This is a genomic window from Halobacillus litoralis (genome assembly GCF_004101865.1).
GTDB classification, from domain to species: domain Bacteria; phylum Bacillota; class Bacilli; order Bacillales; family Halobacillaceae; genus Halobacillus; species Halobacillus litoralis_A.
Map to the genome: position 1 here is coordinate 3098164 of NZ_CP026118.1, position 230686 is coordinate 3328849.

206 protein-coding genes, 2 pseudogenes and 2 riboswitches (2 of these 210 running past the window's edge) are annotated in these 230686 nt (G+C 43.8%); of the genes and pseudogenes, 158 read left to right on the forward strand and 50 right to left on the reverse strand.

Going from position 1 to position 230686, the window contains the following annotated elements; translation table 11 throughout:
- The 3 genes from larC to HLI_RS15430 all read right to left on the reverse strand — a co-directional run.
- Window positions 1–426, reverse strand: partial view of a nickel pincer cofactor biosynthesis protein LarC gene (larC, locus tag HLI_RS15420; protein WP_128525806.1) — the start only. The gene continues 819 nt to the left of window position 1, outside the view; only the first 426 of its 1245 coding nucleotides appear in the window; the start codon lies at window positions 424–426; its stop codon lies off the left edge, out of view.
- A complete protein-coding gene (gene larB / locus HLI_RS15425) occupies window positions 423–1100 on the reverse strand; it encodes a nickel pincer cofactor biosynthesis protein LarB (protein ID WP_128525807.1) in 678 nt (225 codons plus the stop codon). Before larB ends, larC begins: the two co-directional genes overlap by 4 nt.
- Window positions 1101–1473: 373 nt before the next feature.
- On the reverse strand, window positions 1474–2583 hold the full coding sequence (locus HLI_RS15430; protein WP_128525808.1) for a CdaR family transcriptional regulator: 1110 nt from the start codon (window positions 2581–2583) through the stop codon (window positions 1474–1476).
- Window positions 2584–2738: 155 nt separating this feature from the next.
- On the opposite strand from HLI_RS15430, the gene HLI_RS15435 reads away from it, so the two are divergent.
- From HLI_RS15435 to HLI_RS15495, 13 genes are all read left to right on the forward strand, one after another.
- On the forward strand, window positions 2739–3896 hold the full coding sequence (locus tag HLI_RS15435; protein WP_128525809.1) for a glycerate kinase: 1158 nt from the start codon (window positions 2739–2741) through the stop codon (window positions 3894–3896).
- Window positions 3893–5032 (forward strand): 2-keto-3-deoxygluconate permease, encoded by a 1140-nt coding sequence (locus tag HLI_RS15440; RefSeq protein ID WP_128525810.1) that lies wholly within the window; start codon window positions 3893–3895, stop codon window positions 5030–5032. The genes HLI_RS15435 and HLI_RS15440 overlap by 4 nt, the downstream gene beginning before the upstream one ends.
- A 68-nt stretch (window positions 5033–5100) precedes the next feature.
- Window positions 5101–6363, forward strand: a complete 1263-nt coding sequence (gene larA, locus HLI_RS15445; protein WP_128525811.1) for a nickel-dependent lactate racemase — start codon at window positions 5101–5103, stop codon at window positions 6361–6363.
- Between the two features lie 30 nt (window positions 6364–6393).
- Window positions 6394–7230 (forward strand): ATP-dependent sacrificial sulfur transferase LarE, encoded by an 837-nt coding sequence (gene larE / locus HLI_RS15450; protein WP_128525812.1) that lies wholly within the window; start codon window positions 6394–6396, stop codon window positions 7228–7230.
- Window positions 7231–7650: 420 nt separating this feature from the next.
- On the forward strand, window positions 7651–8376 hold the full coding sequence (locus tag HLI_RS15455; protein ID WP_128525813.1) for a GntR family transcriptional regulator: 726 nt from the start codon (window positions 7651–7653) through the stop codon (window positions 8374–8376).
- A gap of 68 nt (window positions 8377–8444) precedes the next feature.
- The gene (locus tag HLI_RS15460; RefSeq protein WP_128525814.1) at window positions 8445–9083 is read left to right on the forward strand and encodes an ECF transporter S component; all 639 of its coding nucleotides are present in this window, start codon (window positions 8445–8447) and stop codon (window positions 9081–9083) included.
- On the forward strand, window positions 9061–10797 hold the full coding sequence (locus HLI_RS15465; RefSeq protein ID WP_128525815.1) for an ABC transporter ATP-binding protein: 1737 nt from the start codon (window positions 9061–9063) through the stop codon (window positions 10795–10797). Before HLI_RS15460 ends, HLI_RS15465 begins: the two co-directional genes overlap by 23 nt.
- On the forward strand, window positions 10794–11564 hold the full coding sequence (locus HLI_RS15470) for an energy-coupling factor transporter transmembrane component T family protein (protein WP_128525816.1): 771 nt from the start codon (window positions 10794–10796) through the stop codon (window positions 11562–11564). The genes HLI_RS15465 and HLI_RS15470 overlap by 4 nt, the downstream gene beginning before the upstream one ends.
- Window positions 11565–11577: 13 nt before the next feature.
- A complete protein-coding gene (locus HLI_RS15475) occupies window positions 11578–12369 on the forward strand; it encodes a 2-phosphosulfolactate phosphatase (RefSeq protein ID WP_128525817.1) in 792 nt (263 codons plus the stop codon).
- Window positions 12366–13217 carry a nucleoside phosphorylase gene (locus HLI_RS15480; protein WP_128525818.1) on the forward strand — a complete coding sequence of 284 codons (852 nt, stop codon included), beginning with the start codon at window positions 12366–12368 and terminating at the stop codon, window positions 13215–13217. Before HLI_RS15475 ends, HLI_RS15480 begins: the two co-directional genes overlap by 4 nt.
- A gap of 14 nt (window positions 13218–13231) precedes the next feature.
- The gene (locus HLI_RS15485; protein ID WP_128525819.1) at window positions 13232–14683 is read left to right on the forward strand and encodes an NAD-dependent succinate-semialdehyde dehydrogenase; all 1452 of its coding nucleotides are present in this window, start codon (window positions 13232–13234) and stop codon (window positions 14681–14683) included.
- 14 nt (window positions 14684–14697) lie between these two features.
- Window positions 14698–15963: a nickel pincer cofactor-dependent isomerase, group 22 gene (locus tag HLI_RS15490; protein ID WP_206659619.1), complete on the forward strand. Its 1266-nt coding sequence runs from the start codon at window positions 14698–14700 to the stop codon at window positions 15961–15963.
- Window positions 15956–17692, forward strand: coding sequence for a dihydroxy-acid dehydratase (locus tag HLI_RS15495; protein ID WP_128525820.1), 1737 nt, complete (start codon window positions 15956–15958; stop codon window positions 17690–17692). Before HLI_RS15490 ends, HLI_RS15495 begins: the two co-directional genes overlap by 8 nt.
- A 350-nt stretch (window positions 17693–18042) precedes the next feature.
- On the opposite strand, the gene HLI_RS15500 is transcribed toward HLI_RS15495, so the two are convergent.
- Window positions 18043–19455 carry a glycoside hydrolase family 18 protein gene (locus HLI_RS15500; protein ID WP_128525821.1) on the reverse strand — a complete coding sequence of 471 codons (1413 nt, stop codon included), beginning with the start codon at window positions 19453–19455 and terminating at the stop codon, window positions 18043–18045.
- A 572-nt stretch (window positions 19456–20027) separates the two neighbouring features.
- On the opposite strand from HLI_RS15500, the gene HLI_RS21745 reads away from it, so the two are divergent.
- Window positions 20028–20180 (forward strand): hypothetical protein, encoded by a 153-nt coding sequence (locus HLI_RS21745; protein ID WP_164908583.1) that lies wholly within the window; start codon window positions 20028–20030, stop codon window positions 20178–20180.
- A 141-nt stretch (window positions 20181–20321) separates the two neighbouring features.
- Here the strand turns inward: HLI_RS21745 and HLI_RS15505 are convergent, their stop codons facing one another.
- Window positions 20322–20507: a YjzC family protein gene (locus HLI_RS15505; RefSeq protein WP_128525822.1), complete on the reverse strand. Its 186-nt coding sequence runs from the start codon at window positions 20505–20507 to the stop codon at window positions 20322–20324.
- 326 nt (window positions 20508–20833) lie between these two features.
- Here HLI_RS15505 and galU point away from each other — a divergent pair, with 326 nt between their 5' ends.
- The 7 genes from galU to HLI_RS15535 all read left to right on the forward strand — a co-directional run bounded on the left by galU (window position 20834) and on the right by HLI_RS15535 (window position 27198).
- Window positions 20834–21718: a UTP--glucose-1-phosphate uridylyltransferase GalU gene (gene galU, locus HLI_RS15510; protein ID WP_128525823.1), complete on the forward strand. Its 885-nt coding sequence runs from the start codon at window positions 20834–20836 to the stop codon at window positions 21716–21718.
- 199 nt (window positions 21719–21917) lie between these two features.
- On the forward strand, window positions 21918–22049 hold the full coding sequence (locus HLI_RS22160; protein ID WP_277750293.1) for a hypothetical protein: 132 nt from the start codon (window positions 21918–21920) through the stop codon (window positions 22047–22049).
- Between the two features lie 29 nt (window positions 22050–22078).
- Complete coding sequence (gene sda / locus HLI_RS15515; RefSeq protein WP_128525824.1) at window positions 22079–22234, forward strand: sporulation histidine kinase inhibitor Sda; 156 nt, start codon at window positions 22079–22081, stop codon at window positions 22232–22234.
- A 270-nt stretch (window positions 22235–22504) separates the two neighbouring features.
- The gene (locus HLI_RS15520) at window positions 22505–25021 is read left to right on the forward strand and encodes a bifunctional 2',3'-cyclic-nucleotide 2'-phosphodiesterase/3'-nucleotidase (protein WP_128525825.1); all 2517 of its coding nucleotides are present in this window, start codon (window positions 22505–22507) and stop codon (window positions 25019–25021) included.
- A 104-nt stretch (window positions 25022–25125) separates the two neighbouring features.
- Window positions 25126–25704 carry a hypothetical protein gene (locus tag HLI_RS15525; protein ID WP_128525826.1) on the forward strand — a complete coding sequence of 193 codons (579 nt, stop codon included), beginning with the start codon at window positions 25126–25128 and terminating at the stop codon, window positions 25702–25704.
- 15 nt (window positions 25705–25719) lie between these two features.
- Complete coding sequence (locus tag HLI_RS15530; protein WP_128525827.1) at window positions 25720–26565, forward strand: immunoglobulin-like domain-containing protein; 846 nt, start codon at window positions 25720–25722, stop codon at window positions 26563–26565.
- Between the two features lie 264 nt (window positions 26566–26829).
- Complete coding sequence (locus HLI_RS15535) at window positions 26830–27198, forward strand: hypothetical protein (protein WP_128525828.1); 369 nt, start codon at window positions 26830–26832, stop codon at window positions 27196–27198.
- 263 nt (window positions 27199–27461) lie between these two features.
- Here HLI_RS15535 and HLI_RS15540 read toward each other — a convergent pair whose 3' ends face one another.
- Entirely contained in the window at window positions 27462–29378 is a 1917-nt protein-coding gene (locus tag HLI_RS15540; protein ID WP_128526915.1) for a TRAP transporter permease, read from the reverse strand.
- A gap of 122 nt (window positions 29379–29500) precedes the next feature.
- The gene (locus HLI_RS15545; protein ID WP_241655866.1) at window positions 29501–30520 is read right to left on the reverse strand and encodes a TAXI family TRAP transporter solute-binding subunit; all 1020 of its coding nucleotides are present in this window, start codon (window positions 30518–30520) and stop codon (window positions 29501–29503) included.
- Window positions 30521–30940: 420 nt separating this feature from the next.
- Here HLI_RS15545 and HLI_RS15550 point away from each other — a divergent pair, with 420 nt between their 5' ends.
- From HLI_RS15550 to HLI_RS15595, 10 genes are all read left to right on the forward strand, one after another.
- Complete coding sequence (locus HLI_RS15550) at window positions 30941–32215, forward strand: peptidase (protein ID WP_128525830.1); 1275 nt, start codon at window positions 30941–30943, stop codon at window positions 32213–32215.
- Between the two features lie 11 nt (window positions 32216–32226).
- Window positions 32227–32421 (forward strand): hypothetical protein, encoded by a 195-nt coding sequence (locus HLI_RS15555; protein ID WP_128525831.1) that lies wholly within the window; start codon window positions 32227–32229, stop codon window positions 32419–32421.
- Window positions 32418–33656: a Zn-dependent hydrolase gene (locus HLI_RS15560; RefSeq protein WP_164908584.1), complete on the forward strand. Its 1239-nt coding sequence runs from the start codon at window positions 32418–32420 to the stop codon at window positions 33654–33656. The genes HLI_RS15555 and HLI_RS15560 overlap by 4 nt, the downstream gene beginning before the upstream one ends.
- A 93-nt stretch (window positions 33657–33749) precedes the next feature.
- A complete protein-coding gene (locus HLI_RS15565) occupies window positions 33750–35183 on the forward strand; it encodes an aldehyde dehydrogenase family protein (protein ID WP_128525833.1) in 1434 nt (477 codons plus the stop codon).
- Between the two features lie 425 nt (window positions 35184–35608).
- On the forward strand, window positions 35609–36181 hold the full coding sequence (locus HLI_RS15570; RefSeq protein WP_128525834.1) for a biotin transporter BioY: 573 nt from the start codon (window positions 35609–35611) through the stop codon (window positions 36179–36181).
- 54 nt (window positions 36182–36235) lie between these two features.
- On the forward strand, window positions 36236–37705 hold the full coding sequence (locus tag HLI_RS15575; protein ID WP_128525835.1) for an AMP-binding protein: 1470 nt from the start codon (window positions 36236–36238) through the stop codon (window positions 37703–37705).
- A complete protein-coding gene (locus HLI_RS15580) occupies window positions 37698–38846 on the forward strand; it encodes a thiolase family protein (protein ID WP_128525836.1) in 1149 nt (382 codons plus the stop codon). The genes HLI_RS15575 and HLI_RS15580 overlap by 8 nt, the downstream gene beginning before the upstream one ends.
- Window positions 38846–39283: an FAS1-like dehydratase domain-containing protein gene (locus HLI_RS15585; protein WP_164908585.1), complete on the forward strand. Its 438-nt coding sequence runs from the start codon at window positions 38846–38848 to the stop codon at window positions 39281–39283. Before HLI_RS15580 ends, HLI_RS15585 begins: the two co-directional genes overlap by 1 nt.
- Window positions 39280–39684, forward strand: a complete 405-nt coding sequence (locus HLI_RS15590; protein WP_128525838.1) for a MaoC family dehydratase — start codon at window positions 39280–39282, stop codon at window positions 39682–39684. The genes HLI_RS15585 and HLI_RS15590 overlap by 4 nt, the downstream gene beginning before the upstream one ends.
- Window positions 39668–40447, forward strand: coding sequence for an SDR family NAD(P)-dependent oxidoreductase (locus tag HLI_RS15595; RefSeq protein WP_128525839.1), 780 nt, complete (start codon window positions 39668–39670; stop codon window positions 40445–40447). Before HLI_RS15590 ends, HLI_RS15595 begins: the two co-directional genes overlap by 17 nt.
- Before the next feature lie 265 nt (window positions 40448–40712).
- On the opposite strand, the gene HLI_RS15600 is transcribed toward HLI_RS15595, so the two are convergent.
- A complete protein-coding gene (locus tag HLI_RS15600; RefSeq protein ID WP_128525840.1) occupies window positions 40713–41465 on the reverse strand; it encodes a MurR/RpiR family transcriptional regulator in 753 nt (250 codons plus the stop codon).
- 153 nt (window positions 41466–41618) lie between these two features.
- Here HLI_RS15600 and HLI_RS15605 point away from each other — a divergent pair, with 153 nt between their 5' ends.
- The 4 genes from HLI_RS15605 to HLI_RS15620 are packed head-to-tail and all read left to right on the forward strand — an operon-like array spanning window position 41619 to window position 49136.
- Window positions 41619–43586: a fructose-specific PTS transporter subunit EIIC gene (locus HLI_RS15605; protein WP_128525841.1), complete on the forward strand. Its 1968-nt coding sequence runs from the start codon at window positions 41619–41621 to the stop codon at window positions 43584–43586.
- A gap of 60 nt (window positions 43587–43646) precedes the next feature.
- Window positions 43647–46310 carry a glycoside hydrolase family 38 N-terminal domain-containing protein gene (locus tag HLI_RS15610; RefSeq protein ID WP_128525842.1) on the forward strand — a complete coding sequence of 888 codons (2664 nt, stop codon included), beginning with the start codon at window positions 43647–43649 and terminating at the stop codon, window positions 46308–46310.
- Entirely contained in the window at window positions 46307–47995 is a 1689-nt protein-coding gene (locus tag HLI_RS15615; protein ID WP_128525843.1) for an alpha-amylase family glycosyl hydrolase, read from the forward strand. Before HLI_RS15610 ends, HLI_RS15615 begins: the two co-directional genes overlap by 4 nt.
- A 16-nt stretch (window positions 47996–48011) precedes the next feature.
- Window positions 48012–49136, forward strand: coding sequence for a glycerate kinase family protein (locus tag HLI_RS15620; protein WP_128525844.1), 1125 nt, complete (start codon window positions 48012–48014; stop codon window positions 49134–49136).
- Window positions 49137–49304: 168 nt separating this feature from the next.
- On the opposite strand, the gene HLI_RS15625 is transcribed toward HLI_RS15620, so the two are convergent.
- Entirely contained in the window at window positions 49305–50168 is an 864-nt protein-coding gene (locus HLI_RS15625; RefSeq protein WP_128525845.1) for an immunoglobulin-like domain-containing protein, read from the reverse strand.
- Window positions 50169–50411: 243 nt separating this feature from the next.
- Here HLI_RS15625 and HLI_RS15630 point away from each other — a divergent pair, with 243 nt between their 5' ends.
- From HLI_RS15630 to HLI_RS15660, 7 genes are all read left to right on the forward strand, one after another.
- Window positions 50412–51242: an MIP/aquaporin family protein gene (locus HLI_RS15630; protein ID WP_128525846.1), complete on the forward strand. Its 831-nt coding sequence runs from the start codon at window positions 50412–50414 to the stop codon at window positions 51240–51242.
- A 28-nt stretch (window positions 51243–51270) separates the two neighbouring features.
- On the forward strand, window positions 51271–52764 hold the full coding sequence (gene glpK, locus HLI_RS15635; protein ID WP_128525847.1) for a glycerol kinase GlpK: 1494 nt from the start codon (window positions 51271–51273) through the stop codon (window positions 52762–52764).
- 418 nt (window positions 52765–53182) lie between these two features.
- Window positions 53183–54769: an ATP-binding protein gene (locus HLI_RS15640; RefSeq protein WP_128525848.1), complete on the forward strand. Its 1587-nt coding sequence runs from the start codon at window positions 53183–53185 to the stop codon at window positions 54767–54769.
- Window positions 54769–55449: a response regulator gene (locus tag HLI_RS15645; RefSeq protein WP_128525849.1), complete on the forward strand. Its 681-nt coding sequence runs from the start codon at window positions 54769–54771 to the stop codon at window positions 55447–55449. The genes HLI_RS15640 and HLI_RS15645 overlap by 1 nt, the downstream gene beginning before the upstream one ends.
- Before the next feature lie 619 nt (window positions 55450–56068).
- Window positions 56069–57079: a tripartite tricarboxylate transporter substrate binding protein gene (locus HLI_RS15650; protein WP_128525850.1), complete on the forward strand. Its 1011-nt coding sequence runs from the start codon at window positions 56069–56071 to the stop codon at window positions 57077–57079.
- Between the two features lie 60 nt (window positions 57080–57139).
- Window positions 57140–57598 (forward strand): tripartite tricarboxylate transporter TctB family protein, encoded by a 459-nt coding sequence (locus HLI_RS15655; RefSeq protein WP_128525851.1) that lies wholly within the window; start codon window positions 57140–57142, stop codon window positions 57596–57598.
- Window positions 57599–57613: 15 nt separating this feature from the next.
- Window positions 57614–59098, forward strand: coding sequence for a tripartite tricarboxylate transporter permease (locus HLI_RS15660; protein ID WP_128525852.1), 1485 nt, complete (start codon window positions 57614–57616; stop codon window positions 59096–59098).
- Window positions 59099–59137: 39 nt separating this feature from the next.
- Here HLI_RS15660 and HLI_RS15665 read toward each other — a convergent pair whose 3' ends face one another.
- The 3 genes from HLI_RS15665 to HLI_RS15670 form a co-directional block, all read right to left on the reverse strand.
- A complete protein-coding gene (locus tag HLI_RS15665; protein WP_128525853.1) occupies window positions 59138–59368 on the reverse strand; it encodes a hypothetical protein in 231 nt (76 codons plus the stop codon).
- A gap of 129 nt (window positions 59369–59497) precedes the next feature.
- The gene (locus tag HLI_RS21750) at window positions 59498–59650 is read right to left on the reverse strand and encodes a hypothetical protein (RefSeq protein ID WP_164908586.1); all 153 of its coding nucleotides are present in this window, start codon (window positions 59648–59650) and stop codon (window positions 59498–59500) included.
- 225 nt (window positions 59651–59875) lie between these two features.
- Window positions 59876–61843 (reverse strand): YjhG/YagF family D-xylonate dehydratase, encoded by a 1968-nt coding sequence (locus HLI_RS15670; protein WP_128526916.1) that lies wholly within the window; start codon window positions 61841–61843, stop codon window positions 59876–59878.
- Window positions 61844–62167: 324 nt separating this feature from the next.
- Here HLI_RS15670 and HLI_RS15675 point away from each other — a divergent pair, with 324 nt between their 5' ends.
- The 8 genes from HLI_RS15675 (at window position 62168) to xylE (ending at window position 72060) form a co-directional block, all read left to right on the forward strand.
- The gene (locus tag HLI_RS15675) at window positions 62168–63448 is read left to right on the forward strand and encodes an extracellular solute-binding protein (protein WP_128525854.1); all 1281 of its coding nucleotides are present in this window, start codon (window positions 62168–62170) and stop codon (window positions 63446–63448) included.
- Between the two features lie 73 nt (window positions 63449–63521).
- Entirely contained in the window at window positions 63522–64508 is a 987-nt protein-coding gene (locus HLI_RS15680; RefSeq protein WP_241655867.1) for a carbohydrate ABC transporter permease, read from the forward strand.
- Entirely contained in the window at window positions 64509–65330 is an 822-nt protein-coding gene (locus HLI_RS15685) for a carbohydrate ABC transporter permease (protein ID WP_128525856.1), read from the forward strand. It begins immediately after the preceding gene.
- A gap of 39 nt (window positions 65331–65369) precedes the next feature.
- Entirely contained in the window at window positions 65370–66986 is a 1617-nt protein-coding gene (locus HLI_RS15690) for a glycoside hydrolase family 43 protein (protein WP_128525857.1), read from the forward strand.
- A 110-nt stretch (window positions 66987–67096) separates the two neighbouring features.
- On the forward strand, window positions 67097–67870 hold the full coding sequence (locus HLI_RS15695; RefSeq protein ID WP_128525858.1) for an IclR family transcriptional regulator: 774 nt from the start codon (window positions 67097–67099) through the stop codon (window positions 67868–67870).
- 64 nt (window positions 67871–67934) lie between these two features.
- Window positions 67935–68843 (forward strand): fumarylacetoacetate hydrolase family protein, encoded by a 909-nt coding sequence (locus tag HLI_RS15700; protein ID WP_128525859.1) that lies wholly within the window; start codon window positions 67935–67937, stop codon window positions 68841–68843.
- A gap of 21 nt (window positions 68844–68864) precedes the next feature.
- Entirely contained in the window at window positions 68865–70325 is a 1461-nt protein-coding gene (gene gucD, locus HLI_RS15705; protein WP_128525860.1) for an alpha-ketoglutaric semialdehyde dehydrogenase GucD, read from the forward strand.
- Between the two features lie 310 nt (window positions 70326–70635).
- Window positions 70636–72060: a D-xylose transporter XylE gene (xylE, locus tag HLI_RS15710; protein WP_128525861.1), complete on the forward strand. Its 1425-nt coding sequence runs from the start codon at window positions 70636–70638 to the stop codon at window positions 72058–72060.
- Between the two features lie 94 nt (window positions 72061–72154).
- Here the strand turns inward: xylE and HLI_RS15715 are convergent, their stop codons facing one another.
- The 3 genes from HLI_RS15715 to HLI_RS15725 form a co-directional block, all read right to left on the reverse strand.
- On the reverse strand, window positions 72155–73309 hold the full coding sequence (locus HLI_RS15715; RefSeq protein ID WP_128525862.1) for an ROK family transcriptional regulator: 1155 nt from the start codon (window positions 73307–73309) through the stop codon (window positions 72155–72157).
- Window positions 73310–73414: 105 nt separating this feature from the next.
- Window positions 73415–75031 (reverse strand): glycoside hydrolase family 43 protein, encoded by a 1617-nt coding sequence (locus tag HLI_RS15720; RefSeq protein WP_128525863.1) that lies wholly within the window; start codon window positions 75029–75031, stop codon window positions 73415–73417.
- A gap of 24 nt (window positions 75032–75055) precedes the next feature.
- A complete protein-coding gene (locus HLI_RS15725; protein WP_128525864.1) occupies window positions 75056–76234 on the reverse strand; it encodes an ROK family transcriptional regulator in 1179 nt (392 codons plus the stop codon).
- Window positions 76235–76459: 225 nt separating this feature from the next.
- On the opposite strand from HLI_RS15725, the gene xylA reads away from it, so the two are divergent.
- The 3 genes from xylA to HLI_RS15740 all read left to right on the forward strand — a co-directional run bounded on the left by xylA (window position 76460) and on the right by HLI_RS15740 (window position 81135).
- A complete protein-coding gene (gene xylA, locus HLI_RS15730) occupies window positions 76460–77788 on the forward strand; it encodes a xylose isomerase (RefSeq protein ID WP_128525865.1) in 1329 nt (442 codons plus the stop codon).
- Between the two features lie 3 nt (window positions 77789–77791).
- Window positions 77792–79288 carry a xylulokinase gene (gene xylB, locus HLI_RS15735; protein ID WP_128525866.1) on the forward strand — a complete coding sequence of 499 codons (1497 nt, stop codon included), beginning with the start codon at window positions 77792–77794 and terminating at the stop codon, window positions 79286–79288.
- Window positions 79289–80151: 863 nt separating this feature from the next.
- Window positions 80152–81135 carry an aldo/keto reductase gene (locus HLI_RS15740; protein ID WP_128525867.1) on the forward strand — a complete coding sequence of 328 codons (984 nt, stop codon included), beginning with the start codon at window positions 80152–80154 and terminating at the stop codon, window positions 81133–81135.
- A gap of 165 nt (window positions 81136–81300) precedes the next feature.
- Here the strand turns inward: HLI_RS15740 and metE are convergent.
- Window positions 81301–83603 (reverse strand): annotated as a pseudogene (metE, locus tag HLI_RS15745) (5-methyltetrahydropteroyltriglutamate--homocysteine S-methyltransferase).
- Window positions 83604–83730: 127 nt separating this feature from the next.
- Window positions 83731–83938: riboswitch (cobalamin riboswitch) on the reverse strand.
- Window positions 83939–83994: 56 nt separating this feature from the next.
- Window positions 83995–84108: riboswitch (SAM riboswitch) on the reverse strand.
- A 320-nt stretch (window positions 84109–84428) separates the two neighbouring features.
- Here metE and HLI_RS15750 point away from each other — a divergent pair.
- Together HLI_RS15750 and HLI_RS15755 are read left to right on the forward strand one after the other, a co-directional pair.
- Complete coding sequence (locus HLI_RS15750) at window positions 84429–84887, forward strand: DinB family protein (protein ID WP_128525868.1); 459 nt, start codon at window positions 84429–84431, stop codon at window positions 84885–84887.
- A gap of 311 nt (window positions 84888–85198) precedes the next feature.
- Window positions 85199–87280, forward strand: coding sequence for a heavy metal translocating P-type ATPase (locus HLI_RS15755; protein WP_128525869.1), 2082 nt, complete (start codon window positions 85199–85201; stop codon window positions 87278–87280).
- A 50-nt stretch (window positions 87281–87330) separates the two neighbouring features.
- Here HLI_RS15755 and HLI_RS15760 read toward each other — a convergent pair whose 3' ends face one another.
- Window positions 87331–87897, reverse strand: a complete 567-nt coding sequence (locus tag HLI_RS15760; protein WP_128525870.1) for a hypothetical protein — start codon at window positions 87895–87897, stop codon at window positions 87331–87333.
- Window positions 87898–88024: 127 nt separating this feature from the next.
- A complete protein-coding gene (locus HLI_RS15765; protein WP_128525871.1) occupies window positions 88025–88543 on the reverse strand; it encodes a hypothetical protein in 519 nt (172 codons plus the stop codon).
- A 270-nt stretch (window positions 88544–88813) separates the two neighbouring features.
- On the opposite strand from HLI_RS15765, the gene HLI_RS15770 reads away from it, so the two are divergent.
- On the forward strand, window positions 88814–89419 hold the full coding sequence (locus HLI_RS15770) for a YdhK family protein (protein ID WP_128525872.1): 606 nt from the start codon (window positions 88814–88816) through the stop codon (window positions 89417–89419).
- 283 nt (window positions 89420–89702) lie between these two features.
- On the opposite strand, the gene HLI_RS15775 is transcribed toward HLI_RS15770, so the two are convergent.
- The 3 genes from HLI_RS15775 to bglX all read right to left on the reverse strand — a co-directional run bounded on the left by HLI_RS15775 (window position 89703) and on the right by bglX (window position 93631).
- On the reverse strand, window positions 89703–90257 hold the full coding sequence (locus tag HLI_RS15775; RefSeq protein WP_128525873.1) for a GNAT family N-acetyltransferase: 555 nt from the start codon (window positions 90255–90257) through the stop codon (window positions 89703–89705).
- The gene (locus HLI_RS15780; RefSeq protein ID WP_128525874.1) at window positions 90244–91302 is read right to left on the reverse strand and encodes an aldose epimerase family protein; all 1059 of its coding nucleotides are present in this window, start codon (window positions 91300–91302) and stop codon (window positions 90244–90246) included. Before HLI_RS15780 ends, HLI_RS15775 begins: the two co-directional genes overlap by 14 nt.
- A gap of 166 nt (window positions 91303–91468) precedes the next feature.
- Window positions 91469–93631, reverse strand: coding sequence for a beta-glucosidase BglX (gene bglX / locus HLI_RS15785; RefSeq protein WP_128525875.1), 2163 nt, complete (start codon window positions 93629–93631; stop codon window positions 91469–91471).
- Between the two features lie 215 nt (window positions 93632–93846).
- On the opposite strand from bglX, the gene HLI_RS15790 reads away from it, so the two are divergent.
- From HLI_RS15790 to HLI_RS15805, 4 genes are all read left to right on the forward strand, one after another.
- The gene (locus HLI_RS15790; RefSeq protein WP_241655868.1) at window positions 93847–95079 is read left to right on the forward strand and encodes a sugar ABC transporter substrate-binding protein; all 1233 of its coding nucleotides are present in this window, start codon (window positions 93847–93849) and stop codon (window positions 95077–95079) included.
- Between the two features lie 76 nt (window positions 95080–95155).
- Window positions 95156–96040, forward strand: coding sequence for a carbohydrate ABC transporter permease (locus HLI_RS15795; protein WP_128525876.1), 885 nt, complete (start codon window positions 95156–95158; stop codon window positions 96038–96040).
- A 19-nt stretch (window positions 96041–96059) separates the two neighbouring features.
- Complete coding sequence (locus HLI_RS15800) at window positions 96060–96890, forward strand: carbohydrate ABC transporter permease (protein ID WP_128525877.1); 831 nt, start codon at window positions 96060–96062, stop codon at window positions 96888–96890.
- 62 nt (window positions 96891–96952) lie between these two features.
- On the forward strand, window positions 96953–97942 hold the full coding sequence (locus tag HLI_RS15805) for a LacI family DNA-binding transcriptional regulator (protein ID WP_128525878.1): 990 nt from the start codon (window positions 96953–96955) through the stop codon (window positions 97940–97942).
- A gap of 279 nt (window positions 97943–98221) precedes the next feature.
- Here the strand turns inward: HLI_RS15805 and HLI_RS15810 are convergent, their stop codons facing one another.
- Together HLI_RS15810 and HLI_RS15815 are read right to left on the reverse strand one after the other, a co-directional pair.
- On the reverse strand, window positions 98222–99577 hold the full coding sequence (locus HLI_RS15810; RefSeq protein ID WP_241655869.1) for a glucoamylase family protein: 1356 nt from the start codon (window positions 99575–99577) through the stop codon (window positions 98222–98224).
- 293 nt (window positions 99578–99870) lie between these two features.
- Complete coding sequence (locus tag HLI_RS15815) at window positions 99871–100797, reverse strand: prenyltransferase (RefSeq protein ID WP_128525880.1); 927 nt, start codon at window positions 100795–100797, stop codon at window positions 99871–99873.
- Between the two features lie 156 nt (window positions 100798–100953).
- Here HLI_RS15815 and HLI_RS15820 point away from each other — a divergent pair, with 156 nt between their 5' ends.
- Entirely contained in the window at window positions 100954–101712 is a 759-nt protein-coding gene (locus tag HLI_RS15820) for a fumarylacetoacetate hydrolase family protein (protein ID WP_128525881.1), read from the forward strand.
- A gap of 131 nt (window positions 101713–101843) precedes the next feature.
- On the opposite strand, the gene HLI_RS21755 is transcribed toward HLI_RS15820, so the two are convergent.
- From HLI_RS21755 to HLI_RS15840, 5 genes are all read right to left on the reverse strand, one after another.
- Window positions 101844–101996, reverse strand: coding sequence for a hypothetical protein (locus tag HLI_RS21755; protein WP_164908587.1), 153 nt, complete (start codon window positions 101994–101996; stop codon window positions 101844–101846).
- A 457-nt stretch (window positions 101997–102453) separates the two neighbouring features.
- Window positions 102454–103548, reverse strand: coding sequence for a glycosyl hydrolase family 8 (locus HLI_RS15825; protein WP_128525882.1), 1095 nt, complete (start codon window positions 103546–103548; stop codon window positions 102454–102456).
- A 26-nt stretch (window positions 103549–103574) separates the two neighbouring features.
- Window positions 103575–104855, reverse strand: coding sequence for a glycosyltransferase family 2 protein (locus tag HLI_RS15830; protein WP_128525883.1), 1281 nt, complete (start codon window positions 104853–104855; stop codon window positions 103575–103577).
- A complete protein-coding gene (locus HLI_RS15835; RefSeq protein WP_128525884.1) occupies window positions 104848–106569 on the reverse strand; it encodes a DUF2334 domain-containing protein in 1722 nt (573 codons plus the stop codon). Before HLI_RS15835 ends, HLI_RS15830 begins: the two co-directional genes overlap by 8 nt.
- Window positions 106570–106637: 68 nt before the next feature.
- Window positions 106638–108254, reverse strand: coding sequence for a DUF2334 domain-containing protein (locus tag HLI_RS15840; protein ID WP_164908588.1), 1617 nt, complete (start codon window positions 108252–108254; stop codon window positions 106638–106640).
- A 291-nt stretch (window positions 108255–108545) separates the two neighbouring features.
- On the opposite strand from HLI_RS15840, the gene HLI_RS15845 reads away from it, so the two are divergent.
- Window positions 108546–109487 (forward strand): LCP family glycopolymer transferase, encoded by a 942-nt coding sequence (locus HLI_RS15845; RefSeq protein WP_128525886.1) that lies wholly within the window; start codon window positions 108546–108548, stop codon window positions 109485–109487.
- 195 nt (window positions 109488–109682) lie between these two features.
- On the opposite strand, the gene HLI_RS15850 is transcribed toward HLI_RS15845, so the two are convergent.
- The 4 genes from HLI_RS15850 to HLI_RS15865 form a co-directional block, all read right to left on the reverse strand.
- A complete protein-coding gene (locus HLI_RS15850) occupies window positions 109683–111041 on the reverse strand; it encodes a GntP family permease (protein ID WP_128525887.1) in 1359 nt (452 codons plus the stop codon).
- Window positions 111042–111056: 15 nt separating this feature from the next.
- Window positions 111057–112175: a glycerate kinase gene (locus HLI_RS15855; RefSeq protein ID WP_128525888.1), complete on the reverse strand. Its 1119-nt coding sequence runs from the start codon at window positions 112173–112175 to the stop codon at window positions 111057–111059.
- Window positions 112176–112295: 120 nt separating this feature from the next.
- Complete coding sequence (locus tag HLI_RS15860) at window positions 112296–113348, reverse strand: CdaR family transcriptional regulator (protein WP_128525889.1); 1053 nt, start codon at window positions 113346–113348, stop codon at window positions 112296–112298.
- Between the two features lie 133 nt (window positions 113349–113481).
- A complete protein-coding gene (locus tag HLI_RS15865; protein WP_128526918.1) occupies window positions 113482–113931 on the reverse strand; it encodes an Lrp/AsnC family transcriptional regulator in 450 nt (149 codons plus the stop codon).
- A 313-nt stretch (window positions 113932–114244) separates the two neighbouring features.
- Between HLI_RS15865 and nikB the strand changes: the two genes are divergently transcribed.
- The 8 genes from nikB to HLI_RS15905 all read left to right on the forward strand — a co-directional run bounded on the left by nikB (window position 114245) and on the right by HLI_RS15905 (window position 122917).
- On the forward strand, window positions 114245–115186 hold the full coding sequence (gene nikB / locus HLI_RS15870) for a nickel ABC transporter permease (RefSeq protein WP_128525890.1): 942 nt from the start codon (window positions 114245–114247) through the stop codon (window positions 115184–115186).
- A gap of 87 nt (window positions 115187–115273) precedes the next feature.
- Entirely contained in the window at window positions 115274–116113 is an 840-nt protein-coding gene (locus HLI_RS15875) for an ABC transporter permease (protein ID WP_128526919.1), read from the forward strand.
- Window positions 116114–116124: 11 nt separating this feature from the next.
- On the forward strand, window positions 116125–117684 hold the full coding sequence (locus HLI_RS15880) for a glutathione ABC transporter substrate-binding protein (protein ID WP_128525891.1): 1560 nt from the start codon (window positions 116125–116127) through the stop codon (window positions 117682–117684).
- Between the two features lie 8 nt (window positions 117685–117692).
- Complete coding sequence (locus tag HLI_RS15885; RefSeq protein ID WP_128525892.1) at window positions 117693–118694, forward strand: ABC transporter ATP-binding protein; 1002 nt, start codon at window positions 117693–117695, stop codon at window positions 118692–118694.
- Complete coding sequence (locus HLI_RS15890) at window positions 118666–119640, forward strand: ABC transporter ATP-binding protein (RefSeq protein WP_128525893.1); 975 nt, start codon at window positions 118666–118668, stop codon at window positions 119638–119640. Before HLI_RS15885 ends, HLI_RS15890 begins: the two co-directional genes overlap by 29 nt.
- Before the next feature lie 527 nt (window positions 119641–120167).
- Window positions 120168–121781, forward strand: a complete 1614-nt coding sequence (locus HLI_RS15895) for a gamma-glutamyltransferase family protein (RefSeq protein ID WP_128525894.1) — start codon at window positions 120168–120170, stop codon at window positions 121779–121781.
- Window positions 121782–121814: 33 nt separating this feature from the next.
- The gene (locus HLI_RS15900) at window positions 121815–122387 is read left to right on the forward strand and encodes a chromate transporter (RefSeq protein ID WP_128525895.1); all 573 of its coding nucleotides are present in this window, start codon (window positions 121815–121817) and stop codon (window positions 122385–122387) included.
- On the forward strand, window positions 122381–122917 hold the full coding sequence (locus HLI_RS15905) for a chromate transporter (protein WP_431357404.1): 537 nt from the start codon (window positions 122381–122383) through the stop codon (window positions 122915–122917). Before HLI_RS15900 ends, HLI_RS15905 begins: the two co-directional genes overlap by 7 nt.
- A gap of 150 nt (window positions 122918–123067) precedes the next feature.
- On the opposite strand, the gene HLI_RS21760 is transcribed toward HLI_RS15905, so the two are convergent.
- Entirely contained in the window at window positions 123068–123220 is a 153-nt protein-coding gene (locus HLI_RS21760) for a hypothetical protein (RefSeq protein ID WP_164908589.1), read from the reverse strand.
- A 322-nt stretch (window positions 123221–123542) separates the two neighbouring features.
- On the opposite strand from HLI_RS21760, the gene HLI_RS15910 reads away from it, so the two are divergent.
- A complete protein-coding gene (locus tag HLI_RS15910) occupies window positions 123543–124145 on the forward strand; it encodes a pyroglutamyl-peptidase I (protein WP_128525897.1) in 603 nt (200 codons plus the stop codon).
- A gap of 64 nt (window positions 124146–124209) precedes the next feature.
- On the opposite strand, the gene alr is transcribed toward HLI_RS15910, so the two are convergent.
- The 3 genes from alr to HLI_RS15925 all read right to left on the reverse strand — a co-directional run bounded on the left by alr (window position 124210) and on the right by HLI_RS15925 (window position 128278).
- Window positions 124210–125328: an alanine racemase gene (alr, locus tag HLI_RS15915; RefSeq protein ID WP_128525898.1), complete on the reverse strand. Its 1119-nt coding sequence runs from the start codon at window positions 125326–125328 to the stop codon at window positions 124210–124212.
- 463 nt (window positions 125329–125791) lie between these two features.
- A complete protein-coding gene (gene ald, locus HLI_RS15920) occupies window positions 125792–126922 on the reverse strand; it encodes an alanine dehydrogenase (protein ID WP_128525899.1) in 1131 nt (376 codons plus the stop codon).
- A gap of 105 nt (window positions 126923–127027) precedes the next feature.
- Entirely contained in the window at window positions 127028–128278 is a 1251-nt protein-coding gene (locus tag HLI_RS15925) for a PucR family transcriptional regulator (RefSeq protein WP_128525900.1), read from the reverse strand.
- Between the two features lie 237 nt (window positions 128279–128515).
- Between HLI_RS15925 and HLI_RS15930 the strand changes: the two genes are divergently transcribed.
- Window positions 128516–129592 carry a YkvI family membrane protein gene (locus tag HLI_RS15930; RefSeq protein ID WP_128525901.1) on the forward strand — a complete coding sequence of 359 codons (1077 nt, stop codon included), beginning with the start codon at window positions 128516–128518 and terminating at the stop codon, window positions 129590–129592.
- A 295-nt stretch (window positions 129593–129887) separates the two neighbouring features.
- On the opposite strand, the gene HLI_RS22165 is transcribed toward HLI_RS15930, so the two are convergent.
- Complete coding sequence (locus HLI_RS22165) at window positions 129888–130547, reverse strand: carbon-nitrogen hydrolase family protein (RefSeq protein ID WP_277750314.1); 660 nt, start codon at window positions 130545–130547, stop codon at window positions 129888–129890.
- Between the two features lie 5 nt (window positions 130548–130552).
- Window positions 130553–131617 carry a nitrilase-related carbon-nitrogen hydrolase gene (locus tag HLI_RS22170; RefSeq protein ID WP_277750294.1) on the reverse strand — a complete coding sequence of 355 codons (1065 nt, stop codon included), beginning with the start codon at window positions 131615–131617 and terminating at the stop codon, window positions 130553–130555.
- A gap of 318 nt (window positions 131618–131935) precedes the next feature.
- Between HLI_RS22170 and HLI_RS15940 the strand changes: the two genes are divergently transcribed.
- From HLI_RS15940 to HLI_RS15995, 12 genes are all read left to right on the forward strand, one after another.
- The gene (locus HLI_RS15940; RefSeq protein WP_128525902.1) at window positions 131936–132901 is read left to right on the forward strand and encodes an N-acetylglucosamine kinase; all 966 of its coding nucleotides are present in this window, start codon (window positions 131936–131938) and stop codon (window positions 132899–132901) included.
- Entirely contained in the window at window positions 132894–133799 is a 906-nt protein-coding gene (gene murQ, locus HLI_RS15945; protein ID WP_128525903.1) for an N-acetylmuramic acid 6-phosphate etherase, read from the forward strand. Before HLI_RS15940 ends, murQ begins: the two co-directional genes overlap by 8 nt.
- Window positions 133800–133853: 54 nt before the next feature.
- Window positions 133854–135236 (forward strand): ABC transporter substrate-binding protein, encoded by a 1383-nt coding sequence (locus tag HLI_RS15950; RefSeq protein WP_128525904.1) that lies wholly within the window; start codon window positions 133854–133856, stop codon window positions 135234–135236.
- Between the two features lie 348 nt (window positions 135237–135584).
- A complete protein-coding gene (locus tag HLI_RS15955; RefSeq protein WP_128525905.1) occupies window positions 135585–136478 on the forward strand; it encodes a carbohydrate ABC transporter permease in 894 nt (297 codons plus the stop codon).
- A gap of 19 nt (window positions 136479–136497) precedes the next feature.
- Window positions 136498–137334, forward strand: coding sequence for a carbohydrate ABC transporter permease (locus HLI_RS15960; RefSeq protein WP_128525906.1), 837 nt, complete (start codon window positions 136498–136500; stop codon window positions 137332–137334).
- A gap of 14 nt (window positions 137335–137348) precedes the next feature.
- Window positions 137349–138242: a MurR/RpiR family transcriptional regulator gene (locus HLI_RS15965; protein ID WP_128525907.1), complete on the forward strand. Its 894-nt coding sequence runs from the start codon at window positions 137349–137351 to the stop codon at window positions 138240–138242.
- Window positions 138243–138257: 15 nt separating this feature from the next.
- Entirely contained in the window at window positions 138258–139658 is a 1401-nt protein-coding gene (locus HLI_RS15970; protein ID WP_128525908.1) for an FAD-binding oxidoreductase, read from the forward strand.
- On the forward strand, window positions 139655–140953 hold the full coding sequence (locus HLI_RS15975; protein WP_128525909.1) for a (Fe-S)-binding protein: 1299 nt from the start codon (window positions 139655–139657) through the stop codon (window positions 140951–140953). Before HLI_RS15970 ends, HLI_RS15975 begins: the two co-directional genes overlap by 4 nt.
- A 234-nt stretch (window positions 140954–141187) precedes the next feature.
- Complete coding sequence (locus HLI_RS15980; RefSeq protein WP_128525910.1) at window positions 141188–141868, forward strand: response regulator transcription factor; 681 nt, start codon at window positions 141188–141190, stop codon at window positions 141866–141868.
- On the forward strand, window positions 141865–143205 hold the full coding sequence (locus HLI_RS15985; RefSeq protein ID WP_128525911.1) for a sensor histidine kinase: 1341 nt from the start codon (window positions 141865–141867) through the stop codon (window positions 143203–143205). The genes HLI_RS15980 and HLI_RS15985 overlap by 4 nt, the downstream gene beginning before the upstream one ends.
- Before the next feature lie 44 nt (window positions 143206–143249).
- Window positions 143250–143777, forward strand: a complete 528-nt coding sequence (locus tag HLI_RS15990) for a PepSY domain-containing protein (RefSeq protein ID WP_128525912.1) — start codon at window positions 143250–143252, stop codon at window positions 143775–143777.
- A gap of 85 nt (window positions 143778–143862) precedes the next feature.
- The gene (locus HLI_RS15995) at window positions 143863–144393 is read left to right on the forward strand and encodes a PepSY domain-containing protein (RefSeq protein ID WP_128525913.1); all 531 of its coding nucleotides are present in this window, start codon (window positions 143863–143865) and stop codon (window positions 144391–144393) included.
- A gap of 116 nt (window positions 144394–144509) precedes the next feature.
- On the opposite strand, the gene HLI_RS16000 is transcribed toward HLI_RS15995, so the two are convergent.
- Window positions 144510–145367 carry a GAF domain-containing protein gene (locus HLI_RS16000; RefSeq protein ID WP_128525914.1) on the reverse strand — a complete coding sequence of 286 codons (858 nt, stop codon included), beginning with the start codon at window positions 145365–145367 and terminating at the stop codon, window positions 144510–144512.
- 269 nt (window positions 145368–145636) lie between these two features.
- Here HLI_RS16000 and HLI_RS16005 point away from each other — a divergent pair, with 269 nt between their 5' ends.
- From HLI_RS16005 to HLI_RS21765, 4 genes are all read left to right on the forward strand, one after another.
- Window positions 145637–146449 (forward strand): glutamine ABC transporter substrate-binding protein, encoded by an 813-nt coding sequence (locus HLI_RS16005; protein ID WP_128525915.1) that lies wholly within the window; start codon window positions 145637–145639, stop codon window positions 146447–146449.
- Between the two features lie 244 nt (window positions 146450–146693).
- On the forward strand, window positions 146694–147350 hold the full coding sequence (locus HLI_RS16010) for an amino acid ABC transporter permease (RefSeq protein WP_128525916.1): 657 nt from the start codon (window positions 146694–146696) through the stop codon (window positions 147348–147350).
- Window positions 147350–148072 (forward strand): amino acid ABC transporter ATP-binding protein, encoded by a 723-nt coding sequence (locus HLI_RS16015; protein ID WP_128525917.1) that lies wholly within the window; start codon window positions 147350–147352, stop codon window positions 148070–148072. The genes HLI_RS16010 and HLI_RS16015 overlap by 1 nt, the downstream gene beginning before the upstream one ends.
- A 250-nt stretch (window positions 148073–148322) precedes the next feature.
- Complete coding sequence (locus HLI_RS21765) at window positions 148323–148490, forward strand: hypothetical protein (protein ID WP_164908590.1); 168 nt, start codon at window positions 148323–148325, stop codon at window positions 148488–148490.
- Between the two features lie 96 nt (window positions 148491–148586).
- Here the strand turns inward: HLI_RS21765 and HLI_RS16020 are convergent, their stop codons facing one another.
- A complete protein-coding gene (locus HLI_RS16020; protein ID WP_128525918.1) occupies window positions 148587–149552 on the reverse strand; it encodes a sodium:calcium antiporter in 966 nt (321 codons plus the stop codon).
- Between the two features lie 421 nt (window positions 149553–149973).
- The gene (locus HLI_RS16025) at window positions 149974–151173 is read right to left on the reverse strand and encodes a S8 family peptidase (RefSeq protein WP_241655870.1); all 1200 of its coding nucleotides are present in this window, start codon (window positions 151171–151173) and stop codon (window positions 149974–149976) included.
- Between the two features lie 398 nt (window positions 151174–151571).
- Here HLI_RS16025 and gvpQ point away from each other — a divergent pair, with 398 nt between their 5' ends.
- The 32 genes from gvpQ to HLI_RS16185 all read left to right on the forward strand — a co-directional run bounded on the left by gvpQ (window position 151572) and on the right by HLI_RS16185 (window position 180082).
- Window positions 151572–152126, forward strand: a complete 555-nt coding sequence (gene gvpQ, locus HLI_RS16030; protein WP_128525919.1) for a gas vesicle protein GvpQ — start codon at window positions 151572–151574, stop codon at window positions 152124–152126.
- Window positions 152127–152146: 20 nt separating this feature from the next.
- On the forward strand, window positions 152147–152425 hold the full coding sequence (gene gvpA / locus HLI_RS16035; RefSeq protein ID WP_128525920.1) for a gas vesicle structural protein GvpA: 279 nt from the start codon (window positions 152147–152149) through the stop codon (window positions 152423–152425).
- A 62-nt stretch (window positions 152426–152487) separates the two neighbouring features.
- Window positions 152488–152748, forward strand: a complete 261-nt coding sequence (gene gvpO, locus HLI_RS16040; RefSeq protein ID WP_128525921.1) for a gas vesicle protein GvpO — start codon at window positions 152488–152490, stop codon at window positions 152746–152748.
- 15 nt (window positions 152749–152763) lie between these two features.
- On the forward strand, window positions 152764–153669 hold the full coding sequence (gene gvpN, locus HLI_RS16045) for a gas vesicle protein GvpN (RefSeq protein WP_128525922.1): 906 nt from the start codon (window positions 152764–152766) through the stop codon (window positions 153667–153669).
- A 12-nt stretch (window positions 153670–153681) separates the two neighbouring features.
- Entirely contained in the window at window positions 153682–154443 is a 762-nt protein-coding gene (locus HLI_RS16050; protein ID WP_128525923.1) for a GvpL/GvpF family gas vesicle protein, read from the forward strand.
- The gene (locus HLI_RS16055; RefSeq protein ID WP_128525924.1) at window positions 154440–154691 is read left to right on the forward strand and encodes a gas vesicle protein GvpG; all 252 of its coding nucleotides are present in this window, start codon (window positions 154440–154442) and stop codon (window positions 154689–154691) included. The genes HLI_RS16050 and HLI_RS16055 overlap by 4 nt, the downstream gene beginning before the upstream one ends.
- Window positions 154692–154710: 19 nt before the next feature.
- The gene (locus HLI_RS16060; protein WP_128525925.1) at window positions 154711–155526 is read left to right on the forward strand and encodes a GvpL/GvpF family gas vesicle protein; all 816 of its coding nucleotides are present in this window, start codon (window positions 154711–154713) and stop codon (window positions 155524–155526) included.
- Between the two features lie 3 nt (window positions 155527–155529).
- Window positions 155530–155793 (forward strand): gas vesicle protein, encoded by a 264-nt coding sequence (locus HLI_RS16065; RefSeq protein WP_128525926.1) that lies wholly within the window; start codon window positions 155530–155532, stop codon window positions 155791–155793.
- Window positions 155774–156073 (forward strand): gas vesicle protein K, encoded by a 300-nt coding sequence (locus tag HLI_RS16070; RefSeq protein ID WP_128525927.1) that lies wholly within the window; start codon window positions 155774–155776, stop codon window positions 156071–156073. Before HLI_RS16065 ends, HLI_RS16070 begins: the two co-directional genes overlap by 20 nt.
- A gap of 12 nt (window positions 156074–156085) precedes the next feature.
- On the forward strand, window positions 156086–156415 hold the full coding sequence (locus tag HLI_RS16075; RefSeq protein WP_128525928.1) for a gas vesicle protein: 330 nt from the start codon (window positions 156086–156088) through the stop codon (window positions 156413–156415).
- Between the two features lie 5 nt (window positions 156416–156420).
- A complete protein-coding gene (locus tag HLI_RS16080; protein ID WP_128525929.1) occupies window positions 156421–156909 on the forward strand; it encodes a prolipoprotein diacylglyceryl transferase in 489 nt (162 codons plus the stop codon).
- A gap of 27 nt (window positions 156910–156936) precedes the next feature.
- A complete protein-coding gene (gene gvpU / locus HLI_RS16085; protein WP_128525930.1) occupies window positions 156937–157302 on the forward strand; it encodes a gas vesicle accessory protein GvpU in 366 nt (121 codons plus the stop codon).
- Window positions 157303–157501: 199 nt separating this feature from the next.
- Window positions 157502–158632 carry an acyltransferase gene (locus tag HLI_RS16090; RefSeq protein WP_241655871.1) on the forward strand — a complete coding sequence of 377 codons (1131 nt, stop codon included), beginning with the start codon at window positions 157502–157504 and terminating at the stop codon, window positions 158630–158632.
- A gap of 264 nt (window positions 158633–158896) precedes the next feature.
- A complete protein-coding gene (locus tag HLI_RS16095) occupies window positions 158897–160633 on the forward strand; it encodes a carbon starvation CstA family protein (RefSeq protein ID WP_128525932.1) in 1737 nt (578 codons plus the stop codon).
- A gap of 119 nt (window positions 160634–160752) precedes the next feature.
- Window positions 160753–161121 carry a hypothetical protein gene (locus HLI_RS16100; protein ID WP_128525933.1) on the forward strand — a complete coding sequence of 123 codons (369 nt, stop codon included), beginning with the start codon at window positions 160753–160755 and terminating at the stop codon, window positions 161119–161121.
- A gap of 14 nt (window positions 161122–161135) precedes the next feature.
- On the forward strand, window positions 161136–161399 hold the full coding sequence (locus HLI_RS16105; protein WP_128525934.1) for a cory-CC-star protein: 264 nt from the start codon (window positions 161136–161138) through the stop codon (window positions 161397–161399).
- 15 nt (window positions 161400–161414) lie between these two features.
- The gene (locus HLI_RS16110) at window positions 161415–162371 is read left to right on the forward strand and encodes an ArsA family ATPase (protein WP_128525935.1); all 957 of its coding nucleotides are present in this window, start codon (window positions 161415–161417) and stop codon (window positions 162369–162371) included.
- A gap of 247 nt (window positions 162372–162618) precedes the next feature.
- On the forward strand, window positions 162619–163755 hold the full coding sequence (locus HLI_RS16115; RefSeq protein WP_241656015.1) for an ATP-grasp domain-containing protein: 1137 nt from the start codon (window positions 162619–162621) through the stop codon (window positions 163753–163755).
- Entirely contained in the window at window positions 163752–165452 is a 1701-nt protein-coding gene (locus HLI_RS16120) for a methyl-accepting chemotaxis protein (RefSeq protein WP_128525937.1), read from the forward strand. Before HLI_RS16115 ends, HLI_RS16120 begins: the two co-directional genes overlap by 4 nt.
- Before the next feature lie 223 nt (window positions 165453–165675).
- On the forward strand, window positions 165676–167757 hold the full coding sequence (locus HLI_RS16125; RefSeq protein WP_128525938.1) for an LTA synthase family protein: 2082 nt from the start codon (window positions 165676–165678) through the stop codon (window positions 167755–167757).
- Window positions 167758–168011: 254 nt separating this feature from the next.
- The gene (locus HLI_RS16130; protein ID WP_128525939.1) at window positions 168012–168548 is read left to right on the forward strand and encodes a TetR/AcrR family transcriptional regulator; all 537 of its coding nucleotides are present in this window, start codon (window positions 168012–168014) and stop codon (window positions 168546–168548) included.
- A gap of 431 nt (window positions 168549–168979) precedes the next feature.
- Complete coding sequence (locus tag HLI_RS16135; protein ID WP_128525940.1) at window positions 168980–169873, forward strand: beta-keto acid cleavage family enzyme; 894 nt, start codon at window positions 168980–168982, stop codon at window positions 169871–169873.
- Between the two features lie 3 nt (window positions 169874–169876).
- Window positions 169877–170824 (forward strand): L-carnitine dehydrogenase, encoded by a 948-nt coding sequence (locus tag HLI_RS16140; RefSeq protein ID WP_128525941.1) that lies wholly within the window; start codon window positions 169877–169879, stop codon window positions 170822–170824.
- 13 nt (window positions 170825–170837) lie between these two features.
- Window positions 170838–171308, forward strand: coding sequence for a thioesterase family protein (locus HLI_RS16145; protein ID WP_128525942.1), 471 nt, complete (start codon window positions 170838–170840; stop codon window positions 171306–171308).
- A 35-nt stretch (window positions 171309–171343) separates the two neighbouring features.
- Complete coding sequence (locus tag HLI_RS16150) at window positions 171344–172540, forward strand: quaternary amine ABC transporter ATP-binding protein (protein ID WP_128525943.1); 1197 nt, start codon at window positions 171344–171346, stop codon at window positions 172538–172540.
- Window positions 172537–173367, forward strand: a complete 831-nt coding sequence (locus HLI_RS16155; protein ID WP_128525944.1) for an ABC transporter permease — start codon at window positions 172537–172539, stop codon at window positions 173365–173367. Before HLI_RS16150 ends, HLI_RS16155 begins: the two co-directional genes overlap by 4 nt.
- 18 nt (window positions 173368–173385) lie before the next feature.
- On the forward strand, window positions 173386–174282 hold the full coding sequence (locus HLI_RS16160; protein ID WP_128525945.1) for a glycine betaine ABC transporter substrate-binding protein: 897 nt from the start codon (window positions 173386–173388) through the stop codon (window positions 174280–174282).
- A 61-nt stretch (window positions 174283–174343) separates the two neighbouring features.
- Window positions 174344–176023: a CocE/NonD family hydrolase gene (locus tag HLI_RS16165; RefSeq protein WP_128525946.1), complete on the forward strand. Its 1680-nt coding sequence runs from the start codon at window positions 174344–174346 to the stop codon at window positions 176021–176023.
- A 169-nt stretch (window positions 176024–176192) separates the two neighbouring features.
- Window positions 176193–176891 carry an ABC transporter ATP-binding protein gene (locus HLI_RS16170; RefSeq protein WP_128525947.1) on the forward strand — a complete coding sequence of 233 codons (699 nt, stop codon included), beginning with the start codon at window positions 176193–176195 and terminating at the stop codon, window positions 176889–176891.
- Window positions 176888–178255 carry an ABC transporter permease gene (locus tag HLI_RS16175; RefSeq protein WP_128525948.1) on the forward strand — a complete coding sequence of 456 codons (1368 nt, stop codon included), beginning with the start codon at window positions 176888–176890 and terminating at the stop codon, window positions 178253–178255. The genes HLI_RS16170 and HLI_RS16175 overlap by 4 nt, the downstream gene beginning before the upstream one ends.
- Before the next feature lie 186 nt (window positions 178256–178441).
- Window positions 178442–179461 (forward strand): SEC-C metal-binding domain-containing protein, encoded by a 1020-nt coding sequence (locus HLI_RS16180; RefSeq protein ID WP_128525949.1) that lies wholly within the window; start codon window positions 178442–178444, stop codon window positions 179459–179461.
- Window positions 179462–179620: 159 nt separating this feature from the next.
- The gene (locus HLI_RS16185; protein ID WP_128525950.1) at window positions 179621–180082 is read left to right on the forward strand and encodes a hypothetical protein; all 462 of its coding nucleotides are present in this window, start codon (window positions 179621–179623) and stop codon (window positions 180080–180082) included.
- A gap of 102 nt (window positions 180083–180184) precedes the next feature.
- On the opposite strand, the gene HLI_RS16190 is transcribed toward HLI_RS16185, so the two are convergent.
- Window positions 180185–181597, reverse strand: coding sequence for an NADP-dependent glyceraldehyde-3-phosphate dehydrogenase (locus HLI_RS16190; protein WP_128525951.1), 1413 nt, complete (start codon window positions 181595–181597; stop codon window positions 180185–180187).
- Between the two features lie 254 nt (window positions 181598–181851).
- Window positions 181852–182445 carry a YdcF family protein gene (locus HLI_RS16195; RefSeq protein WP_128525952.1) on the reverse strand — a complete coding sequence of 198 codons (594 nt, stop codon included), beginning with the start codon at window positions 182443–182445 and terminating at the stop codon, window positions 181852–181854.
- Between the two features lie 209 nt (window positions 182446–182654).
- Between HLI_RS16195 and HLI_RS16200 the strand changes: the two genes are divergently transcribed.
- The 4 genes from HLI_RS16200 to HLI_RS16215 all read left to right on the forward strand — a co-directional run bounded on the left by HLI_RS16200 (window position 182655) and on the right by HLI_RS16215 (window position 185391).
- The gene (locus HLI_RS16200) at window positions 182655–182864 is read left to right on the forward strand and encodes a YkvS family protein (protein WP_128525953.1); all 210 of its coding nucleotides are present in this window, start codon (window positions 182655–182657) and stop codon (window positions 182862–182864) included.
- A gap of 228 nt (window positions 182865–183092) precedes the next feature.
- Window positions 183093–183347, forward strand: a complete 255-nt coding sequence (locus tag HLI_RS16205) for a hypothetical protein (RefSeq protein WP_128525954.1) — start codon at window positions 183093–183095, stop codon at window positions 183345–183347.
- A gap of 234 nt (window positions 183348–183581) precedes the next feature.
- Entirely contained in the window at window positions 183582–184685 is a 1104-nt protein-coding gene (locus HLI_RS16210) for a molybdopterin-dependent oxidoreductase (RefSeq protein ID WP_128525955.1), read from the forward strand.
- Window positions 184672–185391 (forward strand): hypothetical protein, encoded by a 720-nt coding sequence (locus HLI_RS16215; RefSeq protein ID WP_128525956.1) that lies wholly within the window; start codon window positions 184672–184674, stop codon window positions 185389–185391. The genes HLI_RS16210 and HLI_RS16215 overlap by 14 nt, the downstream gene beginning before the upstream one ends.
- Window positions 185392–185432: 41 nt before the next feature.
- Here the strand turns inward: HLI_RS16215 and HLI_RS16220 are convergent, their stop codons facing one another.
- Complete coding sequence (locus tag HLI_RS16220; RefSeq protein WP_431357373.1) at window positions 185433–186491, reverse strand: LCP family protein; 1059 nt, start codon at window positions 186489–186491, stop codon at window positions 185433–185435.
- Window positions 186492–186720: 229 nt separating this feature from the next.
- On the opposite strand from HLI_RS16220, the gene HLI_RS16225 reads away from it, so the two are divergent.
- On the forward strand, window positions 186721–189861 hold the full coding sequence (locus HLI_RS16225; protein ID WP_128525958.1) for an FN3 associated domain-containing protein: 3141 nt from the start codon (window positions 186721–186723) through the stop codon (window positions 189859–189861).
- A gap of 41 nt (window positions 189862–189902) precedes the next feature.
- Here the strand turns inward: HLI_RS16225 and HLI_RS21770 are convergent, their stop codons facing one another.
- Both HLI_RS21770 and HLI_RS16230 read right to left on the reverse strand, forming a co-directional pair.
- Entirely contained in the window at window positions 189903–190055 is a 153-nt protein-coding gene (locus HLI_RS21770) for a hypothetical protein (RefSeq protein WP_164908591.1), read from the reverse strand.
- 437 nt (window positions 190056–190492) lie between these two features.
- Window positions 190493–191953, reverse strand: coding sequence for an APC family permease (locus HLI_RS16230; RefSeq protein WP_128525959.1), 1461 nt, complete (start codon window positions 191951–191953; stop codon window positions 190493–190495).
- Window positions 191954–192435: 482 nt separating this feature from the next.
- Between HLI_RS16230 and HLI_RS16235 the strand changes: the two genes are divergently transcribed.
- On the forward strand, window positions 192436–193482 hold the full coding sequence (locus tag HLI_RS16235; protein WP_128525960.1) for a glycosyltransferase family 4 protein: 1047 nt from the start codon (window positions 192436–192438) through the stop codon (window positions 193480–193482).
- A gap of 94 nt (window positions 193483–193576) precedes the next feature.
- Here the strand turns inward: HLI_RS16235 and HLI_RS16240 are convergent, their stop codons facing one another.
- Both HLI_RS16240 and HLI_RS16245 read right to left on the reverse strand, forming a co-directional pair.
- Window positions 193577–194596 carry an LCP family protein gene (locus tag HLI_RS16240; protein ID WP_128525961.1) on the reverse strand — a complete coding sequence of 340 codons (1020 nt, stop codon included), beginning with the start codon at window positions 194594–194596 and terminating at the stop codon, window positions 193577–193579.
- A 16-nt stretch (window positions 194597–194612) separates the two neighbouring features.
- A complete protein-coding gene (locus HLI_RS16245; RefSeq protein ID WP_128525962.1) occupies window positions 194613–195254 on the reverse strand; it encodes a YigZ family protein in 642 nt (213 codons plus the stop codon).
- Window positions 195255–195422: 168 nt separating this feature from the next.
- Here HLI_RS16245 and HLI_RS16250 point away from each other — a divergent pair, with 168 nt between their 5' ends.
- The 31 genes and pseudogenes from HLI_RS16250 to HLI_RS16410 all read left to right on the forward strand — a co-directional run bounded on the left by HLI_RS16250 (window position 195423) and on the right by HLI_RS16410 (window position 227059).
- Complete coding sequence (locus HLI_RS16250) at window positions 195423–196562, forward strand: sensor histidine kinase (RefSeq protein ID WP_128525963.1); 1140 nt, start codon at window positions 195423–195425, stop codon at window positions 196560–196562.
- Window positions 196563–196724: 162 nt separating this feature from the next.
- Window positions 196725–197402, forward strand: coding sequence for a response regulator (locus HLI_RS16255; protein ID WP_128525964.1), 678 nt, complete (start codon window positions 196725–196727; stop codon window positions 197400–197402).
- A 296-nt stretch (window positions 197403–197698) separates the two neighbouring features.
- Complete coding sequence (locus HLI_RS16260; RefSeq protein ID WP_128525965.1) at window positions 197699–198544, forward strand: DegV family protein; 846 nt, start codon at window positions 197699–197701, stop codon at window positions 198542–198544.
- Between the two features lie 60 nt (window positions 198545–198604).
- The gene (locus HLI_RS16265; RefSeq protein WP_128525966.1) at window positions 198605–200020 is read left to right on the forward strand and encodes an ATP-dependent helicase ComFA; all 1416 of its coding nucleotides are present in this window, start codon (window positions 198605–198607) and stop codon (window positions 200018–200020) included.
- Entirely contained in the window at window positions 200017–200682 is a 666-nt protein-coding gene (locus tag HLI_RS16270) for a ComF family protein (RefSeq protein WP_128525967.1), read from the forward strand. The genes HLI_RS16265 and HLI_RS16270 overlap by 4 nt, the downstream gene beginning before the upstream one ends.
- A 75-nt stretch (window positions 200683–200757) precedes the next feature.
- On the forward strand, window positions 200758–201183 hold the full coding sequence (locus tag HLI_RS16275) for a TIGR03826 family flagellar region protein (RefSeq protein WP_128525968.1): 426 nt from the start codon (window positions 200758–200760) through the stop codon (window positions 201181–201183).
- A 72-nt stretch (window positions 201184–201255) separates the two neighbouring features.
- Complete coding sequence (gene flgM / locus HLI_RS16280) at window positions 201256–201522, forward strand: flagellar biosynthesis anti-sigma factor FlgM (RefSeq protein ID WP_128525969.1); 267 nt, start codon at window positions 201256–201258, stop codon at window positions 201520–201522.
- A 12-nt stretch (window positions 201523–201534) separates the two neighbouring features.
- Window positions 201535–202029, forward strand: a complete 495-nt coding sequence (locus HLI_RS16285; protein ID WP_128525970.1) for a flagellar protein FlgN — start codon at window positions 201535–201537, stop codon at window positions 202027–202029.
- An 18-nt stretch (window positions 202030–202047) separates the two neighbouring features.
- Complete coding sequence (gene flgK, locus HLI_RS16290; RefSeq protein ID WP_128525971.1) at window positions 202048–203589, forward strand: flagellar hook-associated protein FlgK; 1542 nt, start codon at window positions 202048–202050, stop codon at window positions 203587–203589.
- An 11-nt stretch (window positions 203590–203600) separates the two neighbouring features.
- On the forward strand, window positions 203601–204482 hold the full coding sequence (gene flgL / locus HLI_RS16295) for a flagellar hook-associated protein FlgL (RefSeq protein ID WP_128525972.1): 882 nt from the start codon (window positions 203601–203603) through the stop codon (window positions 204480–204482).
- A gap of 152 nt (window positions 204483–204634) precedes the next feature.
- A pseudogene (locus HLI_RS16300) lies at window positions 204635–205832 on the forward strand (IS3 family transposase).
- Window positions 205833–206415: 583 nt separating this feature from the next.
- Window positions 206416–206967: a DUF6470 family protein gene (locus HLI_RS16305; RefSeq protein WP_128525973.1), complete on the forward strand. Its 552-nt coding sequence runs from the start codon at window positions 206416–206418 to the stop codon at window positions 206965–206967.
- A gap of 2 nt (window positions 206968–206969) precedes the next feature.
- Complete coding sequence (gene fliW / locus HLI_RS16310) at window positions 206970–207416, forward strand: flagellar assembly protein FliW (protein ID WP_128525974.1); 447 nt, start codon at window positions 206970–206972, stop codon at window positions 207414–207416.
- Window positions 207403–207630 carry a carbon storage regulator CsrA gene (gene csrA, locus HLI_RS16315; protein WP_128525975.1) on the forward strand — a complete coding sequence of 76 codons (228 nt, stop codon included), beginning with the start codon at window positions 207403–207405 and terminating at the stop codon, window positions 207628–207630. Before fliW ends, csrA begins: the two co-directional genes overlap by 14 nt.
- Before the next feature lie 123 nt (window positions 207631–207753).
- Entirely contained in the window at window positions 207754–208959 is a 1206-nt protein-coding gene (locus tag HLI_RS16320; protein WP_128525976.1) for a flagellin N-terminal helical domain-containing protein, read from the forward strand.
- A gap of 241 nt (window positions 208960–209200) precedes the next feature.
- Window positions 209201–209569 (forward strand): flagellar protein FlaG, encoded by a 369-nt coding sequence (flaG, locus tag HLI_RS16325; protein WP_241655872.1) that lies wholly within the window; start codon window positions 209201–209203, stop codon window positions 209567–209569.
- A 12-nt stretch (window positions 209570–209581) separates the two neighbouring features.
- The gene (locus HLI_RS16330; RefSeq protein ID WP_128525977.1) at window positions 209582–211123 is read left to right on the forward strand and encodes a flagellar hook-associated protein 2; all 1542 of its coding nucleotides are present in this window, start codon (window positions 209582–209584) and stop codon (window positions 211121–211123) included.
- A gap of 22 nt (window positions 211124–211145) precedes the next feature.
- On the forward strand, window positions 211146–211535 hold the full coding sequence (gene fliS / locus HLI_RS16335; RefSeq protein ID WP_128525978.1) for a flagellar export chaperone FliS: 390 nt from the start codon (window positions 211146–211148) through the stop codon (window positions 211533–211535).
- Window positions 211535–211885, forward strand: coding sequence for a flagellar protein FliT (locus tag HLI_RS16340; protein WP_128525979.1), 351 nt, complete (start codon window positions 211535–211537; stop codon window positions 211883–211885). The genes fliS and HLI_RS16340 overlap by 1 nt, the downstream gene beginning before the upstream one ends.
- A 13-nt stretch (window positions 211886–211898) precedes the next feature.
- A complete protein-coding gene (locus tag HLI_RS16345; RefSeq protein ID WP_128525980.1) occupies window positions 211899–212282 on the forward strand; it encodes a DUF8042 domain-containing protein in 384 nt (127 codons plus the stop codon).
- A 555-nt stretch (window positions 212283–212837) separates the two neighbouring features.
- Window positions 212838–213398: a ribosome hibernation-promoting factor, HPF/YfiA family gene (gene hpf / locus HLI_RS16350; protein ID WP_128525981.1), complete on the forward strand. Its 561-nt coding sequence runs from the start codon at window positions 212838–212840 to the stop codon at window positions 213396–213398.
- Window positions 213399–213695: 297 nt separating this feature from the next.
- On the forward strand, window positions 213696–213878 hold the full coding sequence (locus HLI_RS16355) for a hypothetical protein (protein WP_128525982.1): 183 nt from the start codon (window positions 213696–213698) through the stop codon (window positions 213876–213878).
- Between the two features lie 121 nt (window positions 213879–213999).
- Window positions 214000–216519 (forward strand): preprotein translocase subunit SecA, encoded by a 2520-nt coding sequence (gene secA, locus HLI_RS16360; RefSeq protein ID WP_128525983.1) that lies wholly within the window; start codon window positions 214000–214002, stop codon window positions 216517–216519.
- A gap of 67 nt (window positions 216520–216586) precedes the next feature.
- A protein-coding gene (gene prfB, locus HLI_RS16365) for a peptide chain release factor 2 (RefSeq protein ID WP_128525984.1) occupies window positions 216587–217691 on the forward strand; the annotation gives its coding sequence in 2 pieces (ribosomal slippage) (window positions 216587–216658 and window positions 216660–217691; 1104 coding nt in all).
- A gap of 234 nt (window positions 217692–217925) precedes the next feature.
- Window positions 217926–218765, forward strand: coding sequence for a YitT family protein (locus tag HLI_RS16370; RefSeq protein ID WP_431357405.1), 840 nt, complete (start codon window positions 217926–217928; stop codon window positions 218763–218765).
- 51 nt (window positions 218766–218816) lie between these two features.
- The gene (cccB, locus tag HLI_RS16375; protein WP_128525986.1) at window positions 218817–219221 is read left to right on the forward strand and encodes a cytochrome c551; all 405 of its coding nucleotides are present in this window, start codon (window positions 218817–218819) and stop codon (window positions 219219–219221) included.
- Between the two features lie 238 nt (window positions 219222–219459).
- Window positions 219460–220146: a cell division ATP-binding protein FtsE gene (gene ftsE, locus HLI_RS16380; protein ID WP_128525987.1), complete on the forward strand. Its 687-nt coding sequence runs from the start codon at window positions 219460–219462 to the stop codon at window positions 220144–220146.
- Window positions 220147–220404: 258 nt separating this feature from the next.
- Window positions 220405–221904: a S41 family peptidase gene (locus HLI_RS16385; RefSeq protein WP_128525988.1), complete on the forward strand. Its 1500-nt coding sequence runs from the start codon at window positions 220405–220407 to the stop codon at window positions 221902–221904.
- 94 nt (window positions 221905–221998) lie between these two features.
- Window positions 221999–223189 carry a PDZ domain-containing protein gene (locus HLI_RS16395; RefSeq protein WP_241655873.1) on the forward strand — a complete coding sequence of 397 codons (1191 nt, stop codon included), beginning with the start codon at window positions 221999–222001 and terminating at the stop codon, window positions 223187–223189.
- Between the two features lie 626 nt (window positions 223190–223815).
- Window positions 223816–224658, forward strand: coding sequence for an ABC transporter ATP-binding protein (locus HLI_RS16405; RefSeq protein WP_128525992.1), 843 nt, complete (start codon window positions 223816–223818; stop codon window positions 224656–224658).
- Window positions 224659–224983: 325 nt separating this feature from the next.
- Complete coding sequence (locus HLI_RS16410) at window positions 224984–227059, forward strand: sensor domain-containing diguanylate cyclase (protein ID WP_128525993.1); 2076 nt, start codon at window positions 224984–224986, stop codon at window positions 227057–227059.
- A gap of 441 nt (window positions 227060–227500) precedes the next feature.
- On the opposite strand, the gene HLI_RS16415 is transcribed toward HLI_RS16410, so the two are convergent.
- Window positions 227501–228148, reverse strand: a complete 648-nt coding sequence (locus HLI_RS16415; protein ID WP_164908593.1) for a haloacid dehalogenase type II — start codon at window positions 228146–228148, stop codon at window positions 227501–227503.
- A 279-nt stretch (window positions 228149–228427) separates the two neighbouring features.
- Here HLI_RS16415 and HLI_RS16420 point away from each other — a divergent pair, with 279 nt between their 5' ends.
- Window positions 228428–229309 (forward strand): COX15/CtaA family protein, encoded by an 882-nt coding sequence (locus HLI_RS16420; RefSeq protein ID WP_128525995.1) that lies wholly within the window; start codon window positions 228428–228430, stop codon window positions 229307–229309.
- Window positions 229310–229443: 134 nt separating this feature from the next.
- On the opposite strand, the gene HLI_RS16425 is transcribed toward HLI_RS16420, so the two are convergent.
- A protein-coding gene (locus tag HLI_RS16425; protein WP_128525996.1) for a DEAD/DEAH box helicase crosses the window boundary here: on the reverse strand, window positions 229444–230686 show its 3' portion. Its footprint extends 1961 nt past the window's final position; the window shows 1243 of its 3204 coding nt (coding positions 1962–3204); the start codon falls outside the window, past its right edge; its stop codon occupies window positions 229444–229446.

Below are 230686 nucleotides of genomic sequence, written 5' to 3' on the forward strand. Positions count from 1 at the left end.
TGCCCCCACTTCATGAAAATGAACATCATCAGGGTCCATTCCGTGAATTTTGGCTTCAGCTTCAGCAATTACTTTAAAGATCGCAGTACTTCTCACTTTGACCCTTTGCGGCAGCATACTTTCCTCGATCATACGAAAGATCGAAGAGGCATGCCGGTGGTTATGGTGATGCTCATGAATGTGGTCATGGTTATGGGCATCTGGATGAGTAGGGTGGTGGTGTTTTTCTTCCGGAAATCGAAGAATGAGCTCTGTTGCATGGATACCATGCTTATCCACAGGACTGGTTTCCATTGTAAAAGGATCTATTGGCAGTTTTCTTAGATGTTCTTTAATGTAGTCGAGATCTGCACCTAGATTTATGAGAGCGGAGAGAGTCATATCTCCAGAAATCCCGTATTGACAATCCAAATATAAATGATTCATTTTTGTTCCCCCTCGCTGGCTAATTGTAAAATTAATGCTGCTTGGTAGGCAGCACCGAAACCATTATCAATATTGACTACGCTCATACCAGAGGCACAAGATGTAAGCATAGATAAAAGTGGAGTGAGACCTTCCATATGCGCCCCATACCCGACAGAAGTAGGTACTGCTATCACCGGACGGCGGACCAACCCACCGACTACACTCGGTAATGCGCCTTCCATACCAGCTACTACGATCAAGACACTCGCTTTTGTAATTTCCTCACGGTGAGCGAGCAATCGATCGATCCCAGCTACTCCTACATCGTAAATTCTTTTAACAGGACATCCCATCCATTCAGCGGTAAGAGCAGCCTCCTCAGCAACAAACAAATCGGAGGTCCCGGCACAAAGAACAATTATTTCCGATTGATACTGCTGAAGAGGTCTGCCGTATAGTAAGATTCGTGGAACAGAGTGGTAGACAGCTTCTGGAAAAAGGGCTGTAAGTTGTTCCGCTTTATCTTTAGAAAGACGTGTAACCATGACCCTCTCGTGTTTATCGATTAACAATTGCATGATTTGATAAATTTGTTCTGCCGATTTTCCCTCTCCGTAAATGACCTCTGGATAGCCCGTTCGCCTTTCACGGTCAGTATCTACTTTAGAAAACCCTAAGTCTTCAAAACTCATACAGATCACATCCTGTTCTATTTTGATAAATAATTTCTGCAAGACACTAACATAATGAAAAATATAAATATTACTTGTTTTCTATTAATTAGAGAATCAGCACAATTAAAAAGAGGGTTGGCCGCCTCCTTTTAATTGTGAGGAATAAGGAACTATTAAACTGCCTCGAACAACATCTTCCTACTTCCTATCCTCGTAATCTGATTAAGTATAATCTTATAAGATACTCAAAAGTACTGTATGACTGCTTCTCATCTTCTTTTTTAGAGAGTCCTGATTTTAGTTTCTTAATCTCTCATGAAAAGAAACTACTACAAGGGAATGTTTTACAGGTACGCGGTCTTGTAAATAATATATGAATTATCCGAATTTTTCAAAGTTTACTAGAATGGTCTGGTCGATTATAAATCCACATGGCTACTTGAAGAATCAGGGCATCTTCGAATTTCTTTGGATCATATCCGGTCTCTTTTATAATATTGTTCATTCGATAAAGAAGAGTATTTCGATGAACATACAAATCGTTAGCTGTTTGTTGCAAGTTTAAGTTATTTTTAAAAAAAGAGTTCAGTGTTTCAGCTTTGTTCTCATCGATACTCTTTAAAACTCGCTGTGAAAATCTCTTTGTGATTACTTCATCGATTTGAAAAAACAAAGCTTTAGCTTCGATTTGAGCGAAGGATAGAAGGTCATTGTCTGAATCACTTATTTTTAATGTGATATCGCAGTCCAGATAGGATTGACTGAACTTCTCAATTTCTTGGAAAGTGAGGCTGTAGGACATTCGAAAGACAATATTTAATCTTTTCATAAGGTGATAAATGGATTTCACCTTATTAAGCGCTCCCTCTTCCTCATGCCCTGATAGTGCGATGAAAACACGGTTTACGTTAATAAAACCAACAATAGCTTGGTTATTGCCTAAACATGTTTCTAGTTTTTGAATGAATACTCGGTTCAGGATGGGCTGCTCTTTAATTTGAATCACGATTGTGGTGAAAGGGGGGTGAAGTTGTAGACCGAGCAGGTTTAACCCTCTATGAATATCTTCTAAGGAAGGGGCGCTCTTGATTAGCTGTTCGATAATCATTTCCTTCGTCCGCTGCTTCCACTCCATTTGGGAAACGAGGAATTCCTGACGAATCATGAGTTCAGTTGTCATCTTAACGAGGTCACCAATATCCCCCATTTCATCAGGGTCCCCCGTAATCCCAATGACCCCAAGAATTTCGTTGTTAAAAACAATCGGGAGGTTTACTCCGGGCTGGGCACCTACCCACACTTCTTCATCGCTTGTATTGATAGCGAGGGTGCTTCTTTTTTTCAGCACTTCTACAGCACCTTCATGAACGGACCACACCCTTCTTTCGTCATGAGCAGCAATAATGATGCCTTCCATATTCATTATATTTACATTGCGATTCAATCTTAAGGATGTTTCCCTGACAATATCCTCGGCTATTTTTTTTGTTAATCCACTCAAACTATCCCCACCTTCTATTTTTTGTATAATCTATACAAATTCCTTATAAAATAAGCGGTTATTTATGTATGGTATGCCTATATACAAATTTAGTCAATATTCGTATAATTTTAACTAGTTAGTTTGGAAGCGTTTTCTTTGGAGGTTATTTTATTATGAAAATTATCATAGCACCTGATTCATTTAAAGGCAGTATGAGTGCAGTAGAGGCGGCAAATTCAATGAACAAAGGAATTCATAGCGTGTTTGAAAATGCGGAAACAGTCCTTCTTCCTGTAGGTGATGGCGGGGAAGGGACGATGGAAACTTTAGTGGCGGCGACAGGAGGTTATGAGAGAGAGGTGAAAGTTTCAGATCCTTTAGGTAACGAGGTTTCAGCTACTTACGGAATATTAGGGGACAGCAAAACATGTGTCATTGAAATGGCTACTGCTTCAGGACTCAAGCTCGCCCCTGAGGGTACTTCTCCATTAAATACGACTACTTACGGAACAGGTCAGCTCATTAAACAGGGGCTTGATGATGGATTTGCGAACTTTATTTTGGCTTTGGGAGGTTCGTCAACCAATGATGGGGGAGCTGGCATGCTGCAAGCTCTTGGAATGAAACTTTTGGACCGTAAAGGGAAAGAAGTACGTTTTGGTGGAGGTGCTCTAAATGAAATTTATGAAATTGACCCAAGGGGTTTTGATCAACGTATCAGATCAGGCAACTTCATGATTGCCTCTGATGTACAAAATCCACTTATAGGCAGTAACGGAGCTTCTTATGTTTTCGGTCCCCAAAAAGGCGCAAGTAAAGAGGAAGTGGAAATATTAGACACCAACATGGCACATTGGGCAGATAAAGTGAAACAGGTAACAGGAGTGCGTTTGCATGATCGCCCAGGTGCCGGGGCAGCTGGGGGGATTGGGGGCGCCTTTCAAGCTTTTTTTCCATCGGTAATGAACCGGGGGATTGACGTGGTGCTTGGTTACATCAATATGGAGGAACATCTGGAAGGAGCAGATCTGGTTATTACTGGAGAAGGAAAAGTTGACCGCCAGACCACTTCTGGAAAAACCCCAATGGGCGTAGCACAGTTGGCCAAACAAAAAGAAGTCCCTAGTATTATTATTGCTGGAGCAGTCGGAGAAGGTATTGATTCGCTTTATGACTTTGGTGTCGTCAGTGTAACTAGCATGATGAGTAGACCTATGACACTTAAGGAAGCGGTGAATGAGGCTGAGAATCTGTTAGCAAGCTGTACAGAGCAAGTGGTGAGAGCTTACTTCTATCAAAGTCTAGAGAGTAAAAGGAGGATGATGTTATGAGAATTAAAGATACAATTGAGAAAGTACCTGGAGGTCTGATGGTCGTTCCACTTTTACTTGGTGCATTGTTGAATACCATTGATCAAATGCATATTCCTGTGGTGATGAATGTATTACAAGCACTGGGAGCTCCTGAAACCGAGGAAGGTTACTTCGAGTTCCTGAGGATTGGCGGGTTTTCACAAGAACTGTTTAAAGACAGTGCTCTTGTGCTTATTGCCTTATTTCTTTTCTGTGTAGGAAGTCAGATGAACCTAAAAGTAGGAAAGGTTGCCATTAAAAAAGGAGCACTTATTACTGTTACCAAGTATTTGACAGGGCTTGGTGTGGGGATGGCTTTTGGTTATTTCTTTGATCCGATGAGCGGGTTATTTGGCCTTTCCACTCTCGCGATTATTGCTGGAATGACAAACAGTAATAGCGGAATGTACGCAGCATTAACTGGTCAATATGGTAATCGATCGGATGTGGGTGGTTTATCAATACTTGCGATTAATGATGGTCCTTTCTTAACCTTGTTATCCTTAGGTATCCTTGGAACTTCTTTTCCTATGATTTCATTTATCGCAGTATTGCTTCCGATAACTATAGGAATGGTACTAGGGAACCTCGATCCAAAAATCAGAGAATTCCTGAGACCCGGGGAAGCAATAACGATTCCATTTTTCGCTTTCTCTCTGGGGGCAGGAATGAATCTAGCAAACTTCTTTAATCCTACCGTGTTAACCGGTGGACTGACCATCGCGTTTTTAACAGTACTTCTTACAGGAGGAATGGGTATTCTTGCGTTTAAGCTGTTCAAAGAGAAGAGTTATATTGCTCCTGTATCGGAAGCATCCACGGCTGGAAACGCAGCGGCTACCCCCGCAGCCGTAGCCGCGGCAGCAGCCGGAGCAGCAGGATCTGGTGCCATGACACAGGCTGAAGCGGAGGCCATCCAGAATATTGTACCAATAGCAACAGCCCAAATATCCATATCTACCATTGCGACTGCTTTACTCTGCCCTGTGTTAGTAATTTTAGTTGATAAATATCAGAGAAGGAAAGGGATATACGGAAATCGAGAAGATCTCGGGACCCATTCTGAAAAAAGAGAAGTTACAGAAGAAGAGACAAAGAGAGTTGTAAATAATTGAATATTTTTTAAATTCATAAATTTGTACACTATATTATGATAAAATGCATAAGTGCAAGGAGGGAAGTTATGGAAACAGAGATTTTGTATGGTAAAAAAGGTTTGACCGTTGATTTACCAGAGGATTCATTTATTATAGAACCGAAAAACTTACCTGAAATAGAAGATGAAAACGAGGCAGTATTAAAAGCTTTGAGAAATCCGATTGGAACAGGTCCATTAAAAGAGTCGGTCTCTTCAACCGACACGGTGTCAATTGTGATCAGTGATATTACACGTCCCACCCCGAATCATATCCTGGTTCCATTAATAATTAAAGAACTGGACCATGTCCCCTTGGAGAATATTGTGATTATCAATGGGACAGGGACCCACCGTGATCAAACGAGAGAAGAATTTATTCAGATGCTTGGCGAGTGGGTAGTGAATAATATTCGAATTGTGAACAATCACTGTCATGAGAAGGATGAGCACGTCAATCTTGGTAAAAGCAAGTTTGGATGTGATATTTATCTGAACAAGGAGTATGTAGAATCCGACTTTAGAATTGTCACAGGTTTTATCGAACCTCACTTTTTCGCTGGTTTTTCAGGTGGTCCTAAAGGAATTATGCCAGGTATAGCAGGTATTGAAACGATTATGACCTTTCATAACGCCAGAATGATTGGTGACCCTCTATCAACTTGGGGGAATATGGTGAACAATCCGGTTCAGGATATGACCCGTGAAATTAATAGTTATTGCAAACCTGATTTTATGCTGAATGTTACCTTGAACCGCGAGAAGGACATTACAGAAGTCTTCGCTGGTGAATTATATGAAGCTCACGATGTAGGGTGTGCATTTGCAAAAGAACATACGATGTATAAATGTAAGGAACGTTTTGACGTCGTCATTGTTTCTAACTCTGGCTACCCATTAGACCAAAATTTATATCAGGCTGTAAAAGGAATGAGTGCTGCCCACAAAATAGTTAAAGAAGGGGGGGCCGTCATAGTAGCTTCAGAGTGTTCCGATGGCCTCCCGGACCATGGGAATTACTCGAAGATCTTTGACATGGCTGAAACACCTCAACAATTGCTGGACATGATCAACAATCCGGACTTTAAAATGTTTGACCAATGGCAGGTACAAAAGCAGGCTGTGGTACAGGTATGGGCCGATGTACACATATATTCAACTCTTACAGATGAACAAGTTAGAGGGACTATGTTGCATCCAGTCAATTCAATTGAACAGACAGTGCAAGATTTGAAGGGGAAATATGGTGAAGATATGAGTATAGCTGTTCTTCCGTTAGGTCCTTTAACAATCCCTTACGTCGAAGAATAAATAATAAATATAAAAGGTGGTAAGAACATAATGAATACAACCCTTAGTGATAAGAATCGCCAATTAAGTGACATTCTCTCCGGGATGAATAGGGTTCTTGTAGCTTTCTCTGGTGGTGTCGATAGCACATTAGTGTTAAAGCGCGCGCAGCAGGAACTAGGATCTTCGAATGTACTTGCTGTAGTGGTTGCCTCTGAACTATTCCGCAAAGAAGAATTTGAAGGTGCTATTAACTTGGCAAATGATATGGGGGCGCGTGTTCACAAAACTGAAATAAATGAACTTGATGATGAAGAAATTGCTTCAAATAATCCCGATAGCTGGTATTATAGTAAGAAATTACTCTACAAGCATTTAAATCAACTAGCTGATGAATGGGGTTATGATTACGTATTGGATGGTATGATCATGGATGATTTAGAAGACTTTAGACCAGGTTTAAGGGCAAGAGAGGAATTAGGGATTCGGAGTGTACTTCAGGAATCGAATATGTACAAGGATGAAGTCCGTGAACTATCTAAGCATCTTGAAATACCTGTTTGGAATAAACCTGCTTCATGTAGTCTAGCTTCTCGCATTCCCTATGGAACTAAGTTAGATAAGAAAAAGATTGAGCAGGTCGACCAAGCTGAAAGGTTTGTTGCAAAGCTTGGTTTTGATCCAGTACGTATACGTCATCACGGGAGTGTTGCACGAATAGAAGTGATTCCTGAAAAAATAGAAGAACTATTGAGCAATCGTGAGCAGATTCAAACTGAGCTAAAATCAATTGGATTTAAATACGTAGCGATAGACCTTGAAGGGTACAGAACGGGAAGTATGAATGAAGTATTGGATGGGAACTCAATTGATAAAGTGGTTAATTAAGGGGATTTTTTGATTTCGTGAGTTATTAAAAGAATAGCAAATGAAAAATTGCCTGTTTCGAGTTTATTCCGAAACAGGCAATTTTTTTATTATCACACAATGCTTGAGGCATTAATCGTATTGTTGATGAAGGACAAAAGGATATAATAAATACCTATAACGAAAGTCATGAAACTGCACAAGAAGAGCGAATCGCTTATGTAACACTAGTACTTTATTGTAGCAACACTCAGGCACTCTTTAAATGTTAAAAGAAGTAGAAAGAGCATATATACTGTCGGAATATGTGGAACGATTTATTAAGTAATATCTTAAAACCCATTGAATTATCAAAGTAATTGTGTGAAAATTATGAATATAACTTGTAGGACGACCATCGTGGTACGTCCTACAAGGAGAAAATGTAGGGGGTAACTGATTATGAAGTTGGCTAACAGAAGTTTATATTTACAAGCTAGAGACATGATTTTCGAATTAATAAATGAAAATCTTGAGCCGATGGAGAAAATCCCATCTGAACAAAAATTATCAGCGAAGTTGGGAGTTAGTAGGAACACAATCCGAGAGGCCATCCGAACTTTGGAGCAAGAAGGCTTTTTGTTCAGTAAGCAAGGGGTAGGGACGTTTGTGATTGGATCTAAAAATAGTTTGAAAACCAACATAGCAACACTAGAGAGCTCTACAAACATTATTGAAGCTCAAGGTTACATGCCGGGTACGATGAATGTATTTTCTAAGATACAAACTGCTTCTCCGGTAGTTTGTAAGCAGCTTTCCCTGGGTGATAAGAATAAGGAAGTTTTATATATTGAGAGGGTCCGTACAGCTGATGAACACCCAGTAGTTTATGTAGAGGATTATATCCCTTATATAAATGGGATGGAACATGAATATCGGGAGAAATACTATGAATCATTATCAAAATTCCTTGATAAGTTCGGGATGGAGATTTCTTTCTCCATTTGTTCTATTAAAGCGGTGATCAGTGACGACAAAATCGCTTCAAAATTACAATTGAATGAACAGAGTGCATTGTTATTGTTGAAGCAGACTCACTATTCGAACAGTGGAATTCCTGTCCTATTTTCGGACAGTTATTATCTAAGTGATAAGTTTGAATTCAATGTGATCAGGAAGAAGGGGTGATAATGTCCTTATAAAATGTATCTGAAGGCATGATGTTTCTCTGATTTATTTAAAAGGAGGTAAACAGAATGAGTACAGTGGTAAAAGCGGTTTCGAATAGCAGAAAAATGAAGAGGCTTACTACGGTAGACATCGTACTTATTGCCATTTTGGCTATTGTAAACGGGGTGGCCATGACTTATATCGCTATGCTTAATCAGCTGCTCACCGCTATAGGTGGACCAATTCTGACATCGATCACTCTTGGTCTTTACAGCATTTCTGGTGTTTTAGCTGCTTATATTATTCGAAAACCGGGAGTCGCATTTTTCACTCTGACTTTAGCAGGTGTAGTCCAAATCATCTCTGGTAATCCGAATGGATTGGTTTCGTTAATTGCAGCAACTACAGACGGATTGGGTGTGGAAATTGGGTTCGCATTATTCCGGTATAAACGTTGGGATTGGTTAAGCACGGCTGTGGCAGGTCTGCTAGCAGTTCCTCTATGGTTTATAGTCGCTTCCTTTTGGTTCGGTTATTACAAATGGGGAATCACAATACTCTTGATTGCATTTGTCATCCGTTGTGTGAGTGGCATAATTCTATCTGGCTGGTTGAGCAAAATTGTAGGGGATATCTTAGCTGGGACAAACATATTAAAAGGATTCAATATTCATAAGCAACGTAAGAAAGAGGTGAATAAGGATGAATCCCACTATTCAGCTTAAAAATGTGACTTATATTTACGAAGATGAAACAGAACCTGTCTTGGAGGATTTGTCTCTCGAAATATACAAGGGGGAATTTGTATTAATTGTTGGTCCAAGCGGTTGTGGGAAAAGCACATTATGCCAAACTTTCAATGGTATCATTCCGAATGTTATGGAGGGTCGGATCGGAGGAGAAATTATTGTAGAGGATAAAGATGTTCTTCAACTTGAGTTAAAAGATTTATCCACGAGTATGGGTCTGGTATTTCAAGATCCAGATGCTCAACTCTGTAATATTTACGTAGAGGATGAAGTTGCGTTCGCACCGGAAAATTTAAAGGTTGATCCTGCGGAAATCCGAGAGCGAATTGTCAACTGTCTTGATAAAGTAGGTATGCAAGGTTTTGAGAATAGAAAAGTATTTGAGTTATCTGGGGGTCAAAAACAGAAAGTAGGGATTGCTTCTGTATTGTCAATGGAACCAAGCACATTAGTGTTAGACAATGCGACAGCAAATTTAGATCCTCAGGCAACTAAGGACATCTTCGATTTAATGCAAATCCTTCACAAAGATTATGGTCATACAATTGTGGTTGTGGAGAACAAAATCGACGATATCATGCATTTGGTTGACCGGGTTCTTGTAATGGATGAAGGAAAAATAGTTAAGGAAGGAACACCACAAGATATATTAGAAACTTCTATTGATATGCTGTTGGATATGGGGGTTTGGGTTCCTGAAATTTCTGAACTTGCTATTGAGTTGAAAAAAAATGGGATGCAGTTCAATCGTTTTCCAATTTCAGTAGACGAAGCAGTCAGAGAACTTAAAGGTAAATGGAAAATGAATCCTGCCCCCACTCCCATAATTAATCCAACCAATAAGGAGAAAGGAGCGCTCACTGTAAAGGGTTTAAGTTATTCCTACCCAAATGGCACCCAGGCACTACAAAATGTGAATTTCTCTATAGAGAAAGGTGATTTTGTCACGATCCTGGGAACAAATGGTTCTGGGAAAACTACACTTGTCAAACATTTAATGGGGATTATAAAACCACCTAAAGGCAAAGTTTTTTTAAAGGGCGAGGATACTTTTAAAAGAGATCTCCTTTCCATGACGGATGATATTGCTTATGTATTTCAAAACCCTGAACATCAATTCGTCACAGATAACGTTTTTGAAGAAACAATTTACAGCTTACGAGTAAAATATGGCTTAGAAGATAATGAAGACTTACCTGCAGAAATAGTGGAACAAGGAATCAAAGCCTTAAAGCAAATCAATCTTTATGAGCAAAAAGACAAACACCCGTTCATGTTAAGCGGGGGTGAAAAACGCCGTTTAAGTGTCATCGCCTCTCTAATTTTAGGGCAGGAGATCGTTATTTTGGACGAGCCCACAACTGGGCAGGATTATGCCAGTGCCACAAAACTCCTGGAGCTTTGCAAAGAATTACAAAATCAAGGGAAAACAATTATCATGATCACCCACGATATAAGGCTCGTCTGCAAATGGGCTGATTCTGCTCTTGTCATGCATCAAGGTGATTTGATATATGACGGAAATGTAAAAAAACTATTTATGAACGAAGACGTTCTAAGAAAAGCATCTTTGATTGAACCCCCTATCTCCCAATTAGCTAAACAACTATCCTCATTTTCTAAGGATGAAGCTGTAATTACGATTGATCAGTTTCTTCGAAAAGAAGGGAGGATGGAACAAGTCCTATGAGCTTATCCTTCCAGTTTCATGAAAAGAAGTCATTTATGCATTCACTCGATCCTGTCACCAAACTCATTTGGATGCTTTGTATTTCTGTATTGGTTTTCTTATATGAAACATCACTTCCCCAGTTTATCTTATTCACTATCGTTTTTAGTTCCGCTTTGATTCTCGCTAAATTGAGTATCGGATTTGTCATACGTGGAATATGGATCATGCTGTTGTTCAGTATAGGCTTCTTTATTCTCCAGGTACTCCTTGTCCCAGGTGAGAATGTCCTATTCACAATGGGTCCATTAAATATCTATTCAGAATCTGTTGATTTTGCATTGGCTATTACGTTAAGAATACTTACAATTTTTACAACCTCTCTAATATTCGTCGCCACAAGTGATCCAAGAGATATTGTCAATTCATTAACTCAAAAAATGAAAGTACCGTACCGCTATGCATATTCTATTTTTGTAGCTCTACGATTTGTCCCTACATTGGAGCAGGAGGCAAAAGTTATTGAAGCAGCACAGACAATCCGTGGTGTGGGCAAACAAAAGGGTTTAAAAAATAAAGCACTCAATATGAAAAGATTTACCCTCCCGCTTTTAATGGGTGCGGTAAGGAGAGTTCGTGTTACCGCAAATACAATGGAAGCAAAAGGATATGGAGCATACAGCGACCGTACTTATATTCGGAAAGTATCTTACACCGCTAGTGGAGTCATGTTCGGTGCTGTCTGGTGTATAACCACCGTGTATCTAATAGTTGAGAGAATCATATGAAGGGGGGCATTGGATGACTGATTTAAAGTTTGAAGTAGCATTTATGCCAAAGGATATTAAAAAAAACCCTTCTCAGGTTTGTGTCCTTGTTGATGTTCTTCGAGCGACAACAGCGATGGTAACGATGTTGGATAAGGGGTGCATCGAAATCATATTGGCTGATAATGAAAGCAAAATAAGAGACTCATTGGAGGGTTTAGATCAACATCAGACTTTGATATGTGCAGAAAATATTTATGGTGGAGTCTCAGAGTATGCAGAATTCAGTCCATCCTTAATTTCAATCAAGGATATGGATCTTAAAGACAAAAGGGTAGTTTTGAAAACGACCAATGGGACCTTGGCAGGTATTACATTATGGAATTTTGGTATTCAACAAGTACTAGTAGGCTCATTGATAAATGCAAAAGCTGTAATGGAAAAGGCTGTTAAAATGGCAATTGATTTGGAAAGCAGTGTGACAATAGTTTGTGCAGGGAGGGAAAATGGTGAAATTGCTGCTTTAGATGATACTTACACAGCTGGTGTTTTACTGGAATATGGAAAAAAAACAGCAGAATCGCTTAATCGTAAACCGCTTTTCAAAGATTCTGCAAAAATTTGTAAACACCTATTGTCCAAGTACAAAGATACAATCGAAGCTTTTGAAGATTCGGGAAGCGGGGAAACGATGCGTAATATTAAATGCCATGAAGATATTGCGCTTTGCGCGACGGAAAATTCATCTTCGCTTGCTCCTTCCCTTAGTTTTACAAAAGACGGTGAAATTGTCGTAAATAAAAATAATGAGGTGGTTGTCAAATGAAAAATTGGAAATCAAACGCGTCTAAACCTGTAATGGATGAGGGATTGCAATATCATATCCGCTGTAAAGAAGGTGACATTGAGAAATATGTTTTACTTCCCGGCGACCCAGATCGTGTAGATCTAATAGCGGAAGAGTGGAGAGAACCTGTGAAAATAGCCAACTATCGGGAACATAGAACATTTAGTGGGAAGGTTGGGGATGTAGGGATATCCGCCTGTTCTACAGGGGCTGGCGGGGGCTCTACTGCCAGTGCATTTGAAGAGCTTGCCACTCTAGGAGGGGATACATTCCTTCGTGTTGGGACCACAGCTGCCATCCAAGAACATATTTCTCCAGGGGATGTCATTATTTCATCAGGTGCGGTGAGGCACGATGGCACAAGTCATTATTACGTAGACGATCGTTATCCTGCCAGTGCCCATTATGAAGCAACTGCAGCCCTTGTGGAAGCAGCTGAACAATTAGGTTACAGGTACCATGTAGGTGTGTCTTGTTCTACAGCTTCTTGGTATTGTGGCCAAGGAAGGTCTGGCTTTCAAGGGTATGAACAAACATTCTTCAAAGATAAGGTAAAGGATTTAAAGAATGCCCGTGTTTTGAATTTTGAGATGGAAGCAGCGACGATTTTTACGCTTGCGGGCTTGTATGGATTGCGTGCTGGATCAGTTTGTACGGTGGTAGCCAATAGAATCAGAGATGAATTCATTTATGGTGGGGTTGAAAAAAGTATCCGAGTCGCAAATCTCGCTGTCCAAATTTTGGCTGAATGGGACCAGCTTAAGCAAGGTAGAAAGAAAGACTATTGGTTCCCATCAATTAGTGATAAAGAAACAACTACCAATTAATAGGAGTGGATATCATGATCGTAGATACTGCAAAAGGGATTTATATTAATGGTCAATGGATACACCCAGGGAGCAACACAGTATTGGAAGTTTTAAATCCTGCTACGAGAGAGAAAATCACTGAAATACCTACTGGAGGAGTCAGTGAAACAAAACAAGCCATTCAAGCTGCAAATCAGGCATTTCCGGAATGGTCAGATAAAACAGCAAGGGAACGTTCCGCATACTTATATAAAGCTTATAATCTCATGTTAGAGCGAAAAGAAAAACTTGCATCCATACTGACGGAAGAACAAGGTAAACCATTGAACGAAGCACGTGGGGAAATTGAATTCGCTGCAAGCTTCTTACTTTGGTACGCCGAGGAAGCGAGTCGAGTTTATGGCGAGATCATCCCTTCTTCAAAGAAGAATAAACGTTTGTGGGTAGTCCCGAAACCGGTAGGGGTAGTTGCCGCCATAACCCCATGGAACTTCCCTGCTGCTATGGTAACTAGAAAAGTAGCACCAGCTCTTGCGGCAGGGTGTACAGTCGTCTTGAAGCCTGCTGAACAGACACCATTAAGTGCTATTGAAATCGTCAAAATCTTTGAAGAAGCGGGCCTTCCTCAGGGAGTGTTGAACCTCTTAATAGGAGAGCCTGACCAAATTGGTAAGGAGATTATGGATAGTTCAGATATAAAGGTGTTAACTTTCACAGGGTCAACAGAAGTTGGAAAACATTTGATGGAGGCCGGTGCTAAAACGGTGAAGAAAATGTCTTTGGAATTGGGGGGGCATGCGCCGTTGCTGGTTTTTGAAGATGCGGACTTAGATTTAGCTGTTGATCAGGCAATCGCAAGTAAATATCGAAACAGTGGACAAACGTGTATTTGTACAAACCGTATCTATGTACACTCGAGTGTTGAAGAACCATTTATAGAAAAGTTGAAAGCAAAAGTGGAAGCGCTTCAAATAGGGATGGGATCGGACGAAAATGTCGAAGTCGGTCCATTAATCAATGGAGAAGGGTTGGCAAAGGTTGAAAGCCAGGTCCATGATGCCGTCTCAAAAGGGGCAGAAGTGAAAACGGGTGGGAAACAATGGAAAGGTTCTGGAGGCTATTTCTATGAACCTACTGTTCTCGCGAATGTAACGAATGATATGACGATCATGTCCCAAGAAACATTCGGACCGGTTGTCCCTGTGCTGACTTTTGACCATGAGGAGGAGGCGATTGAGGCTGCGAATAATACGGATTATGGATTGGCTGCTTTTCTATTTACTAAAGACCTGGACAATGCCATTACGGTTATGGAAAAACTTGATTATGGAATTATTGGTATTAATGACGTCTTCCCTGGTACAGCTGAAGCACCATTTGGGGGTATTAAGGAATCCGGTTTAGGAAGAGAAGGGGGACATGAGGGGATCAAAGAATTTATTGAAATGAAATATGTATCCATTGCTGTAGCAAATAGGAAGTGACGAGGTGCGCCTTCATGAAATTCCCTGAAATGATCAAGGTTCAGCAATGTTTTGCAAATGAAAAAATCGATGATGTTTCTTCTCACTTAAGGAAAGAATTATTTCTGCATTTGCCCTCAGTAAAACCCGCTGACTCCATAGCCATTACGGTTGGAAGTCGAGGTATTACGAACCGTGTAGAGATTGTAAAGACATTAGTAGATTATCTGAAAGAAATTGGAGCACATCCATTTATTATAGGTGCGATGGGCAGCCATGGTGGTGGTACGGAGGAAGGCCAGATGGATGTGCTTCATAGTCTAGGGTTTAATGAGGGTTCAATTGGCTGCCCCATCCGGACTTCCTCTAAAGTGATTGAAGTTGGAGAAACTAAAAACGGTTTTAAGCTTTTCTGTGATGAACAATCCTGGGAATCAGATGGTATTATCGTGTTGAATCGTGTGAAACTTCATACAGCCTTCAAGGGCAAAAATGAAAGTGGTTTACTGAAAATGATCACGGTAGGTCTTGGTAAGGCAAAAGGAGCTAACCAGTTACATCGGCAAGGCCCGGCTAATATGTCTGAAACAGTTCAAGAAGTAGGGGCAGGGTTCTTGGAAACAGGAAAAGTCCTGGCTGGGATAGCAATTGTAGAAAACAGCTTCGATGATACAGCTTATCTAGAAGTCCTTTCACCAAATCAAATAGTGTCAAGAGAAAAAGAGTTATTACTTAAATCAAAGGAATATTTTCCTATGCTTCCTGTCAAGGATTTAGATTTATTAGTCGTTCACATGATGGGGAAAAACTACAGTGGCACAGGCATGGATACGAATGTGTTAGGGCGTACGAAAATACTCGGTGTACCTGAACCCGAATCCCCTTGTTTTAGCAGAATTGCAGTCTTGGACTTGGATCATGCTTCCCACGGGAACGCTACGGGTATTGGGTTAGCAGATTTGACGACAGAACGTTTGTTTCAAAAAATAGACAGAAAAAAGACTTATTTAAACTGTATTACCAGCACATATGTTCAGCGTGCGATGATCCCGATGATATTAGAAAATGAAATGGAAGTAGTAGAAACGGCGGTGGAAAGTCTAGCTGTCGAAGATCCAACTCAATTACGAGTTGCCTTTATAGAGAATACACTGAATTTAGAAACCCTTTATATTTCTGAAAATGTTTTACATGAAATAAAAGACCAAGTAGAGGTTCTGACCAGACCTGAACCTTTATCTTTTAATGAGCAGGGAGAAATTAGCTTTTTTCAAAACAGGAAGGTGATCATAGATGAGTAATTCTCACACCTCTTATGGGGATGCTGGTTTCAGCCAATTTATTCAAAGTGCTTTCCAACGTCATTTAGGTCATGGATTGGAAGATTTTGAGAAACCAGTGATTGGTATATGTAATACGTACAGTGAAATTAATCGTTGTCATAGTCATATCAAGCCTATGGTAGACGCTATTAAGCGGGGAGTACTCATGGCTGGTGGGACTCCCCTTGAATTTCCGACCATTTCTATTGGGGAAATGTTTACAAGTCCTACAACAATGCTTTATCGGAATTTAGTTGCGATGGATACAGAAGAAATGATAAATGCGCAGCCGATTGATGGGGTGGTGCTGATTGGTGGCTGTGACAAAATGGCGCCAGCTCAGTTAATGGGAGCTGCAAGCGCGAATAAACCTGCCATCCTCTTTACAGGCGGCCCTATGAATAATGGAGAGCATAAAGGGAAGGCTCTTGGAGCTTGCTCGGATTGCCGTTTCTTTTGGCAAGAATATAAAGCCGGCACGGTTGAAGAGGATGAAATCGATCAAATCAACGAACGCCTCGCCCCTACAGCTGGTCATTGTATGGTGATGGGCTCGGCAAGTACTATCGCCGCTTGCTCTGAAGCTCTTGGAATGATGATGCCTGGAGGAGCAGCTACACCAGCAACAGCGAACGCACGGTTACACCAAGCGCAAGAGACAGGAAAGGCAATTGTAAGTCTGGTAGAAAAGAATATTCGTCCATCAGATATTATGACAAGAGAAGCATTTGAGAATGCAATCAGAACTTTAATGGCCATAGGCGGGTCGACCAACGCTGTGATTCATTTAATTGCGATAGCCAGAAGAAACGGTATCCGGTTAGATATGCAGGATTTTGAGGATTATAGTTGTACTACACCGTTTCTCGCAAATTTAAGGCCGGCAGGAAAATATCAGATGCAAGAATTATATTATGCAGGGGGGATCCCGGCTGTTTTGAAAGAACTTTCGCCACTTCTCCACTTAGATACTTTGACTGTTACTGGAGAGACACTTAGTGAAAACCTTGCTGGAATAGAGGTGGAGGAAAATTACAAAGATGTTATTCGTTCCTTATCTCTCCCGTTACATAAAGATGGAGGCATTGCCGTCATAAGAGGGAATATTGCACCCGATGGAGCGATCATAAAACCGAAAGCAGCATCTGAACACCTTCTGAACCACAAAGGTAAGGCAGTTGTATTCACTTCTTTGAAAGATATGGAAGAAAGGTTGAATGATCCTGACTTGGATGTAACACCTGACAGTGTGCTTGTTTTACAGAATGGGGGGCCAGTGGGTGCGCCAGGAATGCCGGAAGCTGGAATGATCCCGATTCCGGATAAATTACTCAAGCAAGGTGTCAGGGATATGGTCAGGTTGTCTGATTGCCGGATGAGTGGTACTGCATTCGGTACTGTATTGTTACATGTAGCCCCAGAAGCAGCTGTTGGTGGTCCAATCGGTTTAATCAAGGAAGGAGATTGGATAGAGCTTAACGTACCTGAGAGAAAGATAGAATTGCTTGTTTCACCCGAAGAGATTAGTCGAAGGCAATATGAATGGAGGCCGCCTGCTTTTACCGACTATAATAGGGGGTATCCTCTGTTATATCGTCAACATGTACTTCAAGCAAATGAAGGCTGCGATTTTGATTTTTTACTACCTGTTTCAGAAGAGGGAGAAGAAAATGAAAAACTATCAGCTTCTCACCAATCACACCAATGAAACTCAGATGATTAGTAGAATATAAGTTCCTTAGAAGGGGAGAAAAAGATAGAACTTGGCTTTCTGGAGTAGATGTCCTAAAGCTGAAAAAGGACTTCGGTAGGTGTTTGCGGAATGTGGCGATCTGTGTGAATGAGATGAGTGTTTTTTTAGCAATGTAAGAAGGTTAACTTGTTCAGCCTTTCTGCCAAATACCAATAAATAAGGGTAACGAGGGATGTCTCGTTACCCTTATTTTTTATGATGGGTGGCAATACTTTCATTACAAAGGACCGCACAAGAGTCCCAACCTTAATGAGTATGAAAGCGGATGAGTCTCCTATTATCCTCATCAACGCAGCCCGATTTCCCTACAGCTTCCGAACTTTGAAGTTCGTTTGCAGCACCGGCCAATTTTGCGGAAAAGCAGTACCGAGCACCCAGTAACTGCCTCCTCTCAAACCGTAAATCTTCATCGTATCGTACTTCGCTTGAATGCTGCGGGCATCTTCAAACCAGACCTCGTGCTGTTGACCGCTTTCGTCGGTGTAGCGGAAGTAGGGGGATTGATATTCCTGATCATATTCAATCGGGACTCCGTACCTTGCTGCTAAAGCAACGGCTTCCTGTGGACTGACGGTGCGCGCGAAAGTTCCATCGACCCAGGGGATCTTCCAGTCGCGTCCATACAACGGTATGCCCATCAATATTTTATCCCGAGGGATGACCGTGACGGCATAATCGAGCACTTCCCGGACCTTATTGATGGGAGCGATCGCCCAGGGTTCCCCACCTGCCCATCCCCACTCATACGTCATGATCACGACAAAATCGACAATTTCTCCGTGTGCCTGATAATCGTGAGCTTCATACAGTAAGCCCTGTTGATCTGCGGTGATTTTCGGGGCAAGGGCTGTCGATACAAGCAGACCTTCTGGCTTGAAGCGTTCGACTACTTTTCTGAGAAAAGCATTATAATTTTCGCGATCTTCTGGGTAGACATATTCAAAATCAAAGTTCACACCCTCATAACCTTTGGTTTGGATAATTTCCAGAAGATTTGTGATCAAAGTGTCCTGTAAATCTGGACTTCTTAAAATCGTTGCAGCTAAATCGGAATCGAAGCTGTTGTTCGCAAAGTTCGTCACGACAAGTAATGGCGCGATGTTTTGAGCTTCTGCGGCATCGAGTAAGGCTGTGTCTTGCATATCCGTCAAAGTTCCGTCTGCTCTGATCGCATACATGAATGGGGTGAGGTATGTGAAATGCTCTCCAAGTGCAATCACTTCCTGTGCTCCTTGGGGTGTCGTCTGTGTCGTATACGCATTGATTTCTGTCGAGGGTCTTGCTGCGGCGGGGATCCTAAGTGGTGTCCCGACATTGATGAGCGCAGGATTCGAAATGTTGTTCGCCTGCACGATTTGGCTCACTGTGACACCATTGCGGTTGGCGATGCCCCATAGATTGTCACCAGGCTGCACGACATACGTGAAATAAGGAAGAATCAACATTTCGCCAATATATAAAAGGGATGGGTCAGCGATGTTGTTCATTTCCGCTAGCTCGCCTGTCGTGACGCCGAACCTTTGTGCAATCGACCACAGCGTATCCCCCTTCTGGATGACATACTCTTTATTCGTTTCAGGAATGACAAGCGCCTGCCCGATGACGACGACATTAGGGTTGGATAGCTGATTTACGAGAATGATCTGATTGATGTTGGAACCATAGTATTGAGCGATCTGCCATAGAGACTCTCCCTGTTGTACGACATGAATTCTCATAGGGTCTCTCCTTCATTTTTATAACGTTTATATATAGAAGGTATGTACAGGAAACTTGTCCTATTTTACTGCTGTGATGGTGAAGAGGTAGTTTTGCAAAAGCAGCAGGGGAAAATTCAGCTTAATAAATTGCGGGAGTGGAATGAAAAATTTTAATGGAGAGGACGGTTACTTGGAGAAAAAAGGTTTCAAAGCGAGATGCAGGGACGCGATTTTTGTATAAAAAAAGAAGTTGGGACAAAAACGATAACTGCTACTGGAAAAGGCGAACGATAGAGTAGAATGGACCAAATGGAGCGTAGGTAACATACGTAGACTCCCTGCGGGGACAGCGCGAGAAGCCCTCGGAAGAAAGTGGTCTTTGCTTCTGAGGAGACTGAGGCCGTGCCCGATGAAGGTGAAATATGTTGAGGCTACTGAAGAACTGCAACTTTCTGAGTTATGCATCAAAGAAAGGCCGGACAGGACGATTTTATCGTTCAACTCGGCTTCTTTACTTCGATGAGACATATAAAAATCAATGAAAATCACTTTTTTTAGATAGGCCTCGTTGATTCCACGATGAGCGTTCGGTGGTGACGCCTGCGGGAAAAGCACGAGTCGAAGATCCACTTGGTCAAGTGATCTTTTTGACCAAGTTAGCTGAGGCCGTGCCCGCGGCAAGCATCCACCGACAAGCGATTCGTGAGAAGCAACAAAAAATGTTAACAGCTCCACTAGATTGAAAAGGGTTTTTCAGTAGCCCCAAGGATGTTGCCGGAGCGGCGTATGCATTTTTTGCTTCATAAAGAAAACCCGAACGACTTGTTCGGGTTTTCTAGTGGAAAAATTATTTTATTCCAGCGTCTTCTTGATTAGATATATTCTTAAGAACTTTTAACCCAGTGGGCGGCTTCATTGCTTGAAGGAGACGGTGGGAACTGTTCTCCTTTTTCCAGTTTGATTTCTGTATTATCATTTGCGGTTGAACCACCACTGACGAGACTTTCTACCTTGAATGTTCCATTTTCTTCTGCTTTTTCACCAGTTTTGTAAGTCTTTTTGTTAGCCATTGTAACTCCACCTCCAAATGAAATTTAGAAAGGATTCATCCTTTGCTATGTTTAGTGTGTTACCGTTTATTTTTGCCCCTAAACGCAAATTACATAATTTAACTTTTTGTTATGATAATGTAATATTAAAAGGGACCAGAATGAAAAGTGGCCGTTAATAAACATAAGAACAAAAATGAATGAACCAGTCCTTTAAGGTTCCAGTGGGACCACAGGGATTATTTACAAGAGTTTTACCAGGTTTATTATAAATTTCCACTTTAAACTGTTATAATTAAATATAGTGATAATAACTATTATTTGTATGAAATGAAGGGGTCAATGTTATGAGTAAAATCAAAAAGGCAATCATCCCTGCTGCTGGGCTAGGCACAAGGTTTTTGCCTGCTACAAAAGCAATGCCGAAAGAAATGCTTCCGATCGTGGACAAGCCTACGATCCAGTACATCGTCGAAGAGGCGATTGAATCTGGAATCGAGGATATCATCATCGTAACCGGTAAAGGGAAACGTGCGATTGAAGACCATTTTGACAAAAACTATGAACTGGAAGATAACCTTGTAAGCAAAGAGAAATTCGACATGCTGGAAAAAGTGAATGAAACGTCCAATGTCGACATTCACTATATCCGCCAGAAGGAGCCGAAAGGATTGGGCCATGCTGTATGGTGTGCGCGTAAATTCATCGGTGATGAACCATTTGCCGTGCTATTGGGCGATGATATCATCCGTGCCGAGGAACCTGGTCTGAAGCAATTGATCAACCAATTTGAAAAGACGCGTTCTTCTGTCATCGGTGTCCAGCAAGTGCCTGACGATCAAACCCATCGTTATGGAATCATCGATCCAGAAAACCAGGAGGATCGCCTGTATCAAGTGAAGACATTCGTCGAAAAACCGCCACAAGGTCAAGAACCATCGAACCTTGCTATTATGGGTCGTTACATTTTGACGCCTGAAATCATGATGTTCCTCGACAAACAGGAAAAAGGGGCCGGCGGAGAAGTTCAGTTGACCGATGCGATTCAGAAGCTGAACGGAATCCAGCGCGTGTTCGCTTATGACTTTGACGGTGCTCGCTATGATGTGGGTGAAAAATTAGGCTTCATTCAAACGACGATTGAAATCGCCTTGGAACGTCCGGATCTTAAAGATGATGTGATGGATATTCTGAAAGGTTTAGTGGCAAAAAACGAACAAGTGAAGAAATAATGCGAAAAATAGTTAAGGCAGTACCTGATAATCAGGGCTGTCTTTTTTTGTGGGCGATGGTTTAGTGTTCGCTTATGAAAAGTTCATTCCTTTCCTTTGGAATCGAGTTTTCCATTAAAAAAGACTCTTTACGTGTTCAAGTTTTAATCAGCTTTATGTTAATATACAGTGGTGTTAAATATTTCTGGGGGATTGAATTATGGAAAGGTTAGAAGAATTACAGAGAAATCTTGTGAGTGAATTTGAAGACAAATTAGAACGGGAACTCACTATAGAAGAAAGAGAATTCTTACACTGGCTAGCAAAGGAACAAGCAGAGGAAGAGAGATAAAGTTTTTTATTATAGGAGTAGGATCAGGCATGAATAAACTTTCAAATGAGGCACTGCTCTCAGCATACTATGCAGCTAAGAAGCAAAACTTGGATCCAGAGTTCATATCGATTATTGAAGAAGAAATAAAAGTCAGGAAGTTGCATGTGATCTATGGTGATGGCGAAAAAAGTCAAATAGAGTAGGATGTCTTCAGTTGAGTAAGAGTCACCTTCATGGTGGCTCTTTTTTAGGATGGCATATCGTCGATCAGAGGCATTCTTAGATTCGCTCTGTAAAAAAACGAACGGATGCAGGAACAGGAAGCGAACCTCTCGATGCTGCTTGTCCCCCAAATAGCAGATTCTTGTAAAAATTAGGTTAAGACATACAATAATTTTGATAAGGTGATAAAATAATAGAAGAAACATCAAGAATTTACATAAAAAATCCAACTGGAAAGGGAAGATGTGAGAGTGAAAAAGAATCAGAAACAATGGTGGCTTCGCTCGGCCCTTGGACTCGGTTTGGCAGCCTCTGTGGTATTGCCATCGACAGTGATGGCGGAAACGAATGAGGATGTCGTAGATTTACGGTTGATGGAAACGACGGATCTGCACAGCCATGTGATGAATTATGATTACTTTTCCGGACAGCAGGATGACACGGTCGGTCTCGTCAATACAGCGGCATTGATCAACAGTGCAAGGGATGAAGCTTCGAACTCTATGCTATTTGATAATGGCGATTTGATCCAAGGGAACCCGATGGCTGATTATGTTGTCGATCAGGAAGTTCTTGATGAGGAAGGGAATGTCCATCCTGTCTATCAAGCGATGAATCTATTGGACTACGATGCGGGGAACTACGGAAACCATGAGTTCAACTATGGACTGGATTTTCTCGATCAGGCGATTTCCGGATCTGAGTTCTCTTATGTGAACGCAAATGTTTATAAAGCGGGTGCAGAGGATGAAAACTATTTCGATCCCTATGTGATCCTTGATCGAGAGGTTGTCGACCAGGACGGGGAGACCCACACGATCAAAGTAGGAGTAATCGGTTTTGTCCCACCACAAATCATGACATGGGATAAAGACAATCTTGAAGGTCATGTTACGACTCGTGACTTGAAAGAAACGGCAGAAAAATTCATTCCGCAAATGAAAGATGATGGGGCAGATGTGATTGTCGGAATCGCTCACTCCGGCCTTGGTTCGACTGAGGAATACGTGGAGAGGGCGGAAAACCAGACCTATCAATTATCGACGGTCGATGGTTTCGATGCTTTGCTTTTCGGTCACTCTCACCAAACTTTCCCAAGTCAGGACTATGCTTCTCTTGATGGCAAGCATAACATTGATTTGAGTACAGGGACGATTAACGGTGTGCCGACGACCCAGGCTGGATTCTGGGGTTCTGATTTAGGAATCATCGATTTACAGCTGGAAAAAACAGCAGGTGAATGGGATGTCGTTGATGGACAATCGGAAGCGCGTCCAATCTATGATTCTGAAACAGGCGAACCACTGGTAGAGCCGGATCAGAAGATTGTCGATGCCGTAAAAGAGGATCATGAAGGGACGCAGGAATATGTAGCCACTCCTGTCGGCGAGACGGAAGCGCCGTTATACAGCTATTTTTCCCAAGTTCTAGATGACCCGACGGTCCAAATCGTCAATGATGCCCAGAAGAGTTATATTGAAAAATATATTCAAGGAACGGAACTTGAAGGATTGCCTGTACTTTCTGCTGCCGCCCCCTTCAAAGCTGGACGCGACGGTGTCGGTGACTACACTGACATTCCTGAGGGCGGTTTAGCGATCAAAGACACGACGTCCCTCTACAAGTACCCGAACACGGTAAGGGCGACGAAGATCAACGGGGCTCAAGTCATCGAATGGCTCGAGTGGAGTGCGGGACAATTCAACCAGATTGATACAGCTACAGAAGAAGCGCAACAGCTTGTCAAAGAAAATACAAGTACAGAGCCAGGGTTCCCGAGCTACAACTTTGATGTCATTGACGGAGTCACGTATGAAATCGATGTGACAGAACCTGCCCGTTACAACAATGATGGTGACAAAATCAATGATAGCCACCGTATCGTCAATGTGGAATTCAATGGCGAACCTATCGATCTTGAGCAGGACTTCCTGGTAGCGACGAACAACTATCGGGCAGCTTCCAAATTTGCTAATCCTGATGGAGATAATGTTGTGATTGAATCTCCTGATGAAAACCGCCAAGTTCTCGTCAATTATATCCGTGAAAATGGCACGATCAATCCACAGGCAGATGGCAACTGGTCTTTTGCTCCGATAGAAGATGATGTCACATTGACATTCCGCTCTTCTCCAGAAGGCCAGCAATATGCACAACAGGAAGAGAATATCACTTACCTTGAAACACAATCAGATGGGTTCGCTCAATACGCTGTTGAATTGACAGCTTCAGAACCATCCGTATCCTTCCCGGATGTGCCTGAAAACTATTGGGCTGCTAATGAGATTTATGCACTGGCTGAAGACGGGGTCATTAAAGGTTATCCAAATGGAAACTTCGGACCAGAGGATAAATTGACTCGTGTTCAGTTTGCGATGCTGCTGACAAGAGAGCTAGGACTGACGGCAGAAGGAGAAAATCCTTTTGAAGACGTGCCTGAAAGATACCAGGAAGCAGTCACAGCTGCCTTCGAAAATGGAATCGTCAACGGGGTATCCTCTGATCGCTTCGATCCTGATGCTTTGATCAACCGCGAACAGATGGCCGCAATGGTCGTCCGTGCTTTTGAATTCAAAGACGGCGAAGAATACGATCCGTCCGGTGAACTCCCATTTGAAGATCAAAACCAAATCCGCATCGGGTTTGTAGATGAGGTTACGGCCGCTTATGAGCTCGACCTCATGATCGGTGTGCCAGGAAACAAATTTGCACCAAAAGGAACAGCAAGCCGGGCAGAAGCGGCTACGGTTGTGCATCGTTTGAGATAAATGATCAGAAGAGGGAGAACTTTTTAATGTTCTTCCTCTTTTTTTGTTAACAGAAAGATCACTATAAATATGATAGACTACCAATATATGTTAGGAGGGGGATTATGAATAAGAAACGCATAGCTTTGATCGTCTTAGTGGCTGGCCTGGCGATTTATGCAGGAACATTACATATGAAACTCAATTCGTACCATCAATTTGTAGAAGATGAGGAATTTACACCTGCCTCGATTATGCTTGAGGAAGAATTTATTTTATATAATTTGAATCCAATCATTGAGGAATCGATTGAAAAAGAAAAACTCAGCCGAAAAAATTTATCCAACTTACTATATACCTTTAGGAATGTAAGAGGCCATATTATAAGTTTAGCCGATATGGCTGAGCGGCTGGAGGGGGAGGAAGTCAATAGGAATCATCTCTTTGAACAACTCTCTGAAATCATTTATACCATGGAAAGAATGAAGAATGAAAACAATGGAAGTGTAGAGCTGAATGAAGAACAAATCAATTTTCTTGAAGACGTTATGAACCTGAATGATGAAATGTACAGTGTATTCAAAGAGTATGAATCCGTTTCGAATGAGGAGCGGAAGAATTTCGACCGTGATTACTGGATCGATTACATAAAAGGTATAGTACGGGAGACGAGAGGAATTGTTGTGAGAAAAGTTTTTGACTAAACAGGGAGGTAATTCATGAGAAAATTCCTGACACTGCTGGCTTTACTAGTGATTATCGGATGCTCCGAGAACAGTGAACCTACAGACGAATCTCAAGAAGATAACCAGGCGGATAACTCTTCAGGTCTCCCACATAAAATCGGGGAGCCGAACGACAAGGTTCAGCCTCCTGACCGTGCTCAGTGGACAGCTGAAGATATTTACGAACAGACAGAATATGAGCCATATACAGGGAAGTTCTTCAAAGGCCTTTTTGCTCACAACACCTTTTTCATGGTAGAGCCTGGAGCAGATGTCGGTTCTCATGAATCCTTTCCAGACGAGAAGGTCCGCGTCCAGCTTGTGGAGCGAAAGAGAAATTTGGAAAAGGTGGAAATGGTGAAAGAAAAGGTCTATCAAGATGGGGAAAAACTGGCCGTCCAGCTTCCGGATCAAACCGGTGTCCTTTATACGTTCAGCCAGGAAGTTCTAGGGGAAGATGATCAGGTGCTCGATACCGATGCCGTCGTCTACTACGTCCCGCCGGAAGAAATGAACGCAAGGATGTATGTCGATAAGCTCAAGTTTTCCCAAGATGACACCATGGAAGTGCATATAGAAATTTGGGGCCCGACAATTCTCGAGTTCGGGACGCCTTATAACTTGCAGCAGTACACGAGCAATCGTTGGAATGATGTACTCGGGGATGATAAGGCTTTCACATCAATCGGCTACACGCTTCAATCGGATGAAACCCGCACCCAGAAGATAGATTTAAGCAGACTGGAATTGAGTCCAGGAAAGTACAGGGTCATTAAATCATTTGATGCTCAAAATACGGAGGTGGAAGCGGTTTTGAGTGTGGAGTTTGAGATTGAGTAGTATTAAAGAAGTGCCTGTCCTCAGCTTCGTTAGCTGGGGGTTGACACTTCTTTTGTTTGGCTCGATTATGAAGGCTTTTGGACAGATTGTTAGTTGCTTTGGCATGATTCTGCTTGAAGTTGGACTGATTATGAGGCGGTTGGAAAAATTAATGCGTGGAGCGGCCGGATTATCGCTCCTTTTGGACAGAAAAACCTGCCATCTTGAATCCGCTGGAAACATACCGATATTAAAGAAAAGAGATCTTGAGGGAGCTGTAGAAGCGTGCAAAAGTATGAGCTGTTTAAAAAAGTCAATAAAAGTGTCGAGGAAATGGATTTGGTCACAGCCAGAACATATATGGAAGAAAACTTCGAGGCACTTGATGAAAACAAGCATCAATTAAACCGCAATGCCCGGGAGCTGCTCAAGTTTTTTGCGGAGAAAAGAGAAAAAGGAGAGAAGCCGCTCACTCGCCAGGAACTCTCTGATTTGAATTCGATGAATATCTATTCGACCAGATTTGATGTGCGGGGGCTGAAGCTGCTGATCAAGGATAAGGAAAGCTTGTTGATGAAAAAGGAAGCACTTGGTTACTTGAATTCAGATGCGAAAACATTGTTGGCGGGGATGGGTGCGATTGAGAAAGGGTAATCCCAGGAGTTGGGACCGGCTGTTCCTGAGTTTCGCTTGATTAAAGGTGAGTTTGGACAGATTCTCCGTAAGTTTGGATGGATTCACAATGAAACCGGACAGATTCACCAGTAACCTGGAAAGATTTTTGTCTGGTTTGGACAGAATAACACTCAGTTCAGCCAGAAAACCTTTCCGAATAGAAAAAAGCCCGTTCTCCAGAATGAAGAACGGGCTTTTCCTATACTGAGGATCGTTTTTCGCATGAATGTCAAAGAAAGGATTTAGGATAACGTTGCTTGTTGATTTTCCGTACCCTCATTTTTGTTACGGATCCACTGGACAACTGTGATGAGACAGAAAATGCCCACTCCGATCAAGGATATGATGAAGTTCGGGTAAACGAGCAACAGTCCGCCTGCGAATAAGGCGAATCGCTCCAGCCAGCTGACTTTTGTTACATAATAACCGATCATAGCTGAACTGATGGCGGCCATCCCTAAGAGTGCGGTGACCACACTGATCGAGACGTTTACCGCATTTGCATCTCCTTGCAACAGCAGGATAGGGTTGGTCACGAAAACGTATGGGATGATGAAAGCGGCAATCGCCAATTTGACAGCTGTCACCCCTGCTTTCATCGGATTTGCCTTCGCGATCCCGGCCCCGGCGTACGCGGCTAAACAGACGGGCGGCGTAATATCTGCGACGATGCCGAAATAGAACACGAACATATGGACAGCAATGACAGGCACATCAAATGCGAGCAAGGCAGGAGCTGCCATCGTTGCAGTTACGACATAGTTGGCTGTCGTCGGCAGTCCCATGCCGAGAATGATACAGGCGATCATCGTGAAGAACATGACAAGGAAGAATTGACCTTGAGCAAGGTCGATGATTCCACCGGCAATCTTTGGTCCAAGACCGGTTATTGTCACGGTTCCTGCGATTATACCGGCGGTCGCACAGGCGGCGATGACCGGGAGTGCGACACGAGCGCCTTCTTCGAGTAGCTTGATGATCCCTTTTAGTGACATCCGGGTTTCTTGTCGGAAGAAACTGATGACAAAGGCGGTTGCGATTGCGAATAAGGCCGCATAAGTCGGTGTACGTCCAGACAGCAAGAAGCCGATAATAATGACAAGCGGAAGAAAGAGATCGAGCCGTTTCAACAGCTTGTTCGTTTTCGGCAGTTCTTCTTTTGTAAGCCCGCGAATGTTTTGTTTCCGTGCTTCAAAGTGGGTTCCCAAGAAAACGCCCGAAAAATATAATAGGGCTGGGATGATGGCAATGACAATGATTTCGTTATATGGGATGCCGGTGTAGGAAGCCATGATAAAGGCGGCTGCTCCCATAATCGGCGGCATCAGTTGACCTCCTGTTGAGGCAGAAGCTTCTGAAGCTGCCGCGAAATGCGGTTTGAAGCCAGCATTTTTCATCATCGGAATCGTGAATGACCCTGATCCGACTGTGTTGGCTACAGAACTTCCGCTGACCATCCCTTGCAGTCCACTTGCTGCAACGGCTGCCTTCGCTGTTCCACCTGTATAACGGCCGGTCAGCCGGAGGGCGAGGTCATTGAAAAATTGTCCGATATTCGTTTTGACTAAAATGACCCCGAAAAAGAGGAACAAGAAAATGTAAGTGGATGAAATTTGAATCGGGATTCCAAAAATTGCGCTTGAACTGAAAAACATTTTGGTGGCTAAAGACGGCCAGTCAAAACCGGCATGACCGATGATCGGAATGAAATTGCCGAATAATCCATAAAGCAGTGCCACCATTGCAATAATGACAATAGGCAGGCCGACCACTCGTCTTGTTGCTTCTAGTAAAAGTATGATTCCAGCTGTTGCTACAATCTGATCCATGTAAGTAAAACCGAAAATGATCGCTTCATTGATCAATCGTTCATAATTTTGAATGATATAAAAGTTCGTGTAGAGCGCCAGGGCAGCTAAAATGACGTCATACCAGGGAATTCCCCGTTTTGATGAAGAGGAAGGTTTGAACGGATAGAGCAGGTACACTAAGCACAAGGCTGCACCAAGGTGGATCGCCCCCTGCATCAGGGATACATAAGCCCCGCGGTAAGCGGTGTACAATTGAAAAATCGTAAGTGCGCTTCCTAGAATGAGTGTCAGCCATCCCCAGGCCCCCAAATTCGTGCGGAATGTACTTTCTTTATCATATTTCGCCATAAGCTCCTGCTTGTCTACTTCTTTGTTATCTTGTGTCGCCACTGATTCTACCTCCGTTTCACACACTTGATCATCAGTGAAAGAACCGGACAATAATCCTGCCCGGTTCTCATTGAGATCATTTATTCAAGGATGCCTTCTTCTTCAAAGTATTTCTTAGTACCAGGGTGAAGAGGAAGGTCTTGAGCGCCAGTGAGTGCACTGTCACTTGTTATGAGCTTCGCTTGAGCGATAGACATTTCACCGGAATTCTCATAAAGTGTCTTCGTAAGCTCGTACGCTAAATCTTCGCTGACTTGGCTGGTGGATCCTAATAGAAGGGCCATCGCCGTAATCGTTTGGACAGGTTCATCCTGCCACTCATATGTGCCAGGCTCGACAGTATAAGCTTCATACTGGCTGTCTGCAACGACTTTCTCGAGTGCTTCACCTTCAATATTCAAGAACTTCACTTCGCCTGTGGCTGCATCCAGCTCGTCTGTTGTAGAAGATGGAACACCTACAACTGCAAAGGAAGCATCAATCGTATTATTTTGCAGTTTACTTTTCGCGTCACCGAAGCCTTCTTCGTATGCCTCATAGTCTCCTTCTTCAATTCCATAAGCGGAAAGGACCATTTCAGCCGCTTCGCGTGTCGCCCCGCCAGGAGGACCTACAGCTACACGTTTCCCTTTCAAATCTTCGATAGATTCGATTCCTGTAGAATCAAGGGTCACTACTTGAAGAGCTTCAGGATAAAGTGATCCAATCACCCCGACATTCCCGACGTCTTTGCCTTCGAATTCGCCAGCACCTTCAACCGCATTAAGCATCGTGGTATTTTGCGCAATGCCCAGTTGGAAGTCTCCGGACTGGATTTTCGCAATGTTTTCCACAGAAGCTCCGGATTCAACGGAACTGACATCGAAACCTTCGACTTCAATCATATCTTTCCACAGGTTGGCCATCTCGCCGCCAAGTGGATAATAGACACCTCCGACACTACCTGTGCCCATCGTAAGGTTCGTCATCTCTTCTCCTTCACCGCCACCGCCTTCGCTGTCGCCGTTGGAAGAATTGTTGGTACCGCTTTCCCCACAAGCACTAAGTAACATGCTTACAGCCAGCAGGATGACAAAAGTAAATAATGAATATTTTTTCAAAAAGATTACCCCCTAGTAATAGATTTGGAAATTGATAGGAATGGGCTTTTAAGCGTCATTCCCATTCAAATCAAATTAACTCCTTACATCTACATGATTTTACCTTGTTTCAGGGGTTATTACAAGAATATTTCAATAATTGAAAGCGTTTGTGCGCTGTCTGGGTGCTTTGTATTTTGGGGGGGTGTTTGAGACGTTGCGCTAATAAAAATGCTCTCAAGCTGAAGAATTCTGAGTTGCACCGATAAAAATTCTTCTGACGCCGGTAAAAGGGTCCTACCGCCGTTTTACAGCTATCTAAAAGGTAAATCAGCGTCTATAATGTTTAAGTCACATTTGACTTAAGGCAACCCTGTATTGTTTTATTGAGATATCAGAAAATTTACTAAAATCAAAATTATAGAAAAGGAGGCGGAAATCATGGCCGATATGAAAAGCATCCAGTCTTTTATCGAGGACAACCGTGAAGACTACATAGCATTGTTGAAAAGGATGGTGCAAGAGCCGAGTAAAGCAGGTGAGGAAGCAGGAGTTCAAAGCATAGTGGCTGATCGTCTATCTTCTAAAGGATTTGAAGTGGATCGTTGGGAGCTTGATTATAAGTTGTTATCCGAACATGAAGCCTTTTGTGCTTCTCGAGCTGATTTTGATGGTAGTGAGAATGTTGTGGGTGTTTTGAAAGGAGAAGGGAATGGAAAGTCTATTTTGTTGAATGGCCATATCGATGTGGTTCCTGAAGGTGAAAGGGAGCAATGGAGGTTTGATCCATACTCCGGAAAAGTGGAAGATGGGAAGCTTTATGGACGTGGGGCGACTGATATGAAAGGTGGGAATCTGGCTGCATTGCTTGCGATTGAAGCGATTCAGGGAGCTGGTATCAAGTTGAAGGGTGATGTGATCTTTCAAAGTGTCGTCGAGGAAGAGAGTGGCGGTTCTGGGACACTTGCGGCGATTGAACGGGGCTATCGTGCGGATGCGGCGCTCATTCCCGAGCCGACGAATATGCGAATTTTTCCTAAGCAGCAAGGCTCCATGTGGTTCAAAGTCCATATCTATGGAAAGTCCGCTCATGGAGGTACCCGTTATGAAGGTATGAGTGCGATTCAAAAAGCCGCCATTGTTCATGAAGCCATTCTTGATTTAGAGAGGGAAAGAAACGAACCTCTTGATAGCCCGCTTTATCAAGGGAACCCAATTCCTGTGCCGATCAATATCGGGAAAATCGCAGGGGGGAATTGGCCTTCATCCGTCCCAGACCAAGTCACTATGGAGGGGCGAATGGGGGTAGCCCCAGGTGAATCATTAAATGACGCTAAGCGGGAATTCGAGGCACGTTTGGCGAAGCTTTACGAGGCAGATGAATGGTTTGCAGAGGCGCCTGTAGAAGTGGAATGGTTCGGTGCACGTTGGCTACCGGGAGAAATTGATGATGACCATCCTTTCTTGAAGACTTTGAAGGAAAGCTATCAATCTCAGGTTGGTGAACAGCCGGTTATCAAAGCTTCTCCATGGGGGACGGATGGTGGATTATTAACGGCTTTGGCCGGTATCCCGACTGTTGTTTTCGGTCCAGGGGAAACGAATATGGCTCATTTCCCGAACGAGTATATTGAATTGGAAAGTATTTTTGAGACCGCTTCAATCATAGCGGAGACGGTGTTGGAATGGTGTGAAGCAGCGAGTGTGGAGGAGTGAAATTCAAATGAATGTTGATGTTCTCATTCTATCTATTCAGTCGTCCTTCCTCGATTTATGCGGGTGACATTTTTTGCGTTGGCTGGCTGCCGACGATGGTGGCAGGTCTTGAGTGGAAACCTATGAACAGTAAAGCCGCCATTGGGATTATGATTTTTGGAGCTTCTTTTTCATTCAAATTGGTTTATAAGGAGAGATGGGTATGAAAGTAGAAAGGCTGAAGCGGAGGTTTGACGAAATGGCTCAGATCGGGGCGACGGAGCGAGGAGGTGTCCATCGCCTGGCATTGAGTGATCTGGATCGTGAGGCAAGGGATCTTTGGACCCACTGGTCGGAAGAGGCAGGATTTAAAGTGAGGGTCGACGACTTCGGCAATATGTTTGCCCGCTTAGAGGGGAATTTTCCAGAAAAAAAACCGATTGTCCTGGGTTCTCATTTAGATAGTGTACCTAAGGGAGGAAAATTCGATGGCACGCTGGGTGTGCTCGTCGGTTTTGAAATCATAGAATCGTTGCAAGAGAAGGCAGAGGACCTCAGCTGTCCGCTTGAAGTAGCTGTCTTCACTAATGAAGAAGGCGCGCGTTTCCCTACTCCCATGTTAGGGAGCGGGGCGATCACAGGGGTTTTTTCCAAGCAGCATGTGTATGATATGCAGGATGATGATGGCAAGCGTTTTGAAGATGAATTGAAGAGAATCGGCTATCAAGGTGAGGAAAAAAATCGCCTGAAGGAAGTAGAAGCATTTATTGAATTGCATATTGAGCAAGGGCCGCTTCTTGAAGCTAGAGAGAAACCTGTTGGTGTGGTCAAAGGGATTCAAGGATTGTCCTGGCACAGAGTCCAATTCATCGGTGAATCTGATCATGCAGGAACGACGCCTTTGGAGCATAGGAAAGATCCATTGCTGAGTGCTGTCAAAGCCATCAGCCGGATCAACAACTGGATCCATCGTTTAGAGGATGAAACTCTTGTCACCTTCGGAAAATTCGATACGCTCCCTGGCTCCATCAACGTGATTCCAAGCGAAGCGGTTTTCTCATTGGACATCAGGCATCCGGATCATTCCGTATTACTTGATCGAGTCGAAACGGTCAAGCATTTGATACGGGAAGTGGCTCTGGAGGATGATACCCAGAGTCTTTGTGAAGATCTTTCCTTCATGCCGCCCGTAGCCTTTGATGAGTCATTGATCGATACTTTACGGGAAAGTTGCAGAGCAAATGAAATCGACTATTTAGAAATGTTCAGCGGGGCCGGGCATGACGCCATGTATATCGACCGGCTGGGAAAAACAGTGATGATATTCACGCCGAGCCAAGCAGGTAAAAGTCACTGCGAGGAAGAGGAGACCGACTGGGAGGACATTGAAAAAGCATTGAGAGTAATGCATGATAACGTCGCAAGACTTGCGCTTACCCACCAGCCCGCGGCAGATGAATAATTTTTTCTATATCTTTGCTATACTTTTGGAAAGAAAAGGATATAAGTGATGTGATGAAGCGTCCAAATTTTCAAGATAAAAAGGAGCGAGAGCATGCTGAATTATTCAACCTATTTGAATGAATTAAGAGATGAAGCAGGGGAGAATTATCCGCTGATTAATCCCCACACGAGAGAAGAAATCGAAGAAATTCCCGAGTGTACCAATGAGCAAATGGAAACAGCGATCGCAAAGTCGTTAGCGGCCTTTGAAAAACTGAAGACATGGAGTTCTGCCGAGCGTTCGGAGGTTCTCGAGCGAACGGCGCGTATTGTAGAAGAAAATAGTGAAAGGTTCGCTAAAGCGATTGTGAATGAAGCGGGTAAGCCGGTTCGGTTCGCCAAAGGTGAAGTAGCGCGGACGGTGGAGACTTTGAAATTTTCTGCGATTGAAGCACGGAAGCTGGAAGGAGAATCGATCCGACTCGATGCAGCGAATAATGGCGGCGGCAGGGATGCCTACACGATCTACGAGCCGATTGGTGTCATAGGGGCGATCACCCCGTTCAATTTCCCGTTGAATCTAGTCATACATAAAGTGGGTCCAGCCATAGCCGCCGGGAATACGATCGTTGTAAAACCGGCTGAAAAAACTCCTTTATCTTCGCTGTTATTACGTGAAGCCTTCCTGGAAGCAGGACTCCCTGAAGGCGCGTTTCAGGTCATTACCGGCGAGGGGCCACGCCTTGGGAAAGTGCTGATCGATCATGAAGAAGTCGCGAAAATCACCTTTACCGGCAGCCCTGAGGTAGGAAAATTAATTAAATCCCAATCCGGACTGAAGAAAGTGACCCTTGAGCTTGGGAATAATTCTGCTCTATATATTGATGAAAGTCAGCATGAGAGACTTGATGACATAGCACAAAAAGCAGTTGTCGGTGCTTTTTCATATAATGGACAAGTCTGTATAAGTACTCAGCGCATCTATGTCCATGAAGCAGTCGCAGAGGAATTCACCCGTCATTTCATTGAGGCTACATCACAATTGAAATATGGGGATCCATTAGAAGAAAGTACTGATTTATCGGCTCTCATTGATGAAAAATCGCAAAAACGGCTGCTCGAATGGATCGTTGAAGCGAGCCACAACGGAGCTGAAATCGTCCATGGTGGAAAAGCCTGCCAGAACGGGATTGAACCGACAATATTAAAAAGTGTCCAGGCATCTGACAAGGTCTCCTGTCAGGAAGTCTTCGGTCCTGTCGTCATCGTCAACGCAGTAAAGAGTGGTCAAGAGGCGCTGGCTGAAATGAATAACTCGAATTATGGATTGAATGCCGGCATTTTCACGACAGACTTATCCCAGGCGCTGCAGATGAGTCACCAATTAGATGTGGGACAAGTGCTGGTCAATGACATTCCGACCTTGAGATTCGACCACATGCCTTACGGAGGAAGAAAGGATTCGGGGTATGGGTATGAAGGCGTGAAATATGCGGTCCGTGAAATGGTGAAGCGGAAAATGATCAGTTTGAATTATAGTTTTTAATAATCTTGTAGAGTATTCAAGTTGTAAAATTCCAATCTACCCGTTTTTTGCTGCCTGCCTCCCACGCTGTTAAGTTGGAAGATTTTATCGTTCAACTCGGCTACTTTCAATGTACAAGAAAATCACTCTTTTAAGATGAACCACTGTTGATTCCACGATGAGCGTTCGGTGGTGACGCCTGCGGGAACAGCGCGAGCCGAAGATCCACTTGGTCAAGTGACCTTCTTGACCAAGTTAGCTGAGGCCGTGCCCGCGGCAAGCATCCACCGATAAGCGATTCGTGAGAAGCAACAATAAACATTAATAGGAAATTGATCATTGAGGAAAATCACCCACTTATGTTAACTATATAATTTAACGGTTGACCAAATAGACATCTTCCGCTATTCTTCTTACTAGATACATAGAAAAGTAGGTGGAAGATCATGAAACTTCGGACGATGCTTTACGCTTCTTTATTTGCAGCGATTATGGGAGCTTTAGGTTTCTTTCCTCCCATTGTGACCCCATTCACGCCTGTGCCGATAACGGCTCAAACACTTGGTTTGATGTTGGCGGGGTCCATTTTAGGTGCTAAACGCGGTGGATTGAGTATGCTTCTTTTCGTTTTGCTCATTGCGATCGGTGTTCCGCTTCTATCTGGCGGACGTGGAGGTCTTGGTGTATTTTTCGGACCTTCGGGCGGTTATATCATGAGTTATCCAATCGCCGCGTTCATTATCGGGTTTTTAGTCGAACGGTTTTGGAAGAACTTGAAGTTGTGGTACTATCTTGTGTTCAATTTCATCGGCGGCGTAGTGTTTGTTTATGCCTGTGGGGTAACTTACTTGTCGTTCATCACTAATACTCCGTGGCCGGCAGCGGCCTTCGCTGCTCTTGTGTATATCCCTGGGGATGTGGCGAAAATTGCCATCGCCTCAATCCTTGCCCAACAATTGAACCGGGTCTATCCTTTGATGCACAAGAACAGTTCGAACGATTATCAAAAAGCAGCATAGAAGAAAGGCTTGTCTCCCGGACAAGCCTTTTGGTCTATCCAGAGGGGGAATTTCATGGCACTGATCGGAGAAAGAATTCACGAAAAAGCACGGTGTTTTCCGGAAAAAGAAGCGGTTGTCCATGGGAGAACAGTGCTTACATATGAGGAATTGCTATACCAGATGATGACGTTAAAAAGGCAATGCACCTATCAATTAGGTTCCATGAAAGGTAAGAAAATAAGTTTTCTTCTGCCGAACGGACCGGAATGGCTTGTCGTCTTCCTAGCCGTGAGCTCGTCTGGAGGAATAGTGATTCCACTGGATCCGAAGTGGCCCAAATCGCAGCTTGATGATGTTTTGTTAGACGCCGACCCGGATTTGATCATCTACGACAAGGATTTGACGGACCTGTCTGGACGGGATCATGCGTACACATGGGATGAAATCAGCATTTTCCCTGAGCTGGAACTGCCTGCAGAGCAAATAAATGATGACGACATTTTTTACATCGGTTATACCTCTGGGACGACAGGGCGGCCGAAAGGATTCATGAGGGCCCACGCCTCCTGGGCTGATTGCTTTTCGGAAGGGGCAGAAGTTTTTTCATTGAAGCAGGAGGATCGGATTTTTTCTCCTGGACCGCTCGTGCACTCCCATTTCCTTTATGCTTCCATTCAAGCGCTTCACCTTGGTACAACGCTTCATCTTGTTTCTTCTTTTCAAGCAGAAGAGGTGTGGCGCGTGCTGGAAGACAAGGACATTACGGTTTTGTATATTGTCCCGACGATGTTCGAAGCTTTGAAACGGACAGAGATTTCTGGTCATGCTTCTTATTTGAAAACCATGATATCGTCCGGGGCGAAATGGGAGAAACCTTCTAAACGGCAAGCCTCTCAACTTTTCCCTGAAACGGACATTTATGAATTTTTCGGCGCATCGGAACTCAGTTTTGTCAGTGTGCAGACGGTCTCAGGTCGTAATCTTCCTGACGGGGCTATCGGCACACCTTTTCCTCAAGTGGAATGGTCGATTCGCATAGACGCAGGCGATGAAGCGGCCGAGGGGGAAGTCGGGATGTTGTTTGTGAAGAGTCCCTGGATTTTCGAGGGATATTTGAACAGACCCGAGCAAACAGCTGAGATGTTTGATGGAGATTGGGCAACGGTTGGAGACTTGGCTTACAAAAATGAAAGGGGACAAGTCATCCTTAGCGGCCGCAAACAAAATATGATCATCAGTGGCGGGTTGAATATTTATCCGGAAGAAGTGGAGCGGGTGATTCGTGATCATCCAGCGATTGATGAGGTGATCGTCCTTGGCCAGCCTGATAGCTATTGGGGAGAAAAAGTGACCGCAGTTTATACCGGGGATAAATCATTATGCGTGGATCAGCTTGAGCTTTTTTGTAAGCAATGGTTACCGAAATACAAGTGTCCGAAAGAGTGGGTGGCTGTAGCTGATTTCCTATACACCTCCAGCGGAAAAGTGGCGCGGAAACAGATGCTTGATTGGCTTGCTGAAAAGGAGGGATTTCATGGGTGAAGTAGTGCTCGTGGCGGGCAAAAGAACGGCAATTGGAAAAATGGGAGGCGCTTTGTCACATGTGCCCCCTGAAAAACTTGCGAGTACGGTAATCCGGAAGTTGATGGCTGAAACGGAGCTGCCTCCGGAAGAAGTCGATGATGTCATCCTCGGTAATGTCGTCGGTCCTGGTGGAAATATTGCGCGGTTGTCAGCATTAGAAGCAGGACTCCCGGTTACTGTCCCTGGTGTAACTGTCGATCGTCAATGCGGCTCTGGATTAGAAGCGATCATCATGGCAGCGCGGCTCGTGCAATCGGGTGCGGGGGATATCTATTTAGCGGGGGGTGTCGAGAGTACAAGTCTTGCGCCATGGAAAATGGAAAAGCCGGCGTCGATTCATGATCCACGTGGTCCATCATTGTATGGGCGGGCCCGTTTCTCACCGGAAGCGATCGGGGACCCGGAAATGGGTGAGGCGGCGGAGAATGTAGCGGAAATGTATCAAGTGCCGCGTGAAGCTCAAGATGCTTACGCCTATGCCAGCCACCAAAAAGCGGTCGAAGCCAAGCGGAAGGGTTGGTTCCAGGAAGAAACCGTCGAAGCTGATGGGGTCCATGAGGATGAGTGTCCTCGCCCGAATACTTCCATGGAAAAATTGACTTCCCTTTCGCCTGTCTTCCGGGAAGGCGGGACGGTGACGGCTGGGAATGCTTGTCCTATGAATGATGGTGCTTCGGTCGTGTTGGTCATGTCTTATGACAAATGCCTTTCGCTTGGATTGACGCCGATCGTCCGATTTGTCGATTCCACAGTCGCCGGGGTCGACCCGAACTTGCTTGGCATCGGACCCGTTCCGGCAGTAAGAAAGTTGTTAGAACGGCAAAACCGAACCATAGAAGATGTTGATGTCGTCGAATTCAATGAAGCTTTTGCATCTCAAGTGATCGCTTCGTTGAAAGAATTGAGGGTTGATTTTCAAAAGGTGAATCTTGCAGGGGGAGCGCTTGCTTTAGGTCACCCTTATGGAGCCTCAGGTGCCATATTGGTGACCCGGTTGCTGACGGAAATGAAACGCGGAGAGCTGAATTGTGGAATGGCGACTCTCGGCATTGGCGGGGGGATCGGACTTGCCGCTCTTTTCGAAAGGATGGGAAGATGATGGTCGAAGAAAAATGGGTGGACCATACGCTTGAATCTTCATCAATTCTTGTCCATCCCAATGAAATTCCATCATTCGCTGAGGCGATCTTTTTGAAAGATCCAATCTATTATGATGTCGAAGCGGCAAAAGCGCACGGCTATTCGCATATTCCGCTCCCTGCCACGATGCCCGTCACCTTTTGGAAAAAGTTCGACATCCCCTGGTTGGACGGGCTTGGTGGCGTCATCCATGCTAAACAGAGCTTTGAATACAAGACAACCTTAGTGGCTGACAGGGAGTATCAAGCAACCTTATCACTGGATAAGGTCGAAACTAAAGAAAGCTCCCTTGTCATGATGGAATTTTTACATCATACGTTATCCATCTATCATTTGAATGTGCTGCAGTGCAAAGTTTATACCACCCTTATCGTGAAAGGTGGTGAATCGCCATGAATACAGGGGAAGTCCTTACAGGAATAATAATTGAAGAAATCACAGGTGAGATGATCGAGAATTACGCGAAAGCCTCTGGTGACGATAACTCGATTCATCTGGACGATGCCTCAGCTGAAAAAGCAGGATTCCCGCACGCGGTGGCTCACGGGATGTGGTCGATGGGAGTCATTGATGCTTCGATCCACCGGTGGTTCAGGGGAAAACCGCCGATCAAAGAGCTGAGCACTTCTTTTATAAAACCATTGTTCAAAGGGGACAGCCTTTCAATAGAAGGAAAAGTTGCTAAGGAAGAAGCGGGAAAGTTTTTTGTCGATATTAAAGGGTTCAACCAACATCAGACGTGTGTCTTGAAAGCGAAACTGGTCATAGGGGGAAGCGAAGATGACGAACGTAAATGAAGAAACCGTGATCGTAACCGGGTCCACCAAAGGAATCGGGCAGAGTACCGCCATGGCTTTAGCTAAAGAAGGAGCAGCCGTCATAATTAATGGACGTAAGGATGCTGAAGTAGAAAGAGTGGTGGAACAGATTCGGCAGGCGGGAGGCAGGGCAGCAGGAGTCGCCGCCTGTGTCACCGAAGAGGCAACAGGGAGGCGTCTTGTCGAAGCAGCACTTGCGAACTTCGGAAACGTAACAGGTTTGATCAATAACGCAGGGGTAACCAAAGATCGGATGGCCCATCGGATGGAACTTGGGGATTTCCAAGAAGTGCTCGATGTCCATGTCACGGGTGCGTTCATTCCCGCCCAGGCTGTCATCCGGCACTTACGCAGCCAAGAAAAATCCGGCTTCATCCTCAATATGACTTCACTTGCTGGCCTGATCGGCAATGTCGGCCAAGTGAACTACAGCGCAGCGAAGGCTGCCATTCTAGGGATGACCTGGACGCTGGCCAAAGAACTGGAGTCGAAATCGATCCAAGTAAATGCCATCGCCCCAGCTGCCCTCACCGATATGACGAGACCTCATATAGAAAAAGCCCAGCAACAAGCATCCAGTGAAGAGGAAGCGGCTTATTGGAATGTAGGCTCTGCCGAACAAGTCGCTCATTTTCTCATTGATTTCATCAAGAAGCGAGAGATGAATCAGACAGGCGAAACGTATGCGGTGAACGGTGAAGAAATAGGATACTGGCATCCACCCAGCTATGAATTGCTGTAATCGATAGTTGAGGCTGGGACAAAAGAATTTTTCCGCTAGAAAACCCGAACGTAATTCCGTTCGGGTTTTCTTCATGAAGCCATAAATCATACGCCACTCCGGCAACATACTCCGCTTTCCACGGGCACGGACTACGCCTCCTCGGCAAGCAAAGCCCGCTTACTTCCGGGGTCTTCGCCACGTGTTGTTCCCGCAGGATACGCCGATAAAATTGCTATAATGCCGATCTCCCGCCAACTAATTCATGAACGAAGCACATAAAAATCTATTCCTTGCTTGTCACATGCTTCAAGTAATACTCGAAAACAAGATCGGCAAGCATCATTAGAGAAGATCGTGCGGAGACGTCGTAGCCTTCGTAGGAAACCTTCTGGACTGGTGCGCTGATCGCTTTTTGTACATATTGATTGATGATTCCGTCCAAATTATTGGTAACGGCGACTGTCTGCACGTTCAAGTGATCGAGCTTATCTGCTGCCTTGACGAGGGTTTCTGTGTTCCCGCTTGAGGAGATGAAGATGGCGAGGTCCTTTTTCCCTATCCAGTTACTGATCAAATCGACCATATGGGATTCGTAAATATACGTAGAGGAGCGGTTCATCTGCATCAAACGTTTACTGAGGTATTCGCCGATCATTTTGGTGAGGCCCACGGAGATGATGACGATCCGGTCCGCTTTTTCAATGGCAGAGGCGACCCATTCTAAATCGTCCGGCTGCAGATGGTTCAAACTTTTTTTGATGTCGTCCTGGTAACGTTCGATCGGATTCAAGTTTTCAGGTAAGGAAGTATGTTCGATGCCTTTCAAGAAGTATTTGAATTCGGCATAGCCTTCAAATCCGAGTTTGTGACACAGGCGTATGATCGTTGTTGTACTGACCGTGTTCTCTTCCGCCATTCGTGTCAGGGGCATTTTTTTAGATTCCTCTAAGTGGTGTTCGATATAGTAAAGGACATGTTTTTCGGAATGCGTCAGGTCGGGCAATGAGGTGGCGAATGTCTCCAGTAGTTTTCCCATGATGAAAGCTCCTCTCTTATGAACTGATATGAGTATATCATGAGGAAATGTACAATTGTACATTTCCTGTATAACTACCGTCTTGTAAGCTGTGTTACAACTGTATTAGAGACAAATGAAAACACTTTCACAACTAACGAGAGGGTGAGGGATATGCAACTTGCACAAATGACTGAAAAAGGTCTGGTACGTTTTGACCTCAAAGAGAACAAAAAAGAAGATGTGCTTTGGAAACTATCCGAAGATCTTCAGCAAAAAGGATATGTCACATCGACTGAGGAATTTTATGAAACCGTTTTAGAACGGGAGAAAATATCAGCGACAGGTTTGGAATCAGGACTTGCCATTCCACACGGGAAGTCTTCCGCTGTGAAAAAAGCTGGTTTTGCTGTCGCCCGGTTGGAAAATCCAATCGCGGACTGGGAAAGTATCGACCCGGATAACCAGGTGGAGCTTGTCTTTCTATTGGCGATTCCTGAGGGTGAGGCGGGTTCTACTCACTTGAACCTTTTGGCAGAGTTAAGTACGCGTCTTATGGATAAGGATTATTACAACTCCTTGATGAGTGCAGCGAACCCTGATGAATTTCTCACTGCGTTGGACCACGAAGGTGAACCGGCCAAAGAAGAACCTCCACAAGAATATACGAAAACGGTCTTGGTGATTACCGCTTGTGCGGCCGGGATCGCCCATACCTATATGGCAGCTGAAGCTTTGGAGCAGGCAGGTAAGAAGCTTGGTGTCAAAGTTTATAGTGAGAAGCAGGGAGCGAATGGTTTAGAGGATCCGCATTCAGATGAAATCATCCAGGGAGCGGATGGGATCATTTTTGCAACAGATATTTCACCAAAAGGGAAAGAGCGTTTCAAAGGGCTCCCATATGTGCAAACACGCGTAGCGGCTCCACTTGAGCGCGGTGAAGAACTGATTGAACAAGTATTGAACAATCCAGACGGAACTGTTCAGACGAATGGAGATGAAGAATCTTCATCCCCCAATTCTCAAAATAAACAAGGCGTCCTCGCAGAAATGGGCCAGGCCATCATGACAGGGATTTCCTACATGATACCGGTCATCGTAGCGGCTGGTCTGATGATGGGAATTGCCAAACTGGGAGCGATTCCATTCGGGCTTGTCAATGAAATCAATGACATCAGCTATGCGACATCCGACAATGAACTTTTCAAGATATTGCACTATCTCGATAAATTCGGTTTCATGATATTCCAGTTCATGTATCCGATCTTCGCAGCCTTTACGGCGTATGCTTTGGCTGACCGTGTCGGTATTGTGCCAGGTTTCATCGGGGGTATATTCGCAGCCGGGATCCACTACCGTTTCTGGGGTGTGGAAGATGGCATTCCCTCCGGTTTCTTAGGAGCTTTGATCCTCGGTTTAGCCGCTGGTTACATTGCCAAAACTTTAAATGAAAAAATCAAACTAAGCCGTAATTTGCAGGCGATGAAGCCGATGCTCATTATTCCTGCAATCAGTATTCTTTCGATCTTTTTATTGAACTTTTATATTGTTGATCCTGTCTTCGGTGGGTTGAATGAACTGCTGAGAAACACGATCGAATCTGCGCAAGAGTCTGGCGAAGTCGTGTTATCAACGATCATTGCCGCTGCCACTGCCTTTGATTTAGGTGGACCGATCAACAAAGCGGCCGGTGCCATCGCCATCGGACTTGCCGGTGACCAGATTTTCCCACTGACCGCCCGTGTGCTGGCCATTGTCATCCCGCCAATCGGATTGGGTCTTGCGACTGTATTGGACCGCTTCGTCGTCGGTCGTCGTGTTTTTGATGAAAACCTGCGTATTACCGGGAATACCTCCATTCTACTGGGCTTTATTGCCATAAGTGAAGGAGCGATTCCATTCATGCTTCGCAACCCGTTGATCACGATTCCCATCAACATCATCGGAGCCATTATCGGTTCGGTGACGGCTGTGCTGCTCGGCGCGGTTCAGTGGTATCCACTGCCTGCATTCTGGGGTTGGCCGCTTGTCGACAATTTATGGGCCTACTTGATCGGCTTGTTTGTCGGTACGATGTTCATTGCGCTGACGAACATTTTCATCCGATTCGCTCTGATCAAACGCGGACGCATGCAAATATAAATCATCAGCTGGCCAGCCCCTTCCACCGGGCTGGCTGTATGCTTAAGGAGGACAGCTTTTATGGCTGAAAAACGTGTGTATGTCGTTCCTCATTCCCATTGGGATAGGGAATGGTATTTTACAATAGAAGATTCCAATTTATTATTAGCTGAAAATCTCGATCACTTGATCGACTTACTTGAAACAAACGAAGATTATCATGGCTATATTTTTGATGGTCAAATTTCGATTGTGGATGAATATTTGAAAGTACGACCACAGAACGCAGAAAGGCTGCGGGCCCTTGTCGAAGCAAAACGGATTTTTGTCGGCCCCTGGTACACACAAGCGGATTCACTGCTTGTCCATAAGGAATCACTCGTCCGTAATCTGCTCTATGGGGTGAAAGGCGCGGAAGCGATGGGTCATTCGATGAACATCGGATATTTACCGGATATTTTCGGTCAAAATCAATATTTGCCGTCATTATTCAAAGGGTTCGGTATTGAGTACTCGATTTTGCAGCGTGGGATTTACCTGGATCAACTGGATGAAAACTTGAACTTCACGTGGCAGTCACCAGATGGAGAGCATGTGAAAGCGAACCTCTTAGAACTGGGGTATGGACCGGGGAAATTTTTGAGTGCGGAAGAAGAGTTCCATAAAGAACGCTTACAGCCGATGCTCGACTCTTTATCTGAATTGAACCGTGATACGGACCACTTGCTGCTGCCATCGGGTGGGGATCAGGTGCTCGTCCGCAGTCACTTTCCTGAAACCATCGAACGGCTGAATGAGCAAGATGATCGTTATGAATATATTTTATCCGACTATGAAACATTCATGGAAGATACATGGGACAGGCAAGATTTCGATCACACGGTGGAGGGGGAACTGATTGCGACAGAAGGTTCGCGCATTCATAACACGATCGCCTCCCAAAGGTATGACATTAAAAAATGGAACCATATCGTCGAGCGCAAAATCATCAATCAGCTCGAACCACTAGCTGTCATCGGTTCCACCCTTGGCTTGAAATATCCGCAAGCCTGGCTTGATGAGATGTGGAAAAATCTTTTCGACGTCCACGCCCACGACAGTATTGGTGGTTGCAACTCCGACGATACCAACCGTGATATTGTTCAGCGTCTTGTGAAAATCGACCGGCAGGCGGATGGATTGATGAATTTGTTGAAAAGGCAGATGACCTCAGCTGTTCGTGAGCGTTTGGAGCAAGAGGATATCTTCCTCGTATTCAACACAGCAGCGAAAAAGTATCAAACCTCTGTGAAAACGGTGTTGTTTACCAGGGAAAAGGACTTTTATGTTCGTACACTCGAGGATGGGCTTGTTAATTTCAGCATCATCGATCAAGAATACTTGAGTGGTGGCAAGAAGATTGTCGTCACCGCTGATGGCGATCAGGAAGTAGAAGTGCCCGGCTATTACCGTACAGAAATCCTTTTGGAAACCATGGAAGTGCCGCCGCTTGGTTATTTGACTCTGCAAATCGATGAAAAGGAAGCAGCTATGGACGCATTGGAGGAAACGAAGAAAAATCATATCGAAAATGATCGGTTCCGTGTTGAATGTACGGATGGAAAACTCCTGCTCCGTGAAAAAGGTTCTGATCTTGTCGTAGAAAACTTGATTCAATTTGAAGACACAGGTGATGCAGGCGATTCCTATGATTATTCGCCATTGCCTGGTTCAGGATCGATCATTACGGAAGCTGCGAAATTGAAGGATGTCTACACTTCCGCTTTGGTCGAAAAAATGGTTGTGGAACATTCGGTGACACTCCCTGCTGATCTTGGAGCTCGCAGAGAAGGGCGCCATGATGAAACCTTGACCATTGAAACAGAACTGGAGCTGCGAAACGGGGAAAGCTTCGTTCGCGTCCAACATGAAATCGATAACAGAGTGGACGATCACCGCGTCCGCGTTCTCATTCAGACCCCTGTAGAGCGACCGGACTCCTCCTTCGCCGACCAAGGTTATAGCTTGATCGAACGGGCAACAGAAAATCCACGGATGGACGTATGGCAGGAGCAAGGGTATAAAGAAGCACCAGTACCCATCTATAAGGTTGAACAATTTGCCGGCGTCCAGGGAGAAGAAGGTACTTTCGCTGCCCATACAAAAGGGTTGAAGGAGTACGAAGTATTGAAAGAAGAAGGCAGATTCGCTCTCACATTGTTCCGTAGTGTCGGTTTGCTCGGCCGTGACGATTTACTATGGCGCCCAGGCCGGGCTTCAGGCATCAACAACAAGGTCGTCCGCACACCTGACGCCCAAATGCACGGCAAGATGACCTTTGAATATGCCATCCAAATGAGCTCAAACCAGGTCGAGGTTTCGGAACTCTTTGCAACTGCAGATCTTTTTCAGGAAAGGTATGTCACCTATCAAAATCAATCCCTCAACACATTCGAGGAACGTCTCGATCGGTTTGAGGTTCCACTTCCACTTAAGGGATTGCCTTCGTCCTATTCATTGGCTTCTTTAGAAAGTGACACGGTTTTCACTAGTTCCATCAAAAAAGCCCACGGTGGCGATGGGTATGTCATGCGACTCTTTAACCCTGAAGATACAAAGGCCGTATTCGAACTGAAGGGTGAAGGCTTGACTGATCTTCAATCTGTGAATTTAGCTGAAGAAGTTGTTCCTGTTGAACCGTTCGAAGTGGCTGCGAAAAGCTTCCAAACGATTCGAGTGAGCACGCAAGGAGGGACGAACGCATGAAAAATGAACTGTTAACTAAAATTGAAAAGCACCTGAGAGATATCTATGGAGAAGTTCGGAGCGAAGATCTCCAGCAATTTGAACAGTTGATCGCTGATTGGTCGGAGAAGGAGTCGACGACGCCTTCCGCACCGACAGAGCGGAATGTCTACTTGATCACTTATGGCGACAGTATTTATGAAAAAGGGAAACCGACACTTCCGACATTGAACCAGTTCTTGCAGGAGGAGGTCGGGGGCTCGATTACAGATGTCCACCTGCTCCCGATGTTCCCTTATACTTCGGATGACGGTTTTTCAGTCACCGATTACCGGAGGATTCATTCCGATTTAGGTGAATGGGGAGATATTCGTTCCTTCTCTGAAGATTATCGTCTGATGTTCGATTTCGTTGCCAATCATATGTCTAAATCAAGCGAATGGTTTCAAAAGTATTTACAGGATGATCCCGCCTATACCAACTATTTCATCCCTGAACAGGAAGCGTTTGATACAAATGAAGTCGTGCGTCCGCGGACGTCCCCCTTATTCCATGAGTATCAAGGGGACAATGAGAAGAAGACGGCCTGGACGACCTTCAGTGAAGACCAGGTCGATGTCAACTTCAAGCATCTCCCTGTGTTAGTGGAGATGACAGACATCCTGCTCTCTTATGCTCATCAAGGCGGGACAAGTATCCGGTTGGATGCCATCGGTTTCATATGGAAAGAATCGGGGACGACAAGCATCCATCTGCCGCAGGCTCATGCGATCATCCAGCTATGGAATACGATCATCAATGCATTTCAACCGAACACGCAAATCATTACAGAAACGAACGTTCCTCATAAAGAAAACATCAGCTATTTCGGAAATGGCACTGATGAAGCGAATATGGTCTATCAATTCACCTTGCCCCCGCTTGTTCTCTACAGCTTCATGAAGCATGATGCTGCGAAATTGACCGAATGGGCGAAGACGATCAGTAAGGTTTCAGATCAAGCGACTTATTTCAACTTCCTCGCCAGTCATGACGGTATCGGGATGCGCCCGACGGAAGGGATTTTGGAGGAAGAAGAGAAGGATGAACTCGTTGCGCAAGTGAAGGCGAACGGCGGAGAGGTTTCCTATAAAAATAATCCCGATGGCAGTCAGTCGGTTTACGAACTGAATATCAACTACTCGGAAGCCCTTAAGAATAAGGGAGAAGATGTCACAGAACAAGACGAAATCGATAAAATGCTGGCGGCTCATTCGATTCTACTGTCATTCATCGGTGTCCCTGCCATCTATTATCACTCTTTGCTTGGCTCGAAGAATGATAGAGAAGGCATGCAGAAATCAGGAATTCCGCGCCGGATCAATCGCGAAAAGCTTGAGTTGGAATCGATTCGTGAGCAGCTCCACAATGATTCAAGACGGGCTGGGATTTTTAATGGCCTGAAAAAAATAATCGCCATCCGTCAAGAAGGAGGTGCTTTCTCTCCTTATGCAGAACAAGAAGTAATAGAGATGGATTCGCGTATCTTTGCGTTGAAGCGTCTGAATGTTGAAACAGGCGAGGAAGTCTTTTTTGCCGTGAACACCTCACGCGAAGCGGTCACGATTGACGTTCCTTTTAAAGGGGAAAACCTATTGGAGGATAATACTGTGGAATCAGACGTCACATTACCGAAGTATGGATTCATCTGGCTGAAAAAAGTCTAGATTGGAGGTGGATGCAATGAAAATCGTCATCGCCCCCGATTCTTTCAAAGGCTCTCTGTCGGCAGACCAAGTGAGTCTAGCGATGGAAGAGGGGATACACGCAGCGGTCAAGGGGGCAGAGACCATCCGCATCCCGGTGGCGGATGGCGGGGAAGGAACGATCGATGCCCTTGGCAAATGGGTTTCCCGTGAAGTTCCAGTACAGGTGAAGGGACCGACAGGAGAGAAGGTAGACACATCCTTTGTCGAGCTTCCTTACGAAGGGAAGGTTGTCACTTTCATAGAGTGTGCCAGAAGTACGGGGCTGACCCTTGTACCTTCTGATCAGCGCAAACCCTTCTTGTTGAACTCTTTTGGCCTTGGCGAGCAAATACGTGCAGCGATCGAAAAGGGATCGAGGAACCTGTTCATTTCACTTGGAGGAAGCGCGACCACGGACGGCGGGACAGGTTTACTGCAAGCACTTGGCTATCGTTTTTTTGATGAAAAAGGTGAACGCTTACCAGAAGACCGCAATGTTTTGACTGAGATTGCCGACATGGATGATCGTGATGTCTTACCAGAACTGGAAGACTGTAAACTGACAATCGCCTCTGACGTGACCAACCCTTTCTATGGAGAAAAAGGAGCAGCGCATGTTTACGGCCCTCAAAAAGGCGCGAATCAAGAAGATGTGCTCCTATTGGATCAGGGGTTGGAAAAGTTTGCTGAAGCCGTCCGCGGTTATTCAGGCATCGATCTTCAGGAAATCCCAGGTGCTGGTGCAGCCGGCGGACTTGGAGGGGCGCTTGCGGGGGTTCTCCATGCTACCATGAAATCTGGCTTCCGAGTCGTCGCTGATTTAGTCAAATTAGATGAAATGATCGCAGGGGCAGACCTTGTATTGACAGGGGAAGGAAGCCTTGATGCTCAATCAGCCGATGGGAAAGTGCCTGTTTCGGTCGGGAAAATTGCCGATAAACATGACGTTCCGGCTGTCGCTGTTGCCGGGGCCGTCGAAACGGAGGGGGATTATACCCCTCTCACAGCCGTGTTCTCGATTCAGCCTGGTCCCTGTTCGCTGGAGCAGGCCGTGGAAGCGGAGACGGCTTATAACAATATCGTCCACATCACGAAGCAAGTGGTCCGTTTGAGGAAATAGGGAGTCGGCTGCTTGGGACAGGCAGCCGGCTTTTTTGATGGGCTTGCTGCGCCGCTGATTTTGTCTTTCCGGTATATTTCATTTTCTTCCACCGGTAAATGACAGTTACGCCGATAAAGCAGCAAGTCAAGCTGGTAAATCTGCTATGACGCCGATTCCATTCGATGATCAATTCTCGACTTCGAATTCGGCCGCTAAAGAAAATTCCACTTCGCCATCAGTGATTCTTATTCTTTTAATGACACGATACTTCCCTTCTTCCATTTCAAAATCCTTTAGACTTATGCTTGTCTTGTTTTCATTTCCTGGAAGGACGACGTACTCGAGATCAGGGAAGGCGGAAATTTCATCATGATGCGGATGGATGCTCCATTCTCCGTTTTGATAGACTTGAATCGTGTATCTGGCACCGTAAGAAAGTCTTCTCGGACCCCAGTTCGTCACTTTGTATTCAAGTATATATTCAGCAGAATACACATCTTTATCAAGGGAGAGTTTCGCATTGATTTCTGGTTTTCCAGGTACGTAAACGATTCCTGCTATCGTATCGATGACTTCTCCTGTTTCATCCAGCATTTCTGCACTTACGGAATAAAGCATATTCCGCTCTTCGGGGAGGGTGACGACGAGACCTTTCGCACCTTCCTCGTATATTTTCTCTTCGATTAGAGAAATCTTTTCTAATTCTTTCGTTCTTGAAATCAGTTGTACTCTTACTGTTTTCCCCTCGGGCACCCCTTCTACATAAGTCCCTTGCTCTTCACCTTGTTGATAGATTGAGAAGTTTGAAATCGGGGATACCATAATTCCTTTGAACCCTTCGCCAGTTGCAGGCCCATAGCCAGTTTTTTGGAGGACTTCTTCTTCTGTATATGGTCGTCTTTCTGTGTACATGAAGCGTTCTTTGTCTTGTTCACCGATTTGAGCGGGGATCTTCTGGCTTCCGCTTGAAGCAGGGAAGATATGGCTGACAACATTAGCGGCGACCACAATAAAAATGAACGTCCCTAAAATTGTTATGTTTTTTCCCATCTTTCCCCTCCTCAATTGTTATTACTACTATGCTACCATTATTTGGAAACCTTTGTTTTCCAGAAGGAATTTCGAATATTCATTTGACACCGCTTTCATAAAGTTATATAGTAATAGGCAACAAGTTAAACATGTGACGGAGATTTGGAGACTCACACTATTTTTGCGAACTTTACCCAAAGTTTGCAGTTTAGTGGGGGTCTCTTTTTTTTCGTACAAAAAATGAAAAAAGGAGTGGAGATCATGTCTGAATTTCTTGCGGAATTGATTGGAACGATGATTCTGATTATTTTTGGTGGCGGGGTTGTAGCTGGTGTCGTTTTGAAGGATTCGAAGGCTGAGGGCTCAGGATGGGTAGTCATCACCATCGCTTGGGGACTTGCGGTGACGATGGGCATCTATGCGATTGGCGGCTCTACAGGAGCGCACATCAACCCGGCGGTTACATTGGGGCTGGCGTCGATCGGGGATTTCCCTTGGGCGAAGGTTCCTTTATATATTAGTGCACAAATGATCGGTGCTTTCATTGGTGCAGGGGTCGTTTTTCTCAACTACCTACCGCACTGGCGTAAAACGAAGGACCAGGGAGCGAAAAAGGGAGTCTTCTGTACAGACCCAGCTGTCCGCAGTCCTTTTTCAAACTTGGTGACAGAAATGATCGGCACTTTCGTCTTGATGATGGGGATTTTGTTCATCGGGGCCAATGAATTCACAGAAGGGTTGAATCCGTTGATCGTCGGTGCTTTGATCGTTGCGATCGGGATGTCTCTTGGCGGGACGACCGGCTATGCGATCAACCCTGCACGTGACCTGGCACCGAGAATTGCGCACGCTGTTCTGCCGATTCCGGGTAAAGGCGGTTCTGATTGGGGATATGCCTGGATTCCGGTTGTCGGTCCGATATTAGGTGGAGTCTATGGTGCATTGTTTTATCAAGCGGTCTTCACGCAGGAATTTTCGCTGGCGTTCTGGGCGTTTTCCGCAATCGTTGCTGTCATCTTTGTCGGAGCGGCTAACGCTGAATTGAAAAAAGGGAGAACCATCGGCAATCAAGTAGAGGAAAAAGTAAGCTGATAAACTTTTACTAGAGGAGAGGATTTCTATGACGAAGCAGTATATTCTATCCATCGACCAGGGGACGACGAGTTCACGGGCGATTTTATTCAACAAGGCAGGAAAAATCGTGGAAACCGCACAAAAGGAATTCGAACAATTTTTCCCGAAACCAGGCTGGGTCGAGCACGATGCCAATGAGATTTGGACCTCTGTCCTTGCGTGCATCGCCGAAGTGTTGAGGAAAGCTGATGTCGAACCTGAGCAGATTGCCGGCATCGGGATTACGAACCAACGGGAAACAGCAGTTGTCTGGGACAAGCACACCGGAAAGCCGATTTATCATGCAGTGGTTTGGCAATCACGCCAGACGGAAGACATTTGTAAAGAATTGCGCGCAGCCGGTCACAACGAGTTGTTCCGTGAAAAAACAGGTTTGCTGCTCGATCCGTATTTCTCTGGTACGAAAGTGAAATGGATGCTCGACAATGTAGAAGGGGCCCGCGAGAAAGCGGACAATGGTGACCTTTTATTCGGAACGATCGATACATGGCTTGTCCATAAGCTTTCTGGTGGAAAAACGCATGTAACGGATTACTCCAATGCTTCCCGGACGTTGATGTATAACATCTATGACCTGGAATGGGATGATGAATTACTGGACATTTTAGGTGTTCCGAAGTCGATGCTGCCGGAAGTGAAACCATCCTCGGAAGTGTACGCAAATACCGTTGATTATCATTTCTTCGGCCATGAAGTGCCGATTGCCGGCATCGCTGGCGATCAGCAGGCTGCGCTATTCGGACAAGCTTGTTTTGAAAAAGGGATGGCGAAAAACACGTATGGCACTGGCTGCTTCATGTTGATGAACACAGGGGAAGAAGGCGTCGCTTCTGAGCACGGACTTTTGACAACGCTTGCTTGGGGGATTGATGGGAAAGTCGAATATGCCCTGGAAGGAAGCATCTTTGTTGCCGGTTCCGCGATCCAGTGGCTGCGGGACGGTTTGAAACTGATTGAAAGTGCAGCAGAGTCAGAGGATTATGCAACTAGCATTGATTCAGCGGATGGAGTTTATCTGGTCCCTGCCTTTGTCGGACTCGGGACGCCTTATTGGGATAGTGAGGCAAGAGGGGCCGTCTTCGGTTTGACACGCGGAACCTCAACCGCTCATTTCGTCCGCGCCACTCTTGAATCATTGGCTTACCAGACGAAGGATGTTCTTGATGCGATGATCGCAGATTCCGGCATTGATCTGAAAGCCCTTCGTGTAGATGGCGGGGCCGTGAAAAATAATTTCCTCATGCAGTTCCAAAGTGACATGCTCGGTGTTCCGGTCGAGCGTCCTGTCGTGCAAGAGACAACCGCTCTTGGTGCCGCCTTCCTGGCAGGTCTCGCCGTCGGCTATTGGAAAGATAAAGATGAAATCAAACAACAATCAGAGAACGAGCGCACCTTCACGGTTGAAATGAATGAAAATGAACGGGAAGACTTATATAGCGGCTGGCAAAAAGCGGTGGAGGCGACAAGGAAGTTCAAGTGATTGATAAGCGAGATGAGACAATCATTTGGCTATTTATAGAGTGCTGCGCCGACATTTTTGCTGGTTTGCCGATAGAAATTCGAGTTGCATCCATAAAAATGTCAACTACATCGATATATTCCGTTTTACGCCGGTGAAAATACTGTAACGCCGATATAAGCTCAGGTATGCTGTTTAATAACATAAATGAAATTAGAAAAAGGGAAAGTCAGGCGCTCGCCTGACTTTTTTGGTTATTAAGGCACCACAGTTGCAATGCTCACTGGTTCTATCTAATCATTTTTTCATAATTCATCTAAGAGAGATGCCAGTTTGTTAACAGAAAGTTTAATTTTGTCGAATAGAGTCCGCTCAAACCTCTGGCGGTATGTTACCATATGTAAAAAAGATAACGGTTACATAAGGGAGGGCGAGTAGTTTGAGGGTTTCGCTGCGTACAAAGATACTTGGGCTTGTGCTTTCCTTGCTGATTCTGGTCATCGGTATTCTGGCTGGGGTTTTCGCTTACATGGAAAAAGAAGAAGTGGAAGATCATATGGGGCAGCTGGCTCTCCAGGTTGCGAGTACGGTTTCTTTCATGCCTTCCATAAAACAGGCGTTCGAGACGGAGGATCCTTCTGAAATCATTCAGCCGATTGCGTTGAGTGTCCAGGAGGAATCGGGTGCGGAATTTGTCGTTGTCGGTAATGAGGAAAGCATTCGCTATGCCCACCCGGATGAATGGAAAATCGGAAAAAAGATGGTGGGTGGGGATAATGCGAGAGCGTTGAAAAATGGCGACTATTACATTTCACAAGCGGAAGGGACACTCGGCCCTTCATTACGTGGAAAAGCGCCTATCATCAATGACAGTGGTGAAATCATCGGCATCGTTTCTGTCGGCTTTTTAATCGAAGATATCCGCGCGATCATATGGGATAAGCTGGCGAATGTGTTTTGGATTTCTCTCTTAGTCCTCGTTATTGGTGTGATCGGCAGCTTTCTTTTGGCCCGTAGTATAAGAAAAGATACGTTGGGCCTTGAGCCATACGAAATCACTTCTTTTTATCAAACGCGCGAAGCTATTCTCTCCTCTGTAAAAGAAGGAATCATTTCCATAGATGGAGATGGACGAGTGACGATGATCAATCAGTCGGCAATGGATTTGCTGAATCTCAGGGAAAAGACAGAAGGACGACTGATCAAAGAAGTTTTCCCGAATACGCATATGCTCCAGGTGTTAGAAACGGGGGAATCGACTAAAGATGAAGAAATGATTTTGCAGGATAAAGTCGTCATCGTGAATCGGACACCGATCATCCATGAAGGAGCGGTGACAGGGGTGGTCTCCAGTTTTCGTGATAAGACCGAAGTGAGAGAAATGGTACAGGCTTTGTCTGAGGTGAAGCGTTACTCAGAAGGACTAAGAGCCCAAACTCATGAGTACACGAATAAGATGTATTTGCTATTGGGGATGCTGCAATTAGGCAATTACCAGGAAGCGATGAAGATGATCGAGGAAGAATTTTCGAGTACACAGAAGCATCAGCGAGTCATTTTTGACCGTATTCAGGATGAAACCTTGCAAGCGATTTTGACGGGGAAAATGAGCCGGGCGTCGGAACAGAAAATCGATTTCACCATTCAGGAAGATTCCGAATTACAACAAATCCCCGGGCATATCAATCATGCCGATTTGGTCACTGTCTTAGGGAATATCATCGATAATGCATTCGAAGCAGTCCGGACTCAAGCAGATAAACAGGTGGAATTTTTTGTTACAGATGTCGGTGAAGAGCTGGTTTTTGAAGTGACAGACAATGGTCCAGGGATTCCAGAGAGTAACTACTCGTACTTATTCATAAGAGGTTTTTCCACGAAACAGGGGGAAATGCGCGGCTATGGTTTGGCGAACGTCAAGGAAGTGGTCGATAAGCTGAAGGGGACGATGGAAATTACTGCGGCAGATGAGGGTGGAACCGTCTTTTCCATCTTCATCCCGAAGCATCGAGGGAGGCGAGTGTAATGAAAGTCATGATCAGTGAAGATGATTTTCGTGTAGCGGAAATGCACGCCCAGTTTTTAAGAATGATCGATGGAGTAGAGGTTGTTGGAAAAGCGCTCAATGCAGAGGATACGTTGGACATGCTTGTCGAACATCAGCCGGACTTGCTTTTGCTGGACGTCTATATGCCTGATCAGCTTGGAGTCGATATCCTGCACGAAGTCCGTGAAAAAACACCGCAAGTGGATGTGATCATGATTACGGCCGCAAAGGAAAAAGAGATAGTAGAAAAAGCCTTGAAATACGGTATCGTTGACTACATCATCAAACCGATCACACTGGAACGTTTCCAGCAGACGATCGAGGATTATCAAAAACGGAAAGTATTATTAGCAGAAGCAGAGACTTTCGACCAAACGATGGTGGATGAACTTATGAAAACCCCGCAAGAAGAGGCTGAATCATCCGCTCCCCCTGTACCTAAGGGCATCGATCCGCTGACATTGGAAAAAGTGGAATCGATGCTGAAGCAGGCGAAGGAGGAAGGTTTGACCGCAGAACAAGCCAGTCTTCAAATGGGGGCTTCTAAAACGACAGCACGTCGATACTTGGAATATTTGATCACTATTCGTAAAGGAAAAGCAGAAATGAACTATGGCCGTGTAGGGCGGCCGGAAAGAAAATACTATGTCCGCAATTGAACCAGCCGTCGATAGGGAAACAACTGAAAAGCCCTTTTCAATTTAGAGGAGCATCTTTTTGAGTTATGCATCAATTAAAAAAACCTTGTTGAACGATTTTTTCGTTCAACAAGGTTTTTTATGATTTCGATAAAACATTTCCATGTGCTTCTCTGGGAACTTCTCTTTCATGCCTTCATTCACAGTGTAAATGACCTGGCGTACGGATTTTGAGCAGTGGCACAGAACTTCTTCTGGAGAAGACGGAATATAGCGGTTTTCTTTTATAAATCAAATAAAATCACTCTTTTTCGATGGACCTCGTTGATTCCACGATGAGCGTTCGGTGGTGACGCCTGCGGGAACAGCGCGAGCCGAAGATCCACTTGGTCAAGTGGACTTCTTGACCAAGTTAGCTGAGGCCGTGCCCGCGGCAAGCACCCACCGATAAGCGATTCGTGAGAAGCAACAACAAACTTTTACCTTCAGTTATTTTCGAATCCGCCCGTGAATTTTATGTGGTTAATTACGTTTATTGCATTTAATATCGGTTATTTTGAAAACGGTTACATAATTGTCACAATATTATAAACTAGCATCAACACTTGATAGATTAGCAAAAAAGAGAGGGGCTTATTTGATGAAGCACTTATGGTTATTCGGTTCTATCTTATTGGTTTTGGTATTGGCTGCTTGTGGAGGTTCGTCGGAATCAAGCGGGGATGGAAATGGAGAAGGAGATGGCGAATGGACGCCTGAGAAGAACGTTGAGATTGTCGCTCCTGCTGGCGCTGGTGGCGGCTGGGATACGACAGCGAGATCTGTCGGTAAGATTCTGGAGGAAGAAGAAATTATGGAGCAAAGTGTTGGTGTCGTGAATAAAGAAGGTGGTGGCGGAGCCGTCGGCTGGTCTTACATCAATAGCACGAACAACCCGCATAACATTTTCGTTTCTTCGCCTCCGCTTATTTTTGTACCACTGAATGGGCAATCTGATTTGTCTCATGATGATTTCACACCACTTGCGAATATGATTGCTGACTATGGTGCGTTCGCAGTTGCCGAAGACGCAAAATGGGAGAACCTGAATGAATTGTTTGAAGACATGAAGAAAGATCCGTCCAGTGTCACGGTTGTCGGAACATCTTCTCCTGGTTCTATGGACCATATGCAGTTCGTTGCTATCGCTAAAGAAGCTGGTGTAGACATTCAGAAAATCAAATATGTATCGGCTCAAGATGGTGGAGGAATGACGCAGATCCTGAACGGAAGTGCTGACGTTTATTCGACAGGTATTGCCGAAACGGTTGAACAGGTGAAGGCTGACAAAGTCCGTGTACTTGGGATTACTGCTGAAGAAAGACTTGAAGGAGAGGTTTTATCTGAATTCCCTACAGCTAAAGAACAGGGAATTGACGCTACTTTTGTTAACTGGAGAGGGTTCTTCGGTCCAGGAGATATGACAGAAGGACAAGTGAAATATTATGAAGAAAAACTGAAAGAAGTCAGTGATTCAGAAGCTTTTGCTGACATACGTAAAAACTATGGCTGGAACGAGATGTATATGGATAGTGAAGAGTATGGCAAGTTCCTTGATGAACAAAAAGAAGAATTGGGTACTCTGATGGAAGAACTGGGATTGAATCAATAAGGGTGAAAGGGTCTGGTTCCAGGCCCTTTCCTATTTACCACTAAGGTGAAGGTGATACGTGTGCTGAAAACATTGAATCAAAAAATTAGTATTGTGCTGATTTTGTTGGCTGCGGGTTATTTGTATATGAGCTACAACTTGAAAGAGTACTCCTATGTGCCGGTGGATTCAGATTTTCTGCCTAAGGTGCTTGGTTATTTATTGATTGTGCTCGCTGTGTTTTTATTTTTTGATAAGTCATCAGAAACAGAAGAAGAAAAGGAGAAGAGGCAGGTTCCAAGAAGTGAAATTCTTGTATTGCTTGCGGTCGGAGGCATGATTTTTCTTTATATTTTCTTATTAGAGATCATTGGATTTGTGCTCAGCTCCGTATTGTTCGTCTTTTGCTGCTCTTTATTTTTGGGATATCGCAAGCACAAAATCAATGCGATGGTGGCGGTCATTTTTCCACTCGTCATGTATTTATCGTTCAATTATCTTTTGCAAATTAGTTTACCTCAAGGGATATTACCATTTTAGAAGGTGTGAGTTATTATGGGTGCAGGTTTGATGGAAGGGTTTCAAGTTGCCTTTAGCTGGCAAGGAATATTATTTGTTCTTATTGGTGTAGTAGCGGGAACGTTGATCGGGATGATGCCGGGTTTGGGACCGATCAGTGCGATTGCCATCATGATTCCGATCACATATGGAATGGATCCCTCTTCTGCACTTGTTATGATGGCTGGTGTTTATTATGGTGCTGTCTTCGGTGGATCGACCTCCTCCATTTTGTTGAATGCACCTGGGATATCAGGGACAGTTGCGACATCGTTTGACGGTTACCCCATGGCTCAGCGGGGCGAGGCAGGGAAAGCATTAGCGATTGCCGCGATTTCCTCCTTTGTCGGGGGAACGGTTTCAGTTGTACTGCTGATGCTTTTCGCTCCTGCTCTGGCGCAAGTGGCCGTATCTTTCGGTCCTGCCCAATATTTTGCGCTTATGTTCTTAGGTTTGACGGCCATCTCCAGTTTATCTGATGGATCGACAAATAAAGCTTTGATCACGGCTACGATGGGGTTCATGGTTGCGACCATCGGAATTGATGGCCAAACAGGGACGACCCGTTTTACATTCGGGAATGCCAATTTACTGGAAGGAATCGATTTCTTAGTCATCGCTCTCGGTTTGTTCGCATTGGCAGAGATCTGTCACCTTGTCATCAAAAGGAAAGACACCTCTCTTCAGAACCAGGGTGATATCGGAAGTCTGAAACTGACGAAGCAAGATTTCAAAGAAATGAGAGGACCGATGACGAGACAGTCTTTTCTCGGATTTATTTTAGGCGTGCTCCCAGGAGCAGGGGCGACCATCGCTTCGTTCATCGGCTATATTTCAGAAAAGAGAATAGCTAAACGACCGGAAGAATTCGGAAAAGGCTCGATCAAAGGATTGTCTGCTCCCGAAACAGCTAACAACGCTGCAACAAGTGGTGCTTTCGTGCCTTTGCTAAGCCTGGGAATTCCGGGGTCTGGGACGACAGCAGTCATGCTTGGAGCCTTCCTTGTCTTAGGCATCCAGCCAGGTCCATTGTTGATGGCTGACAGACCTGAAGTTTTCTGGGGAATCATTGCCAGCATGTATATCGGGAACATTTTCTTGCTGATTTTGAATCTGCCATTGATTCCTTACATTGCAAAAATCCTGAAAATCGCCCGTCCAATGCTCATCTCTCTCGTGGCGATTTTCAGTTTGATCGGTGTTTATGCCATCAGCTTCAGCACATTTGATTTATATCTATTGTTGATCTTCGGTGTGCTTGGTTACTTGATGAGGTTGTTCAGTTTTCCAGCTGCCCCTTTCATTCTTGCCTTCATTCTAGGTGGAATGATGGAGCAGTCTTTCCGACAAACGATGACAGCTTCTGGAGGGGACATGATGGCACTGATTTCCGATCCGGTTTCGATCAGCTTATATATCGTAAGTCTGTTGTCCTTCGCGGTGCCGCTGATCCGTAACCGTAAGAGTGCGAGACAGGTGTAAGCGGATTTGTAATAAAAGCTCTTGCACCGATACAGTAAATCAAAATAAAGCGAGGCTGGGATAAAAGAATTTCCCACTAGAAAACCCGAACGAATTTTTTCGTTCGGGTTTTCTATATGAATCAATTAATGGATATGTTAAGGTTTGTTGCTTCTCACGAATCGCTTGTCGGTGGATGCTTGCCGCGGGCACGGCCTCAGCTAACTTGGTCAAGAAGAACACTTGACCAAATGGATCTTCGGCTCGCGCTGTTCCCGCAGGCGTCACCACCGAACGCTCCTGGTGGAAGCAACGAGGCTTATCTAAATAGGGTGTTTTTCTTTGATTAAGAAATCACACGGAAGATCGTCCCGAGTCTGAATGGGAGTATATGGCACCAAGACCACTGAGAAGCCTTTTCTAATCCAGAGGGGCTATTATCGTTTGTTGTTGCTTCTCACGAATCGCTTGTCGGTGGATGCTTGCCGCGGGCACGGCCTCAGCTAACTTGGTCAAGAAGATCATTTGACCAAGTGGATCTTCGGCTCGCGCTGTTCCCGCAGGCGTCACCACCGACCGCTCCTCGTGGAAGCAACGAGGCCAATCTGAAAAGAGTGATTTTCTTTGATTAAGAAATCACACGGAAGATCGTCCCGAGTCTGAATGGGACTATATGGAACCGAGACCACTGAGAAGTCTTTTCTAATCCAGAGGGGCTATTATCGTTTGTTGTTGCTTCACACGAATCGCTTGTCGGTGGATGCTTGCCGCTGATCAAGGTGCTTGCACTTTTGGTTGTTAACTAGTAGTTATGTGTTCTTTTTCCAGTGCTTTTTCCCCTGCTCGCAATACTTCAATGATGCGGTCGACATCATACACGCTTCCTTTCCATGTGCCGCCACTTACTTTTTGCAGCTCTGCCCATAGACGAGTATCATCAGGTAAATATTCCGACGGGTGGATATCCTCGTTTTGGCTGCGCTGGGCCAGGATTTCACTTCCTTCTTCTGGTGTGGCTGGCTGGTCTTCGGTGCCGAGAAAATGAAGGTGGCCAGACAGGTTGTGGGTGTCGATATAAACTTCCACTACATCATCGTCTTTCAATTTTCCGATTGGTCCATCTGCTAACCCTTCCGGTCCGATATGTCCGATGCAGGCGCCAGTCGATACACCAGAGAAGCGGGCATCTGTGAGAAGAGTGACGTATTTGCCGTAAGATAAGTGCTTCAATGCGGATGTAAGCTGATAGGTTTCTTCCATACCTGTCCCTAGTGGTCCGCAGCCAGTGACTGCCATGATGTCGCCTTTTTTAATTTCCCCATTTTTGATAGCGGTGATGGCTTTCCTCTCGCTTGTATATACTTTAATTTTTCCTTTGTGATAATATATTCCCTCTGCATCAATCACTTCAGGGTCGATGGAGGTGGATTTTATAACCGCTCCTTCTGGTGCAATGTTGCCGACCGGGAAGGTGATCGTTGAGGTGAGACCTCTTTCTTTGGCACGTTCTGGTGACATGATGACTTCTTCGGCTTTTACTTGGTCAGCGTCAGCCAAACGTTGTTTCATTTTAGCTCGTCGCGGCGAATGCTCCCACCATTCGAGGTTCTCTCGCAATGTTTTGCCAGTTACGGTCATGACATCCATGTGGAGCAAGCCTAGATTCTTGAGATGAAGCATGACTTCAGGTACGCCACCTGCCAGATAGGCTCTTACTGTCGGGTGATGGTCAGGGCCATTCGGGAGAACGCTTACAATTCTAGGTGTCTTCCGGTTCACTTCGATCCAATCTTCTACGGTCGGTATATCACATCCTGCTGCGTGAGCGATTGCCGGTATATGAAGGAGGAGGTTGGTGGATCCACCGAAAGCGGCATGGACGACCATCGCGTTTTCGATCGCTTCATTTGTAACGATATCTTTAGTAGTTAATTTTTGATTGATCATCTCTAAAACGGCCTGGGAGGATTTCCTGCCCATTTCTTTCCATATATCTTGTCCGGATGGGGCCAGGGCTGAATGCGGGATCGACATGCCGAGCGCCTCGCCGACAACCTGGGCTGATGCAGCTGTCCCTAAGAACTGGCATCCCCCTCCTGGTGTCGCACATGCTACACAGCCGAGTTCAGCAGCTTCTTTAAGTGAAAGCTCATCATTGGAGTAACGGGCGCCGATGGTTTGAATTTTTCCGGCATCTTCTCCATATGTAGGGGGGAGCGTCACTCCACCAGGGATGATGACAGTCGGAAGGTCATGCATAGAAGCAAGTGCCATTATCATCGCTGGCAGTCCTTTATCACAAGTGGCAATTCCGACGACGGCTCTTCTTGTCGGCAAGGAGCGGATAAGTCTGCGATAGACCTGTGCGGCATCATTCCGGTATGGAAAAGAATCGAACATTCCTGTCGTCCCTTGTGATCTGCCGTCACATGGATCGCTTACATATGCGGCAAAAGGAACCCCTTTAGCTTTATGGACTTCCATTGCTGCTTCTTTCATGAGCATATCAACTTCCCAGTGCCCCGTATGATACCCAAGAGCAACCGGGTCGCCATTGCTGTCTTTCATCCCTCCCTGCGTACTAAGCATCAGGACTTGTTTTTCATTCAATTTATTCGGCTGCCATCCCATCCCGACATTTTGAGATAAACCGAACAGATTCCCACTCGGAGAATTTCGGAGCATCTCGTCTGTAAGGGGAAGAGTTCCTCCAGGGCCAGGGGCTTTCGTTTCTATTAAATCGATGTCCGTTTCTGTGAATTCCATGAGATTTTCTTTATGATTGCTCAAAAATAGCACTCCTTTCAATAAAATGAAAACGCTTATTTATTAAATGATTATGAATTTTCTAAACAAAATTGTCAACTATGTAGAACCTGGTTTTATAATATAAAACGTTATATTGCAAAGAGATTTCAAAATATTCTTGATATCTTACAAACTATGAGGTATTATGACGTTAATTAGTTCGTGCAATGGACAAACTTAGTTTTGGATTTTATTTTAGGAGGTGGATCTGCAGAAAGGGGTAGAATAAGGCTTGTTTTTTTACATGATAATGAAAACGCTAACAAAAAGGGGAGAGGTTCTATGTTAAAACCGAAAATATGGTTGATGGCGATTGCTGTATTGATTTTTGCGGCAGGGTGTCAGGACAGTGAGAGTGCTTCTAACGGGGATTCCGGAGGTGGCGATTCTGAAACATTGACACTCTGGCATATTGAAACAGGTAAATCTGAAGTGGCACTCGAGGATGCGGTCAAGCGTTTCGAGGAAAGTCATGAAGGCGTCAACGTCGAGGTTGTCAGACAGGAAAATGACCCTTATAAAACGAAACTTTCTGTCGCTATGGGCGGAGGTACACCACCAGATGTCTTCCACTCCTGGGGTGGCGGCTGGTTAGAGAAATTCGTAAATGCCGGCCAGGTGAAGGATATTTCAGAAAATATCGATACATCACAATACTTGCCTGCAGCACTTTCACCTGCTGAATTCGATGGCAAGAACTACGGTGCCCCTTTAGCTATGGATATCGTACCCGTCTGGTATAACAAAGAGATGTTCGAAGAGTACGGGCTTGAGGAGCCGGAAACTTATGACGAGCTGCTGGAAATCGTAGAAACATTGAAGTCCAATGACATTGTTCCATTTTCATTAGCCAACCAATCGAAATGGCCTGGTTCTTTCTATTACATGTATTTTGCTGAAAGATTCGGAGGCCCTGAACTTTTCAACGAAGCGTACAATCGTGAAGGCAGAGGCTTTGATGATGAAGCTTATATCAAAGCAGGAGAGAAAATCCAGGAGCTTGCTGAGATGGAAGCATTCCCGGATGGGTTCAACGGGATGAATTTTGATACAGGTCAATCGAGACAACTCCTTTATGCTGAACAGGCAGGAATGATTGTTCAGGGGAACTGGATGCTTGGGACGACAAGAAATGATATGCCTGAGTTTGAAGAGAAACTTGGATTCTTCTTGTTCCCGACCATTGAAGGTGGACAGGGATCGAACAAGGATATCGTCGGTGGTGTAAGTCCAGTCTTCTCTGTATCTGAGAAAAGTGAAAAGCAAGAGCTGGCAGCAGAGCTTGTCAATGAGTTGACGAACAAAGAAACAGCACAGCAGTTGGCAAATACAGATGGGGCCATCTCTGCAGTCAAGGGCGTAGAGTACGATGATGAATATGTCCAGCAAATCAGCACAGTGCTGGAAGAAGCAGAATACATGCAGACATTCTATGACCAGACCCTTCCGCCGGAATTAGCTGAAGTCCACTTGGATACGACTCAGGCGTTGTTCGGTTTATCCATGACACCTGAAGAGGCGGCCAAGGAAGTCGAGGCAAAAGCAAAAGAAGTTCTAGAATAGAAACAGGAAAACTACATCAGGTGCACAGCTGCTTGGTGTAGTTTTCATATCCAACATGAGTGAGGTGAGAGGCTTGGCGAATAATGCAAAGAAATTGAGTGATGAGCAGGACCAGCACAGTGGGAGCGAGAAGGTCTACAGCCCTCCTGCACCGGTACGGTTAGATAAAGCGAAAAAGAAGAGGGAGAAACAGGATTTATGGGTGATCATCGGTTTCATGGGTCCGGCTCTCCTGATTTATGGGTTATATGTCATCTATTCCATAGTGATGACCTTCTACTACAGTTTGTTTGAATGGTCAGGCATTGATAACAACATGGTCTTTAACGGGATTCAAAATTACATCACCTTGATGGGGGACGCCGTTTTTTGGACTTCCTTACAAAATAACTTTCTTTTAGTCGGCGCTTCGTTATTGACCCAACTCCCATTAGGTTTAATTATGGCATTACTTTTATTCAGTCCTATCAAAGGGATGAGATTCTTCCGATCGATCTATTTCATGCCTTTCCTGATGTCGACAGTAGCGATCGGTATCTTGTTCATCTATATCTTCGATGGAAACTTCGGGATTGTGAACCAGATCCTCGGACAACTAGGGCTGGAGTCATGGCAGAGAGGCTGGCTTGGAAATGAAGAGACGGCTATTTGGGCGGTTATCGCTACGGTTTGCTGGCAATTTGCACCTTTTTACATGATTTTATTCCGTGCAGCGATCGTAGGGATTCCGGAAGAATTGTATGAAGCTGCTGATATTGACGGAGCCAATTCCCGGAAGAAATTTTTTGCGATTACACTGCCATTGCTTGTTCCGACTATTATCACCTCTTCGATTCTATCGATTATCGGGGCACTGAAGTATTTTGATCTGATTTATGTCATGACAGATGGTGGGCCGAACAACTCGACAGAACTGATGGCCACCTATATGTATGAACAAACCTTTACTAATTTCAATATGGGGTACGGGAGCAGTATCTCGTTCAGTATGTTCATCATTGCGTTGATCGTCACCATATTCATCATCATTTTCGACCAGAAAAGGAAAGGAGCCAGCTAGATGTTGAAAAGAATCAGACAAATTCCTCTCTATGCCTTAGCGATCATCTTGTTATTGTTCACAGGTATCCCATTTTTCGTGATGGTAAGTACCTCTTTCAAAACTCAATTCGAGTTCATGAATTCTCCCTGGTCCTTGCCTGACAGTTTTTCGCTTGCCAATTATCAATTGTTATTCGAATCTGAGTTCTTCCGTTTCTTCTTCAATAGTGTCCTCGTATCGGTGATTTCGGTGGTCGCTGTTATCGTGCTTGGAGCGATGGCCAGTTTCCCATTGGCACGGATGCGCTTCAAGTTGAACAGGCCGCTGTTCATCCTGTTTTTAGTCGGAATGATGATCCCGATCCATACGACGTTGATTCCTATCTTTCTATTGACGAAAAACATGGGACTCTATGATACGATCTGGGCATTGCCTGGACCTTATATCGCGTTTGCGCTTCCGGTGTCGATCGTCATTTTCACGCAATTCCTTAAGGAGTTACCGAAAGAGTTGGAAGAGTCGGCTAAAATGGACGGCTGTGGACCATTCCGGCTGTTTTGGAAAATTCTCTTCCCATTGTTGACGCCTGCTGTCGCAACGGTAGCGATCTATAATTTCATTCAGATTTGGAACGAGTTCATCTTCGCGCTTGTGCTGACGAACTCCGAAGAAAATGCGACCTTACCGCTTGGGCTGAGAGAATTCTATGGTCAGTTCTCTGTGAACGTGCCGGGAATCATGGCTGCCTTGACGCTTGGAAGTCTGCCGTTATTGCTCGTTTATCTTGTAGCACAGGAGAAGATCGTCAAAGGAATTGCGGCCGGTTCAGTCAAAGGCTGATCGGTACTATTATTATTTAAAAGCTGAGGAGGAGTTTCAATGCTTACCATTACCAACCCGGTTTTGCCCGGATACCATCCAGATCCTTCCATGCTGCGGGTCGGGGAAGATTACTATATTGCCACCTCTACATTCGAGTGGTTTCCCGGAGTTCAAATCTATCATTCCAGGGATATGGTCAACTGGAAACTTCAAACTTATCCGCTCACCCGTTCCTCGCAACTGGATATGACCGGAAATATCGATTCCGGAGGCGTCTGGGCTCCATGTTTGAGCTATGATGATGGTCTGTTTTATTTGATTTACACAGATGTGAAAAGCAGAGCAGGAGCTTTTAAGGATACTCATAATTATCTGATGACTGCCGAAGATATCAATGGCCCATGGTCTGAACCGGTTTACTTGAACAGCAGCGGTTTCGATCCTTCTCTCTATCATGAAGAAGACGGCTCGAAGTGGCTGGTCAATATGATTTGGGACCATCGGAAAGGGACGAATTCGTTCGCAGGGATCGCACTCCAGGAGTATTCTGTTGAGGAAAAGAGATTAGTAGGTCCTGTTGAAAATATTTTCAAAGGGACAGAATTAGGATTGACAGAAGCGCCCCATATTTATAAACGAAAAGGTTATTATTACTTGATGACCGCAGAAGGCGGGACAGGGTACAACCACGCGGTGACGGTCGCCCGTTCAGAAAATCTATCCGGTCCTTATGAAGTGGACCCTCACAATCCCATTCTCACCTCAAGTGAAGGGGACGTCCTGCAGAAATCCGGTCATGCCAGTTTAGTAGAAACACAGACAGGTGAATGGTATATAGCTCATTTGTGTGCCCGGCCGGTAAAAGAGCAGAAGTGCATGCTTGGCCGCGAAACAGCCTTGCAGAAATGTTACTGGTCAGAGGACGGATGGCTGAGGGTGGAAGGCGGTCCGCAGCCGCAAACCGAAATCAAGGCTCCAGGGCTGACACCTGCTCCGGTACCAGGAGAAGATCCGCACGATGACTTCACTGATTCTTCATTGAACCTGCACTGGAACTCCCTGCGTATTCCTTTTTCAGAGGATTGGCTGTCGCTGACAGAGCGCCCTGATCACCTCAGGTTGAAAGGACAGGAGTCGATGAGTTCTCTTCACAGACAGAGCTTGGTGGCGAGAAGGTTGGAAAGTCTTGATGTAGAAGTGGAGACGAGTCTCGATTTTCAACCAGAACATTTCCAACAGATGGCGGGGCTGATTTTTTATTATGATACAAGCGATTATATCTATTTAAGAACCACCCATGATGAAAACGCAGGTAAGGTCCTTGGCGTCATCCAGTCTAAGCATGGGCAGTATGATGAACTTTTGAATGAGGAGATTCCATTGCCGGATCAATCCCATTATTATTTGAAAGCACGAATGAATGGGGAGTGGCTGACATTTTTCTATTCCCTTGATGGTCGCACATGGGCAACACTCATCAGTGAGATCGACGCGAGTCATTTATCTGACGATGATGCGAATTTAATTCGATTTACAGGGACTTTTGTCGGGATGTGTGCCCAGGATTTAAGCGGAACGAAGAAACCGGCTGACTTTGATTATTTCACTTATAAGAAGATTCCAGAGACAGCTCAAAAGGCGGCTATGGCGGAAAATACAAGCAGAAACACGTAAGGAAAATCTTTTTTGTCAGAATAGTAAGACTTGACTGTAAGATTCGCAGGTTATATATTGTATGTAATGTAAGTGGTTACACACTTTCACTTTATTTAAGGAGACAGAAGATGCCGATCATACAATCTGTAGACAGAGCATTCAAAATCCTGGATTTGTTTGATGAGTTGAATCCAGAATTGAAAATCTCTGAAATCAGCACGAAACTCAGTTTGAATAAAAGCACCGTCCACTCCCTGCTGAAAACGTTGAAAGAGCACGATTACGTGAAGCAGGATGCGGACACAGGAAAGTATAGTCTCGGCATGAAGATCGTTGAGCGTTCAAACTTCCTGATGAACAGCATGGATGTCCGGTCGATTGCGAAACCATCCTTGGTGGAGCTGTCCATGGATACAAGTCTTGCCGTTCATTTGGTGATTCTGGATGGTCAGTCAGGTGTCTATATTGATAAAGTCGACAGCCCTACGGCTATCATCGGCTATTCCCGCGTCGGCCGTCGTGTCCCGGTTCATTCCAGTGCCGTCGGGAAAGTATTGCTCGCCTATCAGCAGGAAGAAGCCAGAAATGAGATTCTGAAGGATTATCATTACAAAAAACAAACAGATAAAACCATTACGAACGATGAGGATTTTCAATCGGAGCTTACAAAAGTGCTTGCAAATGGTTATGCGATCGACGACGAAGAAAATGAGCCTGGAATCACCTGTTTAGCCATTCCGCTTTACGATCATTCAGGCAAAGTTATGGCAGCGGTCAGCATATCTGCTCCATCTACGCGTTTTGCGGGAGATCAAATCCATCCGATCATTTATAGGCTGAAACAGACGGGTGCGGCGATTTCCAAGAAACTAGGTTATACATCTACTTTATCTCATGCATAAGGTAGATTATATTTTAGCCTACATTTCAGAACGGTGTTTTATATTATAAAACGGAGGCGATGTCATGAAAATTATTAAATTCAAGAAACAGGATGGCTCCCCGCAGCTGGCTGCAGTTAAAAACGAAACTCTCGTATATCCTCTGCCTTACGAGGATTTCCTGGAAGTGATCCAGGATTCTGAAAAGAAAGGAGCCTCATGCTTAGCCATCGTCGAGAAAGCCATCGGGAAAGTAGAGGCGCTGCCAGTGGCGGTGGAGGATCTAACCTTGCTTCTTCCTCTGGAGGCTGAAGAAGTATGGGCCTCTGGCGTTACATACTTGAAGAGTAAGAATGCGAGGAATTATGAAGCCTATGATGGGAAAGAAGAAGTGGCCGATTCTTATTATGACAAAGTGTACGATGCTGATCGCCCGGAAATTTTCCTCAAGTCTACGAGTAAAAGGACGATCGGGCCGGAACAGCCAGTTTATCTGCGCAATGATTCCAATTGGCAGATTCCTGAACCTGAGTTAGGCCTTGTCCTCAATAAATCAGGCAAGATCGTCGGTTATACAGTCGGTAATGATATGAGCAGCCGTGACATCGAAGGGGAGAACCCATTGTATTTGCCACAGGCGAAAATCTGGAAGCATTCCTGTTCTTTCGGTCCAGCCATCCGCTTGGCAGAAACAGTAGAGGATCCTTATGATTTGTTGATTACTTGTAAAATCATCAGAAATGGCACCGAAGTTTTCGAAGAGAGTGCCAGCACATCCCAGTTGAAGCGCACCTATGATGAGCTGATCGAATATTTAATGCGTGATAATGACGTATTCGACGGCACCGTGTTGTTTACAGGGACATGCATCATCCCCGGCAATGATTTCACATTGGCAGAAGGGGATGTCGTGGAGATCACCATCCCGGAAGTAGGAACATTGAGCAATCCCGTTGAGAAAACACCTGTTTCAAATACAGTGACTTCATCTTAAATCTACTTAGGAGGTATGAAAATGAGTGTAACGACAGAAACACAAAATTACTTGAACTATATCAATGGAAAGTGGAGTGAGTCTGAATCCAGTGAACAATTGAAAAGCACTAGCCCTGCCAATCCTGAAGAGGTTTTAGGACATGTCCAGGCTTCTACAAAACAGGATTTGGAAAGAGCGGTGGCCGCGGCTAAAGAAGGGCAGAAAAAATGGAAGAAACTTTCCGGAGCTGAACGAGGAAACCTTTTATTCAAAGTGGCCGATATTCTTGAGAATAATATCGAAGAGATTGCAGAGACAATGACAAGGGAAATGGGTAAAACCCTTCCTGAAGCGAAAGGTGAGACCAACCGTGGTGTGGCGATCCTGCGTTATTATGCCGGCGAAGGAATGAGAAAAGAAGGGGATGTCATCCCATCGACGGACAGCTCTGCCTTGATGTTCAGTAAACGGGTACCCCTTGGTGTGGTAGGAGTGATTACACCTTGGAACTTCCCTGTGGCGATTCCACTATGGAAAATGGTCCCGGCTTTAATTTACGGAAATACGGTTATTCTTAAACCGGCTACTGAAGCTTCCGTTACAGCTGCAAAAGTCATCGAGTGCTTTGATAAAGCCGGCCTGCCTGAAGGTGTAGTCAACTTTGTGACAGGTAAAGGCTCTGTCATCGGCCAAGGGTTGGCGGAACATAAAGATGTGACAGCTGTTACGTTTACAGGATCAAACGCTACCGGAAACCACATTGGTCAGACCGTTGCAGCAAGAGGCGGAAAATATCAATTGGAAATGGGCGGGAAAAACCCATTGATCGTAGCTGACGATTGTGACTTAGACTTGGCTGTCGACGCAGCGATCAGTGGCGGCTTGAAGTCGACCGGACAAAAATGTACGTGCAGCAGCCGGGTGATCGTCCAGGCAGGTGTCTATGATAAGTTTAAACAGAAACTGCTTGAGAAAGTCAGTGAAATCAATGTCGGCGATGGCCTTGAAGCTCAATCATGGATGGGGCCATGTGCGAATAAAGAGCAATATGAAACGGTTCAAAAATATATTGAGATCGGTCAAAAAGAAGGCGCAGCATTGGTCTACGGTGGTCATACCATTGATAACGGCACGAACGGCTACTACATTGAGCCGACCGTTTTCGATGAAGTGTCGACAACCATGAAGATTGCCCAAGAAGAAATCTTTGGTCCTGTTTTAGCCTTGATGAAGGTGGAGACGATCGAGGAAGCCATCGAGCTGGCGAACGATGTTGACTTCGGATTGAGCGCATCGATCTTTTCGAAAAATATTGATCACATCCTTTCGTTCATCGATGACATTGAAGCGGGCTTAGTAAGAATCAACTCCGAAACTGCCGGAGTGGAGCTGCAGGCACCATTCGGTGGTATGAAAGCTTCCAGTTCTTACTCAAGGGAGCAAGGAGAAGCGGCGAAGGAATTCTTCACGACTATGAAAACTGTATTTCTTAAAGGGTAAATAATAGAATGATAGAAAAAAAGCAAAGTCCAGTTCAAGCTGGCTTTGCTTTTTTTTATTGTCATCCAGTAGCCTTAGTCTGTTTCTTTGCTGGGAATGATAGCCTTTTAACTATACAGATGTGTCCTTAAGATATCCAAGCCTTAATGATTGGGTGACAAAAACTGACAACACTTTTTGTAAAAAGATTAAAAATACTTAGTTTATTCACTGTACAAACAAAGTCAGTGCTGATACAATATTCATTATGAAAGCGATTACTGAAAATGAGAGGAGGAAGGAGTAGTCTTGTCTTCTACTCTGTTCGAGAATGAAAAAGAATAAGACCATTTACATTGTATTGATCACGTTAGTCGCTACATTAGGCGGTTTATTATTCGGTTATGATACTGCGGTCATTTCTGGTGCCGAAGGATCGTTGCAGAATTACTTTGCTGATAACTTGAACTTAAGCTCCCTTGTCCACGGATTGACTGTTTCAAGCGCATTGATCGGGTGTATCATCGGAGGGTTATTATCCGGATATTTTGCAACTCGGTTCGGACGTAAACGTACATTAATCTTAGCTGCTGTGCTATTTTTGTTTTCAGCATTAGGATCTGCTTATCCTGAACTCCTTTTCTTCACAGCTGGGGAACCTAGTTATGCACTTCTCTTATTATTTAATGTTTATAGAATCATTGGAGGGATCGGTGTTGGTTTGGCATCTGCCGTTTCCCCGATGTACATTGGCGAGATTGCTCCCTCTCATATTCGGGGCCGTCTAGTTTCTTTAAACCAATTTGCGATTATTTTCGGTATGCTTGTCGTATACTTTGTGAACTGGGGAATTGCGAAAGGGCAGACGACAGAGTGGGTCAATGAGATTGGCTGGAGGTTGATGTTCGCTTCCGAAGCCATTCCTGCACTGTTGTTTTTGCTGCTTCTATTTACAGTTCCTGAGACACCGCGTTATTTAGCTTCACAGAATAAAAACGATGAAGCATTCTCGATCTTGAACAAAATCTACGATAAGACGATGGCGAAAGCGACATTATATGAGATTAACAATTCATTCGATACACAAAAAGGAAAGCTATTTTCTTTTGGTGTTTCCATTGTCGTTGTGGGGATATTGCTTTCTGTATTCCAGCAATTCGTCGGCATCAATGTGGCTCTCTATTATGCACCGCGAATTTTTGAAAGTATGGGTGCTGCCCGAGATGCTTCGATGTTCCAAACGATTATTATGGGATTGGTGAATGTCATCTTCACTGTCATCGCTATTTTGACAGTCGATAAATTTGGCCGCAAACCACTATTGATCATAGGTTCTGTTGGGATGACAGTGGGGATGTTCGGGGTGGCAGGACTTGCTTACGCCAATGCGATTGGAATAGCGACACTTATCTTCATCATCATATATACAGCTTCCTTCATGATGTCCTGGGGGCCGATCGTATGGGTATTGATTTCTGAAATTTTCCCTAACAAAATCAGAGGACAAGCGGTAGCTATCGCCGTAGCGGCTCAATGGGCTGCAAATTACTTCATCTCATCCACTTATCCAATGATGATGGAATTCAGTGGTGGCTTTACGTACACCTTTTATGGTGTGATGAGTATTCTTTCAGGTTTGTTCGTCTGGAAGTTCGTCCCTGAAACGAAAGGAAAGTCATTAGAACAATTGGAGATGCGCTTGCGTAGGGGAAAAGATGAAAAGGGGAATCACAAACCAATCGCCCAATCCAAATAGTAACACTCCTATACATCTATCAAAAAAGGAGGATTGAGTGGCCAGGCCATTCAATCCTCCTTCATTCAGATAACTGTTTCGCGGCCTACTGCTCTTAGAAAGAGTTTTCGATGAACTGTTCGACCATGTAATGGCTTGAGCCCAGTGCTGTCGTGTAGTGGGGCGATTGAGAGAAAGTGATCTCGACCTCTTCTTTATGGAAGCTTAACGTATGGCGGTCGACCGCTTCTCTAACGGATTCCTGGAGAAGGTCTTCAGCCATTGCCAGGCGGTTTCCGATCACGACTTTTGCAGGGTTGAACGTATTCAGAATATTACTGATCCCGATCCCTAAATGATAGCCGATGTCGGCGAACAAGGAAGCTACCTGTGGATTGCTTTCTGCTTCCTCTATCAGTGATTCTAAACTGGGATTCGGTGATTTTGACAATTTTTCTGCTTCGATGATCAAGGCTTTTTCTGAAGCGTACATTTCCCAGCACCCTTGACTTCCACAGGAACATTCCCGGCCATTTATATCAATCATCATGTGACCAAGTTCACCGGAAAAGCCTTTTTTTCCGCTGTAGATTTTTCCGTCGATAATCAGACCGACACCTATACCGATTCCGGCACTTACATAAACGATGTTATCTTTCCGGGAAGCGGCGGGGCTCTGTTTCCTTTCTTCATAGGCACCTGCATTCGCCTCATTGTCAATCGTGACAGGGAGGTTGAAGGTCTGTTCGATTTCCTGTTTCAAGTTGACGCTTTCCCATTGCAGGTTCGGTGCTAACAGGATCGTGCCAGTATTGTCCACCATACCCGGGACACCTACGCCTATGCCAACGATGCCGTATGGAGAGGCTGGTGCTTCGTCTATTAAACTTTGGATCATTTCTGTGATCACAGGAAGCAATTGGTTGAAATCATATTCGGAAATGGTTTGCCTTTGTTCGGAAACGATTTCCCCGTTCAAGTCGGTCAAGACGGCGATAATATAGTTGACTCCAAGGTTGACCCCTATTGAAAAACCGGCTTTTTCATTGAAAAGAAGCATCAGAGGTCTTCTTCCTCCGCTGGAAGACCCCGGGCCGAGTTCGTAAATGATTTCCTCTTCGATCAATTCTGCGGCAAGAGAAGAGACGGTTCCTTTAGTGACGCCGAGCTTTTTAGCAATCGTTGTCCGTGATACAGGGGCTTCATTCATAATCGTCGTTAATATTCTTTTTTTATTTTGTGATTTAATGGATTGTTGAGACCAAGACATAGCTTTCTATCCTCCAGACAATCTGTCTATACTTTAATCATTATTGTATCACATTTTTGAAATGGAACAGCCCCGGGCGGGTACTCCGGCCGGGGCTGTTTGTCGTTATTTTTTTGGATGATCTTTGTATAGGAAGTAATCAAAATCTGCATACTGATTTTGGCCTGAGGTGTCCTGGCACTGCATCCCGACAAATGCTCCTGTAAAGAAGCCGCCTCCGTCCACATAATCATCGGAAAGTTTGTAAGAGGGCAGAGAGACGGGGACTGTATGCCACGTCAAACCATCGAAGGAATAGGAATACGTGTACGTGTTAGTTTCAACTTCCACTCTTAAATAGACATCCTCCACATGCTCCGGAATGACGACTGGGTCCTCTAATGGTTGAAAGAATGAGAAATGATCGCAAATGGTCAAATCAAGGATTCTCGTATTCAATTCTTCATCCCAGGTGATTTGAAGGGCCGTCCAATTCTTCGTATTGTAATAGTTTACGAGTCCAGCAGCCTGTTGGAAGGTCTCCGGCCTGAAGTTCACTTTCGTTTCTGCACAAAAATTAAAATGCTGCCATCTCCGGGCTGCGAAGGCTTGGGTGAATGTTGATGTCAGGGATTCCTTTCCGTATATTCTCAGATGACTGGGTCTCTCCTCAAGGGAAATGATTCGATCATCAAGCGGGATACGCAAAGACTGAAAATGGTGATTTAGACGGCTGGAGTCGAAGTCATCCTTCTCTGCAAAATCCTTGTCCCATTTGACTTCTTCAATCGCCGGTCCATCGATGACAGAGGAAGGTTGGTTACCGCCGGTAATGTACGGCCAGTCATTTTTCCATTCGATTCTCTGGATAGCCGTTTCCCTGCCTAGTGGACAATAGCCTCTGGGATCCAGCAGTGCATCATTTTCCTTTGGCAGTGGTCGCCCTGTCAAATGGACGAGAAACCACTCTTCGGTATGAGTTTTCACCATGGAAGCATGTCCTGCTTTTTGAAGAGGGTTTCTGGGATATGGCCAGGTAGTGATCAGTGGATTGTCCGGATGGACTTCATAAGGACCTCTCAGATTCGTAGAGCGGGCCATCGTCGCCTGGTGATCGTATTTGGTCCCCCCTTCTGCGGTGAGTAAATAATAATAGCCATTCATTTTATAGAGATGGGGGGCTTCTGTAAGTTTTATGTCTGTGCCTTTGAAAATGATCTCAGGCTTACCGATCAGCTTTTCCTCATCGGGACTGTACTCCTGAAGGACAATTCCATAGAAGCTGTGGCGGCTGACGCGGTGGTCCCACACCATGTTCACTAAGTATTTCCTTCCATCATCATCGTGGAAAAGGGAAGGGTCGAAACCTGAACTGTTCAGGTGAACAGGATTAGACCATTCGCCGTCGATGGTCTCACATGTGACCAGATAGTTATGAGCGTCTTTCCATTGGCTATCAACGACTTTCACATCTGTATAGATGAGCCAGAATTTCCCTTCACTGTAAGATAAGGCTGGTGCCCATACTCCGCCTGAATCCGGGTTCCCCCGCATGTCCAATTGTTCCACTCGGTTCAATGGACGGGCGATCAACCGCCAGTTTTTCAAATCCTTAGAATGATAGATTCCGACACCGGGATACCATTCGAATGTCGATACAGCAATATAATAATCCTCACCTGCCCGGCAAATGCTCGGGTCAGGATGAAAGCCAGTCAAAATAGGATTTTCAATCGTTGCCATCCTCATCACCTCTTTAATAGTTTGTTAAACAATCATCGTGTGTTCGTGAATGTTGACTTTCAGAAAATTCTCGAACGTGAAGGCAGCCATTCCTAATGCAGAGGAATGGGAATGGAATTCTGAGAAGTGGATATTCAAAGGATCCTGTTGAAACCAAAGTGCATTTTGCTTCGTTCTTTCCAGCATCGGCTGTTCAATCCATTGCTTGGCAGCTGTGATTCTATTGCCGATGATGACCCTGCTCGGGTTGAAAGTATTAATGATCGTTGTCAGACCGATGCCTAAATAGGTTCCGATCGAATGGAACGAATCAAGCGCCTTTACATCACCATTCTCTGCTTTTTCAATCATTTTTTTCAGCGGGTCAGAGTCTTCCGGCAGATCGTTTAGCGAGAGTGCTTGTTCAGATGCGTATAATTCCCAACAGCCCTGATTTCCGCATCGACATCTCCGTCCACTTCCTTCAACGGTCATGTGACCCATTTCTCCGGAAAAACCATTCGTACCTCTGTAGAGTTCACCGTTCATGATCAGACCGACACCGATTCCGACGCCCACGCTGACATAGACAATGTCCTTCTCCCAGCGGCCTTTGCCGAATGTCTTTTCTCCATAAACTCCGGCATTCGCTTCGTTCTCAATGATTACAGGGCAGGAGTAGCGCTGTTGGACCATATCTTTGACATCAACATTCTCCCAGCCGAGGTTCGGTGCTAAGAGGATTTTGCCTTCTTTACTGACCGCACCAGGAACACCGATGCCAATCCCGACGACACCATATTCACTTGACGGAGCCGTATACATGAGATGGTCGATCACTTTGAAAAGCTTTTCCTTAATATGCGCAAAGGAAAGGTCTTTAAAGTGGATCATTGATTCTTCGCAAATGTTTCCTACGAGATCTGTGCGGATGCCAAGAATGTAATTCACCCCGATATCAACACCGATTGAATAGCCTGCCTTTTCGTTGAACAGCAACATGACAGGTCTTCTTCCACCTTTGGACTCTCCGGGACCTTTTTCATAAATCAAACCCTCATTTAATAGTTCCGTTACCTGGGAGGAAACTGTCCCTTTATTCAATTGGGTCTCGTTGGCGATATCGGCCCGGGAGATCGGAGACTTGTTCAGAATGGTTTCTAATACAAGTGATTTGTTGACATTTTTAATTGTGAATTGGTTCCAAGTCGTTTTCTTATTCATCGTTTTCCCCATCGCTTTCCATTTTTTTAAAAGTATAGCACAATTTTATTTGTTTATCCATTGGACAAACAAAGATTAGTTTGGTAGTCTTTGGTTAAACATTCAAAAAACAATGAAAATTCATTACTTTTGAGAAGGAGGTCGCTTATTAAAGAAAGCGTTTTCTCAGACTGTGACTCCCATTTATCAACCGAACTTAATTGCAAATATCAGGAGGTATATTAAATGGCTTATTTTGATAACATCGATAACATTAAATACGAAGGTCCTCAATCCAACAATCCCTATGCATTCAAGTTTTATAACCCAGAAGAAAACGTAGGCGGACGAACGATGGAGGAGTACCTTCGTTTCGGTGTCGCATACTGGCACACATTCACAGAAGATTTGTCCGATCCATTCGGTACAGGTACCGCGATCCGTTCATGGGATCGTTATGATGGGATGGACTTAGCTAAAGCGAGGGTAGAGGCGGCCTTCGAATTTTTTGAGAAACTGAACGTCCCTTATTTCTGTTTCCACGATGTCGATATTGCACCAGAGGGAAGTAATTTAAGGGAGTCTAATCAGAACCTTGATACGATTGTTGCCATGATCAAAGATCACATGAAAGACAGCGGCACGAAACTGCTTTGGAATACGGTCAATAACTTCACCCACCCTCGTTTCGTCCATGGCGCAGCTTCATCCAACAATGCAGATGTTTTTGCCTATGCGGCAGCCAAAGTGAAAAAAGGTCTGGAAATCGGTAAAGAATTAGGGTCTGAAAACTATGTGTTCTGGGGCGGTCGTGAGGGTTACGAAACCCTTTTGAATACAGATATGAAACTGGAACTGGACAACCTGGGCCGCTTTTTCCATATGGGTGTGGATTATGCGAAAGAGATCGGGTTTGATGCTCAATTCCTCATTGAACCGAAACCGAAAGAGCCGACGACCCACCAATATGATTTTGACGTCGCTTCCGGCTTCGCTTTCCTGCAAAAATATGATCTTGCTGATCACTTCAAGTTCAATATTGAAGCAAACCACGCAACGCTGGCTGGACATACATTCGAACATGAACTTCATTATGCACGAATCAATGATATGTTAGGTTCTGTCGATGCGAATCAGGGCCACCCGTTGCTGGGCTGGGACACGGATGAGTTTCCTTCAGATCTTTACTCTACGACACTGGCAATGTATGAAATTATCAAAAACGGCGGACTCGGTTCTGGAGGGTTGAATTTCGATGCGAAAGTGCGTCGAGGCTCCTTCGCACCTGAGGATTTATTCCATGCACATATCGCTGGGATGGACAGTTTTGCTGTCGGGTTGAAAGTAGCTCAGAAATTGGTGGATGACGGTGTTCTTGATAACCACCTGAATGAACGTTACAGCAGTTTCGGTGAAGGAATCGGCAAGGACATCGTGGAAGGGAAAACGGATTTCCACAAACTTGAACAGCATGCATTAGGGCTTGATGGCATTCAGAACCAATCTGGAGGCTTAGAGAAAATCAAAGCGAAAATCAATCAATACTTACTGACAATGTACGCAGAGGAGAAATGATCGATGAACCATGTGATTGGTGTTGATTTAGGAACAAGTGCTGTAAAGCTATTGCTTGTCGACCGAACAGGCGGCATTGCTGCAGAAGTTTCTAAACCGTATCCTCTTATTCAAGAAAAAAGCGGGTACAGTGAACAAGATCCTGACGTTTGGGTGGAGCAGACGTTAGCTGGGCTGGAAGAGCTCGTCCAGCAAGCACCCTGTCCACCAGAAGAAATCGAGGGGATCAGTTTTTCAGGACAAATGCACGGCCTTGTTTTATTGGATGATGAAAGAAATCCTTTGAGGAATGCAATTCTTTGGAATGATACCCGGACGACAAAGCAGTGTCATGACATCAACCGGCTGGTAGGAGAAGAACAACTGCTTGCGATTACGAAGAATCCGGCGTTAGAGGGTTTTACTCTACCGAAGATTTTGTGGGTGAAAGAAAATGAACCGGAGCTTTATGAAAAAGCGGCTACTTTTGTATTGCCTAAAGATTACTTGCGGTACCGGCTGACGGGTGAATTAGCGATGGATTATTCGGACGCAGCGGGTACGCTATTGCTTGATCTGGTTTCGAATCAGTGGAGTGAGGAAATCTGTGAGACGGTTGGCGTCGATCCTGCCCTTTGCCCACCACTTGTCGGTTCTCATGAACAAACGGGGCATCTCGATTCCGTTAGCGCAGGTCGCACAGGCCTGACGATGAATACAAAAGTCTTTGCAGGCGGTGCAGATAATGCGTGCGGAGCGATCGGCTCAGGTATTTTGACGGACGGAAAAACATTGTGCAGTATCGGAACTTCTGGTGTCATCCTTTCTTATGAGTCCAGTCGGGATAAGGATTTTGCCGGCAAGGTCCATTATTTCAATCATGGTGCCCCGGGGGCTTATTATACAATGGGAGTCACGCTTGCTGCCGGTGACAGCCTCAGCTGGTACAAGAATGTCCATGCACCTGAAGTACCTTTTGAACAATTTGTCCAGGGGGTTGAAGAAATCCCTGTCGGCTCTAATGGATTATTGTTCACACCTTATATATCAGGAGAGCGGACGCCGCATGCAGATGCCAATATAAGAGGCAGCTTCATCGGTATGAATCACTCCCATACAAGGAACGATTTCACACATGCCGTCATGGAAGGGATCACTTTTTCCCTGAAAGAATCACTCGAAATCTTCCGTGCTCATGGCAAAAAAATTGATACCATCGTTTCGACTGGCGGCGGGACTAAGAATGATTACTGGCTGCAGATGCAGGCAGATATCTTCAACGCTGAAGTCGTCAAACTTTCCAGTGAACAGGGGCCGGGAATGGGAGCGGCCATGCTTGCCGCTTACGGTTGTGGCTGGTTCCAATCTCTTGAAAGCTGTGCAGATGAATTTTTGACGGTGGATAAGACTTATGTGCCTGGTCAAGAAAGAGTGGAGAAGTATGAGGTGTTGTTCGGCATCTATCAGGATGTTTATGAACAGACGAAAGATCTGAATGAACGTCTTGTTGCTTATCGTTAATGGGGAAGTTTGTTGCTTCTCACGAATCGCTTGTCGGTGGATGCTTGCCGCGGACACGGCCTCAGCTAACTTGGTCAAGAAGATCACTTGACTAAGTGGATCTTCGGCTCGTGCTGTTCCCGCAGGCGTCACCACCGAACGCTCATCGTGGAATCAACTCCGGACCATCTAAAAAGAGTGATTTTCTTCGATTTAAAAAAGAAGATCACTCACTTTTCTTGTCCATTGAAAAAAGCCGAGTTCGCGATAAAATCTTCCTACTCGGTTCTTTAATTTGATGCATAACTCTAAAAAATGCAGTTCTTCAGTAGCCTTGCTGGTGCCTTCCGGGGTCTCACCCTGCCCTCTTTCCCCGCAGGAGTCTCGCCGTTCCCCTCCGCTCCTTGCCATAGAGGGTTATCGAAATCACATATGGGAGCCCCTGCTCTTTGATGGGGGAATCCTGTAGAAACGCAGAAGTTCTAGCCAATCCAGACGCAAAAACGCTGCTATAGAAGAAGTCCTCAAGCATGATTTTCACACATGAATCGTTGTGGTCACCTGAAGCAGAACCAGTCCTTTACTTGGTTGAGAAACCGTACTTAAGCGCTGGGATGATAATATTTATACGGAAAATCCCCATACAATCAAAAGTAGTTTCGAGCATTTTCCAATCGTATGGTGGCTGGGAAAACGGTGAGACTCCTGTGGGATGAACATGATCGGTGAGATCCCGTAAGGCGAAGCCTGAGGAAGCTCAGCACATGCCCACGGAAAGCGATCCGTTTTCCCAGCCACCTTCTCCGAATACAAAAGCCTCGAAACTGAGTATTCTGGATATGGGGATTTTGTTGTTGTGTTTATTACGAAAGGGAGGGAATGGAATGAATTATAATACACTCGGTAAGACAGATTTAAAAATCAGTGAACTGGGTTTCGGAACGTGGGCGATTGGTGGCAGCTGGGGGAAGACCAATGATGAAGAAGCCTTAAAAGCAATTGAATTGGCCGTCGAACGCGGGGTGAACTTTTTTGATACAGCCGATGTGTACGGGATGGGTCATAGTGAAGAGCTTTTAGCGAAAGCTTTGAAAGGAAAAGAATCACAGGTTCATATCGCTACAAAATTTTGCCGGCAAGGCGATATTCATGATCCGGAAACGTATACGATGGCACAGGTTTCTTCTTATTTAGAGGATAGTTTACGTAGGTTGAATAGAGATCAAATCGACCTCTATCAAATCCATTGTCCACCATTAGAGATTTTGGAAGATGGACGTGTTTTTGAAGTACTCGAAAAGTTGAAGCAAGAAGGGAAAATCCGAAACTACGGTGTTAGTGTCGAGTCGGTCGAAGAGGGTATGTATGTTTTGGAAAATACGAATGTAGACGCCCTGCAAGTTATTTTTAATTTGTTCCGTCAAAAGCCCTTGGAGCAATTATTCCCTGCAGCAGAGGAAAAGGGCGTGGGTATCTTAGCACGCGTACCTTTGGCGAGTGGGTTACTGACAGGTAAATATACAGAAACACATAAATTTGAAGAAGATGATCATAGGAACTTCAACCGTGATGGTGAAGCGTTCAATGTCGGGGAAACCTTCGCAGGATTAGAGTTTCCAAAAGGTGTGGAGCTGAGCAGCAAGTTGGATTGGATCGCAGAAGAGCGGGGGAATATGTCCAGGGCGGCTTTGAAATGGGTCATGCAGCAGGAAGAAGTGACAAGTGTGATTCCAGGATTCCGTAACCGAAAACAGGTGGAAGACAATTTGTCGGCTGTTGAGGTTAAGCCGTTTAGTGAGGGAGAACTAGAACAGTTACGTGATTTTTATCAAAAAGAAGTGCATGAGTTTATCAGAGGTGTTTATTGATAACAAAGGTTATAGATGTTCAACTCATGTATTTGGAGATTGGATGATGATTGTTAATGGGGAAGGTGGCTGCTTCAATCTATCAGGTTGAATGCTCCCCCTTCTTTACAAAGGAAGCAAAACGCTCAGGGATTACCCCCTGAGCGTTTAAAAGTATGAAAATTTTCAGGAACCACTTACACTTTGTTTTACTTTCTCGCGTGCCTTTCGCGCTGCCTCAACCATGTTTGTGAGAGCAGCTTCGGTCTCTTCCGTTCCTCTGGTTTTCAATCCGCAGTCAGGATTGACCCAGAATTGACGAGGGTGAAGGACTCGTAAAGCGCGGAGGATGTTTGCTTCCATCTCTTCCACATGCGGAACTCTAGGACTGTGGATGTCATAAACTCCCAGACCAATTCCTTTTTCATAGGATATTTTCTCAAAGTCAGCTACAATTTCTCCATGGCTGCGCGCAGCTTCAATAGAAATGACATCTGCGTCCAATTGATCGATGGTAGTCATGATCGTTCCAAATTCGGAATAACACATGTGTGTATGAATTTGGGTTTCATCTTTGACCAACGACGTTGCGAGTTTGAAGGCATATACAGCTTGTTCTAAATAATCGTTCTGTTTTTCTTCTTTAAGCGGTAACCCTTCGCGTAAGGCAGGTTCATCGACTTGAATCATACGAATACTCTTATCTTCCAAGGCTTTTACTTCTTCTTGTAAAGCTAAAGCAATTTGCTTTGTTACTTCAAATCTGCTGATATCCTCTCGAACAAAGGACCAATTAACAATTGTGACCGGTCCTGTTAACATTCCTTTTATCGGTTTATCTGTCAACGATTGCGCATAGGCTATTTCATTCAACGTCATCGGTTGCTGGTGGACAACCTCTTTATAAATTATCGGTGGCTTGACGCAGCGAGATCCATAGGACTGCACCCAGCCAAACCTTGAAAATACAAACCCCTCCAGCTTCTCACCGAAAAATTCAACCATATCGTTCCGCTCAAATTCCCCATGCACTAAAACATCCAGGCCCCATTCTTCCTGTCGACTGATCCACTCAGATATATTGTTTTTAATAAAAGTTTCATAGTAGGAGTCTGTCCACACCCCTTTTCTCCAATTCATTCTCGCTTTCCGAATCCCGTTTGTTTGAGGGAGACTGCCGATTGTCGTTGTCGGAAGTAATGGGAGGTTGAAATATTTCTCCTGAAGCTTCTGACGAGTACGATAATCAGAGGCTCTTTCGATTTTTTGTTCTTTCCATGTATTCGTTCGGTTTTTTGAGGCGTCCTTTTGTTCCTTGTCCCCCCATAACTGGATAAGGGCTTCCTTTTGTTTAGTCAATGTTTCTTCCACTGATTCTTTTCCTTCGTTTAATGCTTTCGTCAAGAGGGCTGTTTCCTGCAATTTTTGATCAGCAAATGAGAGACCGTCTTTCAATACAGGATCAATCTCCTTCTCCGTCTCTATGGTTACAGGAACATGTAATAAACTGCAGGAAGGCTGCACAATAAGACGTTCGTTATCTACCTTTTTTAATATTGTTTCCAGCTGTGTTAGCTGTTTTTCCAGGTCTGCTCTCCAAATATTTCTTCCATTTATTACACCAGCAGCGAGGGTTTTTTCCTTTGGAAAACCGTATGTTTTCAAATTATCCAGGTTTTTCCCACTATCGTGAACGAAATCAAGACCGATACCAGCCACAGGGAGTGAGACGACTTCTTCATAATGATCGACGGCTTCAAAGTATGTTTGAAGCAAGATGTTTACATCCGGCAATTGCCTATGGATCAATTCATAGACTTCATTGAAGAGTTGAATATCCTCTTTTGTAGTAGATGTGCAAAGGATCGGTTCATCGAACTGCACCCATTCGGCCCCGGCGTTTTTCAGTTCTTGAAGCACTTGGATGTATAGAGGGACAAGTTTCTTCAAAAGGAAGTTTCGCTTGTTTTTTTCAACACCCTTCGCAAGTGTAATGAAAGTCATTGGACCTAAAAGGACGGGCTTACCAATAATGCCAAGGTGTTCTCTTGCTTCGTTAAAATAATGAAGAGGAAAATTATTGATTAATTCAGGATTTGAATTTCCATCAATTTCAGGGACAATATAGTGATAATTTGTATTAAACCATTTTGTCATTTCAGAGGCTACGACTTCATCATTTCCACGGGCAATATCAAAATAAATATTAAGGGAGTCACTTTGATTATAGTTTCCGAAGCGTTCAGGGATCAGACCAAACATAAAAGACGTATCAAGCACGTGGTCATAGAGAGTGAAATCCCCTACAGGAATAAGGTCAACCCCTTTATCATTTGCTTTTGTAAATGATCAAGGCGAATTTTTTTCATTTCATCCAATAATTGATTTTCAGAAATCGCCCCTTGCCAAAAGCGTTCGAGTACCTTTTTCCATTCTCGTTTTTCACCAATTCTGGGATAACCAATTGTCGAAGTTATTACACTTGTCATCACGATGCCTCCTAGTTTTTTCAATAAAAAAATCCCTCTATTTATTAGAGAGATGGTTATGACGTTAGAAAACTCATACGGACGTAAAATGCATGCGCGCCAAAACACCTCCCTATTCCTCGTAGGTTTAGTGTACGTTCAACAGGCAGGTCTCCTGACTTATGTTCAACACAAACCTGAGCCTTCCCATCGAGATTCATAAAGAAGATAGTGGCATGCAAGCAGGTTTGCTCCTATATACAGTGGCGGGACCGTGCCGGACTTACACCGGACTTCCCTTTTAAGCTGCCTAAGATCGAAGTGGTTTAGGCAGCACCTGAAGATATACGATATTAAATTTTCTTCATAAATACAAAAACCTCTCAAGTTGAGAGGTTTAGACATTCGACCTCTCTTATTTTTCAAAGCACTTGCTTCGCTGGAATTAGCACCTAAATCAACGTAGGTATATTGATTCGGCTGCCGGGTTTCATAGGGCCAGTCCCTCCACCTCTCTGAATAAGAGATTATGATTTATGATTAAAAGAAATACTAGCATGGGGTTTCGAGGCTGTCAATCATTGAATAGTCAAAATTAATTGAAAAAAGGGATGAATCACTTCAAATGTAAAGCCATATGCGGGAAACGAACAGATCGATGTGGAGCAAAGAAAAGGTGGAGATGCCTTCAAACGCTTAACTATTGCTGACTCTCCTTTAATTGGTGCTGAACTAAATGTGATATTGACTGATTGGATATAAATATAACGAAGGCAAGTCAGAGCTGGATGGTTGAGGAAGATAAACTTGAAAGCTAGAATAATAGGTAAGAAGGGAGATGGTTACATGAACGAAGAACAGATTTTCCAACAGATCAACATGGTAAGAAAAGCGACGTTGAAGGGAATGGACAGTGTCACAGAAGAACAGGCGGATAAACAGCCGGGAGGATTCAGCAACACGATACGCTGGAACCTCGGTCACATTTACGTCGTGCAAAACTCATTGATTGCTAAGTTCGGCGGCATACCGACCGAAACGCCTTCCCGTTACCTTGAACTGTTCGCACCAGGCACAAAACCGGCCGATTGGCAGGGGGACGTCCCATCACTTGCTGAACTGAAACAGGAGCTTGAGGAACAGCCGGCAAGGCTTAAGGAAACACTTACCGGAAAGCTGGATGATGAAGCGGCAGAAGCCTTCTTATCCCTTCCGACAGTCGGAGAGATTCTTAACTTCACGTTGTACCATGAAGGGGTACATGGGGGTATGATTAAAGCCTTGAAGGCAAATACCGCAGAATAAAAGGGAAAAGCTGACTACATGTGTTAGTCAGCTTTTTTCTGTGAAATGGTATATATAAGTGCGTTTTTCTATCAACGATATTAACTTGATTCCTCACTAAAGATCTCGTTGAATGGATCGATTTCTAGTGCCTGGAATGGTATATCCTCTTCTATTTTTATAAAATCAGCTATAAGAGTATAGCGTGGAAAGTTTCCCCGAATAATAGGAAAGACGAGTCTATACTTGTCTGTTTTCAAATTTATAGTTTAATAATACCCCTACGCGGTAATCGTATAATAATTGATGATATATATAATAGGAGGGAAATGATGGCGCACAATCATCACAACCAGCAATCGAATCAGAAGAAAGATGAAAATCATCACCAGGATAATGGTGAGCAAAATCGTGACATCCATAAGAACCATGATCATGAAGACCACGGTCATCACGACCATGACGGGCATGATCATGGTGCTATGGTAGAAGAGTTCAAGCAAAGGTTTTATATTTCGTTATTTGCAACTATTCCTATATTACTGTTGTCGCCGATGATTCAGGATTTTATCGGGCTGGAATTTTCCTTCCCCTTTGATCAATATCTATTATTCGGCTTAGCGACCTTCGTATTTTTCTATGGTGGCTGGCCATTTTTGACAGGATCTGTGGACGAGCTGAAACAAAAAAATCCTGGTATGATGACCCTCATCGGCTTAGCGATTGTCGTCGCTTATGGGTATAGTTCGCTTGTCATATTTGGATGGTCAGGCAAGAACTTTTTCTGGGAACTGGCGACCCTCATTGATATCATGCTGCTCGGTCATTGGATTGAAATGAAATCAGTAATGGGAGCATCGAACGCTTTACAAGAACTCGTTAAACTGATGCCTAATGAAGCTCACCGTTTAAAGGAGGATGGTGAAACAGAAGATGTTCCTCTCAGTGAATTGGATGCAGAGGATCTGGTCCTCGTGAAACCTGGAGAAAAGATCCCGGTGGATGGGGTGATTACAGAAGGTAAATCGGCTGTCGATGAGTCCATGCTGACAGGTGAATCCATCCCTATAGAAAAAGAGGAAGATGGAGAAGTCATCGGTGGTTCGATCAATAAAGAAGGAAGCCTTACGATTCAGGTTAAAAATACGGGTGAGGACACGTACCTTTCCAAAGTGATCACATTGGTAGAAGAAGCTCAAAATTCCAAGTCACGGGCCCAGGACTTTGCTAATCGGGCAGCTAAATGGCTGTTTTATCTGGCACTTGGGGCAGGAATCTCTACTTTCATTGTATGGATGGCCTTAGGTTTCGCATTTGATGTTGCCCTGGAGCGAATGGTAACGGTCATGGTCATCACATGTCCGCACGCCTTAGGATTAGCCGCTCCGCTTGTTGTCGCTGTTTCTACTTCCCTTTCAGCAAAACAAGGGCTATTAATCAGAAACAGACCCCAGTTTGAGAATGCCCGTAACATCGGTGCCGTGATTTTTGATAAAACAGGTACTTTGACAAAGGGTGAGTTCGGGGTCACGAATGTGATTCAGGCAGAAGGGAAGGAAGAAAAAGAAATACTTTACTGGGCCGCAAGTGTGGAGCAGAATTCTGAGCACCCGCTGGCTCGAGGTATCCTTGAAAAAGCACGAGCCAACGAAATTTCGCTGGATAGAGTGGAAGATTTCGAGTCCATTACCGGAAAAGGGCTGAAAGGAAAAGTAGACGGAAGAGAAGTAAAGGTTATGAGTCCTGGATATATGAAAGAACAAGATTATGCTTATGATACTGAAGCCTTCAATGAATTATCAGAAGAGGGAAAAACGGTGGTCTTCGTCCTCCTTGATGATGAGTTGTTAGGAATGGTGGCTCTTGCTGACATGGTTCGTGACTCCGCAAAAGAAGCGATTGCTGAGTTGAAATCCAGGAATATCCATTCCGTTATGCTTACGGGTGATAATGAAAAAGTCGCCAATTGGGTAGCAGATCAATTAGAGATGGAAGAAGTCTATGCGGAAGTGCTACCTGATCATAAAGCAGACAAAGTCAAGGAAGTACAAGCGAAGGGAAGAAAAGTGGCCATGACAGGCGATGGAATTAATGACGCCCCTGCCCTTGCTACAGCAGATGTTGGAATAGCAATCGGGAGTGGGACAGATGTTGCCGTCGAAACGGCTGATATTGTTTTAGTAAAAAGCAATCCTAAAGATATCGTTTCAATTGTAAATTTATCAAAAAATACGTATAAAAAAATGGTGCAGAACTTATGGTGGGCTGCTGGTTACAATATCTTCGCTATCCCATTAGCGGCAGGGGTTCTGGCTCCTATAGGTGTGGTGCTAAGTCCCGCCATTGGAGCAATATTGATGAGCTTGAGTACCGTGGTAGTCGCGATCAATGCCAAACTGCTAAAAGCCGAATAAGGATGAGTCATATAAGACGACACAGATAATTTGCTGTGTCGTCTTTTTAGTTAAGAAGAGTGTTGTTGATGGTGGTTTATATCATCCACAGGTTCATCATTAAGCACACTTCCCGCTAAAAGGAAACAGAGAACAATCAGAAAAACGACCAAAGGCTTTAATAACCATTTATACGAATAAATCACGGAATCAGGACTGCTGAGGTTTTTAAAAACAGGGTATAAGATAAGCGAACATACACTTAATGATAAAGAAAAGTTAAGGATTAATAGAGATTCAGAATAAGTGAGCATTTCTCCTAACATAGCCCCCATCATTCCACCCATCAAGGCAGAAATAAGACCTTCCAGGCCAGCAACTACGCCCAAGTTCCACCCGCACAGCCCGCCGAGGAAAGCTCCAGCTGATAGCCCCAACATTGTAGAAAGATACATGTTACCTGGAAGAATGAAGGCAAAGAACATCCCTATACATAAGCCGATGCTTGTCCCGATGAACATAGTTATAACCATCCGTTGAGAATGGTTAAATAGAGAGCCATACTTTTTAGCCAGGGCAAGTGAAGCGGCAACACTAAAAAATATTGTCCCGACAATAAATAGTTGAAATGATGTCATCCTTTTTGCTCCTCTTAATGAGTTTTGTATCTTAGTATCATTGTATGTTTCGAGGCAGCTGTCTATTATTTGCTTGGAACTATTGATTATAGAATGGCAATGCTTGATGGCTAATAAACTCTATTTCTCACATGTTGAACATGTTTTTGAATGTCTGAAAAGTTTCCTTCTGCTTCTCTTTTGAACTTTCCGGGGCTGTATCTTTAATGAATTTTTCCATTAGAGCAATGTAACGATTAAGGAGCATCGTTTGCTGCAGGGCCATATGAAAATGAATGTTGCGGACATTTTCCGCTTTCATCCTTAATCCTGAATTGAAATTTGTATCAGCCATTGTTTCCGAAGTGGATTTGAGTGCTGTCAATATATTTTCTTGACTCATACCTAAGGAGATTTGGTGGCAATTTATCTGAACAGGCTCCCACTTATGTAAGTCATTAACCCCGATGGTTTCATTTAGATCTGGATTCATAAGCGCAATCATGACTTTCACATGATTCTGCATGATCATGTACTGCTCTGTAGCGACTTGCTTGATTTCCGCGTCTTGTATGCTGCAGATGAAAGTCGCTAATTTATCTAGTTCAGCTTTATGAACGGATAAGTGCTCAGCCATTAAACTTAAGTCGATCATTTTTAGAATCATAACCAACATCCCTCCCCATCTTTATATTTATTTCTGTGACTTTAAATAATGACTGGAGAATGGAAATGATACATATATCAAATAACAAACAGGCGCGATCAATTAATATATACTTGAATTTAAAGAATTAGAAGGGCGCATCTCGGTGTATAATTTCCCTGTGAAGAAATGGATTCGAAAGATTTTTAGTGATTGTTTCCTATTGCAGGTGTACTCGATAGTAAATATAATTACGGGGGAGGGGTATTATTTCGAAGGAGGTACATAGCCATGAAAGGATTTTTATTAAGTGTAATCTTGCTAGTGTTTGCAGTAGGCATTACTGCATGCTCGAATAGTGAGGGAGGCGAGGAAATACAAAATAATGAAAATAGTGAAGGTGCGAATGAAGAAATGAATAGTGAAGGCTCTGATGAGGGTGAGGGAACGGATCATTCAGATATGAATCATTCCAGTTCAGGGGAAGTTCCAGAGGGCCTGAAGGAAGCAGATGACCCAACCTATAGAGTAGGTGACGAGACCACCATCACTGAGGGGCATATGGCCGGGATGGAAGGTGCGAAGGCTACAATTACAGGTGCTTATGATACCGTAGCTTACGTGGTGTCTTATGAACCGGCGAATGGGGCTGAAAGAATAACGGACCATAAATGGGTAATCCATGAAGAAATTGAAGAAGCAGGCAATAGACCATTTGAATCTGGTGATGAAGTCACACTTAATGCTTCCCATATGGAAGGAATGGATGGATCAACAGCCACAATTGAATCTGCCAAAGAAACAACGGTTTACATGGTTGACTTTGAAAATACTGGTGGAGGAAAAAAAGTAGAAAATCATAAGTGGGTAACCGAAGAAGAGCTAAGTGCTGAGTAAAAGGTGACGTGCACTTTTTTACGGACAACTTGAAGTGGGCCCGAGTGTGTTTCCGGGATTACGTAACTTGAAACAGGTAGATAACAAGTTGTCAGGTTTGAAATGAAACCGTTTAGAGAGGGAGGAATTTAAGCAGGTACACGATTTTTCTCAAAAAGAAGTTCTTGAGTTCATCAGCGGAGTTTATTTGAAGGAATGCTGGCACAGTGTTTGAAAATTGTTTAGTGATCGTATAACAGGCAAACGAAAACGCTTGGAAGTTACTATCCAAGCGTTTTTCCAGTTAGGGATTTTCAGGTTTTCCCCAATCAGTGCTTAATAAGGAAAGGATTAAGGCATCGTGACATTGGTTATTTTGATAAAGGTATCCTCTTAATACACCTTCTTTGATAAAGCCTAACCGCCTTAACAGCTGTATAGATGGCTCATTTTGAGGGTAGGTGACAGCCCCCATCCTGAAAAGTTCTAAATCTTCGAATGAATAACGCATTACTTCTTTTACGGCTTCCGTTGTCATTCCTTTGCGCCAATGGGAAGGATGTAATTCAAAACCGATATCTGCTTTTTTACTCCACGTGCTCAGGTTGTTCAGTCCTGCTGTGCCGACAAATTCATCTGTCTCTTTTAGGACGATCCCCCATCTGATGCCCCTTTTGCTTTCATAGGTGCTTTGAAAAGAGGCTACTATTTTTGCGGCCTCATCCATACTTTTCAAGCTCTCCATGCCATAATATTCAGTAACTTCGTCATTGGACATAATTTGAAAAAAGCTTTGAGTATGTTCCTCTGTTACTTGAACTAATTTCAATCGTTTGGTTTCCAACTCAGGAAATCCCATGATCCGCACTTCCTTCCGTTATGAATATAAACGAAGTTTGTTGAGTATAGCGGTCGCCTGCCTTCAATTTCACGGAAGGAAGACCTTCGTGATGAAGTGACGCTGGGGAGCTTTGCGTCTCAAAGCAAACTCCGGAATATTTACTGGATTGTCGGCCTGCCAACTGATATTCATCTGTCAGATTGTTCGAAGTGTACAGGACTACCCCGGGCTGGTCTGTATGTATGGTCAGTTTTCTTCCACTATCCTCATCTCTTACTTCTATGGTGTTTTTCTTTATATGGTCGAAAAGGAAGTAATGATCATAGCCAGATTTTGCTATCATGTTCTGATCGTAACTGGATTGGGTTCCGGTCCGTAATGGGGCTGGGATACGAAAGTCAAAGGGGGTGCCTGCAACAGAGCGGATCGTTCCAGTAGGAATCAGGTGATCGTCAAGCTCGAGAAATTGTCGGCTGGGGATCTTCACTTCATGATCGAGGATCGAATGCTCCAGGTTTCCACTCAGGTTGAAATAGGTGTGGTTCGTCAAAGTGAGGACGGTATCGTGGCTGCTCTCTGCCTGATAATCGATAAGAAGCTGGTTGTTGTTATTCAATTGGTACGTTACTTTTACAGTCAACTCCCCTGGATAACCACTGTCCATATGAGGGCTTTTATGTATGAGAGTGAGACCGGCACGATCTTCTTCCTGAAAAGTTTCTGTCTCCCAAACCTTCGTGTGAAATCCCTCTGAACCTCCGTGAATATGGTGTTCACCATCATTTGCCTCTAATTCGTAGTTTTCTCCATTCATTGAAAATGAAGAGCGATCGATACGTCCTGCGATTCTACCGATGACGGCCCCGAAGAAATTCGGGTCCTTGAGATAGTCTTCATCGTTTTGGTACCGGAGGACGACATTTTCCACCTGACCATGTTTATCAGGAACGTTGATTTCTTTAATGATCCCTCCGTAATTCAGCGCTTTTGCTGTCATCCCATGATCATTAGAAATGGTGAACTGTTTCCACCCAATAGCCAGTTCTTCCTCAATGATTTTCATACGTATCCTCCAATGATTTTTCCTCTATTATATCATTTTCTGAAGTTATCTTTGAAAAAGAGGCTCCCCCTTTTTTCAGGCGAGCCTCTAATAAATCAGCCACAGTAATGGGCGAATGATTCAGCTGTAGGGGAACCATTCCTCTGTTTAGATTTTTTATATGAAATCAAGAATTCAAGCAGAATTTCTTCGATCGTACATCACGGCTATCTGTTCCTACGAACACTTCGAATTCACCTGCATCACTTTTGTGTTCAAGATCTGCATGATAATACCTCAGTTGATCTTCCCCGAGCTGGAATTCGACTTCCGCTGATTCACCAGGCTGTAGGTAGACTTTCTTGAAGCCTTTAAGTTCTTTGAGTGGACGGACCACATCCCCGACTAAATCTCTCACATACATTTGCACGGTTTCTTCACCAGCGACATCACTCGTGTTTGTGACAATCACGGTAACCGTCAAGGATTCTTCCTTCGTCATTTGTTCAGCTGACAGAGTCATATTGCCATACTCAAATCGGCTGTAGCTGAGCCCGTATCCGAAAGGGTAGAGGGGCTCATTCGGAATATCCAAATATTGAGAAACGTAGCGTTCCTGCGCATCCGGGGCGTCTTTTGGACGACCTGTGTTGTAACGATTGTAATAGATCGGGACCTGTCCGACAGAATAAGGCATCGACATCGTCAGTTTAGCAGATGGATTGACTTCTCCGTAAAGGAGGTCTGCCAAAGCTGTTCCGCCTTCGGTCCCTGGGTACCATGCTTCGACGACAGCATCTGCATGTTCGATGACCTCACGTAAATCCAAGGGACGGCCGTTGAAAAGGACGGCGACTACTGGTTTTCCAAGTGCTTTCATTTTCTTCAAAAGTTCCAATTGTACCTCGGGAACCCTGATATCCGCACGGCAGCCTGCCTCACCACTCATGTCCGAGTGTTCTCCAATCGCGACGACGATAACTTCTGCCTGTTCAGCTTTATTTATTGCATCCTCGAATTGTTCATTAGAACCGTTCTGTATATCACACCCTTGTGAGACAAGAAGCTGATCATTATCCAGGTAGTTAGCGAATCCTGCAGCGACCGTTATTGTATCTTCAGCGGAACCTCCCCAGGACCAGGGGCCGAGGATATCCGTGCTTTCTGCGAACGGACCGACCAGCGCAACTTTCCCTGCTTGATTCAACGGTAACGTGTCCTCATTTTTCAAGAGGACCATGGATTTTGCTGCAAGCTCCCTGGAGGCTTCTCTATGTTCAGGGGATAGAATATGGATGTTTTCATCTTCCTCACTGGCACCCCTGTAAGGATGTTCAAAAAGTCCAAGTTTATTTTTTAATTGCAGGATGCGTAAGACGGCTTCATCTACAATGGTTTCTTCCAGCTTCTCTTCTGCAATCAGCTCTTTGACATGATTCACATAACAAGACGTCATCATTTCGATGTCTACGCCTGCTTTCATCGCTTTTTCTGCTGCTTGCTTTTGATCTTCTGCTACTCCGTGCGGAATCAATTCTTTCACAGCACCCCAGTCAGAGATCAATACTCCATCAAAACCCCATTCTTCTCGTAGAATCCCTCTCATCAACGGTTCATTTCCTGTCGAAGGCATTCCATTCAAAATGTTGAATGCAGTCATCACCATTTCTGCGCCTTCATCCAAAGCGGCTTTATAGGCAGGGAGATAGTTTTCGCGTAACATCCATTCAGACATATCCACCGTATTGTAATCACGTCCGCCTTCTGGTGCCCCATAGGCAGCAAAGTGTTTCACACAGGAAGCGACTTTGTGGTTGTCATTTACTAAATCCCCTTGAAAACCACGGACAAAGGAGCGGGCGAACTCGCTGTTCAAAAAGGTATCCTCACCTGTTGCTTCCATCACCCGTCCCCAGCGTGGTTCTCTAGATAAATCCACCATCGGGGCAAAAGTTACATGAACCCCTGAGACAGCAGCTTCTTTTGCAGCTATAGCGGCACTCTTTTCTGCAAGCTCCAGGTCCCAAGAACATCCGATTGCCAGCGGAACAGGGAAAATGGTTCTGAAACCATGGATGATATCTGACATGAACAACAATGGGATGCCTAGTCGGTTCTCTTCCATATGGACCTTTTGAATATTGATCGTTTCATGAGCGCCGGAAGCCCCCAATACCGATCCTGTTTGCTTGATATCGTCTTCACTGATGTTCATATTTTCCATTGGGCCAGTAATTTCACCACGGTCAGAAGCACCTTTAAAGAAAGGAGTCGCTAATTGGATGAGCTGTCCTACTTTTTCTGTCAATGTCATCTGTTCGAGCAATTCCGTTAATTGATTCTCGTTCATTTAAAATCCCCCTCAAACAAAATTAAGTGAAACGTTTCACTTCAAAAGATAGATGCAGTATAAGCTGAGACTAAGGTGTTAGTCAACCTATATAATAGTATTAATAATTATTTTTCAGAAAAATGTGATAAGCAGTTGAAAGCGGATACAAATTAAATTATAATGCAGTTATCGAAACGTTTCAATTAAAAATCGATCAAAGGGGTGCTTATTCAGTGAAAAGTAAATTAGTCGTTTTATCAGCTGTAATGGTTCTATCGTTAATGTTAGCTGGCTGCTCCGGCAATTCATCTTCAGAAGGGGATGACGGGACAGTTACCGTGTGGGCGATGGGTGAAGAAGGAAAAATGCTTCAAGACTTCAGTAAAAAGTTCGAAGAAGAACATTCTGATTTGACCGTCGATGTACAAGCTATTCCGTGGGATACTGCTCATGATAAATTGCTTACGGCAGTAGCCTCCGGGGATGGCCCGGATGTGGTTCAACTAGGTACGACATGGGTGCCGGAGTTCGCTGAAGCGGGTGCTTTGCTGGATTTATCTGAATACATGGAAGATCATCCGAACTTTGCGAAAGAAAATTACTTTGATGGATCAGTGTCCACGATGGAACATGGGGATGAAGTGGTAGGAATTCCATGGTATGTAGATACACGTGTCCTTTATTACCGGAAAGATCTGTTAAAAGAGGCGGGATACGAGGAAGCTCCGAAAACGTGGGATGAACTTAAAGATGCCGCTTCAAAGCTAGCTGACCGTGGGGAAGGTTCTTATGGGCTTGATATCGACCGTAATGACCAAATCACTCCCTTCATATTCGCATGGCAAAATGGATATGAAGCTGACCTGGAAGAAGGGGAATTAAATTTTGATACTCCTGAATTCAAGGAAGCGATCAAGTATTATACGAGCTATTTTGATGAAGGCATCAGTCAAACCCAGCAAGGGAAAGACATCGTTGAAGCGTTTAAAGAAGGATCGAAACCGATGTTCTTCAGTGGACCGTGGATGATCAACATTATCAATGACCAGGCTCCTGATCTGGAAGGGAAGTGGGCGACAGCAGTCATGCCTTCCAAAGAAACAAACACGTCGAGCATGGGTGGTTCCAACCTATCTGTTTTTGAAAGTGCGGATAATGTTGAAGGGGCATTGAAATACATTTCCTTCATGACCGAAGTGGATACACAGATGGACTGGTTGGAAGAATCCAATACACTGCCATCACGGACAGAAGCTTGGGAAGATTCCCGTATGCAGGAAGACCCGATGTACGCTACATTCGGCAAACAGTTGGAAAATACAAAGCCTGGCTTGCAGACAGAGCAATTTGAGCGAATTGCCCAGGAATTGCTGGGATCGATTGAGCGGATCACAGAAGGTGGCGCAGATGTAGACACTGAACTTGAAAAATTCAATCAAGAAGCACAAAGCCTGATCGAGGAATAATAAACAACTAAAGGTGATGGAATGAAGCTTCATTCCATCACCTTTCATACACGTCAGTTTAGATAGGTGGGTATTCATGAAGCAGTTCAAAAACAGACACCCTTATATGTTCATAGCGCCAGCTGTCATTTTGTTATCATTATTCAGTTTAATTCCTATTCTGATCGCGTTTGTCATTAGTTTTACGGATATGAACTTGAAGGGCCTTGCTGATTGGTCTTCCGTGACATTCATAGGATTAGAGAATTATATCGCCCTTTTTTCGGATTCTACTTTCATTAAATCGATTTTCAATACGATCTTTTATGTCTTGATCGGTGTTCCGTTGGTCATTATTTGTTCATTATCCATCGCTTTACTATTGAATTATGGAACAAGCAAACTCTTCACGACGTTCCGTGCAGTGTATTACATGCCATCGATAACGAACATTATCGCGGTTGCTGTCATTTGGGGTTACTTATATAACACAGAATACGGTCTTTTCAACTACTTGCTATCACTTCTTTCTGTTGAAAATGTTCCTTGGCTGGAAGAGCCGACGATCGCTAAGCTTTCATTGATTTTACTAGCTGTCTGGAAAGGAATCGGTATCAATATGATAATCTTCCTTGCTGCTTTGCAAGGAATCCCGAAATCGTATTATGAAGCAGCTGAAATGGATGGAGCGAACAGGTTGCAGGTGCTCTTTAATGTGACTTTACCATTATTGCGATACGCCACGTTCTTTGTGACCGTAACTACATTGATCGGCTGGATGCAATTCTTCGAAGAGCCTTTCGTCATGACAGATGGCGGACCATTGGATGGAACGATATCCATTGCGCTATTCATTTATAAAGAAGGCTTCCAGTTCAGCGAATTCGGTTACGCAGCTGCAGGATCATTTGTACTGTTCGCTATGATCATCCTTGTCACTGTTCTCCAATTCAAATTCAGAAAATCAGATACGGAGTATTAAGAGAAAGGAGTTGAGGGTAATGGCAGTAGCGACTAAGAAAAATAAATGGGAGCAGGCGCTTGTCATCTTCATCATGGTTGCCGGAGGCGTACTCGTGTCCATTCCATTCCTATGGATGATCTCCAGTTCTTTCAAGCCGGAGAGTGAAGTTTTGTCGATCCCGCCGACGATAATCCCGGATAACCCCACGATTGAAAACTACATCAATTTGTTTACGAATATGAACTTTGCAGTGTATTTGAAAAATACGCTGATCATCGTCTTATTTTCTTTTCTGGGGCTGTTATTCAATGCGATGGCGGGCTACGGTTTCGCTAAATATGAATTCAAAGGAAGAGAAAAAGTCTTCTATATCGTGTTAGCCACGATGATGATTCCTGGTCAGGTGACGATGATTCCAGTCTATCTTTTGTTGAATGCTATGGGACTGACGAATACGATGACCGGAATTGTACTGCCTGGATTAGCTGTAGCCTTCAGTATCTTTTTGTTCCGGCAGTTCATGACCACAGTCCCTGACGACTTGATTGAAGCGGCGCGACTTGATGGTGCAGGTGAATTTTATATTTTTTTCCGGCTCGTCATGCCCATTGCAAAACCGATTTTTGCCGTGCAGGGAATTTTGACTTTCATTGCTGGATGGAACAGTTTCCTGTGGCCATTGATCATTGCTAATGATGAAAGCTTGTACACTTTATCTGTTGGGCTTTCCTTATTGCAAGGACAGTATGCCAATAATTTCGCTCTTCAAATGGCAGGTGCAGCATTCATGGTCGTCCCGATCATCATCATATTTTCCTTTTTTCAAAAATACATTGTCGAAGGGTTCACAATGTCTGGAATCAAATAAAGCGATATCATTATGAAAACTGTTACAATGGAATTACGAACCCATACAAACGGAGGATTATTATGGCTACGATCAAAGATGTGGCTAAACGAGCGGGAGTAGCTCTATCCACGGCTTCCTATGCCTTGAATGGCAGTTCGAAAGTCAGTGGAGCTACGATCGAAAAAGTTATGAGAGCCGCAAGAGAACTGAATTACCAGAAGAACGGTTTCGCTTCTGACTTGAAACGTACCAAAACAAATACGATCGCATTGATTTTAAGTGACATGTCCGGCCCGTATTTTTCCGAACTCATCAAAGGTGTCCAAGAAGTGACGGCAAGCAATCAATACGACTTGATTGCTTGCAGTTCTGTGGGAGGAAGCCGCTCGACGGCGACGAAATTCCTCAGAGAAAAACGGGTCGATGGTGCGATTATTCTGGCCAATAATATTCAAACCCAGTTGATTGAAGAATCAGCCAGGGAAGACTTTCCCATCGTCGTTTTGGATCGTGAAGTACAAAATCCATATGCGATCCATGTGGAAGTCAATAACCGCCAGGGTGCCTTTGAAGCCACCGAACACCTTATTGAAAAAGGACATCGGTCACTCGGTTATGTAAGTGGTCCCATGGATTCACATGATAACGAGGAACGATTCACTGGATTTTCTGATGCATTAGAGCACTATGACATTCCGTTTCAATCCCGTCTGAAAATCAGTGGAGACTTTACTAGGGAAGGCGGCTACAGGGCTACCAAGATGTTGATTGCCCAGCAGAATTTACCGGATGCTATTTTTTATGCCAATGATGAAATGGCTGTCGGCGGTCTGCAGGCCTTCAAGGAAAAAGGTATCCAGGTCCCTGCTGATATTTCAATTGTGGGATTTGACGACATCCAATTAGCTGAGTACGTAAATCCACCACTAACGACTGTGAGGCAGCCGAAGTACGAAGCGGGTGCGTTAGCGGTCCATATGATCTTTCAAATGTTGGCTGGAGAAAAAGTAGAGAAGTCGTTCAATCTTTCGACAGAATTGGTGGAGCGTTCTTCTGTAAAAATGAAGTGAAAATAAAAAGAGACTGGGATAAAAGAATTTTCCCACTAGAAAACCCGAACGAAATTTGTTCGGGTTTTCATTATGAACATACGCCACTCCGGCAACATACTTCGCTTTTCGCCGGCACGGCCTCAGCCCCCGGAACAAAGCTCGCTTTGTTCCGGGGACTTCACCTCGTGCTGTTCCCGCAGGGAGTCTACGTGTGTTGCCTTCACTCCATTTGATCCATTCTACTATATTGTTCGTCTTTTCCAGTGGCTAAGTTATCATTTAGTCCCAAGCTCTTTTTTATTTGATGGAGAATTCTTCCTTGATGAGCAGTTCTTCAGGTGCTTTTCCGATATCTGATTCATGGAAGTAATCTCTGATCACGCCATCTTTCAGGTAATTGATGATTGAAACCATTGTCATGCCCTGATCAAGAGCGAGATAAGCGTTTGTAACTTCCCCGGTTTCCACATTCACAGAATCCAGAAAACCGTATTTCCCATATATATCGAAACGTTTCAATTGCTGGATATTTTTGAATGCTTCCATTGGTGCGTAATCCAGTGCTAAGAATGTAGCGTGAGGGGTGACTGTTCCATCTGATTCATAGCCGTCCATCCCTAGTGGTGTGGCAGCGAATTCGGAGTAATCTTCTGGTGTAGCGGCTGGAGACATCCCCCATGCTGCATACCCTTGTTCTTTAGCATATTCAATCTGAATCTCAGCATGCCGTTGGTTATTGAGGCCAAGCGCATCTTTGCCGAGTTCTTGTTCTTTCAAAACGAGGGGTGGCATGAGAGCTTCGAACATGCTTCCGCCCCAACTAGGTACATATTTTGTGCCGTTGTAGCTATAGTGTCCTTCAAATACATCTACTCCATCATACGTTTCCATATATCCTTCTGGGACCTGTGCCTGCCAGTCCCAGCTCTCCGGCATTGTCCGATGCATCTTCCACCAATGTTCTTCAGGGACATCCCCCTTTCCGATAGCGATATAACTAGCTACACGAGGTTCTGTGTAAAAAGCTCCGTAATGGTGGGCGGTGTAACTCTCAGCAGCTACATCATATCCCCCTCTCATCTGGCCCACTTCAGGTGTGTAGAGGGTGGAATAATCCATATTCTGTACAATTTCATCCGATTGATCATGAAGTTCAGGGTAAGCTTGGCCGACGACGATCAAGCCTGCAGAAAGCCATCCATTATCCACGGTAGAAATGAACTCGCCCCAATCTGTATATAAGGATCCATCAGATGTGTTGTACCAGTTGTAAAACAAGCCATTCCATTTTTCCATATCTTCAAGAGTGTCCAGTGTGGTTTTGATTTTTTCCTTAGCTTTCTTGTGCGATAAATGACCAGCTTCTTCTGCTGCAATTGTGCTCATCATGTAAATGCCTATGTTCGTAGGGGATGTATGTTTTTGCGGGATCATTTCACCGTTATCGTCATATCGGATTGCATCATAGGTGAGGCCGGTCTCTTCTACGGTGAATTCTTCAAAGTAACGGTAGGTCTGTTTTGAAATCGCTTTCAATTGTTTGGATAAAGCGACTTCTTTTCCTTTTGACGGTTGTTTGGCAATGGTGGCAGATGGAAGCCCTGCGCTTATAGTGAGGAGCAAAACTAAGAGTAGAGCAGACAACTTTCTCAAAAAAACACGTCCTTTCATGGATTTAGTGAAACGTTTCGATTTAAGTGTACATAACATGAAAGGGAACGTAAATAATGTAATAGTAGCATTTATCAGAGTATTCAGATTGGTTATTTTGTAGGAGGAAAAAAGAGGAAATGGTTTAGGAGATGCCTGAGTCGCACTGTTGCTGCTGAAAAGTGCGACTCAGGCATCAACGGCCTATGCTTCTACACAAACCATCATGATTTCCCAGGAAATATAGAAGATTTGCAATGGGAAATGTCAGAAAAAGGACTGATCAGCTGTATTTCTTAAATGAAAATCCCTAACCATAGAGCATTTACCATAGCAAAAACGAGAGTCATCTTCTCATAATTGGAAACCTGCTGATGATTATGAATGTCCATTTTCACAATCAGGGAGATCGTTGCGATGATGATGACGGCGAGACCGAGGGCCGCATAAATACGATCAAAGCCAAGCCAGAAAACGCAAAGACCTGTCATCCCGAAATATATAAGGGCTGGCAGGCGGCTGAAACCACTTCCGAACTTGTTGACCGCCCATACGACACTCGTACGTTTAGTAGGTGAAGCCTGTTGGTCTGCTTCCCGATCAGGAATGTGGTGAATCATGACCCAGGCAATACAAAACAAAGCGTTGATGGTGGCATTTTGTATGGCCCATAGTGGCACCGTTTCCATAGTTAACCAGGCTCCGGCAAGACCGAGAAAGAAAACAGACGGGAAAGTTGACAGCCATTCTCCGACAAACGGACGGTAACTTAACCGTAAAGGGGGAAGGGAATAAGAGATTGCGCCCCAGAGACCGATAGATAACAAGATGGCCAGCTTATAATATTGAAAGAACAGTAGAGTAAGTACTATGATGCATAAAGTGACAATCAATCCTTTGCCTAAACGCCACATTGTTGAAGAGGAAATTAAACCGGTTTGAATCACTCGGCTCCCTCCTGACAATATTGCAGGACTATTGGCATCAGTCCCGGATTGATCGTCTATGTAGTCGTTCAAGATATGGGTCAGGATTCCATGGATCATGATAGCACCGACGACCAGGAGGGTGAAGGTCGTCACCAATGTATTACCTGAGATGGAGAAATATAGATATAGAGGGAGAATTGTAGATACGATGGTAGCCATGCTTGAGGAAATAACCGCCACTGCTCGAAGCAGAAGCCATCCTCCCTTTAAGGTTGTGAGGGCTTGGCTGAACATATTAAAACAACTCCTTTATTTTAAAGTATAATGGGTCTGGTATTTTTAAATATAACATACCCGTTTGAAAGAGATATCAAGCTTTGAGGTGGAAATCCTTCACCTATACATGTAATAGGTTTACAATATATTAAACAGATCAAAGGAGGAAAGCTTATGAAATATTTGCGTTTTCAAACGAGTGGAGAAGTTTGTTTTGGTCTATTGGAAGGGGAAACGATCACTCAATTGAAAGGTGATTACCTGAAGGGAGCTATTGAAAAAAGTTCAGTTACATATGATTTGGATGAAGTGACACTCCTGCCACCTGTCGAACCGTCTCAGGTGATCGGGATTGGACTTAATTATGCACTCCATGCAGAAGAAACGGGAAAGCCGCTGCCAGAGGAACCGATGATGTTCATGGTTTCACCAAGTGCTGTGATAGCTGATGGGGAGAAAATCGAACTGCCGAACATGGACCATCGGATCGACTATGAAGCAGAGCTTGCTGTAGTAATTGGAAAAGAAGCGAAACATGTGACGAAGGAAGATGCTCTTTCTTACGTTTTCGGTTACACGATGGGCAACGATATTTCCAATCGGCACTTACAAAAGAAAGATGGGCAGTTCACAAGAGCGAAGTCATTCGCCACTTTCAAGCCGCTTGGCCCTGCCATCGAGACAGAACTTGATCCGAATCGTACAGGGATCAAACTTTCACTGAATGGGAATATCAAACAGCAGTCCAATACGAGTGATTTGATTCATAGTGTGGAAGATTTATTGGTGAAGGTGACAGAAGTGATGACACTTAAACCAGGGGATGTCATTTTGACAGGAACACCATCAGGCGTCGGCCCGCTTTCACCTGGTGATCAAGTCGAAATTGAGATTGAGGGAATCGGTAAACTTACCAACGCTGTAAAAGAGTAAATGAGAAGGTGGCTGGGACAAAAGAATTTTGCCGCTAGAAAACCCGAATGAATTTGTTCGGGTTTTCTTTATGAAGCAATAAATGCATACGCCGCTCCGGCATCATACTTGTGGTCACTGAAAAAACCTTCTCAATCTAGAGGAGCTGTTAACGTTGGTTGTTGCTTCTCACGAATCGCTTGTCGGTAGGTGCTTGCCGCGGGCACGGCCTCAGCTAACTTGGTCAAGAAGATCACTTGACCAAGTGGATCTTCGGCTCGCGCTGTTCCCGCAGGCGTCACCACCGAACGCTCCTCGTGGAAGCAACGAGGCCACCTAAAAAGAGTGATTTTCTTTGATTTAAAAACAAAGAAAATCACTCTTTTTCCTTGTACATTGAAAGAAGCCGATTTGATGCATAACTCAAAAAGTTGCAGTTCTTCAGTGGCCTCCATCATACTTCGCTTTCCGCGGGTACGAGCAGGAGTCTGCCAAGTGCGTACAAATGATTATTCCATATGCAATTGTTGCTGAGCGAAGGCCTTGTAAAGTTCTTGATGCTGGAATAGCTGGCCACGCTTCCTGAGACCTCTCATTTCCTTTCTCCAAAAAAGAGACAATCTGATTCCCAATGGGGGAACGGAATAATCTAAGAGGTAAGTTGAGAAGAGCCAGCCATATTAAAGTTGAAAAGGAATATTAAAATATACGTGAGACTCTTGCCATCACACGGATTTTTCATTTAATTGAGAGGTGGGTAACTTATGAAATCCAACCTTTGTTCTTCAATTTTTCTATAGATAATAAAGGCACTAGATTATCAAAAATATGGGTATTTCCCTCGGGAGAAATAGAATACGCTCCTCGATATTTCGTTCCAGGTGACCTGAATTCTATCATACGTTCATAAGCTTTGAGAGCCAGCTTTTTATTTTCAATTTCTATTGATAGCATAATCAACAGGCCATACACAGCCGGTGATTCATAGTCGACTGAAGGCTTGAGGGTTTCAATATTGTATTCCCCATATAATATGCCTTTATTATTCAGTTCTGAGTATATAAATTCTATAAGACCTTTAGAGTTTTCACTTAACTGTGATTTGTTCAAAGCGACCAGAAGTTGATCGATCATGTTTACTTCATCATCGTACAAATATTCATTCCTATCTATTCGATAGGATTTAGGAGCTAGTCCATTTTTAAGAGGAAATCCTGTTGATAATTCGATCATCCTCATATAACTGTCATTTGTAATGTGATTGTTTTGTACCAGAATCTTCAATGCTTCAATGTCTAAATAGGAAAGTGTGATGGTGTCAGAACGGGCTTCATTTGAACGGTCATAGAAGTCCGTCAAGGTTGATTTATTCATCATATTTTTACCCAGGAAATGACTGATCTGGTTAGCTGTGTCTTTATATTTTGATTCCTGCCACAATAGATACCCTTCAGTCAAAGCTTTGACAATCCTGAGGTCGTCAACTAGAGCGTTAGTGGGGTCTTCAACTTTCCCATTTTTCGTCAGCTTCCAATAAACGAAACCACTTTCTTCCATGAACAGGTTTACAAGGGTGTGATAACTTTGGTCAAATGTTGGTTTGTCTTCGGTTTCAATCGCATAAAGCATAAGTAATCCAAGAGATTCAGATAAAGCCTCTCTCCCCTGGACTTCATCTGAATCTTGTGCCGTACTCTGGTGGATGTTGGTCGCTAGTGTGCCATTCTCATTTCTCATCCATTGATTAATGAATTGATGGGTATCCGTGTTGCTTCTCCCAGAGTTCCATGTCGTGAAAAAGGTGATGGTCAAAGCTGCAAATATGAAAAAAATAATGAATATGGGGATCTTTTTCAACTCCTCACCTACCTATGCTCCTTTTATTAAGAAGCAGATCTTTTTTCTTTTTGATGTTTTTCTTTGAATCTCTGTGTTTTGTACCAAGTGACTTCTTGATTGAAGAGCACCCGTTTCGTTTCAAGATATGTGGCATAGACCACTAAGATGATCCATAGTTGGGAGTAAGTGAAATACATGAATAGGATGATCCAGAAGTTTTTCCATGTCAGCTGATTCTTCTCAAAGCTCAGCGCTAAGGTCACTTCTGTTACGAATAATAAAAAGCCGAGAATGAGTAATAAGTAAGACACGATGCCGACTGACAGATTCAAGTCCCAAAATAAATTCATGATGAATAAAGTGTGGGAAACGATAACCCCTCCGAAAAATAAAAGGTATGTGAAAAGAAAATAGACAAGGTCAATGGCGACCTTCTTCTTTTTTAACCGATGAAAGTTAAGAAGGTACTTTAATATTACATACTCATTCCCTCTTGCCCAGCGTGTTCTTTGTTTCCACCAAACTTTTATGTTCTCTGGTTCTTGTTCCCATGTAATAGCAGCCGGGAAGAAACGGATGTGGTAACCTAAATCATACACTCGGAAGCTGAGTTCTGTATCTTCAGAGAGAGCTTTTTCGTCCCAGCCTCCTAACCTGTCTAAAATGGAAAGCCTGATCGCGAAATTTGTCCCTGGAATTGTAGACATCTTAAACCAGAACCAGCGTCCTGCCTGAGCCAACCACTGGAATGTTATCGTTTCAATGTTAATTAACCGGGTCATCAAGTTGCGGTTACTGTTTGTAACGCGGAATTTCCCGACGACAGCACCTGCTTTCGGGTCATTCTGCAGCCCTAAAGTGAGGTAGCGGACGGCGTCAGCTTCTGGAGTGTTGTCCGCATCATATACGATGATCACTTCTCCAGAAGCAGCCTTTAATCCTTGATTCAACGCTCCTGATTTGCCTTTGCCAGCATGGGGAGGTTTCGTATGGACGACTTTGATATTAGCGTGTTTATCTGCATAAGCATCAGCGATTTTTCCTGTATTATCACTCGAATTATCATTAATCACAATGACTTCCAATTTATCAAGAGGGTAATTCAAACGAAGCATAGCATCCAGAGTATCCTCAATGACAACTTCTTCGTCATGGGCAGGAATGAGGACACTCACTGAAGGTGAGCCATTTGCGGCCTTCTTCCATTTGTCTGCGGTCTTTTTGTAACTCTGAGCATGGAGATACCCGCCCTGCATGAGAAACATGTGATAAAATAACATCAACCAAATCAGGAATAGTGAAATGTATAAAAATAGGTCAGCCAACTTCATCCCTCCGTTCTTCTTTAGCCAAGCGTCTATAAGAGACAATCGTATAACTGAAGAAGACAATTACGGCTAATGTTCCTGTTCCTACCATAGCCCATGTAATTTTATCTATAATATTCCTGATGAAGTAGGTGAAGCTTATCTTAGATGTTGTAATTGAGGCAATCCGGGTTTGATTGACCGATACTTTTTCTCCTGAACTTTTAATGGAAACATCAGATGTATTCACTGTAGTGTTCTCTTCTTTCAAATCAATCCAGTCAATTGGAAATTTCTCTAAACGATTGACAAGTTTCTTAAAACCCTCAACTCCAAGATATGGATGATAAAAAACCGATAAAATTCCATCTCTAACGATCAATTGCTCCTCAGCGGTGTCGATGATTTCTTCTATCGCATCAGGGTTTTCAGGTTGGACATAACCTAAAGTCTCGGGTAAAAGTGTCATCCCACCTAAGAAAGATGGTTGTGTTATATAAGGGGCACCATCCATGATCTCCCAATCCTTGTCACTCAATTGCACTTGTCCGACATAGTGTGAGAAATGTTTTGCGATGGTTTGGTATCCGTTTTGCGACATCGTGTAATGGGGGGCTTCGAATGCTAATGGTGTTATACCGAAACCGAGCATCTCACTCATCCCTTTATTCACTTTGTCAGTAATATATTGTCTTTCAAATTCTTCCAACGTTGCTAAATAGCTTTCATACTCCAGGTCAGTCTTAAAATCATGAGGATTCTTGATCGGCTGATTGTCATCCGCTTCTTTGTAAATTGGCGTATTGTTCTCGACATCCCAAAATTCGAAACCTTCCCCTGTTTCTGTTGATCGGTATTGATGTGTGTATCCGTGTAATACAACAGATCCGCCATTTTTCTGCATATACTTCAGAACATCAAGTACCTCGGGGTGGTCCGACATATGGACATTGGCACCTGTTTCAGGATTGACATATACAGGGATGACAGCAACCATGAATGGAATGTTTTTGTCTATCAGCACATCTGCTACTTCTTTTAATTTCACCGGATCTACAAGTGGATGAACATCTTCCAACCTCATATACCCAGGATTATCATTTGTATGAGCTGTCTCGAATACTTCGTGCAACACTTCCCCTAATAAGAGGGAGAAAGGCGAAATTAATAGTTTTGAACCTACATAGTAAACCTTATTTTTTTTAGTGATTAATGGATATTCTATATGTCCAGCTTTAGCCCATGCTAAGACTTCCGCTGTTTTGTCTGCTTTGATATTAAAGACATTATGAATCTCCGTTTCTATTTTTTCTTCGGGTTTGGCGGTCAAGTATAATTCGTTGAAGTTTTCCAGTCCCATGGGTGTGGCAAAATTGTACCGGGAGCCAAATTGTTCTGTATTATGTCCGAACGCAACGATTTTACCTTCGTATGTTTGTATCGCTTTCACTAAAGCATCTGGCAGTTTCTGTTGTTTACCTCCGTGATAGAACAGATGAGTGATTTCCTCAGTATCTTCGGATGAAAAATCCACATCGCGCACATATTCAATGTCCGTTGTGAAATGACTGAGAAGTAAGTCCAATCTTTTGTGATTCTCTTCTACTGGGTTTTTTTCAGAGTAAACGACTAGAACCTTTGATGATTCACCACCACTATTTGCAAAAATGGATGTGGGAAGACAGAAACCAATAAGAGTAAGGAAAGAGATAAGTAGCAACAATTTCTTCACCGGTTCTCCTCCTTTATTTGATCGATTATATTGTTCTTAATAAAGAACATCAGGGTATGAAATTTTATTCATCGTTCCTCATGCCTGTTTCTTAATGTAATGAGATAAGAAAAAACAATCATAAGTACTGCTAATAAGCCCCCTATAATCAATGAGGTGCTTTGAAAGTTAAGGGTTAATAAATTGCTCGGCTTAATGATTTGTAAAGAAGCGGTTTTCGGTTCTACACGGAGCATTTTTTCATGATTGTCGTTAAGGGCAGGATAGCTTTGCTTTCCTTGATCATTAAGGTCCACCCACTCTAAATCAGATATGCTCAAAAGCTGGTCCAATAATTTTTCTAAGCCTTCAGGTCCGAGGTAAGGATGATAAAAGACACTCATGACACTATCTCTATTCAACATTAAGTTTTCAGCACGTTCCATAATCTGGTCAATGGATGATTCATTACCTTCTTCGATGTATCGTAAGGTTTCTGGTATTAATTCCATTCCATTGATAAATGAGGGTTTGGTCAGGAAAGGGGCTTCTTTCATTACTTCCCAATTTTGGTCGCTGAGCTGAAGTTGACCGACATAAGTAGAAAAATGTTTCGAAACTTCCTTGTAACCACTATGTGACATCGTATAGTGGGGAGCTTCGAAAGCTTTTGGTTCTAGTCCGTTTTCATGGAGTTCTTCTATCCCTTGTGAAATTCGTTGATTAATATACTGATCACTATCTTTTAGTAAAAAACTAGGGATAGCAGTATCTAAAAACTCGAATCCATCGCCGGATTTCCCTTTTCCTGACTGATCGGTGTATCCATGTAATACAAGACTGCCGCCTTTTAGCTGTATCTTTTGCAGTAGTTCTACTAATGCAGGGGAATCAGAAAGTTTATATTCCTCTCCTGTAGCGGGGTTAAAGTAAACGGGGGTAACAGAGACCATGAAAGGTATTTCTCTAGTGATCAGGAGGTCCATGCATTGTTCAAGCAAATCGACATCTGTAAGTGGATTCACATCTTCTAATCTTATAGCTGCAGGATGGGATTCTTTGTGTTCAATCTGTAAGATGTCATGTAAAACTTCTCCAAGCAGGATGGAGTCATGAATAGCAAGCTCATGATCAGCGTAATAGTAATGTTTCTGGTCTTGTATAAAGAGTGGATACCTATTTTCGGCTCCTGTGGAAGCTATCCATTCTTTAGTCGTCTCACTCCCTTTAACATCTACTATTTGATGTGCAATTGGGAGACTTATTGCCTTATCATTTGAAGGTAAGAGCAATTCCTGAACTGTGGCCAGCCCATTTATTTTAACGAATTCAAAGCCTGTCAGCTGCTCATGATTTTTACCGAATACTATCTTTTCCCCTTCGAAACCATTGATGAGTTTTGTAGATTTCTCTGGGAGGTCTTCTTCTGCTTCACCGAAATAAATGAGATGGGTAACATTTCTGACGTCCTTCTCAGATAACTCATTTGTACTTTTGAAGGCAAGGTTGGTTGTGAAATGACTGATCACCATATCCAGGCTTTGTAAATTCTCGCTCATTTCATTGGGAGGCCCAGGGTGGATGACCAGAACATTGGGAGGACTATCACTCCCTGCATTAACTTCGGACTCAAATGGGTGGCTGATTAGCATGAAAGAACATAAGGTGAAAATAGCGCTAAGGATTGTTAGTTTTCTGATAATCATTTTCGCCCTCCTTAGTAAGATGAGTTCTTTAAAATACGTCATTAATTCTTTATAAAGAACGATACAGCACAGTAGCTTGAAAAACAAGTAATATACCATCATAATTTAGAATATTATCGCAGATAGTGGAAGGAATAGGTAAAATACTGTGTATAAATTCATGAAAAGTGGAGGTTTATTATCTATTTCCAAGCCATTTCAATAGATTTTATAACAAATAGAATTGTAATGGTGTGAGGTTCTTTATATAATAGAAAAAGATTGTTAGAAAAAAATTGGAGTGAAGGATCGATGAGTCGTTCAACAAAACATAAGAAGAAAAAAGGAAGCTTGTGGAAGATCCCCCTTCTCTTGCTCTCTCTCATATTGATATCAGGCGGCATATATGCCTACACCGTGTATAGCGGTGCGAAGAGTACAGTGGAAGACAAAATGCACCGGGAAGTAGCCTCGATCGATCATGAACTGACTGAGAAGAAGCGTAAAGAACAGGAGCCATTGAATATATTGCTTATGGGAGTGGATGAAAGAGATGGAGATCAGGGACGTTCGGATGCCTTGATGGTCCTCTCTGTAGATCCTAACAACAATCGCAGCCAGATTGTAAGTATCCCGAGAGATACAAGGACCCAGATGGTCGGAGATTCCTCACAATCCGGCAACCTGGACAAGATTAATCACGCTTATGCCTTCGGTGGCACAGATATGGCGATTCAAACCGTCGAGAACTTCCTTGATGTGGATCTTGATTATTATGTGAGCATCAATATGGAAGGACTTGCTGAGATGGTAGATGCTGTCGGCGGCATCACCATCAATAATGATATCGACTGGGAGGGGAAAGACGGCTTCCATTACAAAAAAGGTGAACTCACTATGGATGGCGACGAAACCCTCGGCTACGTGCGGATGCGCTACGAAGACCCGAACGGAGATTTTGGACGTAATGAACGGCAACGAAAAGTCATTGAAGGAATTATCAATAAAGGAGCCAATGTCGGTTCCATCAATAAAATCGGTAACGTAATGGATGTTCTCGGTAAAAATGTCACGACAAACATGGATTTCGGGACGATGCAGGATCTGATGGTGAATTACCGGAGCGCAAGAGAGAATTTGACCACATATCAAATGACAGGAACCGGAACGAAGATCGGTGGCATCTACTACCTGAAAGTATCAGATCAAGAGGTTCGCGATGTTCATGACATGATTTCAGAGTATAATTCATAATCAAAAGGCCGTCTCTCAAGGAGGCGGCTTTTTGTCATTTCACAATTTGAATCATACCAGCTTGTAAAACACCTTCCTCCACTTAATAATCCTTATTTCCTGAGGTATACCAAATTTCTGGAACGATTGAAAAGGGAGAGATACTTATTAAAAACCGTCCAAGGAATAGTCCTTGGACGGTTTTTCTATGGTGCATCAAACGAAGATGAACCAGAGTACGGATGTCACGATGATTGCTGTCATCCCTTGAAGCAATGTACCCATTGTTTGAGCCTTATAGGCTTGCGTGATAGACATGCCGCTGAACTCTTTGACAACCCAGAAATAACTATCATTTACATGAGAAACGACCATTGCACCTGCACCGACAGCCATGACGACAAGTGCTAATGGAACAGCCCCTTCAATACCGATTTGCGGCAACAGAGGAGCAATCAGTGTTGATGTAATGACAATTGCCGCTGTTGATGATCCTTGAGCACTTTTCAAAGCTGCTGCGATTACGAAGGGTATGAAGATGAAGAGAGCCCCTACGGCAACTTCATTCTCTGCGATTCCTTTTATTAGGTCAGCAATACTAGTAGAGCTGATGACTGAACCGAACGCTCCACCTGCACCTGTAATCAATAGAATAGGAGCGGCTTCTTTGATTCCGATTCCTACCCATTGAGTGAGTGTTTCTTCGTCGAATTTCGGTAATAATGCGAACGCGAATAACACACCGACCAAAAGCGCAACAACAGGTGAACCCAGGAATAAGAAAAAGGAGAAGACAGGTCCCTCCCAGCCAGCAAATGTGATGACTGAGCTGAAACCGATAAGCAAAATCGGGACAAGGATCGGTGCGAATGATTTAGCAGCGGATGGCATGTCGCCGAAACTGCTCACGACTTCATCGTAATCATACACTTTATCGTCTTCGCTGCTTTCGACATGAATTTTTGTTCCAGCTTTGACAGCCCAAAGGTAACCGACTAAAATAGCTGGAATGGCAACGATGAAACCAAATAAGATGACCGTACCAAGATAGTTCTGTGCACCGATATTTCCTGCAGCTGCAATTGGACCGGGAGTAGGCGGGACGAGCGTGTGTGTTGCGAATAAACCTGTGGAAAGAGCGATGGCCATTGATGCTACTGTCACTTTCGTTTTGTTCGCAAGCGCTTTCTTTAATGATGATAAAATAACGTATCCTGAATCGCAGAATACGGGAATGCTGACAATACTTCCGATAGCACTCATTGCGAGCTGCGGGCGTTTTTCACCGACAATCCGGAGTACGACTTCAGCCATACGTAAGGCTGCTCCTGATTTTTCTAAAATGACTCCGATGATCGTTCCGAAAACAATGACGAGACCGATTCCTCCCATCAATCCTCCGAAGCCGCCATTGACAGCTTCTACAACATCCGTAAGTGGCATACCAGCTAATATTCCGATAGCGAAGGCGGCTATCAATAACGATAGAAAGGGGTGAAGATTGAACTTCGCTGTTGCTACAATAACAAACAAAACACCTAAAACTATGATTAAAATAAGACCGAATCCATCCATACTTTCACTCCTTCATTAGTAGAGGATCAAACGAGCAACTTGCTTCGTTGCCTGAAATAAATAATCTTCTGCATTTTCCAAGCATTCTTCTAACGATTTGGGACCTGGAACGATGGAAAAACAACTGGTGAAAAGTTGATTCAATTGCTCAAATTCACCGTCTATGCCGCCTGATAATAATAGGGCAGGTTTTCCATATTGTTGAGCTAATTCAGCTACATGTCCAGGAGCTTTTCCATACAGCGTCTGCTCATCACTTTGGCCTTCCCCCGTGATGACACAGTCAACATTCTGGACGGCTTCACTTAGTTGAATGGCCTCAGCAACAAGTTTTGCTCCAGATTCGAGTTTTGCTCCGATAGCAAGAAAAGCGAAGCCGAGACCACCTGCCGCACCAGAACCTGGATAATCTATTAAACTTTGGCCGATCGCTTCCTCTATAAGTTTTCCATAGGTGTGTAAGGATTGGTCATAAGAGACGATCTGTTCTTTTGTTGCTCCTTTTTGATGGGCATAAATGTGACTGGCTCCCCACGGACCTGTCAAAGGATTGTCAACATCGGAAGCGATACGGATCGTAGTTTCTGCTAAACGTGGATCGATGGAAGATAAATCGATGTGTTCGATATTTGACACATCTATGCCGAATTTTCCAACTTGTTGGCCATTGTTATCAAGCGTCTTCATACCAAGAGCTTGTAACATACCAAGTCCACCATCGTTCGTAGAGCTGCCGCCAATGGCGATCATCAAGTCACGATGTCCACGGTCGAGCGCATGTTGAATAGCTTCGCCAATTCCGTAGGTAGTCGTGTGGTCAGGATTCCTTTTACCTGGTGGGACAAGCGGTAAGCCAGCAATATTAGCTCCCTCGATGACAGCACGAGTTGCATCGAGGGCGAGATACCAGCTTTTAGATTTTTCCCCTAGAGGTCCCGTACAATCAAAAGTTACTTTCTCGTGCTCAGTGGCTTTTGCTAAAGCCTCAAGTGTTCCTTCCCCACCATCAGCCATCGGTTTTACGATCGCTTCCACTTGGGCATCGACCTCTTGAAAGGCTCGCCACATGATTTCTGAGACTCTTTTAGAGGAAAGACTTCCTTTGAAGGAGTCGGGTGCAAATAAAATCCTCATTTTATGGTCCCTCCTTATTTTGTCTTACTTTTATTCAAACGAAAATCAAGAGATAAAACAATTGATAACACGTACAAAAATTCATAATTATGTAAGCGCATTCTTGTGCAAATGCACAAGTCAATTGTTAATCAAAATACTTTGCAAGATGACGGCATCTTTGAATTTTCTTGGGTCAAGCCCGACTTTTTTACTTAATTGATCAAGGCGGTAAAGGAGTGTGTTGCGATGAATGTGGAGTTTTTCTGCAGTGCGGTTCATCTTCAAATCACATTCAAAATAGCAATGAAGAGTGTCTACATAGGGGCTTTCTATTTTCTTAAGGCGATGAGCGTATAGCTTTGTGACATCTTGGTATGTTTTTCCATCGATATGGTGCAGAAGCCGATCCATCTTCAGGAATTCACTGTAGACAGGTTTGCCTTTTTCTCCTGAGAGTTGTATAGCTTCCTGAGCCTGCTTAAATGAAGCGCGGATGCCGCGAATCGCATACCCGGGCTCTCCAATACCCATATAATCTCGGTCGGGACACGAGGGAAGGGAGTGATTGTAAGGCAATGGAACAACGACCATGTTTTCCTGGTATGGCAATACGAATAGTGGCTCGATATTTTCTGCCTCTGCTATTTTACGAATGGACTCGGCCAATTCAAAGGGGGATTCTGTTTGAAAAAGAATGACTTGCCAAGTTTTCTTGATATCGATCTTTAATGTGTACTGCGCTTCTTTTTCTAACTCTACTACATCAATATCGTCTGGTTGAAGCAGTTGGTGCAGCCAATGGCTCCATTGCCTCTCTTGATAGAAGGCTTGCCTTTGGATGTACATTTGTTCTAAAGCTATTTCCACGGAACCTTGTGTCATTCCAGCTGCTTGATAAACCTTGTCCGGTTCTCCAGTCAGCCCAACGACTCCTGCCAGCTCTCCACGGTGAAAAATTGGGAGGTTGACTCCAGGTTTAGTATTGGAAAAAAGCTCGGTATCTTTTGGGCTGATTTTTTGAGGCTCCAATGTTTTTATGACCTGTTGAGCGCCTCCATGTAATTGATCGATACGGGAGGTATCTGTGCTGGCGACAATCTTTCCAAATGAATCCATCAGATTGATGGGGACATTTATGTATTTGGATAAGCGGTTAATTATTTCATGACCGAGCTGGGAAGTTAATTCCATGATGGGAGGCTCCTTTTATATTTTGCTTTATTTTACCCGAAGATGAAGATTGATGAAGGACAGAAACTATGGGTGAACATCAAATGGCATCTATCAAAAAAGGACAAGTTCTCAAATGGAAAACCTGTCCTTTTTATAGTTTCAAGCCGCTTCTGCTTTTGAATCTGCGCAATAATGTATGACTTTCGACACGGGTGATGCCCTCAAGAGCGTACAGTTCATTGTTGATGAATGACTCCAGCTCTTTGAAATCCTTTACGAGGACGTGCATATGTAAAGTGCTCGGTCCTGTCATTTGGTAACAACTTGCCACATATGGATTGTTGGCAAGGTTTTCAGCGACTTCTACGAGTGAACGCGGTTCACAGTCAACTTCGAAAAATGCGGAGACCTGTTTGCCCACTTTTTCACTGTTTACAACAGCTGTGAATTTTTCAATGACTCCACACTCGATTAATTGATTGACACGTGAACGGACAGCTACTCTGGATAGGCCTAAGGTCTTGCCTATATCTGTATAAGAGAGACGCCCGTCCTCAATGAGCAGCTCAAGTATTTTCTTGTCTACATCATCTATTTTCAAGGTTGAATCCTCTTGCATTCCATCACCGCCTCAATTATTTCTGTAAGCCCTAAGAATTTTACCACTAAAATAGTCCCCTATCAAATATAGATCTCATAATTAATAGAAAAATTAAAAAATTTGCACTTTTTCCTGACTAAGGGTTTCAATTTTCTGAATATTACATTATACTCATTTACAAAGAAAAACGATTGTTAATTAAATTTATGAATTTGATTAACTTTCGAAATGTAAATGGTTATACTCATTTGTTTTTGGTGTTGGATTAAGATGAAACGCTTTCAAATGATTCCATTTGTTTAGGAGGGAAGACATGCTAGGTTTGATCGTTAAGCGTTTATTTCAGTTGGTCTTATTGTTATTTGGTATTTCATTTCTTGTATTCATGAGTATGCATTTAGCTCCAGGTGACCCAGCAACTATCATAGGCGGCCCGACAGCCACCGACTCTGATTTAGCGGCTATAAGGGCTGAATTAGGCTTGAATCAACCGGTGATGCTTCAATTTTTCGATTACATACGAGGGGTTGTACAAGGAGATCTTGGTTATTCTTTTCAAAATAACCAATCCGTTTCAGAGGCGATTGTCACCCGCTTCCCGCAAACATTGAACCTGGCTGTAGCAAGTATGCTGGTAGCGATTTTGATTGGAGTTCCAGCTGGAATCATATCAGCCATTAAACAGAATTCCTGGTTTGATGTATCAAGTACAACTGTCGCTTTGGCGGGAATATCGATTCCGAACTTTTGGCTGGGGGCCATGTTGATTCTCATCTTCTCCGTAGAACTTCAGTGGTTACCAGTTGGCGGTCTCAGTGCTCCGTTTTGGACTATAGAAGGAATGAAGCAGTTGATTCTTCCGGCGATTACGCTGGGAACAGCATCAGCAGCCATGATTGCAAGAATGAGCCGTTCAGCTATGTTGGAAGTCATTCGTGCCGACTATATAAGGACAGCGAGAGCGAAAGGGGTCAAGAAAAATACCGTTGTTTGGGTTCATGCCTTGAGAAATGCCATGATTCCCGTAATCACGGTGATTGGGTTGAACTTCGGTTTTCTTTTGGGAGGAACCATCATTACTGAACAAGTATTTGCGATCAACGGTGTGGGGCGATTAATGATCGATGCTATTGCTGCGCGGGACTTTCCGGTTGTCCAAGGGACTGTCCTTTTAGTCGCTACGCTGTTTGTTGTTGTCAATCTGTTAGTTGATATCATCTATGCTTTCGTTGATCCGAGAATCAGCTATGACTAAGGAGAGGAGGGGAAGATATTGGCGGGCTCAAGTACTTTAACAAGACAACAAACGAATGCGAACAAGATAGAAAGTAAAAAGGAAAGAATGTTAGTTAAAACAGTGAAACGTTTATTGAAAAATAAACTGGCTGTGTTTGGGTTATTCATTATTGTGATCCAGGTGATACTAGCAGCATTCGCTCCCTGGTTTGCTGCCTATGATCCTATCAAACAGGATTTGACCAACGCGGAACTTGGAATCGGTGTTGAAGGGCACTGGTTAGGTACAGACAATTATGGGCGGGATGTTTGGTCAAGACTTGTCTTCGGAGCTAGAATTTCTTTACTCGTTGGAATTGGGTCTGTGGGATTGGGTTTGATTGGCGGTATAACACTCGGGTTGATATCTGGTTATTTTAAAAAGCTTGATGGAATTATAATGAGGTTCGTAGATTTATTGTTCGCCTTTCCAGGTATTTTGTTAGCCATGCTCATCATCGCTATGCTTGGGACCAGTCTAATCAATGTTGTAATCGCAATCAGCATATGGTCGATCCCGACTTGCGCAAGAATTGTCAGAGGGAGTGTTTTGTCGATTAAAAAACAAGAGTATATCTTAGCGATGAGATCTCTTGGGGCTGGTAACACTCGTATTCTCGTCAAACATGTGCTGCCGAATTGCACTGCGCCGATTATCGTATTCGCGACTATGCGTATGGCTACAGCAATTCTATCAACAGCCGCTTTAAGTTTCCTGGGTTTAGGCGCACAGCCTCCCACTGCTGAATGGGGGGCGATGATCGCTGCAGGACAGGATTATATGTTTACATCACCACATCTTACCATCGTACCGGGAATTGCGATTATGTTAGTCGTTTTCGCTTTCAATGTTGTCGGTGATGGGCTAAGGGATGCGCTCGATCCAAATATGGAGCTAGATCAATAATATTAGGAGGAATGACATTGAAAAAAATTCGTTTGTATGGATTGTCGATTTTCGTAGTGGTCATGATGGTTTTGGCAGGGTGTAGTGATGAGTCTGGTACAGAGGCTGATCAAGGTGAAGGAAGTTCTGGTGCTGATGCCACTCAGGAGATCACGTATGCTACAACCTCTGATGTTGTAGGATTGTCACCGATAGATACCAATGATTCTGTTTCCTCCGCCATGATAGAGCAAGTCTATGAAACTCTTTTTATTCGTGATCCAGAAACAATGGAAATTAAACCACACTTGGCAGAATCTTATGAGAATCCTGATGACCTTACATGGGAAATCAAATTGAAAGAAGATATAACTTTCCATGATGGCACACCTTTTAATGCAGAAGCTGTGAAATATACGTTCGAAGAGTTCAAAAATGAAGAAAGAGCGGCTCCGAGGGCTTCACTAATGGAACCTGTGGAATCGATTGAAGTGAAAGATGAGTATACAGTGGTTTTGAAAACAGCTGAGCCTTATGGTCCGTTACTGGCGGCATTATCTCATACAAATGCTTCCATTGTGAGTCCTGAAGCTGATAAAGCCGGAAATTTAAATGAAAACCCAGTTGGAACAGGACCTTTCGTCTTTGAAGAATGGGTTCAGGGAGACCATGTTTCTTTGAAAAAGAATGAAGATTATTGGCAAGGAGCACCACAGTTAGAAAGTGTTACGATGAAAGTTGTCCCAGAATATTCCACAGCTGTTTCTATGCTGCAGACAGGGGAAGTCCAGTTTATCGATGCGATACCGACTGAACAGCTTCCACGCCTGGAGTCCATGGATAATGTGGAAATCCAGCAAAAAGAAGGCACCCCTGTTTATTACTTAGGTTTTAATATGAATAAAGAACCTTTCAACGATATCAATTTCCGCAAGGCTGTCTCTTATGCTGTCGATCGTGAGGCATATGTCCAGCAATTGAATGGATTGGGTGTGAAAAATAATAGCATCATCGGACCAAAAGTGTTCGGCTATGATGAATCCGCTTCTGAAGAAGGTTATTCTTACGATCCAGAGAAAGCGAAGCAATTGATTGAGGAAAATGGCTATGAAGGAAAAGAAATCACCTTGCTTGCAGCCAACCGCGATATGTATATGAAGATGGCTGAAATTGTCCAGGCCCAACTGACGGATGCAGGTTTGAGTGTGAACATCGAAACGATGGAGTGGGGGACTTTCCTTGATACGACTGCTGAAGGTAATTTCGAAATGACATTCCTCGGCTGGTCGAACAGTACCGCAGATGGTAGCGAATTACTATACCCGAACCTTCATTCAGATAATATCGGATCTTCCAACCGTATGGGATATGACAATGGTGAGTTCGATCAACTTGTGAATGAATCGCGGATAACCGTCGATCAGGAAGTGCGCCAGGAAAAACTGAATGAGGCAAATATCATGGCGGTCAATGACGGGGTTTGGATTCCAATGCATCACGGTGTAGTGACAGCGGCATTTGATCAGTCTGTTAAAGGCTTAGAGCTTGATCCGACAGGACAATGGTCCCTTTATAATGTAAGCAGAGAGTAGGTGGAGAAATGGGTACTCTATTAGATGTCAACCATTTGGTGACCTCTTTCCGCACAGCTGAAGGCAAACTTCCAGCTGTGCGAGGGGTTTCCTTTTCTGTAGATAAAGGAGAGACCTTATGCATTGTCGGTGAATCGGGCTGTGGGAAAAGCATCACCACATTGTCAGTCATGGGGCTCCTTCCTGATAATGGAGAAATCACGCAAGGTTCCATTACTTTTCAAGGCGAAGAACTAACGAAAAAGAAGGAAGATGAAATGAGAAAGCATCGGGGTAATGACATTTCGATGATTTTTCAAGAACCGATGACAGCGTTGAACCCTGTGTTCACCGTCGGTTATCAAATCATGGAGCCATTGAACCTGCATACGAAATTAGGGAAAAAGGAAAAGAAAAGCCGCGCGATTGAACTATTAACTCAAGTCGGTCTATCCGATCCTGAAAAAGTATTGAAAAAATATCCGCATCAACTGAGTGGAGGAATGAGGCAGCGGGTGATGATTGCCATTGCTTTGGCTTGCAATCCTTCTTTACTTATTGCTGATGAACCAACCACTGCCCTTGATGTGACGATACAAGCTCAGATTTTGGAACTGATCGATGACTTGAAAGAAGATTTGGGGATGGGTGTTGTTATGGTCACTCATGATATGGGCGTAGTAGCAGAAGTGGCTGATCGAGTGATGGTTATGTATGCAGGAAATGTCGTAGAAACCGGCACTGTCGAAGAGATTTTTGAAACGCCTCAACACCCGTATACGAAAGGGCTGCTGGCCTCCGTACCGAATGTTGATGACGAGGGTCATAATCTTGAAGCAATCCCTGGATCACTTCCCAACCTGAATGAAAAGATTTCCGGATGCCGTTTTCATCCGCGGTGCCCATATGCTATGGATAAGTGCAAGATGGAAGAGCCGCCCTATTTTCAAAAAACGGATCAACATAAGTCTAAATGCTGGTTACACGAGGAGGTGGCTTCAAATGAATCCCGTCAAAAAGCCTATTCTTGAAGTCAATCAAGTGAGAAAGTATTTTCCTGTCAAAAGCGGCTTCCTTAAGCGCACAGTCTCGAATGTCCAGGCAGTAGAGAACGTTTCTGTCGATGTCATGGAAGGGGAGACCCTTGGGATTGTTGGGGAATCAGGGTGTGGAAAGTCCACTTTCGGCCGGACGATTCTTGGTTTAGAAAGTTTGACAGATGGTTCGATCAAGTTCCGTGGGGAAGAAATCGGCGGCTTGTCAGATCGAGAATTGAAAAAATATAAAAAAGAAATGCAAATGATTTTTCAAGACCCGTATGCTTCCTTGAATCCAAGACAGCGGATCGGCGATGCTCTTGAAGAGGCTTTTGTCATTCATACCAAGTTGAATAAGGCCGATAGAAAAGAGAGGGTCAAAAAGCTTTTAGTCGAGGTGGGTTTGAAAGAAGAACATGCGGAAAGATATCCGCACGAATTCAGTGGAGGGCAGAGGCAGAGGATCGGTATAGCAAGGGCCGTCTCCTTGAACCCTTCTCTGATTATATGTGATGAAGCGGTCTCAGCCCTTGATGTATCTGTCCAGGCTCAAATCATCCAGCTATTAAAGGAACTTCAAAAATCACACCAGCTCACATACTTATTCATTTCTCATGATTTAGGTGTTGTCAAGCATATATCCAACCGTGTGCTGGTGATGTATTTGGGGGCAACGGCAGAGTTAGCCTCATCAGATCAACTCTTCTCCAATCCTTTGCATCCATACACGAAGGCGCTTTTATCTGCCATTCCCCGACCTGTCGTAGGGAAGAAAAAAGAGCGGATCCGCCTAAGAGGTGAGCTGCCGAATGCGGCTGACTACCCTAGTGGTTGTCCTTTCCACACTCGCTGCCCTTTGGCCCACGAGCGCTGCCGACAGGAAATACCAGCTTGGAGGGAAGTGGAAGAAGGCCACTATGTCGCCTGTCATGAAGTATAAGCAAAAGGTAACATATCCGGAAGGCTTAGTTTCGAGCTTTTGTGTGTGAAAGATGGTGGGAGGGAAAACGGATCGCTTTCCGTGGGCATGTGGTGTGCTTCCTCAGGCTTCGCCTTCCGGGATCACACCGATCATGTTCATCCCACAGGAGTCTCACCGTTTTCCCTCTCACCATAATATTGGAAGAATCTCGAAACCACATCTGATTGGAGGGAACTTTTGAGAATGAAAAAGCTATCATCCCTTCCGACAAATAAAGTGCAGGTTACCCTAAAACGATTTCGAGAAATGAATATCGTAAGGGGCGGAGGGGAACGACGAGACTCCTGCGGGAAAAGAGTGCTTGGTGAGACCCCGGAAGGCATTATGCCTGAGGAGGCTCAGCGCGCTCCCGCGGAAAGCGAGTTGTTCCCAGCAGCCCCGAATCTCCTTTAAATCTCGAAATCAAGTCTTCATTAAACCTCTTGTGGAAAAGCAATAACAAAATTTAAAATAATAAAAATCAAAAAATGGAAAGGGAAGTTTATATGAAGCATTTAGATCATCTCTATAATCCATATCACACGCCAAGACATACGACCGTTGCACATAATGGCATGGTCGCGACCTCTCAGCCCCTAGCAGCCCAAGCAGGTCTGTCGATTTTACAAAAAGGCGGAAACGCAATTGATGCAGCCATTGCAACAGCAGCGACTTTGACTGTTGTCGAGCCGACCTCCAATGGAATAGGAAGCGATGCGTTTGCCCTCGTTTGGGTGAAAGATAAGCTTTATGGACTGAATGGGAGCGGACATTCTCCTTCATCCATTTCCATCGATGCGTTGAAAAAACAAGGTTATGAAGAAATACCGAAATACGGCTTCACGCCTGTCACTGTCCCCGGGGCCCCTGGTACATGGGCGGAGCTTTCCAATCGTTTCGGAAAACTTCCATTCAAAGAATTGCTCGCTCCTGCTATAAAGTACGCAGAAGAAGGGTTCCCGATTTCTCCTGTGTTAGGGAAATTCTGGTCGATGGCTGCAAACAAGTTCAAGGAAGTACTCAGTGGTGAAGAATTCACTTCCTGGTTCGATACGTTCGCCCCGAATGGGAAAGCGCCAAAAATCGGAGAAGTGTGGAAATCAGAGGGCCATGCAAGTACATTGAAAAAAATCGCTGAAACGAAAGGTGAAGCTTTCTACAATGGTGAGCTTGCGGCAGCGATCGACCAATTTTCTAAAAAACATAATGGATACATATCGAAAAAAGATTTAGCTGATTATAAACCGGAATGGGTGGAGCCGATTTCTGTGGACTATAAAGGTTACAACGTTTGGGAGATCCCACCGAACGGCCAGGGCATCGTTGCTCTATCCGCGCTCAATATGTTGAAGGGATTCGACTATATGGATAAAGAATCTGTCGATACGTATCATAAACAGATCGAAGCGATGAAATTAGCGTTTGCTGATGGGGAAAAATATGTAGCGGATGAAAAACATATGAGTGTAAAAGCTGAAGAATTATTGAATGAAGACTATGCCACAGAACGAAGAGGGTTGATTGGAGAAGAAGCACTGACGCCGGAGGCAGGAACACCGCCTAGTGGTGGGACGGTCTATTTAGCGACGGCTGATGATGAAGGTAACATGGTTTCTTTCATCCAAAGCAACTACATGGGTTTTGGGTCCGGGTTGGTCGTGCCAGGTACCGGAATTGCACTGCAGAACAGAGGGCACAACTTTTCCCTTGATCCCGATCATGCCAATGCACTCGCCGGTGGAAAACGTTCTTATCACACCATTATCCCTGGCTTTCTGACAAAAGGTGACCAACCGGTCGGCCCGTTCGGAGTCATGGGAGGGTTTATGCAGCCACAGGGTCATGTACAAGTAGCTATGAATACGGTCGATTTTCACTTGAATCCACAGGCGGCTCTGGATGCTCCAAGGTGGCAGTGGATGAAAGACAAAAGTGTATGGGTAGAGCCGCATTTTCCGAAACACGTAGCAGAAGCTTTAGCTAGAAAAGGCCATAAAATTGAAGTACAGTTGGAGACGGGTGCATTCGGCAGAGGGCAAATCATATGGCGCGACCCTGATACGGGGACTTTGTATGGCGGAACAGAATCGAGAACAGATGGCACCATCGCTGCTTTTTAGGAGTGCATGGCGGATTGGAAAGGAGATGAGCGAATGCAGCAATGGAACCTCTTTATCGCTTTTTTTCGAGTGGGAATGCTTGGCTATGGAGGAGGTCCATCGTCCATTCCGCTCGTACATAAAGAAGTCGTAGACAAATACGAATGGCTGAGTGACGATGATTTCAGTGACGTCCTGGCTTTGGGAAATTCACTTCCTGGACCGATCGCGACGAAAATGGCCGGGTACATCGGCTATCGTGTGTCGGGAGTCATCGGAATGCTGAACGCAATTTTAGCGACGATTTTACCAACGATCATCATTATGATCGTCTTGATCACCTCTTTGAACAGTTTTCGAGAACAGCCTTGGGTGAATGGGATGACTAATGCTGTCGTCCCTGTGGTCGGTGTAATGTTAGCTAAGCTTACCTATGATTTTTTCAAAAAAGCAAAGGTGAATATGGGATGGATGGTTACAGCGATCCTCGGATTAGGATCGCTTGCGCTTATGGAATGGGGAAATGTCCATCCCGGCATCCTCATTTTTGCATTATTATTATACGCCCTGGTGAGTCCGTCCAAAAAAGTGGAATCCTCTAAACCGAAGGAGGCATCCTCATCATGATATGGAAAATATTTGTCGCCTTTTTCATTCCAGGTGTCCTTGGTTATGGGGGAGGACCTGCTTCTATTCCATTAGTGGAAAATGAAGTGGTGGATCGTTTCGGGTGGATGACAGTGACCGAATTCAGTGAAATGCTGGCAATGGCCAACGCTCTCCCGGGCCCGATCGCTACAAAAATGGCCGGGTTCATCGGCTATCAGCAAGCAGGTGTTTTAGGAGCTGTAGTTGGAGTGTTTGCAACCGTCGCGCCGTCTTTGATTCTGATGATCCTGCTGCTCAGTCTGCTAGCAAAATTCAAGAATTCACCGAAAGTGAAGAAAATGACCAACTTGATCCGTCCAGCCATCGCTGTCTTACTCGGCCTTATGGCTTTTCAGTTTTTCAGAACTTCGTATGACTCGAGTGGTGTTTGGCAGACCGGCTTTTTGATTGTTGTAAGTTTTATATTACTGGAAAAAGTGAAAGTGCACCCTGCGTTCGTTATTTTAGGATCGCTCATTTATGGAGCAGTTTTTCTTGGCCATACTTGATCGTTTTTTTGAAGCTGGAACAAAACGATAACTGCCACTGGAAAAGAGGAACAATAGGGTGGAATGGATCAGATGTTGTTGGAGCAGCATTTGCATTAATAGATTCACAAAGAAAACCCGGACGAATTCGTTGGCCACTGAAAAACCTTTTCAATCAAGAGCAGCTGTTAACGTTTGTTGTTGCTTTTTACGAATCGCTTGTCGGTGGATGCTTGTCGCGGGCACGGCCTCAGCTAACTTGGTCAAGAAGACCACTTGACCAAGTGGATCTTCGGCTCGCGCTGTTCCCGCAGGCGTCACCACCGAACGCTCATCGTGGAAGCAACGAGGCGCTTCTAAAAGAATGATTGGCCCGTTGGCGATATTCACTCTCCCTATAAAACGAATATTAATGCTCTTGGAGGAGTACGAACCCGAATATTTCATCGCAATAAAGAAGCCGAGTTGAACGAGAAAATCGTCCTACACGGCTTTTTCTTTGCTTGATAATTCAGAATGTTGCAGTTCTTCAGTAGACTCCGAATTCGTTCGGGTTTTCTAGCGAAAAAATACTTTTGTCACAGTCTTTTGAAATGTTTGGCCAGGTTCATATTGAAAATTGCGTTTTAAAAGGAGGCAAGATGTTATGAAAACATTATTACTGACAGGGTTTGAACCTTTTTTAGATTTTGCTGTCAATCCAACCAAAGAAATTGTGGAAACATTAAATGGAGAGATGATAAACGATTACCTTATCAATGGGAAGATTCTAGCTGTGGATTACAATGAATCCGGAGAGGAAATGGTCAGCTTCATAGAGAAGGTACAACCAGATGCTGTTCTATCTTTAGGTCTTGCAGCAGGGAGGCATAAAGTCACCCCGGAGCGGATCGCCATAAACTGCAATGCCAGTAAAGAAAATGATAATGAAGGAAATACTCCTGATGGTGATCCGATCATAGCAGGAGGACCCGATGGAGTGTTTTCCACTTTACCGATCAAAGTATTGGTCGAAGGGTTAAACAATAAAGGGTATCCTGCTGAGATTTCAAATACCGCCGGAACTTATTTGTGTAACCATGTAATGTATCAAGCAATCTACAACTTTAGAAAATTGGATGAGGATGTTCCTGCAGGATTTATCCATCTCCCTGCTTCACATGAGTTGGCGATCCAGCATGGAAATCTGCCCAGCTGGTCGCAAACAGATTTAACGGAAGCGGTCAGGGAAATGATCAAAGTCCTTTAATATATGTAAAAAAATGGATTGCTTGAGGTGGAAAATACTGGTTCACTTGAGGGAGAAATACATATCAAGTGTATATTCTGGGTACGCGCTGACCGATTTGGCAAGTGATCTCATAGTGGATGGTGTCGAGTTGGTCAGCTACTTCCTGGAGAGAGATATGGCCTTGATTCGGATCTCCGAAGAAAGTGTATTCAGTATCTTGCATTTCTTCCATTATGGAAGTCACGTCGATCATCGTTTGGTCCATACACACTTTTCCGACAATAGGAGCTTTTTGTCCAACTACAATGACGTTCCCTCGATTGGACAGGGCACGGGGAAGGCCATCCCCGTATCCGATAGGGACGGTAGCCACTGTAGATGGTTTTGCAGGTTGATAGGATCTCCCATAACTGATCGGTTCGCCGGGAAGGACTGTTTTAATCATGACAGGTTTGGTTTTCAGACTCATCACTTGCTGCAATGGAAGCATTTCTATCATATGCTCTGCTGGGTGAAGCCCATATAAACTGATTCCTACTCTGACCATGTCCATATGCATGTGTGGAAAAGCGATGGTTGCTGCACTATTACAGCAGTGTTTGACCGGAACCGCGCCATACTGCTTTTCAATCTCCTCAATCACATTCAAAAAGTCATGAAATTGCTGTTCTGTATAAGCAGGGTCTTCGTTATCGGCATCGGAAAAGTGTGTGAATACTCCTTCCACATGCACGAAAGAAGAAGTGTTTTTCTCTAGCAATAAGAGAACGTCTTGGGGATGCTTAAGGCCGATCCTGTGCATGCCACTGTCGATTTTAATATGAATGTTCACCCTTTTTTTCATAGATTCCGCAACATGGACGACCTCTCTGAGCACTTCCTCTGTAAAAACGGTCAAAGTAAGCTCATGTTCGGCAGCTTCCCGAACAGCTTCTTTAGGTGTATAGCCAAAGATAAGGATAGGCACCTCAAATCCCGCCTGCCTCAGTTGAATAGCTTCCTCCACTAAGGCGACCCCCAGCCGGTCTGCGCCTGTTTCCATCATCACCTTTGCAGATTCAATGAGCCCATGCCCATACGCATCCGCTTTTACAACTGCCATCAGCTGACAATCCTTATTTATGTAATGCTTTAATGCTTTCACATTATGTGTGAGTGCCTTTAACGACACCTCCGCCCACGTCGGACGATAGTTTTTCATGATGAAAACGCCCCTTTCTTAAAAGCCCTTGTTAAATTTTCGTTCTCTGTGAATTCATTTCATTCCAAGAAACCCCTCAACATTAAAGATCAGCGTTCATCAATAGTTGAGTTCGCTATGTGTGAGGACATGGAATCCCTAGGAAAGTGTACCTTCTCTTTCTTTTCATGAGATTAATGCCTCAATAGTACGGTGGCATTCCACCAATGGTAGCAGACTGGTCAAATGCAGAGATGCACTATGGTAGGGGCGGAGGGAAACGGTGAGACTCCTGTGGGATACACGGGTTAGATGAGACCCGGAAGGCGTAGGCCTGAGGAGGCTCAGCGCACGCCCACGGAAAGCGAATCGTTTCCCGCAGCCCTAATTCACAATAAAATTTAGAAATCGTGCCTTCAAGAGGCCAGCTATTAAAAATCCTTAGAAAAACAGCTCCTCCATAAAGATGGAGGAGCTGCATGAATCAAACGTGTGCAAGAGATTGAAGCGCCTCACGAACCGGCTGATACTCATAACCAAGATCACGGGCAACAGCTTCATAAGTCAAATGACCATTCACTGTATTGACGCCTGCTTCAATCGCCTTATTATCCTCGACAGCTTTATTCACTCCTTTGGAAGCGATTTGCAAAGCATAAGGAATCGTGACATTTGTAAGGGCGATTGTAGATGTACGTGGAACAGCGCCAGGAATATTAGCTACGGCATAATGCAGGACGCCGTGTTTTTCATAAATAGGATCGTCATGTGTTGTAATATGATCGACCGTTTCAAAGTTTCCACCCTGGTCGATGGCTACGTCCACGATGACAGAGCCTGCTTTCATTTCTTTCACCATATCTTCTGTGACCAGTTTCGGTGCTTTAGCTCCTGGAATGAGTACGGCACCGACGACAAGGTCTGCCTCTTTAACAGATTCAGCGATGTTGAATGGGTTGGACATCAATGTTTGGACATCTGCACCGAACTGATCGTCCAGTTCACGGAGACGGTTCGGGTTCAAGTCCAAAATGGTGACGTGAGCACCAAGACCGATGGCGATCTTCGCTGCATTGGTTCCGACGATTCCTCCACCAATGATGACGACTTTTCCACGGGAAACTCCTGGAACACCACTTAATAAAATTCCTTTTCCCCCAAAAGATTTTTCAAGATATTGCGCACCAACCTGTGTAGCCATACGACCTGCGACTTCACTCATAGGTGTGAGGAGTGGCAATTTGTTATCAACGGTTACCGTTTCATATGCGATAGCTGTGACGCCGTTTTCCACTAACGCTTTTGTCAGTTCAGGTTCGGCGGCCAAGTGAAGGTATGTGAACAGAATGAGTCCTTTGCGGAAATAAGCGTATTCCGACGGAAGGGGTTCTTTTACTTTCATCACCATTTCAGAATTTGACCAGATATCGGAAGCGGTTTCAACAGTTTCAGCACCAGCGTTTTGATATTCCTCGTCGGTAAAGTTACTGCCGAAGCCTGCTTGAGTTTCGATTCGGATTGTGTGGCCAGCTTTAATGAGATTGACGACACCAGAAGGCGTAATCGCTACGCGGTTTTCATTGTTTTTTATTTCTTTCGGAATTCCGATGATCATGGGGAACGTCCACCTTTCAAATTGTTTGTACGAAAAGTATAGCCCGCCGTGGGAAATTTTTGTTTAGGTGAAAACGAAAAAATACACAGGGGGATTTGTGAAATTTCACAAACCCTCCTGCTCGCTTTCGTAGATCATTAAATCCAGGTAAAGCATCGTTTTTTGATTCGTATCCTTGAAGTCGATGTTGCCAATCTCTTTAATGCGTTTCAAACGATAGTTCAATGTGTTTGTATGAATGTGCATATGGGCAGCCGCTTGATGGACATTGCTGTTTTTATCTAAAAAGACTTTCAATGTCTCCAGCAGCATGGAATTATTCCGGTCATCGTAGGCTTTGATATGGAGAAGGGCATCGTTTTTATAGTTTTCCCGTTTTTGCAGAGCTGCCAACTCATTGATGAACTGATAAACCCCGAGGTCTTGATAGTTGTCGGCATTCTGTAGGCCATCCGGAAATTGTTCTTTCAATTCCAATACTTTCAAGGCCTGCTTATAGCTGTCACTGATCATTAGGGGAGAATCATAGATTAATCCGAAAGCCCCTTTCAAGTCTTCGAAATGCAGCCGTTCCTTCATCTTTTGGGTGAATTCACGAATGAAGGCTTGATTCATTTCGTTCGCATCTTCCTGGTTATCCGTCCTGACCAGAAGAATCAGCTGCTGATCGTCGAAAATCCGGCTGACAATCCTTGATTGATGGAGGGTCTCAGTCAAATAATAGGCATGGCGTTCAACAGCCTGACTCATTTCTTCTGTGAATTCAAAGACAGCTACGCAAAGCTGGCCTTGTAAATTCATATGAAACTTCTTGCCGAGCCGCTTGATTTCAGACTGATTTTGCAGAGCTCCCGTCAACAGCTGCCAGAAAAACTCCTTACGATTTTCTTCGGTTTTCTTCTTTTTTGCCTGTTGGCGAAGCAAGTGGTGGCTGACCAATTGAGAGGCTTCCTTCATCTCTGCTAAATGGTCGGAGTTCACAGCCAAGCCGTTCGTTTGCGCCCAAATGAAACCGAGGATTTCATTGTTTTTCCGAACTGATATAGCTAAACGGTTGCCAAGTCCGATGTCTTCGATCTTTTCGACAACTTGGGGCTGATCACCCTCGAACAGTTTGGACATGATTCCGTGTTTCCACAAGCCGTTGATGACATGTTCAGGAACCTTCCGTCTCATAATTGTGGCTGTGCGCGCTTTATCTACATTTGTTTCATGCTTGCTGTAGGAAACGATCCGGTGGTTGGCATCTTCAATGGTAACCGGACATCCCAGGCACTCCGCAATGCTGTCAGCCAGACCTTCAGGGGAATCTATGGAATCTTTATAAGCATATGTTAGACGTGATGAATGTTTCATAACGGTACTCCTTATTAAGTGTATATTCCTATACTATCATTGATCATTACATAGAAGCATCCATTTTTCCTATTGATGTATTCGTCTGATTGAACGAATATAGGGAAGGGGATTTGTGGAATCTACCAAACCGGAGAAAGCGCATTCATGATACGCTGGATTCGCTCCTTTCATATGAAAGCGTTTTACGAAGAGCAAGAGAGCAGCACACACCACAGACATGAGGAGGATTTTCGAATGAAAAAGATACTTAGAATCGCGAGCGCATTTATAGGAATCATTGTCGGTGCTGGATTTGCATCAGGGCAGGAAATTTTGCAATATTTTACGAGTTTCGGATATATGGGAACCATTGGAACGGTTATCGCAACGGCATTGTTTGCCTACATGGGGATGATGCTCGTCAAGCTCGGAACCAGGACAAAAGCTACTTCACATAAAGAGGCAGTCTATCGAGTTAGTGGGAACAAATACCTTGGCATGATCGTCGACTATGTCATCATTTTCACATTATTCGGTGTTGGTGTCGTCATGATTGCAGGAGCAGGATCCATTCCCAGCCAGCAATTCGGTTTAACCCCACTAGTCGGGATCATTTTCATGAGTGTCATCGTTATCGCGACTATTATGATGAATGTTGATAAAGTGGTGAATATTATCGGAAGTATCACACCTTTTTTAATCATAACGGTACTTATCATTTCTGTTTACAGTCTGCTGACAATGGATCAGACCTTCAGTCAGCTGAACCCTGTAGCGGTGGAGCAGCCATCTGTGCTCTCCAACTGGTTTATATCTGCAATCAATTACGTTTCTTTTAATGTTGCGGTAGGTGCTTCCATGGCTCTGCTTATGGGAGGAAGTGAAAAAGATGAAAGAGTAGCTTCATTAGGGGGACTGCTTGGTGGACTCGGTTTAGGTATCATGATCGTTTTGAGTCACCTGGCGATTTTCTCGAAAGTTGATACGGTAGCAGCCTTTGATATGCCGATTCTTGCCCTTGTCGATGAACTATCACCAGTCCTTGCCACTTTCTATTCCATTGTGCTGTTCGGGATGGTCTTCAACACAGCAGTCAGCATGTTCTTCTCCTTTGCTGCCCGCTTTACCACCGTCGGCACAAGCAAACATAAGAAGTTTGTGCTTATAACCGGTCTCGTGGCCTTTGGGCTCAGCTTTGTTGGGTTTACAGAACTAGTAGCGTTTACCTATCGTTTAATCGGATTCATGGGGCTTTTCCTCATTTTTGCTATCATTACGGCACCATTCCGTTTGAAAGGCGAAAAGCGCAAAGAAGAACGATTATCTGCATAAATTCGGAAGCTGCCTTGATTAAAAAGGCAGCTTCTATTTTTGTGATTACCATATGTTTCCACCTTACTTCCACCTCAAGCCATCCAAATTCTGGATGGCTTGAGGTGGAAACAATCACCAAATCAGTGATTAAGCCGAACTTCAGTGATATCATGCCGCACTATTCAATAATTCACCCATTCTTCGCAGAAATCTTGCTGAACCATTTCATAATCATGCCTAACCTATTGATAATCTGTCCAAACTCACGCACAAAAGAAAAAACCCGCGCTAAGGCGGGTTTTTTCCATTCAGTTTAAAAGAATGGAGGCTCTCTCGTGACAAGCGGCTTGTAGAATGCCGTCCTTCTTGTCAGGATCAGCTTCTCTTGATCGAGCCACCAATCCGTTTTCATTGTATGGAACGCGTTGATCAATACTGTTTCTTCCGTTTCAGATGCAATGACTGTTTCATCTTCGGTGTAGTTCTGGTCCAGGTTGTAGATCGCGCTTCTTCCTCTATACTGCGTATCCGTGCCGACAAAGTTAGCGACGATCGTGTACGCTTGAGCCCCTTTGGCCACAGCGTCCCAGGTGGAAACGGTACCGTTCGGATATGGTTTTGCGAACATCTCCTGATTCATTGATAATTCAGTTCCGTATTTGCCGTTCCAGCTTGTCGGAATACAAATCATATCCGCTCTTTTGACAGCGAGCACGCTTGCGACTTCTGGAAAAAGAGCATCAGAGCCGATCATCATTCCAATTCTGCCGAAACCGTTCACAGGTGTAATCGATATCTTATCCCCTGGGGTCGCCCACTTTTCATCCCATTCGTCCAAATGGATCTTTCTGTGTTTGCCGATGACTTCCCCTTCAGGGTTGATCAAGATGGCTGAATTGTAGTAATGAGGCAATTCCTTTTCGGCAAAGCCGAATACGATATGGGCATCCATTTCCTGGGCGATTCGCTTCATTTCTTTCACAGTTGAACCGTCATCTGTTTCTGCGTACTCATGGATATCCTGTTTTTCCTCGTTTTCACTGGGCCAATCAGGGATAGTTCTGGAAGGACGATTAAATGAACGCCTTCGTCTACTTTCTTTTCAATCAGCTGTTTCACTTTTTTTAAGTTCGCTTCTTTGTTCCCTACTTCTGGTTCATATTGAATAGCAGCGGCTTTGACATGCCTGGACTGGGTATTTTTTGTATAATCCCATGGACCAAGAAATAGCATCAGGTCCTTATAAGAATCCATCCGTCTTTGGAGAAGCCGGTCTTTTCCAGGGTTATCGTATTGAGAGGGATCGATTTCACTATATAAAATGTAATCATCCGTTCCATCCTCTGCCCGTGAGACAGGAGCTTCTGCCAATTTCTCACCATGTGGCGACCAGACAGCGCTCGCCCCGATCATTTGGAAATCCTCTTCTTTATCTGTGCGGTTCGCGCTGACTACATATAGACCGTTCATTTCTGACCAATGCTGCAGCATGGAAATCGACGCACTGGATGAGTTCGTAGGGAAACACAAGATGTCTGCCCCGTTGACTGCTGCAAGGCGTGCCGACTCTAAATAGGTGGAATCCTGGCAAATGATCATCGAGATGTTACCGATTTCTGTTTCGTATACAGGGCAGCCGATGTCACCCCAGCAGGACCAATAATTCTCGACGACCCACTGGTGGATTTTCCTGTACTTGCCGATATATCCATCAGGCCCGACAAGTGCGGAGGAGTTGTAATAAAGTCCTGTTTCCAGATCTTCTTCGGCCATCCCGACGACGATATAGCATCCGTATTCTTTGGCCACTTCGGAAAAATGGTCTGTCGTAAGGCCTGGAATGGTATCCACATAAGTGCTGATAGCAGAGCGGTCCAGGTAGTGATAGCCAGTCGTCGACATTTCAGGAGTTACAATCAGCTTTGCTCCATTTTCAGCAGCTTGTCGGACGAGGGACTTGAGTTCACGTATATTTGCATTTCGGCGGTTAAGTTTTGGATTGTATTGGATGGATGCGACTTTGAAAGGGTGTTGTCTGTTCATAGATCGATGGAGCACCTCCTGTATAATACTAGCTATCTCTAACATACCTGATTTCCATTCATGTTGACTAGTCTTAGGCTGTTTTGCGTAATGTCATGTTTTCAGGACTTTGTATGTTGAAGCAAAAATTATACAAGTCTGCCTGCTGAAAATATTGAAAGACGTGTCAAGGAACTGATAGTATGCGCCGGGTTCACTACTGATTTTCGACAGAACTGGACAATTTTTTGAAATAATATTACAGAATACAAAACTATTCATTGACATAAAAATTCAGAGAATCTATAATTAAAACAAGAAATCATTGGGAGGAAATCAATGAGTTATGTGATTGGTGTCGATGGTGGTGGGACGAAGACGACCTGTCTTTTTCTTGAAGCCGATCGTAACGAAATGCCGGAGAAACCGATGGTCGTAACGGGCGAGGGCACGAATCCTCATGTCATTGGTTTTCAAGAGGCGGGTGTTCGTCTTGAAGCACTCATAAGAAAAGGGATGCAGCAATATTCCATCGCTCCTTCTGAACTGACCGGTGTCGGATTAGGTCTTGCAGGTATTGGGCGTGCTGAAGATGAAACAGAAATGTCCAGGATAGTGGGGACAATTTTTTTAAACCTTAAATTGTCTGAAAATTGTAATTTATTTGTCGGATCAGATAGTTTAGCTGCATGGAGGGGGTCCCTTTTACCGAATACATATGAAGGAATTCTCGTCGTTGCAGGAACAGGATCGAATGCTATTGGAGTCAATCAATCAGGGAAGATTCATCGATGTGGCGGATGGGGGCATTTGCTAGGAGATGAAGGCAGCGGATATTATTTATCTTTGAAAGCGCTATCATCAATAGCGAAGGCAGCAGATGGACGCGGGCCGGAAACGATAATCACCGAACTGGTTTTGCAAAAGTTGAAGCTGGAAGACCCCAGGCAGCTAGTCCGGTACATATACAGTCGAACTCATGAAAAACATGAAATCGCCCGCTTAGCTGAAAGTGTCATCAAAGCCTCTGAGCAAAAAGATGAAGTGGCCGTGAAAATCCTCACGGAAGCAGCAGAGGAGCTGGTGCTTCATGTCGAAACTCTAGCAGTGAATGGGTTTGCCCCAACAACCCCTGTGACAGCAGCGGGATCCATCTTTAAACATTCTGCGATAATTAAAGAATATTTCATCGACCAGATCCACCAAAGAAATTTAGGAGTTTTCACAGAGCCCTATGCCCCTCCGGAGTTCGGGGCGGCGTTGCTGGCACAGATAAGGAAAGAAGGTGGTGTAGAAAATGACTGATTCATTGGCATATTTAACGACAGAACAAAGGAACGATCGTACGAAAAAGATGGACCAAATGACGACGGCAGAAATCCTGGCTGTCATGAACGAAGAGGATTACAAGGTGGCGGAAGCTGTCAAACGAGTACTGCCATCTGTGACAGTGGCCGTTAAGCAAATTACCAAAGCACTGAAAGATGGCGGCCGATTATTTTATGTAGGTGCAGGAACTAGTGGCCGGATCGGTATTCTCGATGCCTCCGAATGTCCGCCGACGTTCATGGCAGATCCGGATATGGTTCAGGCAGTGATGGCCGGTGGAGGAGAGGCATTCACAAAAGCCAGGGAAAATTCCGAAGATGACGAAAAACAAGGTGAATTGGATCTGCAGCAAAAAAAGGTTACACCTGAAGATGTGATTGTCGGAATTACAGCAAGCGGTCGTACCCCTTATCCAATCGGGGCTTTGAAATATGGTCGTCGGAAAGGGGCCTACACTATTTCCCTTTCATGTAACCATAAATCTGAAATCAGTTCTTTCGCTGAGTGTCCGATCGAAGTCATTGTCGGACCGGAAGTGCTGACAGGATCGACACGGTTGAAGTCAGCGACTGCTCACAAGATGGTCTTGAACATGATGAGTACGACAGCGATGGTCCAGCTTGGAAAGGTATATGAGAATTTGATGGTCGATGTTCATGCTAGCAACTATAAATTACGCGAGCGGGCAAAAAGCATCCTCATGGAATGCACGGACGCAAGTTATGAAGAAGCTGAACAAGCGCTGCAGGAAGCGGATTTGCAGGTTAAGCCTGCGATTGTGATGTTAAAGCGTAATGTATCTTATGAGAAAGCAGCAGAGCTTTTGGAAAAAAGTGATGGCCAGCTTCGTATGGCAATAGAATTACAATCTTGATTTGAATACCACACGATGGTTTCAAATAAATTTTTCAATCAAAAGGGGGAGCTTATGTTGAGCATGTGGCGGAAAACATCTGCTTGGTTGATGTTGGGGATCCTGTTCACATTCGTTTTGTTAGCAGGTTGTGCTCCGGGAGCGGGTACGGATGAAACGGATAGTGAAGGAACAGAGGACGAGACGACTTCGGATGAAAATTCAGATTCAGGAGAATCAGGTGAAATCTCAGGGGAACTGGAAATCCAGTACTTTGTCGGAGGGTATGGAGACTCCTGGTGGAAAGAAGTCATTGGTGATTTTCAGGAAAAATATCCGGACGTGACGATTACCGAACATGCAGGTCCTAATATTAATGAGGAAATGCGGTCCCGCTGGGTATCCGATGACCCACCAGATGTCGTTTACATCGATGGTGCAGGGTCCAGTGAAACGCAAATGGTGGAAGACGGTCAGTTGATGAATTTGACTGAATGGATGGATGGTGTCGAGCTTGAAGATGGTTCTGCTTTAAGTGAAAGCTTCATTGTCGACCCGGCGACATACGATGGGGAGATTTACAGTCTGCCATTGGTATTCGATACATGGGGAACTTGGTATGACAACGCATGGTTCGAGGAAAATGATTGGGAAGTTCCGACCGATTTTCCAAGCTTTATGGATACTATGAGTCAAATCAAAGAAGATGAAGGTATTGAACCTTTCGTAACGACAGGTCAATACCCATACTACTTCTTACGCGGTGCACTCTATCCAGCATTCGGTGCTGCAGGTGGCGACGAATTATTGAATGATGTCATCACAGGCGCTGAAGGAGCCTGGACGAGTGAGCCTGTCCTTAATGTTATGAAAAAAGTCGAGAAGATGCAGCAGGAAGGGATGATTGATTCTGGTTTCGGTGCATTGAACCATACACAATCTCAAATGAACTTCCTACTCCATGATAATGCATTTATTCCAGTCGGATTCTGGCTCCCGAATGAAATGGCGAATGATACGCCTGAAGATTTCGAATATGGTTTCATCCCTTCCCCAATGCAGGATGAAGGCGAACCATATGCTATTGTTCCAGACCTTCGCCCACTAGCGATTGCAGAACAAGCGGAGAACCCGGAAGCGGCGAAAGCCTTTGTTGAATTCGTCTTTACAAAAGAATATGCGAAAAGCTTTTCTGAACATACCGGTGCGATCATGAATTTACAAGGTGTCGACTTGTCTTCAAGTGAGGACGTACCTCCATTCTTGATTGAAGCAAACGACATGATCAATGATCCAGAGCAGGTGCAGATTCACCAGAAACCTCACCCGATGAGTTCAGAATTAGAAACTCCAATCAGCAACTCACTCGTTTCTCTGATGCTTGGAAATATTACAGCAGAAGAATTCGTTGAAGAAGCTGAACAAGCAGCGGCTGAATACCGCAATAGCAAGGAGTAAGAATGTTGTGGAATGTGGAGGCGCTGAGTTCGTCTTCGCATTCCACTTTTTCTTACAAAAGCAGCGTAATTTGTCATTTTAGAAAGGTAAGCGTCGTTTTTTTCGACACAGAACCGGAGATTGAAATCGGCGTAGCAGATGTAACCAGGAGAGAAATCAGCTCCGTCCTAATGCTTGTCGTGTCTCCCAGGACGCTTGCACTTTAGAATCGTCCAGTTCCAGCGCCTAGCCCCTCGAGGTCATAAGCAAGCCCTTTGCTGTGGCAAAAACGCCACTTCAGAGGTTTGCTTATGCTTGTCGGGGCTGCCCAAGGCGCTTGCACATTAGAAATAAGAAAGAGGTGTTTTTATGGTCCAGTCGAGTCGGCAAAGAAATTTATTTTTAGCTTTTTGTCTCGTCCCGACGTTTATATTATTTGCAGTATTCACACTGTACCCATTATTCAACGGGCTTTATTATTCTTTCTTCAAATGGTCGGGGGCGTCATCCCTGGCAGAGTTCGTCGGGTTAGAGAATTACCGTCGTCTGTTCAGTGACGGCATTATCCCCAGAACTATCCTCCACGACTATTTCCTTGTAGTGACAAAAGTCATCGGCATCATGATCTTATCTACATTTTTCGCGGTGGCTTTGACACAAATGAAGATCAAAGAAGCTCCATTCTATCGGATCGTCTTCTTTTTCCCGAATATCATGTCGGTCGTCGTCATCGGTATTCTATGGATGTTCATCTATAACCCGAGTCTTGGTCTGGTCAATTCTGGTTTGGAACTGATTGGGCTTGAGAATTGGACACGACCATGGCTCGGAAGTGAGAAATGGGCGCTGCCAAGTCTTGTTTTACCATCAGTCTGGGCAGGAATCGGTTTATTCATGCTCATGTTGATGGGCGGGATATCGAATATATCGAAGAGTTATTATGAAGCGGCTGAAATCGATGGGGCGACAGAGTGGCAGCAGTTTTGGAAAGTGACACTGCCACTCATATGGCCGCAAATCAAAATATCGATTCTGTACATTATCATTACGACTTTGAACGGGTCTTTCATCATCGTCCAGGTTATGACAAAAGGTGGACCGAATAATTCGACACACGTGATGGGGTCGTATTTATATGAGCAGGCGTTCGTAAAATACAACTTCGGTTATGGCGCAACAATCGGTGTCATGATATTGATTTTATCGTTGATCACGGTATTGATCATGCAATTCTTAATGAGAAGAGAGAAAGTGGAGTATTAAAAGATAGGAGGGGAATACAGTGCAAAAAGGCAGTTTTTTCTCACGTTCAATCGTGCGTATTCCGTTGATTATTTGGTCACTGGCTGTTTTGTATCCGATTTTTTGGATGATTCTTGGTTCATTCAAGTCTAACGCGGAAATCTATGCGAACCCATGGGGACTCCCGGATTCGTTCAGCTTGTCCAATTTCGTCGATGCATGGAGCAACTACAATATTGATACGAGTGTTTTCAACAGTTTCATCGTGACAGGCCTCGGGGCGACGTTGACGCTGGCGATGGCTATTCCGACGTCTTATGCATTGGAGCGCATGAGGTTCCGGGGCAATCGCTTCTTGTTTACGTTGTATATTTCTGCGATGATGATTCCGATGGTTCTTGGTTGGATTCCGTTGTTCTTTTTACTTATGCAATTGAATTTATTAGACAACATTTTTGGACTCAGTATCGTATATGCCGTCAGCCAGCTGCCTTTCAGTATATTCGTACTGACGAGTTTCATGGCAACGATTCCAAAGTCTTTGGAAGAAGCGGCTGCAATTGATGGGATGACCCCTTACGGCATTTTGTGGAAAATCATCACCCCACTATCGACCACGGGTATTATCACCGTTACCATCATGAACATGATTCAATTTTGGAATGAATATTTCATGGCCTTGATTTTTTTACAATCCGAAGAAAATTACACGCTTGCTCTGGCGATCGATTATATCAGTAATGAAACCCAGTACACCAATTCATGGGGAACGTTATTCGCAAGTCTTGTCATCGCCATCATTCCGGTCATCATTTTGTACGCTATTTTCCAACGCCGGATTGTGAAAGGGATGACAGAAGGAGCTATTAAAGGATAAGAGTGGTGAGAAAAATGAAGAATTCACTGACTGGTGGACTTGTCATGCTGAATGAAATGAAAGACAAGCTGCCGCCATCTGAAAAAAAGATTGCTGGATTTATTTTGGATCAGCCTCATGAAGCGATTCACTGTACAGCCACTCAGTTGGGGGAATTGAGCTCAACGAGTAGTGCCGCGGTGATTCGCTTGTGTAAATCACTTGGTTTAAAAGGGCTGCAGGAATTGAAGCTGCGCATTTCAGGTGATTTGCAAAAGAAACCGGAAGCGCGGTTCCGTGACATACAACCAGGAGAAGCTTCTGACTCAATTGTTGAAAAAATGACGAATAACAGTTTGCAGGCGATTAAGGAAACGACGGAGCTTGTGGATTACCGAACACTGTCGAAAGCGGTTGAAGTGTTGAAACAGGCAGAGAAAATCCACTTTTTCGGGGTGGGAGCATCAGGGATCATCGCTCAAGATGCCCAGCAGAAATTTCTCCGTATGAATAAAGCGACATCCGCGTTTACGGATTTGCATAACGCCGCCATGAACATTGCAAATGTGGAAGAAAATGATGTCGTATTCGGCATTTCTTTTTCAGGCGAAACATTTGAGACAGCGAAGATTATGGAAATCGCTAAACGTAAAGGGGCGAAAACGATCAGCTTGACTCGTTATGGCCAATCATCGGTCACCGCCTATGCGGACATCCCATTATATATTTCCGCCTCCCGCGAAATTCCTGCGCCATTCAGAAGCGGGGCGACATCCTCAAGATTGGCGCAGCTACATATGATTGATATCCTTTTTGTCAATCTGGTTACAGAACAATGGGATGATGCTTCCGACTATTTTCATGAAATTACCGATGTCATGGATGTCTTAAAGGGGAAAAATTCACGTACGAAGTCTGCGAAATCATAGAAAGGAGCCACCACGATGGAACAATGGTTAAAGGAACTGTTGGAATTTTTACCAGAAAAAAGGGTGCTCACCTCACTTGCCGACCGACACAGTTACAGCTTTGATGCTTCCTTTGGCGAATATTTACCGGATGCCGTCGTCCAGGTGAAAGAAAAGCGGGAAGTGGCATCCGTATTGAAAATAGCGAATCGATTTCAAGTGCCTGTTTATCCACGCGGATCTGGTACATGTTTAAGTGGTGGGCCACTGCCTGTCCATGGCGGAATCGTACTGGATATGTCTCAGTGGCCTGCTGACATCAACCTCAGGCCACGCGATCTTACGGTAACGGTAGCACCTAGTGTGTTGACAGGTAATATCAACAAGGCTGCCGAAGAGCACGGCTTGATGTATGCTCCAGACCCAAGCAGTGCCCATGTAGCCACGATTGGCGGAAACCTTGCTGAGAATTCCGGAGGTCCACGGGGATTGAAGTATGGGGTGACGAAAGACCACGTCCTCGGCCTTGAGATTGTCACACCTGAAGGCGAAATCATCCAGACTGGTGGTCAGACGATAAAAAATGTCACGGGGATAGACTTGACGAAGCTGATCGTCGGGTCTGAAGGGACGCTGGGAGTGATCGTTGAAGCGACACTGAAATTGATGCCGAAACCACCAGCTGTCCAAACGATGATGGTCGCCTTTGATGGTGTACGAAAGGCTGGAGAAGCGATTTCCCAGACCCTTACATCAGGGATACTTCCTGCGAAAATGGAGTTCATGGACCAGGCTTGTATTGTTGCTGTTGAGAACTTCCAGCCAGTAGGTTTACCTGTCGATGCTGCTGCTGTCATAATTATCGAGCTTGACGGGCACCCGGAAACATTGCGGATTGAACGTAAATTGATAGAAGAAATCATGCAAGAGGTCGGTGCTGAAGAAGTAATCATTCCTAAAAGTGATGAGGAGGCTGCCCGTTTATGGCATGCCAGAAAACAAGTATCACCAGCCATTGCAAAAATCAAGCCGACGAAAGTTTCCGAAGATGCCACTGTTCCCCGCAGCAAAATCCCGGACTTTATGGACCGCCTTCAAGACATTAAGGAGAAATACAATGTCGAGGTCGTCGCATTCGGCCATGCCGGGGACGGTAATTTACACCCGAATGTACTCTGTGACAAACGTGATGTTGAAGAAATGAAGCGGGTAGAACTTGCTGTTGAAGAGATGTTCCAGGCGGCACTCGATTTAGGTGGAACGCTATCAGGAGAACATGGCATCGGGACTATGAAAGCACCATTCATGGAACTTGAACTTGGTGAAATCGGCCTCGAGATGATGAAGCGGATCAAAGATAGCTGGGACCCTAATGGAATTATGAATCCAGGTAAAATTTTTCCGGAAAAAGGGCAGAAGTTGGTGCTTCATAAATGAGTGGACTTCTGAAGGAAAAGTTGAATTATGATAAGACGTTCGATTGCGTCCAATGCGGTTATTGTCTGCCAGCCTGTCCGACTTATGAAACGATGGAAAAAGAAACCCACTCCCCGCGCGGCCGCATCAATCTTGTGAAAATGGTCGCAGAAGGGAAAGCGACCGTGGAAGATTTGAAAGAACCGATTGAGAAATGCCTCGGCTGTATGGCTTGTACAACAGTGTGTCCGACTAATGTACAATATGGAGCGATTTTTGAGGGAGCGAAAGAGGTCATTGATGAAGAAGAAGCGAAATCGAAACCGAAACCGCGCAAATTAATGGAGGACTTTTTCTTTCAATCATTCTTCCCATCATCCAAATGGATGAAGTCTCTGGGGAATGCAACATGGATCTATCAAAATTCCGGTTTGCAAAAAGTGTCCCGGCGTTTTGGTCTGACCAAGCGCGCTCCACTCCACATCCATGAATTTGAAGCTGCTCTGCCGTCGATGCCTTCACCGAAAAAACGTAAGGACCGAGCCTCGCGTTATGTAAGAAAACGTCCTGCGGCAGCGAAAGTAGGCTTTTTCACAGGCTGTATCATGGATAGCGTCTTCTTTGAGTCGAATCAAAATACAATGGAATTACTGCTGAGGAGCGGAGCAGAAGTCGTTTTTCCTGAGGAGCAAACTTGTTGTGGCGCTCTGCATGCCCATTCAGGAAAAATCGATACTTCCATAGAACTTGCGAAGCAGAATATTGTAGCGTTCGAAGAAGAAAGTTTCGATTATATCGTCAATAATGCCGGGGGATGCGGGGCGCGTATGATTGAATATGATGCCCTTTTTGAAAGCGGGACGGAATGGCATGAGCGTGCATTGCACTTCGTATCCAAAGTGAAAGACATTTCGGAGGTATTGGTGGAAATGGATGGTCTCGTCTTTGAAAAAGAGTTGCAGCGGACTGTCACTTATCAGCCTTCCTGTCACTTGAGAAATGTCCAGAAAGTAGAGAATGAACCCCTCGAGTTGATCCGTCAAATTCCCGGACTGACTTTAAAGGAACTTGACCGGCCTGAATTCTGCTGTGGATCTGCTGGTGTCTATAACATCGTCAACTATGAAGATGCGATGGATATTTTAGACGTGAAAATGAAGGACGTTTGTGGAAAGAACCCAGCTGGCGTAGTGACCTCAAACCCTGGATGCTTATTGCAGATGAAGCTGGGGATTGAGCGTGAAGGCTTGAGTAGGGAAATAGATTCGGTCCACCTTGTCGATTTGCTGATGGAAGCAGAACCTAGACCGAAATAATAGGAAGGCGATCTCTGATTGAAGGGATCGCTTTTTTCTTGCGCACAATGGGGGCACCGGCGTGAGAGCAATGAAATCGGGGAGAGCGCGAAAACCTTGGAGCAGCCGCAAAAAAATACCCTGCTCCAGTACGACCCCGCAATGCGCTCTTCAGCCAACTTACCTTGTCATCAGTACGAAACGTTCTATGCTAAAATAGCCATAACAAATGCTGAAAAAAATGAGGGATAAGCTTTGAGCAAACCGAACATTCTTGTCATAGAAGACGAAAAGAAAATCGCACGTGTATTAGAACTTGAGCTCACGTATGAGGGGTATCAGGTTGCAAAAGCGCATGACGGACTGGATGGCATGCAGCTTTTCAGGGAACAAAAGTGGGATCTGGTTTTGCTTGATGTCATGCTGCCTGGTTTGAGTGGAACAGATGTATTGCGCAGAATCCGATCAGGAGATGAGCAAACACCAGTAATTATGCTGACGGCAAAAGATGCGGTTGAGGATAAGGTGACAGGTCTCGACCTTGGGGCGAATGATTATGTGACAAAGCCGTTCGAGTTTGAGGAATTACTGGCTAGAATCCGTGTTGCTTTACGGACAAATCCTGAGCAGAAAGAAGGCATGAAGGTGGCCAATCTTCATGTGAATACGGGAACTCATGAAGTCCATCGCGGAGATGACTCTATTGAGCTGACCGCCAAAGAGTTTTCATTACTTGTATATTTGCTGAAAAATAAGCGGCAGGTGCTGAATCGCGATCAACTTCTAGATGGGGTTTGGGGCTATGATTACTATGGTGACACGAACATTGTGGATGTGTATGTCAGGTATTTACGGAATAAAATCGATAAGCACTATGAGCCGAAGCTGATTCATACAGTGAGAGGCGTCGGCTATGTGCTGAAGGATCCGCAATGAAACTGAGTAATAAAATTCATGTGTACACGACAGCGCTATTCATAGTTCTCCTCCTTTTAGTCAGTGGAGCGGTCTATTTTTCATTTAGTCATATCATTTATGAGAGTGATCTAGAGCAAACCCGGGAGGAAGCGGAGCGCATCGTCTCAGGGGTGACTGAAAATCAAACGACGGTTCCTTCTTCTGAGCTGTTGCGTGCTTACGTACCGGCGAATGGAATGATTCGGATTGTCCGGCAAAATGGACAAGCTGAAAGTATTGCAGAAGGAAATCAACAATATCTGCTGGAGCAGGCTTACGATTTTCACCCACAAGAACAAGCGGAAATAGAAAGCTATGAGGGGACTCCCCATAGTTTCGTTTCTATCCCGATCATTTGGTCGGAAGGTGAAGTGGCCGCTTTGCAGTTGACACAAAGTTTAGAAACGTCAGCGGAGAATCTCGATATTCTGCGGCTGGTTCTGGTCATAGTTACGGTTTTGGCGATTCTTCCCCTCTTCATTTCTGCCCGCCTTCTCAGCAATTTGATCACAAAGCCGATTGCTTCATTAATCGATACGATGCAGCAAATCCGGGGGAGTGGAAGGTTTAAACGTATTGACACGCAAGGGAAGTCAAAGGATGAGTTGCACCAAATGGCGAATGCGTTCAATGATATGATTGATCAGTTAGAAGAGAATTATCATAAACAGGAACAATTCGTTTCAAATGCTTCCCATGAGTTGAAAACCCCGTTGACTGTCATCGAATCTTATTCCAGTCTTTTGAAACGACGCGGAAAACAGGATGAAGAGCTTTTTCAGGAATCAGTTGATGCGATTCACTCAGAAGCAAAGCGGATGCGTGATTTGACGCAACAGTTGCTTTTATTAGCTAAACAGGAAGAACATTGGAACGTGACCATAGTATCGAAACAGTTGCTTCCATTATTACACTCGACGGTTTCATCCTTTGAAAAAGCTTACCACCGGGATGTAATTACAAAGGCAGCAGTGGATGTAACCATCGACACAGATGAGCAAAAACTGAAGCAGCTTATTTATATTTTTATGGATAATGCGCGAAAATACAGCGAGGATCAAATTGAAGTCAGCCTCGTATCCACTGCAGAGAAGGCTGAGATTCAGATTGTAGATCATGGAATCGGGATGGAAGCTGAGGAGTTAGAAAAAGTTTTTGACCGTTTCTATCAAGTGGAAGAGTCAAGAACTGATGGATATGGGCTCGGTTTATCGATGGCGAAAGAACTGGCTAAAGCGATAGGCGCAGAAATAAGCTTGAAAAGTCAAATAGGCCAAGGGACGGTTGTGACCATCTCCTTGCCGATTACTCAGTGAAATCTCATTTTCATCAATTAAGATGAAAAGAGAGGAGTGAGGAAATGTCGAAGTCTCTTAAATTAATCATTTCAACTGTTGGACTCTTCGTTTTGGTTATCATCGGTTGGCAGATCGTCGACGAAACATTGAATGCCCAACCGCTAAGCAAAGAGCAGGCAATGGACAAAATACAAGGGCAATACCATGGCACGATTACAGACTTCGTATCGATGGATGACCATTATTTGGCGACCATCGAACTTGAAAAAGGATTGTATGAAATTGCTGTTTTGAAAGACAACGGCCAAATAGCGGATATGAAGCGAATTGAAGAGGGGGCTGAGGAAGACGACAACTCCCCAGAACCGCCCCGGGATGAGAAGACGGATTCTGAAAAACCGATAACAGAAGAACAAGCACGTGAATCAGCATTGAAGGAAGTTGATGGTACAGTGGATGATGTTGATTTTGAAACAGAGGACGAGGTCTCTTTCTATCTCGTCGAAGTAGAAAAAGAAGACGAAAGTGAAGCAACGATACAAGTTCATGCCATCACCGGCGAAATCATGACTGTTAGTTGGGATGATTGATTTCTCATCAAATTCTCATTTTCCTCACCATTTGTTCTCATCTTTGATGGCTATAGTGGAAGTAGAACAACAAGAGGAGGAATAAATGATGAAGAAAAAATTGATGATCGCAGGGATTACAGGAGTTGTCACATTAGGAGGAGCTTTTGGCGTGAGTGCCGTAGCAGGTGATAATCAATGGAAGTCTGAAGAAGTGAAAGTCTCCCAAAAGGAAGCGGAATCGATTGCGACAGATGAAGTGAAAAAACTTACGATTAATAAAGTCGAAAAAGATAACGACGATAATCAATACTATTATGAAATCGATGGAAAAACAGAGGATGGAAAAGAAGTCGAAGTTGACGTTGATGCAATTACGGGGGAAGTAATCAAAGTCGACCGTGATGAAGAGGAAAAGTCTGATGATGATTCAGATCAACAAGCTGCCGAAAATCTGAAAGTGCCAAAAGAAGAAGCAGAGAAAATCGCTAAGGAAAAATCAGCTGGAGAGATTGTAGAAGTGGAAGTCGACGATGGGAATTATGAAATTGAATTGAAAGACGATACGCATGAATATGATGTAACTGTGAACGGTCAAACAGGTGAAGTCATTGAGTCTGAAAAAGAAAAAGAATAATTTGTTTTTAAAAAAACCCGTGCTAACGGGTTTTTTATATTTGGAAAAATATGGTTGACTTGAGGTGTAAAAATATGGAACTGAACGCTAAAAGAAAAACTCGTCTATGGCGAGTTTTAGGGGCTTTCCACTAAGGAAAAACCGATATATGAGAGCGCAGATTCAAGGTTGGAAGCTGTTTTTGTCTTCAAATTCGTCAGAGCAATATTTTCCACTTCTCGTTGAGCGATTTCAGGTGTAATGCCGGTTATGATTGTTTCGATCCCCATCAACTGTAGAGATTGAACCAGTTTACCAAATACTTGTGGGAAATTGTTTCCCCTGATCACCAACCCTGAAAGATCGATGATAAAGTATTCGATATCATTTTCTGTTCCGTAAGTGAGAACATTGTCAAGAATCTTTTCAGCCCGGCGTTCGTCGATAATTCCTTGTATCGTTAAAATTGAAACACCCTTTGTTATGGGGATGATAGGAACATTGAGTAAGGCCATATTATATTGGGTTTGATCAAGTTCTATCATATGGGAGAGCACACCGGCAATTGATTTCAGAAAATCGATATCTTCTTCTGTGAATTCTTTTTCTTCTTTATCCATCACGCATAAAGTCCCGAAGACATGACCGTTCAAATCGGTTAATGAAACTCCCAGGAAACCCTTCACCTGGAGCTGTGACGATACTTCAAGCTCTCTGGTAAGTTCATCTTTCATGAGATTTGTCGTCGTCAGTGAACTTTCTTTATTACTGATGATCAAACGGCAGTAAGTACCGCCATATTCCACCGAATAGCCCTCTGGAATGATTTCTTCTTTTTTGTTATACGAGCTGAGGACTGTCATCGCAGTTTCCCCTCTTTTGGTGACGTACGCGGTTTGGACGTTCAGCCGTTTAGCGATCACTTCAAAGACTTTATAGGAAGCTGTTTTCAGCGAATGGAATTCCTTAGTATCCAATTGGTATTCATTTGACATTTCAAACCTTTCCCTTCTTTAGATTAGGAGTCTTGTCCTATCCTCTTCTACTACCCTGCCATACAAATTTAAAACATCATTTTTGCGAAAATTTAACATGAAATAAGAGGAAAAAGGACTAATATGCCGGAAATGTTAGCCAGGCTTCGGAAATCACATTAAAATTCATTAATTTGCCCGAAAAGAGCTAAAAACACATTATTCAGAAAATTTTAATTAGTAGTAAAATTTGAGATAATAGAGTTCAGATAATAAAAGGGGGAAAATGAATGAAAGCGAAATGGTACTTATTTATCATGGTTATAGTACTCGGCATGTTGCTGGCTGGTTGTGGCAGCGAAGACGAAGGTGCGTCAGGCTCTGGTGATTCAGGTTCAGACGATTCTGGAGAAACCTACACGGTCGCAACGGATAACAACTTTGTGCCTTTTGAATTTATGAATGAAGAGACAGGTGAAATGGAAGGGTTCGACATCGACCTTATCAAAGCGATCGCAGATGAAGCTGGTTTCAATATCAATATTGAATCGATGAAGTTTGATGGAGTGGTCGCTGGTATGCAATCCGGTCGGTATGATATCGGAATCGCCGGTATGACTATCACTGATGAACGTAAAGAAACCATTGATTTTTCTGATCCATATTATGATGCCGGTTTGATGCTTGCTGTAAGTGAAGATAATGAAGAAATCAAATCCGAAGAGGACTTAGCAGGTAAAAAGGTAGGAACCCGCTCTGGTACGACAAGTGAATCCTATATCACAGATAATCATCCAGATGCGGAATTGGTCACATTCCCTGGAATCGTCGAAGCGTACATGGATCTTGAATCCGGCCGTTTAGATGCTGTCATGTATGATGTGCCGAACGTTCAATATTATGTAACTAACGATTCTAATGGTTTGAAGACGGCTGGCGACATTTTGCAAGGTGAGCAATATGGAATCGCATTTCCGAAGGATTCTGAGCTTGTGGAAGATGTGAACGAAGCGCTTCAAACGTTGATTGACAACGGCACGTATGATGATATTTATGAAGAATGGTTCGGTGAGCGTAAGCACGGGACAGAATCATCAGAATAATAGGAAGGACAAGCAAGAATAGCTGATCAGGGAGAGCGTAGCAAGTGGTTGGCTTGTTACGCTTTTTCACCTGTCTTTGCCTTCTGAACATACGGCTCCAGCGTCCAGACACTTGAATCATCAGACAATCGATTCCTCTTGCCATTCATCGTTTTTCTTATGCTCCTCGTGTCTACATAGGACGTTTTTAGCTTTTTAAATGACATGAATCGTACAACTCAAAACACAAGGAGCGATTACACATATGGAGTTTATTACGGAATCCCACTATTATCGTGTCATGCCTTTCTTACTTGAAGGTTTGGTATGGACGTTACTAATCACTTTTGTAGGGTTGATCATCGGTTTTGTCCTTGGGGCGATTTTCGGTTTTGCACGATTATCGAAAAATAAGCTTGTATACGGACTGGCCACAGTGTATGTAGAAGCTGTCCGAGGAACACCGATTTTGGCTCAGATCTTATTCATTTATTTTGGTTTATCCGACTTGATGGGAATCAATATTGATAAAATCACAGCTTCCATCATCGCCATTGCTATTAACGCAGGGGCGTACATTGCAGAAATCGTGCGTGGAGCTGTTTACTCGATTGATAAAGGGCAGGAAGAAGCAGGTCGTTCGATTGGACTCACTCGAAATCAGACCATGCGTTATATCATCTGGCCTCAGGCTTTCCGACGAATGATTCCACCGCTTGGGAACCAGTTCGTCATCAGCTTGAAGGATACATCACTTTTCTCAGTCATCGCTGTAGGGGAATTGCTTTACATGGGTCAGCAGTACTACGGTATGACCTTCCAAGCATTCCAGGCGCTGACGATGGTATGCATCATGTACTTGATCATCACAGTACCAACAGCGGTTTACTTGAGAAGAGTTGAAAGGAGACTGGATGTATAATGATTACTGTCAGAGACTTACACAAATCATTCGGTTCCAATGAAGTTTTGAAAGGAATCGATGCAGAAATCAAAGAACAAGAAGTGGTCTGTGTCATCGGTCCTTCCGGTTCAGGTAAAAGTACATTTTTACGCTGCCTGAACCTGCTGGAAGAAGTAACATCAGGAGAAGTACTGATTGAAGGCGACAATTTGACTGATAAGAAAATCAATATTAATGAAGTTCGTTCCCGTGTCGGAATGGTGTTTCAGCATTTTAATCTTTTTCCTCATAGAACGGTGCTTGAGAATATCACAATCGGTCCAATTAAGGTAAAAGGAATGAAGAAAAAGGAGGCGGAGAAAGTAGCCCGTCCCCTGTTGGATAAAGTCGGTCTAAGTGATAAAGCTGATGCGTATCCTGAAAGTTTATCAGGTGGCCAGAAGCAGCGTGTGGCGATTGCCCGGTCCCTTGCGATGGAGCCGAGAATCATGTTATTCGATGAGCCGACCTCAGCGCTTGACCCGGAACTTGTCGGTGATGTCCTCGCTGTCATGAAAGACTTGGCGCAGGAAGGGATGACAATGGTTGTCGTAACCCACGAGATGGGCTTCGCGCGGGAAGTAGGGGATCGGGTGCTTTTCATGGATGAAGGGGTCATCATGGAGGAAGATGTGCCCGAGAACCTGTTCGGTAACCCGCGAAACCCTAGAACGAAGGAATTTTTGAGCAAAGTATTATAATAGATAAGCTGCGAGGGGGATTTCACTCCTCCAGCTTTTTTTATTTAATCCGAAAGAATGGATGTCCTCTATGAATCTATAAAGAAAAACACGTCATGGCGGAGTCTACTGAAGAACTGTAACATCCTGAATTATCAAGCAAAGAAAAAACCGAGTAGGACGATTTCTCGTTCAACTCGGCTTCTTTATTGCGATGAAATATTCGGACTCGTACTCCTCCAAGAGCATTAATATTCGTTTTATAGGGAGAGTGAATATCGCCAACGGGCCAATCATTCTTTTAGAAGCGCCTCGTTGCTTCCACGATGAGCGTTCGGTGGTGACGCATGCGGGCACAGCGCGAGCCGAAGATCCACTTGGTCAAGTGATCTTCTTGACCAAGTTAGCTGAGGCCGTGCCCGTGGCAAGCATCCACTGACAAGTGATTCGTGAGAAGCAACAACAAACGTTAACAGCTACTCTTGATTGAAAAGGTTTTTCAGTGGCCTATCATGGCGACGGGTTTTTCTCACATTCAGAATAAATTATACGATGTCACAAAATAAAGGAAAATGATGATTAATGAAGGAGCTGCATAATACAAGCTGTTTTCCTTCGGCTTCCGATTCAAAGTGAAGACGGTCAATACCAGCATGACTATACTTAGTAAAGCAATCGGGAGGTGGGAAGAAGTCAGTGCACTCAGGATCGCCCCTTTTTGGTAAAACACATCTGTCACAGCAAGTAATTGCAGGTTGAATAGGTTACTCCCCAGAATCGATCCTACGGCCATGCCATAATTAGCCAGCTTAAAAGCGACTAATACAGTGACGAGTTCTGGCAACGAGGTAGAGGCGGCAATGAGAAAACTACCAACGAAGCTTGAACTCATGCCTGTTTGCTGTGCCAGTTGATCGCCGAAGATCGATAAGGCACTCCCTGCGCCGAAAACCACAAGTGCACATATGGCAAACCCAATGCTTGCTGCTCTCAAAGAATAATCTCTTCCAGTCGCCGCTGCTTCATCCATTTCTTCTTCTTCCCCTTTATTGAAGAACTTCATCGTCACGATATAGAGCGCAACGAGAACGAACATTTCGATTCCAATATTGAAAAGAGAAGCATTAAAATTGAATAGTAATGATGCTGCTATGACTAATGTGAAGACGATCCCTGCAATCGCTGACGGCAGGTGTTGGCGGCGGTCGACCGAATTGAACATCCGTTTCCTTCGGTAAAACATATCGACAACAGCCAAAATCAATAGGTTGAAGACATTACTTCCAAGCATATTCCCTACAGCGATATCGGGATTATCGATATATACGGCAGTCAAACTTGTGGTCAATTCCGGCAGTGATGTAGCGCCGGCAATCAGAAATGTTCCTACGACAGCCCCGCTCAAAGCAGACTTTCTGCTAATGACATCACCGAAACGGTTCAGTTGAATAGCTGCTAAGACGACGACGAATGCGGATAGGGCGAACAAAATAAAAACCATGGTAGATCTCCTCCTGTGGATGTCGAGCCAGATCCCAAATAAAAAAGACCTTGGCCCTGTATTAGGCCAAGGTCTTGCGGACTATGGTCATAGTTTGATGAACCAGGTGGACGAACACCGGAATGACGATTCATCAACCGCTTTATGCGGTCGCTACTCCCCTTGTTAATTTAAATATAGCTTATGGGACGTGTCCCGTCAATTGACAAGTTTGTGAACGGAGAATCTGTCTGAACACTCGCATAATTGAGCTGATGAAAGAGGACTTTTATCCGATTCAGGGGTAAATCTGTCAGACTGCTAGTTTATCCTGTCCGAAAAAACATATGACCTGTCCAAGCGAGATAGTCTTACCGAAATGAAAGATAATCAATCATAAAAATGAGACCACGAACAAGTCGTGGCCTCATTTCTTCACAGATTAATAGTTTACTGCATCATAAGAGTTGATCAAGCCATGTTCAAAGTAGTAGCCTGTACCGCTGATCGGGTCAGCTGTTTGCTCGATGGCAGCACGGATGTTGCTGTTCGAACGTCCCTGGGAAGCCAACAGCCCAGCAAGACCGGCTACGTGTGGAGATGCCATCGACGTTCCGGACATATAAGCGTATCCATTATTAGGGACGGTAGAAGCGATGTCGACACCAGGAGCCGTTACATCCACCCATGTTCCGTAGTTGGAGAAAGAAGCCCTGCTATTGTTCTGATTGACGGCACCTACGGCGATGACATTATCGTAGGAAGCTGGTTCGAAAGTTGTGGAGACTCCATCATTACCAGCAGCAGCGACTACAACAGAGCCCTTACTCCAGGCATAGTTGACGGCATCCTCTAACGTTTGTGTATCACAGTTACAACCTAATGAAAGATTGATGACTTCAGCGCCGGCATCAGCTGAATAACGGATGGCATCAGCGATATCATACAAGGAACCATTGCCGCTTGCATCAAGAGCTCGTACGGCTAAGATATTAGTGTTCGGTGCCATTCCGGCCACTCCTGCACCATTATTCGTTTCCGCAGCTGCTGTACCTGCGACGTGTGTGCCGTGATTGTTCTCATCCATTGGATCATAATCGTTGTCGACGAAATCGTAACCTTTGATCGTCTTGTCATTCAAGTCAGGGTGATTGTAATCGACACCAGAGTCAATGATCGCGATTTCCTGACTGCTGCTGCCGCGAGTAATATCCCAAGCAGCTGGAGTGTCTGTGTTTTGTGGTCCATATTGGTAATTGCTATAGTAAGTATCATTTGGTGACCATGTTGCATCGAAAACGTAGTTCGGCTCTGCGTATTCTACATTTGGATTTTTGTTAAGAGCCTTAACGACTGCTTCTACATTTCCGACCTTAAGTACTTTAACCTTTGAATCAACGACTGCGCTACTTACTTCTGATTTTTCTGCTTTCGCACCGAACTTCTCCATTTGCTTAGCGTTCAGGGACTTACCTTGTTTGTACTTGACTACGACTTCTCCTTTTACATACTCTCCTTTGTCCTCCTGGACGTTTACCTTGTTAAGCGATTCTGGCTGAGAATCTGCAAAGACAGACCCCGTAGTCGGCATGATGACAAGGGACGCGGCGAGGGACAATGTGGCTAACTTTTTGAACTTCAAAAATAATTCCTCCTTTAAAAGATATACTCTAGTAATTCGGAGAAATCTGACGAAATCCTGCGAAATGAGGGTTGGGATAGAGGAGGTAGTTTTTAAGTCTTTAAGAGTGTTTTTTACATAGAAGTTGCGCAAGTCCCAATATTTTGAAAATTGAACTCTGTGTGCTCTGAAAATAATGTTTTTGTAATTTTTGTAATAAAAGATAAAGCATGGGCAAAAAACATTAATTTGATAGGTCATTTGATTCGATGGGCCTGTCATAAAGGATGTAAATACTACCATTTTCGACGATTTGGGAGCAAATCAGGGTTTCGCCTATATGTGTGTGGGAAGTAAGGATAGAAAGCCATTCCAATTTTTCGATTTTTCAATATGGCAATTCGTAAAGGGTGGTGAAGATGTCTGAGAAAAAGAACACGGAACAAAATAAGGACCCATCTATGATTGACCAAATCGAAGGGGGTGTTAAAAAGTCAGCAAGAGTTATCCGGAAAGGCATGCCCAGACTTACTAGAATTGTTCGCAAATCGGATGATCCCTTAGAGGCTAAAGAACATGCGAAGGATGAAATGGATGATGCGACTGGTGATTTCATCCGAGAACAATTCAAAAACCAATTGCAGTCGCAAGCCGGGAAAATGAAAGAAAACTTACAGGAAAAAGCAGACGCCAATGCTGAACAGGCTCATTCCAAAGCGGAAGAGGCGAAACAAAAAGTGCAGGATCGGCTTCTGAAGCTACGGGAGAAGATGTCTTCTCTCAAGGAATCCGGAAGTGAGATCCAAGAATCTTTGAACAACAACAGCCAATCCGGAAATCACCGGATCAAGGGCATCCAGGATATCAAAGGTGTTCAGGACATCAAAGGGGTCTCAAACATCAAGAGCTCTTCGCAAATAAAAGGACCTAAAGATGTGAAAGGCCTTTCTGACATTAAAACCTATCATTCTTAACAAAGGAGATGTGAAAGAAAATGGCAATTCAAAAGTCTACAGACAGTTCAAGTCTAGCAGAAGTGGTCGACCGTATTTTAGACAAGGGGATCGTCATTGATGCCTTTGCTCGTGTATCGGTAGTCGGAATCGAATTAATAACCGTAGAAGCACGAGTAGTCATCGCCAGTGTTGATACATGGTTGCGTTATGCAGAAGCTGTCGGGTTACTGCGCGATGAGGTAGAAGATGAAGGTCTTGGTAATCGAATCGGCGAACAAGATTCCTCACCTAATCAACGAGGAGAATTCAGTATATAAGAATAAGAGGGTTGGGCATAATCCAACCCTCCTTCTGTAGTGAAAGAGAGGTCGGTGAAGTTATGAAAGTATTAAATGAAGTCTCGCAATTTTTCAATGAAAACATAGCCCCCCCTCACAAAATCATTTCGGCACGTAAGAAAGAGGGAGAGTGGCGTGTACTTGTAGAAGTGATCGAGGAAAAAGAATACATGAAAAAGTATGCCCGTGACCAGATGGTCGGCCTGTACGAAGCCTTTCTCGACGAAAATCATGAAATTACCGGCTTCTCAAGGTTGAGCATGCGTTACCGGAGCGATATCGAAGAACATGAGGAACAGTGACCGGAGGGATGGACAATGTCGAAATTAACACAGACGAAATCTGATTCTTCAACGACAGCGCGTGTCTACGACCATCCCTTTTTCAAAAGTTTAATTAAACGGTCTTTACGCTATTTATCAGCTGGTTACCCGGTTCATTACACTGGTCCCTCTGGAATTGGAAAAACGACACTCGCTTTACATGTGGCTAAGTTGAGGAAGAGACCTGTGACATTGATAAGCGGGAATCAGGATTTGAAAAACGAGGATTTGATTGGAGCCCATAAAGGATACATTCGGAAAAAACTAAACGATAACTTTGTAAAGACAGTTAGAAAAATCGAGGAAAATGTATCAGAGGATTGGGTTGAAGGTCATTTATATGAAGCTGTCAAGTACGGCCATACGTTAGTCTATGATGAGTTCACAAGATCACGGCCAGATACGAACAACTTGTTTTTGTCTGTGATTGAGGAAAAACTCCTTCCTTTATATGGAGCAAAAAAGAAAAATTCTCATATCGAGGTTCACCCTGATTTTTCTATCATCTTCACAAGCAATCCGACAGAATATGTCGGTGTTTTTGAGACACAGGATGCGCTGCTGGATCGGATGATCACCCTCCCTTTCGAGGGTATGGAGGAAGAGGCTGAAGTCGCTGTGGTCGTGGAGCGAACTGATATTGATAAGGCGAATGCAGAGAAAATTGTGAGATTCATCCGTCAGGTTAATGAACGCTCCAACAACGATAAAGCGAAGCTGAGCTTGCGTTCTTCTATAATTATCGCTGATATCGCCAACAAGAATAACTACCCTGTCGATGGGGAGAATGAAGATTTTCAAAACCTCTGTATGGATCTTACTTATTTCCATATGGATGTGAGTACAGATGAACAGACAGATGTCCAAGAGATGATACTAGAAGAATGCAGGAAGATATAGGAGGAAAAGCTTATGTCAGAAGAAATAGGTGTATATGTTTTTTGTTGTATCCAAACAGACGATGCAAAGAGCTTCGGAACTGTGGAGTTCGAAGGGCAATCGAGAGAAACCTTCACCATTCATTATAAAGATGCAGCAATGGTGGCCATCGAAGCCCCGATAAAGATTTATCATCCCAAAAAGCAAAACCTGATGATGCACCAAAAAGTCATTTCTGACGTGATGGAAAAAGAAAGCTCTGTAGTACCGATCAGCTTCGGTAACGTCTTCAATAGTAAGGAAGACACTAAGGTCCTGATCGAAAACCTGTATCCACAACTATCCTCTTTATTCGGTGAAGTGAGGAATAAGATTGAAATCGGTTTGAAGGTTGTCGGCAAAAAGGAATGGTTGGAAGAGCAAATCCATCAGAATGATAAAGTGGTCAAACAAAAAGAAACGGTCGCTAACAAGTCAGAAGCAGCTGGCTACTTCGACCGGATTCAATTAGGGGAAATGGCACGCGACTTCTTCACGAGATTACAGCAGGATGTGGAAGAAAGTATCCATTTACCCCTTTCGAAAATAGCTGAAGCGTCTAAATCGAATGAAACACTCGGAGAAAAAATGCTTTTGAACGGTGCATATTTGATTGATAAGGGACAGGAAGAAGCTTTTGACGAACGTGTGAACCAGCTGCACGAACGATGGAAGGATTATGTTGATTTCAAATATACTGGCCCATGGCCAGCGTATAACTTCATCAACATCAAATTGAAAGTTGAAGCTTCATGATTCATAAACTGTTCACTTCACCAATCAATCTCATTGTCAAAGTCGGTGAACATGTGAAAGAAGAAGTGGATAAAGAAATGTATGACCTTGAACATATCCAGAAAAAGCTGGTTCAATTGCAAATGATGTATGAACTGGAAGAAATCTCGGAAGAAGCTTATACAGCTCAAGAAGAGGAGCTGCTCCAAAGGTATGAAATTGCGAAGAAACTTGAAATGGAGCAGTGGGAGAATATGACGAAACGGTAAAGGAATAGGGGATTTATAAATGAAGGAACTTTATTACTTGTATGGTGTGGCTTTAAAGGAAGAAGTACAGCCAGCTTCACTCTCGGAAATGACAGGGATCGATGGAGAGCATGAATTACATGTGTGGGAGTATGGAAAATGCGCAGCCATTGTCAGTGTGGTGGAAGAGGCAGAGTATGGCGAAGAAGTGCTTGAACAGAAGACTCAGCAAATGGATTGGGTACAGGATAAAGCATTTCTTCATCACGAGATTCTGATGAAGCTTAAAGATCAAGCAACACTAGTTCCAATGAAATTCTGTACGATTTTTCAAAACACTTCGAACTTGGAGGCGAAGATCCGCCCTTGCGAAAGCGAATGGGTGAAACTATTAGAAGAGCTTTCCGGAAAAGAAGAATGGAATGTGAAAATCTATAATAACCCTGTGCTTTTGAAAGAGGAAATCGCTGCTAATCATCCCTCCATTCAAAAGAAAAAAGAAGAAATTTCTCAAATGTCTAAAGGGATGCAATATTTACAACAGAAAAAGCTGGATCAATTGATAGACGAACAAGTGACACAAGAGCAGCAATCCTTCTCCAAACGCCTTCATGACGATTGGAAGGACCTGTGTAAGGACGATGTCGTCAAAAAGGTATGGAATAAAAGTGTCACAGGCAAAGATGAAGAGATGTGTTGGAATAGTGCCTATTTAATAGAAAAGGAGAAAGTGGAACCTTTTCTTGAACAGGTGACAGCTGCAAATGAGGAAGGGGAAGCTGGCGGTTGGAAGATTGAGGTGACCGGTCCCTGGCCTGCTTATCATTTTTCATCCCTATCCAAAAGTGAGGTGTGAGGAATGTCACGAAGAGAAGAGTATGAGAATAGGGACATCGCTTTAATAGATATTTTAGATACGGTTTTGGATAAGGGTGTCGCCATCAAAGGTGATATTGTCATCTCTATCGCCGGTATCGACCTCGTTTATTTGGACTTGAAGCTTCTGGTCTCTGCTGTGGAGACTCTCGTCCAATCAAAAGAAGACGAATGGGTCGAATCGATACGTTCAGAAAATATGGATAAAGAAAAGGAGGCGCTTGCTCATGCCACAGAGCGATCTTGAAAAGCAGCCGATTCGTAGTGGCCGGATACAATTGGACCCTGAAGGAGCAGAACAAGGACTTGCTCAACTTGTTTTAACTGTCATCGAATTATTGAGGCAGTTAGTCGAACGCCATGCGATTCGACGTGTGGACGGCGGTACGTTGACAGAAGAACAGATTGAACAGCTTGGTGTCGCCCTCATGAACCTGGATGTGAAAATGGACGAGCTGAAAGAAATTTTCGACCTTGATGATGAAGATTTGAATATCGACCTTGGTCCATTGGGGAACTTATTGTAAGGAGGTAAGAGAATGTCTATCGAACATCCTACACAATCCAACAGCATCGTGGATGTATTAGAAACAGTTTTGGACAAAGGGGTCGTCATCGCTGGAGATATCAGAGTAGGGCTCGCGGATGTCGAGTTACTTACAATTAAAATCCGTTTGATTGTTGCATCGGTCGACAAAGCGAAAGAAATCGGCATGGATTGGTGGGAAACAGACCCATACTTGAATTCGAAAGCGGCAGAATCAAACACAGAAGCGTTAGAAAAAGAGAACGAGCAATTGCAAAAGAGAATCGAACAATTAGAACAAAATATGAGAAATGTGGCTGCCCAACAGCCGAATAAGGAGTGAAGGAAATGACAAAAAGCAAAACGGTATTAAGTAATGATAATAGAAAAGAAATGGTAGAAGGCAATAAGAAAGGAAAGATTACAGGTGCGGTCATCGGGGGAATCGCTGGAGCTGCAGCGGGATTAATGTTTTCTCCTAAGAAGTTGAACAGCGAGAAACAGGCTCAGCTGAAAGATAAAGCGAACCAAGCTGGAGAATCGCTGAGAGGTCTGAAGGATAAAACAAAGGAAAAATCCGGAGAATCGTTGAAAGGGCTGAAGGATAAAACAAAAGAAAAATCCGGAAAATTGGCAAGCAATTTGAAAAAGAATAAGAACGATAAGCAGGAAGAAAATGAAGAGACGACATCCCAGGAGGCGGCAGACCTTCCCCCACAGCAATTGGAAAGCTCTGAGAAAGAAGCGTCAGCTACTAGTGAAAACAAAAAGGCGCCATCTACACAAACAGAAGAACCTGTAACTGAGATTTCCAGTGATGATGATACAACTCGATAAAGAGGATTGGTGAAAGGAGCTGAAAAAATGGATAACTTACTGAAAAATTTCGTGAAGGCAGCTAATCAACATGACTTTTCGCTGGATATCACTTTGAATGTTGATGGTGCATTAATCACAGGAAAAACGGTTTCCGCGCAAAAATACCTTGAGTATTTGAGCAATAATTTCGAAGATGGTAACGAGATTTCTCAAACCCTTAGCGAGCAGCTCGCTGAAGCGAGTCAAAGAGAGTACGACCATGATGATGTCCAGTATATCCACCTCGAAAATGCCCAAGTCTATAATGGTGACAGTCAACCGACACCTTCAGAAGGAGATTTCTATTGGCGCGGAAAACTGCAAGAGATCGATGGATTCTTCTTAGGGAAAATCGATGCCAAAACAGAATGAATCGGATATATATTAATCAGGATTTATAGAACTATATCAGTCTATAATCCTGTTTTTTTTATCACCACCAACTGAAAGTTACAAATTCCGTAACCTTTTTTAACAATTTATTAAAAAAAGGTTACGGAACATGGGAGAGAGAGAAATGTGTTATAATTAGCGAGGTTTAATTATAATAAAATAGTAAGGAATGATAGAAATGGCTAGAGAAAGAATAGAGTCTATATACTTTTTACGTCTTTTTGCCATGATGATGGTCGTGTTGGTCCATGTAACAGCGGCCTTTCATTCTGTACTGCCTTACGGAAGCGATGCATTTGCGAAATACCATTTCATCAATCGCATCATAAGAGTAGAAGCAGGCATTTTCATCATGATCACAGCAATGGTGTTTTTTTATAAATATATGGAACAAAAAATGGATGGAGCAGAATTGAAGGCCTATTATAAAAAGAGAGCCGTTTATATTGTCGTGCCTTATCTTGTGTGGGCTGTCTTTTATGAAGCTTTATCCATATATACAGGAGCGGTCTCGCTGAATTTCAGTGAAATCGGATTGCGCATTTTGCAAGGGCAGTCGTTTTATCAACTTCACTTCATCTTTTTAATTGTGCAATTTTATTTATTTTTTCCTATTATTCTATTTGTCGCTCAGAAGGTCCCGTTTTTCAAAAAGTACATGTGGTTATTCGGGATAGGTATTGAAATTGGATATTATTTCTTGAATCGTGAATTTCAACTGATTCCATTCAGTTCTTTCTTGAGTGCTCTTGGACCTTATTTATTAGGAGCATGGATCGGCACCTATTATAAGGAGCAGAAGGCGAAAATCTTCAATAAATCTACGTTGTTTTGGACGGTTTCAGCCATTGCCACAGGGATCACTACCGTTTATTTACATTACCATTTATACACGGTTAATTCGTTATATCTCCCTGGCTGGACTTATTTGATCATTAATATGATTTATATCATGACAAGTAGTTATTTGATGTTCCGATTGACTGAAATCATCTGCAATAAATGGCCGAAACTCATACCCAATGTGCAGAATATCGCCATCTATTCCTTCGGGTTTTACTTGCTGCACCCTTTCATATTGAAAGTGGTTGCGCAATTCATCCCACTTTCTGGAGGGTATTGGTTCCATGCGGGAATCATACTCAGGTTCTTAAGCACACTGGCCCTTTGCTATCTAACCATCTGGCTGACTCACCGTTACTTTCCTATGCCAGGCTTGCTGTTCGGGAAGTTGCCTAAAAGGGCACCAAGGTTCCTCGGGCTTCCCCGTCAGAAGGAAGAATATAGTGACAAAGGTGCATCCGCCTAATAAGCTTGAGTTTTATATGAAGCACACTCTTTTGTTCGACAGAGTGTGCTTCTTTTTCATGGACAAAGATATATAGAATCTGTTTCTTTACCCTATATGCCTGCCAGGTCAACAAACATGTCCCTTTTACTAAAATCTGTTAAAAATTATCTTACATTTCAGATAAATTCGACAATTTCATTGATGAATAGATGTAAACTGTTGTATAATACCACCATATGTAAACGCATTCATATATCAAGGGAAATATTGAGGAGGGATTTTGTGAGTGGGATTTGGTTAGCAGTTGTCGGAGGCATTGTCTTTTTTCTTGGTTATAAGTATTATTCAAAGTTCATTGCAGAAAAGATTTATCGTCTGGATCCGAATTATGTGACTCCGGCTCATCAGTACAAAGATGGAGTGGATTTTGTACCAACGAATAAATTTGTCTTATGGGGCCACCATTTCACGTCAGTGGCCGGAGCGGCTCCGATTGTCGGACCTGCCATTGCGGTTTATTGGGGGTGGCTGCCAGCTGTTTTGTGGGTGCTGCTCGGTACCGTTTTTGCAGCAGGAGTCCATGATTTCGGCACGCTCGTTTTATCTGTACGCAACAAAGGCCAGTCGATAGGAACATTGGCAAGTAAATTGATCGGTCAAAAGGCGAAGGTTTTGTTTTTATTCATCATTTTACTGCTCGTCTTGATGGTCAACGCCGTGTTTGCCTGGGTCATTGCCAATTTATTCATCTCCTTTCCAGCGAGTGTATTATCTGTTTTCATTCAAATTCCATTGGCGGTTTGGATCGGATACCGTGTGTATAAAAAGCAGGGGAATATGCTTCTTCCATCCGTTGTAGCACTTGCTGTCATGTATTTGGCTGCCATCGTTGCCAGTAAAGTACCGGCCCTGCAAATCGACTTAGTCCGCTATTTCGGTGGAGAAGGGGCGACGACTCTTTTCGGATTGAACGCCACATCGATGGCATTCTTCGTCTGGATCATCGTTTTAATGGCTTATGTGTATATTGCTTCAACATTACCTGTCTGGAAGCTATTGCAGCCGCGTGATTATATCAATTCCCATCAACTCGTTGTCGGACTTGGACTATTGTATTTAGGATTGCTGTTTACCAATCCAGAAATCACAGCACCTGTAACTAATACTTCAGCAGATACTTCCTGGTTCCCATTATTGTTCATTACCATTGCTTGTGGTGCTATTTCCGGGTTCCACGGACTCGTTTCATCTGGAACGACTTCAAAGCAATTGAATAATGAATCCGAAGCTCGATTTGTCGGTTATTTAGGGTCTGTTGGCGAAGGTGCACTTGCTCTAGTTGCCATCATTGCCGTCGTCACGTTCTTCCCGACAGCAGGTGAATTCACAGCGACGTACAGTGGATTTGCCGAAGCGAGTAACGCAGGATTGGGTGTATTCATCCAGGGTGCTGGGCAACTGGCAACCGGTTTAGGTATTCCAGCTACAGTAGCAGCTACAATCGTATCTGTTATTGTCGTCAGTTTTGCCGCGACAACACTGGACTCTTCTGTTCGTTTGATGCGCTACATCATTGCAGAGCTTGGAACAGAGTACAAAATCAAACCACTTACAAAAATGCACGTTGCGACAACGGTTGCAGTCGTGTCCAGTGCTGCACTGACGTTGATTCCTCAGGGTCCAAAAGGTTTTGGTTCCGGTGGGTACCTGCTCTGGCCACTGTTCGGAACTTCGAATCAGCTGTTAGCCGGAATCAGTTTGCTGCTCGTTTCTATTTGGCTGAAACAACAGGGACGCAATTACCTGCCGACAATCATTCCGATGGTATTTCTTATGTTCATGACACTATGGGCGATGATCAGTCAGGTATTGACGGAATGGGCGCCTTGGGCTGAGGGCAGTGATTGGATGTTGTTCAGTTTCGGTGCTATCATTCTTGTCTTCACGCTTTGGATACTGATTACTGCTATTTCCGCTATCACAGGAAATGAAAAGAACTCCATTGATAAAAGCGCCTGACTTAGCTGACATCTCCCGCACCAACAGCTATTCTGAAGTGATCAAGAGTTGTGTGGAACATTCCAGAGGAAGTCGTGCAATATGTGCGGCTTTCTTTTTACATCAAGAGGAGGGGTGCGATGTTTGAAATCATGATCATCAGACCGGAAAAAGAAATCGGCATGGGATGTTGCGGGGGAGTTTGCAGCGATCCTGACGGGCTAGTTCATATGGAGGAGGAATTCAAGCACCATGATGAGGACCGCAGAAGGTTAGGGGTACTTTACCAAAAGACGATGGAAGAGTATGAGGATGTTCATATAAGCTACCTTGATCCAAGGAATTTATTAGCAATAGCTGCCTACTTTTTCAAGCATATAAAAAGAGGGAATGTACCTTTATTGAAAGCCTTGCATTCTATGTTGTTCCATATGAAATACTACGCGGTTTTCATAGACGGAAAATATGTCAAAAATGAGAGCGAATATAAGTTAATGTTACAAACATGAGGAGGTGGGAAGGCATGGAGAAAAAATTTTCACTGAAGCGATTATTTGAGATGTATGATGAAGTCCTCAGCCTTCCTCATAAACAAGAAATCGCCCGTGAGTTGCGGGATGAGGATGATCTCTTTTTACTTCTTGTTTATTCAGACATGCTGGGAATTCCAAACCCGGCCTTTTATTATACACTTGAACTGTACCCTTACATCATTGAAAAATTTCACGACTGGCATTTGCGTATGGGGATGGAGAAATCTCCTCTTGATGGAATCCGGTGCTGTTAAAGGAGGAATAAGGACATGAAAGATTTGCAGCAGAATAAAATCATTTTCGTCGGAGGCAAAGGGGGCGTAGGGAAATCTACATCCTCCGCAGCACTGGCTGTCGCTTACGCTAAAGAAGGTTACCGGACGTTGGTGATCTCAACAGACCCTGCGCACAACCTAGGTGATATTTTCCATAAAAAAGTCGGTCATGATAAAACAGTGCTGATGGACAATTTATGGGGGATTGAAATCGATCCACATCACGAATCAAAAAGATACATTGCAGGTGTGAAGGACAACTTGGAAGGCCTAGTCAAATCAAAAATGGTAGAAGAAGTGCATAGACAGATTGATATGGCCAGTGCTTCCCCTGGTGCTGACGAAGCTGCTTTATTCGACCGTCTCATCTCGATTATCTTAGAAGAAGCGGATCATTTTGATAAGATCGTCTTTGACACCGCACCGACAGGCCATACCATACGTTTGTTGACTCTGCCTGAGTTGATGAGTGTCTGGATTGATGGGATGTTGGAGCGGCGCAAGAAAATCAATGATAATTATACCCAGCTGCTTAATGATGGGGATCCGATTGACGATCCGATCTATGACGTTCTGCAAAAAAGGAAAGAAAAGTTTGCAGCAGTCAGGGAAATCATATTGGATGAGAAGCGAACAGGCTTTGTCTTTGTACTTATTCCAGAGCGTCTGCCGATTTTGGAAACGGATCAGGCGATCAGACAATTGGGTCAACATGATTTACATGTACAGACTCTTATAGTGAATAAAGTACTTCCCGATCATGCGGATGGGGTATTTTTGGAAAAAAGAAGAAAGCAAGAAAAAACCTATTTGAATGAAATTGATCATACCTTTTCAAAACAGCAGTTAGTCAAGGTGCCTTTATTTGAAGAAGATGTGTCAGATATGAACAAGCTTGAAGGATTTGCTAACCATATACGTGAGGCTGTCATTTCAACTGAAAATCGATGATAGAGGAGATCTGGGTCAATATCCCGGGTCTTCTTTTTTGTAGAGTATTGTATAAGTATGTGAATGTCCAAGGTGTTTGTACTTTTTAAGAAATTGAGTGAGTAAAAATACCTATTGTAAAGAAATTTCAAACTAATTAGGTCTTTATAATCAAAATGTTTTTTTCATTATAATTTCTCTGTATGGTTTGAAAACACGGCCGATATAAAGGTAGTCCATAGAGTGTGGAACGAATAAAAACTTGGAGGTGGCCTATATCCTTATTATCGATGAAAAAATCATTTCGCCTATTCTAGTACAAATGGCCTTCAATCATCACATACCAATTTACTACACTGATGATGAAAGATCATTAGCCCTGACACAAAGCACGAAATTATTGACGAACTCTGAAAGCTGCTTGAGTCTTCTTGAGAGAAAAGCGCCTGATCACGCTCATTCAAAAGCTTCACAGCTAGTAAAGAATAAAGCAAGGTTCAGAGAAATATCTGCATCCATTAATCAAGATTATTTTTTTCGACTTCTTAGCTTAGACGAATTGCTGCACTTAGAAAAAGATACCGTTCCATTTCCAGTAGTGATTAAACCTAACAAAGGTTATTCGAGTGTAGGTGTCTACATAGTGAAAAATGAACATGAATGGGAGCAAGCTGTGCAAGGTCTTTATTCTGATCTGCTCCTTTCTGAAGGAATGTATTCCGACACTGTGATTGATAGTGAGCAAATCATCATTGAAGAATGGATTGATGGCACGGAGTTTGCTTTGGATTGTTATTTTGATGATGCAGGTGAACCAGTCATCCTCAATGCATTGAAAAGACGATTTCTTGATGACCAGGATACTTCTGATCGTATTTATTTTACATCCGCCCAGGTTATTGATGAAATACATGCCGATGCAGTCAAGTACTTGCGTTCATTAAATAAACGTTTGAACTTTACGAATTATCCTTTCCATATAGAAATAAGAAAATCAACGAAGGGAATCGTACCAATTGAAATGAATCCTCTTCGCTTTGCTGGCGCAGGGACGACAGACGTCAGTTATTATGCTTATGACATCAATGCAGCGGAAGCATATTTTTTGAATGAACAGCCGGATTGGAAACCACTTATAGAGCGTAATGATCCAGCTATATATGGCTTCTTTTGCGCAGAAGTTCCGACACAGATAAGTAAAAGTCTTATTGAAGATATTCACCATGAGCAACTGAAGCAGGAGTTTAGTGAAGTCCTGGAATACAGGGTGATTGACTCAGCAAGTGATCGTGCCTTTGCAGTAATTTTCTTTAAGACCACTAGCCTGGCAGAACTCGATTACCTGGTGAATTTAGATTTAGAGTCTTATATAGAACTGAAAAAAGTAAAGGAGACCATCAAGTGAAAAAAGACCAATTCAATCCGAAAAAATCATTGCGAGCTCAACTTTTCTTGAATTTCATCATTCCCATCATCATCTTAGGGGTGTTAGTCTTTGCATTTGTCGAAGTACTTTCTTCTCATATCGTAGATGAATATGTGCTACCTCAATTTGAACAAATATTAGAAACGAATGGGGAAGAACTTATTCGTTCGATCGATGAGGAGGCAGTCGAAGCGGCAATACAAAACCCTGAGGAAAACCATTCAGGGTTAGTCAATACACTGGATACTTTCATGGAAGGGAAAGAGCGTCTGGAATATGCATATATCCTTACCAAAGAGGCTGATACGGATTATATCGTGAGCTTGAGTGGCAGTGAAGATATGATGGTGGAATCTCCATTTACCGACGAACAGAACCAGTCCTTCAATAATGGGGAAGTTGTCATCACCTCTATTTATGAAGATGAGTGGGGTGTCCATAAATCGATTTTTATTCCCCTTGATAATACGGATGCGATTATCGGTGTCGATATGAGCACTCAGTTCGTGAAAGATTTACAAAACAATATCCATTTGTTTTTGGCAGTATTCTTAGTAGTTGCCCTAGTCCTTGGGGTATTGTTCGCCTATCTATTCGGAACTCGTCTGAATAAATCTGTTCAATCATTATTGTCTTCCGTTAAACGAATTACGGATGGTGATTTAACAGAGGAAATTGAAACGAAACGAAAAGATGAAATCGGTCAATTGGCTCGCTCCATGAATCAAATGGTCGGAAGCCTCCGTTCATTAGTGAACCGTGTATCCAGAGCGACAGATGATGTTTCAGCTCAAAGTGAAGAGTTGACCCAGGCAGCAAATGAAGTGAAAGAGGGGAGTGAGCAAGTGGCTTCAACAATGCAGGAGCTTTCTTCAGGATCGGAATCTCAAGCGAATAGCTCCAGTCACCTCTCTGAAATGATGGAAGACTTCGTTAATAAGATCGAAGAGGCTAATGAAGGCGGCCAAGAAGTATCTTCAACCTCCAAGGAAGTTCTTTCTATGACAGATGAGGGGCGGACATTGATGCAAACCTCTGTCTCTCAAATGAACAATATCAATCACATTGTCAAAGAAGCTGTAGATAAAGTGAAAGGGCTGGACCGTCAATCGAAAGAAATCAACAAGCTGGTCCAGGTCATTCAGGATATTGCGGAACAAACCAACCTATTGTCACTGAATGCGGCCATTGAAGCAGCGCGGGCTGGAGAACATGGAAAAGGATTTGCCGTTGTTGCTGATGAGGTCCGTAAACTTGCCGAGCAGGTGTCAACATCGATTGTTGATATTACGACCATTGTGGAAAAAATTCAAACAGAATCAAGCAGTGTTGCCAACTCGCTGGAAACAGGATATGAAGAAGTCAATGAAGGGTCTAAGCAGATTGAAGTGACCGGACGGACTTTCGATGACATTCACACATCCGTATCTGATATGGCAGGGAGAGTCCAACAAATCTCTTCCCACTTATCAAATGTCGCAAGAAGTAGTCAACAGATGAATACATCGATTGAAGAAATCGCCTCCGTCTCAGAAGAATCTGCGGCAGGTGTGCAACAAGTAGCTGCCTCTTCACAACAAACGAGCAGTTCGATGGAAGAAGTTTCTGTCAGCGCCCGTCAATTGTCGGAACTGGCAGAAGAATTGAATGAACAAGTAAGAGAATTTAAAGTTTAATAGAAACAAAGTAACGGACCTCAAGTCATCCAATATCTGGATGACTTGAGGTCCTATTTTTTTACATTGGTAATTCTTTTTAACCTATAAAAATAAACTTTTGTAGGATAAAAGTAAACAGTATTTACAAAGATTTAACAATTTGATAGATTTTCTTAACATTCCATACTAAAATGAAGAGAAGAAAAGAAATAAGCTCGATCATTTTAGGAGGCACCACTAGATGTTCAAAAGTGTTTTTCGTACAATTCCTTTGTTTATATCGTTTATAATTTTACTCAGTTTCCTATACATTGTTACAAGTACCGCCGTTTCAGGTGATTTGAATACGGTCATTGATGTCATCCAAGTTCATACAAGTATTATAGGTGGCATGATTTTTCTTCTTTCCCTTTCGTTATGGGCAGGAGCCATTTACTTTTTGGAGAAAAAAGGGTGGATGATGCCATTATACGAATCTAAAATCTATCGCGTATTGACGGCGTTCCTTATTGCGTTCCTGATAGGATCCATAGGAGCTTATGTGTTCCTGGCATATCATATAGATATAGAACAAATCGGGAAGACGACGGAATGGATCCAGGAATATCTGAATCGTTTCATATTTACTGCTTTTCTGTTGTCTCTCATCACTCTTGTAATCATTCTGCTTGTTGGGGAAGTTTATATGGGGGCAGGGGTGGCACTTTTCACTTACTTTATTTTAGCCATGGTCAATTATTATAAGCAGGAATATCGTAATGAGCCGCTGTTCCCTAATGATTTTATTCAAGTGGGACAGATGAAAGATGTTATACCTTTGATCTCTGATTCGATTTCTCTCCCCATTACCCTGGGAATAGCCATCGCGGCGATATTAGCAATAGCGGTATGGTTTAAGATGCCTAAGATCAAGCTGGGTTGGATATCAAGGTTGGTTATTCTCCTCCCTTTAGGCTTTGTCCTTTATTCATTCCTTTTTTACGAAGATACCTTTGCAGAATCTTTTTATGAAGAATACACAAGCTTCATGCCATGGAACCAGAATAATAATTATTACTACAATGGACCGGTTTTGGGAATGGTTTCAAATATCAAGCTGGATGTTGTACAAGAACCAGACCGATATAATGAAAAAGTTCTGGAAGCGTCTGTTGTTCAAGCAGAAGAATTGACTGTTGAGAATTCTCCAGCTGAGGAGGAAACGGTTAAGCCTAATATTGTATTTTTACTGAATGAGACTTTTTGGGATCCCACACGTTTGGATGTCCATTTTTCGGAAGACCCTATGCCTAACGTTAGAAAACTGATGGATGAATATCCTTCGGGTACCTTTTTTAGTCCAGTATTTGGAGGGGAGACCGCTAATACTGAATTTGAATTGTTAACAAGTTATTCAATGAATTATATCAACCCTGGTGGAAATCCTTTCAACCATATTCTTGCCAATGATCAATACCCGTCTGTCGTCTCCCACTTGAATAATGAAGGTTATTATAGTGAAGCCATTCACCCCAATAGTGGAAATTTATATCGGCGCCAACGGGTTTATCCTAATTTAGGGTTCGATTCCTGGAAGTTTCTTGAGGATATGACCTACACGGAAAAAGATAATAGTGAATTCGTTTCCGACCAATCGGTGGTGAATGAATTATTAGATACGATCGAGCAACAGGAAGACCCATCCTTTATTCATGCTGTAACGATTGCCAACCATTTACCATATCCGGAAGATAAATATGAAGGTGGCAGCACGATTGATGTTAAAGGAGAATCACTTTCTGAAGACTCTGAAAGGATGCTGGAGGTTTATTCAGAAGGAATCAAACGTTCTGATGCCACATTGGACCGATTGAATGAAGAAATTCAGGCGCTCGATGAGCCTACGCTTATCGTTTTTTATGGTGATCACTTACCTTCATTAGGATCAAACTTGAAAGCTTATAGAGAGGCTGGTTTCGGTACAGAAGAAGACCAGCAGACAAAAGCTGAGTTTTATGAAACCCCACTGTTGGTATTATCGAACTTTGATACAGGTTTAGACGAAGATTTAGGTACGCTGAGTCCGATTTACTTGGCACCGATGATTTCTGAGGCGCTGGGGTTGGACTCTCCACCTTTTTATGACTTCATGAATGAAATGAAGGAAGAGATACCTGCTTTCCGGAACAGGATTTATATGGAGGATGAGGGGCAAACAGTAGAATCTTCCGATCAGTTACCATCCTCCACCCAGGCAGTATTATCTGACTATCACCAATTCCAGTTTGATGTTTTATCAGGGAAACAGCATGTCATTGATCAACTTTACAACACTCAACAGTAAGGAGAAAGCCCGCTCTGTCAACCATAATCGGTTTGACAGAGCGGGCTTTTTTGTGAGCTATGATGTTGTTTTAGTTCCATATTATTCCACCTCAAGTCATCCAAATATTGGATGACTTGAGGTGGAAGATAAAGGAATGTTTGAAACTTTACCGTCTAGCTAGTAAAGTATATGTCAAATAACATCTAACTAAGAAAGTTTTACTGATGATCAGGGAGAGCTTTTCTAAATATATTTCAGATGAGGAGATTGATATGGGCAGGAATTCAAGAAAAATGGAGATTCTTACGGCTGCATCTAAAATAGTCAGTGACCGTGGTATATTCAATTTGACGTTAGAAGCAGTGGCTGAAGAAGCTGGTATCAGCAAAGGTGGCCTACTTTATCACTATCCGTCCAAAGAAGCTTTAGTACAAGGAATGGTCGAGCACCTGGCGAAGAACTATCGGGAGAAAATCGAGAATAATGTGGAAGAGGACGCTGGTGAGAATGGAAAATGGACGAGATCCTTTTTAGAAGTGACATTCAACCAGAGTTATGAAAATAAAGATATGAATGCCGGTTTGCTCGCTGCGAAAGCTGTTAATTCAGATTTGCTTGAACCGATCAGGGATGCCTATAAGTATTGGCAGACGAATATCGAAAACGATGGTCTGGATCCAGTGAAGGCGACCATCATTCGCCTGGCGATTGATGGTGTCTGGCTGTCGGAGTTGTTTGATATCTACCAAATCGAAGATGAAAAGAAAGCAGAAGTATACCGCCGCTTAAAAGCATGGGCAGAAGAATAAAGATGTTTATAATGAGTGCGCTCACCCTAATACTAGGGATGAGCGTTTTTTTAATGCTAATCCTGTTGTCGCCTATATTTTCCCACCTCAGGTAATCCGATATTTACCACCTCAAGTCAACCAGTTTATTCCAAGTCACTCTATCAAATAAAAAATCCAATTTGTTTAGTTTTTTCTGTACAGCCTGTAAGTGTTGGTCTTATAGGGTTAACTAGGAAATGATGCATTGACCCGACGTGTTTCTCATAGAAAACCCCCTTTACCCCTCTTGAAACATAACCGTCTGGATGGTACAGTTTTAAACGTACTAAAAACCGTCTGGATGGTATAGTTACTAAGCCGACTCAGCAGACGTATAGTTCGATATCGGAAAGTGAATAGTAAAATACGGCATTTATAAATAGAAGAAATCAACTAAGGAGGAAAAAACTATGAATCAAAAAGTTTTATTAACAGCAGCCGTTACAGGTGCTGGAGATACTGTGAAGAAGAATGAACATGTACCGGTGACACCAAAGGAAATCGCCGACGCGGCAATTGAATCAGCTAAAGCAGGAGCGACCGTGGCCCACGTCCATGCCCGTGACCCTAAGACAGGCGGCATCAGCCATAACGTCGACCATTATCGTGAAATCGTCGATCGTATCCGTGAGTCTGAAACAGATGTAATCATTAATATCACATCAGGTGGCGGCGGTGACTTTATTCCAAGCCTGGCCACACCAGCTGCTGGTGGAGATGGAACGGATATGCAGACACCTGCAGAGCGTCATCAGCCTGTCGGGGAATTGCTTCCTGAAATGTGCACCCTCGATTGTGGAAGCACGAACTTTGGCAACATGATTTACATGAGCCCGACCGATTGGCTTCGTGACCAAGCGAAAATGGTCCAGGAAAGTGGCGTCAAACCGGAACTTGAGTGTTTTGATACCGGCCACATCCGCTTTGCCAATCAATTGATTAAAGAAGGATTGATCGATGGAGATCCGATGTTCCAATTTTGCCTTGGTATCCCTTGGGGAGCAGAAGCAGATGCGGAAACGATTCTTTATATGAAAAACCGTCTGCCAGAGAACGCGCATTGGTCAGCTTTTGGAATCGGACGTATGCAAATGCCGATCGCTACACAGTCTGCCATGCTTGGTGGAAATGTCCGCGTAGGGTTGGAAGACAATATTTATTTGAAAAAAGGTGTAATGGCAAGAAACGATCAGTTAGTGGATAAGGCAGTGAACATGCTGCACGGAAATGGCATGGAAGCTATGACTCCGCAAGAAGCACGAGAGAAATTCCAACTGAGAAACCCGCACCAAGGAGGTAAGTGATCGATGAAAAAAGTCACTGTTGTAGGCACAGGAGTCATCGGAAATGGATGGATCGCCCGCTTTTTAGCACAAGGATTGGATGTCATAGCTTTTGATCCAGCAGAAGGGGCAGAAAAAAGAACACGACAAGCAATTGACCACGCCTGGTCTTCTTTGGAAGAACGAGGACTGGCAGAGGGAGTTTCCAAAGATCGTTTGACATTCATGGATACTATCGAGGGTGCTGTACGTGAGGCAGACTATATTCAGGAAAACGTTCCGGAGCGTGAAGAGCTGAAGAAGAGTGTCCTGCAGTCGATCGATGAGCATGCGAAGCCTGAGGCGATCATCGGTTCAAGTACCTCCGGGATTAAACCGACCATCTTGCAGGAAGGCATGGCCCACCCTGAGCGCTTTTTCGTAGCTCACCCTTTTAACCCGGTATACCTTTTGCCATTAGTAGAAATCGTAGGAGGACAAGACACGGATGCTGCTGTGATTGAAAAAGGTCATCAATTCTTTGAATCCATTGAAATGAAACCATTGATCATCCAGAAGGAAGTCGATGGCCATGTAGCTGACCGTTTAATGGAAGCTTTGTGGCGCGAAGCCCTTCATCTTGTCAATGATGGAGTTGCGACAACCGAAGAAGTAGACGCAGCTATCGTTTATGGTGCTGGTTTACGTTGGGCTCAAATGGGACCATTCCTTACTTTCCATTTAGCAGGTGGAGAACAAGGAATGCGTCATATGCTGGAACAATTCGGACCTGCTTTGAAATTACCTTGGACAAAGCTTGAAGCACCTGAATTGACAGATGAACTGAAAGAACGTGTCATTTCTGGCTGTGAAAATCATGCTGGAGATCAAACCGTTGCCGATCTGGAACAAAAGCGTAATGAATTTCTCGTTAAATTGCTCGATCTAGTTGAGGAATACTGGCCGGAAACGAACACTTCCGCTGCCAAATAAAGGAGAGATGATGATGACTAATCAAAGCTTTGAATATAACGACCAAGTCAGAAGTGAATGGGTGGATTATAACGGTCATATGAATGATGCCGCCTACGCTGCTGTTTTCAGTCATGCAGTGGATGAATTTATGAATCATATCGGTTTGGATGCATCGGCTCGTGAGTCTTTTGCTTATACGATTTTTACATTGGAGACTCATCTTTGTTACTTGAAGGAAGCTCATGAACACGAAGGTCTCCAAGTATCTGTTCAACTTCTCGATGCAGATAAAAAGCGTATGCATGTCTTTTTTGTGATGAAAAATGACAAGGACGAAGCATTAGCTACGAGTGAACAAATGTTGATGGGGATGAGTACCGAAGAAGGCCGCCCGGCTCCATTTCCTGAAGCAGTTGCTGACTTTATTGAAAAACTACGACAAGCGCATGAACATTTAGAAACACCGAAGCAAGCGGGACGTCAAATCGGCATCAGACGCTAAGTTCACTTGTTACGGAAAAGAAAGGGAGAATGTTTATGAATAAGATCGAAGTGAACCAAATGACTAAAATCTTCGGCTCTCATCCTAAACAGGGTGTCAAAATGCTGGAAGATGGAAAATCGAAGGATCAAATATTAGAAGAGGCTGGTTTGACAGTAGGTGTCAATCAGGCCTCCTTCGCGGTAGAACCTGGTGAATTTTTTGTCATCATGGGGTTGTCGGGAAGCGGGAAGTCGACATTGATCCGTCTCGTCAATCGATTGATCGAACCGACCTCTGGGGAAGTTTATATCGACGGGGAAGACATTACGAAAATGAGCCAGGGGACTCTTATAGAGACTAGAAGAAAAAAACTTGGCATGGTCTTCCAAAAATTCGGTTTATTTCCCCATAGGACGGTTTTAGCCAATGTCGGTTACGGCCTGGAGATACAAGGCATCAACAAACAGGAACGTGAGGAAAAAGCTCGCAAATCGATTGAAGATGTCGGGTTGAAAGGCTATGAAGCTAGTTATCCCGATCAATTGAGTGGAGGAATGCAGCAGCGTGTCGGCTTAGCACGTGCGCTTGCCAATGACACGGATATTTTATTGATGGACGAAGCCTTCAGTGCCTTGGATCCGTTGATTCGAAAAGAGATGCAAGACGAACTCCTTCATTTACAGAAAAAGTTAGGAAAAACGATATTGTTCATCACCCATGATTTGGATGAAGCTTTGAAGCTCGGTGACCGCATTGCCATCATGAAAGACGGAAGAATCGTCCAGGTAGGCACTTCTGAAGAAATTTTAGAAAAACCGGCCGACGATTATGTTTCAAGTTTTGTGAAAGATGTGGACCGATCGAAAGTATTAGAAGCCCATCATGTCATGAAAAAACCTGAAGTTTTGACCACTTATAAAGATGGTCCGCATGTGGCTGTACGCAAGATGGAAGAAGCGGGTGTCTCCAGTATCTTTGTTGTTGATAAGGAAGACAACTACAAAGGTGTGTTGACCATTGACGACGCAATAGATGCTTATAATAAAAAGATTGCATTGGAAGAAGTGGTGCGGGAAGGTGCTCACATTACTGGAAAAGATACGCCGTTGAAAGATTTGCTGGGGATAGCTGCTGATACGAAATATCCGATTGTCGTGGCAGAAGATGGGAAGCTCGTCGGCATCATTTCCCGTGTTTCCATTCTTTCTGGCCTCGTACTCGGTAAAGAGAAAGAGGAGGTGACAACATGAATTACTTCTATTTTCCATTAGAAGAATGGACCAATACTTTTGTTAATAATTGGCTCCTTCCTGTGCTTGGTGGTTTCTTCAATCAAATCAGTGTCGTCCTCGATACCTTTATTACGGCAGTAACAGACCTGCTGATCGCCATTCCTCCTGAAATCATTGCTCTCTTTCTTATCTTGTTATCCTGGAGAGTTGCAGGCAAAGGCATTGCCCTGTTTACATTGATTGGCTGTCTTTATCTAGGATCGGTCAACCTTTGGGATGGAGCGATGCAGACAGTGGCTGTCGTCATTGTTTCTACATTATTATCCATCATAGTCGGGATACCGATGGGGATTTTGAGTGCAACCAATAAAATGGTTGATAGAATCGTCCGTCCCATTCTGGATTTCATGCAGACACTACCAAGCTTCGTCTACTTGATTCCAGCGATTTTACTTTTCGGACTGGGAGGCGTGCCGGCTGTAATTTCTACATTCGTATTTGCCACCCCGCCGGCTGTAAGGATGACAAGTTTAGGAATCAAACAGGTACCAGCAGATGTCGTGGAAGCATCCCGCGCATTCGGGTCTACGAAGAAGCAGCTTTTGTTCAAGGTGCAACTGCCAATGGCTGTGCCAACGATTATGGCAGGTGTCAACCAAACGATCATGCTGGCTCTGTCGATGGCCGTCATTGCGTCAATGATCGGGGCTCCGGGACTTGGATCCACCGTGCTTTCAGGCATCTCGACAGTCAATGTCGGACTTGGTCTGACAGGTGGACTTGGAATAGTCGTATTAGCAATTGTGCTTGACCGTATTACGCAAGGGTTTGGACAAAAAGTATAAATTAAGGAGAGGTTTAGTATGAAAAAAGTATTATTCGGCTTAATGACTGCTTTATTTTTAGTATTAGTGATCGGTTGCTCTGCAGAGGGAGAAGAAAGCAGTGGGGAATCGAACTCAGAAGGGGAACAAGCTTCTGAAAGTAAGGATGAGACGATCAAGTTTGGTGTTACGCCTTGGACGAGTACAGTCCCACCTACAAAAATCGCTAGTCTGATTTTACAGGATATGGGCTACAAAGTAGAAGAAACAGAGACGAACGTCGGCGGTGTCTTCATGGGATTATCCCGTGGTGACCTGGATGTCTTCATGGATGCCTGGTTCCCGATGCACGAAGTCCACATGGAAAAATTCGGTGACAAGTTAGAACGTACGGCTGTAAGCTACCCGAAAGCAGAGACAGGCTGGGTCGTTCCTGCTTACATGGAAGACGTAAATTCCATTTCTGATTTGAAAGGCATGGAAGACGAGTTCGGTAATGAAATGTTCGGCATTGAAGAAGGAGCAAGCGCTACAAAAGAATCCAATGAGCTAATTAAGGCTTATGATTTGGACATGAAGCAAGTGAATTCTTCTGAAGGTGGTATGATGGCTCAAGCCATTCGTTTGATGGAACAGGAGAAGCCGGTTGTGTTCTTCGGCTGGCGTCCACACACGATGTTCAATAAACATGATTTGAAGATCCTTTCCAATGATCAAGGTTTCTTTGAATCTTCTTCTGTTGAAGTTGTAACAAACAGTAACTTGAGTGAAAGAGCTCCAGAAGCTTACGAATTCTTGAGTAATTGGAACATCTCGATCGACGAGGTAGAGAAAATGATCGTTGAAATCGAGGAAAACGGCAAGGACCCGGAAAAAGTGGCGCGTGAATGGATTGAGAACAACCAGGATAAAGTCGCTGAAATGAAGGGCGAATAACTAGGAGAGAAGGGATCTGTACATAGCTGCAGGTCTCTTTTTTCTACAGGAGGAATGTTGTTTGAAAGCGATTATCGTAGAAAAAGATGTAGCATGTGAAGTATCTGATGGAACCACCTTATTTGCGAATGTTTATCGCCCTTCTGAAGAAGGCACCTTTCCTGTCTTACTTACAAGACTACCATATGACAAAAATTTGCCGGAGTTTTCCCACCGGTTTATCGATCCTATCCGTATTGCTCGTGAAGGTTACATTGTCATCATTCAAGATGTAAGGGGGAGGTTTACTTCAGAGGGGAACTTCCGCCCTTTTTTACAAGAAAAACAAGATGGGTATGATACCGTCGAGTGGGCAGCTCGCCTACCTTACAGCAATGGAAAAATAGGGATGTTCGGACTCTCTTATTATGGCTTCACTCAACTTTATGCGGCTGTAGAGAAACCGCCGTCCTTGAAGGCTCTTTTCCCGGTAATGACCGGAAGTGAACTTGATGAGGGGCTCATTTACAGAGGAGGAGCTTTGGAACTTGGGTTGTTCGCGACCTGGTTGTTAGAGTCGATTGCACCTGACTACTTGAGCAAAGCAGGCAGGACTCCAGAAGAAGTTCGATTGTTGGAAAATGCGCTTGAAGTGGTGTTAGAGTCGTTTGAACACAGCGCTTTGAAAGAATGGTCTTCCCTATTTCAATGTGAGCCTGCTTTAGAAGAGTTGTTTAATGAATATAGAAAAGAAGAAACGTTAATAGAGGCATCGATATCTTCACAGTTGGAAGAGATCGATTTACCTGCTTACCATATGGCAGGCTGGTATGATTGTTTCCTTGGTCCGACACTCAAAAATTATCAGCTTATGAAACAAGTGAATCCGAATCAACGATTGATCATCGGTCCGTGGGCACATGGTGACTTTTCTTCAGTGATCGGCGAGCGATCATTTGGACGTCATAGTGCAGGGTCTTCCATTGAAGGACGAGATGATCTTACATCACTGCATACCTCCTGGTTCGACTTTTGGCTGAAGGGAAGGAATCATCCCTTATTCGATGAGAAGCCGGTGAAAATATTTGTGATGGGGATGAATGAATGGCGTGGAGAAGAGGAGTGGCCTTTGAAGCGGGCGAGGTATACCCCCTTTTATTTAAGTGGGAATGGTAACTCCAATTTACAAGAAGGGCGATTGTATGATGATATTTCGCTTGTAGATGCCTGTGACCGGTTTGTCTATGACCCAGAAAATCCTGTGCCGACGCACGGTGGTGGGACATTGTTTTACCAGGGAAGGAATGTCGGACCGAGAATCCACCAGCCTTCGCAGACAAGGGAAGATGTGCTTGTCTATGCTACAGACCCTCTTAGGGAAAAAGTGGAGGTGACCGGAGAAATAAAGGTCTGCTTATGGGTATCCTCTGAAGCTGTTTCTACGGACTTTACAGCGAAGCTTTTGGATGTCGCTCCTGATGGGACGGCAGTTAACTTGACAGATGGAGTGTTTAGAATCCCTCATAGTGAGAATAAGCCGATGCGGATTGAGATTGATTTATGGGCCACGAGCAACGTCTTCCTCACCGGTCATTCGATTCAAATAGAAGTGTCGTCGAGTAACTTCCCTCGCTATGATGTCAACCCTAATACAGAAGGGACATTATCGGAGACTACTCAAACGAAGAAGGTCATTCAAGCGATTCACCAAGGAAAAGACTACCCATCCCACATCTTGTTGCCGATAATCCCAGATAACTGACTCAATAAATCAACCATTTTTTACCACCTCAAGTCATCCAGATTCTGGATGACTTGAGGTGGTTTTTTATTCCATCTACCTATCTTCCACTCCTTTTCCAAAAAAAGATGAAATGATTTGCTATTTTGCTTCGTCATATATGGTGAGAGACCAATAAGGAGGAACAAACGTGATCAAAGTAGACGAGTTATCTCACTCTTTTTATGTAGGAAAGAAAAATAAACGCCAGGAAGTCCCTGTTTTAAAAAGTATCAACCTGGAAATCCATGAAGGTGAAGTGGTATCCATTGTCGGGCGCAGTGGATCAGGAAAATCGACCTTGCTTAATCTGATGAGTGGATATATCAAACCGACAAGTGGTGATTTGCACATCAAAGAAACACGGGTGACAGATTTTACTGAAGCTAAGTGGGCCAGTTTTCGCTCAGATCATTTAGGGTTCATTTTTCAAAGCTTTCAATTGATTCCAAGTATGACAGCCTATCAAAATATCGAACTTCCATTAGTCATGAAAGGGATCGCTGAAAAAGAGCGGACTGTCCTTGTTGAACAGATGTTAGAGAAAGTGGGTTTAGCAGATTATAGCGATCACTATCCATCAGAGCTGTCAGGAGGTCAGCAGCAGCGTGTTTCAGTCGCAAGAGCATTAATCGTGAACCCGCCGATCATACTGGCTGATGAACCGACAGGAAGTCTTGATCAGGAAACAGAAGAAGAATTGCTTTCCTTCATAAAGCAGTTGAATAAAGAAGAAAACATCACATTTGTCATTATCACCCACGATGACGAAGTGGCTGATATTGCAGATCGGACAATTCGCTTGGAAGATGGATTCCTAGTGCCGAATGAAGAGGAGGCAGGACGATGAAGTGGAAAGACCGGCTGAATTTTATTAGACAAAATATGAAGAAAAACAAGTCTCGTGTATTCATGACGATTTTAGCAACAGCAATCGGCTGTGCCTTTCTGATTGTGCTTGCTTCTGTCGGCTTCGGGGCCCAGCGTTTCATCGTCAATGATATCATGCAAGACCGCAGTATTACGGAAATTCAAGTACAAGGCAAGCGGGCAGTTGAAGAGGGGGAGAACCCTGGGGTTACCAAGGCAGACATCGAGAAATTCGAAGAGATTGAGAATGTCAAAGCAGTCTCCCATAAAATCATGGTAGAAAACGAGACGACTGTTCAATATGAGGGATACTCCACCCAATCTTCCGCTCGTGCTGTCGATTTTTCTGCAGAGAAAAAAGCAGGACTGAATCTTTCATCGGGTGAAATGCCTGAGGCAGATAATGAGGTCATCGTAGGTTATCATTTGAATCAGTATTTGCATAAAGAAGAAGGGCTGACCGATGAAGAGCTGTACAACGAAGAAGGAGTCGTAAAAGAAAAGTATCAATTAGGAGAGAGTTTGCTGGGGAAGACCATACAAATGGAAGTCAGGCAATTTAAAGATGGAGAAATGGTCAGTGAAACATTTCCTTTAGAAGTTGTCGGCGTTGCAGAAGAACCTGCGAGGGATTGGCAGAAAGATCGAGACGTCTTCATTTCTTCAGCGATGCTTACCAATATTGAATCATTTACCGGAACCACGAATGGCCAAATGATCCGGCCTGAGATGAGCGAAGAAGAAATCAATTCCATCCAAGATGCTGAACAGGAACGGACCTATCAACAAGTGAATGTCATTGCTTCGAATATGGAACAAGTGGAATCCATTTCTCAAACACTGAAGGATGATGGCTACCACATTTATTCAGTGACTGAAGAGCTGGATCAAATCAATATCGTATTTGCAGTCGTGAAAACAGGTCTCGTCATTGTCGGTGCGATTGCTCTCTTGATCGCGTCGATCGGAATTTTCAATACGATGTCCATGGCTGTGACCGAACGGACACAAGATATCGGAATAATGAAAGCTATTGGCGGCCATCCGAAAATGATCCGCAGTATCTTCTTGATGGAAAGCGGTTATATCGGTTTAATGGGGGCGATAGTGGGTGTAATAGTCGCTTACCTTATAAGTTTCGCAATCAATCAGATATTGCCGATCGTCATCCAGCAAGTGTTCAATGAGTCTCCGGATACAGTGATCCAGCTTTCCTATATCCCGCCATATTTAGTACTGTTGTGTGTGGCGTTGAGTATTGGAGTAGCGATGCTTTCAGGTATGAAACCAGCCAAGAAAGCAACCAATATCGATGTCTTGCGCGCCCTGAGAAGAGATATATAAAGGGTATTTAACAAATACTACCACCTCAAGTGAACCATTATTTTCCACCTCAAGTCATCCAGATTCTGGATGACTTGAGGTGGATTTTTATTCCAACCCTCTTTCCCCTCGCTTTTTTTTGCATGTTAGAGGAATATTCGGTACCCTAGTAGAGTTGACGTTTACACAATTAGGAGAGGGATTTAAATGAGTAAGATTAAAAGAAACGACCCATGCCCGTGCGGAAGTGGAAAAAAATATAAGAAATGCTGTATGAATAAAAATGACGATGGGGCTTTTTCAACAAGTCTTCATGAAGAGTTGAATACCCACTATAGTCACTTTATGGCATATGTAAACCGTAATTATCCGAATTTGACGCCTGCCGAAAACAAGGAGAGCCAGGAAGAGGAAATTGAAGTCGCTTTCCGTTTGGTCCAGTCTGTTTTCATCGAGCAGCAGAAAAATAAACTCACCATTTACGAAGAATTTCTCGATAAGAAAAAAGAAGGAATTACGCGTCCAGCTACGTTGGCTTCGCTTGAAGACTGGAAGAGTCCGGTAGCTGGCGTATTTGAAATCAAACAACCTGCAACCGAACAAACGGTGATGGTTGAAGATGTGTGGAGCAATGAATCTTACGAAGTTAATCGTGATGGGATCCCGCTCAAAGAAGAAAACTATGCGTATATGCCTTATTGCATCGGTGTATTGCTTAAATGGGGCTCTGTTTATAACTTCATCCCGCTTGCCATCCCGAACTATGCTTCTTCTTATCAGTCTTTCCGTGAAAAAGTAAACCAGGATTACGACAACAGCTCATACACTTCTATGAAACAGTACATGCAAGCTACGTTGATTGAACAGCTGAAAGCCTGGTTGTACATGAACACTTCGGAAGACGCTGAGCCAACGAACACAGGAAAAACGAACGATGATGAGGTCGTCGAATTGTTAGACACTCAAATGGAGGATGAACTCACATCTTCTGACTCCTTTAGAAAATTGAAAAAAAGCTGGCAGGATTATAAAGAAGAACAGCAGCCAGCCTTCCGCAAGCCTGAAGTCGTGGCAGCTGCTTTAGAGCATATTTACCGCAGCACTACTTATTTCCGCGACGATGCTGAGAAAATAACGAAAAAAGAAGTAGCCACTAAATATGAGGTTAGTCCGAGCAGTATGAGTAATCGGATCAACAAACTTCAGGACTTTTTTGAAGAAAAATAACCAATTATCTGTAGAACGTCTCGTAAATAAACGGGCGTTCTTTTTCCATTATTAAAGTCTTTGCAAAATCTCTCTCCATAAGGTCTGATTCAAAAATTGGGTCAGGCTTTTCTTTTTTATCCTCTTGATGCATACCGTAAGAAGAGGGAGGGGGAAGAGATGAAGAGTAAGCAGACACCGAAATCTTTCCTGTTGATTCTTTTACTTGTGTTACTTGCATCTGTTGCGCTATTCATTTTTTATATCACACGCCCCAGCCATCAAGCAGAGAGCGTAGTGGAGGAATTCTACATCTATGAACAAAAAGCGCAATTCTCTGATTCCTGGGAACTGTTACATTCCCAAATGAAGGATAAATTCACAAAAGGTCATTACATACAGGACCGTGCTCATGTGTTTATGAATCATTTTGGTGTGGAGACATTTTCTTTTACAGTCAATGATGTAAAAAAGATGGATGAATGGTCGATGGAAAAAGGATCGAAGCCTTTGAAGGGCGTTTATTATATGACTGTTGTGCAAACATTCAAAGGGAAGTATGGACATTTCAGGCTCCATCAGGATGTATATGTAGCGAAGGAAAAGGAGAAGTGGAAAATTCTATGGGATTATCATAAGTGATGGGTACGAATATTCATGATAATAGCGGCCGCACATCGGGTCTGAAATAACGTAAAAAAGCACTTCCTCCTCGGGAAGTGCTTTTATGTGTGAGTGAAGTTTTCACATATTCAAAATGAATACTTTATCACGTGTCATAGACTCAATGCTGCGGCGAATGCCCTGGGAGCCAAGTCCAGAGTTTTTCGCACCGATGAAGGGGAAGTGGTCTGGTCCGCGTTCTGTTTTTGCATTGTACTGGACAGAGCCGACTTCCAGTTTGGAGCCGATATGCATCGCTTTTTTTACATCTTCTGTAAAAATACTCGCTTGAAGGCCGTACTGTGACTCGTTTGAAATAGCCACATAATCGTCTTCATTTTGTATACGGATGATCGGCAGCACAGGTCCGAATGGTTCTGTCCAGGCGATTTCCATGTCTGACGTTACGTTATCCAACAGGGTCGGATAGATCAAGTTGTCTTCACGTTTGTTTCCGACAACCAGTTCTGCTCCTTTTTCGATGGCGTCTATAATCAGGTTTTCGACTTTATCAGCTGCCTCATCGTTAATCAATGGAGTGATTGTTGCATTATCAGCAGGCGAACCCACAGAAAGCTGGTCCATCTCTTTTTTGATTTTCTCTGCCAATTCATCTGCTGCTGAATCAGCGACCAGCACTCGCTTGATGGCTGTACAACGCTGTCCGGAGTATGAGAAGGCACCGCCGACAATATTTTTCGCTGCCAGTTCAAGGTCCGCGTCTTCAAGCACGATGGCAGGGTCTTTCCCGCCCAATTCAAGAACGACAGGAATCATTTTCGCCTGTTGAGAAATGGATTGGCCGACTTCTGTGCTTCCTGTGAACGTTACCATATCGATTTTAGGATGAGTTACAATGAAGTCACCGATTTCTGACCCCTTACCGGTGACAAATTGGATGACTCCTTCGGGGAGGTCTGTTTCCAATAATGCTTTAATCATCAATTGCCCGCTAAGAGCACCTTGAGTCGCTGGCTTGAAAACGACAGAGTTCCCTGTAATCAAAGCGGGAGCAATTTTGGAAGCAGCTAAATTTACGGGATAGTTGAATGGGGAAATCGCCAGGACAACACCCAGGGGCTCCTGTTCAACCATGGCGATTTTATCTTTTGACCCGCCTTTGAATGAGTCCCCTTTCATCATGTCTCCATGATAACGGACGCCTTCTTCAGCTGTATAGCGGATCAAATCAGCTGTACGTACGACTTCTTTTTGCGCAGAAGCTAGTCCTTTCCCTACTTCTTCTGAAACCATTTGAGCGATTTCCTGCTGGTTTTCTACCAATTTATCAGCCCAATTGTGAAGGATCTCTGCACGTTTATATAATTCAGTTTCAGCCCATTGTGTTTGGGCGTCACTGGCGTTATGGATAGCTTCACTTACCTGTTTCTGTGACATGAGGTCCAAGTTGCCAAGCAGTTGGTTGCCTGTTACGGAATAAATTTCTTTTGTGTCTGTGTTTTTTACGTTTGCTATTGAAACGCTAATGATCAATCACTCCTTATTTGAATGTTCTTACAATTATAATAGGAGATGGGGTTGCATTCTCAAGTGTGATGACAGCGGTAACATTCATTGTTTAAGCGCTATCATTAGGCTTGTATCAAGAATAACTCCCTCATTCTTAAATTTGCTTGCTAATGGGAATATTTACATAAAAAAAGCTCTCCACCTAAAAGGGAGGCCGCTGAAAAAACCTTATCAATTCAGAGGAGCTGTTAAACGACCCCCCTCGTGATAATACTAGGTCAATGGAAGAGAAGCCGGATTGAATAAGTGATAAGTTTGACATATTCAGCGAAGGTCATCTTTTCTTCTCGTTCAGAAAGACCATCTTCTGGGTTGAAAAAGGAAGAAGCAAAAGAATAGGAAAGTTCGATCTCATCATTATAGATGTTTTCGAACGTCATTTTCGTCCGCCTTGAATGGTAATCGTTCGTTACTACTATCGCTGAAGTCCACTCGTTTTGATCCATGATTTCTTCTGAAAAAACTGCGTTCTCATATGTACTTTCCGCCTTATTCTCTTCGACAACCGCTCCCTCAGGTATACCTTGGGCAACAGCATCTTCTGATTGCGTGCCTGGTTCTGTGGCGTTTGTAAGGATCATATTGTCCGCAAGCCCCTCCTCATATAACTGAACTGCATGATCCAATCTGCTTGCATTTCCACTTAATACAATTATGGCATCTGCTTCTCCGGTTTCTTTTGGTGAATCCTCGACAACTAAGAATTCAGGACCTAGCATAAAAAGAGTGATAATGCCGATAATGAACAGGGTGAGGATGATAGAGGAGGTCAAAAGTATGCTTTTTTTAACTTTATTTATCGGTGTTTTCAAGAACTGGTCCCCCTTCTCTATATAATATTTGGTAAGTATGTATATATCTCCTCAGAAAAAAGCTAAACATCGAAGCTTTTTACTTGTATAATTTTGTCGAATCGAGTAACATATATTGTAAAAGTTTTATTTGAATTGTTTGTCAATTCAAGCTAAGATAAATTCAACGCAGTTGAAAATAATACGAGGAAGAGAAAGGGTAGAGAGATATGGTACAACCTGACGATCGCATTGCCACACCTGGTCAAATCGTAACCTTTGAGCGTAATGATATCACATTTACAGGGAAAGTCATCCCTAGTCAATGCCAACAGTCTGTCATCGTCGATTTGACGATTATGGATAACTTAGATGAAATCGATTTCGAATACGATAGGACGGTTGTCGCTCATACTAACTATCGTATTATAGAAGAATAATTTTCCGGTGCCCTCTCTTAACACTTAAGAGAGGGTTTTATTTTTATATAATCCATTATTACCTTCATAATACAACAGAGGAAAAACCTACCTATGTTTTCTTATATAGTAAATTCTGCTGTTTTCAATAGGTTGATTTTCTATTATATTATAGGATATAGGGATTTGGGACTGTGCTGTGCGCTTCTAATTAAATCAGTCATGAGAGGGTGAAGTGGATTGGCACACATGGAAAAATTAGTATTAGATGATGAAGAATTATCCATTCTGGCGAGATATAGTGTGCGAGTGGATCAAACGATTGTAGTGGAACCACTTAAAAGATTGACGGAAGATACGGTCAACCGTATTCTGGAGAAGAATTCCACGGTGAAGAAGGTTGGCATCCAGGCATCCGATCTTTCATCACCATTGACATTTGAAGGTCCTTATATGTTCAAAAGGGTAAATGGTATTTTAATATTCAATCGTACAGCATCTTAGAGTTACATACTTCAATTTCGAGAACTTCCGAGCTATGCGGGAAGTTCTTTTTTAGTTAGGTTATTTAGGAGGGGACACTTTAAGCAAGGATATATGTCGCTTTTCCGGAAAGATTCTCTTCCGAACATCGGTGTGTTGATTTTTGCCGCTGTTTCTCCCATAATCAAGCTAACGTTAAACCAGAACAACCACGGAACTGGGATTTTATCATGACGATAAGGGAAGAAGGATACTATGAGGAAAAAACTCGTAAGACTTCATCATTTACATGCTTTTATGGTCATCATTCTATTACTATCAGGCACGCTCCTCTATGTGACGCCGACAAGAACCTGGTTTAACCAAATCAGTTTTCCTCTTGTTACGTTCCATATTGTAATCGCTATCATTTATGTTGTTATTGTGATTTTCAGTCTACGTCCGCTCCTTCAATACATATCAAAAGCACCCCGCCTCAAAAAATTCAATGGTCGCCTTATGATCACAGCTGCGCTTTTATGGAGCGGGTCAGGAGTTATTATGTATTTTCAGGCATCTTTCCCAGTCAATGTCCGTAACCAAGCTGTTTTGATTCACGATTTGAGCACCTTATTAATGATGCCGTGGATATTCACACATACGATTGGTCATTTTTTTCAATTGAGAGTCAGTTGGCCGAAATGGTGGCGCACAAAATCTCCTTTACCCCCGGCGATTCAGGAAAATGTGTGGACACGCCGTGATTTTCTCAAATTTTCTGGGATCGGTCTTGTGTTCTTAGCCATCGGTTCTTCTATCAAATGGATGCTGCCTACGTTTTCCATTGCTACAGAAGAAAATAAAAGAAGGGGATATTTCAGGATTTACAATGTAACGAATGATTATCCTCGTTATGAAGAATCGCCCTGGAATTTGAAAATCGAAGGATTGGTCGATCGCTCAGCCGATTTGACGATGGAAGACCTTCGCCGTTTACCTGCAACGACTTTTGTCGATGATTTTCACTGTATCACAGGATGGAGTGTACACGGCGTTGAAATGAAGGGTGTAAAAGTGAAAGATTTGCTGGACGATTATGAGATTAAGCCTGGAGGAGAGTTTGTCACAGCTTATTCAGGAGACGGAGAATATTATGATTCTTTCAGAACGAGTCAACTGGTCGATGAAGGGGCCTTGCTTATTTACGAATTCGACGGCCGGCCATTGAAAAAAGCTCAAGGGTATCCTTGTCGTTTGTATCATCCATCGATGTATGGGTATAAGTCAGTGAAATGGGTGAACCGCTTGGAGTTCACCAAAGAAAGGGAGCTCGGTTACTGGCAGAAGAGTGGAGGTTATGATGTAGATGGGTATCTTTAAGCCGGCAAAAAAGTGGATTGTTCCGTTGCTGGCTGCTTTGATTGGAATAGGGGCAGGATTGATTTTTTTCCCTAGCGAGCAAGAGCATCATTACCGTAAATGGCAGTCTTTGTTAGGCGGACCACAAGGACATGCTTATGAAATATCCACCTTTTATTCACGTGACGAAGAGACAGCTTCAAAAAGCCGTGGCTACTGGTCAGACGCGCGGTCCAGCTACAATGTGCAAACACCTGTGTCTGATGAGAGCTCCTTTGAATTTGAAGTTTTTATAGAAGAAGAGACTTTTTATGTGAATAGCGGGGGAGAATGGAGTAAAGGGAACCGCCCCCACCGGGTTATTGATGAACTTCGTCCGTTGGATGACCCATTTTCCTGGGTCAGTTCATTAATAGAGGAGGCGGACAGTGTCGAGTATTCAAAAAAAGGTGGGACGGTCAGTTATAAGGCCCATTTCCAATCTATGAATGAAGTGGACTTCCGGGGCATTATGCTGAAGAAGCAAATCGACACGACCTTAACGATGTCATTGGTGGATGGAAATTGGGAGTCGCTCTCATTAAAAGCACAACCGGAAAGACCTGATGAGATCGGCGTCTTGCAATCCTATCCTGAGACTATTACATATGAAATGGAGTTTTCGGTATTTGACGGGGAGGTACCGGCCAAGCCTGAAGAAGCAATCGAAGCTGAACCACTTGATTGAACAAAAAAACCGCCCGCCGTATTTGGCGGACGGAAGTTTGATTATTGATTTTGATAAGCATCGTTTTGATCATCTGTACTCTCATAATCACTCGGAAGTTTAAATCCTAACTCCTGTTTCAGATTCCTTTTTACATTTTGTAAACTCTCTTCATCCGGAACGAAGTAATAGAGGCCATTCTCAAGGCGAGTGTTCTCCCCTTCAATCTCAAATGTCTCTGTATTGGATTCCTCTTTGGAGAACGCACGCTGTATGGCATAAAGCTCTCTAGGACTAAGGTTTGTGGAGACGTTTTTACCCAGAACATCGGCGATTTCCCCCGCTTTGAAAATAGTCCCCGCAGAAATGGCTTCATCAATACTCGCTTTAATGAACTGACGCTGCCTTTCATCTCTTGGATAAGTCAATGCGGCATCTCGTTTTCTCATACGGACGAAAGCTAATGCTTCCTCCCCGTCCATTTGCATCGGTCCTTCTTCAAATTCAATCTTCTCGTAGTAATCCACACTGCTCCGTTCCCAGAACCCTTCTTTGATGTCAACGGTCACCCCGCCTAACAAATCAACGACTTCAATGAATCCTTCAAAGTTTACAGTAGCATATTTATCTATGGGAATTTCCAAGTAGTCTTCAACCGTTTCAACAGCAAGCTTTTCTGCTCCGTAACCGGAAAGTTCTCCGAGTGTGTAGGAGGCATTAAGTTTATGCTTGCCTGCATATTCTTCCCCCACTTTATAGGATGGAAGTTCTACCCTCGTGTCTCGTGGAATGCTGGTCATCGTGATCTTATTTGTTTCAGGGTCAAGTGTCATCACGATTTGAGTATCTGCCCGTCCCGCTTTTCCATCTGTCGAATAGTCTTCAACCCCCATCAACAGGATGGATATCGGATCGTCACCGATATCTACCGCTTCTTCACGAAGATCGGATTTATCACCACGGCCCAATTCTTCATATGAGGCTGTATAGACTTGAGAGACGTAATAAAAGCCGCCTCCCATCATTAATGCGATTAAAAAGAGTAGAGCAGCAATTCTTCTTATTTTCTTCTTTTTTTTGCGTCTGCGCACGCGCACGATTCGTTTAGTCAAAAGTAACACCTCGATTTTCTAACCTCTCAATTTTCTATTGTACCACATATGAAAACACCCGAATGACTCACTCCATATGTCGGAAGATTCGTAAAATGTTTGTCATAATTAGTCATATTTACGTATGCTATTGGAACGATTTATCATTTTTTACAAAAAACAAATATAAACTCTATTCTGAATTTTGTACACTTAAATAGAGATACCCTTTGTACAACAATTTGAAGGAGGTAAAAAGATGCAGAAATTGTTTCATTCATTATTAATAATGGCCCTTGTGCTGGGCTATGTATTCGTCCCTTTTACCCCGGTAAAGGCGGAGAGTCCTGAAGACTTATTCATATCTGAATATGTCGAAGGATCTAGTTATAACAAAGCCGTAGAAATCTATAACGGCACCGGGGAGGAGGTAGATTTATCAAGCTACTCGCTGGAGCTATATTCGAATGGCAGTGAAACCGTTTCAAGAGAATTGGATTTATCTGGTTCTTTGGCTGATGGTGAAGTGCTGGTCATTGCTCATAGCAGTTCCGGAGAAAGTGTCTTGAATGTGGCTGACGTCTTAGATAGTATTGCCAATTTCAACGGTGATGATGTGCTTGTCCTTACTAATGAAGATAGTGCCATCGATTCAATCGGACAAATCGGAAGCACGGATGAATTCGGTAAGGACGTCACTCTTGTAAGACAAGCAGGTGTAATCTCTGGAGATACAGATCCGTCCGATTCTTTTGCCACTTCTGATGAGTGGGATACGTACGGCAAAGATACTTTCGAATATCTTGGCAGCTATGCGATGCCTGAGGAAGAGGAAGTGGAAGTCCAGACAATCGCTGATGCAAGACAGGCTGAAAAAGAGACAACGGTTGCTGTCGAGGGTATAGCGACTGCCTCTTTTGAAAGTGGAGGACAAACGAACCTTTACATACAAGATGAAACAGCAGGAATCATTGTCCGCGCACCTGGTCTTTCTGCAAGTGTTGGAGATCAAGTAATGGCCCAAGGTGAATTTAGTGATTACTACGGAATGGAACAAATCATCACTTCTTCAGCTAGTGTCGAGGTGACAGAAGCAGGTGTAGGTGTTCCGGCAGCACAATCTGTGAATTCCGGACAATTTTCTACAGCTCAAGGAGAGCAGATTGAAGGAGAGTTCGTGCAAGCGAGTCAAATGGAGATTACAGGTGTGAACGAGCACGGCGATTTCACCGCAGAAGATGAGCAAGGATCGTTCACAATTACACCAGGAGATGAAAGTCTGCTGGAAGTCGGCAAAACCTATGAGCAAATACAGGGAGTCGTGAACTATAGTTTTGAAGAGTACAAGCTGGTTCCGCGTTCTGAATCCGATATTATTGAAAAAGTATTTGCTGTGACGGCGAGTCCTGGAAGTGGTTCAGTCGTTCAGGGATCAGAAGTGACATTGCAGACCGCTGAACCTGAAGGAAAGATTCATTATACTGTAGACGGATCAGAACCGACAGTGGAAAGTACAGAATACACAGAACCGATCACCATTACAGAAGATACGACTGTTAAAGCTCTGGTAGCTCGTGATAATGGGGAGACGAGTGATGTAGCCACTTTTGAATATTCGGCCCTTAAGGCGTTGGATGATTTAGAGATCCACGACATTCAAGGAGCAGGCCACAGCTCTCCATATGAAGGAGAAACAGTGGAGAAGGTGGAAGGTGTCGTAACTAAGCTTGATGGTTCGAATGGATTTTACATGCAATCCTTAAGCGCAGACGATGACCTTGCTACATCAGAAGGTATTTATGTTTACAAAACTTCAGCAGGTGTTGAAGTCGGTGACGTCGTTAACGTTAATGGTGAAGTGACGGAATATCGTGAGGATGGTTATTACGATGCGGAAGATCTTCTGACTACACAAATCAGCGCCTCAGCGATTACTGTCGTTTCACAGGGAGAGGCGTTACCGGACCCTATCGTCATCGGTGCCGATCGTGAACAACCGACAGAAACCATCGAAAATGATGAAATGCAGTCCTTCGACCCGACAGAAGACGGTCTGGACTTTTATGAAAGCTTAGAAGGAATGCTGATTGAACTTCCAGAGCCGAAAGTTAGCGGACCTGTGAAATATGACGAGCTTCCTGTCTATGTAGAAACAAGTGAAGATCAGGATTTCACGAGAGCTGGTGGATTGCTGATTTCTCCAGATGACTACAACCCGGAACGTGTGCTCATTGATGTAGCGGGGATGGGTTTGAACGCCAAAACAGGTGACTACTTCAATGATTCCATCACAGGAGTTGTCAGTTACGATTATAGTAACTATAAAATCCGTGCAGCAGGTGACTTACCTGAATTGCAAGATGGAGGAACAGAAAGACAGTCAGCGAAATTGAAAGGCCTCAAGAAGAAAATGACGGTCGCTTCTTATAATGTGGAGAATTTCCACGCAGGTACGGACCCCGAAAAAGTAAACAAGATCGCCGAATCAATCGTAGAAAATTTAAACACCCCTGATGTCGTAGGTTTGGTCGAAGTCCAGGATAACAATGGACCGACTGATGACGGGACAGTGGAAGCGAATGAAAGCTATCAAACACTGATCGATGCCATTGCTGAAGCAGGTGGCCCTGAATATGCTTTCACAGATATTGCCCCTCAAGACAAAGTGGATGGCGGACAGCCGGGAGGGAACATCCGTGTCGGTTTCATTTATAACCCGGAACGTGTTTCTCTTGTAGATAAGCCTGATGGAGATGCCAGTACAGCTGTAGATGTCGATGAAAATGGATTGACTTTGAACCCAGGACGCGTCGACCCGACCAATGAAGCATTTGAAGACTCCAGAAAAGCGTTAGCCGCCGAGTTCGAATTCAATGGAGAGAAAGTGGTCGTAGTCGCTAACCACTTCAATTCAAAAGGCGGAGATGGGGCATTATTCGGAGCAGAACATCCTGTCGTACTTGGTAGTGAAGTTCAAAGACTAAAGCAAGCAGAAGTCCTTAACAACTTCGTACAAAAAGTGGAAGATGAGATGGACGATGCGAATGTCGTCGTTTTAGGAGACTTGAATGATTTCGAGTTCTCTGCACCTATAGAAACACTTGAGGGCGATGTCCTGACGAATATGATGGAGGAATTGCCGGAAGAAGAACGTTACACTTATATTTATCAAGGCAATTCCCAAGTGCTCGATCACATTCTGGTAAGCAATAACTTAGCTAAACAGACGAAGATCGAGTCGGTCAACATTAATGCAGACTTCTCGGAAGCGGATGGACGTGCAAGTGACCATGATCCGGTACTTGCCCAAATCCATATTAAAGAAGATAAAAAAGGATGGCTCCATTCGTTCCTTTATAGCATCTGGAACAAATATTTTGCTGGCTATTTCGGTTTTTAAACAAGAAAATCCCGTTTTGCGAGGCACCTGAAAAAACCTCTTCAATCTAGAGGAGCTGTTAAAGTTTGTTGTTGCTTCTCACGACTCGCTTGTGGGTGGATGCTTGCCGCGGGCACGACCGCAGCTAACTTGGCCAAGAAGATCACTTGACCAAGTGGATCTTCGGATCGCGCTGTTCCCGCAGGCGTCACCACCGAACGCTCATCGTGGAAGCAAAGAGCTTTATCTAAAAGATTGATCTTGTTTGATTTATAAAAGAAAACCAATGTGTGTGTACAAGGGCCGGTGACGATATAAATCATCAATATCCAACGAATAGTAAAGCTTATGGAGTAAGTGCCCGAATTTATCATAGAAATAAAGAAGCCGAGTTGAACGATAAAATCGTCCTACTCGGCTTTTTTCTTTGATACCTAACTCAGAGAGTTGCAGTTCTTCAGTAGTCTCGTTTATGCGAAGGTTTTTACTTGTTTCTTAATGGACATTAGCTCAAGGAGGCTTGCCGTTTTCCCCGAGAAAAGCGAGCCGTTTCCAAGACCCCATTGCTCCCAGCAAAAGCAACGAAACCGATCTTGCAGATAAGGAGCGATTAGAGAAGAAAACAACGCTAAGGTTTAACGAAGCATTGTAATCATATTTCTTCTTTTTCTAAGATGAGATAGTTCATTTCTTTACGGTCAATACTGTTGTAGCGCTTTGAATTGAACAAGTAGAAAATAACACCGATGAGTATCCAAACTCCTAGAGCGATATAAGATTCCCTGCCGAGTGATGCCGGTGACCAGGGAAGCAGCAGTAAAGCAAGAAACCCGAGAGCACTGATCATCCCGATGAGTGACAACAACTTTTTGCCAGGGGAGACCGTTGTCGTATGCTCGGCTGTACTTTCTCCATTTGACCACCGGAAGAATTTGTAGGCTGTGGCTGTACAGAAAAAGTATGCGATGGCCACGCCTGTTGAAGACATATCAACAACCCACAGTAGTGCCTGACGGCCGAACCATGGGGCAATAAGGCAGATAGCCATCGTGAACAAAATACCGACATAAGGTGTGCCATATTTCGGGTGAAGTCTGCGGAACATATTCGGCAGGATACGTGCACGTCCCATTGCAAACGTAAGGCGACTTGCTGAAATGAAGAATCCGTTCAATCCAGTGAAAATCCCCATACATACAGCAAGGGCGATGATGAACACGCCAGCACGACCTAAGTAACTCTCAATCGCATCACCTGTACCCCAGACTGATTGGGTCTGGTTGATTTGTGTGAGCAACTGCTGCCAGGGCATCGTACCTGCGGTAATCAAGATCATTGCACTATAGGCAAGGCCTGCTGCAAGAAGGGACCAAATGATCAGCCCGAAAGCTTTTTTCGGTTCAAACTTGAACTCTTCTGCTGCCTGCGGAATGTTATCGAAACCGACGTATGCGAATGGAGCGATCGCTAATATCGTCAGGATAGAAGCGAATGCCGTTTGATCAGGTGTAAAAGCAGGGGAGATATTCGCAAAACTTGGACCATCCGTGAAGATAGCTCCTACCCCTAATAAAGTGATGCCCAGTATTAAGATCACGCTGAAAATGAATTGCGTCTGTCCGGAAAAACTGGCACCGCGGATATTCAATAATGCAAACAAAACAAGGGCGAGACTGGCGATGGCAATTTGAATGATTGATACCTCATATCCTGCCACTGTGTACATATTTCCGGTGCGGACTAAATCAGGAAATAGAAATTTCGCCAATAAAGCTAGAGCAGATGCGTTTAAAGCGACAATGCATATATAGCCAAGGGTCAAAAACCAACCGGCAATAAAAGCGAATTTCCGTCCGAATCCGATGTAAGCATAAGCGAACTCTCCACCGGTTACCGGAAATTTTTCAATTAAATACCCATAACTGACCCCGATGATCATCATTAGGGCAGCGCCGAGCAAAAGGCCGATGACTACGCCTATCGGTCCTGCTTGACCAATCCAGTCTGTCGGAAGGACGAAAGCGCCCCAACCGATCGCAGAACCGAAAGCGATCGCCCAAACCCAATGAGGCTTTAGGGATTTTTCTAATTTTTTTCTTTCTCTATTCACCATTAAGTAATGGATCCTCCTATCTGTTTAAAACATAGGTTCCCTATTTTAAATAGGGTCCATGTGTAAATGCAATCGAAAAGGTATACAGGAAAAATAAAACAAATTATTTTCAAAAAACTATGAAAAAATTAACAATTAAATGTTATTCTGTAACAAGAGACTCAACCTTTTGACGAAAATTGGATGAACGGGTTACAAATTGATGAATTATAGCGTGGAAGTACATAAAACAAGAGGCACTGCCTAATTTTATATTAGCTCGGAGTAAAGTTGGCGGTGAATGTCATCAGGGGTAATAATATATTTCAAAAAAGCTAACAAAAACGTAATGAAATCGTTATGTCAGGATTCGAGTTCTTATGATATAATTTTTCACGTTTAATATGCATAACAAACAGAGAAATTATGCAGTTGAATATGGAAAAAATATATGAGCTTACATCCATTAGGGAGAGGACATAATAAACCTGAGGAGGGTCTTTATGGAGTATAAGGCCTTGCTGTTTTGCTTGATCGCATCTGTGGTAATTACTCCACTAGTCAAGAAAATGGCAGTCAAAATTGGTGCTACAGATCAACCGAACCACCGTAAAGTTCACAAAAATGTGATGCCGCGTTTAGGTGGTTTAGCGATTTACATTAGTTTCGCTTTAGGTATTTTATTTTTCTTTCCGGAAAGTAACTATACCTGGCCCGTATTGATGGGTGCGACCATCATCATTATTACTGGTGTTCTGGACGATTTGAAAGAATTGTCAGCCAAAGTGAAGCTTGGAGGACAGCTGTTAGCTGCTGTCGTTGTAGTGATGGGTGGTGTCCAGGTCGATTTCGTCAATTTACCTTTCGGGGGACAAATCGATTTTGGCTATATGAGTATCCCCATCACGATTTTATGGATTGTCGGAATTACCAACGCCATTAATCTTATTGATGGATTGGATGGTTTAGCCGCTGGTGTGTCAGCCATTGCTTTGCTGACGATTTCAGGTATGGCCATCACGATGGGAAATGTTTTTGTAGTATTTGCAGGATTAATGATGCTTGGAAGCACACTAGGGTTTCTCGTGTATAACTTTTACCCCGCCAAGATCTTCATGGGAGACACAGGCGCTCTTTTTTTAGGATTCATGATAAGTGTTTTATCCTTGCTCGGCTTCAAAAATGTAACATTATTCTCTTTCATTATTCCAGTCATTATACTAGGCATTCCGATTTCTGATACGTTGTTCGCAATAGTCCGGAGAATTGTCCATCGTAAACCCTTATCAGCACCTGATAAGTCTCACTTGCACCACTGCCTTCTTAATTTAGGCTATAGTCACCCGGAAACGGTGCTGATGATTTATGCAGGCGGCGCCTTATTCAGTTTAGCTGCCGTCATCTTTTCGCAAGCGACGATGTTTGGCGCAGTCCTGGTTGTTGCGATGTTAATCCTGATGATCGAGCTTATTGTCGAAATCACTGGCTTAGTAGGTAAAGAATATAAACCGATACTGAATATTATCAAAGGTACACGAACAAGAAGATAAAATATAAGAAGGGTGTCCCTGGACAGGGACACCCTTCAAGTATATTGCCTGGGAAATAATTCTACAAAAAGCTTCCTGTTTCGTCAGCAAAAACCTACATAGAGTCATCTTCATTCTTTGTCATCGTATCCGGCTCTTCCTCTTTCACATAAGGGTTAGATAAACCGAGATGAGCCTTCAATTCGTCTGTAGTTTCAGAAAGGCTTTCTTCTTCCAGTTGATAATACCAGCCCTCATCGATATATCCACCTTCACCTTCCAACTGCATTTTATCGAAAGTTAGTTCATTTTTTTGAAGGATATAGTCTTTGAATGTAATCATTTCCTCAAAGGTCAAATTCGTCTTTAAATTATTATTGATCGATTCCAGAATGGCATCAAAATTGTTCAATGACTTTGCGGACATGGTTTCGCGGAAGATCTCTTGAATGAGCGCCATCTGCCGTTCGCCACGAGCTAAGTCACTATCATATTTCCGGGTGCGGGCTAAGGCCAACGCTTCTTCACCATTCAAAGTTTGCGGGCCCTCTTCTAATTCAATGGCTCCTGCTTGATCCGAACTGTTCTGCTCCGTCATATCAAAAGGAACGTCATAGGAGAGGCCCCCGATAGAGTTGACGACCTCAACGAATGAGTTGAAGTTCAACCGTACATAATAATCGACGGGGATATCCAACATCCGTTCAACGGTTTCGACTGTTGCGTCAATTCCGCCAAACGCATGCGCATGAGTGATTTTGTCTTCATACCCGACCTCAGGGATGTATGTGTAAGAATCGCGGGGGATGCTAAGCATTTTAACGGATTTATCATCGTCATTGAATGTGGCTAATACAAGTGCATCTGATAGTGAGTCTCTATCTTGCGACGTTTCTGACCTTTTTTCACTGTCATCTATACCGACAAACAAGACGGAAGTGTGATCTGTTGCCGGATTGACCACTTCAATCCGTTTATCTGACTTTTTTCCCCGATCAAGTTCCTGGTGTGAATCTGAAGCTGTTTCTTTCACCTGATTGGTTAAATAAATCGCATATCCACCAGCAGCACCTAACCCAGCTATAATCATGAATACAACTATCCATAAGAAGATGGTCAGTCTTTTGCGTTTCATGTCGTGGTGAGCTCCTTTACTCAGGTGTGACATCAAATTCTACGTAGGAATAGTCTCCTCGTGTAATGGCCGCCTGGTTACTCGTCAAATCTGTCACCCAGCTTTCAAATTCTTCTTCAAGGCCGCTTTCTACATATACTATCAATTCCACATTTTCTAAGTAATTAACCGTTTCGAGCGTATATTTCGAATTGCGTACTTCGTTTTCTACCTTTCCAAGCAAGTGGTATTCCATCTTCACTTTCATTTCTTTCATTAACTGGCGCTTGACGATTCCTGTAGTTTCAATGGCTGCAGAAGTGGTGGAGGAGTATGCGCGGATCAGACCGCCCGCCCCTAATTTAATGCCTCCAAAGTAACGGGTGACGACAACGGCGGTATCTTTCAGGCCTTTTCTCTTTAAGACTTCAAGCATGGGCACTCCTGCCGTTCCGCTCGGTTCACCATCATCATTGGCCTTTTGGATGAGATCGTGTTCCCCGATCATATAAGCAGAGCAGTTATGATTGGCATCATGGTGTTTCTTTTTTATTTCTTGTATGAAAGTCTGCGCTTCTTCTTCTGTTTCACAACGCTTCACATAGCCGATGAAGCGGGATTTTTGGATGGTCACTTCTTCTGATCCTTCAGGTTTTACGGTATAATAGTTTTCTAACATCGTATGAAAACCTCCTAAGTTTTCATTATATCGATGGCGGGAAAAATCGGCAAATGAATAGAAAGTTGTTTATTATTCTACAAAAAATCTATGATTACCAGAAAACACCCCCATAAATGGACATGGGTCTTACGAATGATTATGTGAATATTGATGGAGGGACTTGTGATGAGTGTACAAAAGACTGGGGATATCGCCCTTGACCACATCATTAATGAGATGGTGGATACGGTCACCAATAGCAAAGATGAAATTTTTCAAATTGGTGAAGAATCCCGTAGTGAATTCGAAAAACTTAACAAAGAATTGACAGAAACGAAGAAGCAGGTGCTTGCTCTGATTGATGAAGGGGACAAGCTGGAACAAAAGGTCCGTTTTTCTCGAATGCGCTTGTCAGAAGTAAGTAAGCAGTTCCAGAAATATTCAGAAGAAGAAATTCGGAAAGTGTACGAACAAACCCATGGATTACAAATGGATTTATCGATGAAACGGGAGAAAGAAAAGCAGCTGCGAGAGCGGAGAGACGATATCGAATTACGCTTACGCAACTTAGAAGAAACCATCAACCGCGCAGAAGCCTTAGGCGGAAAAATCTCAGTGGTGCTCAATTATCTTACAGAGGATTTCAAACATGTCACTGACGCTCTGGAAGACGCCAAAGAGAAGCAGCAATTCGGCCTGCAAATCATTGAGGCGCAGGAAGAAGAACGCCGCCGGCTGTCCCGTGAAATCCATGACGGCCCCGCGCAGATGCTTGCAAATGTCATGCTAAGGTCAGACCTTGTGGATCGTACTTACCGCGAGCGCGGAATTGAAGATGCGATGCAAGAGGTGAAGAGTGTACGGTCATTAGTCCGTTCTGCCCTTTATGAAGTGCGGCGGATCATTTATGACCTGCGTCCGATGGCTTTGGATGACCTCGGATTGATTCCGACTTTGAAGAAATATTTAGCTACCGTCGAAGACTACAATGAAGGAATGGTCATTTCATTCACTTCATTCGGGAAAGAGCGCCGTTTGGAATCAAAATATGAAGTGGCGCTTTTCCGCTTGGTCCAGGAAGCGGTTCAAAACGCGGTGAAGCATGCGGAGGCTTCAGAAATCAAGGTGAAAGTGGAAATGAAACCACAAGCAGCCATCATCATTGTCAAAGACGATGGCAAAGGTTTCAATCCTCAAGAAAAGAGAGATAAGTCCTTCGGCTTAGTTGGGATGAGAGAACGCGTCGATATGCTTGAAGGCGAACTTAACATTGATTCCAGCCAAGGAGAAGGGACTATTGTAACGATTCATCTGCCAATAAATTGATATTTTAATGAATAACTATGTAAATCGGCATGAATCGTTTATAATATAGGATAGGATTAGGGTAGATTCATAAATAGAGAAAATAACAGATAAAGAGATACAGAATAGGTTAGGGGAACGAAGTAAAACCATTCTACGTAACAGAAACAGGAGGAAATGACCATGACGACCAGAATTGTCCTTATTGATGACCATAAATTATTCCGTGAAGGTGTAAAAAGAATCCTGGATTTTGAATCCAGCTTTGAAGTAGTAGCTGAAGGCGACGATGGGGACGGGGCTCTTGGAATCATCGAAGAGCATATGCCTGATGTCGTCCTGATGGATATCAACATGCCAAGCATGAATGGTGTGGAAGCGACAGCGGAAATTACGAAGCGCTATCCGGAAATGAAAGTGATCATTTTGTCCATTCATGATGACGAAAATTATGTGACACATGCATTGAAAACAGGAGCACAAGGTTACTTGTTGAAAGAGATGGATTCAGACGCACTCATTGATGCGATCAAAGTCGTAGGCGCAGGCGGATCTTACCTGCACCCGAAAGTGACTCACAACCTGGTGGCTGAATACCGCCGCTTGTCTGAAAGCAACGGAAGCAGTGCTTATCGTACGATCGAATATCGTAAACCACTGCACCTGCTGACGCGTCGTGAGTGTGAAGTGCTGCAACTGTTGGCGGACGGTAACAGCAATCGCGGAGTAGCAGAATCGTTATATATCAGTGAAAAAACAGTGAAAAACCACGTAAGTAATATTTTACAGAAAATGAATGTAAATGACCGTACACAAGCAGTCGTAACAGCGATCAAGAATGGCTGGGTCGAAGTCGTTTGACAATAAAAGAATAGAGCAAATCGGCTGTCCTTCAAGGTATAGAAAAGCATACCTTGAAGGACAGCCTTTTTTGATGGGTTTTTTAGTGGATACATACCATATATTGCCACCTCAAGCCATCCAGATTCTGGATGGCTTGAGGTGGCAATATATGTAAAAGGAGTTCTTTCTGCATCGATTAATTCTAGTTTGTTGGTGCAATGTAGATAGGGTTCATGTAAAATAAGAGTGAGAGAATATCGGAAATAAAGTACATATAGAAATAGAAACATAAATTCGCTAAGGAGGGATTTTGGATGAAAACAGCGGTGATTACAGATAGTACGGCATACCTTCCGAAAAATATCCGAAACGCTCACCACATACATATGATTCCATTGAACGTGATTTTTGGCCATGAATCCTATCAGGAAGAGATTGATATAAACGCAGATGACTTTTACGACATGGTCAAAGAAGGGGGAGAGCTGCCGAAGACTTCTCAACCTTCCATCGGTATCATGACAGAAAAACTGGAAGAGCTCGCTCAAGAGTATGATGCAGTCGTCTCGATTCACTTATCGAGCGGGATCAGCGGGACCTACCAGGCGATGGTGACGGCCGGTGAAATGGTCGAAGAGATCGAAGTCCGCGTTTTCGACTCGGAAATCAGTTGTCACATGCAGGGATTTTATGCCCTGGAAGCGGCTGACCTTGCCGACAATGGAGCAACGCCGGATCAAATCATCAGCCGGCTGAATGAAATGAAAGAATCGATGAATGCTTATTTCATGGTCGACGATTTGACCCACCTACACCGCGGCGGTCGTCTGAATGGCGCCCAAGCTTTTGTAGGCAGCCTGCTGCAAGTGAAGCCGGTGCTTCATTTTGTCGACACGAAAATCGTCCCTTTTGAAAAAATCCGCACACGCAAAAAGGCGATCAAACGCATCACCTCCATTTTTGAAGATTCGATCGACGAAAATGGTCAATACAACGCCTGTCTGATCCACGCCAACCGTCCCGACGAAGCGGCACAAATCAAGAAGGAATTAGAACAAGAGTTCAGTAATGTTGAAATCACTCTTAGTTACTTTGGTTCTGTCATCGGAACCCACCTTGGTGAAGGGGCCATCGGGCTAGGCTGGTATCGCCGATCCTAATGAATAACACCTGCTTGTGAGACTCAGGCAGGTGTTATTCTTACAAAGGATGGTGATGGAATGCTTGATCAATTGCGTGCCTATTTCACTTCTGACTTCCCCTTGCTCTCCACGGAAACTCCGCCTCATAATTACTCCCAGCTTGCTGGAAAACTGCTCTTAAAACAGGAAATCCCTTTTTCTGAAGAAGAAATCTCCCAACTAGTATCTTCCTCCGTTTTATCTAAAATCGAAAGCATCGAACATTACCTGTGGGGCCATCGCTGCCGTCGCTGTGGCAACAAACTCGCCCACCTTTTTGCGAAAATCCCTCATAAGAAATGCGGCAAAGAATGTGTGTATTGCCGGTCCTGTATTCAGATGGGGAGAGTCATGGAATGTGAACCACTCTATATTGGCAACGCTGCTTTTGAATGGCCGGTTTATGAACATCCTTGTACTTGGGATGGCACATTAACCAACCATCAACAACATGCAGCAGATGAAATCAGCCGTTTAGTTGAATGTGGAGCAGGTGAAAAACTGATTTGGGCTGTCTGCGGGGCTGGAAAAACAGAAATGCTTTTTCCTGGGCTGACGACTGCACTCCAAAAAGGCAAACGGGTATGTCTAGCTACACCAAGAACGGATGTCGTCCGCGAATTACTTCCGAGGTTGCAACGTGCTTTTCCTGAGGTGAAGATTCAAGCCCTCTATGGGGGGAGTCCTGATAAAGTCGGCAATGCCTCTTTCATTTTAGCTACCACGCATCAGCTGCTGCGGTTTGCTCATGCGTTTGATGTGATGATCATTGATGAGGTGGATGCCTTTCCTTTTCATAACGATGCCTCCCTTCATTTTGCCAGTAAACGGGCGGCCAAACCTGAAGCGAGCATCCTCTATTTGACCGCAACACCGCGAAAGGTGCAAAAGAAACGTATTCATGCAAAACAATTGCCCGCCGTTTTCATCCCGGAAAGATACCACGGCCACCCTCTTCCGGTTCCTCATTTGAAACTCACTCCGACACTTCACCGTTATATGAAGAAAGGTCAGCTTCCTGAAAAGATGATGAAAAAAATCGCAGACCAACAGACTACAGCCCGCCAACTGCTTTTATTTCTTCCATCGATCGCAAAAGCAGAAGAGGTCGCTGCACTCTTGGATGATAAAGGCTATCATGTCCAATCCGTCCACGCAGAAGATGAAAATCGGGCAGAAAAAATACAGACGTTTCGTGAACAAAAATACCGCATCCTCGTGACGACGACCATCTTAGAGCGGGGTGTCACATTTCCATCTGTTGATGTATATGTCATTGACGCCGGTCACTCTGTATTCGATGAAGCGGCACTTGTGCAGATTGCCGGAAGGGCAGGACGCAGTCAACAGGATCCGACAGGTGAAGTGCTTTTCTACCATATAGGCAAAACAGATGCGATGCTTGATGCTGTCAATGCTATTACGTATATGAACCGGCTGGCGTCCCGGTCATGAGGTGTCTCCTTTGCAATGAAGAAATCATCCCTGAGGTGTCATGGAGCACGTTTTGGAAACCACCCGTAGAAAAGAAAATGTGCGCGGAATGCACAACTGGATTGGAAAGGATCGATAAGCCGGGATGTCCGGTCTGTTATAGAAAAGATGGCATACGGACATGTGAGGATTGTAGGCGATGGCACGACACGAACCCGCATCTCCTTGAAAATAACACTTCTGTCTATCAATATAATGCCGCTGCCAAAGAGTTAGTCGCCCGTTGGAAATACCGCGGAGATTATATCTTACTGCAAGCGTTGAAGAATGATGTGCAGGAGAAATGGGTAAAGAAAGGGATGAAGGGACAAATGCTTGTTACCGTTCCGCTTAGTGTGGAAAGGGAAAAAGAACGGGGGTTCAATCAATCAGAAGCGATCATTCATTTATTAGGTGAAAAACCAGTCCAGCTTTTTGAAAGAACCCATAATGAAAAGCAATCAAAGAAAGGGAAGAAAGAGCGGATGCTTGCTGAGAATCCCTTTAAACTGATCGAGCCGATCTCCTCCCCGGTTGTCATTGTCGATGATATTTATACAACAGGCCGGACCGTCAGACATATGGCCTCATTATTGAGAAAGAACGGCTGTCCATCTGTATCCTCTTTCACGATTTTTCGATGAATATGCTCGTCCCCCTTTGGAATCTTTCTCTTTTGCCGATATAATAAAAAAAGAGTGTAATGGAGGACGAATCATATGGGTGATTTGGCAAATTGTACGCGTTGTAATGCGATTTTCATCAAAGGGACGGCGGCGGTCTGTCCCGAGTGCAGGAAAAAAGAAGAAGAGGACTTTCAGGTCGTGTATTCTTATATGCGGAAAAAACAAAACCGGATGGCGACTGTTGAGGATATCGAAGCAGATACAGGCGTTGCCGAAAAACAAATCCGCGAGTTCGTAAAGCAAAAAAGACTCCACCCTGCCCAGTTTCCGAACATGGCCTATGGCTGTGAGAAGTGCGGTAGTTCGATCAGAGAAGGGCGTTTATGTGAAGGGTGTAAGGGTGAAATAGCATCAGGCTTGCAGAAGCAGGAACAGAATGACTCTATGAAACAAAGGCAGAAAGACGCAGAACTGAAGAAAGCGAACAGGACTTATTATTCAGTGAGAAATGAACAATAAGCATGATTTAAGATTCGCTTTAAGAGTCCGATATTAATAGAAATGAAACGGATATGAAGCGAGGTGAATGACATGAAAATCAACGGGCCGAATCAAACGAACTTCAACCCTTACCAAAAACAGGTCAATAAACAGGAAAGCATGAAGAACCAGCAGAAGTCTGAGGATAAAGTTGAAATCTCCAATCAAGCGAAACAGATGCAAGAGTCAGGCAAGCCAGACCCTGCCCGCCAAAAACTTGTCAATCAAATCAAAGCAGATGTAGATACAGGCAACTATCGTGTAGACTCGCAAGCGACGGCGAAGAAGATGTTCGATTTTTGGTCGAGCAAAGGCTAAAGGAGAATTAACATGACGATCGACACGATCATAAACCATATGGAACGATTGAAGCAGCTTCATGAAAGTTTACACGTTCTTTCGAAAAAAAAGACAGAGGCACTGAAGAAGAATGACACAGCTGCCATCCAGGGGCTCATGACCGATGAGCGCAAGCATGTCCAGGCGATTGAAAAGATTGAAAAGCAGCGCATCAAAGATGTAGATGCATGGAGCGCAAACAGAAACCTGCCGTCCGAACAACCGACGATTTCCGATTTGATCGGACTCCTTGAAGGGGAAGAAAAGGATCAGCTGCAGCAAGCCTATGATGAGCTGATCCTCGTGCTTGCTGAATTGAAGCAGCAGGAACAGTTGAATTCAGAGCTGACGAAGCAGTCACTGCAGTTCATCAACCTATCCCTTGATATGCTGCAGCCATCCCTTCAATCGATGAACTACGGAAATCAAAACGAGCAGAACTCTGGTCAGAAGCCGAAGCGCTCGGTGTTCGATTCGAAAGCTTAAAGTAGAGGAGAAAATATCATGGTATCAACTTTTCATGGACTTGAAGTGGCAAAGCGTGGCCTTTTCACTCAGCAGTCCGCTTTATATACGACCGGCCATAACATTTCGAATGCAAATACAGAGGGCTACACGAGGCAGCGCGTCAATTTTGAACAGACAGGACCTTACCCACCGGCATCACGTAACCGTCCGGAAATTCCCGGCCAAGTGGGGAGCGGTGTCGAGGCAGGCTCGATTGAACGAGTGAGAGTCGGGTTCCTTGACCAGCAGTATCGTGGCGAAAGCAGTAAGTCCGGCTATTATGACACACGTTCTGATGCATTGGGAAGGCTGGAGAACGTGATGAATGAACCCAGCGAAGATGGCCTTGCGAAGACGATGGACCGCTTTTGGCAATCATTGCAGGACTTGTCGGTCAATCCTGAGGACTCCGGTGCGCGCTCTGTTGTACGCCAACGCGGACAAGCCGTAGCAGATACGTTCAACTATCTTTCGAACACGATCCAATCCATGCAGAAGGATATCAAAACAGAGGTCGGCGTCACAGAAAAAGAAATCAATTCACTGGCCAGTCAAATCAATAACATCAACCAGCAAATCGCTGAAGTGGAGCCACACGGCATGGTACCGAACGACCTGTATGATGAACGGGATCGCTTGGTGGACCAATTATCCGAGCATGTGAACATCGAAGTGAAATACGAAGACACGCCTTCCTCTGCAGACCCACTGGCTATGGGAAAAGCGAGCATTTCAATCGTCGGGAACGATGGTCAACCAATGGAGCCGCCAGCTACACTTGTGAATGGAGCGGCAAATGAAGTGAATACACTAAAGGTCAATTATGCCGATGGGGAAGTCCACGCAAGCAGCATTCAGGTAGGAGATAATGCTTCCTATGCGGTTGAAGACTTTTCTTCTCGAGGTAAATTGACTGGTTTGCTTGATTCCGGCGGCTATATGCAAGACGGTGAGAAACAAGGAAGTTATTCACAAATGCTTTCAAATCTGGACCGGATGGCGACAGGCTTTGCACGAGAGTTCAACAATGTCCATACACAGGGAGAGTCCTTGAATAGCATTGAAAATGGCGATGAAGTCCCTAACTTCTTCAATATTGATATGGAAGCAGAAGGAGTCATCGAAGGCGTAGCGGGGACCATTGATTTGACCGATGAAATCAAAGCGGATGGTGACCATATTGCAGCAGCTGTCTCAGATCAAGCTGGAGACGGAGAGAATGCTTCTAATTTAGCTGATGTACAAAATGAACCGAATGAAATCTTTGGCGAAGAAACATCGATGGACAGCTTTTATGAATCGATGATCGGTACGATGGCTGTGGAAACGCAGGAAGCGGAGCGGATGTCCCGCAATGCAGGAACACTTAAAGGTTCTGTCGATGAACAAAGACAATCGGTCAGTTCTGTATCATTGGATGAAGAAATGTCAAACATGATCAAATTCCAACACGCGTACAATGCAGCGGCGAGGAATATTACGGTTGTCGATGAAATGCTTGACCGGGTGATCAATCAAATGGGACGAGTAGGAAGGTAGGTGAATGACTGATGCGCGTAACACAAAGTATGCTTTCGAATAATATGCTGCGTAACTTGAGCGATAGCTACGCAAACATGGGCAAATATCAAGAACAACTATCCACAGGGAAGAAGATTTCACGGCCTTCTCAGGATCCGGTCGTGGCGATGAAAGGAATCAATTACCGTTCACAAGTGAGTGAAGTAGAGCAATTTCAGCGTAACATCGGTGAAGTCCATAACTGGATGGATAATAGTGATGCAGCCTTAGATAAAACGACAGAAGCGATGCAGCGGGTCCGTGAACTGACCGTTCAAGCGAGCAATGATACATACGATGAAGGTCAGCGTGAAAATATCGCTAAGGAAATTCGTCAGCTGAAAGAACATATCGGTTCCATCGCCAATACGGAAGTGAATGATAAATTCATTTTTAATGGATCGAATACGACTGAAGCCCCTTTTGATATGGATGATTTAGAAGGTTCTGGCCCTCCAGGGAATGACCCTGTCAATATCGAAGTTTCCGCTGGTGTCAAACTGCAGACAAATGTTACACCAGGGAACGTGTTCAACCAGGAACTTTTTGAAGACCTTGAAAACTTCGCCTCTGCTTTGGAAGGTGATACAAACCAGGGAGAACTTGATGATTTTATTGAAAAGTTCGATGGTCACATCGGAAATATCGTCAATGAACGTGCCGACTTAGGAGCGCGTATGAATCGCGTCGAACTGATTGAGGATCGTTTGGAATCCCAAAAAGTGAGCGCGACGAAGATGATGTCCGAGAACGAAGACGCGGATATTGAGAAAGTGATTACGAATTTGAAAACGCAGGAAAGTGTCCATAGAGCGGCGATGGGCGTCGGAGCCCGGATCATCCAGCCGACGCTGATGGATTTTCTAAGATAAGGCTGTCTCGCTTTGAGGCAGTCTTGTTTTTTGAAATCCAAAGAGTTGGTAGGGGTGGAATGTACTCGCTTTCCGCGGAGGTACGGTCCAGCCTCCTCGGGCTAAATTGAAGCGACCCCTTATTGTTGGACACTTTCAAAGAGGTGTCTAAAGTGACGAAATTTGGTTCAGAACTGAAATTACAAATTGCTAAACGCTACTTACAAGGATTCATCAGTTATAGGGATTTAGCGTCAGAAACAGGTGTTGATGATTCATCTATTCGCTATTGGGTGAAGTTGGTTCGACATCATGGTGATCAAGCCTTTGTTTTTCCCTATACAAACTATTCGCCTGCCTTTAAACTGGAATTAATTCAATTTATCGAACGAACGGGTTGTTCCATTCGGGAGGCATCGGCGATTTACCATATTCCTGACTCTTCTATGGCTCGAAGGTGGAAGGAAAAGTGGAAAAAAGGTGGATACGATGCCCTTGGATGTATGAAAAGGGGTCGAAAGCCGTGGCGGAAAAGAAAAACAACACCGATGAGTCTATTGAGTCAGTTAAGAGAGAGAACGAACAATTACGTGCGGAGAACGCTTATTTAAAAAAGTTGAATGCCTTAGTTCACGAGAAGGAAAAATCGGCACAAAAGAAAAAGCGCAAGTAATCCAAGAACTAAGACACGCATTCCGCCTCCAAGTGCTGATTAAGGTCGCCGGCCTAGCACACAGTACCTTTTATTATGCCAGTAAAAAGCTAAGCCAGCCCGACCCTGACCGCAAGTGGAAAAGAAGGGTTCTCTTCATCTATAATACTCATAATGGCCGTGTAGGATACCGTAGAATTACGGACATCCTCGTGAGAAAAAATTATAAGGTTAACCACAAGAAAGTCTACCGAATCATGGTAGCGCTGGGCATTGCATGTCAGGTTAACCAAAAGAAATACGTCTCTTATAAAGGGAAGGTTGGGAAAACCGCCACCTTAGGCGAAAGACCGACTTTTTCTCTTGTAGAGGAGATGCTTGACCAAGCACTGGAAAAGAAGGAGGAACACGAAGATCTTCTCATCCATTCGGATCAAGGTTGGCATTACCAAATGGCTCAGTTCCGAAAGAAACTTCAAGATCACAACATCACTCAAAGTATGTCTAGGAAAGGGAACTGTCATGATAATTCGGTGATGGAGAATTTTTTCGGCATCTTTAAATCGGAATTCTTATACTATGAAGAATTTGATAGTATTCAACATTTCAAAGATCGTTTTGAGACATATATGCATTACTACAACCATCTTAGAGTCAAATCCAGGTTAAAGGGAAACAGTCCTGTCTTAGAAAGGCAAATGTATGAAAAAGCAGCATAAACTATGTGTCCAATTTTATGGGGTCAGCACAAATGCCCTGTGGGGTCTAGACCAGCACACTACTTCCGCAGGAGTCTCGCACATTCCACCCCAACCAACACCATATAAAGGTGCATCAATAAGTAGCCAAGAAAACCTTTTATTATAAGGAAAGCCTAAAACTCCCTTGCCTTTAAAAAAGTTCTGTTCATCTTAATAGCATGAAGGGATTGGGGAAACGAAACACCTCCAGTTCCCCGACGTCCCTAGTCTAATGAATAAACTTGGAATAGTAGGCATTGTATCTGCCCTGTCGGAGTGTTTTGAACAATGGGAAGTTCTTTTAATAATTGATTCTCTTATTGATTTAAAAAGGTTTCTTTATACTTATTATAGTAATGGGGGATGGGAAACGGCGGGATTCCTGCGGGAAAGGATAGACTGGCGAGATCCCGGAGAGCTTTAGCTCGAGGAAGCTTGCCGTCTTCCCCGCGGAAAGCGAGTTGTTTCCCCATCCCCTATTCATCTAAACAAAAGCGAAGAAACCGGTCTTCAATATAAGGCGAATAGAATACAATCGAACCATAGAAGGAGGGGAACATGGATGAACATTCCAAAGCTTCAAATTCAGTCGACTCCAGGAAGGATCGGACTTACTACCAATAAACCTCAGCAAACCATTCGTCAGCCGAAAGCAGAGCAATCGATCCGACAGCCGGGCGCGGATATGTCGATTGAGCAGAGGCCGGGAAAGCTGACGATCGATCAGACGAATGCCTGGCATAACCTCGACTTGAAAAATGTGCTCGTCCGCAGTAAGGAACTTGTCGGTATTGCTGAGCAGAAGTGGAGGGAAGGTCTTGCCCGTGTTTCTCGTGAAGGCGATGAAATGATGCGCATTGAAAATGGGGGCAATCCGATTGCCGCTCAAGCGAAGCGAAATGCAGGTTTTGATTTCACTTTCGAACCTGGCGGGCGTCCGGTGTATGAGCTCGTGGATCTTAATTATCAGCCTGGAGGTGCGGATATCTCTATAAACCGCCGTGAACCAGAGATCGATGCGAGAGTTCGAAAACCAGAACATACATACAATCCCGGTAATGTTGATGTACGGATGGAACAAATGCCAGACTTGAAGATAGATTGGAAGGTGTAAAAATGAAAGTAGAAACGAAATATTTCGGTACGGTTGAAGTGGATGCAGAGGAATTGATAAGTTTTCCTCACGGCCTGCCTGGGTTTGAAAGCTTTCACTCGTTCGTGCTACTCCCAGTGGATGAATTAGGAACCTACTTCGCTTTGCAGGCGGTAGATGAAGCGGGACTCTCCTTGATTGTAACCAACCCCTATATTTTTTATAAAGACTATGCTTTCGACATCGACGAACAAGAGCTTTCACTGGAGAAACCGAATGATGTCGCTGTATATAATGTTGTGACATTAAAGGATCCCTTTGAAAAGTCTACGTTAAATCTTCAGGCCCCGATTGTCATGAATGTTCGCGAGCGCATCGCAAAACAAGTCATCTTAAATGACGCTAACTACCAAACGAAGCATCCTCTGACCCAGTCTAATAAAGGCGGTGAGTCGCATGCTCGTCCTTAACCGTAAGGAAGGAGAATCTGTCAGAGTAGGTGACGACATCACTATAAAAGTTGTCGGAATCGAAGGTGGCCAGGTGAAACTAGGGATCGAAGCCCCGAAGCATATTGGGATTCACCGGCAGGAGATTTATGTTGCGATTGAAAAAGAGAATGCAGAAGCGGCGAATGTGTCAGAAAATCTTTTAAATCTATTAAAAAATACCAAAAAAGATTAAAGTCTTAGCAAAGTCGGTCGATATAAGTAATGTAAAACATTACATAAGTCGGCCGACTTTGTTTTGTAACTAGAGGATGCCACAAGGATGTGGGGTCACTTATTTCAAGGAGGAATTTTTAAAATGAGAATTAATCACAATATTGCGGCGCTTAATACGCACCGTCAACTAGGTCAAGCAAACCAGGCCAACCAAAATTCAATGGAGAAGCTTTCTTCAGGTCTTCGTATCAACAATGCTTCTGATGATGCAGCAGGTCTTGCGATTTCCGAGAAAATGCGTGGTCAGATTCGTGGACTTGAGCAAGCCCAAACAAACGCTCAAGATGGTATTTCCATGATTCAAACAGCTGAAGGTGCTTTGAATGAAACCCATGATATCCTTCAACGTATGCGTGAACTTGCTACTCAAGCTTCCAACGATACTAATACAGAAACTGACCGTGGTGAAATTCAAAAGGAAGTTAACCAGTTGACTTCTGAAATCAATCGTATCGGAAATACTACTGAGTTTAATACTCAAAATTTACTAAACGGTGGGGGAGAAATTACTTCTGTAGATGTAACAGAGGATACAGTGAGTGTAGCAGGCGGTGCATCAGGAGAGTATTCATTTGACTTAGGAAATAGCATTAATTCTGGTGATGTAGTTACAATAGGTGATATCACATTGACTGAGGGCACAGACTTTGATTTAGGCGCAGATGCTAATGAAACTGCTTCCAACATTGCGACAGAATTGGGAACTGAAGGAACATACACTGCGACAACGACTGGTTCTACAATTGAAATTACCGAGAATACAGCCTCTGGTGAAGACGCTCCATCAGTTTCAGTTGCTACTCCTGGCGCTGGTGAAGGATTTGAAGCAAGTTTCCAAGTTGGAGCTAATGAAGGACAAAGCATGTCTATTGAAGTAGATGATATGAGAGCAAATGCACTTGGTTTGACAGGTGAGGCAGGTACTGGAAATTTCACAGAAACTAATAGTGTTACTGATGGAACAGACAATACAAATGTTGAAGCTGCTCTTGATGTTTCTACTCATGAGAAAGCTTCAGAAGCTATTACGAAGATCAATGATGCAATTGAACAAGTATCAGCTCAACGTTCCGACCTTGGTGCATACCAAAACCGTTTAGATCACACAATCAACAACCTTGGAACATCTTCTGAAAACCTAACTGCTGCGGAATCTCGTATCCGCGACGTTGATATGGCGAAGGAAATGATGAACCAAACGAAACAAAGTATTCTTTCTCAAGCTTCTCAAGCTATGCTTGCAAAAGCGAATCAACAACCACAAGGAGTTCTTCAACTTCTGCGTTAATAATGTTACAAAGGCCCTCGACTTCGAGGGTCTTTTTCTACGTCCAGGCATATTTTTGCTAATTCACTATTAGTTAAACCAGTACATGCTTGCAATGACTGTAAATAGTTTACGTTAGTTGATGTAATATGACTCTTAGAATTTTTTCCGCAAATAGTGCCCCTTTGCATTAATCCATTTAATAATTATTACTTCTAACCGATATAAAAAGAAACTACATATCGTTAGGGAGTTGTTGAAGGTGGATGTAAGAAATCTTATTACCCAAACACAACTTCTGCAGAGAAATAGCTTACAACTTGGCGGCCGTTCAACTGTTCAGAAGCATGAACCATTGGAAAATGAAAGAGTAAAAGAAGACTATAAAGAATATTCAACAGGCGATGAAAAAGAAAAATTGAAACAGGCATCAGAGGATATGAATGAATTTTTCAAAGCTGTACATACCTCGTTGCGATTCGAGTTTCATGATAAATTAGAAGAATACTATGTAACCATCGTAGACAGTGACACACAGGAAATAGTGAAGGAAATCCCTCCGAAGAAGATGCTGGATATGTATGCATCGATTGCGGAGCGTCTTGGGTTTATTGTTGATGAAAAAATATAGGTAGGTGATCAAATGAGTGATATGCGTATTGGTGGACTCGCTTCTGGGATGAATACGGATCAGATTATCAAGGACTTGATGAATGCTGAGAGACAGCCGCTTAACAAAATGGAGCAGGACCGTGAATGGCTGACCTACAAACGCGATGCTTATCGTGATGTGAATAAACAGCTTTCTGAGCTGGATACGATGGCTTTCGATATGAAACTAGAGCGTTCTTATAACTCTAAAGATGTAAGTTCTTCAGGTTCCGCTGTAGCTGCGACGGCGTTGTCCAGTGCAGATGAAGGCAGCTATAAGATGGGAGTTTTAGAACTTGCAGAGGCTGCTTATAATTACAGTGAAAGTGGCATTAGTAACGGTGAGTTCGATCCAGATGACTCGTTGGAAAATCAAAAGGGTAACCTGGTCAATGGAATTACACTTGATGATACTTTTTCCATTACGACATATGGTGAAGGTGGAGAAGAAACAACTGCCTCTTTCGATGTAACTGGTGATAAGTCTCTTAATGATATTCTTGGAGAGATCAATGACTCTGAGTTAGGTGTCCGTGCCTTTTATGATAAAGGGGCAGATAAAGTGATGCTCGAGCGTACGGAGACTGGCGATTTCAATACAGATGAAAGTAAATTCCTCGGAGCAGAAATCGGCTTTGATGGATCTTCAGCTTCATTCTTAGCGGATACACTCGGTATCAGAAATGGTAAAAATGATGGTACTGGATGGGAGTTGAATGAGAAGGGCGGTACGGATGCCCGGTTCACTTATAACAATTCATTCGAGATGAGCTCCCATACGAATGATTATTCCCTGAATGGTGTCAACTACACATTCAATGAAGTCGGCACCTCAACGGTCAGTGTCTCTAACAATGTTGATGATTCTTTTGAAAAAGTAATGGATTTTGTTGAAAAATACAATAAAGTCATTGAGAATTTGAATGGGAAAACAGAGGAGAAACGCTACCGTGATTTCCAGCCTTTGACTGCAGAACAGAAAAAGGATATGGAAGAGGAAGAAATTGAGCTTTGGGAAGAAAAGTCTAAAAGCGGAATGCTTAAAGGCGATTCAGTTGTCAGCGGTGCACTGAGCAGCATGCGACAGAATTGGTATTCTCCTGTGGAGACGGACGGGGAATATAGTATGGCCTCGCAAATCGGTATTACGACAACGTCCAATTACCGTGAGGGCGGGAAGCTGGAAGTTGATGAGGATCAACTGCGTCAAGCATTGAGAGATAATCCTGATTCTGTTGCCAAACTTTTTTCAGGGACCGACGCCAATCCTGGCATCGCACGCCGCCTGGAGTCATCAATAGAGAACGCGACCAATTCCATCGAGCGGAAGGCCGGGAAGCCGACCAGTTTAGATAACAACTTCATGTTAGGAAAGCAAATTGAAAATATTAATGACGAAATGGATTCATTTCAGGATCGGTTGACATCCATTGAAAATCGCTATTGGCGTGAATTCGGTGCCATGGAACAAGCAATACAAAAAATGAATTCGCAGTCCGCCTACATTATGCAGAATTTCGGCGGTGGAATGTAACAATAAAAGGAGTGCTGGCTAGATGTCTATTCAAGCCTATCAAAATAACTCAGTGGAAACAGCTTCCCCAGGGGAACTGACGATGATGCTCTATAATGGGTGTATCAAGTTCATTAAAATTGCTAGAAAAGCAATCGAAAATAAAGAAATCGAGAAGAAAAACACCAATATCCAAAAGGCACAGAAAATCATCCAGGAGCTCATGGTTACGATGGATCAGCAATATACTGTGACACAGGAAATCATGCCGTTGTATGATTATATGAATCGTCGTTTGTTGGAAGCGAATACGAAAAATGATGTAGAGATCCTTGATGAAGTCCAGGGTCTTGTCGAAGAATTTCGCGATACGTGGAAGCAGGTTATTTTACAGTCGAGAAAAATGCAGTACGGCCAGGGTGGCAATGCCTGATGAGTGTTTGGACTGAGTTTTCCTCGATAACCAAGAAACTGGATGAGGTCGTCCACCAACAAGTGACCGAGAAGAATCGAACAGCTCTCATAGAGGAAGTGGAGGTTCTTTTGGATAAACGTGCCTCAATGCTTGAAAACCTGCCAGAGCCCTCCCAGGAAGAGAAGCCACTGGTAAAAGAAGTCTTACAGAGGGACTTGAAAATCAATCAGAAGTTAGAGTTTCTTTTTGATGGATTGAAGGGTGACATGCGCAACATGAAAAAACAAAAATCCAGTAAGCAGCGCTATATCAATCCGTACCAAAGTGTGTCAGGCTATGATGGCATGTATTTAGACCATAAAAAGTAGAATAGGTGATTTTTTGTCAGAACTAACGTCAGAGCAGCATCATATGCTAGAGCAATATGATCAGCTTTTGAACACGATCAGTGAAGGACTGGAATACTTAGAAAACAACATTACAGAAGAAGCTCCACCACAGACTCAGCAGGTTTTCGAAGATATGCTCCTTGGCCTCGAGCAGGTGAGCCGCAGTCATGACCAAATGGGGATCCTGTTTGAAGAGAGAGAAGAAGTTCAGCCTTTGATTGTGGATTTCCATGAGATTGTTCAACTCTTGCAGGGATGGTTTGAGCTTGGTACGAATGAGGAAAAACGCCGTCTGTTAGTCGAGAAAGTCGTTCCAGCATATGAAACGTGGCGAACCCAAATGCAGGCGTTCGTAAAACCTTATATTGCTCATTGATCAGGTCAGGCGTCTACTTTTGGTAGGCGCTTTTTTTCGTTCGGACAAAATAATAGGTACGTTGGACAGATTATCCGTGGTCCCGGACAAATTAACTGCTAGAGTGGAAAGATTAGTGGATTCCATGGACTGATTCTCCAAATCTATGGCTCAATTCCATCTATTTTTGGACAGATTACGCAAAAGCGGAAAGCCATTACGATCGGTCAGTTGATAAACTCGACCTTTTGTCGATCCCGTAGAGGGAAGCCCTAATCTACTTAATAGTTTTGAGTGCATTAATTATTTCAATCATGTAGATAATTTGTCCAACCTATTTATTAATCCTGTCAACCAATTACATAATCTGTCCAAACCGCCAAATCACCCACAACAACTCTAATCATGGAAAAACCTATCAAATTCTGTCCGCAATTTCCCTTATCCTCCCGCCGTTTCATCACCTTCCAACAATTATCGACATAAATTTGACAAAATATTTAGAAAGTTTATGCAGGAATGCCTGTGGGTATGATAGAATATATATCACATAAGGATGAAAGGAGGACACTTCTAATGCTACAATACAACATTCGTGGTGAAAACTTGGAAGTGACGGATTCTATTAAAGAATATGTGGAGAAAAAGGTGGGCAAGCTTGAACGCTACTTCGACACTCCCCCGTCTTCTGAGGTACACGTTAACTTAAGTGTCTATAATGATGAGCAGACAATCGAGGTCACAATCCCGATGAAGAATCTACTTCTTCGTGCTGAGGAACATAACACAGATTTATACGCTGCCATCGACCTTGTGGTAGATAAATTGGAACGTCAAATTCGTAAGCATAAAACGAAGGTGAATCGTAAGTTCCGCCAAGAGGGTGCTCCGAAATACGTCTTTGCCGAACTTGAACGTGAGGCGCAGCAGGAACAGCTCCAACAAGAAGAAAGTGATTTTGATGTAGAAATCGTAAAAACGAAACGCTTTGACTTGAAACCGATGGATAGTGAAGAAGCGGCGCTGCAAATGGATATGTTAGGCCACAACTTCTTCGTCTTTACAAATGCGAATACTGATGAAACGAACATCGTTTATAAACGTCGTGACGGCCGTTATGGTTTGATCGAAACTTGATATTGATAGAATCATAGAGAAGCACTCCTGCTGTGGCAGGGGTGCTTTTTAAATGTTCACTGTCCGCCGTCCATTGTATCTCTGGACCGGTTTTGCTCTTTCCTGTTTTGATAATAACTTGGAGTGTAATCGTCTCATAATATAAGTATCCATAAGTAGACTCTTTTTAAACAGGTTTTTGAAGTTTCACTTACAGAAAAAAGCTTTTTCAGCTTACCCGCGTCCCGAAATCACATATTCGCTCATTCGCGGCCATTTCGCAGATATAGTATAAATGAACTAACAGGAGGTGAAACGATGATTTGTAAGGACTGTCATTACATTTATGAACGCTTGAAACAGCAGGAAGAGACCATTGCTCAACTCGTGAATATCATCGGAGCGACGAACCGGCGTCTGACGGAAATGGATCAACGTCAGCTTGGTTTTGAGCATCATATCATCAGAGAACGGCCATCCGTTTTTACCACTCCTACATAATTATCTCTCCTGGGCCCTCCTGCCTGTCTCCTTTATTGTCAGCCTGCTTCTCTTAGTGTTATGATAATATATGGATTACACAATTCAACCGAAGATGGAAATCAATAGAGGAGCGGTTGCAATGCTTGGAACTTTAAAGAAAATATTTGGCGATGGAAATACGCGTCAATTGAAGCGATTGGAGAAAATCGCTGATGATATCGAAGCGATGGAATCGCAAATTGAAAAATTATCTGATGAAGAGTTAAAAAATAAGACAGAAGAATTCAAAGAACGCTATCAAAAAGGCGAAGAGTTAGATGATATGTTAGTAGAAGCTTTCTCGGTCGTCCGTGAAGGCTCTAAACGTGTGTTGGAAATGCGTCCGTTCAAAGTACAGCTGCTTGGTGCGGTTGCTTTACACGAAGGAAATATTGCCGAGATGAAAACAGGTGAAGGTAAAACCCTTGCCTCCACAATGCCAGCATACTTGAATGCGATCACTGGTAAAGGCGTCCATATCATTACCGTGAACGATTACTTGGCAAGCCGTGACGCAACAGAAATGGGTGAACTTTTCCAATTCCTTGGACTGACGGTCGGGTTGAACTCCAACGGCATGTCCAAAGATGAGAAACGGGAAGCCTACAGTGCAGATATCACTTATGGTACGAACAATGAATTCGGGTTCGATTACCTGCGTGACAACATGGTGTTATACAAAGAACAAATGGTGCAGCGTCCCCTTCACTATGCCATCATTGATGAGGTTGACTCGATTCTCATTGATGAAGCACGTACTCCGCTGATTATTTCTGGACAGGCTTCGAAGTCTGCGGATATGTATCAATCAGCCAATGCGTTCGTGCGTTTGCTTGAGCATGAAGAGGATTACACATATGATGAAAAAACGAAAAACGTCCAGCTTACAGAAGAGGGGATCAACAAGGCTGAGCGCTTTTTCAAAATCGAAAACCTGTTCGATCTTTCCAATGTCTCCCTCATACACCATATCAACCAGGGCTTGAAAGCTCACACGTCGATGCAGCGTGACACGGATTATGTGGTGGAAGATAATGAAGTTGTCATCGTCGACCAATTCACGGGTCGTTTGATGAAAGGTCGTCGTTATAGTGATGGACTTCACCAGGCGATTGAAGCGAAAGAAGGTCTGGAGATTCAAAATGAAAGCATGACATTGGCATCTATTACCTTCCAGAACTTGTTCCGTATGTATGACAAGCTGGCTGGTATGACAGGTACAGCGAAGACCGAGGAAGAGGAATTCCTCAATATTTATAACATGCGTGTCATCGTAATCCCGACAAACCGTGATATCGTCCGTGATGACAAAGCAGACCTTGTTTATAAGACGATGGACGGCAAATTCAAAGCTGTTGTGGAAGATATTAAAGAGCGTTATGAAAACGGGCAGCCGGTGCTTGTCGGTACGGTAGCTGTTGAAACCTCTGAAATCATCTCGCGTTATTTGAATAAAGCAGGCGTGCCCCACAACATTTTGAACGCGAAAAATCACTTCCGTGAAGCGGAAATCATTGAAAATGCCGGACAAAAAGGTTCTGTAACCATTGCCACCAACATGGCCGGTCGTGGTACGGATATCAAACTTGGTGATGGTGTCGTAGAAGTCGGTGGACTGGCCGTGCTCGGTACAGAACGTCACGAATCACGCCGGATTGATAATCAGCTGCGTGGTCGTGCGGGTCGTCAAGGGGATCCTGGTATGTCCCAGTTCTACCTGGCGACAGATGATGAATTAATGCGTCGTTTCGCTTCTGACAACATCCGTGGAATGATGGATCGTCTCGGCATGGATGATTCCCAGCCGATTGAAAGTAAAATGATTTCCCGTGCTGTTGAATCAGCCCAAAAACGTGTAGAAGGAAATAACTTCGATGCGCGTAAGACGATTCTTTCCTATGATGACGTACTCCGTCAGCAGCGTGAAGTCATTTACCAGCAGCGTTATGATGTATTGACTTCTGAAAATCTAAGGGAAATCATTGAAAAAATGATTGAACGTACTGTAGCGCAGAATGTTGATGTCCACACGAACGATGATGAAGATGAAAACTGGGAGCTTGGAAGCATCGCTGAGTATATGCGTGCAAACCTGCTTCATGAAGGTGACATCACAGCAGACCACTTACAAGGAAAAGATCCGGAAGAGATGAAGGAACTGATTCTTGAAAAAGTGAAAATGCGTTATGATGAAAAAGAAGAAGAGCTGACAGCAGAACAGATGCGTGAGTTTGAGAAAGTCATCCTGCTTCGTACAGTCGATCAGAAGTGGATGGACCACATCGATCAGATGGATCAGCTTCGTCAAGGTATCCACCTGCGGGCATATGGTCAAAATGATCCGCTTCGTGAGTATAATTTCGAAGGTTTCCGGATGTTTGAACAGATGGTTGCGAATATCGATGAAGAAGTTTCACGTTACGTCATGAAAGCGCAAATCCGCAACAACCTGCAACGTCAGGAAGTCGCACAAGGAGCGAAAGCTGTCTCCGGCAGTGACGGTGAAGAAAGTAAAGAAAGCAAAAGACGCACCCCTTACGTGAAAAAGGACACCGTCGGTCGTAATGACCCATGTCCATGCGGAAGCGGGAAGAAATATAAAAATTGTCACGGGAAATAAGGGGTTGAGGCACTCTCTTCAAGGAGGGTGTCTTCCCTTGTTTATAGAATAAATGGGAGTGATCAGTATGGATATGGCAGAAATTCGTCATGAATTGGATAATACAGCTGAACGATTAGCGGACTTCAGGGGGTCTCTTTGACGTCGATCAAAGGAAAACCCGAATCGCTGAACTAGAAGAGCAAATGACAGAGCCGGGCTTCTGGGAAAACCAGGACACCGCTCAAAAGGTCATCGATGAAGTGAACGGACTCAAAGGCCTTGTCCACACGTTGGAAGCACACGAAGAAACCCACGAAAACCTTGAAGTCTCTTATGAGCTTGTCAAAGAGGAAGATGACGAGGAACTGCGTGAAGACTTAGAAAAAGATGTCCAACAGTTAACTAAAGACTTGAACCAGTTCGAATTGAACATTTTGCTTAGTGAACCCTATGACAAAAACAACGCAATCCTGGAATTGCATCCAGGAGCAGGCGGGACAGAGTCCCAGGACTGGGCAAGCATGTTATTGCGTATGTACACACGCTGGGCGGAAAAGAAAGGCTTCTCTGTCAGCACGATGGATTACCTGCCTGGTGAGGAAGCTGGTGTGAAAAGTGTCACTCTTCTCATTAAAGGTCACAATGCCTATGGCTACTTGAAAGCGGAAAAAGGCGTCCACCGTCTCGTAAGGATTTCTCCTTTTGATTCTTCCGGCCGCCGCCATACTTCTTTCGTTTCTTGTGAGATCATGCCGGAATTCAATAACGAAATTGAAATCGATGTTCGCACAGAGGACTTGAAAATTGATACCTATCGTTCCAGTGGTGCTGGTGGTCAGCACGTCAATACTACCGACTCCGCAGTACGTATCACCCACACGCCGACAAATACGGTCGTGACCTGTCAGTCAGAACGTTCTCAAATCAAAAACCGTGAACAAGCGATGAAGATGTTGAAATCAAAACTTTATCAACTTGAGATCGAGCGCCAACAAGAGCAGCTTGATGATATCCGCGGCGAACAAAAAGAAATCGGCTGGGGCAGCCAAATCCGCTCCTATGTTTTCCATCCATATGCAATGGTGAAAGACCACCGTACGAATACGGAAGTGGGAAATACACAGGGAGTCATGGACGGAGACCTTGATAAATTCATCAATTCTTATCTTCGTTCTAAAATGGATGCCTGATCGACCGGGAGACTCTCACTCAGTGGGAGTCTTTTTGGTCTGTATATAACTTTTTCTCAAGTAAAAGCTATCACCGTACAATAACCTGTTCCTTTACCGTGTTAATACGTTATCCCGCTCTTATTTACAGGGGATAGAGCGAGTGTTATACTCCTTACGGTTTATAAGAGAACGTTCACATAGGGAGAGTAGAACAACATGATGATGATGGCAAAGAAATATCGCAGGGAACCGATGCCACCGGTCCTCAGACATACGCTTGATTATGCTTTGGTTATTTTAGGGGCATTTTTCGTGGCGATTGCATTTAATTTATTTTTATTACCCAATAATATTGCGTCCGGGGGAGTCGCAGGCGTCAGTACCATCACTAAAGGAGTATTCGGCTGGGAACCGGGAGTCGTGCAGTGGATCTTGAACATTCCTTTATTTATCATGGGCGTGGTCATTTTAGGGAAAAACTTCGGCTTCAAGTCTTTCGTAGGGACGGTGACCTTACCGCTTTTCGTCCTGTTGACGAGTGAAATGGCACCAGCGACACCTAATCCGCTTTTAGGAGCTATTTTTGGCGGTATGGGTGTTGGGTTAGGATTGGGGATTGTTTTCCGTGGACGAGCCTCAACGGGTGGAATCGATTTAGCGGCCCAGGTGCTGCATAAGTTCAGCCACCTTCCTTTAGGAATAAGTGTAGCGCTGTTAGACGGAATGATCGTGTTGACATCAGCCATCGTTTTCTCTTTGGAAGAAGGTCTATATGCGTTGATCGGCCTCTTTGCAACGAGCAGGACGATCGACTTTGTCCAGGTCGGATTGAATACATCGAAAAATGTGATGATCATTACGGAAGATGTCAATGAAGTGCGGGAAGCGATTTTCAAACAAATCGACCGTGGTGTGACGGTGCTGAGCGGTGCTGGAGGTTATACAGACAGAGAGCGACGTGTAGTGATGTGCGTCGTCCAGCAAAATGAATTCATCAAATTGACACAAACGGTCAAAATGGTTGATCCGGGGGCTTTTGTCGTCGCAATGAACGCGACAGAGGTGCTCGGGGAAGGTTTCAAAACGAGTTAACTGGGTTATAATATTTCTATATTCTAACAAAATTCCGAGGGGGATTTCGAAATGAAAAAGCTTATGGTTGCCCTATTCATGGGACTCATTCTTGTCTTAAGCGCCTGTGGGGGCGGAGGAGATGAAGAGAATGCTGATGACAACACAACAGAAGAACAAGAAGGCTCGGAAGAAAGCACAGAAGAAGGTGCAGACGAAGGATCTACAGATGGCGGTGAAGGCGAGACAGTAGATGCCCAGGCAGCTGAAGAGGTCTATCAAAGCAGTTGTGCCAGCTGCCATGGTGGAGAGCTTGGCGGTGGCTTCGGTCCATCCCTGCAAAAAGTCGGTGCAGACCATTCTGCTGATGAAATCGTAGAAATCATTCAAAATGGTAAAGGCAGCATGCCGGCTCAAGAAAAAGTTTCTGAAGAAGATGCTCAACTTGTAGCAAGCTGGCTGGAAACGAAAAAATAATATACTTAACAGAAACCTGGTCTTGTACCAGGTTTTTTTATGGTCAAATATGACTGACATATCCTTTGTGAAATTCCGGTTTCCATCAGCCATACCTATCCACTTTTAAGCAATTGAAAAAGAAATGTAATAATTTCATGTCTAAATTTATCGAATATTAATGTTATAATAGAGTTGTTTGTAAAAGAAGCTGAATAGATATTTGTATAATAATAAATGAAATTAAGGTGATTCGCTTATGATAGAGATGCAGGGAGTATATAAAACCTATCCGAATGGAGTCACGGCTCTGAACGGCCTTGATGTGACAATAGATCAGGGAGAGTTCGTTTATGTTGTAGGACCGAGCGGGGCAGGAAAGTCCACGTTCACGAAACTGATCTACCGTGAAGAAAAACCGACGACAGGTACTGTTTTGATCAATGACATAAATACATCGACAATGAAACAGCGCAGAATACCTAAGCTTCGTCGTCAAATCGGCGTCGTTTATCAGGATTTCCGTTTGCTGCCTACATTGACGGTCTATGAAAACGTAGCGTTCGCATTAGAAGTGATTGAAGAACATCCCCAAAACATCAGGCGTCGTGTCATGGATGTCCTTGACCAAGTACGTTTGAAAAACAAAGCCCGCTTCTTACCGGATGAACTTTCCGGCGGGGAACAGCAGCGTGTTTCGATTGCCCGTGCCATCGTCAACCATCCAAAAGTAGTGATTGCCGATGAGCCGACAGGTAACCTCGATCCCGACACTTCCTGGGAAATCATGCACATCCTCGATGAAATCAATTCAGGGGGCACGACGGTTTTGATGGCGACACATAGTCAGGAAATCGTAAATACGATTCGCAGACGTGTCATTGCGATTGAAGATGGCATGCTCGTTCGTGACCAGAGTAACGGTGAATACGGATATGAATATTAGAAAACAAAGACTGTCTCCCATGCAGAGACAGTCTTTGTTTTACATAATCAACGTTATTAGTTAATAACATGGGATAGGGAAGGCTCTTTCATCCAAAAATAGGTAGATAGATGTCTGACGATGTCCTATAATGAAATGGACATGCTGTAGACTATGGAAGCATATCTATAATTCAAGAAGGATCGTACATTTACGGTGAAGGCGCTTTTTTGCTAGGATAGAGGCAATAGGGAAATCCATTATAGAAGGGTGAATGCGATGAATTTGAAACCGCGTTACGTTGCGCTGCTCATGGCGCTTGCGGTCCTGTTGGGAGCGGCAGGCTCTTACATAGGCATAGAATATTTTGCTGGTGGCGTGCAAGAAGAATCGCAATCGGACCAATACGCAGATAAAAATGCAGAAAATTTCGGGAGCTTGTCTGAAGAGGAACAGAAAGAGTTCTTGAAAGATATGTCAGGCAATGCTGATTTGAAAAAAGTAGAACAAGCTTATAACGTCATTCAAGAGAATTACGTAGAGGAAGTAGACAAAAAGAATTTGGTTGAAGGTGCTATCCAGGGGATGCTTGATACCTTAGAAGACCCTTACAGTGTGTATATGGATAAAGAGACGATGGAACAGTTCAACCAGTCGATTGAATCTACCTTCCAGGGGATCGGCGCCGAAGTGAGCATGGTCAATGATAAAGTGACTATCGTCGCTCCTATCAAAGGATCTCCGGCAGAAAAAGCCGGACTCAAGCCGAACGACCAGATTTTGAAAGTGGACGGTGAGAGTGTCGAAGGTCTTGATCTTTATGAAGCGGTTTTGGAAATCCGTGGGGAAAAAGGGACCGAGGTGACGTTGGAAATCGACCGGCCAGGTGTGAGCGATCCGCTGAACATCAACATCACCCGTGATGATATTCCTTTAGAAACGGTTTATACCGATACGAAAACGATTGATGGGAAAAAAGCAGGGATCATCGAAATCACTTCTTTCTCTGAGAAAACGTCTGATGAGTTCCATGAGGCGTTGAAAAAACTAGAGGACGATGGGATGGAAGGACTTGTCATCGATGTTCGTGGAAACCCTGGTGGTTTATTTACAGACGTACAGGAAATTTTGAAAGAGTTCATACCGGATGATCAACCGATCGTTCAAGTGGAAGACCGCAGTGGAGAGAAATCACGTTACTTTTCTGAAACGAAAGAAAAGAAACCATATCCAATCACTGTGTTGATGGATGAAGGAAGTGCATCAGCTTCTGAAATACTGGCCGCTACCATGCAGGAAGCAGGAGGATATGATCTTGTCGGAACGAAGAGTTTCGGTAAAGGAACAGTCCAGCAAGCGATTCCGATGGGTGACGGAAGTACAATCAAGCTGACATTGTACAAGTGGTTGACTCCAGAAGGCAATTGGATCCATGAAAAAGGAATCCAGCCGACGGTGAAGGTGAAGCAGCCGTCCTACTTCTATACGAACCCGGTGGATATTGAAGATCCATTCAAATATAATGATAATCATGAAAAAGTGAAAAATATCCAACAGTTGTTGAAAGGGTTAGGTCATGACCCTGGACGGACAGATGGATATTACAGTAAAGAAACCGAGGCAGCTGTCGAAGCTTTCCAAAAAGAAGCTGATATCCCTGTAACAGGGGAAGTGGATGAAGAGACAGGTGGCAAGTTGGAAGAAGCCATCATTACTGAAGTGAGAAAAGAAGAGAATGACAGACAAATGCAAAAAGCGGTGGAGGTCTTGTTTCAATAAGCAGGAATTTGCCGGTGGATGACGAATTATATCCGTAGTCTATGACTGCGGATTTTTTCGTAGCCTGTCTGTGCTATTGTTTGAAAGGAGAATCATGTTGGACGTTTGGATATGGGAATTTGTAAAAGGCGGCGGCCGGATGTTCACCCTGCCTTTTTTGTACATAGCAATAATTATGATCATGATATTATCAATGAAAAGAATAAAAAAAGAACGGGCAACATTCGGAACCCGTGTGTTTGAACGTTTTTCCGAGTGGAAAGGCACATGGGCTGTCTCATTGATTGCAGGTCTTTGTTTATCGATATTTACGGTAGGCGGAGGGATGGTCCTGTCCTTCCCTTTTCTATTGATGGCGGCTGTTATCATAATCATGTTTAGTCTTTCAGGGAAATTGAACTGGTACTCTCCAGCTTATACTTTAGGCGGCGCGTATCTTGTGCTGCTTCTGCTGCCATATATCCCGGGGGAGTGGCAGGATTCCCCCTGGATGACAACCCTTCAGGAAACACCTCTAGCTGCCATTGCGGCTTTATTGGGCTTTTTCATGTTGGTAGAAGCGATTCTGATGTTGAAAACACCACCGACACAAACGTTTCCGGAGCGGACCAAAGGAAGCAGGGGGATGTGGATCGGTCAGCATAGGGGAAGGAAGATGGCCATCGTTCCCTTTTTCGCACTTGTGCCAGGCGGAAGTATTGAGCCTTTCGCTGATTGGTGGCCTTTATTTTCCATAGCAGGAGAATCTTATGGCCTGATCCTCGTCCCTTTCCTATTGGGATGGGAATGGGTCGTACGTGGCCAGGCGCCGGAGCAAGCTGCCAAAACACTTGGCAGACATACATTTTTACTAGCTCTCCTCGTCCTTGCTCTATCAATCGGCAGCTTTTTCATCGAGATATTATCACTGGCCGCTGTAGTCGTAAGTCTGTTGGGACGAGAAATGATCCATATACTCCATCGCATGAGGGAAGAGAAACCGCCATTCTTTTCTTCTAATCCAAAAGGTGTGCGGATCCTTGGAGTCATTCCAGGCAGTCCGGCATCTCAAATGGGGATGATTCCCGGAGAACTGATTGAACGGGTGAATGGGATGACTGTGAGAAGCGAAACACAATTTTATGAAGCTCTGCAGCAAACAGGGGCTTTCAATAAAATCGAAGTCAGGGACGAATGGGGAGAAAACCGCTACCTTCAGAGAGCGATGTACGAAGGGGAACATTATGAGCTTGGACTTGTTTTCGTCGAACCCCCCACTCATGAAGCTTCAGTAGGATTTTTCTAGTAGAAACCTCGACATATTGAGTGAAATACTCAGTATCGATGCTTTTGTATGCAGAGATGGTGTCTGGGAAGAGGCTCGAAACACCTTCGTGTTTAAAGAGCTTTTGTGATGAAACATATTATCTTAGCTCTTAAGTTTGGTCTATCCACCCAAGAAAAGGCATGTTCACCCTTTAGTGATTTCGAAATACACATATCGCAAGGGTCGTTGGGGAAGGGGGAGACTCCCGTGGGAGAAGGGGCTAGGCGAGATCCCACAGGGCGTTAGCCCGAGGAAGCTTGCCAGGTCCCCCGCAGGAAAGCGAGCTCTTCCCCAACGACCCTAAATCTATACAAGCATCTCGAAATCAGGTCTTCCAGATAACTGCTCCTTTTGTGGACCGCTGTAATAAATTTAACGAAAGCCAGAAGTCTTCACATACAAGGCTTCTGGCTTATTTTGTTCTCATCCTTCCCTTGACCGCATACACTTTTCAAGGATTCACAATGAAAATGATTCTCAAAATCATTGACACAACGATAGCAACCCCATAAACTAGATAATAGAGAAAACATAGAATACGTGAGTTTATATGCAATCCCCAACAGCGATATATTTCGCGAGGACATAAAAGGAGAGGTCAGATTATGGATACCCTGTTGGCAAACAACTTGACTTTAGGCTATGGAGATTCCATTATCATAGATTCATTGGATATTACGATCCCGAAAGGTAAAGTGACTGTACTGATTGGTGGAAACGGGTGTGGAAAATCGACATTGCTCCGTTCAATGGCGCGTCTTTTGAAACCGAAATCAGGCGAAGTCGTTTTGGACAGTGAAGATATATCTAAAATGCGTACAAAAGATGTCGCTAAAAAAATGGCTATCCTACCTCAAAGTCCGACGACTCCTGAAGGCTTGAGTGTTTACCAGTTGGTTAAACAAGGTCGTTATCCCTATCAAGGATTCGCGAAACGCTGGTCGAAGCAGGATGAAGAAGCGGTCAATCGTGCACTTGAAGATACAAATCTGATGGAATTGAAAGAACGTTCGGTCGACTCTCTCTCTGGAGGGCAACGTCAGCGTGCTTGGATTGCGATGACCCTTGCCCAAAATACGGACACTCTTCTACTTGATGAGCCGACGACGTATTTGGATATGACGCATCAAATAGAAATTCTTGATTTGTTGTTCGATTTGAACCAGGACAATGGGCGCACAGTAGTCATGGTCCTGCATGACATTAATCTCGCTTGCCGCTATGCGGATCATATCATCGCAGTAAAAGATAAAACAGTCTTTACCCAGGGTAAACCTGAAGAGGTCGTTACATGTGATATGATGCAGCACGTCTTCGAAATGGTTTGTGACGTAAGAGAGGATCCACTTTTCGGTACACCGATGTGCATTCCTCATGGCAAGGGGCGTTGCCTCATCAAACAAGCGCAGGCAGAAGCTCAGACTCAGCAAAAACAATCGATTGTATAAATGTGATAAGCCATGCGGATACGTCCGTATGGCTTTTTTGGTGTGTAGAAATTTAACAATAGCTTATGAAACTATTGCTATAGGTTTGCTTAAGCCTGATGAGGGACACCCGTTTTCTATCCCCCGTCAATCAGGTTATTTCCTATAATTTGGAACTTCATCTTGTGAGATATGGATAGATTCGACTCTTTATAGAAAATTTTCATAGGTAAAAAGATGGAAATTTAATTTTCAGTTATGGGAAACTTAGTGTAGAATGATAATGAGAAGTGGTAATATTGTATACACATTTGTAAGAAACGATTAAAAGAATGAGGGGATATCCATGGAGCGAGTGAGAGATTTGTTTGATATAGGGATGATGAGTGATTTATCGGACCGCAACCCTTATGAGCAATTGTTACATATGCTGATGGATGGAATATCTGATTATATTTTTTTTATGGAAGTGGTCGATCGCAGACGTTTTAAATATGTTTATATGAACCATGCAGCACAGGCGCACTCCCCGATAGAAGGGGCAGAGTGGAATGGTAAATATATTGAAGACCTGCTTGGGCATGAAGAATCCAGGGATTTGATAGATTCATATGAAAAAGTAGTGGCAAAGAAGGAAGCACTTACATTCGAAGATGAAATTACCATAAATGGCACTCTATTCAGAGGGCATACAGTGTTGACGCCGACGATCAATGAGGAAGGCAAAGTCACCCACATCGTAGCGATCACCCGTAACATTACGGAAGTGGTGAAAAAAGAACGGGACTTAGCCAGAATCAATGCCATATACCGATCTTTGATGAAAAATACGACAGATGCGATCTTGATTGTTGATACGGATGGAAACGTGCTGGAAGCGAATCAGGCGCTTGAGGAACTTTATGGTTTTACGAAGAAAGAACTTCAATCCTCCACGTTTCCTTTCGTACCAGATGAAAGCAGGGAAGAAGCCGAGGGATTGATCGGAAAAGGGCTTAAAGGATTCGAAATATCCGGATATGAAACGGTAAGGGTACATAAAGATGGGAGCTTCATTGACATTTCTGTAACCGTTTCCCAGATTCAGAACGGAGAAGGAGAAACGATCGGAATCAGTGCAATTGTCCGCGATATTACTGAGGAAAAAAGAGCGACGAGGCGATTAGAAGCAAGCCGGTCGCGTTATCGCTCATTATTCAAGCATAATCCTCAATCGATTTTGAGGCTGACTTTTCAAGGTGAAATCACCAAAGCTAATAGAGCTTCTGTCCGCCTTTTAGGAAAAGAGGAAGACCAGCTCCTGCATACGTCTATCCTGGATTGGGTTTCTGATCGTCAAGCCGGGGAGGTCAAGCAACAGCTGCTGAACACTTTTTTCAAAAAAGACATATGGTTTCAAACAAGTTTTTTTGTTGAAGGTGAGGAGCGTCTTCTCTATGTGTTTCTTGTGCCGATCATCGATAAAGATCAAAAAGAAGGTATTTACGCCATCCTTGAAGATGTGACGGAAAAAGAAAAGGCACACGAGGCACTACGCCAAAGTGAAGAAAAATTCCGTTTGATCGCTGATCACTCAAACGATATGATTTCTGTTTTCGCTCCTTCGGGGAGTATGATGTACGCTTCCCCCTCGCATAAGAAGTTTTTCGGGCGTGATCCTATGGCCATGTCTCCACGCGAATTGAGGCGACAGCTGGACAAAGAGGATGTGATCCAGCTTAATGCCGCATTCAATAATAGTTATGCCAGCCAAAACTCTTTTACCGTTTCAGTGAAGCTGACGAGCCAAAATGGGGAGCCGGTCTGGTTTGAATGCAGGGGTACACCAGTCGTAAGCGAACAGGGAATCGTGAGCCATTTCGTAATTGTTGCGCGTGATATTTCCAACCAGAAAACATATGAAGAAAAACTGGAACGGTTTGCTTTTTACGATTATTTGACTGATTTACCGAACAGGCGGTTATTTGAAGATCGATTAGTTCATGCGATCGCGCAATCCGATCGTACAAAGCAGACTTTTGCACTCCTTTATTTGGATGGGGACGGATTCAAGTCCATCAACGATCAGTATGGGCATGAAATTGGGGACGATTTCCTATGCCTTGTCGGAAAGCGCATGAAAGAATGTATCCGTGTGGGGGATTCTGTCGGTAGGATCGGTGGAGATGAGTTCGCCATCCTTTTAGAGAACATCGAAGACAGTGAGCAGGCTCGTGAAGTGGCAGGCCGTGCTTTAGAAAAGTTGAGAAAACCATACTATGTTAATGGACAGGAAATCGCTTCTTCCTTTTCTGTCGGTGTCGCTTGTTTTCCGGCTGATGGGCGTTCGTTGGACGATTTGTTCCGTTCTGCTGATCAGGCATTATATCAAGGGAAAAAACATGGGAAAGACCAGGTGTTATTATTTGAAGACATTCAATAATTAGATAGAGGCCGCTGAAAAATCCCTTACAATCTAGAGGAGCTGTTAAAGTTTATTGTTGCTTCTAACGACTCGCATGCCGGTGGATGCTTGCCGCGGGCACGGCCTCAGCTAACTTGGTCAAGAAAATCACTTGACCAAGTGGATCTTCGGCTCGCGCTGTACCCGCAGGCGTTACCACCGAACGCTCATGGAGGAGTAAGAGCCCGAATGTCTCATCGTAATATAAAAGCCGAGTTGAACGATAAAATCGTCCTACTCGGCTTTTATATTTGATGCATAACTCAAAAAGTTCTCGGTTGGTACCTAATACAACTGCATGGCTAAGCTCCCAGCCTCTCGATGATCATAAGTCAATCGTTTCCGTAAAGGAAGAGCGCTTCACTGCACCGCTTGTCTTATGATTGCTGAGGCTGACTAAGGCGCTTGCACTTTTGTTTCTTATGGGATCTCTTTTAAGTTCTGGATGATGTGGGTGGGCTCGATACCAAGCTCCGGCCACTTCTGCTGTTTGCGGTTGACCCATGCAGTATGGAAGCCATAGGATGCAGCCCCCGCGATATCCCAGGGGTTGCTGGAAAAGAATAGGATTTCCTCTTTTTCGTAGCCGAGCTTTTCATGAGCATACCGATAAGCTTCTGCATGTGGTTTATATACTTGCACGTCGTCTGCGCTCAACAGGCTGAACATAGCACTCAACTCGTTGTTCTCTAATAACGGCTCCAGCATCGAACGGGTGCCGTTTGAGAATATGGTGAACTTTTTATCTGGGTGATATTCAGAAAGTGAACTGACTTCGTCATAAGGGAGTAGTCTTTCATATTCATTCATTAATTCCTCGACGACTTCAGGCTTTACTGAAACCTCACTATACGCTAAGGCGTCCAGTAAAGCCCAGCGTGTGATATCAGTGAATGGTTTATATTCATCCATCAGCTGGCGGACGAGAAAGTAATGAATTTGCCTGTCGCGCCATTGTTGACTGATGAAAGGACCCTGATCAGGAAAGAATTGATGAATCCTCTTCATCACACTGTGAACATCGAAAACTGTTCCATAGGCGTCGAATACATAGGCTTTATAGGTCATAAATAGTAAGCTCCTTTCTATGTGGAATACATTTCCCTTCACAAAAAATGATAAACAGGGGAAGTTAAGATGGAGATAGAAATACACCGCGGGCAGCAGCTTTTGAGTCGTTGTTAACTTCCCCATATCTGGCCTGGGATAGATGGAAAATGGGCGTTCACAAAAAGTTCATGAGCCTTGAACATCTTTTCCGTTCTCTATCTTTTGGTATTCATGATATGATTTACTGAGGAAGCTAATTATTATATCTCATGATTTAAATAGAGAAAGGGTAAGACGATGAAAAAATTCTCCATTCTGACTACATTCGTAACGTTTCTCGCACTCATCCTAGGAAATCTCGTCGTTGCGACAGATTCTGGAGATGCCTGCGGGACATCATGGCCGTTTTGTAACGGTCAGGTAATTCCGGATTTTACGGATTATCATGTCCTTATTGAGTATTCTCACCGCATGATGGTACCATTATTGATTTTTCTGACAACCATTAATGCACTTGGAGCCATCTATAAATATCGAAAACGTAAACCGGTCCTTATTTTAGCGATTATGAGTTTAGGGTTGCTGATTTTCCAATCGATCATTGGTGGATTGAATGTATTGCTTGGTACACCGCCAGGATTCACAACCTTTGATGTTACTTTCAGCCAGCTGCTGTTGATCGTCCTTGTTTTGTTAAGTTACAGTTTGCATGAAGGTAAGATTGAATTGAGCCGGGAAAGCTGGTCTTCGATTTCCATGAGTTACCGCGCCTTTTTTATTGGATACAGCATTTATGTATTCCAGGTGATTTTAGGGGCTTTCTTTAAGCATAGCCGGGCGAGCAATGTAATGTTGGATATACCAGCCATAGAGTATTTGATCAAGAGTGAAGCTGCTGCTAACATGATTTATTCCCTGCACTGGGTGGCTACTGTGGTCATCCTTGTAGCCGCGATCTGGTTTGTCATCTATGCTTCAAGGTTCAAGTATCATATTACATTGTCGTGGTTGTATTTGATCACCATTCTATTGAACGCAGTCGTCGGTTTTGTCATTGTCGTGACTGGAAATATCGTATTGGCCTCATCCCTTCATATGATCATTTCCACGGTGACGATGGCAGTGGGAGCAAGTATTCTCGGAGGATACTGGTTCAAACTTCAAAAGAAAACTATATGATAGGAAGCTGCCTAATAAAGGCGGCTTCCTTTTTGAATATTAATGGAAAAATATGGATGACTTGAGGTGGGACTTTATTCCACCTCAAGTCATCCAGTAATTACCAAATAAAAAAGAGCCATAGCGGCTCTTTTTTATTTGAATAGTTGTTTGATTTCTTCTTCGCTTAAGGATGTGAGCATGGATTCTCCTGGCTGGATGATCTGGTCGACGAGGTCGCGTTTCTTTTGTTGCAGTTGGTAAATGCGCTCTTCGATGGTACCTTCAGAAATCATCCGGATCACTTGGACGACTTTCTCCTGACCGATCCGGTGGGCCCGTCCTGCTGCCTGTTCTTCAATGGCTGGGTTCCACCATAAATCATAAAGGATGACAGTGTCTGCACCCGTCAAGTTCAATCCAGTACCTCCAGCTTTCAATGAGATGAAGAAGGCATCTTTTTCACCTTCATTGAAGGCTTCAACCATTTCCATCCGTTTATCAGACTTTGTACTCCCGTCTAAATAAAACGCGTCGAGTCCTGTTTTTGCAAGCTCGTTATGCATCAAAGTCAACATGCTTGAAAACTGGGAGAAAATGAGCAAACGGTGGCCGCCTGCCTTCAGTTCATTGGTGAGTTCCTTCAATTGTTCAAGCTTGCCGGACTGTCCTTCATAATTTTCTAAGAAAAGTGATGGGTGGCAACAAATTTGTCTCAGTCTGGTAAGTCCTGCGAGTATTTCAATCTTCCCACGCTGAATTCCTTTTGTCGCGATCGTCTCCTGGATATCGTCCTGAATCCGTTCTAAATAAGCGAGGTAGACTTCTTTCTGTTCTCTCGTCAATTCGGAATACTGAACAGTGTCGATTTTATCCGGCAATTCGTCAAGCACCTCAGTTTTCATCCGGCGCAATATGAACGGGCGCGTCATCAGCGAGATTTTCTCAGGTTTCAATTGCGTGAACTTTTTCTTGCTTGTGAAAAAGCCTGGCATGATGGTGCGGAAAAGGGACCATAATTCTTGCAGCGAATTTTCGATCGGCGTCCCACTCAATGCGAAGCGGTGCTTTGCTTTGATAGACCTTACGGCAACTGCTGTTTTTGTCGTTTCGTTCTTAATGGCTTGGGATTCATCCAATACCATCGCATGGAACTTCTGGTCTTTATATGCATCAATATCCTGCCTGAGAAGTGGATAGGAGGTAATCCACACATCCTTTGTGGGAGCATTGGCCAGGGCTTCCTGTCTCATTGTTGGATCCCCTGTAAGAATCTGTACCGATAAACCTGGGGCGAATTTTTCGATTTCTTTTTTCCAATTATAGACAAGGGAAGCAGGTGTGATGATGATAGCTGGCTCTGTCATCAACCCCTGTTTTTTCTCGTGCAACAAATAG

What these genes read in the sequence shown, in the direction of transcription:
- HLI_RS22165 (WP_277750314.1), bottom strand. Translation starts at nt 130,547, where the DNA reads ATGAAGCGAATCGCCCAGGAAATGGATGCCCATATCGTATTCGGCTTT.
- HLI_RS16265 (WP_128525966.1), top strand. Translation starts at nt 198,605, where the DNA reads ATGCTTGATCAATTGCGTGCCTATTTCACTTCTGACTTCCCCTTGCTC.
- HLI_RS16285 (WP_128525970.1), top strand. Translation starts at nt 201,535, where the DNA reads ATGACGATCGACACGATCATAAACCATATGGAACGATTGAAGCAGCTT.
- HLI_RS16005 (WP_128525915.1), top strand. Translation starts at nt 145,637, where the DNA reads ATGAAAGCGAAATGGTACTTATTTATCATGGTTATAGTACTCGGCATG.
- HLI_RS16305 (WP_128525973.1), top strand. Translation starts at nt 206,416, where the DNA reads ATGAACATTCCAAAGCTTCAAATTCAGTCGACTCCAGGAAGGATCGGA.
- HLI_RS15950 (WP_128525904.1), top strand. Translation starts at nt 133,854, where the DNA reads ATGTTGAGCATGTGGCGGAAAACATCTGCTTGGTTGATGTTGGGGATC.
- HLI_RS15525 (WP_128525826.1), top strand. Translation starts at nt 25,126, where the DNA reads ATGAATAAGAAACGCATAGCTTTGATCGTCTTAGTGGCTGGCCTGGCG.
- HLI_RS15480 (WP_128525818.1), top strand. Translation starts at nt 12,366, where the DNA reads ATGAAAAATTGGAAATCAAACGCGTCTAAACCTGTAATGGATGAGGGA.
- HLI_RS16240 (WP_128525961.1), bottom strand. Translation starts at nt 194,596, where the DNA reads ATGAAACGCAAAAGACTGACCATCTTCTTATGGATAGTTGTATTCATG.
- HLI_RS16410 (WP_128525993.1), top strand. Translation starts at nt 224,984, where the DNA reads ATGGAGCGAGTGAGAGATTTGTTTGATATAGGGATGATGAGTGATTTA.
- HLI_RS15630 (WP_128525846.1), top strand. Translation starts at nt 50,412, where the DNA reads ATGTCTGAATTTCTTGCGGAATTGATTGGAACGATGATTCTGATTATT.
- HLI_RS16155 (WP_128525944.1), top strand. Translation starts at nt 172,537, where the DNA reads ATGAATTACTTCTATTTTCCATTAGAAGAATGGACCAATACTTTTGTT.
- HLI_RS16135 (WP_128525940.1), top strand. Translation starts at nt 168,980, where the DNA reads ATGAATCAAAAAGTTTTATTAACAGCAGCCGTTACAGGTGCTGGAGAT.
- HLI_RS15805 (WP_128525878.1), top strand. Translation starts at nt 96,953, where the DNA reads ATGGCTACGATCAAAGATGTGGCTAAACGAGCGGGAGTAGCTCTATCC.
- flgL (WP_128525972.1), top strand. Translation starts at nt 203,601, where the DNA reads ATGCGCGTAACACAAAGTATGCTTTCGAATAATATGCTGCGTAACTTG.
- HLI_RS16070 (WP_128525927.1), top strand. Translation starts at nt 155,774, where the DNA reads ATGCCACAGAGCGATCTTGAAAAGCAGCCGATTCGTAGTGGCCGGATA.
- HLI_RS15585 (WP_164908585.1), top strand. Translation starts at nt 38,846, where the DNA reads ATGGTCGAAGAAAAATGGGTGGACCATACGCTTGAATCTTCATCAATT.
- HLI_RS15615 (WP_128525843.1), top strand. Translation starts at nt 46,307, where the DNA reads ATGAAAAATGAACTGTTAACTAAAATTGAAAAGCACCTGAGAGATATC.
- HLI_RS16355 (WP_128525982.1), top strand. Translation starts at nt 213,696, where the DNA reads ATGATTTGTAAGGACTGTCATTACATTTATGAACGCTTGAAACAGCAG.
- nikB (WP_128525890.1), top strand. Translation starts at nt 114,245, where the DNA reads ATGCTAGGTTTGATCGTTAAGCGTTTATTTCAGTTGGTCTTATTGTTA.
- HLI_RS16160 (WP_128525945.1), top strand. Translation starts at nt 173,386, where the DNA reads ATGAAAAAAGTATTATTCGGCTTAATGACTGCTTTATTTTTAGTATTA.
- HLI_RS15855 (WP_128525888.1), bottom strand. Translation starts at nt 112,175, where the DNA reads ATGAGGATTTTATTTGCACCCGACTCCTTCAAAGGAAGTCTTTCCTCT.
- HLI_RS15725 (WP_128525864.1), bottom strand. Translation starts at nt 76,234, where the DNA reads ATGAATAAGAAAACGACTTGGAACCAATTCACAATTAAAAATGTCAAC.
- HLI_RS15580 (WP_128525836.1), top strand. Translation starts at nt 37,698, where the DNA reads ATGGGTGAAGTAGTGCTCGTGGCGGGCAAAAGAACGGCAATTGGAAAA.
- HLI_RS15820 (WP_128525881.1), top strand. Translation starts at nt 100,954, where the DNA reads ATGAAATATTTGCGTTTTCAAACGAGTGGAGAAGTTTGTTTTGGTCTA.
- HLI_RS16245 (WP_128525962.1), bottom strand. Translation starts at nt 195,254, where the DNA reads ATGTTAGAAAACTATTATACCGTAAAACCTGAAGGATCAGAAGAAGTG.
- secA (WP_128525983.1), top strand. Translation starts at nt 214,000, where the DNA reads ATGCTTGGAACTTTAAAGAAAATATTTGGCGATGGAAATACGCGTCAA.
- HLI_RS15800 (WP_128525877.1), top strand. Translation starts at nt 96,060, where the DNA reads ATGGCAGTAGCGACTAAGAAAAATAAATGGGAGCAGGCGCTTGTCATC.
- HLI_RS15740 (WP_128525867.1), top strand. Translation starts at nt 80,152, where the DNA reads ATGAATTATAATACACTCGGTAAGACAGATTTAAAAATCAGTGAACTG.
- HLI_RS15925 (WP_128525900.1), bottom strand. Translation starts at nt 128,278, where the DNA reads ATGAAACATTCATCACGTCTAACATATGCTTATAAAGATTCCATAGAT.
- HLI_RS15900 (WP_128525895.1), top strand. Translation starts at nt 121,815, where the DNA reads ATGCAGCAATGGAACCTCTTTATCGCTTTTTTTCGAGTGGGAATGCTT.
- HLI_RS15565 (WP_128525833.1), top strand. Translation starts at nt 33,750, where the DNA reads ATGCTGAATTATTCAACCTATTTGAATGAATTAAGAGATGAAGCAGGG.
- HLI_RS15550 (WP_128525830.1), top strand. Translation starts at nt 30,941, where the DNA reads ATGGCCGATATGAAAAGCATCCAGTCTTTTATCGAGGACAACCGTGAA.
- HLI_RS15570 (WP_128525834.1), top strand. Translation starts at nt 35,609, where the DNA reads ATGAAACTTCGGACGATGCTTTACGCTTCTTTATTTGCAGCGATTATG.
- gvpQ (WP_128525919.1), top strand. Translation starts at nt 151,572, where the DNA reads ATGTCTGAGAAAAAGAACACGGAACAAAATAAGGACCCATCTATGATT.
- HLI_RS16415 (WP_164908593.1), bottom strand. Translation starts at nt 228,148, where the DNA reads ATGACCTATAAAGCCTATGTATTCGACGCCTATGGAACAGTTTTCGAT.
- HLI_RS15930 (WP_128525901.1), top strand. Translation starts at nt 128,516, where the DNA reads ATGAAAAAGATACTTAGAATCGCGAGCGCATTTATAGGAATCATTGTC.
- HLI_RS15795 (WP_128525876.1), top strand. Translation starts at nt 95,156, where the DNA reads ATGAAGCAGTTCAAAAACAGACACCCTTATATGTTCATAGCGCCAGCT.
- HLI_RS15775 (WP_128525873.1), bottom strand. Translation starts at nt 90,257, where the DNA reads ATGGGATTTCCTGAGTTGGAAACCAAACGATTGAAATTAGTTCAAGTA.
- HLI_RS16130 (WP_128525939.1), top strand. Translation starts at nt 168,012, where the DNA reads ATGGGCAGGAATTCAAGAAAAATGGAGATTCTTACGGCTGCATCTAAA.
- HLI_RS16150 (WP_128525943.1), top strand. Translation starts at nt 171,344, where the DNA reads ATGAATAAGATCGAAGTGAACCAAATGACTAAAATCTTCGGCTCTCAT.
- HLI_RS15815 (WP_128525880.1), bottom strand. Translation starts at nt 100,797, where the DNA reads ATGTTCAGCCAAGCCCTCACAACCTTAAAGGGAGGATGGCTTCTGCTT.
- HLI_RS16080 (WP_128525929.1), top strand. Translation starts at nt 156,421, where the DNA reads ATGACAAAAAGCAAAACGGTATTAAGTAATGATAATAGAAAAGAAATG.
- HLI_RS15440 (WP_128525810.1), top strand. Translation starts at nt 3,893, where the DNA reads ATGAGAATTAAAGATACAATTGAGAAAGTACCTGGAGGTCTGATGGTC.
- HLI_RS16110 (WP_128525935.1), top strand. Translation starts at nt 161,415, where the DNA reads ATGAAAGATTTGCAGCAGAATAAAATCATTTTCGTCGGAGGCAAAGGG.
- sda (WP_128525824.1), top strand. Translation starts at nt 22,079, where the DNA reads ATGAATAAACTTTCAAATGAGGCACTGCTCTCAGCATACTATGCAGCT.
- fliS (WP_128525978.1), top strand. Translation starts at nt 211,146, where the DNA reads ATGTCTATTCAAGCCTATCAAAATAACTCAGTGGAAACAGCTTCCCCA.
- HLI_RS15610 (WP_128525842.1), top strand. Translation starts at nt 43,647, where the DNA reads ATGGCTGAAAAACGTGTGTATGTCGTTCCTCATTCCCATTGGGATAGG.
- larB (WP_128525807.1), bottom strand. Translation starts at nt 1,100, where the DNA reads ATGAGTTTTGAAGACTTAGGGTTTTCTAAAGTAGATACTGACCGTGAA.
- HLI_RS16055 (WP_128525924.1), top strand. Translation starts at nt 154,440, where the DNA reads ATGATTCATAAACTGTTCACTTCACCAATCAATCTCATTGTCAAAGTC.
- HLI_RS15455 (WP_128525813.1), top strand. Translation starts at nt 7,651, where the DNA reads ATGAAGTTGGCTAACAGAAGTTTATATTTACAAGCTAGAGACATGATT.
- ald (WP_128525899.1), bottom strand. Translation starts at nt 126,922, where the DNA reads ATGATCATCGGAATTCCGAAAGAAATAAAAAACAATGAAAACCGCGTA.
- HLI_RS16185 (WP_128525950.1), top strand. Translation starts at nt 179,621, where the DNA reads ATGAAGAGTAAGCAGACACCGAAATCTTTCCTGTTGATTCTTTTACTT.
- HLI_RS15700 (WP_128525859.1), top strand. Translation starts at nt 67,935, where the DNA reads ATGAAAATTATTAAATTCAAGAAACAGGATGGCTCCCCGCAGCTGGCT.
- HLI_RS15875 (WP_128526919.1), top strand. Translation starts at nt 115,274, where the DNA reads ATGTTAGTTAAAACAGTGAAACGTTTATTGAAAAATAAACTGGCTGTG.
- HLI_RS15465 (WP_128525815.1), top strand. Translation starts at nt 9,061, where the DNA reads ATGAATCCCACTATTCAGCTTAAAAATGTGACTTATATTTACGAAGAT.
- HLI_RS15750 (WP_128525868.1), top strand. Translation starts at nt 84,429, where the DNA reads ATGAACGAAGAACAGATTTTCCAACAGATCAACATGGTAAGAAAAGCG.
- HLI_RS16405 (WP_128525992.1), top strand. Translation starts at nt 223,816, where the DNA reads ATGGATACCCTGTTGGCAAACAACTTGACTTTAGGCTATGGAGATTCC.
- flgK (WP_128525971.1), top strand. Translation starts at nt 202,048, where the DNA reads ATGGTATCAACTTTTCATGGACTTGAAGTGGCAAAGCGTGGCCTTTTC.
- HLI_RS16420 (WP_128525995.1), top strand. Translation starts at nt 228,428, where the DNA reads ATGAAAAAATTCTCCATTCTGACTACATTCGTAACGTTTCTCGCACTC.
- HLI_RS16060 (WP_128525925.1), top strand. Translation starts at nt 154,711, where the DNA reads ATGAAGGAACTTTATTACTTGTATGGTGTGGCTTTAAAGGAAGAAGTA.
- HLI_RS16200 (WP_128525953.1), top strand. Translation starts at nt 182,655, where the DNA reads ATGGTACAACCTGACGATCGCATTGCCACACCTGGTCAAATCGTAACC.
- HLI_RS15965 (WP_128525907.1), top strand. Translation starts at nt 137,349, where the DNA reads ATGAAGAATTCACTGACTGGTGGACTTGTCATGCTGAATGAAATGAAA.
- HLI_RS15625 (WP_128525845.1), bottom strand. Translation starts at nt 50,168, where the DNA reads ATGGGAAAAAACATAACAATTTTAGGGACGTTCATTTTTATTGTGGTC.
- HLI_RS15895 (WP_128525894.1), top strand. Translation starts at nt 120,168, where the DNA reads ATGAAGCATTTAGATCATCTCTATAATCCATATCACACGCCAAGACAT.
- HLI_RS16385 (WP_128525988.1), top strand. Translation starts at nt 220,405, where the DNA reads ATGAATTTGAAACCGCGTTACGTTGCGCTGCTCATGGCGCTTGCGGTC.
- HLI_RS15970 (WP_128525908.1), top strand. Translation starts at nt 138,258, where the DNA reads ATGGAACAATGGTTAAAGGAACTGTTGGAATTTTTACCAGAAAAAAGG.
- HLI_RS15595 (WP_128525839.1), top strand. Translation starts at nt 39,668, where the DNA reads ATGACGAACGTAAATGAAGAAACCGTGATCGTAACCGGGTCCACCAAA.
- gvpN (WP_128525922.1), top strand. Translation starts at nt 152,764, where the DNA reads ATGTCGAAATTAACACAGACGAAATCTGATTCTTCAACGACAGCGCGT.
- HLI_RS15975 (WP_128525909.1), top strand. Translation starts at nt 139,655, where the DNA reads ATGAGTGGACTTCTGAAGGAAAAGTTGAATTATGATAAGACGTTCGAT.
- HLI_RS16395 (WP_241655873.1), top strand. Translation starts at nt 221,999, where the DNA reads ATGTTGGACGTTTGGATATGGGAATTTGTAAAAGGCGGCGGCCGGATG.
- HLI_RS16260 (WP_128525965.1), top strand. Translation starts at nt 197,699, where the DNA reads ATGAAAACAGCGGTGATTACAGATAGTACGGCATACCTTCCGAAAAAT.
- HLI_RS16225 (WP_128525958.1), top strand. Translation starts at nt 186,721, where the DNA reads ATGCAGAAATTGTTTCATTCATTATTAATAATGGCCCTTGTGCTGGGC.
- bglX (WP_128525875.1), bottom strand. Translation starts at nt 93,631, where the DNA reads ATGAACGAGAATCAATTAACGGAATTGCTCGAACAGATGACATTGACA.
- HLI_RS15675 (WP_128525854.1), top strand. Translation starts at nt 62,168, where the DNA reads ATGTTAAAACCGAAAATATGGTTGATGGCGATTGCTGTATTGATTTTT.
- HLI_RS15495 (WP_128525820.1), top strand. Translation starts at nt 15,956, where the DNA reads ATGAGTAATTCTCACACCTCTTATGGGGATGCTGGTTTCAGCCAATTT.
- HLI_RS15505 (WP_128525822.1), bottom strand. Translation starts at nt 20,507, where the DNA reads ATGGCTAACAAAAAGACTTACAAAACTGGTGAAAAAGCAGAAGAAAAT.
- HLI_RS15435 (WP_128525809.1), top strand. Translation starts at nt 2,739, where the DNA reads ATGAAAATTATCATAGCACCTGATTCATTTAAAGGCAGTATGAGTGCA.
- HLI_RS16275 (WP_128525968.1), top strand. Translation starts at nt 200,758, where the DNA reads ATGGGTGATTTGGCAAATTGTACGCGTTGTAATGCGATTTTCATCAAA.
- flgM (WP_128525969.1), top strand. Translation starts at nt 201,256, where the DNA reads ATGAAAATCAACGGGCCGAATCAAACGAACTTCAACCCTTACCAAAAA.
- HLI_RS15765 (WP_128525871.1), bottom strand. Translation starts at nt 88,543, where the DNA reads ATGATTCTAAAAATGATCGACTTAAGTTTAATGGCTGAGCACTTATCC.
- HLI_RS16100 (WP_128525933.1), top strand. Translation starts at nt 160,753, where the DNA reads ATGTTTGAAATCATGATCATCAGACCGGAAAAAGAAATCGGCATGGGA.
- HLI_RS15690 (WP_128525857.1), top strand. Translation starts at nt 65,370, where the DNA reads ATGCTTACCATTACCAACCCGGTTTTGCCCGGATACCATCCAGATCCT.
- HLI_RS15540 (WP_128526915.1), bottom strand. Translation starts at nt 29,378, where the DNA reads ATGGCGAAATATGATAAAGAAAGTACATTCCGCACGAATTTGGGGGCC.
- HLI_RS16340 (WP_128525979.1), top strand. Translation starts at nt 211,535, where the DNA reads ATGAGTGTTTGGACTGAGTTTTCCTCGATAACCAAGAAACTGGATGAG.
- HLI_RS15650 (WP_128525850.1), top strand. Translation starts at nt 56,069, where the DNA reads ATGAAGCACTTATGGTTATTCGGTTCTATCTTATTGGTTTTGGTATTG.
- HLI_RS16075 (WP_128525928.1), top strand. Translation starts at nt 156,086, where the DNA reads ATGTCTATCGAACATCCTACACAATCCAACAGCATCGTGGATGTATTA.
- HLI_RS15530 (WP_128525827.1), top strand. Translation starts at nt 25,720, where the DNA reads ATGAGAAAATTCCTGACACTGCTGGCTTTACTAGTGATTATCGGATGC.
- cccB (WP_128525986.1), top strand. Translation starts at nt 218,817, where the DNA reads ATGAAAAAGCTTATGGTTGCCCTATTCATGGGACTCATTCTTGTCTTA.
- HLI_RS15645 (WP_128525849.1), top strand. Translation starts at nt 54,769, where the DNA reads ATGAAAGTCATGATCAGTGAAGATGATTTTCGTGTAGCGGAAATGCAC.
- HLI_RS16145 (WP_128525942.1), top strand. Translation starts at nt 170,838, where the DNA reads ATGACTAATCAAAGCTTTGAATATAACGACCAAGTCAGAAGTGAATGG.
- HLI_RS16090 (WP_241655871.1), top strand. Translation starts at nt 157,502, where the DNA reads ATGGCTAGAGAAAGAATAGAGTCTATATACTTTTTACGTCTTTTTGCC.
- HLI_RS16270 (WP_128525967.1), top strand. Translation starts at nt 200,017, where the DNA reads ATGAGGTGTCTCCTTTGCAATGAAGAAATCATCCCTGAGGTGTCATGG.
- HLI_RS16235 (WP_128525960.1), top strand. Translation starts at nt 192,436, where the DNA reads ATGGAGTATAAGGCCTTGCTGTTTTGCTTGATCGCATCTGTGGTAATT.
- larA (WP_128525811.1), top strand. Translation starts at nt 5,101, where the DNA reads ATGGAAACAGAGATTTTGTATGGTAAAAAAGGTTTGACCGTTGATTTA.
- HLI_RS15860 (WP_128525889.1), bottom strand. Translation starts at nt 113,348, where the DNA reads ATGGAATTAACTTCCCAGCTCGGTCATGAAATAATTAACCGCTTATCC.
- HLI_RS15850 (WP_128525887.1), bottom strand. Translation starts at nt 111,041, where the DNA reads ATGGATGGATTCGGTCTTATTTTAATCATAGTTTTAGGTGTTTTGTTT.
- HLI_RS15845 (WP_128525886.1), top strand. Translation starts at nt 108,546, where the DNA reads ATGAGTCGTTCAACAAAACATAAGAAGAAAAAAGGAAGCTTGTGGAAG.
- HLI_RS16140 (WP_128525941.1), top strand. Translation starts at nt 169,877, where the DNA reads ATGAAAAAAGTCACTGTTGTAGGCACAGGAGTCATCGGAAATGGATGG.
- HLI_RS16125 (WP_128525938.1), top strand. Translation starts at nt 165,676, where the DNA reads ATGTTCAAAAGTGTTTTTCGTACAATTCCTTTGTTTATATCGTTTATA.
- glpK (WP_128525847.1), top strand. Translation starts at nt 51,271, where the DNA reads ATGACGAAGCAGTATATTCTATCCATCGACCAGGGGACGACGAGTTCA.
- HLI_RS15695 (WP_128525858.1), top strand. Translation starts at nt 67,097, where the DNA reads ATGCCGATCATACAATCTGTAGACAGAGCATTCAAAATCCTGGATTTG.
- HLI_RS16050 (WP_128525923.1), top strand. Translation starts at nt 153,682, where the DNA reads ATGTCAGAAGAAATAGGTGTATATGTTTTTTGTTGTATCCAAACAGAC.
- xylA (WP_128525865.1), top strand. Translation starts at nt 76,460, where the DNA reads ATGGCTTATTTTGATAACATCGATAACATTAAATACGAAGGTCCTCAA.
- HLI_RS15470 (WP_128525816.1), top strand. Translation starts at nt 10,794, where the DNA reads ATGAGCTTATCCTTCCAGTTTCATGAAAAGAAGTCATTTATGCATTCA.
- HLI_RS15885 (WP_128525892.1), top strand. Translation starts at nt 117,693, where the DNA reads ATGGGTACTCTATTAGATGTCAACCATTTGGTGACCTCTTTCCGCACA.
- gucD (WP_128525860.1), top strand. Translation starts at nt 68,865, where the DNA reads ATGAGTGTAACGACAGAAACACAAAATTACTTGAACTATATCAATGGA.
- HLI_RS16205 (WP_128525954.1), top strand. Translation starts at nt 183,093, where the DNA reads ATGGAAAAATTAGTATTAGATGATGAAGAATTATCCATTCTGGCGAGA.
- HLI_RS15620 (WP_128525844.1), top strand. Translation starts at nt 48,012, where the DNA reads ATGAAAATCGTCATCGCCCCCGATTCTTTCAAAGGCTCTCTGTCGGCA.
- HLI_RS15940 (WP_128525902.1), top strand. Translation starts at nt 131,936, where the DNA reads ATGAGTTATGTGATTGGTGTCGATGGTGGTGGGACGAAGACGACCTGT.
- murQ (WP_128525903.1), top strand. Translation starts at nt 132,894, where the DNA reads ATGACTGATTCATTGGCATATTTAACGACAGAACAAAGGAACGATCGT.
- csrA (WP_128525975.1), top strand. Translation starts at nt 207,403, where the DNA reads ATGCTCGTCCTTAACCGTAAGGAAGGAGAATCTGTCAGAGTAGGTGAC.
- HLI_RS16175 (WP_128525948.1), top strand. Translation starts at nt 176,888, where the DNA reads ATGAAGTGGAAAGACCGGCTGAATTTTATTAGACAAAATATGAAGAAA.
- HLI_RS22160 (WP_277750293.1), top strand. Translation starts at nt 21,918, where the DNA reads ATGGAAAGGTTAGAAGAATTACAGAGAAATCTTGTGAGTGAATTTGAA.
- HLI_RS16250 (WP_128525963.1), top strand. Translation starts at nt 195,423, where the DNA reads ATGAGTGTACAAAAGACTGGGGATATCGCCCTTGACCACATCATTAAT.
- gvpO (WP_128525921.1), top strand. Translation starts at nt 152,488, where the DNA reads ATGAAAGTATTAAATGAAGTCTCGCAATTTTTCAATGAAAACATAGCC.
- HLI_RS15955 (WP_128525905.1), top strand. Translation starts at nt 135,585, where the DNA reads ATGGTCCAGTCGAGTCGGCAAAGAAATTTATTTTTAGCTTTTTGTCTC.
- HLI_RS15490 (WP_206659619.1), top strand. Translation starts at nt 14,698, where the DNA reads ATGAAATTCCCTGAAATGATCAAGGTTCAGCAATGTTTTGCAAATGAA.
- HLI_RS15600 (WP_128525840.1), bottom strand. Translation starts at nt 41,465, where the DNA reads ATGGGAAAACTACTGGAGACATTCGCCACCTCATTGCCCGACCTGACG.
- HLI_RS15985 (WP_128525911.1), top strand. Translation starts at nt 141,865, where the DNA reads ATGAAACTGAGTAATAAAATTCATGTGTACACGACAGCGCTATTCATA.
- HLI_RS22170 (WP_277750294.1), bottom strand. Translation starts at nt 131,617, where the DNA reads ATGAACAGACAACACCCTTTCAAAGTCGCATCCATCCAATACAATCCA.
- HLI_RS15770 (WP_128525872.1), top strand. Translation starts at nt 88,814, where the DNA reads ATGAAAGGATTTTTATTAAGTGTAATCTTGCTAGTGTTTGCAGTAGGC.
- larE (WP_128525812.1), top strand. Translation starts at nt 6,394, where the DNA reads ATGAATACAACCCTTAGTGATAAGAATCGCCAATTAAGTGACATTCTC.
- HLI_RS15760 (WP_128525870.1), bottom strand. Translation starts at nt 87,897, where the DNA reads ATGACATCATTTCAACTATTTATTGTCGGGACAATATTTTTTAGTGTT.
- HLI_RS16255 (WP_128525964.1), top strand. Translation starts at nt 196,725, where the DNA reads ATGACGACCAGAATTGTCCTTATTGATGACCATAAATTATTCCGTGAA.
- HLI_RS15780 (WP_128525874.1), bottom strand. Translation starts at nt 91,302, where the DNA reads ATGAAAATCATTGAGGAAGAACTGGCTATTGGGTGGAAACAGTTCACC.
- xylE (WP_128525861.1), top strand. Translation starts at nt 70,636, where the DNA reads ATGAAAAAGAATAAGACCATTTACATTGTATTGATCACGTTAGTCGCT.
- HLI_RS16065 (WP_128525926.1), top strand. Translation starts at nt 155,530, where the DNA reads ATGTCACGAAGAGAAGAGTATGAGAATAGGGACATCGCTTTAATAGAT.
- HLI_RS15995 (WP_128525913.1), top strand. Translation starts at nt 143,863, where the DNA reads ATGATGAAGAAAAAATTGATGATCGCAGGGATTACAGGAGTTGTCACA.
- hpf (WP_128525981.1), top strand. Translation starts at nt 212,838, where the DNA reads ATGCTACAATACAACATTCGTGGTGAAAACTTGGAAGTGACGGATTCT.
- galU (WP_128525823.1), top strand. Translation starts at nt 20,834, where the DNA reads ATGAGTAAAATCAAAAAGGCAATCATCCCTGCTGCTGGGCTAGGCACA.
- HLI_RS15840 (WP_164908588.1), bottom strand. Translation starts at nt 108,254, where the DNA reads ATGATTATCAGAAAACTAACAATCCTTAGCGCTATTTTCACCTTATGT.
- HLI_RS15500 (WP_128525821.1), bottom strand. Translation starts at nt 19,455, where the DNA reads ATGAGAATTCATGTCGTACAACAGGGAGAGTCTCTATGGCAGATCGCT.
- HLI_RS15605 (WP_128525841.1), top strand. Translation starts at nt 41,619, where the DNA reads ATGCAACTTGCACAAATGACTGAAAAAGGTCTGGTACGTTTTGACCTC.
- HLI_RS16320 (WP_128525976.1), top strand. Translation starts at nt 207,754, where the DNA reads ATGAGAATTAATCACAATATTGCGGCGCTTAATACGCACCGTCAACTA.
- alr (WP_128525898.1), bottom strand. Translation starts at nt 125,328, where the DNA reads ATGAAAAACTATCGTCCGACGTGGGCGGAGGTGTCGTTAAAGGCACTC.
- HLI_RS16370 (WP_431357405.1), top strand. Translation starts at nt 217,926, where the DNA reads ATGCCACCGGTCCTCAGACATACGCTTGATTATGCTTTGGTTATTTTA.
- HLI_RS15720 (WP_128525863.1), bottom strand. Translation starts at nt 75,031, where the DNA reads ATGGCAACGATTGAAAATCCTATTTTGACTGGCTTTCATCCTGACCCG.
- HLI_RS15715 (WP_128525862.1), bottom strand. Translation starts at nt 73,309, where the DNA reads ATGTCTTGGTCTCAACAATCCATTAAATCACAAAATAAAAAAAGAATA.
- HLI_RS15670 (WP_128526916.1), bottom strand. Translation starts at nt 61,843, where the DNA reads ATGGAATTCACAGAAACGGACATCGATTTAATAGAAACGAAAGCCCCT.
- HLI_RS16215 (WP_128525956.1), top strand. Translation starts at nt 184,672, where the DNA reads ATGGGTATCTTTAAGCCGGCAAAAAAGTGGATTGTTCCGTTGCTGGCT.
- HLI_RS15890 (WP_128525893.1), top strand. Translation starts at nt 118,666, where the DNA reads ATGAATCCCGTCAAAAAGCCTATTCTTGAAGTCAATCAAGTGAGAAAG.
- HLI_RS16230 (WP_128525959.1), bottom strand. Translation starts at nt 191,953, where the DNA reads ATGGTGAATAGAGAAAGAAAAAAATTAGAAAAATCCCTAAAGCCTCAT.
- HLI_RS15685 (WP_128525856.1), top strand. Translation starts at nt 64,509, where the DNA reads ATGTTGAAAAGAATCAGACAAATTCCTCTCTATGCCTTAGCGATCATC.
- HLI_RS16105 (WP_128525934.1), top strand. Translation starts at nt 161,136, where the DNA reads ATGGAGAAAAAATTTTCACTGAAGCGATTATTTGAGATGTATGATGAA.
- ftsE (WP_128525987.1), top strand. Translation starts at nt 219,460, where the DNA reads ATGATAGAGATGCAGGGAGTATATAAAACCTATCCGAATGGAGTCACG.
- HLI_RS15555 (WP_128525831.1), top strand. Translation starts at nt 32,227, where the DNA reads ATGTTGATGTTCTCATTCTATCTATTCAGTCGTCCTTCCTCGATTTAT.
- gvpA (WP_128525920.1), top strand. Translation starts at nt 152,147, where the DNA reads ATGGCAATTCAAAAGTCTACAGACAGTTCAAGTCTAGCAGAAGTGGTC.
- HLI_RS16015 (WP_128525917.1), top strand. Translation starts at nt 147,350, where the DNA reads ATGATTACTGTCAGAGACTTACACAAATCATTCGGTTCCAATGAAGTT.
- HLI_RS15880 (WP_128525891.1), top strand. Translation starts at nt 116,125, where the DNA reads ATGACATTGAAAAAAATTCGTTTGTATGGATTGTCGATTTTCGTAGTG.
- HLI_RS15575 (WP_128525835.1), top strand. Translation starts at nt 36,236, where the DNA reads ATGGCACTGATCGGAGAAAGAATTCACGAAAAAGCACGGTGTTTTCCG.
- HLI_RS15485 (WP_128525819.1), top strand. Translation starts at nt 13,232, where the DNA reads ATGATCGTAGATACTGCAAAAGGGATTTATATTAATGGTCAATGGATA.
- HLI_RS16210 (WP_128525955.1), top strand. Translation starts at nt 183,582, where the DNA reads ATGAGGAAAAAACTCGTAAGACTTCATCATTTACATGCTTTTATGGTC.
- HLI_RS16010 (WP_128525916.1), top strand. Translation starts at nt 146,694, where the DNA reads ATGGAGTTTATTACGGAATCCCACTATTATCGTGTCATGCCTTTCTTA.
- HLI_RS15560 (WP_164908584.1), top strand. Translation starts at nt 32,418, where the DNA reads ATGAAAGTAGAAAGGCTGAAGCGGAGGTTTGACGAAATGGCTCAGATC.
- fliW (WP_128525974.1), top strand. Translation starts at nt 206,970, where the DNA reads ATGAAAGTAGAAACGAAATATTTCGGTACGGTTGAAGTGGATGCAGAG.
- xylB (WP_128525866.1), top strand. Translation starts at nt 77,792, where the DNA reads ATGAACCATGTGATTGGTGTTGATTTAGGAACAAGTGCTGTAAAGCTA.
- HLI_RS15660 (WP_128525852.1), top strand. Translation starts at nt 57,614, where the DNA reads ATGGGTGCAGGTTTGATGGAAGGGTTTCAAGTTGCCTTTAGCTGGCAA.
- HLI_RS16020 (WP_128525918.1), bottom strand. Translation starts at nt 149,552, where the DNA reads ATGGTTTTTATTTTGTTCGCCCTATCCGCATTCGTCGTCGTCTTAGCA.
- HLI_RS16000 (WP_128525914.1), bottom strand. Translation starts at nt 145,367, where the DNA reads ATGTCAAATGAATACCAATTGGATACTAAGGAATTCCATTCGCTGAAA.
- gvpU (WP_128525930.1), top strand. Translation starts at nt 156,937, where the DNA reads ATGGATAACTTACTGAAAAATTTCGTGAAGGCAGCTAATCAACATGAC.
- HLI_RS15590 (WP_128525838.1), top strand. Translation starts at nt 39,280, where the DNA reads ATGAATACAGGGGAAGTCCTTACAGGAATAATAATTGAAGAAATCACA.
- HLI_RS16180 (WP_128525949.1), top strand. Translation starts at nt 178,442, where the DNA reads ATGAGTAAGATTAAAAGAAACGACCCATGCCCGTGCGGAAGTGGAAAA.
- HLI_RS15910 (WP_128525897.1), top strand. Translation starts at nt 123,543, where the DNA reads ATGAAAACATTATTACTGACAGGGTTTGAACCTTTTTTAGATTTTGCT.
- HLI_RS16330 (WP_128525977.1), top strand. Translation starts at nt 209,582, where the DNA reads ATGAGTGATATGCGTATTGGTGGACTCGCTTCTGGGATGAATACGGAT.
- HLI_RS15475 (WP_128525817.1), top strand. Translation starts at nt 11,578, where the DNA reads ATGACTGATTTAAAGTTTGAAGTAGCATTTATGCCAAAGGATATTAAA.
- HLI_RS15460 (WP_128525814.1), top strand. Translation starts at nt 8,445, where the DNA reads ATGAGTACAGTGGTAAAAGCGGTTTCGAATAGCAGAAAAATGAAGAGG.
- HLI_RS15990 (WP_128525912.1), top strand. Translation starts at nt 143,250, where the DNA reads ATGTCGAAGTCTCTTAAATTAATCATTTCAACTGTTGGACTCTTCGTT.
- HLI_RS15755 (WP_128525869.1), top strand. Translation starts at nt 85,199, where the DNA reads ATGGCGCACAATCATCACAACCAGCAATCGAATCAGAAGAAAGATGAA.